The 170,460-nt window shown below is 53.4% G+C and carries 148 protein-coding genes, 1 tRNA gene and 4 pseudogenes (1 of these 153 running past the window's edge); 68 read left to right on the plus strand and 85 right to left on the minus strand.

What is annotated here, in order from left to right:
* The 5 genes and pseudogenes from BM258_RS11635 to BM258_RS24470 form a co-directional block, all read left to right on the plus strand.
* Positions 1 to 225, plus strand: a pseudogene (locus BM258_RS11635) (magnesium chelatase domain-containing protein) (its annotated part extends 465 nt beyond the left edge of the window); the annotation flags it as partial.
* A gap of 153 nt (positions 226 to 378) precedes the next feature.
* Positions 379 to 783, plus strand: a complete 405-nt coding sequence (locus BM258_RS11640) for a thermonuclease family protein (protein ID WP_210186732.1) — start codon at positions 379 to 381, stop codon at positions 781 to 783.
* A 39-nt stretch (positions 784 to 822) separates the two neighbouring features.
* A complete protein-coding gene (locus tag BM258_RS11645; RefSeq protein WP_090072412.1) occupies positions 823 to 1,821 on the plus strand; it encodes a hypothetical protein in 999 nt (332 codons plus the stop codon).
* Between the two features lie 243 nt (positions 1,822 to 2,064).
* Positions 2,065 to 2,613: a recombinase family protein gene (locus BM258_RS11650; protein ID WP_090072414.1), complete on the plus strand. Its 549-nt coding sequence runs from the start codon at positions 2,065 to 2,067 to the stop codon at positions 2,611 to 2,613.
* A 281-nt stretch (positions 2,614 to 2,894) separates the two neighbouring features.
* Positions 2,895 to 3,056, plus strand: coding sequence for a hypothetical protein (locus BM258_RS24470; RefSeq protein WP_175528044.1), 162 nt, complete (start codon positions 2,895 to 2,897; stop codon positions 3,054 to 3,056).
* A 523-nt stretch (positions 3,057 to 3,579) separates the two neighbouring features.
* Here BM258_RS24470 and BM258_RS11660 read toward each other — a convergent pair.
* The gene (locus BM258_RS11660; RefSeq protein WP_090072418.1) at positions 3,580 to 3,915 is read right to left on the minus strand and encodes a hypothetical protein; all 336 of its coding nucleotides are present in this window, start codon (positions 3,913 to 3,915) and stop codon (positions 3,580 to 3,582) included.
* A 579-nt stretch (positions 3,916 to 4,494) separates the two neighbouring features.
* Here BM258_RS11660 and BM258_RS11665 point away from each other — a divergent pair.
* Positions 4,495 to 4,779 (plus strand): hypothetical protein, encoded by a 285-nt coding sequence (locus BM258_RS11665; protein WP_090072420.1) that lies wholly within the window; start codon positions 4,495 to 4,497, stop codon positions 4,777 to 4,779.
* A gap of 376 nt (positions 4,780 to 5,155) precedes the next feature.
* Here the strand turns inward: BM258_RS11665 and BM258_RS11670 are convergent, their stop codons facing one another.
* Positions 5,156 to 5,623, minus strand: coding sequence for a Rha family transcriptional regulator (locus tag BM258_RS11670; protein WP_175528045.1), 468 nt, complete (start codon positions 5,621 to 5,623; stop codon positions 5,156 to 5,158).
* 25 nt (positions 5,624 to 5,648) lie between these two features.
* Positions 5,649 to 6,473 carry a BRO-N domain-containing protein gene (locus BM258_RS11675; protein WP_090072423.1) on the minus strand — a complete coding sequence of 275 codons (825 nt, stop codon included), beginning with the start codon at positions 6,471 to 6,473 and terminating at the stop codon, positions 5,649 to 5,651.
* Positions 6,474 to 6,825: 352 nt separating this feature from the next.
* Here BM258_RS11675 and BM258_RS25080 point away from each other — a divergent pair, with 352 nt between their 5' ends.
* Together BM258_RS25080 and BM258_RS11685 are read left to right on the plus strand one after the other, a co-directional pair.
* Positions 6,826 to 7,269: an SH3 domain-containing protein gene (locus BM258_RS25080; protein WP_407062722.1), complete on the plus strand. Its 444-nt coding sequence runs from the start codon at positions 6,826 to 6,828 to the stop codon at positions 7,267 to 7,269.
* Positions 7,270 to 7,678: 409 nt separating this feature from the next.
* Positions 7,679 to 8,812 (plus strand): ATP-binding protein, encoded by a 1,134-nt coding sequence (locus tag BM258_RS11685; RefSeq protein WP_090072427.1) that lies wholly within the window; start codon positions 7,679 to 7,681, stop codon positions 8,810 to 8,812.
* Between the two features lie 206 nt (positions 8,813 to 9,018).
* Here BM258_RS11685 and BM258_RS11690 read toward each other — a convergent pair whose 3' ends face one another.
* Positions 9,019 to 10,563, minus strand: coding sequence for a recombinase family protein (locus BM258_RS11690; RefSeq protein WP_090072429.1), 1,545 nt, complete (start codon positions 10,561 to 10,563; stop codon positions 9,019 to 9,021).
* 50 nt (positions 10,564 to 10,613) lie between these two features.
* Between BM258_RS11690 and BM258_RS11695 the strand changes: the two are divergent.
* Positions 10,614 to 11,510: pseudogene (locus BM258_RS11695) on the plus strand (YifB family Mg chelatase-like AAA ATPase); the annotation flags it as partial.
* Positions 11,511 to 11,553: 43 nt separating this feature from the next.
* On the opposite strand, the gene arfB reads toward BM258_RS11695, so the two are convergent.
* The 3 genes from arfB to BM258_RS11710 form a co-directional block, all read right to left on the minus strand.
* On the minus strand, positions 11,554 to 11,982 hold the full coding sequence (gene arfB, locus BM258_RS11700; RefSeq protein ID WP_090072433.1) for an alternative ribosome rescue aminoacyl-tRNA hydrolase ArfB: 429 nt from the start codon (positions 11,980 to 11,982) through the stop codon (positions 11,554 to 11,556).
* Between the two features lie 72 nt (positions 11,983 to 12,054).
* Positions 12,055 to 13,521, minus strand: coding sequence for a dihydrolipoyl dehydrogenase family protein (locus tag BM258_RS11705; protein ID WP_090072695.1), 1,467 nt, complete (start codon positions 13,519 to 13,521; stop codon positions 12,055 to 12,057).
* A gap of 58 nt (positions 13,522 to 13,579) precedes the next feature.
* Complete coding sequence (locus BM258_RS11710) at positions 13,580 to 14,377, minus strand: TVP38/TMEM64 family protein (RefSeq protein WP_090072435.1); 798 nt, start codon at positions 14,375 to 14,377, stop codon at positions 13,580 to 13,582.
* A 392-nt stretch (positions 14,378 to 14,769) separates the two neighbouring features.
* On the opposite strand from BM258_RS11710, the gene rpmH reads away from it, so the two are divergent.
* The 7 genes from rpmH (at position 14,770) to BM258_RS11745 (ending at position 21,594) form a co-directional block, all read left to right on the plus strand.
* Complete coding sequence (gene rpmH, locus BM258_RS11715; RefSeq protein ID WP_068311851.1) at positions 14,770 to 14,904, plus strand: 50S ribosomal protein L34; 135 nt, start codon at positions 14,770 to 14,772, stop codon at positions 14,902 to 14,904.
* Between the two features lie 134 nt (positions 14,905 to 15,038).
* On the plus strand, positions 15,039 to 15,482 hold the full coding sequence (gene rnpA / locus BM258_RS11720; protein ID WP_090072437.1) for a ribonuclease P protein component: 444 nt from the start codon (positions 15,039 to 15,041) through the stop codon (positions 15,480 to 15,482).
* Between the two features lie 229 nt (positions 15,483 to 15,711).
* The gene (gene yidC / locus BM258_RS11725; RefSeq protein WP_090072439.1) at positions 15,712 to 17,517 is read left to right on the plus strand and encodes a membrane protein insertase YidC; all 1,806 of its coding nucleotides are present in this window, start codon (positions 15,712 to 15,714) and stop codon (positions 17,515 to 17,517) included.
* A gap of 336 nt (positions 17,518 to 17,853) precedes the next feature.
* Positions 17,854 to 18,534 carry a CatB-related O-acetyltransferase gene (locus BM258_RS11730; protein ID WP_090072696.1) on the plus strand — a complete coding sequence of 227 codons (681 nt, stop codon included), beginning with the start codon at positions 17,854 to 17,856 and terminating at the stop codon, positions 18,532 to 18,534.
* 79 nt (positions 18,535 to 18,613) lie between these two features.
* Positions 18,614 to 19,330, plus strand: a complete 717-nt coding sequence (gene yihA, locus BM258_RS11735) for a ribosome biogenesis GTP-binding protein YihA/YsxC (RefSeq protein ID WP_090072441.1) — start codon at positions 18,614 to 18,616, stop codon at positions 19,328 to 19,330.
* A 130-nt stretch (positions 19,331 to 19,460) separates the two neighbouring features.
* Entirely contained in the window at positions 19,461 to 20,363 is a 903-nt protein-coding gene (gene argB / locus BM258_RS11740) for an acetylglutamate kinase (protein WP_210186733.1), read from the plus strand.
* A gap of 367 nt (positions 20,364 to 20,730) precedes the next feature.
* Complete coding sequence (locus BM258_RS11745; RefSeq protein ID WP_090072443.1) at positions 20,731 to 21,594, plus strand: aldo/keto reductase; 864 nt, start codon at positions 20,731 to 20,733, stop codon at positions 21,592 to 21,594.
* A 45-nt stretch (positions 21,595 to 21,639) separates the two neighbouring features.
* On the opposite strand, the gene mutM is transcribed toward BM258_RS11745, so the two are convergent.
* Both mutM and BM258_RS11755 read right to left on the minus strand, forming a co-directional pair.
* Complete coding sequence (gene mutM / locus BM258_RS11750; RefSeq protein WP_090072445.1) at positions 21,640 to 22,527, minus strand: bifunctional DNA-formamidopyrimidine glycosylase/DNA-(apurinic or apyrimidinic site) lyase; 888 nt, start codon at positions 22,525 to 22,527, stop codon at positions 21,640 to 21,642.
* A gap of 9 nt (positions 22,528 to 22,536) precedes the next feature.
* Positions 22,537 to 23,706 carry an aminotransferase class V-fold PLP-dependent enzyme gene (locus tag BM258_RS11755; protein ID WP_090072447.1) on the minus strand — a complete coding sequence of 390 codons (1,170 nt, stop codon included), beginning with the start codon at positions 23,704 to 23,706 and terminating at the stop codon, positions 22,537 to 22,539.
* Positions 23,707 to 23,874: 168 nt separating this feature from the next.
* Between BM258_RS11755 and ubiE the strand changes: the two genes are divergently transcribed.
* The 4 genes from ubiE (at position 23,875) to dut (ending at position 28,023) form a co-directional block, all read left to right on the plus strand.
* Positions 23,875 to 24,666 (plus strand): bifunctional demethylmenaquinone methyltransferase/2-methoxy-6-polyprenyl-1,4-benzoquinol methylase UbiE, encoded by a 792-nt coding sequence (gene ubiE / locus BM258_RS11760; protein WP_090072449.1) that lies wholly within the window; start codon positions 23,875 to 23,877, stop codon positions 24,664 to 24,666.
* A gap of 18 nt (positions 24,667 to 24,684) precedes the next feature.
* Positions 24,685 to 26,271 carry a 2-polyprenylphenol 6-hydroxylase gene (ubiB, locus tag BM258_RS11765; protein WP_090072451.1) on the plus strand — a complete coding sequence of 529 codons (1,587 nt, stop codon included), beginning with the start codon at positions 24,685 to 24,687 and terminating at the stop codon, positions 26,269 to 26,271.
* A 16-nt stretch (positions 26,272 to 26,287) separates the two neighbouring features.
* Positions 26,288 to 27,505 (plus strand): bifunctional phosphopantothenoylcysteine decarboxylase/phosphopantothenate--cysteine ligase CoaBC, encoded by a 1,218-nt coding sequence (coaBC, locus tag BM258_RS11770; RefSeq protein ID WP_090072453.1) that lies wholly within the window; start codon positions 26,288 to 26,290, stop codon positions 27,503 to 27,505.
* A gap of 65 nt (positions 27,506 to 27,570) precedes the next feature.
* Positions 27,571 to 28,023 carry a dUTP diphosphatase gene (gene dut / locus BM258_RS11775; protein WP_090072455.1) on the plus strand — a complete coding sequence of 151 codons (453 nt, stop codon included), beginning with the start codon at positions 27,571 to 27,573 and terminating at the stop codon, positions 28,021 to 28,023.
* A gap of 106 nt (positions 28,024 to 28,129) precedes the next feature.
* On the opposite strand, the gene BM258_RS11780 is transcribed toward dut, so the two are convergent.
* The 5 genes from BM258_RS11780 to BM258_RS11800 all read right to left on the minus strand — a co-directional run bounded on the left by BM258_RS11780 (position 28,130) and on the right by BM258_RS11800 (position 33,281).
* Positions 28,130 to 28,912 carry an SDR family oxidoreductase gene (locus tag BM258_RS11780; RefSeq protein ID WP_090072457.1) on the minus strand — a complete coding sequence of 261 codons (783 nt, stop codon included), beginning with the start codon at positions 28,910 to 28,912 and terminating at the stop codon, positions 28,130 to 28,132.
* Positions 28,913 to 28,931: 19 nt separating this feature from the next.
* Positions 28,932 to 29,900, minus strand: a complete 969-nt coding sequence (locus BM258_RS11785; protein WP_090072700.1) for a sugar-binding transcriptional regulator — start codon at positions 29,898 to 29,900, stop codon at positions 28,932 to 28,934.
* 59 nt (positions 29,901 to 29,959) lie between these two features.
* The gene (locus BM258_RS11790; RefSeq protein ID WP_090072459.1) at positions 29,960 to 31,423 is read right to left on the minus strand and encodes an FGGY family carbohydrate kinase; all 1,464 of its coding nucleotides are present in this window, start codon (positions 31,421 to 31,423) and stop codon (positions 29,960 to 29,962) included.
* An 80-nt stretch (positions 31,424 to 31,503) separates the two neighbouring features.
* Entirely contained in the window at positions 31,504 to 32,463 is a 960-nt protein-coding gene (locus BM258_RS11795) for a transketolase family protein (protein ID WP_407062719.1), read from the minus strand.
* Positions 32,460 to 33,281, minus strand: a complete 822-nt coding sequence (locus BM258_RS11800) for a transketolase (RefSeq protein WP_090072463.1) — start codon at positions 33,279 to 33,281, stop codon at positions 32,460 to 32,462. The genes BM258_RS11795 and BM258_RS11800 overlap by 4 nt, the downstream gene beginning before the upstream one ends.
* Before the next feature lie 221 nt (positions 33,282 to 33,502).
* Here BM258_RS11800 and BM258_RS11805 point away from each other — a divergent pair, with 221 nt between their 5' ends.
* The 7 genes from BM258_RS11805 (at position 33,503) to moeB (ending at position 41,142) form a co-directional block, all read left to right on the plus strand.
* Complete coding sequence (locus BM258_RS11805; protein ID WP_090072465.1) at positions 33,503 to 34,483, plus strand: ABC transporter permease; 981 nt, start codon at positions 33,503 to 33,505, stop codon at positions 34,481 to 34,483.
* Positions 34,484 to 34,607: 124 nt separating this feature from the next.
* On the plus strand, positions 34,608 to 35,543 hold the full coding sequence (locus BM258_RS11810; protein WP_090072467.1) for a sugar ABC transporter substrate-binding protein: 936 nt from the start codon (positions 34,608 to 34,610) through the stop codon (positions 35,541 to 35,543).
* 52 nt (positions 35,544 to 35,595) lie between these two features.
* The gene (locus BM258_RS11815) at positions 35,596 to 37,086 is read left to right on the plus strand and encodes a sugar ABC transporter ATP-binding protein (protein ID WP_090072469.1); all 1,491 of its coding nucleotides are present in this window, start codon (positions 35,596 to 35,598) and stop codon (positions 37,084 to 37,086) included.
* Positions 37,087 to 37,130: 44 nt separating this feature from the next.
* Positions 37,131 to 37,919: an SDR family oxidoreductase gene (locus BM258_RS11820; RefSeq protein ID WP_090072471.1), complete on the plus strand. Its 789-nt coding sequence runs from the start codon at positions 37,131 to 37,133 to the stop codon at positions 37,917 to 37,919.
* Positions 37,920 to 38,382: 463 nt separating this feature from the next.
* The gene (gene cysK, locus BM258_RS11825; protein ID WP_090072473.1) at positions 38,383 to 39,357 is read left to right on the plus strand and encodes a cysteine synthase A; all 975 of its coding nucleotides are present in this window, start codon (positions 38,383 to 38,385) and stop codon (positions 39,355 to 39,357) included.
* Positions 39,358 to 39,622: 265 nt separating this feature from the next.
* Positions 39,623 to 40,363 (plus strand): DUF2259 domain-containing protein, encoded by a 741-nt coding sequence (locus tag BM258_RS11830; protein ID WP_090072475.1) that lies wholly within the window; start codon positions 39,623 to 39,625, stop codon positions 40,361 to 40,363.
* 29 nt (positions 40,364 to 40,392) lie between these two features.
* A complete protein-coding gene (gene moeB, locus BM258_RS11835) occupies positions 40,393 to 41,142 on the plus strand; it encodes a molybdopterin-synthase adenylyltransferase MoeB (protein WP_090072476.1) in 750 nt (249 codons plus the stop codon).
* 13 nt (positions 41,143 to 41,155) lie between these two features.
* Here moeB and BM258_RS11840 read toward each other — a convergent pair whose 3' ends face one another.
* Positions 41,156 to 42,145, minus strand: coding sequence for a 2-hydroxyacid dehydrogenase (locus BM258_RS11840; protein WP_090072478.1), 990 nt, complete (start codon positions 42,143 to 42,145; stop codon positions 41,156 to 41,158).
* Between the two features lie 442 nt (positions 42,146 to 42,587).
* On the opposite strand from BM258_RS11840, the gene BM258_RS11845 reads away from it, so the two are divergent.
* Entirely contained in the window at positions 42,588 to 43,115 is a 528-nt protein-coding gene (locus tag BM258_RS11845; protein ID WP_090072480.1) for an SH3 domain-containing protein, read from the plus strand.
* 187 nt (positions 43,116 to 43,302) lie between these two features.
* On the opposite strand, the gene pnp is transcribed toward BM258_RS11845, so the two are convergent.
* From pnp to fabA, 17 genes and pseudogenes are all read right to left on the minus strand, one after another.
* Complete coding sequence (gene pnp / locus BM258_RS11850) at positions 43,303 to 45,432, minus strand: polyribonucleotide nucleotidyltransferase (protein ID WP_090072482.1); 2,130 nt, start codon at positions 45,430 to 45,432, stop codon at positions 43,303 to 43,305.
* A gap of 373 nt (positions 45,433 to 45,805) precedes the next feature.
* The gene (gene rpsO / locus BM258_RS11855) at positions 45,806 to 46,075 is read right to left on the minus strand and encodes a 30S ribosomal protein S15 (RefSeq protein WP_090072484.1); all 270 of its coding nucleotides are present in this window, start codon (positions 46,073 to 46,075) and stop codon (positions 45,806 to 45,808) included.
* A gap of 11 nt (positions 46,076 to 46,086) precedes the next feature.
* Positions 46,087 to 47,133 carry a tRNA pseudouridine(55) synthase TruB gene (gene truB, locus BM258_RS11860; protein WP_175528046.1) on the minus strand — a complete coding sequence of 349 codons (1,047 nt, stop codon included), beginning with the start codon at positions 47,131 to 47,133 and terminating at the stop codon, positions 46,087 to 46,089.
* An 8-nt stretch (positions 47,134 to 47,141) separates the two neighbouring features.
* Positions 47,142 to 47,576, minus strand: coding sequence for a 30S ribosome-binding factor RbfA (rbfA, locus tag BM258_RS11865; protein ID WP_090072486.1), 435 nt, complete (start codon positions 47,574 to 47,576; stop codon positions 47,142 to 47,144).
* A 154-nt stretch (positions 47,577 to 47,730) separates the two neighbouring features.
* Positions 47,731 to 50,676: pseudogene (gene infB / locus BM258_RS11870) on the minus strand (translation initiation factor IF-2).
* A 29-nt stretch (positions 50,677 to 50,705) separates the two neighbouring features.
* Positions 50,706 to 51,359, minus strand: a complete 654-nt coding sequence (locus tag BM258_RS11875) for an RNA-binding protein (protein ID WP_090072490.1) — start codon at positions 51,357 to 51,359, stop codon at positions 50,706 to 50,708.
* A gap of 76 nt (positions 51,360 to 51,435) precedes the next feature.
* Positions 51,436 to 53,142, minus strand: coding sequence for a transcription termination factor NusA (nusA, locus tag BM258_RS11880; protein ID WP_090072492.1), 1,707 nt, complete (start codon positions 53,140 to 53,142; stop codon positions 51,436 to 51,438).
* A 12-nt stretch (positions 53,143 to 53,154) separates the two neighbouring features.
* Positions 53,155 to 53,760: a ribosome maturation factor RimP gene (rimP, locus tag BM258_RS11885; RefSeq protein ID WP_090072496.1), complete on the minus strand. Its 606-nt coding sequence runs from the start codon at positions 53,758 to 53,760 to the stop codon at positions 53,155 to 53,157.
* 326 nt (positions 53,761 to 54,086) lie between these two features.
* The gene (gene trmB, locus BM258_RS11890; RefSeq protein ID WP_407062720.1) at positions 54,087 to 54,824 is read right to left on the minus strand and encodes a tRNA (guanosine(46)-N7)-methyltransferase TrmB; all 738 of its coding nucleotides are present in this window, start codon (positions 54,822 to 54,824) and stop codon (positions 54,087 to 54,089) included.
* Between the two features lie 158 nt (positions 54,825 to 54,982).
* Entirely contained in the window at positions 54,983 to 56,155 is a 1,173-nt protein-coding gene (gene metK / locus BM258_RS11895; RefSeq protein ID WP_090072705.1) for a methionine adenosyltransferase, read from the minus strand.
* A gap of 481 nt (positions 56,156 to 56,636) precedes the next feature.
* Positions 56,637 to 57,050 carry a helix-turn-helix domain-containing protein gene (locus BM258_RS11900; protein WP_090072498.1) on the minus strand — a complete coding sequence of 138 codons (414 nt, stop codon included), beginning with the start codon at positions 57,048 to 57,050 and terminating at the stop codon, positions 56,637 to 56,639.
* A gap of 178 nt (positions 57,051 to 57,228) precedes the next feature.
* On the minus strand, positions 57,229 to 58,818 hold the full coding sequence (lnt, locus tag BM258_RS11905) for an apolipoprotein N-acyltransferase (protein WP_090072500.1): 1,590 nt from the start codon (positions 58,816 to 58,818) through the stop codon (positions 57,229 to 57,231).
* A 144-nt stretch (positions 58,819 to 58,962) separates the two neighbouring features.
* Entirely contained in the window at positions 58,963 to 60,537 is a 1,575-nt protein-coding gene (locus BM258_RS11910) for a putative bifunctional diguanylate cyclase/phosphodiesterase (RefSeq protein ID WP_090072502.1), read from the minus strand.
* Positions 60,538 to 60,771: 234 nt separating this feature from the next.
* Positions 60,772 to 62,304: a putative bifunctional diguanylate cyclase/phosphodiesterase gene (locus tag BM258_RS11915; RefSeq protein ID WP_090072504.1), complete on the minus strand. Its 1,533-nt coding sequence runs from the start codon at positions 62,302 to 62,304 to the stop codon at positions 60,772 to 60,774.
* A 237-nt stretch (positions 62,305 to 62,541) separates the two neighbouring features.
* On the minus strand, positions 62,542 to 63,357 hold the full coding sequence (fabI, locus tag BM258_RS11920) for an enoyl-ACP reductase FabI (RefSeq protein ID WP_090072506.1): 816 nt from the start codon (positions 63,355 to 63,357) through the stop codon (positions 62,542 to 62,544).
* Positions 63,358 to 63,370: 13 nt separating this feature from the next.
* A complete protein-coding gene (gene fabB, locus BM258_RS11925) occupies positions 63,371 to 64,588 on the minus strand; it encodes a beta-ketoacyl-ACP synthase I (RefSeq protein ID WP_090072508.1) in 1,218 nt (405 codons plus the stop codon).
* A gap of 279 nt (positions 64,589 to 64,867) precedes the next feature.
* On the minus strand, positions 64,868 to 65,377 hold the full coding sequence (gene fabA, locus BM258_RS11930) for a bifunctional 3-hydroxydecanoyl-ACP dehydratase/trans-2-decenoyl-ACP isomerase (RefSeq protein WP_090072510.1): 510 nt from the start codon (positions 65,375 to 65,377) through the stop codon (positions 64,868 to 64,870).
* Between the two features lie 616 nt (positions 65,378 to 65,993).
* Here fabA and irrA point away from each other — a divergent pair.
* Positions 65,994 to 66,422, plus strand: coding sequence for an iron response transcriptional regulator IrrA (irrA, locus tag BM258_RS11935; protein ID WP_280141766.1), 429 nt, complete (start codon positions 65,994 to 65,996; stop codon positions 66,420 to 66,422).
* Positions 66,423 to 66,646: 224 nt separating this feature from the next.
* Here the strand turns inward: irrA and BM258_RS11940 are convergent, their stop codons facing one another.
* The 14 genes from BM258_RS11940 to mutS all read right to left on the minus strand — a co-directional run bounded on the left by BM258_RS11940 (position 66,647) and on the right by mutS (position 84,192).
* Positions 66,647 to 67,816 carry a transporter associated domain-containing protein gene (locus tag BM258_RS11940; RefSeq protein WP_090072512.1) on the minus strand — a complete coding sequence of 390 codons (1,170 nt, stop codon included), beginning with the start codon at positions 67,814 to 67,816 and terminating at the stop codon, positions 66,647 to 66,649.
* Between the two features lie 76 nt (positions 67,817 to 67,892).
* The gene (gene ybeY, locus BM258_RS11945; RefSeq protein WP_175528052.1) at positions 67,893 to 68,402 is read right to left on the minus strand and encodes an rRNA maturation RNase YbeY; all 510 of its coding nucleotides are present in this window, start codon (positions 68,400 to 68,402) and stop codon (positions 67,893 to 67,895) included.
* Positions 68,403 to 68,419: 17 nt separating this feature from the next.
* Positions 68,420 to 69,526, minus strand: coding sequence for a PhoH family protein (locus BM258_RS11950; protein ID WP_090072709.1), 1,107 nt, complete (start codon positions 69,524 to 69,526; stop codon positions 68,420 to 68,422).
* Positions 69,527 to 69,717: 191 nt separating this feature from the next.
* Positions 69,718 to 71,082, minus strand: a complete 1,365-nt coding sequence (gene miaB / locus BM258_RS11955; RefSeq protein WP_090072710.1) for a tRNA (N6-isopentenyl adenosine(37)-C2)-methylthiotransferase MiaB — start codon at positions 71,080 to 71,082, stop codon at positions 69,718 to 69,720.
* Positions 71,083 to 71,266: 184 nt separating this feature from the next.
* Positions 71,267 to 72,079 (minus strand): lyso-ornithine lipid O-acyltransferase, encoded by an 813-nt coding sequence (locus BM258_RS11960; protein WP_090072516.1) that lies wholly within the window; start codon positions 72,077 to 72,079, stop codon positions 71,267 to 71,269.
* Positions 72,080 to 72,203: 124 nt separating this feature from the next.
* Entirely contained in the window at positions 72,204 to 72,635 is a 432-nt protein-coding gene (locus BM258_RS11965; RefSeq protein WP_090072518.1) for a Fur family transcriptional regulator, read from the minus strand.
* On the minus strand, positions 72,632 to 73,171 hold the full coding sequence (gene rimI, locus BM258_RS11970) for a ribosomal protein S18-alanine N-acetyltransferase (RefSeq protein WP_090072520.1): 540 nt from the start codon (positions 73,169 to 73,171) through the stop codon (positions 72,632 to 72,634). The genes BM258_RS11965 and rimI overlap by 4 nt, the downstream gene beginning before the upstream one ends.
* A 145-nt stretch (positions 73,172 to 73,316) precedes the next feature.
* Positions 73,317 to 74,036 (minus strand): tRNA (adenosine(37)-N6)-threonylcarbamoyltransferase complex dimerization subunit type 1 TsaB, encoded by a 720-nt coding sequence (tsaB, locus tag BM258_RS11975; RefSeq protein WP_175528047.1) that lies wholly within the window; start codon positions 74,034 to 74,036, stop codon positions 73,317 to 73,319.
* Positions 74,037 to 74,085: 49 nt separating this feature from the next.
* Positions 74,086 to 74,640 (minus strand): NifU family protein, encoded by a 555-nt coding sequence (locus BM258_RS11980; RefSeq protein WP_090072524.1) that lies wholly within the window; start codon positions 74,638 to 74,640, stop codon positions 74,086 to 74,088.
* Positions 74,641 to 74,851: 211 nt separating this feature from the next.
* Positions 74,852 to 75,352 carry a universal stress protein gene (locus tag BM258_RS11985; RefSeq protein ID WP_090072526.1) on the minus strand — a complete coding sequence of 167 codons (501 nt, stop codon included), beginning with the start codon at positions 75,350 to 75,352 and terminating at the stop codon, positions 74,852 to 74,854.
* A 200-nt stretch (positions 75,353 to 75,552) separates the two neighbouring features.
* Positions 75,553 to 76,629 (minus strand): tryptophan--tRNA ligase, encoded by a 1,077-nt coding sequence (gene trpS / locus BM258_RS11990; protein ID WP_090072527.1) that lies wholly within the window; start codon positions 76,627 to 76,629, stop codon positions 75,553 to 75,555.
* A gap of 179 nt (positions 76,630 to 76,808) precedes the next feature.
* Positions 76,809 to 78,368 carry a murein biosynthesis integral membrane protein MurJ gene (gene murJ, locus BM258_RS11995; RefSeq protein ID WP_090072529.1) on the minus strand — a complete coding sequence of 520 codons (1,560 nt, stop codon included), beginning with the start codon at positions 78,366 to 78,368 and terminating at the stop codon, positions 76,809 to 76,811.
* Positions 78,369 to 78,505: 137 nt separating this feature from the next.
* Positions 78,506 to 81,295 (minus strand): [protein-PII] uridylyltransferase, encoded by a 2,790-nt coding sequence (locus BM258_RS12000; RefSeq protein ID WP_090072531.1) that lies wholly within the window; start codon positions 81,293 to 81,295, stop codon positions 78,506 to 78,508.
* 176 nt (positions 81,296 to 81,471) lie between these two features.
* Positions 81,472 to 84,192 carry a DNA mismatch repair protein MutS gene (gene mutS, locus BM258_RS12005; protein ID WP_090072533.1) on the minus strand — a complete coding sequence of 907 codons (2,721 nt, stop codon included), beginning with the start codon at positions 84,190 to 84,192 and terminating at the stop codon, positions 81,472 to 81,474.
* Positions 84,193 to 84,525: 333 nt separating this feature from the next.
* On the opposite strand from mutS, the gene BM258_RS12010 reads away from it, so the two are divergent.
* The gene (locus BM258_RS12010) at positions 84,526 to 86,814 is read left to right on the plus strand and encodes an NADP-dependent malic enzyme (protein ID WP_210186734.1); all 2,289 of its coding nucleotides are present in this window, start codon (positions 84,526 to 84,528) and stop codon (positions 86,812 to 86,814) included.
* 107 nt (positions 86,815 to 86,921) lie between these two features.
* Here BM258_RS12010 and BM258_RS12015 read toward each other — a convergent pair whose 3' ends face one another.
* Together BM258_RS12015 and BM258_RS12020 are read right to left on the minus strand one after the other, a co-directional pair.
* Entirely contained in the window at positions 86,922 to 87,899 is a 978-nt protein-coding gene (locus BM258_RS12015; RefSeq protein WP_244544685.1) for a l-ornithine N(alpha)-acyltransferase, read from the minus strand.
* A gap of 279 nt (positions 87,900 to 88,178) precedes the next feature.
* Positions 88,179 to 90,503, minus strand: a complete 2,325-nt coding sequence (locus BM258_RS12020; RefSeq protein ID WP_090072535.1) for a PAS domain-containing hybrid sensor histidine kinase/response regulator — start codon at positions 90,501 to 90,503, stop codon at positions 88,179 to 88,181.
* Between the two features lie 179 nt (positions 90,504 to 90,682).
* On the opposite strand from BM258_RS12020, the gene BM258_RS12025 reads away from it, so the two are divergent.
* The 3 genes from BM258_RS12025 to BM258_RS12035 all read left to right on the plus strand — a co-directional run bounded on the left by BM258_RS12025 (position 90,683) and on the right by BM258_RS12035 (position 93,356).
* Positions 90,683 to 91,654 (plus strand): quinone oxidoreductase family protein, encoded by a 972-nt coding sequence (locus BM258_RS12025; protein ID WP_090072716.1) that lies wholly within the window; start codon positions 90,683 to 90,685, stop codon positions 91,652 to 91,654.
* A gap of 118 nt (positions 91,655 to 91,772) precedes the next feature.
* Positions 91,773 to 92,618, plus strand: a complete 846-nt coding sequence (locus BM258_RS12030) for a fumarylacetoacetate hydrolase family protein (RefSeq protein ID WP_090072536.1) — start codon at positions 91,773 to 91,775, stop codon at positions 92,616 to 92,618.
* 237 nt (positions 92,619 to 92,855) lie between these two features.
* On the plus strand, positions 92,856 to 93,356 hold the full coding sequence (locus BM258_RS12035; RefSeq protein ID WP_090072538.1) for a ferritin-like domain-containing protein: 501 nt from the start codon (positions 92,856 to 92,858) through the stop codon (positions 93,354 to 93,356).
* 97 nt (positions 93,357 to 93,453) lie between these two features.
* Here BM258_RS12035 and rsgA read toward each other — a convergent pair whose 3' ends face one another.
* The 10 genes from rsgA to BM258_RS12090 form a co-directional block, all read right to left on the minus strand.
* Entirely contained in the window at positions 93,454 to 94,611 is a 1,158-nt protein-coding gene (gene rsgA / locus BM258_RS12040) for a ribosome small subunit-dependent GTPase A (protein ID WP_090072540.1), read from the minus strand.
* A gap of 255 nt (positions 94,612 to 94,866) precedes the next feature.
* On the minus strand, positions 94,867 to 95,292 hold the full coding sequence (locus BM258_RS12045) for a cupin domain-containing protein (protein ID WP_090072543.1): 426 nt from the start codon (positions 95,290 to 95,292) through the stop codon (positions 94,867 to 94,869).
* A gap of 88 nt (positions 95,293 to 95,380) precedes the next feature.
* On the minus strand, positions 95,381 to 97,816 hold the full coding sequence (gene gyrB, locus BM258_RS12050; protein WP_090072545.1) for a DNA topoisomerase (ATP-hydrolyzing) subunit B: 2,436 nt from the start codon (positions 97,814 to 97,816) through the stop codon (positions 95,381 to 95,383).
* Between the two features lie 166 nt (positions 97,817 to 97,982).
* Complete coding sequence (locus BM258_RS12055) at positions 97,983 to 98,414, minus strand: c-type cytochrome (RefSeq protein WP_090072547.1); 432 nt, start codon at positions 98,412 to 98,414, stop codon at positions 97,983 to 97,985.
* Between the two features lie 21 nt (positions 98,415 to 98,435).
* Positions 98,436 to 99,632 carry a DNA replication/repair protein RecF gene (gene recF / locus BM258_RS12060; RefSeq protein ID WP_244544686.1) on the minus strand — a complete coding sequence of 399 codons (1,197 nt, stop codon included), beginning with the start codon at positions 99,630 to 99,632 and terminating at the stop codon, positions 98,436 to 98,438.
* 145 nt (positions 99,633 to 99,777) lie between these two features.
* On the minus strand, positions 99,778 to 100,896 hold the full coding sequence (gene dnaN / locus BM258_RS12065; protein ID WP_090072549.1) for a DNA polymerase III subunit beta: 1,119 nt from the start codon (positions 100,894 to 100,896) through the stop codon (positions 99,778 to 99,780).
* Between the two features lie 195 nt (positions 100,897 to 101,091).
* Positions 101,092 to 102,612, minus strand: coding sequence for a chromosomal replication initiator protein DnaA (gene dnaA, locus BM258_RS12070; RefSeq protein ID WP_407062721.1), 1,521 nt, complete (start codon positions 102,610 to 102,612; stop codon positions 101,092 to 101,094).
* 153 nt (positions 102,613 to 102,765) lie between these two features.
* Positions 102,766 to 103,206 (minus strand): rhodanese-like domain-containing protein, encoded by a 441-nt coding sequence (locus tag BM258_RS12075; protein WP_244544687.1) that lies wholly within the window; start codon positions 103,204 to 103,206, stop codon positions 102,766 to 102,768.
* Positions 103,207 to 103,894: 688 nt separating this feature from the next.
* Complete coding sequence (rpsT, locus tag BM258_RS12080; protein ID WP_090072553.1) at positions 103,895 to 104,161, minus strand: 30S ribosomal protein S20; 267 nt, start codon at positions 104,159 to 104,161, stop codon at positions 103,895 to 103,897.
* Between the two features lie 332 nt (positions 104,162 to 104,493).
* A complete protein-coding gene (locus tag BM258_RS12090; protein ID WP_090072557.1) occupies positions 104,494 to 105,246 on the minus strand; it encodes a pyrimidine 5'-nucleotidase in 753 nt (250 codons plus the stop codon).
* A gap of 310 nt (positions 105,247 to 105,556) precedes the next feature.
* Between BM258_RS12090 and BM258_RS12095 the strand changes: the two genes are divergently transcribed.
* Positions 105,557 to 107,038, plus strand: coding sequence for a sensor histidine kinase (locus BM258_RS12095; RefSeq protein ID WP_090072559.1), 1,482 nt, complete (start codon positions 105,557 to 105,559; stop codon positions 107,036 to 107,038).
* Positions 107,039 to 107,140: 102 nt separating this feature from the next.
* On the opposite strand, the gene BM258_RS12100 is transcribed toward BM258_RS12095, so the two are convergent.
* Complete coding sequence (locus BM258_RS12100) at positions 107,141 to 107,797, minus strand: peroxiredoxin (protein WP_090072561.1); 657 nt, start codon at positions 107,795 to 107,797, stop codon at positions 107,141 to 107,143.
* 124 nt (positions 107,798 to 107,921) lie between these two features.
* On the opposite strand from BM258_RS12100, the gene BM258_RS12105 reads away from it, so the two are divergent.
* The 6 genes from BM258_RS12105 to BM258_RS12135 all read left to right on the plus strand — a co-directional run bounded on the left by BM258_RS12105 (position 107,922) and on the right by BM258_RS12135 (position 115,597).
* Positions 107,922 to 108,824, plus strand: coding sequence for a hydrogen peroxide-inducible genes activator (locus tag BM258_RS12105; protein WP_090072563.1), 903 nt, complete (start codon positions 107,922 to 107,924; stop codon positions 108,822 to 108,824).
* 136 nt (positions 108,825 to 108,960) lie between these two features.
* Positions 108,961 to 109,854, plus strand: coding sequence for a hypothetical protein (locus tag BM258_RS12110; protein WP_090072564.1), 894 nt, complete (start codon positions 108,961 to 108,963; stop codon positions 109,852 to 109,854).
* 102 nt (positions 109,855 to 109,956) lie between these two features.
* Positions 109,957 to 110,334: an MmcQ/YjbR family DNA-binding protein gene (locus BM258_RS12115; protein ID WP_090072566.1), complete on the plus strand. Its 378-nt coding sequence runs from the start codon at positions 109,957 to 109,959 to the stop codon at positions 110,332 to 110,334.
* 241 nt (positions 110,335 to 110,575) lie between these two features.
* Positions 110,576 to 111,946: a tryptophanase gene (locus BM258_RS12120; RefSeq protein WP_090072569.1), complete on the plus strand. Its 1,371-nt coding sequence runs from the start codon at positions 110,576 to 110,578 to the stop codon at positions 111,944 to 111,946.
* Between the two features lie 438 nt (positions 111,947 to 112,384).
* A complete protein-coding gene (locus BM258_RS12130; protein WP_090072573.1) occupies positions 112,385 to 113,776 on the plus strand; it encodes an NAD-dependent succinate-semialdehyde dehydrogenase in 1,392 nt (463 codons plus the stop codon).
* A 246-nt stretch (positions 113,777 to 114,022) separates the two neighbouring features.
* Positions 114,023 to 115,597 (plus strand): carboxylesterase/lipase family protein, encoded by a 1,575-nt coding sequence (locus BM258_RS12135; RefSeq protein ID WP_175528048.1) that lies wholly within the window; start codon positions 114,023 to 114,025, stop codon positions 115,595 to 115,597.
* 121 nt (positions 115,598 to 115,718) lie between these two features.
* Here BM258_RS12135 and BM258_RS12140 read toward each other — a convergent pair whose 3' ends face one another.
* Positions 115,719 to 116,567, minus strand: coding sequence for a LysR family transcriptional regulator (locus tag BM258_RS12140; protein ID WP_090072720.1), 849 nt, complete (start codon positions 116,565 to 116,567; stop codon positions 115,719 to 115,721).
* Between the two features lie 115 nt (positions 116,568 to 116,682).
* Between BM258_RS12140 and BM258_RS12145 the strand changes: the two genes are divergently transcribed.
* Positions 116,683 to 117,987 carry an aspartate aminotransferase family protein gene (locus BM258_RS12145; RefSeq protein ID WP_090072577.1) on the plus strand — a complete coding sequence of 435 codons (1,305 nt, stop codon included), beginning with the start codon at positions 116,683 to 116,685 and terminating at the stop codon, positions 117,985 to 117,987.
* A gap of 170 nt (positions 117,988 to 118,157) precedes the next feature.
* On the plus strand, positions 118,158 to 119,081 hold the full coding sequence (locus tag BM258_RS12150; protein ID WP_090072579.1) for a 5'-nucleotidase: 924 nt from the start codon (positions 118,158 to 118,160) through the stop codon (positions 119,079 to 119,081).
* Between the two features lie 3 nt (positions 119,082 to 119,084).
* Here the strand turns inward: BM258_RS12150 and BM258_RS12155 are convergent, their stop codons facing one another.
* Positions 119,085 to 119,891: an alpha/beta hydrolase gene (locus BM258_RS12155; protein WP_090072581.1), complete on the minus strand. Its 807-nt coding sequence runs from the start codon at positions 119,889 to 119,891 to the stop codon at positions 119,085 to 119,087.
* A gap of 84 nt (positions 119,892 to 119,975) precedes the next feature.
* Here BM258_RS12155 and BM258_RS12160 point away from each other — a divergent pair, with 84 nt between their 5' ends.
* Complete coding sequence (locus BM258_RS12160) at positions 119,976 to 121,172, plus strand: glycosyltransferase family 4 protein (RefSeq protein WP_139229257.1); 1,197 nt, start codon at positions 119,976 to 119,978, stop codon at positions 121,170 to 121,172.
* Positions 121,173 to 121,200: 28 nt separating this feature from the next.
* Here BM258_RS12160 and BM258_RS12165 read toward each other — a convergent pair whose 3' ends face one another.
* On the minus strand, positions 121,201 to 122,142 hold the full coding sequence (locus tag BM258_RS12165; RefSeq protein WP_210186735.1) for an AraC family transcriptional regulator: 942 nt from the start codon (positions 122,140 to 122,142) through the stop codon (positions 121,201 to 121,203).
* A gap of 166 nt (positions 122,143 to 122,308) precedes the next feature.
* Between BM258_RS12165 and BM258_RS12170 the strand changes: the two genes are divergently transcribed.
* Complete coding sequence (locus tag BM258_RS12170) at positions 122,309 to 122,923, plus strand: LysE family translocator (protein WP_090072585.1); 615 nt, start codon at positions 122,309 to 122,311, stop codon at positions 122,921 to 122,923.
* 77 nt (positions 122,924 to 123,000) lie between these two features.
* On the opposite strand, the gene focA is transcribed toward BM258_RS12170, so the two are convergent.
* Positions 123,001 to 123,861 (minus strand): formate transporter FocA, encoded by an 861-nt coding sequence (gene focA / locus BM258_RS12175; RefSeq protein WP_090072587.1) that lies wholly within the window; start codon positions 123,859 to 123,861, stop codon positions 123,001 to 123,003.
* 73 nt (positions 123,862 to 123,934) lie between these two features.
* On the minus strand, positions 123,935 to 124,291 hold the full coding sequence (locus BM258_RS24280; RefSeq protein WP_139229258.1) for a hypothetical protein: 357 nt from the start codon (positions 124,289 to 124,291) through the stop codon (positions 123,935 to 123,937).
* Between BM258_RS24280 and infC the strand changes: the two genes are divergently transcribed.
* The 8 genes from infC to BM258_RS12215 all read left to right on the plus strand — a co-directional run bounded on the left by infC (position 124,184) and on the right by BM258_RS12215 (position 131,347).
* Positions 124,184 to 124,720 carry a translation initiation factor IF-3 gene (infC, locus tag BM258_RS12180; RefSeq protein ID WP_090072589.1) on the plus strand — a complete coding sequence of 179 codons (537 nt, stop codon included), beginning with the start codon at positions 124,184 to 124,186 and terminating at the stop codon, positions 124,718 to 124,720. The genes BM258_RS24280 and infC overlap by 108 nt on opposite strands.
* Positions 124,721 to 124,892: 172 nt before the next feature.
* Positions 124,893 to 125,357 (plus strand): TspO/MBR family protein, encoded by a 465-nt coding sequence (locus tag BM258_RS12185; protein WP_090072723.1) that lies wholly within the window; start codon positions 124,893 to 124,895, stop codon positions 125,355 to 125,357.
* A 309-nt stretch (positions 125,358 to 125,666) separates the two neighbouring features.
* Positions 125,667 to 125,864 (plus strand): 50S ribosomal protein L35, encoded by a 198-nt coding sequence (rpmI, locus tag BM258_RS12190; protein WP_090072591.1) that lies wholly within the window; start codon positions 125,667 to 125,669, stop codon positions 125,862 to 125,864.
* Positions 125,865 to 125,910: 46 nt separating this feature from the next.
* On the plus strand, positions 125,911 to 126,270 hold the full coding sequence (gene rplT, locus BM258_RS12195) for a 50S ribosomal protein L20 (RefSeq protein WP_090072593.1): 360 nt from the start codon (positions 125,911 to 125,913) through the stop codon (positions 126,268 to 126,270).
* 303 nt (positions 126,271 to 126,573) lie between these two features.
* Positions 126,574 to 127,656, plus strand: a complete 1,083-nt coding sequence (gene pheS / locus BM258_RS12200) for a phenylalanine--tRNA ligase subunit alpha (RefSeq protein ID WP_090072725.1) — start codon at positions 126,574 to 126,576, stop codon at positions 127,654 to 127,656.
* Positions 127,653 to 130,073, plus strand: a complete 2,421-nt coding sequence (pheT, locus tag BM258_RS12205) for a phenylalanine--tRNA ligase subunit beta (RefSeq protein WP_090072595.1) — start codon at positions 127,653 to 127,655, stop codon at positions 130,071 to 130,073. The genes pheS and pheT overlap by 4 nt, the downstream gene beginning before the upstream one ends.
* Positions 130,074 to 130,155: 82 nt before the next feature.
* A complete protein-coding gene (locus BM258_RS12210; protein ID WP_090072597.1) occupies positions 130,156 to 130,548 on the plus strand; it encodes an ASCH domain-containing protein in 393 nt (130 codons plus the stop codon).
* Positions 130,549 to 130,684: 136 nt separating this feature from the next.
* Positions 130,685 to 131,347: a nucleotidyltransferase family protein gene (locus BM258_RS12215; RefSeq protein ID WP_090072599.1), complete on the plus strand. Its 663-nt coding sequence runs from the start codon at positions 130,685 to 130,687 to the stop codon at positions 131,345 to 131,347.
* 31 nt (positions 131,348 to 131,378) lie between these two features.
* Here BM258_RS12215 and BM258_RS12220 read toward each other — a convergent pair whose 3' ends face one another.
* The 4 genes from BM258_RS12220 to BM258_RS12235 all read right to left on the minus strand — a co-directional run bounded on the left by BM258_RS12220 (position 131,379) and on the right by BM258_RS12235 (position 135,027).
* A complete protein-coding gene (locus BM258_RS12220) occupies positions 131,379 to 131,615 on the minus strand; it encodes a FeoC-like transcriptional regulator (RefSeq protein WP_090072601.1) in 237 nt (78 codons plus the stop codon).
* Positions 131,612 to 133,948, minus strand: coding sequence for a Fe(2+) transporter permease subunit FeoB (gene feoB, locus BM258_RS12225; protein ID WP_090072603.1), 2,337 nt, complete (start codon positions 133,946 to 133,948; stop codon positions 131,612 to 131,614). The genes BM258_RS12220 and feoB overlap by 4 nt, the downstream gene beginning before the upstream one ends.
* Before the next feature lie 93 nt (positions 133,949 to 134,041).
* Positions 134,042 to 134,281, minus strand: a complete 240-nt coding sequence (locus tag BM258_RS12230) for a FeoA family protein (protein WP_090072605.1) — start codon at positions 134,279 to 134,281, stop codon at positions 134,042 to 134,044.
* 254 nt (positions 134,282 to 134,535) lie between these two features.
* Complete coding sequence (locus BM258_RS12235; protein ID WP_090072607.1) at positions 134,536 to 135,027, minus strand: Lrp/AsnC family transcriptional regulator; 492 nt, start codon at positions 135,025 to 135,027, stop codon at positions 134,536 to 134,538.
* 308 nt (positions 135,028 to 135,335) lie between these two features.
* Between BM258_RS12235 and BM258_RS12240 the strand changes: the two genes are divergently transcribed.
* Both BM258_RS12240 and lepA read left to right on the plus strand, forming a co-directional pair.
* On the plus strand, positions 135,336 to 136,448 hold the full coding sequence (locus tag BM258_RS12240) for a TRAP transporter substrate-binding protein (protein ID WP_090072609.1): 1,113 nt from the start codon (positions 135,336 to 135,338) through the stop codon (positions 136,446 to 136,448).
* Between the two features lie 161 nt (positions 136,449 to 136,609).
* Positions 136,610 to 138,415 carry a translation elongation factor 4 gene (lepA, locus tag BM258_RS12245; protein WP_090072611.1) on the plus strand — a complete coding sequence of 602 codons (1,806 nt, stop codon included), beginning with the start codon at positions 136,610 to 136,612 and terminating at the stop codon, positions 138,413 to 138,415.
* A gap of 142 nt (positions 138,416 to 138,557) precedes the next feature.
* Here lepA and BM258_RS12250 read toward each other — a convergent pair whose 3' ends face one another.
* Positions 138,558 to 139,478 (minus strand): GGDEF domain-containing response regulator, encoded by a 921-nt coding sequence (locus BM258_RS12250; RefSeq protein ID WP_090072613.1) that lies wholly within the window; start codon positions 139,476 to 139,478, stop codon positions 138,558 to 138,560.
* Between the two features lie 280 nt (positions 139,479 to 139,758).
* Positions 139,759 to 140,364: a DUF2799 domain-containing protein gene (locus BM258_RS12260; protein WP_139229259.1), complete on the minus strand. Its 606-nt coding sequence runs from the start codon at positions 140,362 to 140,364 to the stop codon at positions 139,759 to 139,761.
* A 239-nt stretch (positions 140,365 to 140,603) separates the two neighbouring features.
* On the opposite strand from BM258_RS12260, the gene mepA reads away from it, so the two are divergent.
* Positions 140,604 to 141,608, plus strand: a complete 1,005-nt coding sequence (gene mepA, locus BM258_RS12265) for a penicillin-insensitive murein endopeptidase (RefSeq protein ID WP_090072619.1) — start codon at positions 140,604 to 140,606, stop codon at positions 141,606 to 141,608.
* A 66-nt stretch (positions 141,609 to 141,674) separates the two neighbouring features.
* Here mepA and msrA read toward each other — a convergent pair whose 3' ends face one another.
* A complete protein-coding gene (gene msrA / locus BM258_RS12270; protein ID WP_090072727.1) occupies positions 141,675 to 142,316 on the minus strand; it encodes a peptide-methionine (S)-S-oxide reductase MsrA in 642 nt (213 codons plus the stop codon).
* Between the two features lie 118 nt (positions 142,317 to 142,434).
* Complete coding sequence (locus tag BM258_RS12275) at positions 142,435 to 142,755, minus strand: hypothetical protein (protein WP_090072621.1); 321 nt, start codon at positions 142,753 to 142,755, stop codon at positions 142,435 to 142,437.
* 362 nt (positions 142,756 to 143,117) lie between these two features.
* Between BM258_RS12275 and BM258_RS12280 the strand changes: the two genes are divergently transcribed.
* Positions 143,118 to 143,207 (plus strand) — tRNA-Ser (locus BM258_RS12280).
* Positions 143,208 to 143,748: 541 nt separating this feature from the next.
* Here the strand turns inward: BM258_RS12280 and BM258_RS24760 are convergent.
* The 6 genes and pseudogenes from BM258_RS24760 to BM258_RS12310 form a co-directional block, all read right to left on the minus strand.
* Positions 143,749 to 144,711, minus strand: a pseudogene (locus BM258_RS24760) (recombinase family protein); the annotation flags it as partial.
* Positions 144,702 to 145,049 (minus strand): hypothetical protein, encoded by a 348-nt coding sequence (locus tag BM258_RS12290; protein ID WP_139229260.1) that lies wholly within the window; start codon positions 145,047 to 145,049, stop codon positions 144,702 to 144,704. The gene BM258_RS12290 and the pseudogene BM258_RS24760, both read right to left, overlap by 10 nt.
* 133 nt (positions 145,050 to 145,182) lie before the next feature.
* A complete protein-coding gene (locus tag BM258_RS12295; protein ID WP_090072625.1) occupies positions 145,183 to 145,809 on the minus strand; it encodes a hypothetical protein in 627 nt (208 codons plus the stop codon).
* Between the two features lie 13 nt (positions 145,810 to 145,822).
* Positions 145,823 to 146,326, minus strand: coding sequence for an antirestriction protein ArdA (locus BM258_RS12300; RefSeq protein ID WP_090072627.1), 504 nt, complete (start codon positions 146,324 to 146,326; stop codon positions 145,823 to 145,825).
* 353 nt (positions 146,327 to 146,679) lie between these two features.
* A complete protein-coding gene (locus tag BM258_RS12305) occupies positions 146,680 to 148,239 on the minus strand; it encodes an argonaute/piwi family protein (RefSeq protein WP_244544688.1) in 1,560 nt (519 codons plus the stop codon).
* A complete protein-coding gene (locus tag BM258_RS12310) occupies positions 148,236 to 149,612 on the minus strand; it encodes a toll/interleukin-1 receptor domain-containing protein (RefSeq protein WP_090072629.1) in 1,377 nt (458 codons plus the stop codon). Before BM258_RS12310 ends, BM258_RS12305 begins: the two co-directional genes overlap by 4 nt.
* Before the next feature lie 146 nt (positions 149,613 to 149,758).
* On the opposite strand from BM258_RS12310, the gene BM258_RS12315 reads away from it, so the two are divergent.
* Entirely contained in the window at positions 149,759 to 152,344 is a 2,586-nt protein-coding gene (locus BM258_RS12315; protein WP_090072632.1) for a DEAD/DEAH box helicase, read from the plus strand.
* 508 nt (positions 152,345 to 152,852) lie between these two features.
* On the opposite strand, the gene BM258_RS12325 is transcribed toward BM258_RS12315, so the two are convergent.
* Entirely contained in the window at positions 152,853 to 155,990 is a 3,138-nt protein-coding gene (locus BM258_RS12325) for a tetratricopeptide repeat protein (RefSeq protein WP_090072641.1), read from the minus strand.
* Positions 155,991 to 156,085: 95 nt separating this feature from the next.
* Positions 156,086 to 156,454 (minus strand): hypothetical protein, encoded by a 369-nt coding sequence (locus tag BM258_RS12330; RefSeq protein WP_139229261.1) that lies wholly within the window; start codon positions 156,452 to 156,454, stop codon positions 156,086 to 156,088.
* A gap of 214 nt (positions 156,455 to 156,668) precedes the next feature.
* On the opposite strand from BM258_RS12330, the gene BM258_RS12335 reads away from it, so the two are divergent.
* Positions 156,669 to 157,274, plus strand: coding sequence for a hypothetical protein (locus BM258_RS12335; protein ID WP_090072644.1), 606 nt, complete (start codon positions 156,669 to 156,671; stop codon positions 157,272 to 157,274).
* 49 nt (positions 157,275 to 157,323) lie between these two features.
* On the opposite strand, the gene BM258_RS24475 is transcribed toward BM258_RS12335, so the two are convergent.
* Both BM258_RS24475 and BM258_RS12340 read right to left on the minus strand, forming a co-directional pair.
* Entirely contained in the window at positions 157,324 to 157,464 is a 141-nt protein-coding gene (locus BM258_RS24475) for a hypothetical protein (RefSeq protein ID WP_175528049.1), read from the minus strand.
* The gene (locus BM258_RS12340; RefSeq protein WP_090072646.1) at positions 157,461 to 158,060 is read right to left on the minus strand and encodes a recombinase family protein; all 600 of its coding nucleotides are present in this window, start codon (positions 158,058 to 158,060) and stop codon (positions 157,461 to 157,463) included. The genes BM258_RS24475 and BM258_RS12340 overlap by 4 nt, the downstream gene beginning before the upstream one ends.
* Before the next feature lie 158 nt (positions 158,061 to 158,218).
* On the opposite strand from BM258_RS12340, the gene BM258_RS12345 reads away from it, so the two are divergent.
* A complete protein-coding gene (locus BM258_RS12345; RefSeq protein ID WP_090072648.1) occupies positions 158,219 to 158,569 on the plus strand; it encodes a hypothetical protein in 351 nt (116 codons plus the stop codon).
* Here BM258_RS12345 and BM258_RS12350 read toward each other — a convergent pair whose 3' ends face one another.
* Positions 158,570 to 159,343 (minus strand): hypothetical protein, encoded by a 774-nt coding sequence (locus BM258_RS12350; protein WP_139229262.1) that lies wholly within the window; start codon positions 159,341 to 159,343, stop codon positions 158,570 to 158,572.
* Positions 159,344 to 159,549: 206 nt separating this feature from the next.
* Here BM258_RS12350 and BM258_RS12355 point away from each other — a divergent pair, with 206 nt between their 5' ends.
* The 7 genes from BM258_RS12355 to BM258_RS12385 all read left to right on the plus strand — a co-directional run bounded on the left by BM258_RS12355 (position 159,550) and on the right by BM258_RS12385 (position 166,106).
* The gene (locus BM258_RS12355) at positions 159,550 to 160,575 is read left to right on the plus strand and encodes a hypothetical protein (protein ID WP_090072651.1); all 1,026 of its coding nucleotides are present in this window, start codon (positions 159,550 to 159,552) and stop codon (positions 160,573 to 160,575) included.
* Between the two features lie 15 nt (positions 160,576 to 160,590).
* Positions 160,591 to 161,874 carry a hypothetical protein gene (locus BM258_RS12360; RefSeq protein WP_090072652.1) on the plus strand — a complete coding sequence of 428 codons (1,284 nt, stop codon included), beginning with the start codon at positions 160,591 to 160,593 and terminating at the stop codon, positions 161,872 to 161,874.
* A 102-nt stretch (positions 161,875 to 161,976) separates the two neighbouring features.
* Positions 161,977 to 163,914, plus strand: a complete 1,938-nt coding sequence (locus BM258_RS12365; RefSeq protein ID WP_090072655.1) for a type IV secretory system conjugative DNA transfer family protein — start codon at positions 161,977 to 161,979, stop codon at positions 163,912 to 163,914.
* Positions 163,915 to 163,932: 18 nt separating this feature from the next.
* Positions 163,933 to 164,403, plus strand: a complete 471-nt coding sequence (locus tag BM258_RS12370) for a hypothetical protein (RefSeq protein WP_090072657.1) — start codon at positions 163,933 to 163,935, stop codon at positions 164,401 to 164,403.
* A gap of 66 nt (positions 164,404 to 164,469) precedes the next feature.
* The gene (locus BM258_RS12375; RefSeq protein WP_090072658.1) at positions 164,470 to 164,715 is read left to right on the plus strand and encodes a hypothetical protein; all 246 of its coding nucleotides are present in this window, start codon (positions 164,470 to 164,472) and stop codon (positions 164,713 to 164,715) included.
* A 75-nt stretch (positions 164,716 to 164,790) separates the two neighbouring features.
* A complete protein-coding gene (locus BM258_RS12380) occupies positions 164,791 to 165,117 on the plus strand; it encodes a hypothetical protein (protein ID WP_139229263.1) in 327 nt (108 codons plus the stop codon).
* A gap of 200 nt (positions 165,118 to 165,317) precedes the next feature.
* Positions 165,318 to 166,106 (plus strand): hypothetical protein, encoded by a 789-nt coding sequence (locus BM258_RS12385; RefSeq protein ID WP_090072662.1) that lies wholly within the window; start codon positions 165,318 to 165,320, stop codon positions 166,104 to 166,106.
* Positions 166,107 to 166,249: 143 nt separating this feature from the next.
* Here BM258_RS12385 and BM258_RS12390 read toward each other — a convergent pair whose 3' ends face one another.
* Positions 166,250 to 167,557 (minus strand): relaxase/mobilization nuclease domain-containing protein, encoded by a 1,308-nt coding sequence (locus BM258_RS12390; protein WP_090072664.1) that lies wholly within the window; start codon positions 167,555 to 167,557, stop codon positions 166,250 to 166,252.
* Positions 167,554 to 167,919: a hypothetical protein gene (locus BM258_RS12395; RefSeq protein WP_090072665.1), complete on the minus strand. Its 366-nt coding sequence runs from the start codon at positions 167,917 to 167,919 to the stop codon at positions 167,554 to 167,556. Before BM258_RS12395 ends, BM258_RS12390 begins: the two co-directional genes overlap by 4 nt.
* A gap of 563 nt (positions 167,920 to 168,482) precedes the next feature.
* Here BM258_RS12395 and BM258_RS24285 point away from each other — a divergent pair.
* Complete coding sequence (locus BM258_RS24285; RefSeq protein ID WP_139229264.1) at positions 168,483 to 168,740, plus strand: hypothetical protein; 258 nt, start codon at positions 168,483 to 168,485, stop codon at positions 168,738 to 168,740.
* Positions 168,741 to 169,009: 269 nt separating this feature from the next.
* Positions 169,010 to 169,795: a triose-phosphate isomerase gene (locus BM258_RS12405; protein WP_090072668.1), complete on the plus strand. Its 786-nt coding sequence runs from the start codon at positions 169,010 to 169,012 to the stop codon at positions 169,793 to 169,795.
* The last annotated feature ends 665 nt before the right edge of the window (positions 169,796 to 170,460 follow it).

Here is a 170,460-nt window from a genome sequence, read left to right on the forward strand (position 1 = left end):
GCCCCCGATAGCCTTATCTCGCTGGCCAATCATTTCAAGGGCAGTCAGGTCCTCTCGCGGCCCCATGCCTCGATCCGTGACCCCAATGCGTCCCTTATTGATTTATCCGATATCAAGGGGCAGGAGGTGGCCAAGCGGGCGCTTGAGGTCACTGCGGCCGGTGGTCACAACATGCTCCCATTGTCAACTATAGACCCGCAATCAACTGTCAGATCTCAGCGTGTTGGCTGGTTTATGCGGATTTGGTCCCTGAGGTTCTGGGCTTCGGTCTTTGCATTCTCCAGCAAATAGATCAGTATGGCAGCATTATCTCGATCTGGTTCTGTCAGCTCCTTAGCTTCTTCAATCAATCCAATAATCTTCTCGTAAGTCTGTCTCATGAAATATGCTCTTCTCGCCTTGTTCCTCTTCACCAGTGTGGCCGCCGCGCAATCCATGCCCTTTATGAAGAAATGCGGCTCCAACCGATACAATTGTGTTGTCGATGGAGATACCATTTGGCTCAAAGGGGTAAAGTACCGCTTGAAAGACTACGACACACCAGAGTCCCAAACAAATGTCTGTGGTGGCGACTTTGAGAAGCAGTTGGCAAACAAGGCATCAAAGCGGTTGATAGAGCTGCTCAATGGCAACGATTGGAAGATCGTCACCACAGGAGAGGAGGGGTACTACAAGCGCCAATTAGCCAGCATCATCATCAAAGGGGAAGACGTTGGTGACATCTTGATCCGTGAAAGGTTGGCCCGTCGGTGGCCTGATGGTGACGAGTGGTGGTGTAAGTAAGTATAACTTTGCGGGTTATATAAAGGGAGGACTTCAATAATGGAACACTTTGATCCCGAGAAAGTTTTTAATGGTCACCGTGATCGATATATGGAAATTCTCAAACCTCTTTTCTTCCCGCATCCAGAAATTCAGGGTGATGTGGTTTGTTACTTTGCGTCTTTGCTTCGTATGCTCGGCATAGAGGACAAAGGTTGGGATCCCTATGCTGAAAGCAAATCAATACTAGATGATCTCAATAGGCTTATGAAAACGGGCATCCCGGAAGAAGAAAAAACACCGTGGCGGTTGGGGCTTTTACTATATTGCCACATTGTTGAAATGGATGCTCCGTACGATGTTTTGGCAAACTTACTGAGGTATCGACTTGGAAAAGGATACAGCCCGTCCCCATTTTATGATTTTCTTGGCGAAAAAGAAAAGAAAAATTTCGCTAAAAACGGCATTCGTACAGGCAGGAAAATTGCGATAATAAAAGAGTTGTCAGTAGAAGCCGATCTCAAAGTCGGTGATATCTTCGAAGAATTTTATAATAATAAGCTAAGGAATGCAGTTCAGCATTCAGATTTTATACTAGAAGATAAGGAATTTCGCTCACGAAATGGCATTAGTGGGGTGAAGTCATTTGTTATAGACTATGAGAAAATAGATGTTTTGATTACAAAATCAAAGGCATTTATTGCTGCATTTTTTAAAATTGAGATAATTTCAAGACAAATTTGGGGATTGGAAAAAGGAAAAGCAATTCCGTATGACGATTGTTATAAAGGGCTTTTAGAAATACTTGTTGATGATAGAGACTTGCTTTGTGGCTTTTCTGTTCATTGGCCAAACAATTCTCAATCCGTTTATCGCAGAACCGAAACAGGTATCGAGATGATCAATTGCAGCCTGAATGTGAAAGAAGCTGGGGTTAATCTTTGGGTCGATCTCTATGCAAGAAACCCGGGCCAATTCAGTCCTTTAGTAGAGCATGACGCGGAGCCTATTTATGCGCCATTGGAAAATTCTGACATAAGGCCCAGTTGGCCAAAATGAGGGTGAACCGGTAAAAACACACTGATAGAGACCAAGACGCCTGAAAACAGACAGATAGCGCCTAACCTCTTTGCGCCCATCTCCTTGCCTCTCTCACTGCCTCCAAGATGTCCTCTTTGGGTATACCCCTGCAGGACGTCCGATGAACGCCTGTGGACCGTCCTATTTGAGTCCTTTTCAAATTATCGGACAAACGATATTGATATGTCTAGACCCTATTCGGACACTACGGGACAGGCATCAATGAAGAAATATGGATATGCTCGCGTCAGTACCACTGACCAAGATCTCACCGTGCAGATAGAAGCTCTGGCACCATTCACTGACATGATCAGGGAGGAGAAGCAGTCCGGTACCAGCTTGAAGAACCGCTCTGAGCTTCGGATCATCCTTGATTTCATCCAAGAGGGTGACGTTCTGGTGGTCACTCGGATTGACCGCTTGGCTCGTTCGGTGGCTGACCTGTCTGCTATTGTGAAGGAGCTGATGGACAAAGGCGCATCCCTTGAGGTAACCGAGCAGAACATCGACACCAACACAGCAACTGGCAAAGCCTTCCTCCAGATGCTTGGTGTGTTTGCTGAGTTCGAGACCAACATCAGGCGAGAGAGGCAGCTTGAAGGGATCGCCAAGGCCAAACAGGAAGGCAAATACAGGGGACGTAAGAAGAGCATCGACAGGGAAGCGATCAAGAAGTTGCAGCAAGCAGGCAAAGGACCGGCTGCTATCGCCAAGGAGCTGGGTGTTGCTCGGTCCAGCGTCTACCGTCTTCTTGAAGAGCAGACAGGGTAAGGTACCCCTTCCCCCCTCATATGTACTAGACAGCCTCTGGTTTATCCTTCTCGTCACCTCTCGAAAAGCCAGAGGTGGCTGCTTGGGGAATTGAAGGGGCTGCCTTGGGAATGCTTCCTGCCGGTCTGTGTCAGTTCGGGGACCGGTACGGGGGTTGTCGCGCAAGCTGTTAATCCGATTGGTCGCTCAGAAAATTATGCCGAAAATTCCAAGGTGTCCTCCTCGGTCGTAACCACGGACCAACCCCAGTTTCTCATCAGGTCATCCCTTCAGCGCATCCAATGGCTGACACCGCAGGAGCAACAGTGGTGAGCCTGAGGACAACAGGACTGAAGGGAGACCGGAGTGGTTGCCGGTGTGTGGTCGCCACCTCAGCCGGAAAGGAAGAAACAGCCAAGGGCAACCCGAAGGGCAACGATGAGAAAGACAGGGGGGCAACCTGAGAGATCAACCTTGGTGGTGCAATGAAGTGGAACAGCACAACGGGATCTCGATCAGGTCATTCTTAAAGGGGATGGTGTTGGTGGTTACAGCCTTGGGGAACCATCACTATCCCTATAGGTGAACTAAAGGGAAACTATAGGTAAACTAAAGGTATACCTTAAGGTGAACCAAAGGGGCCTTCGGCCACCCTGTCGGGGACGCAACCTTATTTTCCCACCACTCAAGTCCATGTTCTAACTCGCTTTTCTGGGATGATAAAAGGTTCATCCTGTTGGTGTTCGAGGATGCGCCCTCCTCCTGCATGCTCCAGACAAGCCTCCAACGGCAGGGTAGCCTCCGTATGACTCTGAGAAGCCGCAGGAAAGCCTTCTTGGTCCCTGAGGTGTCAATGCGCCGCCGCTTCAGGATGGCGTTCTGTGAGTCCCTGAGGGCTATATGGTTGATCAAGGAGGGAGGTATGAAAAGACCCGCTTGGTTGCGGGTCCATTCTGTCTTCACTGTGATCGGGAATCGGCTTCGGCCTTACCGGCTACAGTTTTTACGGATCATCGTCTGTTCAATTGTCTGCTGCTGGCCCTTGATGTTGGCGACCTGTGGAGCAACATTGTCACCAGACAGCGAAGACACCGGCAGACCAATTAGGATTACACCGGCAATATCATTGCCTCGTGCTTTGTTTTGCTGGGCTGCAACCTGCTGATAAGCGTGAGACAGCCTTTCCTGTTCTTCAGCAAGCTGACTACAGCTCCAATCATTGTAGATCGTTGGCGAAATATACGACGCCTCGATGCTTTCCGGCTTTTTTGCGCAAGCTGTAACGAGCAGCAAGACTAAGCTTGATAAAATCACTTTTTTCATTGCAACATCCCATAACTTTTTTTGATTTTATCAACTTAAAGTATTTCACCTTAAAGTCGATGCGTCCTTTTGGAGATGTTGAGAAATATTACAAGGATGCCACTTCAGACTCCATAGGGACTCACAGGACTCGATTTAGGGCTGCCTAATGGGGAAGACTCTGGACCACCAAAAGCTGCTCAGTGACTCCCTGAAGGCCATACAGAGGCATGTTGAACGACTCCACAGGAAACTGAATCCAGCATAATTTTCATCCTTGACCGCAACGACTCACCAGCCTTACCCTTGGCCTTGTCGAGTTCAAAACCTCAATGGAAACCTTGGGTTATAGAGAAGTCCACGGCATTCTGCCTATGCAGTTTGTTGACGATAGATCTATGTCTTGAGTTTCCTGAAGTCAGCCGGTTAAGGTGGTTCTCCTCGTTCTGATGGGGCGGGAGGGCAGCGAATAGAAAACCCTTTCGAGGGGAATAAGCTCGCCTGACGTGTATCGGGTTCTGAACCTCCCGCCTACCAGACGGTCGTCAGAAGCTGTCTGTGTAGGTAACTGATCATCTTTTACACGAAGGATATCCAATTATGTCCAAGACCCACGACGCCGACATCATCGACTACAATGCATGCCTCATGCAGCATGAGAATGGGAAGAGTTATATGGTAACCTCTTTGGATATTCGGGCAAAGAACCTGGCGCAAGCTGTCGAGGATCTTCTCCCGCTTATCGGGTTCAATCAAACCATTGAGCTGATGGACTATAGGATTGCGGGAACGGCTGCCATCATTTATGCCGACGCCTCCGTAAAGGCTCCCGCTGAGGCTTCCCATGAAGATCCTGCTGATGCATCCCTTGAGGTTGCAGCCTAAAACAGACAGATATTGCTAGCATCGACGGATGAGAACTTGAGAGGGGTGGCTTAGGCTGCCCCCTTTTTGTTTTGGAGGCGTAACAATTTCAGCAAAGGCTGGATTAGTGCCAACGTATTGGGGAAACTGGAAGGGGCTCTGATAGGTTCTGTGCTTCCTGTCTGGCATGGTGCAGGGCTATCTTGAGATGAGCGGCTTCAACTCTGTCTTCTGTGAGGAGCAACGCTCTGTTGATCAGGGTGATGATCTTGAACCAAGGGTCTTTAAGCCGTGTGTCGTGCATTAGATGTCTCCTCTGTTTTCTGGGCCATTCTATCGATGCATAGGGCGTATTGTCATTGAGAACGAGCTTAAAAACCGTGGGTGCATTTTAAGGTCATCTGTCCACTGCAAGTCTCCCCACACGAGCATAGGGTTCCAGCTTTTCGACCACCTCTTGGGCATAGGTGACCAGCGCCTGAGCTTTCTCCTTTGCTTCCACTTCATCGGCCCACGCACGGGCAGCAGCGGCAGGGTTAGAGAAGTCTGGGAGAGCGAGTGCGGTGGACTGCTTCTCTTCCTCCAGTTCCAACCAGCGGGTCACAATGCGGTGACGGAGGTCTGCCCGATAGCCAGCAACCAAGGTGATCGTGAGATCTTTGGGGAGCTTGAAGCATGGATTTCGTTTGCCGTTGGATGCTGTGTAGTAGGACGCAAATTTGCGCTCTACCAGAGCAAGCTGCTCAAACATGACACGAGCGTCACGCATAACATCGCGATGGTTCTTCCCGGTCAGCTCAGCGATCTCCCTTGAGGACATCGTAAGGGAACCAGAGGCGGGATTGATTGGGGTAACAGCGTTCATGATTGGGTGTTCCTTTCGGGTGTGATTAGCCATGCACCTTCTGTGCTTCATAGAAGTGCTTGACGTTCTTCTCCCAAGCCTCCAGTAGAACCTCGTGCGGGTAGACACCGATGGATGAAATGATGACCTTGCCTTTATTGACCAGCTCTTTGTCCTCACGGCGCAGCTCATAGCCATTCTCGTTGTAGATCTTGGTGGCTGCCTTACCCAGACGCACGGACAGCCCCGGTGCAGCATAGATACCCAGATGGTGATCCAAGAACTCACGCACGGTCACGTAATGCAGCTCATCGGTGAGACTTGCGTTGACCTTGGTGAGGTTCTTGTTGCGATGCTCAAGCTTCGCAGCCTTCTTCTTCTCCAGCTCGACCTGCTCCAGCAGCCCTTGCATCACCTTGGCGGTCATCTCAGCGAAGCTCATCTCGCCTTTAGCTACAGCGGCAGCAGAGGTGTTATATTGGCCGGTCTTGCGGATCGTTGGGAGGACATCGCGGGTCACCCAGAGCTTGAACTTCTTGGCAGATGGCAGCTTCGAGCCGAGGATTAGGGAGTAGACTCCACCTTCGGAAATCACAGTGCGGTTTGGATTTCCTCGTTTACCGTGCGCCAGACGCACGATATCCACCTGAGAGGGATCGACATTATCACGCACTGCGGAAGGCGTGTGAGAGTATCCAAGTACATCACAGACATCCTTAGCGACGAACCATGGTTCACCGTCAATCTGCACCACACGAACCGCATGGTCGTTATGGCCGATGCCATATTGGGTGGGGAAGGTATCGCTGAAGACGAAGGTGGAAACTTCAGTGGAGCCAGAAGAGGCGACGGAAGGGGTGATTGGGGTCATGCCAATTCAAAGTTGCATCCTTCGCAAAATCGTTATCAAATACTAGCGGTAAAAAAAAGAGTGTGACGGTGGGTATGCTATGTCGATAGGCAAATACGGAGGATGGTTTTTAGCCGGTCTATTCGCGCTGCTTTGGCTAGGCGATGAAGACACGAGTGAAAATCAAAAGACTTCGGTAAAGCCACCTGTCATTCAATCCAATCCAGCTCAGCCTTCCAGTTCTGAACAAAAGAGAACATCCTCACCCGAAGTAGGAAGAAGCAACAGGCTCGCCAGTAAAGAAGTTACCCGTTTGGGTAAGGCCGAACTAGTCAAACGACAACCAACCAAGCCCGAACATACTGCACAGACGATGTACGTCGATGCCTCTCGGCTCAACGTAAGGAGCGGCCCCGGCAAGACTTTTAAGAGCGTTTGGACCGTCAAACGTGATGAAGCCGTGCGAGTCGTTTCCCAGTCCGGTCAGTGGAAAGAGATAAAGGGTGATCGCTATTCTGGCTGGGTATTTGGAACCTATCTGACTGCCAAGCCTTCAAGATCGTCATCTCGAAATCAAGAACCTAGAGTGGCGGTAAAGGCCTCCGCACGAATGACCACAGCAGCTATCAAGAAATTATTGATTCAGAGATCCAAGGCGTACTACTCGGGTAGCTGCCCTTGTCCCTACAATGTAACTCGTTCAGGTAGAAGATGTGGAGGGAATAGCGCTTATTCCCGTCCGGGAGGGGCCTCTCCCCTTTGTTATGAGTCTGATGTTTCTGCCGCAATGGTCGCAGAGTTTCGAGCAAGGCTCTAGCATAGACCCGGTATCTGAGTAGATAGGCAGAGTAAGAAGCAAACTTGACGAGCTTGTCCATTCCTTAGGGTGTACAGATTGGACAGGCTTGAGGCGTGACTAAGGGTGGTAGTCTGGAGGAACCCACACGGCACAATGGCCGCTTTGAGCTGATTTTGATGAAAAAGTCGATGGTCTATACTTGGCGTTCAGTTTTGTAAAACTTCATTCCTTAGTTCTTGAAAAGCCGGATTCCAATCCTCCTCAGTACCACTATGAGAAATTGCATTCTAGGATTTTGGCAAGAAATCTGAGAGGAACCCTTTTTCATCAAAATCAGCCCAAGGTGGACGTTCGCGTTGGTGTACTGTACGTTTAGCGGAGCAACTGCAGATAGAGGCAGCAATCGCGTTTTTATGTGGTGATCCCGATGTCAGAGTTTACTAGCCTGCCCGAAGTCATTCAGAATCTTTTGTCCCAAAATAAAGAAGGACAATACTGGGATTTTAAGCGGATACATCATCAGAATAAAGGCGAACTCATTCATGATGTCCTCTGCCTTGCAAACGCCGAACACGACGGTCAACGCTATATAATTTATGGAGTATCTGATGAGGACTTCTCCGTTGTGGGTATTGACAGAAGCCAAGCGCGATCTCAAGCAGATATACTTGATCTTTTTAGCAGCAATCAAAGCAAGTTCGCGTTCGATCAGTACCCAGATTTCCATCTTGAAACGATTTTGATTGATGAGAAGGAAGTGGACGTCCTCATAATCGAGAACCATTTCAAAAAGCCCTATTTTACTACGCAAAAGATCGAGGGAGTTCGAGAAAATTTCATCTATTCGCGTAAGCTGGATCGAAACACCCCTCAAAACAGGAGCGCCCCTCCCAGCGATATCGAACGTATGTGGCGTGAGAGATTTGGATTGAACTTGTCCGCGAAGGAAAGGGCGAAGGGCTTCCTGGCAGACCATGATAACTGGGAGCAATACACTTTAGACAATGGCAACGCTGGCTGGTTTTATAAAATATTTCCAGAATTTACGATCAAAGTGGAAGACGCTGCAGATCATATTGATTCACGCCAAGAATGGACACGAGGGGAAATTGATGAAAATCGGAATTCACCATATTTCTACACCATCTATTTTCATCAGACTCGCCTTGCACAAATACATGCGGTTTCTTTCGATAACCACAAAATGAGCATGGTTGCGCCGAATTGGGAGCCAGCCATGAGAGGGCGCCTATATTTCTACGAACAAGATAGTCTGGATCTAGAAATGCAGAAGTTCCACGTTGCGATTTCTGGAGGTACTGACCATTCAAAAAAGTTGAGAATCAGATTGTTGAACGATAGAAAATCAAATGGAAATATTGTGCCTCATGGTGCTAGCACGGTTCCTATTCCAATCGCCAGCCATGCATCGGTCAAGAAGTTCTTGGAAAGCTATGATCCAGAGGGGTCGCTTGATCCAATCAGGAACGAGAAAGAGCAGTACATCGTTTTTCTAAAAAACCAATTTGCATTTCAGAAATGGCTGTCAACACAAAGCTGAGTTAGAAAACTCTTTTTGGGAATGTCCCCTATGTCCGCTCACCAGTCGTTGTGAAAATGACAGACGTAAAGGATATATAATCCGCTTCATCCGCCATTGCCATATCTTCTTTCACTTGAACCACCGGACACAAAAGACTCTAGTCTTGTCTGTCTCGCGTTCACGGTTATGTCTCTGAAAAACAGCCTAGAAATTGAAGGCCCTGCCTAGGCTTCTGCCCATGCATAGGTAATGCCGCTCTGACCGCCGTGAGCCCAATCAAAAACCAAAGTACCATCTTGCCAATCGATAATCACCTTGTTCAGAAGTTCCGCAAGAATGAAGTTAGCCTTTGCATAATCAAGTGGCTGCTCTTCAAGGGCCGCTTCCAGTCTATCAAAACGATTGATTAGAATAGGCCCCGAAGCGGCAACCGCTTTGGCTTCAAGGTCATCAATGCGTGTCTGACAATTGCACAGTTCTTCTTCCAACCGCTTCAGCTCAACGGTCAAACGAGGAGACGAACCCGAGCTTGCAATATGCTCAATGATGTTGTCCATCATGTCCTCAATACCTTGATAAGCAGCTTCAGCCTGAGAGAGTTCAGCTTCGACGCCTTCATCTGGGGCTGGGGCTGATTGGATTATCCAGCTAGCATTCTGAAGAATGACATTCTCGATGCCCTCTTGTTTGACACTCTTATACTTGCAACCGAGACCGCGCTTGGCGTTTGAGCAGACAAGGTAGGGCTTTCCAGCCTTCTTTCCCGAACCCTTGTTAACTCGTGTCATTGTCGTCCCACATATCGGGCATTTCGCGAGACCGGCCAAGAGGTGGGAAACATTGGCCTTGTAACTACCTTTGGGGGCTCTACGGTTGCGGCTGGCTGCTTGAAGCTGTTCAAAATCTTCTTTTCCAATGACAGCAGGGAAATAACCTTTGATCGGTTCCTGTGGCTGGCGAATACGTTTGTTTCCTTCATAAACGATCTTATGAGGGACAAAAACGCCGGTGACCGAGGGGTTTTCTAAGATCTTCTTGATGTAAGAGCGGTGCCACCCTTGGGAGCGACCAAAAGGCTTGACCCCCTCTTTGTTGAGAGTTTCAGCTATCTTGTGCTGGCCAATGCCATTAAGGGCATCTCTAAATATGCGACGAACAACGGCGGCTCTCTCTTCGATCAAATCAAAGCTGTTTGCTTCCTCATTGAATTGAAGCCATGCTGGAGCAATTCGTGTGAGGGGCTTTTCCGATGCGCTGCCCCGTTTAGCGTTCCAGACCGCAGATAGCCGTGAAGACTTGGCAGAACTCTCCTCGTTTGCCCTAATCATCGTGAAGATGCTTTCGAGGATGCGCATGGGGTTTGCAATCATTTCGGCGCGGGAATAAATCTTGTTATCCATGAGGGTTACAATGTTGATGCCGCTATTGATAATCATCTGGAAGATTGGCATTGCTTCCCAAGGATTGGCACGGCTAACACGGTCTAGGTTCTCAACAAGCAAGTAGCTACCTTCAGGCACCAAGCCTTCATTGATTGCCCGTAGGAACTGTCCCAATGCACCGGTTTGTACGTTGTTTCCTCTGAAAGCAGAAACGCCTAAGTCGCGTAATGAAAGGCTATCATCCAGATCGAGGTTATGCAGTCGAGCATATTGAGTGGCCAATTCCGTTTGGCGTCTAAGGCTGTCTCCCTTCATTTGTTCTGGGGTGGAAAATCGTGTGTAAGAATAAGCTTTTGGGCGGCTGGAGAACAGCAGATCGTCATTCATAATAGTAACCCTCGTTGCTGGTTTTTGTAGTCTTATTGAGGTCTATTGTAAATGATATGCTGATGGTCGGTCCTCCCGGTTCGGGCAAATCCATGCTGGCCGCACGCTTGCCGACCATTCTGCCGCCCCTTGCACCAACCGAGCTGCTGGATGTTTCGATGATCCATTCCATCGCCGGCCTGTTGCCTAATGGTCAGCTCTCTGTTGCGCGCCCGTTCCGCAACCCTCACCATTCCGCCTCCATGGCGGCCATGATCGGTGGCGGCATGCGCGCCAAACCCGGAGAAGTGGCGCTGGCCCACAATGGCATTCTGTTTTTGGATGAGTTGCCTGAATTCTCCCCGCAGGTGCTTGATAGTTTGCGGCAGCCAATTGAGAGCGGTGAGGCTGTGATCGCTCGCGCTAACCATCGCGTGACTTATCCGGCACGTTTCCAGCTGATTGCTGCAATGAATCCCTGCCGCTGTGGTCATGCCGGCGAGCCGGGTTATGTCTGCAAGCGCGGTCCGCGCTGCGCGGCTGACTATCAGGCTCGCATCTCCGGCCCCCTGATGGACCGTTTTGATTTGCGTGTGGAAGTGCCTGCCGTTTCCGCTACCGATCTCATGCTTCCGCCCTCAAAGGAAGGGTCAGCGGAAGTTGGAGCCCGTGTGCGGCAAGCCCGCAAGGTGCAGAAGGAACGCTTCAGCGCCATGGGACTGGAGACTGTCATCACCAATGCCCAATGCCCGGCCAGCATGATCGAACGCATTTGCGAGCCAAGCGGTGAAGCGCGCACTCTTCTGGCTCATGCGGCTGAGAGTATGGCACTTTCAGCCCGTGGTTATCATCGTGTTCTGAAACTGGCGCGAACGCTGGCCGATCTTGCCGGTCGCGAGCAACCGGGCAGCGAAGAAATCGCCGAGGCGCTCGGCTACAGGGTATCCACGCCATCGCTGGTGGCTTAGCGGTTTAGCGCTTCACAAGGTTTGATGGGATGGAAACTTGCTCTTAATCGAAATTCTTTGATGACCGCAGCTTTTTGATGGCACCGCGCTTGGTTTTGCTATCCATCCGGCGCCTCTTGCTGGCCTTGGTTGGCTTGGTTGCGATGCGCCGCTTGGGCCGATAGGCGGCCTTCTCGATGAGGGCAACGAGGCGCTCGATGGCTTCTTCGCGGTTGCGGGCCTGGGTGCGATGGGTTTGCACCTGCATCACCAGTTCGCCATCCTGTGTCATCAAATGCGCTGCCTGACGCCGCAAGTTTGCCTTGATATAGGCTGGCAGGGATGGAGACCGGCGCACATCAAAGCGCAACTCGACCGCAGTGGACACCTTGTTGACATTCTGCCCGCCCGGTCCGGATGAGCGAATGAAGCGCTCCTGCAGCTCGTCTGCGTCCAGGCTCAGGCCTTCCTTGATGAAGATGCGATCAGACATATCCCTCGGTCCACTCGTATGAAGTCGTCAAACGAGACCCGTCTTACCGCGAATTGCCTGAAAGTGCATCCCCTATCCCAGAAATTTAAGGAAGGAGATGATCTTGCGAATGCCCGGCTTGGAGGGAAGATCCGCATAGGCACTGATGGCTGCCCGACGTCCAACCTCCGAGAGGGTCGGGTAGGGCGACACATAGCCGGTGATGGCCTTGATATTCATCTTCTGGGACACGATCAGGGCCCACATATTGATGATTTCGCCTGCATTCTTGCCAACCACGGAAGCACCAAGCACCACACCCTTCTTGTTGGTGATGATCTTGATGAAGCCCGCTGTTTCCCTTTCAGCCTGCGCGCGATCATTCTCGCCGAAGGGCCAGCGCAAAATCCGCACCTGACGGAATTTCTGCCGTGCCTCCGCTTCGCTATAGCCCACATGAGCCAACTCGGGCGCCGTGAAGGTGACACGCGGTACGATGTGTGTGTTTTCCTTTGCGCCAAGCTTGAACAGGATGTTGCGCACCACAAGACCGGCATGATAGCCCGCCACGTGAGTGAATTGCATACCTCCAGCGACATCACCGATGGCATAAACCCGCCGGTTGCTGGTCTTCATGGTGGGTTTGACCGCAATGCCCCGCTCGCTGTAGCTGACGCCAGCAGCTTCCAGCCCGAGGTCAGACACATTGGCGCGTCTACCCGTGGCGACAAGCACATGGGTTGCCTCCACAAAGTCGGCGTCACCGGCTACTCCCCCATCCAGAGTGTGGGAAAAATGAAGCGTCGCGCCGTAAGGTGTGGCGTCTTTGTCCTCTGCCGGTTCGATGCGATCTATGGTCACGCCTTCATGCAGGGTGATCCCTTCGCGCTTGAGCTGGTCAATCACTACTGACGACAGTTCCGGATCTTCTCTGGACAGAATGCCATAGGCCTCCAGAATGGTGACTTCAGCACCAAGACGGCGATGTGCCTGCGCAAGTTCCACCCCGATCGGACCGCCGCCGATGATCACAAGGTGCCTCGGGCGCTTGGTAAGCGAGAAAATCGTTTCGTTGGTGAAATAGGGGATCCGCTCGATGCCTTCGACAGGTGGGACTGCAGCGGACGACCCCGTTGCAATGACAAAGCTGCGGGCCTTGATTTCATATTGGCCATCGGCGGTGGCAACCGTGCGCTTGTCCGTGAAGTGCCCGGCCTGCTGGATGACCCGCACGCCAAGGCCTTCGAAGCGCTCTACCGAATCATTAGGCGCAATGGCCCCGATCACGGAATGGACATGATCATGCACCGCCTGAAAATCGACTCTGGGTTCAACAGAACTGATGCCGAACAGATTCGCCTGGCGCATGTTTTCTGCATGGTGCGCCGCCGCGATCAGCGCCTTGGAGGGAACACAGCCTGTATTGAGGCAATCGCCTCCCATCTGGCCTTTCTCCAACAACACGACATCTTCGCCAAAGGCAGCCGCTGCTGCAGCCACTGTTAGACCGCCAGAGCCTGCGCCGATGACGCAGATGTCTGTTTTAATTTGCTCGCTCATGACTTGTCCTGAAAAATTGTTGATTTGAATGCTATTGTGAAGGGCACAGCCCCCATTCTCAACCATATTTGGCGGCTTTACGTCTTTTTCTGAGCGCCTTGAGAACGGGCGGCATCAGGGAAACGACACCCATGGCCACAAAGGCGGCGATCAGTTCGCCCGTGATGACCGAGCCGGTATCAAGCGTGAGCGTGCAGGTCGGATCGTCAAGGCAGCCCGGATTGCTTGCCAACTGGGCTGCAATGACGCTGTCCAGCCCCGAGCCGACCAGCGCATAGGCAAAAGTACCCGGCAAGATGCCGATGAGTGTTGCCATCGCATAGGTCGCAAAGCGCACCTGAAACAGGGCGGGCACGATATTGACCAGCCAGAAGGGAAACAGCGGCACAAGCCGCAAAAATAGCATATAGCTGAAGGCATCCTCGCGAAAGCCATCGGCAAATCGCTCGGTAAAGCTGCCCGCGCGGGCGCGCAAAGCCGATCCGATGGCAGAGCGGGCTGCCAGAAATACGATGCCGGCACCTGTCGTTGCTGCAAGCACAGTGGTCAGGCCACCAACTGCCCAGCCAAACAGCAGCCCGCCCACAATGGTGAGGAAACTGGCACCGGGAAAGGAAATGGCCACCGCCAATGCATAGAGCACACCGTAGGCAAGAAGCGTCAGGGCGAAATGATCCGTCACATAGCCAGACAGACGCGTGCGATTCTCCACCAGTGTTTCAAGGGTGAAATAGCTGTGCCACCCTTGGGAAAAGCCAAAGAGAGCCAAGGTCAACAATAGCAACAGTGGGAGCCACTTTTTCAAAAAGACTGTCACGGCGCTATCCTGACAAATTTGGTTGGTCTGATCGGTCATCAACAATGGGCCTCATGACGCAAAAAGAATGAAGGAGTTGTCGTTCCGGTTAAATTCCTTATAAGTCGTATATAGACGGAATTCCGGGCCTTGGGAGGCCTCTCACTGTCATTTGATTGTCGATCATGGGATCCTCACAGGGGTGTGACCACAAGGCTCGTTTTTGTGATCGATCGGTGGCTTTTGACCATCAGAGTGGGTTGTTGCGGGTAACATGGTCAAGAATTGGCGATTTTTCTTTGCGGACGATTGACTCAAAGCCCTCATCTCCGTATAAGCCAGACCAAGTGTATCAGGATAGCGGAAAGCGTCTCTCTGGAGGCGCTTCTTTTTACCGCTCTGGTAGGATTTGAGAAAATCAAATAAGGGGCCGCGAAAGCGGTATAAAGCCCATGAAACGGACTTATCAGCCAAGCCGACTGGTGCGCAAGCGCCGCCACGGCTTCCGGGCTCGTATGGCAACCAAGAATGGCCGTCAGGTCTTGGCACGCCGCCGGGCAAAAGGACGCAAGCGTCTTTCCGCTTAAGGCAATTTGCATCAACCGCCAGAATTTAAGCGCTTGAGCTTCAAATCTGGCGGTTTTGCATGTCCGGGATTATCATTTGCGATGAATCAATCTTTCGTTAGTGGTAGCTCTCGGAGCGCTTCAGGGAGGCATTCATGCTTCGATTGAAAAAGCGCAGCGAATTCTTAGCCGCGGCCAGGGGAGTGCGACTCTCACGTCGCGGTTTTGTGCTTCAGGCCATAAGACGCACGCCAGAAGACAAGGATCCGGCTCGTGTCGGCTTCACGGTGACCAAGAAAGTCGGCAATGCTGTGATTCGCAACAGGGTGAAACGCCGGTTGCGCGAAGTGGCGAGGCTTCTGGGGCCAGAGCATCTTCAATCCGGTTGGGACTATGTGCTCATCGGGAAGTATGGCGCGTTGCATTTGCCTTTCGATTCTCTTTGCGCAGATTTCAAGGGATGTGTACGCGATCTTGCCTCGGGCAAGACGGACGCGAAGCGGCGTGCGTCGGGTCGTTCCGGACACAGGAAGACATCCGCGGGGGGCTCGCATTTGTCGGGCAAGCCCGCTGGCAGGAATTCGCAAAGCAGCAGCTGATCAGGAACTTCAGGCGGAGGTTTCAGGCATCAGCGATCAGACGAGCGGAGTGGTTTGCCCCGATTTTGGCCAGCTTGAAGGCCATGTTGAGGTGCTCCAAATGAAACGAAACACTTGACTTGGCGGCATCAAGCGGCCAATTGGGTGTGTATCAAGTCGGATCTGTCAGGTCACAACCGCCCGGGTCAGAGCACAAGTCCGACAGTCAATTATGGGATGAAGAAAGTCGATGGACAATAATCGCAATCTCTTCCTTGCCATCGCCCTGTCTTTCATTGTCTTGCTGGGATGGCAGTATTTTGTCGCCGGACCGCGCATGGAAGCAGAGCAGGCGCGGCAGGAACAACTTGCAGCCCAACAGGCAGCGGAAACTGAAACCTCCACCACAGAGCATGCAGATACGGCACCCACCCCAGGGGCCGCCAATGCACCGGCAACAACGGCAGGTGCCGTTCCGCTGAGCCCGCAAAATGCTCTGTCCCAGTCTGTGCGCATTGAAATTGATACGCCAAAGCTGACCGGATCGCTGAACCTCACGGGTGCCCGTATCGATGATTTGCACCTGAGTGAATATCGCGAAACGCTGGATGAAGACAGCCCAACCATTACGCTTCTTTCTCCTTCCGGATCGCAGAAGCCCTATTATGCAGAATTCGGTTGGGTTTCAGGCTCTGGCGACATTGCCCTGCCAAACGCCAACACCGTCTGGACCGCACCTGAAAATGCCAAACTGACCCTCGACCAGCCTCTGGTGCTGACCTGGGACAACGGCGAAGGCCTTACCTTCGTGCGCACCATCTCTGTGGATAACGACTATCTGTTTACCATCGACCAGAAAGTTGAAAACAACACAGACGCTGCTGTTGCGCTCTATCCTTATGGGTTGATTTCCCGTCACGGTACGATCAAGACCACAGGCATTTACATTCTGCATGAAGGTTTGATCGGTGTGGCTGGTGACGCTGGCCTGCAGGAAGTCGATTACAAGGATCTGGCTGAAGACAAGCTCGTACAGCCGGACAAGTCCTCTCAAGGTTGGGTCGGCATCACGGACAAATATTGGGCAACGGCCGTTATTCCGCCTCAGGGCGAAGGATTCCAGCCGAGCTTCCGCTATAACGAGATCGCCGGAAAGCCTGCTTACCAGTCAGACTATCTGGGCGACGTGGTTAGCGTGGCTGCCGGTTCCAGCATCGATTACAAGACGGCCCTGTTCGCCGGTGCCAAGGAAGTGGCAACGCTTGGCGCTGTGGAAAGCAAGACCAATGCACTCAACTTCGATTTGATGATCGATTGGGGCTGGTTCTACTTCCTCACCAAGCCGATGTTCTGGGCCATTGACCATCTCTATGGGCTGGTCGGCAACTTCGGTATCGCCATCCTTCTGATCACCGTCATCGTCAAGGCAATCTTCTTCCCGTTGGCCAGCAAGTCCTACGCATCCATGGCCAAGATGAAGCTGCTGCAGCCGAAGATGGAAGAGGTCAAGAAGAATTTCGGTGATGACAAGCAGGCCCAACAACAGGCCATCATGAAGCTCTATCAGGAAGAGAAGGTCAATCCGTTGGCGGGCTGTTTGCCAATCGCCATTCAGATTCCGGTCTTCTTCTCCCTCTATAAGGTGCTCTACACCACCATCGAAATGCGTCATGCGCCATTCTTTGGCTGGATTCAGGATCTTTCTGGTCCCGATCCGACCAACCTGTTCACCCTGTTCGGTCTTGTGCCTTGGGATCATCCGGCCTTCTTGGCCATCGGTATCTGGCCGATCATCATGGGTGTTACCATGTTCGTTCAGATGAAACTGAACCCGACACCTCCGGATCCGACCCAGAAGATGATCTTCACCTGGATGCCGATCATGTTCACCTTCATGCTGGCCCGCATGCCAGCCGGCCTGGTGATCTACTGGGCATGGAACAACTCTTTGTCCATCATCCAGCAGGCGACCATCATGAAGAAGCATGGTACCAAGATCGAGATTTGGCAGAATATCAAGGATACGTTCAAGCGCTCGAAGCCGAGCAGCGAATAGAGACCTTGAAATTCAAGAGACAATCGGGCGGCTTTTTAGCCGCCCTTTTTGTTGCAGGAAAGCAACGCACACGCGGCTTGCGTGGTGCAAAGGTCTGGTTTGGATGAATCAGAATGCAATTTCTGATAAATTGACCTCATCCTGCAACGATGCAAATTCGAGTGAACCTGTTCGATGAACAACTGACAGCAGCCAATTCCCAATCCCAATAGGCATCACGCACACGCGTGAGCATGGCGCAAAGCGCCTGCAAGGGGCAATCGTGTGTCTGACACGATCTGTGCTGCATTTCCCACCGTCACCGATAATTTTCTGCTGCATCGAAAGGGTCTTCCCATGCAAGATACGCAGTCCATCAATCCCGATCCGAACTATCCCTATCCCGTCGCCGCTTTCAAGCGCTTTGCCTTTCTCAAGCCGCTGATCACAAATCCGATGATCGAAGTGGGTGACTTCAGCTATTATGATGACCCTGAGGGGCCCGAGAAATTTGAACAGAAGAATGTCCTTTATCATTATGATTTCCTCGGAGATCGTCTGATCATCGGCAATTTCTGCGCGCTCGCGACCGGCGTGACCTTCATCATGAATGGGGCGAACCACGACATGACCGGCCTGTCGACCTACCCCTTCGGCGTCATGGGGCATGGATGGGGCGAAGGCTTTGATATTGAAACATTCAAGGCCCAATCTCGTGGCGATACTGTCGTTGGCCATGATGTCTGGATCGGACGCAAGGCCACCATCATGCCCGGCGTTACCATCGGGTCTGGGACCATCATCGGGTCCGGTGCTCTGGTAGCCAGCGATGTGCCCGACTATGCAATCGTGGTCGGCAATCCGGCCAGACCCATCCGCATGCGGTTTGACGAGGCGACCATAAAACGGCTTTTGGCCATTGCCTGGTGGAACTGGCCCGTTGAGATGATCAATCGTCACCGACTCCTCATTCAGGGCGCAGATATCGACGCGTTGGAAGCAGCTTCCAAGGCATTTTCTGGCACCCTAGACACATAGGGGCCTCGCTTTCACGCTTGTTTCTCTGTAAAAGGCAGGCTACCAAGGCCTGCCCTTTTCTAATCAGGAACGCTCAATCATGACCGATCAAGATAACACCGCCGAGACCAACCCCGCTGAAGACACCGAGAGCCTTGTTGCGCTCGTTGGTGACGATGAGGTGGATCCGGCGCTTTCCGAGCGGGCCAGACTGCTTTTCGCTCAAAGCTGGGATTTCATGTGGGGCACGAAATTCTTCCACCAGCTGCCGCCTATCGAAGGCGTCGAGATTGCGTTTGCCGGTCGATCCAACGTGGGCAAATCCTCTTTGCTCAACGCCATCACTGGTCGCAAGGCCTTGGCACGTACATCCAACACACCGGGGCGTACCAAAGAGCTCAATTTCTTCCGCCCCGAAAAAGAGCCCACTCTGGTGATCTGCGACATGCCCGGCTATGGCTATGCCAAGGCCTCCAAGAAGGAAGTGGCAGCCTGGAACGAGCTCATCCTCGACTATTTGCGCGGCCGTCCGAATTTGCGGCGCGTCTATGTCCTGATCGACAGCCGCCACGGCCTCAAGGCCAATGATACGGAGGTGATGGAAACTCTTGATAAGGCCGCAGTCAACTATCAGGTGGTTCTCACCAAGGTCGACAAGACCAAGCTCAAGGATCTCAAGAAGGTTATCGAAAAGGTACAGCTGGGCCTCAAGAAGCGTCCGGCAGCACATCCGGAGATTCTGCTGACTTCCTCCGAAAAGAAGGTTGGTATCAAGCGTTTGCGCGCTGAAATGCTGCTTTTGTCCGATGGGATGTAAAGAAACTAGCCGCACATTGTTTCAAAAATTGTGACAAAAGCGGCATAACCCTCCGGATTTCTTGCGTATCCCAACAATAGTCGTTATACAGCGTGGGCAGTTACGTAACCCGCCGATACAGAGAAGCGCCATGTCCGACACGTCCAATTCATCAAACAAGCCGGCCAATCGTGCCAAGACCATCTCCGAAGCGCTTCCTTTCATGCAGCGCTATGATGGCCAGACTGTTGTTGTCAAATATGGCGGCCATGCCATGGGGGACGCAGAATTGGGGCAGGCCTTTGCGCGCGATATTGTTCTGCTCAAGCAGGCCGGTGTGAAACCTATTGTCGTGCATGGTGGCGGCCCGCAGATCAAATCCATGCTTGAACGTCTCGGTATCGAATCTGAGTTCAAGGGCGGGCTGCGCGTGACAGACGCCCACACCGTGGAAGTGGTTGAAATGGTGCTGGCTGGCTCCATCAACAAATCCATTGTCAGCAATATCAATGCAGAAGGCGGTCGTGCCATCGGTCTGTGTGGCAAGGATGGCAACATGGTGCAGGCTGAAAAGCTGACCAGAACCATCCGCGACCCTGATAGCAAGATCGAGGAAATCGTTGATCTGGGTTTTGTGGGCGATCCAAAGAAAGTGGATCGCTCCGTACTTGACATCGTGGCCAAGGACGCGCTTATCCCGGTGATAGCACCGGTTGCTCCGGGGGCTGATGGCGCCACTTATAACATCAATGCCGATACCTTTGCCGGTGCTGTGGCTGGAGCGGTTGATTCAAAGCGCCTGCTTTTCTTGACGGATGTGCCCGGTGTTCTCGACAAGGACGGCAAGCTGATCAAGGCGCTCACCATCAAACAGGCTCATGATCTCATCGCCGACGGCACGATTTCCGGCGGCATGATTCCAAAAGTGGAAACCTGCATCGATGCGCTCAACAAGGGCGTTGAGGGGGTGGTCATTCTTGATGGCAAGGTGCCACATGCCGTGCTTCTCGAACTCTTCACGGAAGGTGGAGCGGGAACTTTGATTACCCATTGAGATGTGGTGGCGACGCACAAAGCTTGGTATATTAAGGGGGAGCCTCGGCTCCCTTTTTGTTGTCAGAGGCAAAAGGTGCGAGGCCGCAAAGGCTTGCTCATGTCTCTTTTAGGGATTTTTCAATGAGCTAGCCGCATTCATGCATGACATTCATAAGTCATTTCTGCCTGACGGTGCTTATCTTGCAGCCAGGGCGGTATTAAATAGAGGTCAACGGCCGATGAACAGGCCGTGAGACTAGAAATTCCAATCTGTAAGACCGTTATGATCCTTGCCCGGCTGGATGTGATGCAGTCGCCGTAATAAATGGCTGGTACCGTCCGGCTCGCGGACAAATGGCAGGAATGACCCGAGAGGAAAGACAATCATGATTTTGCAAGAAACCTATACTCTGTCGAACGATGTCAAGATCCCAAAGCTCGCACTTGGCACATGGATGATCGAGGATGGCGAAGTGGCTGAAGCAGTCAAAACCGCTGTCAAACTGGGCTATCGCCACATTGATACCGCGCAGGCCTATGCCAACGAACGTGGCGTTGGAGAAGGTATCCGTGAGTGTGGGGTTGCCCGCGACGAGCTCTTTTTGACAACCAAGCTGGATGCATCCCATAAGAACTATGCTGATGCAAAGGCCGCCATTGATGGGTCGCTGAAGACATTGGGCTTGGATTATATCGACCTGATGATCATTCACAGCCCGCAGCCTTGGGGTGATTTTGCCGGTGAAGACCGCTATTTCGAAGGCAACCTGGAAGCATGGCGTGCTCTGGAAGAAGCCTATGAAGCTGGCAAGATTCGCGCTATTGGCGTTTCCAACTTCGAGAAAGCTGATCTGGACAACCTGCTTGATAACGCCAAGATCAAGCCGATGATCAACCAGGTGCTGGCGCATGTATCCAACACCCCGTTTGATCTGATCGACTATACACAGAGCAAGGGTATTCAGGTCGAAGCCTATTCCCCTGTGGCGCATGGCAAGATTCTGGACAACGAAAAAATCGGCGAAATGGCCGAGAAATATGGCGTCAGCATTCCGCAGCTCTGCATTCGCTACTGCCTGGAACTGGGCCTTCTGCCTCTGCCGAAAACCGCAAATCCGGACCATATGAAGTCCAACGCTGATGTGAATTTCGAGATTTCCGCAGACGACATGGAAATCCTGAAAAACATCGAGCGCATCAAGGACTATGGCGACGCCAGCATGTTCCCGGTCTTTGGCGGCAAAATGTAAGCCAACGGCTTTCTAACAGATCAATAAAGGGGCGCTTGCGCCCCTTTATTTTTGGCAACTTGCGCAGAAGAAGGTAGAGCGACCACTCTGGGTGATCCGTTCGATTGTGCCACCACAGCCTTCTTTGGTGCAAGCATCGCCCTCCCGGTCATAGGCCTTGAAGCGATGCTGGAAATAGCCAAGGCTGCCGTCCGCTCGTGTGTGATCGCGCAAGGTGGAGCCGCCGGCTGCGATAGCTTCGGCGATGGTTGCGCGGATCTCCTCGGTCAGTAATGCAAGCTTTGCCGAAGGCCTTCCCGTTTTGGTGACGAGTGTTCCCGCACTCCGCCGGGGATCGAGGCCGGAGCGGAACAGCGCTTCGCATACATAGATATTGCCCAGTCCGGCAATGATATGTTGATCGAGCAACGCCGATTTTAACGGCGTCTTCTTGCCGGCAAATTTCTCTGCCAGATAATCAGCGCTCAAGGCATTGCCCACCGGCTCCACCCCCAACTTGGCAAAATAGGGATGTTCGGCCAGCGTCACACGGGCGATGAGATCAAAGAAGCCGAAGCGACGCGGATCATTATAGAGGATCGACGTGCCAGAAGAGAGATGCAACACCACATGATCATGCTGGGGCCGTTTGCCCCGGGCAAGATGAAAGCTTTCCTCGGCGATGAGATGCTGTTCTTCCTCACTGACCACGCGGAAAGATCCGGACATACCCAGATGCATGACCAACACCATGCCATCATCCAGATCGGCCAGCAGATACTTGGCACGCCGTCCCAGCCCCACGACCTGACGACCGGCAAGGCGGTCAGCCAATTGGTCCGGAAAAGGGAATCTGAGATTTTTACGGCGCACTTCGGCCCGCTCGATTGTGGCATTCTCGAGCACCGGCTGCAGGCCGAGCCGTACGGTTTCCACCTCTGGCAATTCTGGCATAACGCTATCTCACATAAGATCCTTGAGCGCCTCGATGCAGGCGTCAAGATCGGCTTCATTATTGTAATAATGTGGCGAAATGCGCAGCATGACGGGTAAATTTCTGCGCTCGGCATCCAGCAAAGAGCTGCCCGGGCGCGTCATGCCAATGGCGATGCCATGATTGCGCAGGCTCTCAACGGCATGTTGGGGCTCGAGACCATCAATGGTGAAGCTGATGATGGCGCATTTCTCAGCTCCCAGATCCATGATGCTGCAACCGGGCAGAAGGGCCAGCTTTGTGCGCAGGGAATCAGCCAACCACCAAGCCCTTTGCTGGATCGCTTCGAGGCCGATGTCCATGGCATAGTCGCAGGCTACCTTGAGCCCTGCACGCAAGGCGTAGCTGTTTTCCCATGTTTCGAATCGGCGGGCATCGTCTCGAACGGCATAGCGGCTGCTGTCGACCAGGGGCGCGGAGAAATGATCAAGGACGGCTGGTTCCAGACTTTCCAGCCATTTTTCCCGAATATAGAGGAATCCGGTGCCGCGCGGACCGCGCAGAAATTTTCGTCCTGTGGCGGAAAGGAAGTCGCAATTGAGCACCTCGACATCCACCGGCATCTGCCCCACGGCCTGACAGGCATCCAGCAAATAGGGCACACCGTGCTTTTTGGCGATTTCCCCAACGGCGGCAGCCGGATTCACCAGACCGCCATTGGTTGGCACCCAAGTGATGGTGATCAATGCCGTTTTCTCGCAAATCAGCTTCTCAAGGGCCACCAGATCCAGCGCCCCGGATTCGTCATTGGGAACGATGTCGATTTCGATCCCGTCCTTTTTCTGGCGATGCAGATAGGCAACATAATTGGCCGCATATTCGGCCTGACAGGTGATGATGCGATCTCCGGCCCCAAGCGGGAGAGCATAAAAGGCCTGACACCATGCAGCTGTCGCATTCTCCATGATGGCGATCTCGTGGGGTTTTGCACCGATCAGACGCGCAACCGAGTTGTATGTCGCATCCAGCATGGCTGTCTCATGGGCGTGGGCTTCATAACCGCCAATTCTGGTTTCAAGATCAAGATAGGCCATCACCGCATCGACAACCGGCTGCGGAGCGAGTGCCGAGCCGCAGGCCATCAGGTGAATGCCATGGGTGAGTCCCGGCGTTTCCTTGCGTATTTTCTCAATATCCATGGAAGGCCCCCAAGAAGAGACAAAAGGAAAAGTCACCCTATCAATGGAACGAAAGCAACGCAAGAAAAGCCGTTTGGAAACATGGTATTTGAGAAAAAGATGGGCTATTGTCCGGCGGAAAAGAAATGACAATCGCTCCCCGACAGGGTCGAGCGCAGGACGTGGATCATGGCGGCACAAAACAAAGAACGCACGGAAAAAGTCACGGAAATGGCCACTTCTTTCGGCTTCGAGCAAGTGGGCGAGGGAGAGAAGCAGACGCGGGTCGACGAGGTCTTCCACCATGTTGCCGATCGCTATGATGTAATGAACGACCTGATGAGTGGGGGAATGCACCGGCTCTGGAAGGATGCCTTTGTTGCGTGGCTCAATCCGCCGCAGGGTGGGCGGGTTCCCTTTAAGCTGCTTGATGTGGCCGGTGGCACGGGGGATATTTCTTTCCGCGTCGTCGAGCGTTCGCGCAAGAATGCCCACTGCACAGTGTTTGATATCAATGGTTCCATGCTTGGCGTGGGCAAGGATCGGGCCAAGGAAAATGGTCTCATCAGCAATCTCGAATTTGTTGAAGGCAACGCAGAAGAGCTGCCTTTCGAGGATAACAGCTTTGACGCCTATACCATCGCCTATGGCATCCGCAATGTGCCACGCATCGACAAGGCACTCAGCGAAGCGTATCGCGTGTTGAAGCGGGGGGGCCGCTTCATGTGTCTTGAATTTTCCAACGTCGACATGCCGCTGCTCGACAAGGCCTATGATCTATTCTCTTTCAACGCCATTCCCGCCATCGGCGATGCCGTCACGGGCGACAGGGAAGGCTATGAGTATTTTGTCCAGTCGATCCGCAAGTTCCCCAATAAGGAACGCTTCAAGATGATGGTCGAGGATGCCGAATTCCAGCAGGTGAGCTATCGGAACCTGTCTGGTGGCATCACCGCCATGCATTCGGGCTGGAAGCTTTAAGGATCGGAAAAGACAATTATGATTGGTGCGTCATCTGCTCTGCTTCGCCTTGTGCATACGGGCTATATTCTGGCTCGTGAAGGTGTCTTTTCTATCGTCGAGCCACCCGCAGACCTGCCGACAGCCCCCCGCGTTGCCTTGGCCTTTCTCAAGCTGTTCGAGCGTAAAAATGCCTCTGCCCGCAACAAGGGCGAACGCCTGAGTGCTGCACTCAACCGGCTGGGGCCATCCTATGTTAAGATGGGCCAGTTTCTGGCAACCCGTCCCGATCTGGTCGGGCCTGAACTGGCCGAGGCGCTGACCACATTGCAAGACCGTGTGCCTGCCTTCAGTATGCAGGAAGCGCGCAAAGCGGTTGAAGATGCCTTGGGCAAACCGGTTGAAGCACTGTTTGAAAGCTTCTCAGAACCCATTGCCGCCGCCTCCATTGCGCAGGTGCACAAGGCCTCCTTCGTGGATGCCAGCGGCGAGCGACAGGATGTGGCCGTCAAGATCCTGCGACCGAAGATCGCCCAGCGATTTCAGGATGATCTGGCGGGCTTCTATCTGGCAGCCCGTCTGATCGAAGCCGTGCATGCACCGTCCCGTCGCCTGAAGCCGGTTGGTGTGGTGGACACGCTGGCCCAATCCATCCGTCTGGAAATGGATTTCCGCCTTGAAGCGGCAGCCATGAGCGAAATGGGTGAAAATTGCGCTGAAGATGATGATTTCCGCGTGCCGACCATCTATTGGGCCAAGTCGGAAAAGTCCGTCATGACCATGGAATGGATTGATGGAATCAAGCTCAATGATCTGGAAGCGCTAAAGGCCTCCGGCCATGATCTGAGTGCGCTCGGGCGCACTGTGATCCAGTCTTTCCTGCGTCATGCCCTGCGGGACGGCTTTTTCCATGCAGACATGCATCCGGGCAATCTGTTCCTTGGCAGCGATGGCAAGCTGGTGGCTGTCGACTTCGGCATCATGGGGCGGCTTGGCATGAAGGAACAGCGCTTTCTTGCCGAAATTCTCTATGGCTTCATCAAACGCGATTATCGCCGTGTCTCCTTGGTGCATTTCGAAGCAGGCTATGTGCCTTCCACGCAGGATGTCGATACCTTCGCGCAGGCCCTGCGGTCCATCGGTGAGCCGATCCATGGGCGCGATTCTGCAGAGATTTCCATGGCTGGCTTGCTGCAACAGCTGTTTGAATTCACCGAGCTGTTCGGCATGGCAACCCGCACCGAATTGATCCTTCTGCAAAAGACCATGGTCGTGGCTGAAGGGGTTGCGCGCATGCTCGACGACAGCCTCAATCTCTGGAACACCTCAGAACCGGTGGTCAAAAGCTGGATGGAAAAGAATCTCGGCCCTGTTGCCAAGGCCAAGGAAATGGCCGAAGGCCTGTCGGTGCTGGGCACGCTTTCCGCTCAATTGCCCGAGATGGTGCGTCGTGCCGAACGCCTGTCCAGCAGCTTTGACGAAATGGGCCGTGACGGTCTTCGTCTCGATGCCGAAACGGTTGCCGCTATCGGACAGGCCGAAGCCCGCAAGGGCCGTACAGGGCGTCTCGCGCTCTGGGTGATCGCCATTGCCCTTGCTGCCATAGCCATTCGTATTTGGAGTTAGGATAGGAGAGATCATCATGCTTGAAAACAAGCGCGTCCTGCTCGTCATTTCCGGCGGCATAGCCGCCTTCAAGGCGCTGGATATCATCCGCCTTCTTTTGAAAGAGGGCGCCGGTGTTCAAGTCATCATGACCAAAGCGGCGACCGAATTCGTTGCGCCGCTGACCATCGCCACGCTCACGGGCAAACCGGTGTTGACCGATTTGTTCGACCTGACGCGGGAGAGCGAGATCGGACATATCGAATTGTCCCGCGCCGCAGATCTAGTGGTCGTTGCACCTGCCACCGCCAATCTGATTGCCAAGATGGCCAACGGCATCGCTGATGATCTGCCCAGCACCATGCTGTTGGCAACAGACAAGCCGGTGCTCGTCGCTCCGGCCATGAATGTGCGTATGTGGTACCATCCCGCGACCCAGCGCAATCTTGCCACCTTGCAAGAAGACGGCCAGCATTTTGTCGGTCCGGCAGTGGGCATGATGGCCTGCAATGAAGAAGGCCCCGGTCGCCTTAGCGAGCCGGAAGACATTCTTCTCGCCATAAAGGCGATGCTGGACGACAGCCCCAAACCGCTGGCAGGCAGGCATGTTCTCATCACGGCAGGCCCCACGCATGAACCGATTGATCCGGTGCGCTATATCGCCAATCGCTCTTCGGGCAAACAGGGCTATGCCCTTGCAACTGCCGCGAGGGATGCTGGCGCACGGGTGACCCTCGTTTCGGGCCCTGTGGCGCTTGAGCCGCCAAGGGGTGTGGAAATCATCAGGGTAGAGACTGCACGGGAGATGAAAGCGGCGGTGAGTGCTGCGCTGCCGGCTGATATCGCGATCATGGCAGCTGCGGTCGCCGATTGGCATGTAACCAATCAGGGAGCCGAGAAAATCAAGAAGCAGGCTGATGGTAGCTTTCCTGCGCTGCAGTTCGAGGAAAATCCCGATATTGCCCGCTTTGTCGGCACCCATCCGGACAAAAGGCCCAAGCTCGTTGTCGGCTTTGCCGCCGAAACGCAGGATCTGGAGGCCAACGCAGCCAGGAAGCTCACCAAAAAGGGTGTCGACTGGATCATCGCCAACGATGTATCTCCTCAGACCGGCATCATGGGCGGCGATCATAACATGATCAAGATAATTCGTTCCGATAGCATTGAGGCGTGGCAGGACATGAGCAAGCAGGATGTTGCCAGCCGCCTTATCGCGCGCCTTAGCGAAGCCCTCGAAGAGAGCATCGAAATCTGAGGGCAGCCTGTACCTTGGTCTGGCAATGCCCCTTTGGTCATGCTGTTTAACATAGAGAGACGCACATGAATGATGTGAGATTCAAACGACTGCCGGAAAATCCGGATCTGCCGCTTCCCTCTTATGCGACGCCCGGTGCTGCGGGCATGGACATGCGCGCCTGTTTGCCTGAAGGGCCTGTGACGATCGAGCCGGGTCGGATTGCGCTCATTCCGACCGGATTTGCCGTGGAGCTGCCTTCGGCAACGGAAATGCAGATCAGGCCCCGCTCAGGTTTGGCAACCAAGCATGGTCTTCTCGTGCCCAACAGCCCCGGCACGGTGGATGAAGATTATCGCGGACCCATCAAGATCGCGCTTCTGAACGCAGGGCCGGACGCCTACACCATCAATCATGCAGACCGGATTGCTCAGGCCGTGATCGCCGATGTGCGCCGGCCACGCATCATCGAAGTAACGACGCTGAGCGATACCGAGCGCGGGGCGGGCGGTTTCGGCTCCACCGGCATCAAGGACTAGCCTTTTCGCACCAATAGCGCCGTACTGGATCGGCTTGGCGGAATTGGCGCAGAAAAAAGGCCGGGCGGGGTCCGCTCGGCCACGTATCTCATGCATCCTCTGATGCTTAGGACATGATCAGACCACCATCGATATTTATGGTCTGTCCCGTGATATAGGATGCATCCTCGCTGGCGAGGAAGGCCACGGCATTGGCGATGTCTTTGCCTTCTCCGGCATATTGCATCGGAATGCCCTGTACCCATTCGGCCATCAGCTCGCCCGGGCCATATTCGCCCAGCATGCTACCCCAGACACGGTCATTATAGTCCCACATGTCGGTCTTGATGATACCCGGGCAGATGGCGTTGACATTGATCTTTTCAAGCGCCACTTCCTTGGCAAGGCTCTGGGTTAGGCCCATGACGCCGAATTTGGAGGCTGCGTAATGCGGCGTGTAGATAAAGCCTTCACGCGCCTGACCGGATGCTGTGTTGACCAGCTTGCCGCCCTTGCCATGCTTGCGCATGCGCTTGATGGCTTCCTGACAGGCAAGGAAACAGCCGGTGGTGTTGACGGCTAGCGTCTTGGTCCATTCTTCGTAGGAAACGTCCTCGATCTTGGAGATGTAAATCACGCCGGCATTCTGAATGCCGATATTGATTTCACCGAAGGCTTCTTCGGCGGCATCATAAAGCTTGACGATTTCCTCTGGTTTGGTGACATCACACAAGGCAGGGATCACATTATAGCCTTTGCCGGACAGTTCGGCTGCGGCTTCCTTGACCTGATCTTCAAAGGAAGCGATCACGACATTTGCGCCTTCTTCGGCAAACTTGGTCGCAATTGCGAAACCGATTCCCTTGTTTCCTCCGGTGATCACGGTGGTTTTGCCTTCAAACCGTTTCATTTTATTCTCCCATTGCTTTCTAGCTGCTTGGGCCTGTCTCCTCCAGAAGGCGGCAAGCCGTGAAATTGTCTGTAATCAGAACATCGAGACAACCAGTTTTCAGGGCTCCGTGAATGGCTTCGGTCTTGCTCTCTCCTCCAGCAAGGGCGATGACCCGGTCTACTTTGGCCAGATCCTCAAGGGGCATGCCGATAACGCGTTCATCCAGTGGGGTCTTGATTACTTTTCCGTCACGATCGAAGAAGCGTAGGCTCATATCGCCAACAGCCCCCGCCTCGGTCAGCTCAGCCAACTCGTTGGGGGAGAAAGTGTTGCCGCTTCGAGCCAGCATGGCAGAGGGTTCCGTGGCACCGATCCCGACGATTGCCAACGTGATTTTGTTGAACAACTCCATTGTTTCCCTGACATAGGGATCTCCCAGAAGCACCAGCTTAGCCTCGCGAGACTGGGCAACGCCCGGGGCCGTTAGCAAGCGTGCTTCGGCTCCAGTCAGGCGCGCAAGTCGCGATGTCAACTGGGTTGCGTGTGTCTGCACTGTCGGATCACCCATACCACCCAAGGTCTGCACCACATACTTGGCAAGGCCCGAACGCATGGGGTGGATATTGTCCACCATGCGCAGGATCGTCTCACTCCAGCTGGAAACCCCGATCACTTCGTCCTTTTGAAGGGACACCTCGAGAAAATGCGCAGCCGATTCGCCGATTCTGTCCATGATCGTGCTTTGGCGATCTTCCGACGCTTCCACGACAATGGCTTCAGACAGTCCATATTTCTGGCGCAGCCCGTCTTCCAGTTCCACAAAGGTGCCAGAAGGAGCAACGATTGTTGTTCTTACAATTTCCTCTTCCTGTGCTTTCTTGAGCAATCTTGAAATGGTTGCCTGAGAAATACGCAAATGCTTTGCTATGTCTGCCTGTCTACGGCCTTCCACATGGTATAGCTGAGCTACACGAGCGATAAGCCGCAGTTCGTTTACTCTTGCCAAAGTGGCATCCTCCAATTCAGGGTTGATCGCGCGCGATACTATCCTGAAAGGTTTCAGATTCAAAGAAGCGTTCGTTCAATGGCCACTTGCCATTTGGAAAGCTCTTCCTTGCGTCTGTCACTTGCCATTTTTGGCTGAATTTCCTGCCCATGCTGCCCAAGGGCACTGATAGCATCCAGGTCTGCCCAGAAGCCTGTCGCCAGACCCGCCAGATAGGCCGCTCCCTGCGCCGAGGCCTCGGTGCTTTCGCCCTGAATGACCGAATGATCGATGTAATCGGCGACCATGCCCATGAGGAATGGATTCTGGCTCGGACCGCCGTCCACAAACAGCTTGCCGATGCCATGACCTGAATTGGCCAGAATGATCTTGAAGACATCCTGTACCTGAAAAGCGATGCTTTCTGCTGCGGCGCGTGCCACATGGGCTTTGCCGCTGGCAAAGGAGAGGCCGCACATCAGGCCGCGTGCCGTCGAATTCCAATGGGGTGCTCCCAACCCGACATGGGCCGGAACCAGCACAACGCCTTGGGTATCCTCAACTGTTTGGGCCAGATCGAGCAGTTCCGTGACATCCTTCTGCCCCAAAAGCTCCGCCGTCCAGGGCAGAATGGATGCGCTCACCAATATGTTGCCCTCAAAGGCATAAGTCGGCGTGCCGTTGCGCGCCCATGCGATGGTGGTGGTCACCCCGCGTGGCGGCACGACAAATTCCGGCATCGTGGTCATCACCGATGAGCCCGTGCCAAAGGTTACCTTGCCATCGCCCAAGCCATAGGCGCCATGGCCGAACAGCGCTGCATGCGAATCGCCAATGGCTGAGGCGACCGGAATACCGTCAGGCAATCCGGGCACGCCGGTCGTATGAGTGAATATGTGCGAGGAATCCTGCACTTCGGGCAATACGGCCTTGGGCACGCCGAAGAGCTCGCACAGAGTATCGTCCCAGCAGGTTTCGGAAATGTTGAAAAGTTGGGTTCGTGCCGCATTGGATGCATCGCACTGGTGCAAACTGCCACCGGAAAAATTCCAGATCAGCCAGGAATCGACCGTGCCGATGCAGATCTCTTCCGGTGCTTTGTCCTTGCCGCAATTGTCCAGCAGCCAGCGCACCTTGGTAGCCGGGAAGAGCGGATCGAGCGGCAGGCCGGTGCGTTTGATGACTTCGTCTTCATGACCGGCCGCCTTCAGGCGCTCGCAGGCGTCCGAGGTGCGGCGACATTGCCAAGTGACAACCGGCCCCAGAGCCTTGCCTGTGGTCCGGTCCCAAGCGAGAACCGATTCGCGCTGGTTGGATATGCCAATGGCTTCCAACGCGACGTCCGGACCCGCTGCGAGACAATCGGCAATGGCCTTCAGGGTGCTGGTCCAGATGGTCTCAGCATCCTGTTCAACCCAACCGGACTGGGGATGGTTGATCGGCACAGGGCAGGAGCCCCTGGCAAGAATGTCTCCGGTTTTGGAAACCAGAATTGCCTTGCTGTTTGTCGTGCCTTCGTCAATGGCCAATATTGCCCTTTGCATCGCGTCCTCCTCAGACCCTGCTGCCCGGTTCTCCTCCCGTGCAGGGTCTGTCATCTGAGTCTTGGTTTCCAGAGGGAAACTCAGGCTTTCTTCTTTTTGATCAGCTCTTTGGCACTGGCCGCAAGCCCTTCAGGAGCCATCCCGAATTCATCCAGCAGGAAGCTGGCCGTACCAGTGGGTACAAAAATGCCGGGAACGCCGAGCCGTGTCATGGGAACTGGCACAGTCTCCACAACTACTTCGGCAACCGAGCTGCCCAATCCGCCAAAGATGGTGTGTTCTTCGCACGTCAGGATCGCGCCGGTCTCGCTAGCTGCTGCAATAATGGCGTCGCGATCAATGGGGCGAACGGTCGCCATATTGAGAACGCGAGCGGAAATGCCCTCGGCTGCCAGCAATTCGGCCGCTTTCACGGCGCGCACCGAAAGAATGCCATTGGCAATCAGCGTCACATCGCTACCCTCTTTGAGGGTGACGGCCTTGCCGAGCTCGAACTTGTAGTCGGCAGGGAGCAGATCTGGCACACCTTCCCGAGAAAGGCGCAGGAAGATCGGCCCCGTGGTTTCGGCGGCATAGGCAACCGCTGCTGCGGTTTCAATCGAATCACATGGGGCAACGATCGGCACATTGGGGATGGCACGGACCCACGCGAAATCTTCGGTGGAGTGGTGTGTCGGGCCAAGGGGGCCATAAGCCATGCCTGAGCTGATGCCGACCAGCTTCACATTGGTATTGGAATAGGCCACATCCGCCTTGATCTGCTCAAGGGCCCGTCCGGTCAGGAAGCAGGCCGCGCCGCAAACAAACGGAATCTTGCCGCCATTGGCCAGACCGGCGCCAACGCCGATCATATTCTGTTCGGCGATTCCGACATTGACCAGACGCTCTGGATATTTGTCCTTGAAGCCATTCAGCTTGGAAGACCCGACAGAATCGTTGCAAACGGCGACAATTTCCTGATTGGTCGCAGCCATGCCTTCAAGGGTCTGGGTGAAGGCATCTCGGCAGTCGTGGAGTTTTGCTTCTGACAAATTGCTCATGATACGGCCTCCTCCAGCTCGGCCATGGCCTGTTTATATTGGTCTGCGTCAGGAACCTTGTGGTGCCAGGCCACATTGTCGGACATGAAGGAAATGCCGTTGCCCTTGTTCGTGTGAGCGACGATGCATCTCGGTTTGCCCGGAACCACCTTGCTGGCGTCCAGCGCGGCGCAGATTTCTTCCATGTCATTGCCGTTGATTTCCTCGACAGCCCAGCCAAAGGCTTCAAGCTTGGGAGGAAGAGGGGCAATATTGTTCGTGTCTGCAAGACGAGCGCCCTGTTGCAGGCGGTTGTGGTCGATAATGAGGGTCAGATTGTCCAGTCCGAACTGGGCTGCGGCCATAATGGCTTCCCAGTTACTGCCTTCCTGCATTTCGCCGTCGCCGGTGATCACCACCGTGCGCCATGTATCCCCGCTGAGCTTGGCCGCTTTTGCCATGCCAACTGCGATTGGCAAGCCATGCCCCAGAGGGCCGGTGTTGGTTTCAACGCCCGGAACCTTGTTGCGGTTGGGGTGGCCATTGAGGCGTGAATGCGGCTTCAGGAAAGTGGAAATCTCTTCTGGATCGATAAATCCCCGTTTTGAGAGCGTGACATAGAGGGCAAGTGCAGCATGGCCCTTGCTGAGAATGAATCTGTCCCGTTTGGGATCGGTCGGGTTCTTTGGATCTACATTCAGAATGCGGAAATAGAGAGCTGTGAGGAGATCCGTTACCGACATTTCACCGCCGATATGCCCCGCGCCCGCTTCAAAGACAGCCCGCAGATCTCGCTGACGAATGTCATTGGCCATCTTTTTCAGTTCTAAGATATCCATGATTGGCTCCCTGAATAAATATTCTATAATAAATTAAAATGCATTTCAGAATCTGTGTCAAGAATTTTGTTTGGGATGATTGTGCTAAACTTTAGACTAAATAACGATTATCTCTTGTGTTTCTCGTGTTTTTCATTGACATTGAATCTGTGATCAGCTATGAAATTATTATCAACACTGAATATTTATGCAGTTTAAGGAAAATGGGAGGAATTGCTGTCATGATTTCAGTAGCACGGGGGCGTACATCCTCACCGTCTGTCTCAAGCCTGTTTTCTTTAGGTGGGGCAACTGGACCTCTTATCGGACTTCTATTGCTTTGCGCCTTTCTCAGCTTTGCGACGGATTCCTTCTTCACAGCGCGCAATCTTCTGAACGTTCTCGACCAGATCACGGTGCTCGGGATCATGGCCGTGGGCATGACCTTTGTCATTCTTATTGGCGGTATCGATCTGTCCGTTGGTTCAATTCTGGCTCTGTCCATGATGGTCATGGGCTATCTATCCAATGAATTGGGCATGGCGCTGCCATTGGCAATTGTTATTGCCCTGTTTGCGTCAGCCGCAGCCGGAGCAGTGACTGGGTTGCTGATTACGGAATTCAGCGTTCCAGCCTTCATTTCCACGCTTGCCATGATGTCGGTCGCGCGCGGTCTGGCCAATATGATTACAGATGGTCAGCAGATCGTCGGTTTTCCGGGCTGGTTCAACCTGCTGGCAATCATTCGCCATGGCGGCTTTCTGACCGTGACTGTCGGCTTGATGCTGATTGTCTTTGCCGCCGGATGGATTTTCCTGCGCAACACCACGGGCGGTCGCTGCCTTTATGCAATCGGTGGCAATCAGGAAGTGGCGCGTCTGGCCGGTATCAATGTGCGTCTATCCACCATCCTCGTCTACATCACTTCGGCGGTTCTTTCCGGTCTCGCAGGTATCGTACTGGCCGCAAGGCTTGACTCGGTTCAGCCAAGCTCGGGTGTTTCCTACGAGCTGGATACGATTGCTGCCGTGGTTATCGGCGGCGCCAGCCTCAGCGGTGGTACCGGCGGCATAGCCGGAACGGTGATCGGTGTGCTGGTGATTGGTGTCTTGCGCAACGGCCTCAATCTGCTGGGGGTCTCTCCCTTCACGCAGCAGGTGGTTATCGGGGTCGTGATTGCTTTGGCAGTGGCTGCCGAAGTGCTCAAGAAAAAGAAGGGATAGGAATTTGGCATCGTGCCAAAAATGGTGGTGAGCACGGGCCACCACCAGCCGGCGCAAGCCGGAAAATTCCAGACACGTTGTTGTTGGAGGCAGTGTCTGGGTCTTAACGGAGGAGAAATATCACATGAAACTCAAACATTCCCTGTTTGCAGCCGCTGCTATTGTAGCAACCGCTCTGACACCAGTAAGTAGTTCTGCAGCAGAACTTCAAAAGCTCGGTCTCGCAGTCGCCAACCTTCAGGCCAACTTCTTCAACCAAATTAAGATGTCGGTTGAAGCCTATTCCAAAGAAAAAGGCCTTGAACTCATCATCGTTGACGCCAAGGGCGATAGCGCAACCCAGGTTAGCCAGGTTCAGGATCTGCTCACGCAGGATATCCAGGCCTTGATTTATGTTCCCGCAGGTGCCGCAGCCGCTGCTGTGCCAACCCGTCTGGCTCATGCTCAGGGTGTTCCCGTCATCAACATTGACCGTAACCCTGAAGGCGCACCGGGCGACACCTTCATCGCTTCCGATTCGGTCGCTTCTGCCAAGGAAATCTGCAACTATGCCTTCGAGCAGGTTGGCGGAAAAGGCACCATGCTGATCGTGCATGGCCAGAAAGGCACCACCCCTGAAGTAGATCGCACCAAAGGCTGCATGGAAGCCAAGGAAAAGTTCCCGGATATCACCATTGCTTCTGAGCAATATAGCCAGATGTGGTCACAGGACGAAGGCTTCCAGATCACCCAGAACATGCTGCAGGCTCATTCTGACGCAACCATCGTTTGGGGACAGGCAGACGCTCTGGCCCTTGGTGCAGCACAGGCTGTGAAAGTTGCCAACCTGCCGCAGGATATTTTCGTCTTCGGCTTTGACGGTGATACCGCAGCGCTTGAAGCTCTGCGTGACGGCGTTTTCGATGCAACCAGCACCCAGCGCACCCAGTATTTCGGTCGTCTGGCCGTGGATAGCGCCATCAAGCTTGTCGCTGGTGAAGAAGTTCCGAAACTGCAGCTGCTGCCGGCAACTCTGACCACAAAGGACAATGTTGGCCCGTTCATCGAAAATCATCCTTGATCGGATCTGACGTCTGATTGTTCGATAATGGCTGGATAAGGGAGGGCCCGAAATGGCTGAGGTCAAATCTCCAATTCTTTCTCTTCGTCAAATCAAGAAGAGTTATGGACCGTTGCAGATTCTTCATGGCATCGATCTTGATATTCATGAAGGAGAAGTGGTTGCGCTGTTGGGAGAAAACGGAGCCGGTAAATCAACGGTGTCCAACATCATCTGCGGAACCATCCGGCCAAGTTCGGGCTCAATGACATGGCGAGGCGCGGAATACGCGCCCGCCAACCCTCGCGAGGCAATCGATTCCGGGCTGGGTCTGATCCATCAGGAGCTAAGATTGCTCCCCCATCTCACGATTGCAGAAAATGTCTTTGTGGGGCGCTGGCCTAAATCCCGCGGTCAGATTGACCGCAAGGCCATGGAGCGCAAGGCGCAAGAACAGCTGGAACGGCTGGGTCTTGATCTGCCTGCGAACCGCAAGGTCGAGGGGCTTTCCACGGCCAATCAGCAGTTGGTGGAAATTGCCAAGGCGCTCACCCTCAATGCAAGATTGCTCATTCTGGATGAACCGACAGCAGCCCTCGGCGATGCCGAGACGGAATTGCTGTTCAAGCAAATCGATCGCCTTCGGGCCGATGGCGTCGGTATCATCTATATTTCGCACCGCCTGGAAGAGATCCGGCGCATCGCTGACCGCATTGTGGTCATGCGCGACGGCGCCAAGGTGCAGGAATTCGACAAGGGCGATGTACCCGTCCGCACCATTGTTGAAAGTATGGTGGGCCGCGAACTGGGTCGCATGTTCCCGCACTTCCCGCCGGTTGGTGACGACGTGACCTTTGAGGTCAAGGATCTCACATCGGCGCTGGATGCGTTCCATGATGTCAGCTTCAAGGTGCATAAAGGCGAAGTGTTCGGCATTGCCGGGCTGGTCGGGGCAGGGCGCACCGAACTGGTTCGCGCCATCACTGGGGCCGACCCGATTTCCGCCGGCAGCATTTATCTCGATGGCAAGGATGTCACGCCGCGCAGTCCGGGCCAATCCATTCGCAATGGCATTGTGCTGGTACCAGAAGATCGCAAGTTGCAGGGATTGGTGCTGGAACACAGCATCTCAGAAAATATCGGCTACGCCAACATGAAGGCCGTTGCGCCCAAAAAATGGGTGAGCAAGAAGGCTATCGATAGTTTTGCAGCGGCCAATATCCATCGCTTCGGAGTGAAGGGGCAGGGACATCAGAATGCCGATGAAATGTCTGGCGGCAACCAGCAGAAGGTGGTGTTGGCCAAATGGCTGGCGACCGATCCGAAAGTGGTTGTTCTGGATGAGCCGACCCGTGGCATTGATGTTGGGGCCCGTTCGTCCATCTATGACATCATTGTCGAGCTGTCAGCAAAAGGGATCTGCGTGATCGTTGTCAGTTCCGACCTTGAAGAAGTGCTGGGTGTTTCCAACCGGATTCTGGTGATGGCCGAAGGCAGACAAGCCGGAATTCTGGATCGCGCAAATGCAAATGACGTGTCAGTGATGGAACTGGCTACCAGCTAGCTCGTCTGGCAGAGAATTTCCTCGTTCGTATATGGGAGAAAGATATGTCCGAATTTAACTTCAATGCGCCAGCAATGTTTAATCTGGGCGGGCGTGTGGCTCTGGTAACCGGCGCTGGCAGTGGCATTGGACAGCATATTGCCATTGGTCTGGCCCAGTGTGGCGCAGATGTTGCGTGCCTGGACCGCCGTGAAGATGATGGCCTTGCCAAGACGCTTGATGCCATCACGGCGGTTGGTAAAAAGGCAATCGCCATCACCGCTGATGTGACCAACAAGGACTCCCTTGTCGAGGCTGTTGCCAAAACGGAAGCCGAGCTTGGAGATCTGGCCATCGCGGTTAACTCCGCTGGTATCGCCAACGCCAATCCGGCGGAGGAAATGAGCGAAGAGCAGTTCCAGACCCTGATGGACATCAACCTCAAGGGGGTCTTCCTCTCCTGTCAGGCTGAAGCCAACGCAATGCTCAAGCATGGCAAGGGCGCCATCGTCAACATCGCCTCCATGTCTGGTGTAATCGTCAACCGCGGCCTGATGCAGGTGCATTACAATTCCTCCAAGGCTGGCGTCATTCATCTGACCAAGAGCATGGCAATGGAATGGGTTGATGGGGGCCTGCGTGTGAATGCCATCAGCCCGGGTTACACGGCAACGCCAATGAACACGCGCCCCGAAATGGTGCACCAGACCAAGGAATTTGAAGACCAGACGCCGATGCATCGTATGGCCAGCGTGGAAGAAATGGTTGGTCCAACCATCTTTCTTGCCAGTGATGCTGCCTCCTACTGCACGGGTGTGAACCTGCTGGTGGATGGTGGCTTCTGCTGCTGGTGAGTGGCGAAAAAGAGAATTCCGGAACGCTAAGTCCGGATGAGGATTGACTGGCACCTCCCTTGCAATCCTTTCTTGCCTAAGTACCTTCTCCTTCAGCAAGAATAGCTCCAGTCAATTCAAGTGCCTGCTTGTAAAAGCAGGCACTTTTTTATTCGATGCAACGATGCCTTTCATGCCGCACCCATAGACAGGAAAGACCGCTTCATAGAATAATTTTGCCACAACGCCTGTCCAATATGGGGCTTGGGGTAGTCTGTTTCGTTGCATATTTGAACCGTAGCGAAATTTTTCTATTCTATCGCACAAGTTGGTACAGGATTTCTCGTAGTCCCCCATCGAATTACCTACATTGTGGTCAAGAGATTTAATGCTAGGGATGAACGATCCATACGCTTGCCCCGATCCCGATCAGGGATCTTGCAGGGAAAGAGCGTGCATGACGTTCTAAATGCGAGGAACAAAAATGGCCCACACTCCGAAAACCACTGAAGGCCGCGGCCGGATCTATGATTCCATCATCGACACCATCGGCAACACACCACTGGTGCGGTTCGACAAGATTGCTGCCAAGCATGGCGTCAAGGCAAACCTGATCGGCAAGCTAGAATTCTTCAACCCGCTTGCAAGCGTCAAGGATCGCATCGGCGTCAATATGATTGAAGCCATGGAAGACGATGGCAAGATCGAGCCGGGCAAAACCACCCTGATCGAGCCGACATCCGGTAATACCGGCATTGCACTTGCTTTCACGGCAGCTGCCAAGGGCTATCGCCTCATTCTGGTCATGCCGGAAACCATGTCCATCGAGCGCCGCAAGATGTTTGCCTATCTGGGTGCCGAGCTGGAGCTGACCGAAGGACCCAAAGGCATGAAGGGTGCGATTGCGCGCGCAGAAGAGCTGGTCAATGAAATTGACAATGCCATCATTCCGCAGCAGTTCCAGAATGCCGCCAACCCTGAAATTCATCGCAGCACCACCGCCGTAGAAATCTGGAATGACACCAACGGGGAAGTGGACGCGCTAGTCTCCGGCGTGGGCACCGGCGGCACCATCACCGGTGTCGGCTCTGAGCTCAAGGCTCGCAAGTCAGATCTGAAGGTGGTGGCGGTTGAACCTTCAGACAGTCCGGTTCTCTCTGGTGGCAAACCCGGGCCACACAAGATTCAGGGCATCGGCGCGGGCTTTGTGCCTGATGTTCTGGACACCAGCCTCATTGATGAAATCATTCAGGTTTCCAATGAAGATGCTTTTGCCTTTTCGCGTGAATTGGCCCGCACAGAAGGTGTGCCAGTTGGCATTTCATCCGGTGCCGCATTGGCTGCAGCTATCGAATTGGGCAAACGGGATGAATTTGCCGGTAAAAATATCGTCATTATCATTCCAAGCTTTGCCGAGCGTTATCTGTCCACTGCCTTGTTTGATGGAATTGGAGAATAAGAAAACCGAAAATTGTTCCAATTCCGAAACATTTTCTGAGTGCATTGGCCGTGGTGGGATCATATTTCCCCACCACGGCTTTTTACTATCTGTGATATGGTTCATGCATCTTTTTGAATCGCAATTGATTTGCATGAGGGACCGTGTACTTCTGCTTCTTTTGTCCGTAGAGCGAGCACAGTCCCTGCAATTAAAATGGAGATGGCGCTTCTGTCTGGAACGACAGGAAAGCCGCCCGTAAAGACCCGAACAGAATGGTGATGGAATGACCCGATTTTCGAACTGTCTCGCCCTATCGCTGCTTGCAGCGTCTGCCGCAGCACTGGCCGGACCGGTGATGGCAGGAGACGCAGCCGAATTTCGGTCCCATGGTTTCTCAGATGATGAGCGGGGCCGCTATTTTGCCTTTGAGGAATTTGGCGTGGAGAATGGCCCCCACTATCCTTATTCCAATATCTATATCGTTGATCTGGCGACGGATAAGTGGGTGCCAGATACGCCGGTGCGCGTGCGTTTGGAAGAAGAAGGCGAAACTCCGATCGTGGCCCGCGTCAAGGCATTTGAACAAGCCACGCCCATTATGCAGCAATATCAGATTTCCAATTCCGGCGTGGTTCTGGCCGCTTCGCCCGTCAGTGAGGTGGGGGAAAAGGCCATCATGCGTTTCCAGAAGACATCGCAGCCTCTGTTAGGCAACAGTGCGTCTCCCTATACCCTTGAGATCGACACCAAGGATGTAAGGGATCTGAACGGGTGCGAAATGGGTGGCGGCACGGTAACCGGTTTTGCGCTGACTCTGACCACGCCCACAGGCGAGACCCGACAGCTGCATGACGAGACGTCGGCTCCACGCTCGCGCGGCTGTCCGCTCGACTATCACCTCTCGGCTGTCTTTGCGCCAACGCGGATGGAAGCGCAGACCCATGCGGTGGCGCTGGTGGGTGTCTTCAGTCAGACCGATGACGGGCAGGATTTGCGCTATATCGCGGTGCCCTTCTCTTTTTGATCGATCCTCAGGGGAATGAAAGCCACGCCATGCTGAGCAAAGACGAACTGGAACGCTACGCCCGTCACATTCTGCTGAGGGATGTGGGCGGTCCGGGCCAACAAAAGCTGAAGGCAGCCAAGGTGCTAGTCGTCGGGGCAGGAGGGCTTGGCTCGCCTCTTCTGGCCTATCTGGCTGCGGCGGGTGTTGGAACTCTTGGCATCGTGGATGATGACACAGTGGCCCTCTCCAATCTGCAAAGGCAGATCATTCATGATAGTGAAGCGGTTGGCACGTTGAAGGTGGAGAGCGCAGAAACCAGCCTTGCGCGCATCAATCCTCATGTGATGGTGCAGCCTCATGCCATGCGTCTTGACGAGGCAAACGGCAAGGCACTGCTGCAGTCCTACGACCTGGTGGTCGATGGCACAGACAATTTTGATACCCGCTATCTGGTGGCAGAGCTATGTGAAGAGGCCTGCAAGCCTCTGATCACGGGTGCGGTGGGCATGTTTGACGGATCTATCACCACGCTGAAACCCTATGAGACGGATGCGCAAGGTCGCCTCAACCCACGTTATCAAGATCTGTTCCCGAACCGGCCTGCGCCGGGCTCCATTCCCGCCTGTGCCGAAGCGGGCATTCTTGGCGCTCTGACTGGCGTCATCGGCTCCATGATGGCGCTTGAGATCATCAAGGAGATTGTGGGCCTTGGGGAAGGGCTCGTTGGCCGCCTCATCCTGTATGATGCGCGGGCGAGCCGCTTTGAAACCATCCGCTATCGGCGCCGTAAGGAGTGATAAGGCTTGGTCCTCACACCATGGATGGCAACACTCTGTCCGGTGGCCTGTGCCCATCAATGAAGGCCTTGATATTGATGATCACCTTCTCCCCCATATCCATACGGCCCTCTTCCGTGGCCGACCCCATATGAGGCATGAGCACCACGCGCTCCGATCTGGCCAGCTTTGGGTTGATCTTAGGCTCATTCTCGAACACATCGAGCCCTGCGCCAGCGATGTCGCCATTCTCGATCAGGCGGGCCAGTGTCTGTTCGTCAATCACCTCGCCGCGTGCTGTATTGACGATATAGGCGTCTTTGTTGACCAGCTTGAGTCGTCGGGCTGAGAGCAGATGATAGGTGGCTGGCGTGTGGGGGCAGTGAATTGATATGACATCCATTCGCGCCAGCATCTGGTCAAGGCTCTCCCAGTAGGTCGCTTCCAGGTCATATTCCACATCTTCTGAGAGGCGCCGCCGATTGTGATAATGGATCTGCATGCCGAAGGCCTTGGCCCGTCGTGCCACGGCTTGCCCGATGCGCCCCATGCCGATGATGCCCAGCCGCTTGCCCCAGACGCGCTTGCCCAACATCCAAGTGGGCGACCAGCCCGGCCAGTCCTTATGTTCTTTCAAATAGAGCATGCCTTCGGCAAAGCGCCTTGGCACAGCTAGAATGAGCGACATGGCCATGTCGGCTGTGTCTTCTGTCAGAACGCCGGGCGTGTTGGTCACGGTGATGTTGCGGGCATTGGCTGACAGGACATCGATATTGTCGATACCATTGCCGAAATTGGCGATCAGCTTGAGATTTTCTCCCGCCTGCGAGAGAAGATGCGCGTCGATGCGGTCTGTAACCGTTGGCACAAGAATGTCAGCATGTTTGACCGCCTCGACCAGTTGCGCCTGACTCATTGGTTTGTCATCTTCCTTCAGACGCGTATCAAACAATTCGCGCATCCGCGTTTCCACAGCAGCTGGGAGTTTGCGGGTAACGACCACAATCGGCTTTTGTCTCGCCATAGGTTTGCCCTATTCCTGCCTCATAGCATCACCCGTTTCCAGCAGCGATATTGGCTAAAACACACAGAGAATTCGGTTTTCTGGTGTTTATCCTTTTCGCTTAAAGAAGCGTATTCAGGTGAATTTCTTCGATTTTCAGCATGCCAACAGCACGCCATTCCGCTTTGTGAAGTCAGGATAGGATCAATTCAGAGTGAATTTGATATCCGTGTCTTCTCAAGGGGCCGTGATAACTTGCAAAAAATCGCAATAAATTCAATCGCAGGCACCCTTTGGAATGCTATAGGGAATGCCCCTGTCATGACCAGTCATCCCATGGTTTGAGATGTGCCGAACTTATGCATGCAGGTCACTCAGGGTTAAAAGATTCTTTATTGCAGTGGTGTAGCTTCGACTCTGTCGAATTGAGGAACGCCAAGTAGGAAAGCAGCGCAGAGGCAAGATGAAAAAGAGACCGTTCATTGCACAATGGATTGCGGCGATATGCTTGATCGCCATCGCTGACCTGCCAGCCCATGCTCAGGGCACCACCATAGGGCCGTCCGGGCTGAAGATTCCCAGGTTTGTCTCTTTGAAGTCTGATCGCGTCAATGTGCGGGGCGGTCCATCCACGGACCATAAGGTGAAATGGGTTTTCCGTCGCGCCGGTCTGCCGGTGGAAATTGTGCATGAGTTTGAAAACTGGCGCCAGATTCGCGATTCCGAAGGGGAAGAAGGCTGGGTCTACCATTCCCTTCTTTCCGGGCGACGCACGGCCCTTATCAGCCCCTGGCAGACTGCAGGCACTTTGGTGGACCTGCTCAGAAACCCGGCCGAAGATGCGCCGGTGGCGGCCAAGGCTCAGGTTGGCGTACAGGTGGATATCACAGAGTGTGAAAGAGGCTGGTGTGAAGTCGCCGTGCAGAGCTACAGCGGTTGGCTGAAGGCGAATCTCCTCTGGGGCGTCTATCCCAATGAAGAGATCAACTGAATTCTCTCACGGGCGTCCATGGCGATCCTGTGGCATCTGCATGAGCAGGTGTCTGTATGAGCATGTGACTGGCAGTTGATTGCCCGAAGGCATGCCGGCTTCCAGCCCGACTTCTTTCCAGTTAAACAAAAGGCGCTCACCGATTGCTCGGGAGCGCCTTTTTATTTCATTCAAGAAGGGGAAAGCCTTAGTCGGCTTTCTTTTCTTCCTGTTTGATTTCTTCGCCGGTTTCCTGATCAACCACTTTCATGGACAGGCGAACCTTGCCGCGATCATCAAAGCCGAGCAGCTTGACGAAGACGCTGTCGCCTTCTTTCACAACGTCGGTCACCTTGTTGGTGCGCTGTGGGGTCAGCTGGGAGATGTGAACCAGACCATCGCGTGCGCCGAAGAAGTTCACGAAAGCACCAAAGTCAACGGTTTTGACAACCTTTCCTTTGTAGATAACGCCAACTTCAGGTTCAGCAGCAATGGAGTTGATCCAGTTGATCGCTGCGGTGATGGCTGCGCCGTCAGAAGAAGCAACCTTGATGGTGCCGTCGTCGCTGATGTCGACTTTGGCGCCGGTTTTTTCAACGATCTCACGGATGACCTTGCCGCCAGAACCGATGACTTCACGGATCTTGTCGACAGGGATCTTCAGGGTTTCGATGCGTGGTGCGAATTCGCCAACTTCAGCGCGAGCTTCGCCCAGAGCCTTGCTCATTTCGCCCAGAATGTGCAGACGACCACCCTTTGCCTGTTCCAGAGCGACCTGCATGATCTCTTCGGTGATACCGTCGATCTTGATGTCCATCTGCAGGGAGGTGATGCCTTCCGAGGTGCCGGCAACCTTGAAGTCCATGTCGCCGAGGTGATCTTCGTCACCAAGGATGTCGGAAAGAACAGCAAAGTCGTCGCCTTCCTTGATCAGGCCCATTGCGATACCGGCAACAGGAGCCTTCAGAGGAACACCGGCATCCATCAGCGCCAGAGAGGTGCCGCAAACGGTCGCCATGGAAGAGGAACCGTTGGATTCGGTGATGTCGGAAACAACACGCAGGGTGTATGGGAATTCATGATGGGCAGGCAGCATAGGATGCACAGCGCGCCATGCCAGCTTGCCATGACCGATTTCGCGACGGCCCGGAGACCCGATGCGGCCAGCTTCACCAACAGAGAACGGGGGGAAGTTGTAATGCAGCAGGAAGGTTTCCTTGTAAGTGCCAGCCAGAGAATCGACGAACTGTTCGTCATCACCGGTACCAAGGGTCGCAACCACCAGAGCCTGCGTTTCACCACGGGTGAACAGAGCAGAACCATGGGTACGAGGCAGCTTGCCAACTTCGGAAACGATCGGGCGAACGGTCTTCAGATCGCGACCATCGATACGACCACCGGTCTTGATGATCTGGCCACGAACGATCTTGGCTTCAGCCTTTTTGAACAGATCGCCAACGATAACAGCATCAGCTGCATTTTCGTCTTCCGGATTGCACAGGGTTGCCATGACTTTTTCTTTTGCCGCATCAACTGCAGCATAGCGTTCGGTCTTGGCAGCAATCTTGAAAGCAGCCTGAAGGTCTTCACCAGCGATTTCTTCAACCTTGGCAGCCAGCTCGGAATAGTCCGGCATGGAGAATTCGCGAGGCTCTTTGGCAGCTTTTTCAGCAAGGCGGATGATGGCGTCGATAACCGGCTGGAAGCCTGCATGACCGAACATCACGGCCTTCAGCATGGTTTCTTCGGTCAGGTTCTGCGCTTCGGATTCAACCATCAGAACGGCATCGTTGGTACCGGCAACAATCAGATCCAGTTTGGAATCTTCCATCGAGTCGATGGCCGGGTTGAGAACGAATTCGTCATTGATGAGACCAACGCGAGCACCGCCGATCGGGCCCATGAAAGGAACACCGGAAAGGGTCAGCGCTGCGGAAGCGGCAACCATAGCCAGAATGTCTGGGTCATTGACCATGTCATGGCTGACAACGGTGATGATGACCTGTGTCTCGCATTTATATCCATCAACGAACAGCGGACGGATCGGACGGTCAATCAGACGAGAGGTGAGGGTTTCTTTTTCGCTTGGACGGCCTTCACGTTTGAAGTAGCCACCCGGAATTTTACCGGCAGCGTAGGTTTTTTCCTGATAGTTGACGGTAAGCGGGAAGAAGTCGAGGCCCGGCTTAGGCTGTTTTGCAGACACAACGGTCGCAAGAACAGTGGTTTCGCCAAGGGAAGCCAGAACAGCGCCGTCAGCCTGACGAGCAACTTGACCGGTTTCCAGAACGAGCTTCTGCCCGCCCCAATCGATTTCTTCACGTTGAATATCGAACATTCAAATGTCCTTTCCTGTATGCCCGGCATATCGGATATATGGGGCATCGATCTAACTCTATTTGATCACGGGCAAGACAACGAGCGGCTTCAGCACTTTGTGGCGCTTGGGCAAAGCGGCTGGCAATCCTGCCTGTGAACGATGGTGAATCAGAAAATCCGATTGCACCAATTTTTAAACCACTCCGGCAGGGTTATGCCAGAGCAACGGGAGGGTTTCCCTTTGGCATTTCGTTTATCGCTCAAGCGCACAACGAAAATGCGTACGATCTGGAAATAACGTCAATCCTTTGAAAAGTAGCACTATCAAAAGGGTTGCGGATCGTACAATTTGAAAACGCGGCGACCGGCAGGCCACCGCGTTTATCAGAGAATTAACGACGCAGTCCGAGGCGTTCGATCAGCGACTGGTAACGTGCCACGTCTTTGGCTTTGACATAGTCAAGCAACTTACGACGCTGGGAAACCAGTTTCAGAAGGCCACGACGGGAGTGGTTATCTTTCTTGTGAGACTTGAAATGCTCAGTCAAGTTGATGATCCGCTCGGTAAGAACAGCGACCTGTACCTCTGGGGAACCGGTATCGCCATCTTTGGTGGCATATTCCTTGATCAGCTCTTGCTTGCGTTCAGCAGTAATCGACATCGGTTTCTCCTTTAGTTCTTTGGCTCGGCATCGCTTGAAAAGACAGGCGGATGCTCAGGCAGATTGAAAACGCGCCTAGGCCAGAGTTCTCCTTCGATCACTTCACATATGGCCACCAGCAATCCTGCATTCATGGCCGCGACGTGACCGTCGATTGGAGCGTCCTGTCCACGCAGCAAAACCGATTGTCCTCGGCGTAATCTTGCTGCGGCATTCCTGTTTATGGCCAGAGCCGGGATGTCGTCCAGCGCGGTCTCAACAGGAAGCAAGGCAGAGGCGAGCCCGGGCTCGCCGGGCGCACTATGGCTCAACTGTTCCAGATCGTCCAGCGAAATAAGCATTTCTTCGGTAAATGGACCTGAAATGAGCCGACGCAGGGCCACAACATGGCCACGCGTTCCGAGATGTCGCCCAATATCCCGTGCCAGAGACCTGACATAGGTGCCCTTGGAACATTCGGCGACAAAAACTGCAGTATCCTCGTCCGGTGCTTCGAGGAGTTCAAGATGATGAATGGTAACCGGGCGGGCGGCGAGTTTGACCTCTTCGCCATCGCGCGCCAGATCATAGGCGCGTTCGCCATTCACCTTGATGGCGGAAAAGGCAGGGGGAACCTGCATGATCTCGCCGGAAAAATGCTCAAGGGCAGCTTCGATTTCCTCTTCGGTCGGGCGGTGGGCCGAGCTGTCGATCAACTCGCCTTCCGCGTCATCCGTCGAGGTCTCTTCGCCCCAGCGCACCGTGAATTCATATTCCTTGTAGCCATCCATGACGAAGGAAACCGTCTTGGTGCCCTCGCCAATGGCAATCGGCAAGCAGCCGGAAGCCAACGGGTCAAGGGTGCCAGCGTGGCCAGCCTTCTTGACATTGAAGATACGCTTGATCGCACCAACAGCCTGCGTCGAGGTCATGTTGAGCGGCTTGTCCAGAGCGATCCATCCATGCACGTCGGTTCGGCGCTTGGCGCGGAATTGCTGCTTCTTTTTCTTCTTCGGTTTCGGGGCTTCGCTTGTCTGTTCTTCAGATGCGGAGCCCGCCTGCTGCATATCTTCGCTCATCTTGGCTCCTACTTGTCGTCAGTATCGTCTTCAGATGCATCGTCTTCGTGATGCAGATCTCTCTGAACAAGGGGCGAATCGAGCAGCGCATCAATGCGGGAAGCCTCATCAAAGGTCTCGTCATAGCGAAAGCGCAAGTCGGGCGTATGCTTGAGCGTCAGGTCACGCCCCAGACGGCCGCGCAGATATTTCTTGTGGCCGTTGAGCGCATCCACGATGGCTTTTTCTTCACCGGGCGCACCAAGCGGCATGACAAAGGCGGTTGCCAATGTCAGATCCGGGCTCATGCGCACTTCGGGGATGGAAATCACGAATTGTTCCAGAAACGGATCGATGATCTCGCCCCGGGTGAGGCATTCGGATAAGGATTTTCGAACCAGTTCGCCTACGCGCAACTGGCGCTGGGACGGCATGCCGCCGCCCTTGCGAGAACTACGTCCCATAAGATGTCCTAATTGTTGGAGGCTATGGGCGGGATTGGACCGGCCAAGCCTGAAATCACGTCAGCCATGCGGCTTCATGCGTTAGGTATATTAAAAATGGCAAAGGTCAAGGGAAAACCCTCGACCTTTGCCCGATTGCGTTAACAAAAGATCCTTAGAGCGTCCGGGCGATCTCTTCCACACGGAAGCATTCGATCTGATCGCCAGCGCGCAGGTCCTGATAGCCTTCGAAGGCCATACCGCATTCCTGCCCAACGCGCACTTCCTTGACTTCGTCCTTGAAGCGCTTGAGGGTCGACAGCTTGCCGGTATGGATAACAACATCATCACGCAGCAGACGCACGCCGGTGCCACGTTCCACCACACCTTCGGTGACGCGACAGCCAGCAACCTTGCCGACTTTGGTGATGTTGAACACTTCTAGAATTTCCGCGTAACCGATGAAGGTTTCGCGAACTTCTGGGCTGAGCATACCGGACATTGCCGCTTTCACATCATCGGTCAGATCGTAGATGATGTTATAGTAGCGGATTTCGACGCCTTTCTGCTCGGCAGCCTGCTTGGCCTGTACGTTTGCACGCACGTTAAAGGCAATGATCGGAGCGCCGGATGCAGCCGCAAGGGTCACATCGGATTCGGTCACACCACCAACACCGGAATGCAGGATCTGTGCGGAAACCTCTTCGTTGCCGATGCCGTCGAGTGCGCCGATAATGGCTTCGACAGAGCCTTTCACGTCGCCCTTGATGACAAGCGGGAAGGACTGGCTGTCGCCGCTTTCCTTCAGGTTGCTCAGCATCTGTTCCAGAGACCCGCGGTTGGCCTTGGCTGCGGCAAGATCCTTGTTCTTGCGGACACGATAGTCGGTGATCTCGCGAGCGCGGCCTTCGGTCTCAACAACAGCGAACTGGTCACCAGCGTCAGGTGCGGCGTCAAAGCCCAGAATCTCGACCGGTTTGGACGGCTCTGCCTCTTCAACCTTTTCGCCTTGATCGTCGATCAGAGCGCGAACTTTACCCCAATGCTCACCGGCAACAACGATGTCGCCAACCTTGAGGGTACCATTCTGCACCAGAACCGTTGCAACTGGGCCACGGCCTTTGTCGAGCTTGGCTTCAACCACGATACCGTCGGCTTCCCTGTTCGGGTTGGCCTTGAGTTCAAGCAGTTCGGACTGCATCAGAATGGCATCGAGAAGATCTTCCAGATGCAGCTGTTCCTTGGCAGACACTTCCACTTCGAGAACGTCGCCGCCCATGCTTTCGACAAACACACCATGCTGAAGCAACTCGTTGCGAACGCGGGTCGGATCTGCTGCTGGCAGATCTATCTTGTTCACTGCCACGATGATTGGCACTTCAGCGGCCTTGGCGTGGTTGATCGCCTCAATGGTCTGCGGCATGACGCCATCGTCTGCAGCAACCACGAGAATGACGATATCAGTCGACTGAGCACCGCGGGCACGCATTTCGGTAAAGGCAGCGTGGCCTGGCGTATCGATGAAGGTGATCTTCTGATCATTCTGCGTAACCTGATAGGCACCGATATGCTGGGTAATGCCGCCAGCTTCGCCGCGTACCACATTGGCATGGCGAATGGCATCAAGCAGCGAGGTCTTGCCGTGGTCAACGTGACCCATGATGGTCACGACAGACGGACGGGATACCATTTCATCTGCGGCGTCTTTCTTGTCGAACAGACCTTCCTCAACGTCAGATGCGGCAACGCGTTTAACAGTGTGGCCCAGTTCTTCGGCCACCAGCTGTGCGGTATCAGCATCCAATACATCGACGGTTTTGACCATCATGCCCTGTTTCATCAGGATCTTGATCACGTCGACGGCGCGTTCGGTCATACGCTGGGCCAGTTCCTGCACCGTGATGGTTTCAGGAATAACCACTTCGCGGAAGACCTTTTCGCGCGGCGCATCGTGCTGGGCGCCTTTTTGCTTTTGACGACGACGGCGCATGGAGGCGAGTGAACGCTCGCGCTGCTCGTCGGCATTGAGCGCATTGGTCAAGGTCAGTTTGCCACGACGACGCTGCGCATCAGAACGTGGTTTGGCTGGCGTGGCTGTCCGGGCATTATCGTCAGGACGTGGCTTCTTTGGCACAGGCTTGAGGGTTTTTGCGCCCGGTTTTGCTTCAACCGACGCATCCGGTGCAACAAAGCCTTCTCCTGCAGACGCACGAGCACCACCTCGTTGTGGGCGGTTGATCTTGGCGCCTGGACGGGCTCCGGAGCGATCATCATCACCCTCGCGACGCGGGCCACGTGGCTTGGCTGGACGTTTGTCAGCACTAGGCTTGGCATCGCGTGCCGGGCGGTCACCTTGCGGACGATCCCCTCTTGGTGCGCGATCGGCCGGTTTGCCTGAGCGTTCCTTGGAGCGAGGCTGAGCATCACCCTTAGCTTCGGTAGGTGCCTTGGCTGGCTTGGTCTCAGCTTTTGCCGCTTCGGCAGCTTCGCGAGCCTTGCGCTCTTCTTCAACCTTCTTCGCTTCGGCTTCTTCTTTGGCCTTCTGCACTGCAGCGGCCTCTTCTTCGGCTTTGCGTTTGGCTTCTTCTTCAGCTTTGCGTGCAGCTTCAACCTTGCGCTTGGCTTCTTCTTCTTTCTTGCGCTGCTCCATTTCGCGCGCGCGGACTTTCGCCGCTTCAAGCGCCTGGAGGCGTTTCGCATTTTCCGAAGACGTCAGATTGCGCTGACCGGTCGCATTGTTGCCACCGTTGCCCTGATTGTTGCCGTTGCGATTGCGCTGGCGCTGGCCGCGACCACCCGAGCCCTTGCCCTGGTTGGCGCCATTGCCGCCGTTGCCACCGCCCGAACGGTTATCCGAGCCGCGATTTTGCGGCTGACCGGAAGCGGCGGCTGGCTTGTCTGCAGACTTGGGCGCAGCTTCGCTGGCGGCCGGCTTGCCGCCAGTCGTCTGCTTCGTTTCACCTGGTGCAGTGAACCGCCGCTTTCGTTTTTCAACAACAACGGCCTTCGATCGGCCATGAGAAAAACTCTGGCGTACGGTGCCTTGCCCCACATTCTTGCCCAGAGACAATGTCTTTTTCTCTGACGGGCTATTGTTGTCGCTGCTGTTTTCGTTGCTCATTTCTCGGTCAATACCCTTCACTGCCTCCCTCAAGAGGCCTGTCCAGCGGTTCGGTCGTCCGGACCGCTGTTAGAATCCGGTTCACTTGGTTGCAAGTAGGCTTCCAGCACCGCAACCTGTTTGATGAAGCTCTTGCTCGCCGAACCGGCGATCAAGGCAGCATGTACCACATTTCCGTATCCAAGCGCGTTACTTAACGCCTCAGCGCTGAATCTGCGAACAATAGGCAGTTCGCAGTCGCTGCCATAATGGCGCCGTACGGCTTGGGACAGTTTCTTCTGTCCGTCTTCTGCAGCATCTGCCGCATGTATTAGTCCAATTGCACCCCTTTGTGCAATGGACGTTTCTACCTTTGCAAAGCCGGTCACGATCTGTCCGGCTTTTCGCGTCATGGATAGGGACGATAAACACCCCTTTTCCATGAGTTCTGCGACAAGCTCTGCCAAGCCGTCGCATTTTGGCACTTTCTGTTTGAAACCGCGCGCAAACAGTCCTTTGTCTGCGGCCTGCTTCACCAGATCATGCCTTGCTGTCACCCAGACGCCACGTCCGGGTAACCGCATTTTCAAGTCTGGAACAACGCTGAAATCAGGAGCCAGCACAAACCGTATCATTCGGTCCTTGGGAAGACTTTCCCGTGTTACCAGACATTGTCTTGTTGTCTGTTCGCTCTTTTGCGGCACGGTTTATCCTCTCAAGGCCGTTTTTGTCAAATCTTGTCGCAAACCGAGACTATTCGGGCGACAGTTCAGACCGGTTTCAGGCCTCTTCTTCTTCCTCAGCGGGTGCTTCCTCTTCTTCTTCAGACGGTTGATCATCTGCGATTGCGCCAGTGGCTTCATCGTCCAGATCCAGATCATCCGTTTCGTCTGCTTCCATCTGCTCATATTCGGCAGCTTCTTCTTCGCTCAGCAGTTCGGAAGGATCAATCCATCCGGCCGCAACGCGGGTCAGCATGACGATGTCTTCGGCTTCCTGACGCGAAATATCGAAATCGGACAGGGTGCCCTTGAAGCGCTTCACTTCACCATTGTGTCGTTCGGTCCAGCCAACCAGATCATCGGTTGCGCAGCCAGCAAGATCTTCAATGGTCTTGATATCGTCGCGACCAAGCGCAACAAGCATCGGCAGGGTGAGGCCCGAAATTTCAAGAAGATCGTCGGAAACACCCAGCGCGAGGCGCTCTTCATTCTGTTTTTCCGCTTCGGCTTCCAGATATTCGCTTGCGCGTCTCTGGATTTCCTGAGCGGTTTCTTCATCGAAGCCCTCGATGTCGGAGACTTCGCTTGCATCCACATAGGCCACTTCTTCAATAGAGGTGAAGCCTTCGGAAGCCAGCAGCTGGGCGACGATATCATCAACATCAAGTGCCTGCATGAAGAGCTGGGCGCGTTCGTTGAATTCTTTCTGGCGACGCTCGGATTCTTCTTCCTCGGTCATGATGTCGATGTCCCAGCCGGTCAGCTGGGAAGCAAGACGGACATTCTGACCGCGACGGCCAATGGCGAGCGAGAGCTGGTCATTGGGAACAACAACTTCGATCCGCTCGCTGTCTTCGTCAAGCACAACCTTGGCCACTTCAGCCGGCTGCAGCGCATTGACGATAAAGGTCGCAGGATCTTCGGACCATGGAATGATATCGATCTTTTCACCCTGCAGCTCGTTGACAACGGCCTGAACGCGGGATCCACGCATGCCAACGCAGGCGCCGACCGGATCAATGGAACTGTCACTGGAAACCACAGCGATCTTGGCACGGGAGCCAGGATCGCGCGCCACAGACTTGATGGTGATAATGCCATCATAGATCTCTGGCACTTCCTGTGCAAACAACTTGGCCATGAACTGTGGATGTGTTCTGGACAAAAAGATCTGCGGGCCACGCTGTTCACGACGCACATCATAGATAATGGCGCGGATGCGGTCGCCCGGACGGAAGGCTTCGCGTGCGATCAATTCATCGCGACGGACAATGGCTTCGCTACCAGAAAGATCAAGGGTGACGTTGCCATATTCAACACGTTTGACCTGACCATTGACGATTTCAAACTGGCGGTCCTTGAATTCTTCATACTGGTGATCACGTTCGGCTTCGCGCACTTTCTGCACGATGACCTGCTTGGCAGATTGGGCAGAAATACGCCCGAATTCAAGCGGCGGCAGCTGATCGGAGACGATATCGCCGATCTGGGCATCCGGCTTCTTGTCCTTGGCATCAACCAAGGCAATCTGGGTTGCGTAATCTTCGACCTCGTCAACCACTTCCATCAACCGCTCGAGCCGGGTTTCACCGGTGCGTGGGTTGATCGTCGCCTTGATTTCTGTCTCTTGACCATAACGGGAGCGCGCAGCTTTCTGGATTGCGTCCTCCATGGCCCCGATCACGATCATGCGATCAATCGATTTTTCGCGCGCCACAGCATCTGCGATCTGCAAAAGTTCAAGACGGTTTGCACTGATTGCCATCGTCAGTGTCTCCTATTCTTCCCTGTCAGCGTCAGTGGCTTCTTCCACTTCTGCCGGTTCTGCGGGCTGAGCTTTCAGCGCCAGCTCCATGAGTTTATCAGTCATTACAAGCTTCGCATCTGCCAGATCCGAAAGCGGCAGACGTACATTGGGGTCGCTATCCTGCGGTGCGTCGGGCAAAATCAGCTTGAGTTCCTCTCCCTCGACACCGTCAAGAATGCCTCTGAACCGGCGACGACCATCCATGGGAACGGACAGCTCTATCTTGGCGTCATGCCCACTCCAGGCCACCAGATCGCGTACCCGCACCAACGGACGGTCCACGCCTGGAGAGGAAACTTCAAGATAGTATTCGCTGTCAATCGGATCTTCGACATCAAGCACAGGCGAAAGGGCGCGGGATACAGCCTCGCAGCCTTCGATCGTCATCGTGCCATCGGGGGCTTCGGCCATGATCTGAACGGTACAGCCATGCTGGCCGGTGATTCTCACGCGGACCAGATCGTAGCCCAGATCAACAATCACAGGTTCAACGATGCTGGCGATGCGTGCTTCCAGCCCTTTTTCGCCCGTGAGGCGCGGCTCTTTGCCCGCTTTTACTTGACTGCTCTCAACCATAGGGAAAGCCTGTCTCCATTTCTCTTCGTCCATGCAGGCGACATATGTCACGTGCGAAAGGCGTTTGAACTCAAGGCAACTGCTTTCCGTTATGCGTCTTGTCCCTTGGGAGTTGCCTGTTTCCAAAGCGTGGAAGCGGGCCAGCATATCGGATACTGATCACCTAATTTACCAGACCCGGCTGTAGAAGGGGAGGCCACCTAACAAAAAAGAGCGGGTCCTTGTCGCGGCCCACTCTAAACAGCTTGTCTAGATTTTGAGAGCTTCATACACCAGAAAGAGCGTAAAAAGCAAGGGTTTTTACGATCAGCTGCGACATTTCTCTTCTATTTACGACGAAATGTCAGATATTGCGGTCTTCTTCCTTCGCGAAAAGCTTTGGCTTCATAGCGTGTGCGCTCCCAATCCGGCCATGCAATCAACCGGTCCTCAGGAGTGTTGCATTCCTCGCTCAGTGCTGCGCAGCCATCAACATGCTCCAGCGTCCATTCCACATAGTCTTCAATATCCGAGGCAAAACGGAAGATGCCACCCGGTTTCAACACGCGTGCGATGCGATCAAGATTTTGGCTGGAGACAAACCGCCGCTTCCAGTGACGCTTCTTGTGCCATGGATCCGGATAGAGCAGAAAAATCCTGTCGAGGGATGCGTCCGGCAGCCAATCCAGGATATGGGCTGCATCCTCGTCATAAAGCCGGATATTGCCAATCTGCTTTTCATCGATCGCGGCCAGAGCCTTGACGGCTCCGTTGATGAAAGGCTCGCAGCCGATCAGGCCCACAGTTGGGTTGTTTGTCGCCTGCCTGATGAGATGCTCGCCGCCGCCAAAGCCGATCTCCATCCAGACCTCACCCGGCTCATGGGCAAATTGCGCCTTGATGCTGTCGATCGGGCGGGTCGGGTTGAGGCTGATTTTTGGCAGCAATTCATCAATCAGCCTTTGCTGTGCGGGGCTCAGTGGCTTGCCCTTGCGCCGCCCGAAGAAACTGGTCGCGATCTGCTTTTCGATCAGGCGGGATTGGGAGGGGCGGAATTGGGGCTTTTCAGAAGAAAATGGGCTCATGGTCTCGGACTGGATGCGATTTGTTGAACTGAAAGCAAAAGGCTTTGCGTTCATAATAACAGTTTGGCCCACGCGAACCAAACTGCGTTTCAAGCAACGCGATTGTTCGGGCAGGCCAAAACAAGGTCGATCTTGTTTATGCGCAAAGCGTGTCTTCTTTAGCCGATTGCCTTGTGCAAGGAGTCGACAATATCGGTTTTTTCCCAAGAAAAACCACCGTCAGCGTCCGGTTCACGGCCAAAATGGCCATAAGCAGCGGTGCGCTCATAGATTGGCTTGTTGAGGCCAAGATGGGTGCGGATGCCACGTGGTGTCAGGGGTACAATGTCCCAAAGGGCCTTTTCGATAACCGAATCCCGCACCGAGCCGGTGCCATAGGTATCGACATAGAGCGAAAGAGGTTCCGAAACGCCGATGGCATAGGCCAGCTGGATGGAGCACTTTTCAGCATACCCGGCAGCAACCACATTCTTTGCCAGATAGCGCGAAACATAGGCTGCAGAACGGTCCACCTTGGTCGGGTCTTTGCCCGAGAAGGCACCACCACCATGGGGCGCAGCGCCACCATAGGTGTCAACGATGATCTTGCGGCCCGTTAGGCCCGCATCTCCATCCGGTCCGCCAATGACGAACTTACCGGTCGGGTTCACATGCCAGATGGTCTTGTCGGTCAGCCACCCCTCCGGCAGAGCCGCCGTAATATAGGGCGTTACGATCTCGCGGATATCGGCAGAGGTGAGGCTGCCGTCAAAATGCTGCGTGGAAAGCACCAGAGAAGCCACTTCTACCGGCTTGCCATCGACATAGCGCAATGTGAGCTGGCTTTTCGCATCCGGCCCCAGGCGGGCTTCCGTGCCGGCATGGCGGGCTTCGGCGATCAGACGCAGGATCTTGTGGGCATAGAGAATCGGGGCAGGCATCAATTCAGGCGTTTCATTGACGGCATAACCGAACATGATGCCCTGATCGCCAGCGCCTTCATCTTTGCCATCTGCTTCATCAACGCCCTGAGCGATGTCGGCTGACTGCTCATGCACATAGATGTCGATATCGGCTTTTTCCCAATGGAAACCGTCCTGCTCATAGCCGATCTCCCTGATCACGCGGCGCGCAGCCTTTTCCATGATATGGCTATCAACTTCAGCAGGTCCCCTGACCTCGCCTGCAAGAACAACCTTGTTGGTTGTGGCCATGGTCTCCACAGCGCAACGCGCGTGCGGGTCGGCCTTGATAAAGGCGTCGACAATTGCGTCGGAGATACGGTCACAGATCTTGTCCGGATGTCCTTCGGATACGGACTCACTGGTAAACAGATATTCTTTGCGGGCCATGGGAATGTCTTTTTCTGTGATATAAAGGGTTCTGCATGTCGTTATCACATTGAGAAACCTGACGCAATCCAAAGCGAAATTGCCGGTTACTAAATCCTGCATTCTCGCATGGGAAATCATTGAAAGAATGCTCGAAACAAAAGTGTGAAATTTCATGCCCTGAATGCCAAACTGCCTCTCCAACGCAGAGGCCGCTCGTTTGGCGGTGTTTTGAAGAATCGCTATTTCTGACGTTCAGGTTAGAGAGTGTCTTCAGTTAAATACAATCTCTGGGTGGGTAATGGAATATGGTAAGACAAAAATCCGAAGGCACTCTGACATGGGTAAAATTACGAATCTTTCCGACAGCGCGCCATGTCTTGCCATACAGCGCTTTGCATCAAAGAGCAGATCATGAAATGAAAAGGCGGCCAGAAACCAGGTTCCCAACCGCCTTTTGCTAGAAAGCAGGTATGCCGCACATGAGTGAAGCAAACCGGAATTAGCTTTCCGCCCCCTCTCCAGAGATCTCGCGTACCAGCTCAACGATCTTGCGTCGCACTTTCTGGTCCTTGATCTGTACGAAGGCACGGTTCAATTGAAGGCCTTCTGAAGAGGATAGGAAGTCGATGACATAGTTCTCCGACTTGGATTCGGCGAGGCCCTGAGCTTCTTGGGGGGTACCTGGGGCATCTTCGAAGAAAAAGGAGACCGGAACTTCCAGCACGGTTGCAATATGCTGCAAACGGCTGGCACCAATCCGGTTGGTACCTTTTTCGTATTTCTGAATCTGCTGGAATGTAATGCCCAGATGCTCTCCAAGTTTTTCTTGGCTCATAGAAAGCATCATACGACGAAGTCGGACACGACTTCCAACATAGACATCGATTGGGTTCGGTGCTTTTTTACTGGCCATTTGGCTCTCTTTTTTGTTTGACGTGTTGTTCTGTATGACAAATTTTTTGCACGTCGATCTGGTTATATTGCAGGTTCCGCTGCCTGCGTTTTTCCCGTAAACCGTTTGCGCCTTTGGCTATAGAGAACAGGATTTTACAATAGTGCCGTGTATTAGCGCTATATGTCAATTATTACAATTAGCGGAATTTCGATTTTCTCGTTTTGATTAATGTAAGACCACCGGTCAGCAACCATAAGAAAAGAAAGAGGCTATCACCAAAGCGGCTATAGAGGGTCGAAGACAGCCTCGCCGGCACGATGTCCTGGACCAAACCATCGGTACCAAGATCCTGTTCTGCAACCAGTCTGCCGAAGGGATCAATAACCGCTGAAATACCTGTATTTGCGGAACGAATAACCGGTAGGCCGGTTTCAACGGCCCGCATCTGTGCCAGATGCAGATGCTGCCAAGGACCCGTAGTCAGACCAAACCATGCATCGTTGGTGACATTTACAATCATGTTTGCCCCTGCTGGATAGGAAAGAATTTCGCTTGGAAATGCTATTTCATAGCAAATCAGGGGTAGAATTTTTCCCAGATTATCACCACCCAGCAGTTTTCTTTTCGTACCAGACGAAAAACCGGAAAGTTGCGCGGCTAGGTGTTTAAGCCCGATGGCACGCAACCAACGCTCTTTGGGCAAATATTCGCCAAACGGGACAAGATGTATCTTGTCATACGAGGCCATGATGGTTCCGTCGCCGGAGAGCTGATAGATGGAATTGTAAACTTGTTCGCTATTGGTAAAATTTACCTCTCGTCTAAGAGCGCCGGTCAGTAATGTGGCCTTGTCCGGCAGAGCGTCGGCAATCGCTGCCAGCCCGGCAGGTTGTTCGATCAGATAGAAAGGAATGGCTGTTTCTGGCCAGACAAAAAGGTCGACTTTTTCAACAGGATACCCATCGCGATCCAAAGTCGTTAAGGCGAGAAGGCGGCTGAAAATCCAGGAACGATTCTCCAGTTTCCATTTTTCCCGCTGCATAATATTCGGCTGCACGATACGCACGGTCACAGGGGCGGCTGGCTTGGGCAGGGGCTGACCCAGGCGATAAAAGCCGAATGCCCCTTGGCTTACGAACAAAAGCACAGCTATGGAGGCCAGCCGGTAACCGGTTTTGCGTGAAGAGGCTTCGGTGAAGAAAAAGACCGGCAGTGCGAAGATAATGGGGGCAATCAACCCCATGCTTTGGGGGCCGACGAGCGAGAGCGCCTGCATCATGACAGTGGTGGATGTCAGCGCCTGCCCTAGACCGCCCCATGGCAAGCCGGTGAAAATCGTGCCACGTAGCCACTCTAGCGCTGCCCAGACCAGAGCCAGCCATATGATCCGCATGGGCGATGATGACCACAGCGGAGAAACAAGACCACAGGCGGCAGCCCAGAAGAGGGCCAGTCCGGCCGCAAAGAAAAACAGGGCAAAGGGCATCAGGACTGCAAATTTGTCTGCTTCCACGAGGAAAGCTGCACCAATCCAATAAAAGGTACAAAGAAAGAAGCCCAGCCCGAACACCCAGCCCACAAGAGCCATGGAGCGGGCGGCCATTTTCGCGCCTTTGCCCAGCGAAGCGGAATCCAGCAGCCAGATAAAAACGGGAACACAGAGCCAAAGCAGCGGGAACCAGCTAACAGGCGCTTGCGCCAAGCTCGCCAGGCATCCAGCAAGGAAAGCGACCAGCAGGCGTCGCCAACCATCCAGCAAAACAAGATTGGAAATGAGAAACGCCATGAAAATGGGCCGTTTGACAAAGAATCACAAAATAGTTGGCCCATTGGTATAGGAGTCGGTGGCCTCATTCAAAGCAATAATATGCCCGCAGGCGCGAAAATGCGCAAGATTGCGCCCCGAAAGCTTATCAGTACAGGCCAGTATTCACGCACACATGGATGGATTCTTGATCAATTTGAGGGCTTTGGCCTTTTCAGCGATGTCGTCCAGCGCTGGCTGCGACATCTCGAAACCCGGCTCGGCGGCCAAATCGCGCGGACGCCCCAGATAATAGCCTTGGGCTTCCTGACAGCCTGCCACGCGCAGCATCTCAAGCGTTTCCTTGTCTTCAATGCCTTCTGCCAGCACTTCGATATCAAGACTGCGACCGATGCCGATCATGGCGGAAATGATGGCCATGTTGCCGTGGCTATTGGCCAGGTCGCGCACGAAGGAGCGGTCGATCTTGATCTTGTCAATTGGGAAGGATGACAGATAGCTCAAGGAAGAATAGCCAGTTCCGAAATCATCCAGCGCAATGGTGATTCCCATGGTCCGCAGCTGCTTGAGGGTCTCGATGGTCCGTTGGTTGCTCTGAATGAACAGACTTTCGGTAACCTCCAGCTCCAGTCTGTGGGCTGGCAGGCCGGTTTCTTTGAGAATACTCTCCACCATAGGTACCAGATCGATCTTTTTGAACTGGATGGGAGACAGATTGACAGCAACCCGTAGGGGCTGAGTCCATTGGGCAGCTGTTGTGCAGGCTTCCCGCAGGGCAAATTCAGAGAGCGGCAGGATCAGGCCATTACGCTCGGCGATCTGGATGAAGGTGCCCGGCGAGATCCAGCCGCGCACAGGATGATCCCAGCGCATCAGGGCCTCAAAGCCGGTCTGTTTGCCGCTCATAATGCTGAATTGCGGCTGGAAATGAAGCTTGAATTCGCCAAGAGCAATCGACTTGCCCATCTCCTGAGACAGCTCATGGTCCATGTGAGCGCGCACATCTTGACGCTGCTCAAAGCAGCAGATCTGGTTGCGCCCTTCCTGTTTTGCGCGCAGCAGGGCCAGTTTGGCCTGCTGTAACAGCACACTGACCCTGTAGCCATGATGCGGAAACTGGATATAGCCACCAGAGACCGTAATGTCGATCGGGCGACCATTGAAGCGATAGGGCTGCTTGAGATAGGAATGCAGGATCTGAATGCGTTGCTCGAATGTCGCACTGGTTCCCAACTGATCGATAATAATGGCAAATTCATTGCCGGACAGGCGGGCAACCATCGCTTTGTTTTGCTGAAAGTGGGACAGGCGCTGCGCGAATTCCTGCAGCAGCAAATCTCCGTTTTCAGTGCCCAGAATGGTGTCCAGCTCTTTGAACCGGTCAATATCTATGAGAAGCAGCGCGAAGGGCGTGTTCTGATGCTCAGCAGATTTCAGGCGCTGATAGACCGAAGAGAGGAAGAGCTGTCGGTTGGAAAGCCCTGTCAGATTGTCCCGGGATTTAAGCTCTTCGATCATGCTGCGCAGCGTTTCACGTCTGCGCTTCTGCTTGCTATTGAGAAACAGAAAATAATAGCCAACCAGAAGGGTCAGCGTCAGAATGGGAAGCTGCCGTATGAAGGGGCTGGTATGATGAGACAAAACCAGCGCCAGGACCAGCAAGCCCAAAAGCACAAAGAATTTACGAGGCGCCCCTAAATCGGAGTCGATCAGTTTGTATTTGGTCGACGGGTCTTGCATCTAACTGCTCTTTTTAGCCAAGCCTGACCTGAACAATACAGTATATTCCTGAAGAAAATCGGAACATTGATGGTTAATGAAAACCTCCACTAAATCGAAGCTAAAGTAATCTGTGCAACGCAAATAGAAATCCCGAATCCAGAGATTTTTATAATAGAAAGGAGGGATGCTCGGGTATAATGGCCATGCATGTCTATAGATAGACTTGCCGCAATTCTCCGAGGTGCGTAAGCGTCAGGCCACCTCAAAACGTGGCAACAAGGGCGTCTGTGTTGTCTGCTCCGGTTCTGCTTCGATATCCCTTGGTTCTCCGAGCAAGAAGCCCTGAGCCTGATCCACACCGGCAAGCCGCAGGATTTCATAAGCCCGTTTGTCTTCGATTCCCTCAGCGGTAATCTGCATATTCAGGCTTTTTCCCATACCGATCACGGCAGAAATGATGGCCATCGAACTGTCGTCGTTGGCAAGATTCTGTACAAAGGAGCGATCAATCTTGATTTTGTCGAAAGGAAAGCTGGTCAGATAGGCTAGGGATGAATAGCCCGTTCCGAAGTCATCCAGGGCAATGGAAATGCCGCGCCGTTGCAAAAGAAGAAGATCGGCGGAGATTTCATCATTGATGTCGATAAACAAGCTCTCAGTGACCTCCAACTCCAGCCTTTTCGGATCTAGTCCGGTTTCAAGCAGAGTTTCGGTCACCAGATCTGAAATGGCACATTGACGCATTTGAATGGGAGACAGGTTTACAGCCACCTTGAGCGGTGTTTCCCATTTACTGGCCACTTGGCAGGCTTTGCGCAGAACAAATTCCGAAATCGGGATAATCAGGCCATTCTGCTCGGCAATGGGAATGAATATGTTGGGCGAAATCACGCCGCGATCCTTGTGGGCCCAACGCACGAGGGCTTCAAAGCCTGTCTGCTTGCCAGTCGCAAAGCTGAATTGCGGTTGGAAGTAGAGGACAAATTCGCCCTCCTGCAAGGCTCGATCCATGTCCTGCGATAGATAATGGTAATCCATCATTTTGGAATCGGCGACTTCGTCATAGCAACAAACCCTGTTATGGCCTTCCTTTTTCGCACGCTGAAGCGCGAAATAGGCATTCTGGTTCAGTCCTTCGGGGTCTTTGCCATCCTCAGGAAACAGGGTGGTGCCCATAGAAACGGTCATGTCGACCGATTGCTTGTGGCACAGATAGGGCTTGTAGAGCGCTTCAAAGATATCGCGCACCTTGGTTTTCAGGCTGTCGCTGCTGCCATCATAGGGCACGATCAGGGCAAACTCGTCGCCACCTATGCGGGCTGCATCGGCATCGGTCTTCGCCAATTGCGCAAGGCGTGTCGCAAACTGCTGCAAAAGCTGGTCGGCAGAGCTGTAACCCAGAAAGGCATTCAACTCCTTGAACCGGTCAATATCCAGAAGCAGAAGAATGAAGGCTTGGCTTTTTTCATTCTCCACACGATTGGCCAGATTTTTCTGAAAAGCCTCGCGATTGGCGAGCCCTGTCAATTTATCCTTGGCGACCAGAGTATCCATTGCTTCCACGGCGGCCACCCGGGAGCTGTTTAGCTGAATCAGGACAACGCACGACAGCATTGAAATAAAGGCAATCGTTGCAAGTTGAATCATGGATCGGGTTTCCGGATCCTGATTGTCGAAAATAATGGAAACAGTTAAAGCGCAAATAAAATTGGCCACCATCAAGACGGCAAGGGCTGCTATTTCCTTGCTGAACAGACGATCATATTTTCCAAAAAAGCCGATCATAAGAGCTCCAGAGCACGAGTTGCCTGAAATAATATATCAAACAAGCTAATTCATGCCTAACGCCTATAGTAAATGTCGATTTATTATTAGAACAGATACAGATCCGGTAATAACTATTCTTTTGTCAGAAAGGAAATGGAAGTTATAAATAATTCACATCGATCAAGATAAAGAAAAAGAGGGCAATGCCCTCTTCTTAATAGTTGTCGCAATATTCGCCGTTAAGATATTGGCAAATCAAGATTTGTCGATCTTGTCCAATTTCGCGAGCGTTTCCACCGTTGGCATGGATATGCAACTGTAGCCCGAATCGACGAATTGCACCTGACCGGTCACCTTTTTGGAAAGATCCGAAAGCAGGTAGAGCGCCGCACCGCCAACATCCTCGATTGTGCAAACATCACGCATCGGGCTGTTGTCGCGTTGATAGCTATACATCTGGCGTGCGTCGGCAATGCCGTTGCCTGCCAATGTCCGTACGGGACCGGCGGAAATCGCATTCACACGAATGCCTGACGGGCCGAAATCATTGGCCAGATAGCGTACTGAGGCTTCAAGCCCGGCCTTGGCGACACCCATGACATTATAGTTGGGCATGACGCGGGTGGACCCGGCGTAGGTCAACGTGAGCATGGATCCGCCATCACTCATGAGATCCGCAGCGCGTTTGGCCGCTTCCGTGAAGGAAAAGCAGGAAATAACCATCGTGCGGGAGAAATTGTCCCGCGATGTATCCGCATATCGACCGCGCAGCTCGCTCTTGTCTGAAAAACCGATGGCATGCACGATGAAGTCGATTTTGCCCCATCTTTCTTTCAATGCCGCAAAGACTGCATCAACGGAATCGAGATCTTCCACATCGCAAGGCATCACGAAGTCGGAATTGACAGATTCTGCGAGTGGCTTAACCCGCTTGCCCAAGGCATCACCCTGATAGGTGAAAGCAAGTTCGGCACCTTGATCATGCAGCGCCTGGGAGATCCCCCAGGCAATTGAGCTGGCATTCGCGACGCCCATGATCAGGCCGCGTTTTCCTTCCATTAGACCGTTCATATGCTGGCAGCCCTTATCCGTTATAGCGCTGGAAAATCAGCGAAGCATTGGTTCCGCCAAAGCCGAAGCTGTTGGACAGGGCAACGTCAATTGGCTTGTCAATGCGCTGGCGAACGATGTTCATATCGGCGCATTCCGGATCCAACTCGGTGATATGGGCGGATTCGCCGATAAAGCCGGCTTGCATCATAAGCAGAGAATAGATGGATTCCTGTGCACCTGCAGCACCCAAAGAGTGACCGGTCAGGGATTTGGTTGATGCGATATTAGGCTGGTCGTCGCCAAAGACTTCGCGAATCGCACCAATCTCGGCGGTGTCACCAACTGGCGTGGACGTGCCGTGGCAGTTGATGTAATCGATTTTGGCATCAACCGTGGCCATTGCCTGCCGCATGCAACGCTTTGCGCCTTCCCCGCTTGGAGCAACCATGTCATAGCCATCAGATGTTGCGCCATAGCCTACCAATTCGGCATAGATCTTGGCGCCGCGAGCCTTGGCATGTTCCAGCTCTTCAAGAACCAGCACGCCGGCACCACCGGCAATCACGAAGCCGTCGCGGGTCGCGTCGAATGCGCGTGACGCGGTTTCCGGCGTATCATTATACTTGGAAGAAATGGCGCCCATAGCGTCGAATAGGTTGGACATGCTCCAGTCCAGATCTTCATGGCCACCGGCAAAGATGATGTCCTGCTTGCCCATCTGGATCAGTTCGTAGGCATTACCAATGCAGTGTGCAGAGGTAGAGCAGGCAGAAGAAATGGAATAGTTCACACCGTGAATCTTAAACCATGTGGCAAGGGTTGCCGATGCGGTCGAAGACATTGCCTTAGGCACCGCGAATGGCCCGATGCGCTTCGGAGAGCCGTTTTTGCGGGTGATGTCGGCAGCTTGCACAACGGTCTGTGTCGAAGGGCCGCCAGAGCCCATGATGATGCCGGTGCGTTCGTTGGTTATATCGCTTTCTTCCAAGCCGGAATCTGCGATTGCCTGCTTCATGGCAACATGGTTCCATTCACCGCCGCGGGAAAGGAAGCGTTTGGCGCGACGATCAACCAGATCTGCAGTGTCAATGTCTGGACATCCCCAAACATGGCTACGGAATCCATGGTCGGCAAAATCCTGAGAGAAGGAAATACCAGATTTAGCATCACGCAAGGATGCGGTAACGGCTTCGGCATCGTTGCCGATGGAGGAAACAATACCCAAGCCGGAAATGACTACACGTCTCATAATCGGGGCCTCACTGTAATTGTCGGGGCTCTATTTGCCAGATCATATCGCAGCGAAAGTCTTTGCTAGCGATATGACCGAATTAGTCTCTTGATAGGTGTTCTTTTCAGAAGCTGCAACATCTCTCAAAGACCTTATTCTCTAAAGATCCCTGAAATAACCAATTCTCAATGCTCAATGAGCCGGAAAAGTGGCATGGAGAAGGTCACGCAGACATTTCTGCCCTTCTTGCCACAGTTGCCCGGCCCAGAGCATGTACCTGTTGGCTAAAGGCGCTGCTTAGGAGTCCTTAAAGGCTCCGACGCGCAAATCCTTAGCCACGAACACCACATTATCGTCGGCTTTAACCCAGCCATCACCGATGCTGAGATTGAGACGGCCCTTCATCACGCGCTTGAAGTCAACGCCATATGTAACGGTTTTGATGTCTGGCGTGATCATGCCGGAGAACTTGATTTCACCAACAGAGATGGCGCGGCCCTTGCCTTCAAGGCCCAACCAGCCCAGATAGAAACCGGTCATCTGCCAAAGGGCATCCAGACCAAGGCAGCCAGGCATCACCGGGTCGCCGGCGAAATGGCAATCGAAGAACCACCGCTCGGGGTTGATATCATATTCCGCGCGGATCATGCCTTTGTTATGCTCACCACCTTCTTCGGAAATATGTGTAATCCGATCCAGCATCAGCATTGGCGGCAACGGCAATTGCGGATTGCCAGGGCCGAACATCTCTCCGCGGCTGCAGGTCAGAATCTCTTCATAGGTGTAGCTGGATTGGCGCTGTTCCATACGGTTTCCACTCTTATCCTTCTATGTTTCACCCGCTTTGATGGGCGATACAGTCTATACTTGCAGAATCTGCACAACAAATCCAATTAATTGAATTTGATTGATTGATCCTTCTTTGTGCCTACGTTGCCAAATTGAATGCAAGCTTGCTTTTCGTGCTAAGCTTATAGCCTTTTCTCTGCGCAAGCACTAGGCGTGCAAACGATTAAGTTCACATTTCAAAGCCTCTTCCAGACCAATCAGGATCAAGGGAGTTCACCGCACAAATCAGGGTCTGAATCATCCCTTTTCATTTAGATTGTCATGTCTGCGCTTTCAAGGCGTCTTCTGCGCGCACCTGCTCGCTATCAAGGACGCACGAAGCGTCTTTGGGTGCACGCAAGCTAACAGACATTCAAATATTCATAAAATGAATGGAAATGTTAAAAAACCTTAGCCAATATGCTATGATTGCTATGCGATTTTCCCTAGTTGCCTTGCCCAAGGGCGCAAAAAGAATTATATCAGTCAAGATGCGACCTGATTGTTTGGGAGACCGCCGGTGGCACTGGGTTTCGCCAAGGGTAGGGATCTGAAGATCGACAATCAGATGGAACGGATATCAAGGACCAATGACATGACCTCACAGCTGCAAAAATTCGATAAGCGATCTGCTCGGGATATGCTTGTGGGGGCAGGCCTGCGCCCGACGCGTCAGAGACTGTCACTTGCTGAGCTTTTGTTTGCCAAAGGGGATCGACATGTTTCGGCCGAGCGCCTGCATGAAGAAGCCGAAAAGGTCAATGTCTCCGTCTCTCTGGCAACAGTCTATAATACCTTGCATCAGTTCACTGAAGCCGGGCTTCTGCGAGAAGTTGCCGTTGAGGGAACAAAAACCTATTTCGATACGAATGTGTCTGACCACTACCATTTCTACATGGAAGAAGAGGGCAAGGTTGTCGATATACCGGGTGGACTGCACGTATCCGAGCTGCCTGAAGTTCCAGACGACATGGAAATCACGCGTGTTGATGTCGTGGTTCGCCTACGTCAGAAGCAGAACTAAGCCGCACGCTTTCTTGAAAATCCTTGTCGACAGGACCGCTTGGCACCATCGCGTGGTGCCAATACTGATTTTGCATGCATATGTGTATGCATAAACTTCATCTGCTCACGTGGGCTCTCACAGGGGCTCACAGGGTCTTTATGACCATTTATCCATGATCAATTTGTCCTTGCGGCAGAATGCCTCAGTCACTGGTGCGTAGGATCGTTGGTTGAGTGCCGCATCTATTCCGCTGCGGCATCATTTCTGTGCTCGGCTGGCTGCTCGCCTTCCTCTGCGTCCGACGGCTTGTGCAAGGAGAAAGCACGCTTGAAAGGCTTCTTGATCGGTTTGAGGCGGATTTTGACCCGCCTGATGCGCCGACGATCCGCCTCCATGATCTCGAATTCAAGCCCTTCCTTGACGGTAATAAGCTCGCCACGCACCGGAATGCGGCCAATCAGGGTAAAGATGAAGCCGCCAAGCGTATCGACATCTTCCATGGACTCATCATCCTGAGGCAAGTCCGTCCCGATTGCTTCGATGACATCGTCCAGTTCGGCTTTTGCATCGGCAATGAACAGATTGGGACCAGCGCCTGCAATGAAGATTTCATCTTCATCATCATGCTCGTCTTCGATATCGCCAACCACTGTTTCGACGATATCCTCCAGAGACACCAGACCATCGGTACCGCCATATTCATCAATGACAAGAGCCATCTGTGTGCGTGCCGCCCTCATGGTTGCCATTAGGTCAATGGCCTGCATGGACGGAGGAACAAACAGCACATCGCGAATGACGCCAAGATCCTTGAGAGGACGATCCAGATTGATGTTACTCAGGGTGCGGGGAAGATTGGCCAGCGACATCTCTCCATCCGAGGCAAAATGGACACTCGTCAGCGAGCCTTCCATGGAATCAAGAGCAGGGCTTTCCGAGGGTTCGGGAATGCAGCATTCCTTCGTCAGCAGAGAGAGAACATCCTTGATATGGACCATGCCCACCGGATCATCGAGGGTTTCCCGATAGACCGGCAAACGCGAATGGCCAACATCCTGATAGACCGCAAGCAGGGTGCCCAGAGAGATTTCGTCCTCGATGGCATCAATATCTGCTCGCGGAATCATCACATCACTGACCCGCATCTCTCTCAGTTCGAGAATGTTGCGTAGCATTGCCTTTTCTTCGGCAGAAAAGGTCTGGTCATTGCTGTTTTCGTCTGCGAGAGCGCCCTCCATCTGCGAACGCAGCGAGGGATTGGTCAAGCCTGACATCCAGCCCTTGATCAAACTGGTAAACCAGTTCGATTTCGGTTGGTGTGGTTCAGCGTCGCCGTTGTCGACCTGAGCGTCACTTTCTGGCCTGTCGGCCTTGGATGACGGCGAAGATAAAGAAGGGTCGGGGTCGTTCATTCTCGTTCCGGCGCAGAGTGCTTGGCTGCGCTATCAATCCTGTTCCAAAATGCGGACTGCCGGGCACTTTGCCTGATCAGTCCAGACTCTCCAAAGGCACTGTGCCTTCATAAGGGTTGGGCAAATCCAATTGGGCCAGAATGGCGACTTCGACGCTTTCCATCTTGTCCGCTTCATCCGGCTCTATGTGATCATAGCCCAGAAGATGTAAAAAACCATGTAAACACAAATGTGTTAAGTGATCACGGATTTCAACCCCCAAATCCCGGGATTCTCGCTCTACGGTTTCATAAGCGAAAACAATGTCGCCGAGCATCGGGCCAAAGGGGTCTGCCTCTTCATCAATGGGAAAGGACAAAACGTTGGTGGCCTTGTCCTTGCCTCTGTGATCGGCATTGAGTGTGCGAATGGCCGCATCGTCAGTAAAGACCAGCGACAGCTCGCATTCTGGCAGGAAGGCAATGCCTTCCTCCTTGGTGACATAGGCAAGGCCTGCCGCAAGCGCGCGATCAATCACGGCTTCCAGATCTTCAAGGCTCTGCCAGAGATCGGATTCAATCAGCAAATCCCTATCAAGGTCTGGCAGCGAAGCAGACAAATGGCTCATTCCTCTGCCTCGTCATAGATCTCTTCGGGAGCTGCCGGATTGTAATCGGCAGCTGTTAGATGCTCCTCGACTTCGCGCTTGTGAAAGCGCTCACGCCCCAGGACCTGACGCGCCTTGGCGCGTCTGCGGGCATCCTCGTCATAGGCATTGACGATGCGGGCGACCAGCTCATGACGCACCACATCCTGCGCCGTGAATTGCACACGCACAATCGAGGGGATATCCGCCAGCAGTTCCATGGCCTGTACCAGTCCGGACTGTTCACCGCTTGGCAAGTCGATCTGGCTTGGGTCACCGGTGATGATCATCTTGGAATTTTCACCAAGGCGCGTCAGGAACATCTTCATCTGCATGGATGTCGTGTTCTGCGCCTCGTCCAGAATGACCACCGCATTGGAAAGTGTCCGCCCGCGCATAAAGGCAAGCGGGGCGATCTCGATGATCTTGGCTTCGATTTCTCGCTCGACCTTGTCCGAAGGCATCATGTCATACAGCGCATCATAAAGCGGACGCAGATAGGGATCGACCTTTTCCTTCATGTCACCGGGCAGGAAGCCCAGACGCTCGCCCGCTTCCACGGCCGGACGTGAAAGAATAATCCGCTCCACCACGCCGCGCTCCAGAAGAGCTGCCGCATAGGCAACAGCCAGGTAGGTCTTGCCGGTGCCTGCCGGGCCGGTGCCGAAAATGAGGTCAGCCCGATCCATGGCGCGGATATAGGCATCCTGTGTTGCGGTGCGGGCCGTCAGCTTTTTCTTGCGCGTTGCAATCTGGGCAAAGTTTATTTTCCCCGCTGACTCGTTTCTTTCGGGCATGACTTCGGGCAGCACCAGTTGCTCGTCGGAGGCTTGCGCCATGCGAATGGCCCCGTCAACGTCGGCTTGCTCGATCACTTCCCCTTCCTGAAGGCGGAAGTAGAGCGAATCCAGCGCTCGTTTGGCATCGTCACACAGATCGCCCGGCCCTTTGATCGTCACTCGGTTGCCGCGTGCAATCGCCTCGACGCCGAGTTTCTGTTCGATGCGGGCCAGATTCTGGTCATATTCACCAAACAGATCGGCAGCCAGACGATTGTCATCATAGGAAAGAACAATATGGCCCATATCTGACGCTGCAGTCGTTGCCTGGCTCGCAGCAGGATCCCAGCTCTTCTTGAAACCCGAATGCTTCTGAGGCTTGCTCCGGTTTTCTTTGCGGTTTTTGCTTTTATCGCGATGCTGATCGCTCAAACGCTTATCCCTTCAAACAACTTGAATTTGGGCGGATAACCGTCCGGCATCTTTTGGCCATGCCTTCATGGCCGGTCGATCATGGTGCCGAACAGGCTGTTGCTTCCCAGATTATCCACTTTAACTGTGACAATTTCACCAATCAATTCTTCTGCTGCATCAACTTGTACAGCTTGCAGCCATGGCGATTTACCAACCAGCTGTCCCGGCTCGCGACCCTTGCGTTCCAGCAGCACCGTCATCTCGGTGCCGACCTTGGAGGCATTGAAGTCCTTCTGCTGTTGGGCGAGCAGATCTTGCAGACGATAAAGGCGCTCGGATTTGATGGCCTCTTCAATCTGGTCTTCGCTGTCCGCAGCCGGCGTTCCCGGGCGGGGCGAATATTTGAAGCTGTATGCCGAGGCGTAGGTCACCTCGCGCACGATGCGCATGGTTTCCTCGAAATCTTCATCCGTCTCGCCCGGAAAACCAACGATGAAATCACCCGAGAGGGCGATATCCGGGCGGGCACTGCGGATGCGATCGATCAGGCGCACATAGTCGTCATAGGTATGCTGGCGGTTCATGGCCTTGAGCACCTTGTCCGATCCAGCCTGCACAGGCAGATGTAGATAAGGCATCAGAATATCGAGATCCCGGTGCGCCGCCATCAACGTATCGTCCATGTCGCGCGGATGGCTGGTGGTGTAGCGCAGCCGATCAAGACCATCGATTTCAGCCAGCCGGAACAGCAGCTCGCCAAGGCCCCAATCGCCCCCATCCGGGCTCTCTCCATGATAGGCGTTGACATTCTGCCCAAGCAGCGTGACTTCACGCACACCGGCTGCGGCCAGCTTTTCCGCTTCATGAATAATCTGGCTTGCCGGGCGAGAAACCTCCGCACCACGGGTATAGGGCACCACACAGAAGCTGCAGAATTTATCGCACCCTTCTTGAACCGTCAGAAAAGAGCTGACACCGCGCTTGCGGGTCACTTCCTTGCGGGCGTCTGGCAACACGGCAAACTTGTCTTCAAGCGGAAAATCTGTCTCCACCACGCGAGTACCATGGTTGGCCTTATCCAGCAGGTCGGGCAGCTTGTGATAGGCCTGAGGCCCCACGACCAGATCGACCACCGGCGCACGGCGGATAATTTCCTGACCCTCGGCCTGCGCAACACATCCGGCGATGCCGATTTTCATCTCGCCCTTGCCATCCTTGGCGCGCTTTTCCTTGACCTGACGAATGCGGCCAAGCTCGGAATAGACCTTCTCTGCGGCCTTCTCGCGAATATGGCAGGTGTTGAGGATCACCAGATCCGCATCTTCCATCGCTTCGGTTGGGCTGTATCCCTTGGTCGCCAGACTATCCATCATCCGGTTGGAATCATAGACATTCATCTGGCAGCCATAGGTTTTCACAAAGACTTTCTTGTCTTCAAAAGCAGTCATATCGGCTTTGTCCGGGTCGCGTTCGTTTGAGGGAGCGTTCTTGGGCACATAGGGCACAGGACAGTCAGTCCATTTTCAGAGCAAAGGCTGTAGCGCGTTTTACCTATTTTGCAAAGAGAAAAGGGCGAAAAAATAGCTGGTTTCTGTCGCAAAAAGGGAATCCGTTGCCAAAGAACATCACCTGTCACTTGCGCCGACGCTTGCTGGTGTAGTGGTGAAGGTCATGCAGCATGGTCTGGCGCACAGAACGTTCGGCAGCATGGGCGGCTTCCTTGCGGTCCACCGAAGGGTCAAACAGGATCGGTTCACCATAGGTGAGCGATACATCCAATGCGCCTTCCTTCATCAAGGCCCAAAGATGCGGCACCAGATCCATGTCGCCATACCAGGCGGCCATATGGCGATGCTGGCGCCCCATGGGCACACCATGCAGAGCTGTGTAGGCAATCGAAAGCGGCTGGATCCAGACCTTCTGCTGCGGGCCGGTTCCGTCTTGAGGGCCATTCTGCTCAGACGTCATGGCCGCCTTTGCAGCGCCAATGAGGGCCGAGCGGAAGGGGAGCACCCGGTTGCCATCAGACGAGGTGCCCTCGGCAAAAAGGACCATGGCGTCGCCTTCCTTGAGGCGTTGTGCGATCTCTTTGGCGACCGCTCCGGTGGCCGAGCGCTTGGTACGGTTGACAAAAATCGAGCGCTGCAGCCTGGCAAACAGTCCGAAAATCGGCCAACTGGCCACTTCGGATTTGGCGATGAAGGATAACGGCTGCAGACTGCCCAGCACCACGATATCGGTCCAAGAGCAGTGATTGGCCGTGATCAACACCGCGCCATCGCGAATGGGCGCTCCATTGATGGTCTTGTGAATGCCGAGAGCCAGACAATTGACGCGGTGAAACAACACCGGAATCCAGCGTTTGCTTGGCAAATTGAGTGTTACCGACAGATATTGCAGGGGGATAAGGATGATAGCGACAAGCGCGATAAGCGTGATTGCCATGCTGGCCCGTATCGTCGATACGGACAAGCCTGATTGCCTTGATGGGGACCTTGGAATTGTCATGCTCCATAACCTCGATCAGACGACCTTGGGATCAGGTCTGGTCCCGACGATTGTCAGAGAGCTATTTGTCTGATTCTTCAATGGGCACACCATAGAGCTCAAGCCTGTGATCAACAAGCTTGAAACCGAGGCGGCGGGCGACTTCCTGTTGCAGGCGCTCAATCTCTTCATCGCGAAACTCGATCACCTTGCCTGTGCGCAGGTCGATCAAATGGTCATGATGCTCTTCGGTGATGGTTTCATAGCGTGAGCGGCCATCACGAAAATCATGGCGTTCGATGATGCCACTGTCTTCAAACAGCTTGACGGTGCGATAAACGGTGGAGATGGAAATATTGCTGTCGATTTTGACCGAACGGGCATACAGCTCCTCCACATCAGGATGGTCGATGGCACTATCCAGAACACGGGCAATGATACGCCTTTGTTCGGTCATTCGCATGCCAGACTTGGCGCACAATTCCTCAATGGTCGTCTTTTTGTCTGCTGTCATAGCGATGATGCCTTCTGTTCACCTTGCGGGGTGCCCAATATACGGCGCTTGCTCAATGGTTCGATCTGCATGATCCAGGCCGTTGAGGCTTCGCCGTTATCATTGTGGTAATAGCCTTTTCGTTCACCCACTTTAGTGAACCCAAAGCCACCGTAAAGGGATAATGCAGCTTTGTTGCCTGCGTCAACTTCCAGAAAAAGCTTGGCAACGCGATTGCCATAAAGATGCCGGATCATCTCCTGCATCAATTGTTTGCCACCACCAGTCTTTTGATGGTCAGGGTCCACGGCAATGGTCAGGATCTCCGCTTCATCCAGAACAGAACGAGCGAGCACAAAGCCGACGGGCTTGTCCGTGATGCGCAAATTGCTCCGGCGCAGCACGAGCGCCTCTACAAACTTGTCCTGCAGCAGGGTCTGAAACTCGCTTGCCGACCAGCCGCGCGAAAAGCATCGGCTATGAATATCAGCCAAATCAGCAATGTCCGCATAAGCGGCGGGCATGACCAAAGATGTCGTTTTGAGCGGAAAAATCATGATTTCCCTCCCGAACAAAGCCGACGGCTGAAAGAACCAGACGACTTGAGCCAAATGCGGAGACTATCCTTGCGGAATCAATGCACCATGTTCCCACTTGAATGCAATAGGTTCCAGACCCCTAAATGTAGAAGAAACGGCAAAATTACTGGTGTGCGATGGCTTTTGAGGCCTGCGGCTTGGCGTCTGGCGCCCGGAGATACAGCGGAGCGGGAGGCGTCGCCGCTTTGGGTTCATCAAGCGCCCAACGGGCAAGTGCCGCCATGCGTGGATAGGAAACCGGAAGGAAGGTCGCATTCTCAAGCTTTTCACCCGGTGCTGCGGCGATCACAAGGGGAGCGCCATTGCCAATAAGGGTCAGGTCGGGGAATGCGGTACACTCTTGTGCAAACTGGTATGCCGTTTTGGCTTCGGCTTCCGAGATGGCTTGTGGTGGGGTGCATTCATCACCAAGGGTGAAGAACTGTCCGTAAATCTGGTTGCGACGGGCGTCGATAAAGCAGCCGATTGTACCCCTTTTGCCGGAGGCCTGCGCATCAAGAGCCAAAGCCATCAGCGTTGAAGCGCCAATGACGGGAATATCCAGCGCCAGTGCCAGAGCACGCGCCGTGGCAAGCCCGACGCGCAGACCGGTAAAGCTGCCCGGACCAACGGTGGCGGCGATGCGGGTGAGATCTTTATAGGCGAGCCCCTGCCCATTGAGCAAAAGCTGCAGCTCATCCATCAGATGCTCTGCATGGCCACGGCCAAGAGCAAGGGAACGTTCAAAGTGAGTCACTTTTCCATTGGCGCGGATCGCCAATCCAACGGAACAGGCCTCCAGCGCTGTATCCAGCGCCAGACAAATTTCTTGCTCTTGGGTCACGATAATTCAGATCCGCCGTCTAGTCTTTCAAGGGGGAAGCAGGTCGGGATTAAACCTGCTTGACTTCCTGCACGTCAGGAAGGAAATGGCGCAAGAGATTCTCGATGCCATGTTTCAGTGTGGCTGTCGCCGAAGGGCATCCGGCGCAGGCACCGCGCATGGTCAGATAGACCACTCCGTCGCGATAGCCGTGGAAGGTGATGTCACCACCATCCTGAGACACAGCAGGGCGCACGCGGGTATCGAGCAATTCCTTGATCGTTGCCACGATATCGGCGTCGGCTTCATCAAAATCTTCGCCGCCCAGCTGCTCGGCTTCCTCTTGCTTGATCACCGGCGAGCCAGACATAAAATGCTCCATGATAGCGCCTAGAATGGCCGGCTTGATGTGCTGCCAATCGGTATCGCCCTTGGTAATGGAGACAAAATCGAACCCGAAAAACACGCCTTCCACACCATCGATCGTAAACAGCTTCTCGGCCAGAGGCGAGGCTGTTGCTTCACTGGCGGAACGAAAATCCATGGTGCCCGATTCCAGAACAACCTTACCGGGAAGGAATTTCAGGGTCGCGGGATTGGGGGTCGCTTCGGTCTGAATAAACATACGGTTTCCTTTTGGAGCATGGCGTCGCAATCACTCTCATGCGCTGCTCCCCATCATATATGCTATTATGGTCGGCGAACAATCGAAAAGTTCAACACTTTTCTGTCGTCCTGCATTTCTGCTTTAGATATGGGTTTCACCGCGATCTTCAAGGCGCGCGTCAAAAGCTGGCGCCAAAGACCGGCATTCTATCGGCCTGAGGTCCTGATTTCTAACAGATGGCCTTGATATCGTCATCCGATAGATCGCCGGGCACGATGGTGACCGGCAAGGGAAACGAGGATTTGCCCGATTGACTGGAAATGGAAGAAACAAGCGGACCAGGCCCTTCCTTGGAACCAACGGCGGCGGCCAATACCAGAATGCCGATATCCTTGTCTTCCTCGATCAGGGCCGTAATCTGCTCAGCCACCTTGCCATCACGCACAACACATTCAGTGGGTACAGAAGCGATTTCTTCCACGCGCTCTTTATATTCTGCCAGCCGCTCGTGAGCGGCTTCATGGGCTTCGGCAAGCATGATTTCTTTCACGCCGAGCCAATGATTGAAATGTTCTAGCTCGATAGCCACCATCATCACCAATGCTCCGCCGGTCGCAGCCGCCCGGTAGGTTGCATAGGTTATGGCGCGGTCACATTCCTCCGTGTCGTCGACAACGACAAGAAACTTTCGGGTGTGACCTTCATCGTGAATTGTGCGTTTCATAATCATGAAATGACCCTGCCATGTCGCGCCTCTTTGGGCAAGAGGCACCTTTGCGAACTACCCAGCCTTTAAGGGACACCCCGCCCAAAGACCATTGCGTAAGTAGACCAAGTTCTGCGGCAAAAAACAACCCGGCGACCAATCCGCTGGTTGCCGGGTGTATGAGATTTTAATTCCGGTTCCGAAATGAATTTGAAATGGTCCGGTCAGCTGCGAATGAAGCCGACGATATCCTTGACCTGATTAAGGACCGGATTGGCAATAACGGCGGCCTTCTCGGCCCCCTTTGCCAACACGGCATCAATATGATCAGGATTGTCCATCAAGCGACGCATTTCGTCGGTAATCGGAGACAGCTTGCTGACCGACAGATCGATAAGAGCCGGTTTGAAGGTGGAGAATTCCGCTCCGCCAAACTCACCCAGAACGTCAGCCTTGCTTTTGCCCGAGAGTGCAGCATAGATGCCGACAAGGTTGGAAGCCTCGGCGCGGCCGGTAAGACCATCCAACTCGCTTGGCAGCGCTTCGGGGTCCGTCTTGGCCTTGCGAATCTTGAGGGCAATCGCATCGGCATCATCGGTCATGTTGATGCGTGCCTTGTCCGATGCATCCGAAGAAGACATCTTCTTGGTACCATCACGCAGGGACATCACACGCGGTGCCGGGCCGCCGATCAGCGGTTCGGTCATCGGGAAGAAGACCTGTTCTGGATCGGTTGTCTCGTTACGACCAACATTCTCCACGCCATAGCCCAGCGCAGCGATGCGCTCTGCATAATCGACGTTGAATTTCTGCGCGGTGTCGCGACACAGTTCTACATGCTGCTTCTGGTCTTCACCAACTGGCACATGCGTGGCCTTGTAAACCAGAATATCGGCAGACATCAGGTTGGGATAAACAAACAGTCCGGTGGACACATTGTCCCGGTTCTTGCCTGCTTTATCCTTGAACTGGGTCATGCGGTTGAGCCAGCCCATCCGTGCCACGCAGTTGAAGATCCAGCCCAGTTCGGCATGGGCGGAAACACGGCTCTGGTTGAACACGATATGCTTCTCCGGGTCGATGCCCGAAGCGAGAAAGCCTGCAGTCACTTCGCGGGTGCGACGCATCAACCCTTCAGGGTCTTGCGTAACGGTGATTGCATGCATGTCAACGACAGAGAAAATACAATTGTAGGACGACTGCAACTCGACAAAGCGAGTGATGGCACCAAGATAGTTGCCCAGATGCAGGTTGCCCGATGGCTGAATGCCGGAGAAAACGCGTGGCTCGAAAATGGCCATGATCAATCCTCGTGATGTTGCCCAGGCGGTTGGAAGCGCGAGGGGGAGGTTAAAAAGACGCCGCACTGTCACATATTCCACGTCAGATGAGCGCGGCGGGACCAATGCGGCTTCGGGCGTTATCGGACAAGAGCAGGGCGGATGCAAGACAATTCCTGCAACCGATAACCGTTTTGTCGTCATCCTTTACGGCGAAGGCGGTTTTTGAACTCGGAAAGAGAGAAGGCGCCAGTGCCAATCGCGGCGATGAGAAACAATGCCATCCCCGCACCGACGAGCGCTGCCAGCGCGCCGATCCGCGTTGCCAGCAGCGGGGCGTCGAACCAGGGGGCGAGATAATCGGCTAGCCAGTAAATCCCGCCACCCATGATAAGGGAAGAAAGGGAAAACATGATCAGGCGCTTGATCAGAAGAGCATCAGCATGAAAATGACCTCTGCGCCAGAGCGTGATGCCCAACAGCAGCGTGTTGATCCAGCCAGCACTCGTTGTGGCTACGGCGATGCCCACATGCTGGAAGAAGGGGAACAGCAGAAGTGAACCACCGACATTGATAATCATGCCAACGGTGGCAAATTTCATTGGAGTTTTGGTATCTTCGCGTGCAAAGAAGCCCGGCGACAGCACCTTGTTGAGCACGAAGGCGGGCAGGCCGAAAGCATAGGCTGCCAGTGCCATGGACGTCATGCTGGTGGTATGCTCGGTGAACTGGCCGCGCTGGAACAGCACTTCGATGATCGGTCCGGGCACAACGGCCAGTGCGACAGCTGCGGGCAGCGTCAGGAACATGGCAAATTCCATTGCCCGGTTCTGGGCATGATCCACCGCAGCTTCATTCTGCGCTCTGACCTTGCGCGTCAGGTCCGGCAGCAGCACTACGCCGATGGCGATCCCCACCACACCAAGCGGCAGCTGATAAATGCGGTCGGCATAATAGAGATAGGACACCGCACCCGCCTGAAAGGACGCGATGATGGTGCCGATGGTGATATTGAGCTGTGTCACCCCGCCCGCAACGATGCCCGGAACGCCCAGTTTGAGCAGTTTCTTGACATTGGCCGTATAGGCCGGTCGGCGTAGATGCAAACCGAAGCCAGAGCGCAGGAGCGCCCAGACAAGAGCGGCCAACTGCACAAAGCCGGCAACAAACACACCCCATGCCAGAAAATATCCGGCCGTGGCTCCGTTTTCCGCCTTGACCAACAGGATCAGCATAAGGGTGCCAATCAGCACCACATTGAGCAATACCGGCGCAAAGGCGGCTGCAGCAAAGCGGCCGAGGGAATTGAGAATGCCCGAAAGAAAGGCAATCACCGACATGCATAAAAGATAGGGAAAGGTGATCCGCGTCAGCACAACGGCTAGGTCGAATTTGCTCGGATCTTCGTTAAAGCCCGGTGCCAGAATATGGATCATCCATGGCATGGCCAGCTCTGATAGCGCCGTGAAGATCAGTAGCACAAAAAGCAGGCCAGCCAGAATTTCTTCGGCCACGCGCCGCGCGCCCTGCGGTCCGTCTTCCTGTAGGGAGCCTGCAAAAATGGGAATGAAGGCCGAGTTGAACGCCCCTTCGGCAAAGAGGCGGCGAAACAGGTTCGGCAGGCGGAAGGCCACGAAGAAGGCATCGGCGACAGGCCCCGAGCCGAGGCTGGCAGCGATCAGTATATCCCTGACAAAGCCCAACGCACGGCTTGCAAGCGTTGCCACCCCGACGGTGGCGAAATTCTTCAGCATCGACATGCCTTATCCTTCCGCAATTCCGCTGACAAAGGAGCCAGCCGAAAGCACTTATAGTGCGCTTGAGGGCACAATCAATGCCAATCCTAGGGCTGGCAACAGCTTGTTTTCAGATAGCCCAAGGAGCCCATGAAACGAATTTATCGCTTGGGCTCTTCCTTGGGTTTGCCCGTCAAGGCCTCCATCATGCGCTCTTCGATGGCTTTTTTGCGGTCGGGGTTGGTGATTTTGGCCCCCGTCAGGTCTGTCACATAGAAAGCATCCACAATGCGCTCACCATAGGTGGTGATGTGCGCCGAGGCGATATCGAGATTGAGCGCAGATAGGGTTCGCGTGAGGGTGGATAGCAGCCCCGAGCGATCCATGCCTTCGACCTCGACAACCGTTGATCGGTTGGAAAGCTCATTGTTGACGGAAACCTTGGATTTGGTCCGGAAGGTCTTGAAGCGCTTCTTGTGCCCTTCTTTCTGTTTGACCAGAGGTGGCAGGCGGGTTTCGCCCTTGAGCACCTGCACCAGCAGATCAACGATCCGGTTGGCCCGACGGCGTTCGTCACGATCTTCATCGAATTCGCGATTGATCAGGATGGTATCCAGCGCTCGCCCGTCAGTGGTGGTGAAGACCATGGCATCAACAATATTGGCCCCCGCTGCGGCGCAGGCACCAGCAATCATGGACAGCAGGCGCGGATGGTCTGGCGCCAGTATCGTGATTTCGGTGATGCCTTCGAATTCGTAAGGCTTGATGGCCGTGGCGACCTTCTGGTTTTCCTTGTCGGCCTGACGGATCAACTCGGCATGTTCCACCGCGCTGTCCACGTCGGTGCGCGACCAATAGGCTTCGTAATGCAGATTGAGGTAATTTTCGACGTCGGCTGCATTCCAGTCGGAGAGGCGCGACGCGACACGCTCCTTCATGGCAGCGACGCGCGCATCGCGGCTCTTCTGCGAATGGCCGCCAGTCAAAATCGGTTCGGCTTCAGAATAAAGCGTGCGCAGCAATTGTCCCTTCCAGCCGTTCCAGACACCCGGCCCAACGGCCTTGATATCGGCAATGGTCAGAATCAGCAGCATGCGCATCTGTTCCATGGTTTGCACCACGGCGCAGAAGTCGAGAATGGTCTTGCGGTCGGAGAGATCGCGCGACTGGGAAACCTGACTCATGGTCAAATGTTCCAGCACCAGCCAGGAAACCTGTTCGGTCTGTTCTTCGGTCAGCCCCAGGCGCGGGCAAAGCTCCAGCGCCACCTTGGCGCCAGCGGTGGAGTGGCTTTCCGGACGGCCTTTGGCGATGTCATGCAGGAACACCGCGACATAAAGCACAAGGCGGTCTTTGATATCGAGCACGAAATCATGGGCCAGCGGATGTTCATCGCCCAGCTCCTGCTTTTCAATCTCCGAGAGGATGCCCACTGCACGCAACAAATGCTCGTCCACCGTATAATGGTGATACATGTTGAATTGCATCATCGCGACGATGCGACCAAATTCGGGAATGAACTTGCCCAGAACGCCGGATTCGGTCATGCGACGCAGGATGCTTTCGGGGTCATTGCGCGAGGTAAGAATACGCAGGAATATGGCATTGGCCTCGGGATCATTGCGCAGATCATTGTCGATGAGATTCAGATTGCGATGAATGGCCTGCATGGCATCAGGATGGAAAGACACATTCTCCCGATCGGCCAACTCGAAAATCTTGAGAAGATTGCGCGGATCTGACGTAAATGTCTCCGCGCTCTCCACGGAAATGCGCCCGTGATCGATGAGGAACCCTTCCGCATTGCGCACCTTGCGTCGCTTGAACGGAGAAGGAATCGGAATGGCGGCAAAAAAGCGATTGATGCCCGGCGCGGATTGTCCGAAATCCTCTTCCAACGCCGAGCAGAAAATACGTGTGATCTCGCCCACTTCCTTGGCAACAAGGAAATAATGCTTCATGAAGCGTTCGACCCCGTTCTGTCCGGGGCGCTTGCGATAGCCAAGGCGCGTGGAAAGCTCGCGCTGTACATCGAACGAGAGACGCTCTTCCGGCCGATCTGTCAAGAAATGCAAATGACAGCGCACGGTCCAGAGATGGTTGTTGGCCTTCTTGAAGCGGTTATATTCCTCTTCGGTGAAAACCCCCGCCTTGATCAGCGCGCGGGCGCGGCGCACGCGATAGGCATATTGCCCGATCCAGAACAGGGTCTGGATATCGCGCAGGCCGCCTTTGCCTTCCTTGATATTGGGTTCGACCATATAGCGCGAATTGCCCTGCTGATTATGGCGGGCGTCGCGTTCGGCCAGCTTGGCCGCAATGAATTCGGCTGAAGTGTTGCGCAGCACATCCTTGTCGAACTTCTCGATCAGCTCATCATAGAGCTTTTTCTCGCCATCAATGAAGCGGGCTTCAAGGATCGCGGTGCGGATCGTCATGTCGCTGCGCGACAGGCGCACGCACTCATTCAGCGTGCGGGTGGCATGGCCAACCTTCTGGCCCAGATCCCACAGCATATAGAGAATATATTCAACGACACTCTCGCCCCAAGGCGTCTGCTTGTAGGGTAGCAAAAACAAAAGGTCGATATCGGAATGGGGCGCAAGAGTGGCGCGGCCATAGCCGCCCACGGCCACCACGGACAGATGCTCGGAAGAAGAAGGATTTTCAGCCGGATAGACATGCTCAATGGCAAAGCGATAGATCAGCGTGATGATCTGATCTTCCAGATAGGAGAGACGAATGGCACACAGGATGCCAAGACCATCTTCATTCAGCAGGGTTTCTGCTCGGGCGCGCCCCTTCTGCAAGACATCCTTGAAAAGCTGCAGTATCTCGGCTCTTGTCTTGAAGTCGGAAACATCTCCCCCATGCTCGACAACAATTTGTTCCAGTTTCGCCTTGGTGGCATCAAAGTCAATCAGACCGTCATTCTGGGGGGCAATGATCATGTTTTTTCGCCTTGTCTCTTTCCGCTAACGGCATCCATGGCACAAATAGATTTGATTTCTGGTTAAATTGGCCAAAATATCTCTGTATTTACTATAATATAGGCGCAATGAAGCGCAAATGAGAGCATACAGGGAAAAGCCGGACTTATGCGTCTGTCTGTGCGCCTGCCGCCCTCTTAACCCTGAAGCAGGGCCTTGAGCTTGTAAAGCGCCTCATGGGCTTCACGCGGGCTCATATCATCCGGATCGATCACTTGTAGCGTATCCCTCAAGGCATCCGGCTCCGCTTCGACCAGCTCCTGCTTCTGCATGGATACCGAAAAGAGCGGCAGATCATCGATGGTAGCCGCCGGTGACTGGCGGTCTCCTTCTTCCAGATGTTGCAGCACGTCTCTGGCGCGGGCAATCACCCCATCGGGCAGGCCCGCCAGCTTGGCAACCTGAATACCATAAGAGCGGTCCGCTGCACCGGGCACGATCTGATGCAGGAACACCACATCCCCCTGCCATTCCTTGACCTTCACCGTGGCATTGATGAGCCGTGGCAGCTTTTCATGCAGCACGGTCAGCTCGTGATAATGGGTGGCAAACAGAGCACGGGCACGATTGACCTCATGCAGATTCTCTATGGTCGCCCAGGCAATGGAGAGGCCGTCAAAAGTGGCCGTGCCGCGCCCGATTTCATCAAGGATCACCAGAGAACGCTCCCCGGCCTGATTGAGAATGGCTGCGGTTTCGACCATTTCCACCATGAAGGTGGAGCGGCCACGCGCCAGATCATCGGCAGCGCCAACGCGAGAGAAAAGCCGGTCGACAAGGCCGATATGTGCCGCGTCAGCCGGAACAAACGAGCCCATCTGCGCCAATATGGCGATCAACGCATTCTGCCTCAAGAAGGTCGATTTACCAGCCATGTTCGGACCGGTCATCAACCAGATGCGTCCATGCAGGTGACTGTCCTTGGGGCTAAGGTCGCAGTCGTTGGCAACGAAGGGATCGCTGCCATCCTTCTGTAGAGCGATCTCGACCACCGGATGTCGTCCATTGTGAATGTCAAAGGCAAGGCTGTCATCCACGCGCGGGCGACAATAGTTGCGCTCCTCGGCAAGGCGGGCCAGAGCGATGGACACATCCAACACGGCAATTGCCTGCGCAGCCTGCTTGATCAGGTCTTGAGAGGCAAGGATCGCGTCACGCAGCTGATCAAATATGGAAAGCTCGATGGCCACCACCTTGGCACCGGCAGAGGCGATGCGCGCCTCAAGATCGGCGAGCTCCGTGGTGGTAAAGCGCACCGCATTGGCAAGTGTCTGGCGATGGATGAAAGTCTCGTTCAGCGGCGCAGTCATCAGCCTGTCGGCATTGTTTGCCGTGACCTCGACGAAATAGCCCAGCACGTTGTTATGCTTGACTTTCACCGACTTGATACCGGTCTGCTCGGCATAATCGGCCTGTAGCGACGCAATTACCCGGCGGCTTTCATCGCGCAGGGAGCGCAGCTCATCAAGGCTCTCGTCATAGCCGGAGCGCACAAAGCCGCCATCGCGCTTTTGCAGTGGCATTTCATCATCCAGCGCATTGCTCAGGAGTTGCCCGAGCTCTTGAGGCATGGCAGAAAGGGCAGCCTGTGCTCTTGCAAGCTCGCTAGGCAGGGATGTTTCCGTATGGGCGGAGGCCAGATGATCCATAAGAGCAAAAACAGTGGCGAAACCGCTACGGATGGCGCTCATGTCGCGAGGGCCACCACGATCCAGGGCAAGCCGGGAAAGCGCGCGCGGCATATCCGGTGCCGCCTTGAGATCTTCAAGCAGATCCTCGCGTATCCAGCTATTTTCAAGGAACCAGCCAACCGAATCCTGCCGTGCCAGAATTGGGTCCAGTTCCGCAAGCGGCGCAGAAAGACGAGCCGCCAGCATGCGTGAGCCGCCGCCGGTGACCGTCTGGTCGATGATGGAAAGCAGGCTGCCTTTCTTGTCACCCGAAAGCGTACGCACCAGTTCGAGGTTGGCCCGCGTCGCCGAATCAATCGCCATGGTACGGCCCGAAAGTTCGCGTTGCGGCGGGTTGAGAGGAGGTCGTGCACCAAGCTGGGTCTTCTCGACATAGGCGAGAATGGCACTGGCAGCCATCAGCTCGACACGCTGATAATGACCATGGCCATCCAGCGTCGAGAGGCCGAAATAGTCCAGCAATCGGTCTTCAGCCGTCGCCCCGTCAAAGAAGGCGCGCGGGACAGGTGAGAAGCTGGCGCGCAGTGTGTCCGTCAGTGGGCGGATGTCTTCATCCATCAGCATGTGATCGGCAATGATCACCTCGCGCGCATCAATCCGTGCAAGCTCTGCCCCCAGCCGCAGATGATCAAGCGCCAGAACGCCATAATCGCCGGTGGAAAGTTCCAACCAGGAAAGACCATAAAGCTGCCCTTCATCGCCCGATTTAACGCGGGCAACGGCGGCCAGATAATTGGAGCTGGACGCGTCCAGCAGGCTGTCTTCGGTCAGGGTGCCCGGCGTGATCAGGCGGATGACATCGCGCTTAACCACAGATTTTGCACCGCGCTTCTTGGCTTCCGCCGGATCTTCGGTCTGCTCGCAAACGGCCACCTTGTAGCCAAGGGCAATCAGCCGCTCCAGATAGCCCTCGGCCGCATGCACCGGCACGCCACACATCGGAATGTCTTTCCCCAGATGCTTGCCGCGTTTGGTCAGTGTGATGCCGAGCGCTTGGGACGCTTCGCGCGCATCATCAAAGAAAAGCTCGTAGAAATCGCCCATACGATAGAACAGCAGGCTGTCCGGATTGGCCGTTTTGATCTCGATAAATTGCTCCATCATCGGCGTAGCCTTTGCAGATGGAGATGCTTTTGAGGATGGTTTTTCTTGCCCGGCGCTCGACATGAATGATCTGGTGCTTCCGTTTTAATCGCGAATCTTTAGGTGCCAATCGGCGGCAATCTATCAAGGGATATGCAAGAGAGCCAGCACTGAGCCATTTTGGCGAATTGTTTCACCTCAGCCGAAGGTGTAATGTGAATAACTGCTTACCCTATTATGGCGATGGACAGAAGGGCCCCTACAATTGCTCTTGAGAATTCGACCGGTCATAAACAAAAATAATATTTTTGATTATTCGCATATACTGGAGGATTGTTTTTGTGCGAAGTGTGACTGAGTAGCCAAAGGATAAGAAGCTTTTCAAAAAAGCTCTACCAAAAATGATTGGAGACTACAGTGAAGGTGGATCAGGACAACCCTATTATTAGTGTGACTGTGACGGATGAGGAGGCCTTGGACTTCCATCAGAAGGGCAGACCGGGGAAAATCGAAATTGTTGCAACCAAACCCATGGCAACGCAACGCGATCTTTCTCTGGCTTATTCGCCCGGCGTCGCAGCTCCGGTTCGAGCAATTGCAGAGGATCCCTCAACCGCATTTGATTATACGGCGCGTGGCAACATCGTTGCCGTGATTTCCAACGGCTCGGCCATTCTTGGTCTTGGAAATCTGGGCCCGCTGGCGTCCAAGCCGGTGATGGAGGGCAAGGCAGTGCTGTTCAAGCGCTTCGCCGATGTGGATTCCATCGACCTTGAAGTCGATGCATCGGATCCGGATGATTTCATCAACGCCGTGCGCTATCTTGGGCCTTCTTTTGGAGGCATCAACCTTGAAGATATCAAGGCACCGGAATGCTTTATCATCGAGCAGCAGCTCAAGGAACTCATGGATATTCCGGTATTCCATGACGACCAGCATGGCACGGCTATCATCGCCGCAGCCGGTTTGCTCAATGCCCTGCAACTGACCGGTCGTGAACTCAAGGACACCAAAGTTGTCTGCAACGGCGCCGGAGCGGCGGGGATTGCCTGCATCGAGCTGGTCAAGGCCATGGGCATTCCTCATGAGAATGTCATTCTTTGCGACACCAAGGGCCCGATTTATGAAGGCCGCAAGGAAGGCATGAACCAGTGGAAATCAAAACACGCGGTTCCCACGGATGCGCGCAGCCTGACAGAAGCCCTCAAAGGCGCTGATGTGTTCTTCGGCGTATCGGTCAAGGGTGCGTTGACTCCGGATATGGTGGCTGAAATGGCCCCGTCGCCGATCATTTTTGCCATGGCCAACCCGGATCCGGAAATCACACCGGAAGAAGCCAAGTCAGCCCGTCCTGACGCTATCGTCGCTACGGGCCGGTCGGATTATCCCAATCAGGTCAACAATGTTCTGGGCTTCCCTTATATCTTCCGCGGTGCGCTGGATGTGCGGGCAACCGGCATCAATGATGAAATGAAAGTGGCGGCTGCCCGTGCGCTTGCCTCGTTGGCACAGGAAGACGTGCCCGATGAAGTGGTGAGTGCCTATCAGGGTAGCAATCGACCCAAATTCGGCCCGGATTACATCATTCCGGTGCCGTTTGATCCGCGCCTGATCAGCACCATTCCTCCGGCTGTCGCCAAGGCGGCCATGGAAACCGGCGTTGCCCGCAAACCGATTGTCGATCTTGATGCCTATGCGCAACAGCTTCATGCAAGACGCGATCCGCTGGCTTCAACCCTGCAGGGGGTCTATTCCAAAGTACGCCGCAATCCCAAGCGGGTTGTTTTCACCGAAGGGGAAGAGGAGCAGGTCATCCGTGCAGCGGTTGCCTTTGCCAACGATCAGTTGGGCACGGCGATCCTTGTCGGACGTGATAAGCAGATCTTCAAAACCGCAGAAGAATCAGGCATCGACCTGAATCGCCCCGGCATTGAAGTGGTCAATGCGCGTCTCTCCGAACGGGGTGAGGCCTATGCGGAACATCTCTATCATCGTTTGCAGCGTCAGGGTTATCTTCATCGTGACTGCTTACGCATGGTGAATAATGATCGCAACATCTTCGCGGCGTCCATGATTGCCATGGGGGACGCGGATGCGATGATTTCCGGTGTCACGCGGAATTATTCCATTGTGCTTGAAGATGTGCAGAAGGTCATTGACCCGCATCCGGGCCATCGGGTGATCGGCGTCACCATCGCTCTTTGTAAAGGGCGTACGGTTCTGGTGGCTGATACGGCCGTCAATGAAATGCCGACAGCGCAGGAACTGGCCGATATTGCCGAAGAAACCTCCGGTGTCGCCCGCAAGCTCGGTATCGAGCCTCGGGTTGCCATGCTGGCCTACTCGACCTTCGGCCATCCGGCCGGAGAACGGTCGGAGAATATGCGCGAAGCGGTCAAGATACTGGACCGTCGCCGGGTTGACTTCGAATATGATGGTGAAATGGCTGCAGATGTGGCGCTCAATCCGGATTTGATGAAAGCTTATCCTTTCTGCCGTCTTTCCGGCGCTGCCAATGTGCTGGTGATGCCAGCCTTCCACGCAGCATCCATCTCGACCAAGATGTTGCAGGAACTCGGTGGCGCTACCATTTTGGGGCCTCTTCTGGTGGGGCTGGACAAGCCGGTTCAGATTCTGCCACTTGGAGCCAAGGATGTCGACATCGTCAACATGGCTGCACTGGCCGCCTATAATCTGGGTGTTTGATTACCCCCGGATTGCAACATGAAAAAAGAAAGGGAAGCATCAAGCTTGATGCTTCCCTTTTGTATATCTGCTATTCCGCTTTGCCTGAGGTGGCGGAGCAGCACCCTCTACTGAAATTGATGCATGGCGACGGCGTCTTTGACATTCGTTGTGCTGTAATGCTCGATATATTTGGTATCGATATTTTCCAGCGGCAGAATGATCAGTACATCGGTGGTGCCGAACTGATGGTCGACCATGGCGTTGTTGCTGAAATAGCAGCCGAGGCGCATATAGGCCTTCAATAGAGGAGGCAGGCGGCGCAACGCGGCCTTGTCATTGATGGCCGCCGGGTCCATCTGCTCAAGGGGCAGGCTGATATGCGGCAAAGCATCAACCGACCATTCTTCAGGGGCCTTACCCAGCTTGGACAGGAATGTCAGCGGTTCTGCCAACTCCTTGGGATCTGTTCCCATAATGGAGGCGCAGCCGATCATGACATCGATCTTGTGGATCTGCACATAGGCCCAGATGCCCTGCCACAGCAGTTCGATGGTGCGCTTGGTGCGATATTCCTTCAGCACACAGGAGCGCCCCAGCTCCAGAAAGCGTCGATCCGGATGGGCTTCGAGAATGGAGCCGATTTTGAATTCTGAGGCCGTATAGAAACCGCCGTAAAGATTGGCCATTTCCTGCCGCAGCAAACGGTAGGTACCTACAATGCGCGGCTCAAGCCGGCGGAACTTTTTCTTGGGTGAATCATGATCCAGCACCAGAAGATGGTCGCAGATCGCATCATAGGCATCTGCATCGCGGCGCGTGAATTTGGTCTGGCTATCCGGCTTGGCTGCCATCTCCTTGTAGAAGACTTTATAGCGCAGGCGTTGGGCCTTGCGTATTTCCCGCTCGGTCTGGGCGAGGCGGATTTCAAGCGAGCCTACGCGACCAAGGGTTATGGGCTTGGAGCTGATCGGATAGCCGTCTCTCAGGCGATTGCGCCGCAAAGCCGCGAGCAGCTTGCTGGACAAATTGGGCTTTAATACAGGCGGATTTTGCCATTGCGTCCTCTCAGGGTCGCAATCGCTGTGATTATCCTGCATGGCCATCACGTTCGTCCTCCTAGACGATCAAGAGCCGGGCGAGTGATTCGCTGCGCTAAATTGTCGAATATTGGTAGCCTGTCTTGTTCGCAGGCCTTTTGTCTGCCCGTGTCGTCTAACACAGGCGAAAAAACAGGTATTTGATTTAATACAGCTTCTTCAACGAAAGACTGTATGAACAACGGTCAAATACGCTTCGAATCTTTTCAGACAGGAAGCAACAGCTGCCGCTTTTCTGCGGCAGGGGTAAAGAAATTATAGTACAGTTTTGTGACATTTGAGCTTTTAATCAAGCACGCTTCGAATAATTTCGACAAGATCTTCGGGCTGGACCGGCTTGACGATATAGGCGCTGAAGCCCCGGGAAAGGCAGGTTTCTCTGGTTTCCTGCAAGGCGTCGGCGGTAAAAGCAATCTTGGGAATGGAGCGCCCGTTGGCTGCATCTTGAGCCTGCATGGCATCAAAGAGCCTCAAGCCATCCATATCTGGCATATGCAGATCCAGAAGAGCCAGTTTGAAGGGCTGTTTCTGCTTGTAGGCATCAAGCGCGGCCTGTCCCGAAGAGACAAGATGGACATCCATGCCAGCTTTTTCCAGAACCGTCCGTGCCAGCAGCGCGTTGATCTCGTTATCCTCGACCAGCAGGATGCGCAGGCGCTCGCCGCGCCCCCCATCTGCGCCGTCTTTTGGGCCTGGTATAGAAACCGGGACACTTTTCCCGGATGTGGATGGGCTGCTGACAGGGCCTTGCGGGACGCTGGAAGGATCCGTCATCAGGTCATCCAACTGCTTGCTATCCTGCCCATGTGGATGGCCCAGCAGGGACTGCTGCAAGGAGAGCTGCCTGATTGGTTTGACCAGATAGGCAAGGATACCGCTGTTGCGCATCTGCGGGATGACCTTGCGTTCACTTGGCTCTAGCAGAATGATCCGGCTGCGTGGCAGGGGGCGTGTCAGCCGTCCACCCCGCATCGGGTCAAAGTCGGCAATGATGTCGGAGGCCTTGTCCGGCTCGGCTCCATTGATCAGCAGATGGTCCGGCGACAGCGCGCCGCCTTCTCTTTTCCATTGCGCATGAGTGAAGGAATGAAAGGTCATGCCCCAGTCCTGACAATAGGAAAAGAGTGCGCGTTCATCTGCCTTGGTCAGGTCGATACCCACCAGACTTTGCCCGTTAAGGGCGCTTGTTGCGTCCTTGATGGGAAGAGAATCCGAGGAGGCCTCTTCGCCTTCATCATTGAGCCAGGCTGCCTCAATATGCAGGGTGAAGGTTGACCCTTTGCCCGGAAGGCTCGATAACTCGATATCCCCCTCCATCATACGGGCCAGCCTGCGGGAGATGGCCAGACCAAGACCCGACCCCTCATGCTGGCGGGCGCGGGTGGTATCGGCTTGCTCGAACTCCTCAAACAGGCGCGTTTGCAATTCTTCATCAATGCCCGGCCCGGTGTCGCGCACAGACATCAAGAGCGTTACCATTTCGCCTTCTTGTGGTTCAGATTCACAGGAAAGGGAGAGATTGACCGCCCCGTCAGGGGTGAATTTGATCGCGTTGCCCAGCAGATTCACCAGAATCTGACGCACACGCACCGGATCGATCAACAGCTTGTCTGGAACATTGGCCCCGATCCACGAAGCAACCGACAAACCTTTATCTTGGGCATCGGGCGCAAGCAGCTCAACCACATCTTCCATCAGGCGTGCTGGAGAGGTCCATTCATAGGTCAACGTCATCTTGCCTGCTTCGATGCGCGACAGATCCAGCACATCATTGACCAGAGCCAGCAGCGCTGTGCCCGATTGCCTCAAAGCCTGACTGTAGCTGGACTGCTCCGATGACAGGGGTGTTGATTCCAGCAGATTGGCCATGCCGATAATGCCATTGAGTGGCGTGCGCATTTCATGGCTGATGGTGGCAAGAAAGCGGGACTTTGCTTCGCTGGCGGCTTCCACTTCGCGAAAGGCCGTTATATCGCGCGCGATGACAAGGCGAGTGCCGGTCTCTTTATGGATCGAGCGCACCAGCGTCTCGGTCCAGCGGAACCAGCGCGGACCAATCCGGGTTTCTATCTGCCGCTCCCAAAGTGGATCATGTCCCAAGCTATGGTCTGTGCAATGGTCTTTAGCGCTGTCAGCATCTCCTTCTTCGTCCCCACTTGCCTCGGGCTTAAAGGGAGAGCGCTTCGATTCGCTTTCGAAATATTGGCTAAAAGGATCATTGGCAAACAGGATGCCGCCCTTTTCATCCAGATGCAGAATGATGTCACCTTGCCGATTGAGCAGCGCCTTGTATTTCTGCTCGGCTTCGCGCAATTCCCAATTCTGGTCCAGCAGCCCCTCGCAGGCCATGTCGAGCTGTTCGAGTTGGGCGCGCAGGGTTTCTTCCTTTTCGGGCAACATTCCGGGTCGACTTCCGGTGCGCAAAGCAAGCACTGCTCCCAACAGGCCGCAAAGAAACCAGCCAAACGCACCTGCCCAAACCCACACACCACCCAGTGTCAGTGCAAAGGCACTGATCGTAAACCCGAGAAACCCGAGAGGAATAAGAACATAACTGGCTCTGGCCAAATGTCGGGCAGGGGGATCAAACAAGGTACGTGGATGTGGCATATAAACTTCCGGCTGTGACTTTGATCCCTTTTAACACAAGGCGGTGACCAAATTCTTGCTGTGTCTTGAAAGCTCCACCCAGAAACAGAAAAGGCGTTGCAATTTTGAGGCGCTGGCATAGTTTCATAGACTACAGGCAAGAAAAACCAAAATCACGATCGGAGGATCTGATGAGCAAGATGACGCGAATTGAAATCAACGCCCATGGCGGTCCCGAGCAGATGCAGCTTGTGGAGCGCGATCTGCCAGAGTTGAAGCCGGGCCAGATCCTTGTGCGCCATGAGGCGATTGGCGTCAATTTCATCGATACTTATCACCGCTCGGGGCTTTATCAACTGCCCATGCCAACCGGGCTCGGTGGCGAAGCTGCCGGATTGGTCGAAGCGGTTGGCGACGGCGTTGCGCATGTGAAGGTGGGTGATCGGGTGGCCTATTGCTCCGGCCCCATCGGCTCTTATGCGACCCACAATATCATCGATGGCGCAACGGCGGTGCTTCTGCCTACCAGCATCACCGCAAAGCAGGCCGTATCCTGCTTGCTCAAGGGTTTGACGGTGCAATATCTTATTCGCCAGATCTATCCGGTACAACAGGGCGAGACAGTGCTTTTCCATGCCGCAGCCGGTGGCGTTGGCCAGATTGCGGTGCAATGGCTCAAAGCGCTAGGCGCTACGGTCATTGGTACGGTCGGCTCGGAAGAAAAGGCCGATCTCGTCAAGGCACTGGGCTGTGATCATGTCATCAATTACCGCACCGAATCGGCTCCGGAACGAGTTAAGGCCATTACTGATGGTGCCAAGCTTCCAGTGGTCTTCGACGGTGTCGGCAAGGATACCTTTGAAGACAGTCTGGATTGCCTGCGTCCACGTGGCCTGATGGTCAGTTTCGGCAATGCATCGGGCGCAGTGGATGGTGTCAATCTGGGCATTCTGGCCAGCAAGGGGTCCCTGATGGTGACCCGCCCGACCTTGGGCCATTTCATTCCCACGCGAGCCGCTCTTGAGGCGGCAAGCAATGATTTCTTCGCAGCGATTGCTTCCGGCGCCATCAAAATCGCCGACCCGACTGAATATGCGCTGGCCGACGCGGCCAAGGCGCATATCGATTTGCAGAGCCGCAAAACCACCGGATCACTGGTACTGATCCCATAAGGATCAAGCCTTCCCAATCGTCATCGCAGGGGAGGGCTCACCTACTTACAGGGCTGTGCGCGGATCTGTCGTGCGGCCCGATTTCAGAATCAAAGAATTGCCCAAGGAGGACCTGTGCATGAAGCTTTTCAGATATGGTGAAGAAGGGGCCGAGAAACCGGCGATACTGGATGCCGACGGCATCGGGCGCGATTTGTCCGCCCATATGGATGATCTGGGACCGGATGAATTGTCTCCCTATGCTCTCAAGACCATTGCGGATCTGGATTTGGCCGCTCTGCCGAAAGTCCCCGAAGGGGTGCGCATTGCTCCTTGTATCGGCAATGTGCGACGCATCTTCTGTATTGGCGTCAATTATAGCGACCATGCCGCAGAGGTAGGGATCGAGCCTCCGGAAAACCCGATCGTGTTTATGAAAGCCTGCGAACCTACCGGAGCCAACGACGCGGTGATGTTGCCCAAGGGCTCCTCCCACACCGACTGGGAGGTCGAACTGGGTGTCGTGATCAATCAGACCGTTCGCCATATCAGCGAGGAAGACGCACTTGATGCCGTGGCTGGCTATTGCGTCGTCAATGACATTTCCGAGCGGGATTTCCAGAACAATCATGGTGGCCAGTGGATCAAGGGCAAATCCTGTGATGGCTTTGGACCTATCGGCCCCTGGCTGGTGACCCGTGACGAGATTGCCGATCCGCAAAAGCTGGATCTCTGGCTCGACGTTAACGGCGAAGCCAAGCAGCGCGGCACAACGGCCCGCATGATCTTCACTGTGCCGCAGATCATCGCTCATCTCAGCCGCTTCATCACTTTGCATGCCGGCGATATCATCACCACCGGCACTCCTCCCGGGGTCGGCATGGGCATGACCCCTCCGCAATTCCTCAAGGCGGGCGACGAAGTGCGCCTCGGTGTTGAAGGGCTGGGCGAGCAATGCCAGAAGGTCGTTGCTTATTCCAAGTAAGATTTGAGCTGCCGAAGGTTTGGATAGGGCTGGGGCGCATTGCGGTGCCTCAGCCTTTCTCTTGCCCAAAGAGACGGGATAAAATGGCATAATTGTGCGGTTCTCGTCATCTGCGACAGAGGATTACACAATCAGACTGTGTGAGTACACAACGCCTGCCAGCTGCCCTGTTTTACCTGAAAAGGATTGTTATATTCAAAGTATCGAAACTAACGATCCTTTTGGAGGAGACAGATCATGACCATCAAGACCAGCAGAATCGCCATTCTCTCGGCTCTCGTTGCCACCGGCCTTCTGGCCAGCCCAGTCAGCGCAGCAAGCAATGTGCCGCAGCCCGTCGAGGATGCGCTGATCATTGCGTTGCAGGATGAATATCATGCAGAAGCCTTCTATGACGCCGTGATGGAAAAATTTGGCCCCGTGCGCCCCTTCTCGAACATCATCCGGGCCGAGCAGATGCACCAATCCGCTCTCATAGACATCATGACACGCTATGGCGTGGCCATTCCGGCCAATACGGAATTGAAGTCGGCTGCGATTCGCGTAGCAGTTCCTGCGACATTGGGAGAAGCCTGTTCTATCGGTGTTCAGGCTGAAATCGACAATGCAGGCCTTTACACCGATGAGCTATTGCCTGCGGTTAAGGCTTATCCGGATATCACGACCGTGTTCACGGCCTTGAGCGATGCGTCCCAGCAGAAACACCTGCCAGCATTCCAGCGCTGCTCGGCACGATGAGCGAGTATAAGAGCATATGAAAAAGGGGCCAATGGTCTGGCCCCTTTCCAATCATTTTGCGCGTTCTTATTCTAATAAATCGGATCCGGAATGATCCTCAGAATTCCTCGCGATCACGCCCTTTGAAGCGGTCGGATTCCTTCATCGCATTCTTGACCATCTTGCCGAAAGCCTTGGACTTGCGGCGGCTTTGGGCAACGCTTTGGGTGTTGCGATTGTCTTCTGCTTCCAGTTTGCGCCAGCGGTCAAGGCGTGCAGCATCCAGCTCTCCGGCCTTGATGGCGGCTTGTATGGCGCAGCCGGGTTCATTTTCATGGCGACAATTGCGGAATTTGCACTGACCTGCCAGTTCCAGAATGTCATCGAACACTTGTTCGATGCCTGTGCTTTTCTCATGCAGGCGCAGCGCACGGATGCCCGGTGTATCCACCAGCCATGCCCCGTTGATCGTCGGATGCAAGGAGCGATAGGTTGTTGTGTGCCGCCCTTTGGAATCATCCTCGCGAATATCCTGCGTGGCGTCGCTTCGGCCGGTAAAGGCATTTAACAGCGTGGTCTTGCCAACGCCGGAAGATCCGACCATGGCGATGGTTTGGCCCTTGCCACACCAGGGTGCAAGCTGGCCGACCACATCGGGATCTTTGGCATTGAGCCCGAGCACATCAAGCCCGTCCATTAGGCCCTTGGCCTGATCGATATAGGGTGCGGCATCCTCGCATAGATCCACCTTGGTCAACAGCACAACAGGCGTGACATCAGCATCCCGCGCCAATGCGAGAAACCGCTCGATCCGTGCCAGATTGAAGTCATCATTGCAGGATGTCACCACAAACAGCAAATCCACATTGGACGCCATCAGCTGCTCGGACACGTCGGTCCCTGCGGCACGGCGCTTCAGTTCCGAGCGCGGTTCAAGACGTCGGGCAATCTGATCGGTGTGATCGACCAGAACCCAGTCTCCCACGCCGAAGGCCGAGGTCGGCACCTTGTGTGGCGTGCGCAGCGAGCGTGTCCCCGCTTCTCCCAGACCAACAAGGATGGACCGCTGGATCTCGGAGATACGATAGGGAGTGAGCGTCTCAAGCTCTTCCATGTCCAATTGGCTCATGAAATGGGAGGAAAAGCCCAACTCGGAGAGCGTCCAGTTCTGCTTTGCCGCCAGTGCGGGATCAAAAGCGGTTGGATGCGTGGATTTATCCGAAGAGTCGACAGACTTTGCGGGTATATGCTTTAGAAAATCATCGAAAGACGTCATTGTCTTGCCTTATGCAATAAACTACCTGCGGCGCGAGCCTTTCGGCAGGGCCGTTTGGTCCAGGCAAGCAAGGGGAGCGCAAGGCTCAACCGCAATGTGCCCGGAAGACACTCATGACACTCATAAATACCCTCCTTCCCGACAAATTATCCGCAATGGGGTGAAACTAGCGTCACCATAGCCGAGCGTTTCGCGCTTGTCACCATCTACTGGCTGCACATGATACGGGATCAGCAAGACTGTTGCGTGAAAGGCTCAGCTTTGCGGGGCCCAGCCATCGGGTGCCATCTCGAAGCCTTCAAACACAAAGCCCGGCGCAACCATACAGCTAACAAGACTCCATGCACCAGTGGATCGCGCCGATTGCCAGGCATGCCGCGGCACAATGCCCTGCGGTTGCTCATCTGCCAGAATATCCGGCCCCATGACAAGGGTCAGTTTGTCAGATCCCTCTTGTGCGATGCTCAGCTCAAGAGGAGCGCCCGCCTGCCAGAACCACGCTTCCACCGCATCCACCCGATGCCAATGGGAAACCTCTCCAGCCTTTAGAAGATAATAGATGACTGTGGAATGGCCGCGCCCTTCCGGCCCTTCATCATCCCGGAACGTCTCGACAAAATAGCCACCTTCCGGGTGGGCCTGCATCCCCAGCTTTGCAATAACGGCATCGGCATCGAGCATGACGGACCTCCATAACAGAAGAAAGTGCAAAGGGTTGGGTATTCGAGGGGTAAAAGAAAAGGCGCATCTTTGTGCGCCTTTTGCTTGATCAGATATCCAGGTTTGCCACGTTGAGGGCGTTGTCCTGAATGAAGTTTCGCCGGGGTTCCACATCGTCCCCCATCAGCTTGGCGAAGATGTCATCGGCATCATCGGCCTCCTGCACCCGAACCTGCAACAGAGTGCGGGCTTCCGGATCCAGTGTGGTTTCCCAAAGCTGCTCGGCGTTCATCTCGCCCAGCCCTTTATAGCGCTGCATGGAAATACCCTTGCGGCCAAGAATATAGACTTCCTTGAGAAGGGAACCCGGACCATAGATGATATATTCCTTTTCGCGGCGACGCATGACGGTGCCATAGTCGAAGTTTTCCTTGATATCCTCTCCAAGCTTGTTGAGCTTGATGGCATCGGCGGAGTTCAGCAAGGCCGCGTCGAGAATTGCGGATTCCTTGACCCCGCGCACTGTGCGTTCAAAGACATAGGATCCGTCATCGTTGACGTAGCCTTCCCAGCCGCGTTCGGTCTCTTCGGCCATCCGGTCAAGGCGCCGGCAAACCCGTGCAAGAGCTTCTTCGATAAGCTTTTCATCTTCGCTGATCGCCGGATCAAACAGCCCGCTGATCGCAGATTGTTCAACAACCGCGCGATTATAACGCGAATGCAGCCCTTCCAGAGTAGCCGAGAAGGTGCGTGATTCATCGAGCAGAGCCCGCAGATCGCGGCCAGCGCGCTCGATCTTTGATCCGGTCGTCAAAACGGCTTCTTCAATGCCCGTGTTGATCAGATAATCCTCGAAAGCCTGCTCATCCTTGAGATATTGCTCGGACTGGCCGCGCTTGACCTTGTAGAGCGGCGGCTGGGCAATATAGAGATGACCTTGCTCGACCAGCTCGGGCATTTGTCTGAAGAAGAAGGTAAGCAGCAGGGTACGAATGTGGGCGCCGTCGACGTCAGCATCAGTCATGATGATGATTTTGTGATAGCGCAGCTTGTCGGGGTTGAATTCATCCTTGCCAATGCCGGTGCCCAGCGCCGTGATCAGCGTGCCGATTTCCTGACTGGAGAGCATCCGGTCGAAACGGGCGCGTTCCACGTTGAGGATTTTACCGCGCAAGGGAAGAATGGCCTGATTGGAGCGATGACGGCCCTGTTTGGCCGATCCGCCAGCGGAATCACCCTCCACCAGGAAGAGTTCGGATTTGGACGGATCCCGTTCCTGACAATCGGCAAGCTTGCCGGGGAGTGATGCGATATCGAGCGCCCCTTTGCGGCGCGTCAATTCGCGCGCCTTGCGGGCGGCTTCACGCGCTGCAGCTGCTTCCACCACCTTGGAGACAATCGTCTTGCCTTCATTGGGGTTCTCTTCCAGCCATTCACCAAGGGCGGCGTTGATCAGATTTTCAACGACCGGACGCACCTCGGAAGAGACCAGCTTGTCTTTGGTCTGGGACGAGAATTTCGGATCGGGCACCTTGACCGAAAGCACGCAGGTAAGGCCCTCGCGGCAGTCATCCCCACTTGGGTTGACCTTTTCACGCTTAAGCAGCCCGGAGCTTTCCGCATAGGATGTGATCTGACGTGTCAGCGCCGCGCGGAAACCGGCCAGATGGGTTCCGCCGTCGCGCTGGGGAATGTTGTTGGTAAAGCACAGCACATTTTCATGATAGCTGTCATTCCACCACATGGCCGCTTCCACCGTGATACCATCTTTTTCGGCAGAGACGGCAAGCGGCTTTTCGATCATCGGCTTCTTGGCGCGGTCGAGCCATGTCACAAAGGCTTCCAGACCGCCCTCATAGAGCATCTCTTCCTGCACCTTGTCCGGACCGCGATCATCAGTCAGCAGGATGCGGACGCCGGAGTTGAGGAAGGCCAGCTCGCGCAGGCGATGTTCCAGCGTGGCGAAGTTGAATTCGATATGGGTGAAGGTTTCCGGGCTCGGGGTAAAGGTCACCTCGGTTCCCTTTTGTCCGTTGGCCGGGCCAAGCTCCTTCAGCGGGCTGACAGCATTGCCGTGCTCGAAATGAATCTCATGTTCCTTGTCATTGCGCCAGATGCGCAATTTCAGCTTGGTCGAAAGCGCGTTCACCACAGAAACGCCCACGCCATGCAAACCACCGGAGACCTTGTAGCTGTTCTGGTCGAATTTACCGCCCGCATGCAGCTGGGTCATGATGACCTCGGCAGCGGAAACGCCTTCTTCATGGTGGATGTCGGTGGGGATACCGCGTCCGTTATCCGTGACTGTCACCGAGCCGTCCGCATTGAGGGTTACGGTCACAAGATCCGCATATCCGCCCAATGCTTCGTCGATGGCATTGTCCACCACCTCGTAAACCATGTGATGCAGGCCAGAACCATCATCCGTGTCCCCGATATACATGCCCGGGCGTTTACGAACGGCATCTAGACCTTTGAGAACCTTGATGGAATCAGCGCCATATTCGGCGTCTGCACTCTGGGGGGTGTTTTCAATATCGCTCATGCGAATCAGTCATCCTTAAGCTACGGCTAACCCTTCACTTATACGAGGTTTTTCGCCGCGTTCAACCGCTTCTCGCCATCGCAGCAAGCGATCGCGGCCTCCTGTTGTGGAGAGTTTGCTTCAGAAGGCGAAGAAGTCACTTGATACCACATAATAGTGGCAGAAATCAGCGCTTCTGTGCCCGTTCCTGCTCGGATCTGACATAAGCCAGTATCTGGGCGACTTCTGTTTGTGTCAGACCTTCCACAGGGTCCATCGGACCATAATCCCAATTGCGCTGCGGAGCGCCATAATTCACGGCCTGAATGAAGGCCCGATCCGAAAGATTACCCTTGCTATAAATCCGGTTGATCAGGGCCGGACCAAAGCTTGTGCTGCGTCCTCCCACACCGTGGCAACTGAGGCAATTGGCATTGTAAAGCTTTAGGCCTTCCTTCCTGATCTGGGCACTATCGAGGGTGGCGATCAGCTTGTCGTCATTCTGTTTTGAAAAATAATCGCCGGTGGTGATCAGCAACAAAAGAATGAACAGCGAGATACACATGAATATCAGGCTGCTTCTGGATTTGGCAAAAGGAATACGACGTCTTCGCGCCATAATGACCCCGTTTCTCGCTTCTTACTCTAGAGGAAGAATTGTACCACAGGAAACGTTAAAGCGTTCTGCTCGTTCTCCCAGTGGTAAAAAGATTCTGTCATCCGTTCCGGTAACGAAAGCCTGACAGCCGAGCCGGTCCAGAAGATCAAACAGCGCCAGCCTGCGGGTCTCGTCCAGATGGGCCGCAACTTCGTCCAGAAGCACCAGAGGCGTGCGTCCGGCCCGCTCGGAGACCAGATGCGCATGGGCAAGCACAATGCCCAGCAGCAACGCCTTCTGCTCTCCGGTAGAACATTTGGCAGCCACCATGTCCTTGGGGCCATGGCGCACCAACAAATCGGAGCGGTGCGGGCCGGTCAAGGTGCGACCGGCGGCGCGATCTCGTGGTCGTCCTTGTCGGAGCACCGAGCGATAATGCTCTTCGCTTTCAATGGCCGGTCGCGAAAAGGCCTCGCTCTCCAGCTGCCCTTCCAGATCGAGCACGGCATTGGGAAAGGCCGTTGTGCCTTCTTCCCCATGCAGGATCGACAAAGAGCGGTTCAAAAGCGCAATCAATTCAGCCCGTGCTGTGGCAATGGCTGAGCCGAATTCGGCCATTTGTGCTTCGATCCCGTCCAGCCACACGCTCTCATGGGGAGCTTCGTCAAGCAGGCGATTGCGCTGGCGCATGGCCTTTTCAAAGGCGTTGACCCGTGTGCCGTGGGTCTTGTCGATGGCCAGCACCATCCGGTCCAGCCATTTGCGTCGCTCGGAGGCAGCACCCGTAAACAGACTGTCCATCTGCGGCGTCAACCACAGCACGGAGACATGATCGGACAGGCTCTCGGCTGACTTGGCTGTGGCACCATTGATGCGGATGCGTCGTTGCAGGCTGCCATCCGGGCCCGGCTGCAATCCTGTGCCCAGTTTGATATCGCCAGAGGGCGTATCGAGTGTAACCGAAACGGCCCAACTGCCTTCACCCGATTGTTCCCGCGCAATCTCTGGATAGGCAACGCGCCGGAGGCCGCGACCGGGAGAAAGAAAGGAAACAGCCTCAAGCAGATTGGTCTTGCCGGAGCCATTCGAGCCCGTCAGCACCACATGCTTGCCATCAAGCCCGAGGCTGAGGGAAGCATAATTGCGGAAATTGGCCAGACTGATTGATGCGACCGTCACCCTGTCGACAGGCCGCTGAAGCTGGGCAGTCGGGTCCGGGCAGATCGAAGCTGTATTCAAGGCCGCATTTCCTTTGATTTAGGGGACATCTGCCGCTCTCTGGAGGACGGGATGCGACAGAAAGAATCACATGCACAAAAGAATAGGGCATTTCGAATGGAAATGCCCCATGCATCTTTCATTTTTTCGCAAGGCTTGAGCCCTGCTAGACGCGCATCGGCATCAACACATAAAGCGTGTTGTTGTCGCCATCGTCCTGGATGAGCGTTGGCGAGCCGGAATCGGCCAGACGGAACTGGGCGCTGTCGCTTTCCAACTGGTTGGTGATGTCCAGCAGATAGCGGGCATTAAAGCCGATTTCCATTGGATCGGATTCATACTCAACGGTCAGCTCATCGGTTGCCGTACCCGAATCCGGGTTGGAAACCGAAAGCACCAGACTGTTGGGCTGCAGGCTGAGCTTGACAGCGCGACCGCGTTCGTTCGACACGGTAGACACACGGTCAACAGCCTGAGCGAACAGGGCGTTTTCGATCTTCATGACCTTGTCGTTGCCCTTGGGGATCACCTTCTCATAGTCAGGGAAGGTGCCGTCGATCAGCTTGGAGGTCAGCACCACCGGACCGATTGTCAGGCGGATTTTGGTTTCGGACAGCTCAACGGCAATGTTGGCTTCCGGATCTTCGATCAGCTTCTGCACTTCAGACACAGTCTTGCGCGGAACGATAACCCCCGGCATGCCCTGGGCACCGGCAGGCGCGGGAAGCTGGGCTTGTGCCAGACGGTGGCCATCGGTGGCAACGGCACGCAGCACCGAGGCGCCATCGATATCAAGGCTATGCACATAGATACCGTTGAGATAATAGCGAGTTTCTTCGGTTGAGATCGCAAACTGGGTGTGATCGATCAACTTCTTCAGATCCAGCGCCGGAATGGTGAAATGATGCGAAAATTCACCAGCCGTGATATCAGGGAAATCCGTGACCGGCAGGATCTGCAAGGTGAAATGCGCGCGACCGGCAATGATCGCCAATGCGGTTTGTTCTTCGTTGGTTTCCAGCGTGACCTGCGATCCGTCCGGCAATTTGCGCACAATGTCATAAAGCATATGCGCCGGAACGGTTGTTGCTCCGCCGATCTCTACCATCGCCGGCGCCGTTTCCAGCACTTCCAGATCAAGGTCGGTTGCCTTGAAAACCAGATCGCCACCTTCTGCGCGCAGCATCACGTTGGACAGGATCGGAATAGTGTTACGCCGTTCAACAACCCGATGGACATGGTTTAGAGACTTCAAAAGGGTTGCCCGTTCGAGAGTGACTTTCATATCCCAAATTCCCTACATCAATACATGAACTATTTTTGCCCATACCATGCCCTGCAATGGCGGGGAAGCAACTTTGACCCTTCTTCCCTGATAAGGCAAGGGGATCGACCCGATTCAGGCGCGATCCCCTCATATTTCTTCCACATGTCAGCGCCAATGCGCCTGCATGATCAAGCGTAATGCGTGGCGGAACCGCTATTCGGCGATGTTCCGTTTCAGCATTTCGATTTCCTGCTGCAAGGTATTGTCCGAAGATGCCAGCTCCTCGATCTTGCGCACCGCATGCAGCACCGTGGTATGGTCCCGGCCACCAAAGCGACGTCCGATTTCCGGCAGGGAGCGTGGCGTCAGCATTTTGGAAAGATACATTGCAATCTGGCGCGGGCGCACGATGGTGCGGGTCCGGCGAGAAGACAAAAGATCCGAGCGGGATACATTATAGTGCTTGGAAACAACGCGCTGAATGTCTTCGATGCGAATGCGGCGCGGTTCCTTGGAGCGGATCAGGTCCTTGAGAGCCTGTTCGGCCATCTCAATGGAGATCGGAGCCCCTGTCAGCTGGTTATGGGCCATCAGACGGTTGAAGGCACCGTCCAGATCACGGCCGTTGGAGCGGATGATGCCAGCCACATGATCAAGCACCAGTTCCGGAATGGTCAGGTTCGGATCCCGACGCGCAGCCTGCGTGGCGCGATCAGACAGGATAGACCGGCGCAGCTCTTTTTCAAGCGGCTGCAATTCACTGACCAGACCACCAGCCAGACGCGAGCGGACGCGCTCGTCAAGGCTTTCCAGCTCGACCGGAGGACGGTCGGCAGCAACCACCACCTGACGGGCGCCGTCAATGAGGCTGTTGAGCGTATGGCAGAATTCCTGCTGGATGCTCTTGCCCTGAAGGAATTGCAGGTCGTCGATCAGCAGAATGTCGATGTCTCTCAGCGTATCTTTGAAATCGATGGCTGCCTGACTCTTCAGCGCCTGAACAAAGCTATACATGAAGCGTTCGGCAGTCAGATAGAGAACACGCGCGGTCGGGTTCGACTTCTTGGCTTCCCATGCAATCGCCTGCAACAGATGGGTCTTGCCCAGACCAACGGAGGCATGCAGGAAGAGCGGGTTGAAGGAAACAGGCTGGCCGGGCTGGGCCATGGCCACCTGTTTGGCCGCAGCGTGAGCCAGCGTGTTGGACTGACCGACAACAAAGGTTTCGAATGTCAGGCGCGGATCAAGCGGAGAGCCGCCCAACTGGTCCTGCTCCTGCCCCATGGCAGCTGCCGCTGAAGGACGCGCAAAACCGGAATCCTTGTTGCCCGCTTCTGCCGACTTGGCCGGAGCCTTGTTCTGAACGGTCTTCGGACGCACAGCACCGCGCACATACAGGTCAATGCGGCGCACTTGCTCGCATTCCTCGCGCCAGAGTGCCATCAGCAGCTCGCCATAATGCGACTGAATCCAGGATTTGAGGAATCGGGTGGAAACGGAAAGAATAACCAGTCCGTTCTGCTCATCCTCAATTTCTACACTGGCAAACCAGCTTGAAAATACGTCTTCTCCGAGTTCCGCGCGCAGTCTTTTCTTCACGCGTTCCCATTCTTCTTTGCCCACTTTCACCGAAGGCTCCTCTTTTCGGGAGTCAGCCTCGGGAAAAGCCTGATGAGTCGCCGCACTCATCTCCATGTCAACATTTCCCTTTGTGGCCGTCTGCTGTATTGTCATCTTGTTGTTCTAGCCTAATAGCCGCCAAAAACAGCTGTTTCCTTGATAAGCCGCAATTCTGGTGAGTTTATCTCGCTCTTCTTGCTGCAGCCAAGTTGAATTTTCTATTCCAAGCTACCGGTTTCGGCAATTCGAAAAACATCCAAAAGACGTTCAGAATTGTCGCCAGGGCAACCCTGCGTGCTTCCATCCGTTGCAGTTTGATCGGTGCAACGTATCGTCCAGATCGCCTTCAAAGCCTGAAGCGACATTGTAGCAAGGGCCATCCCATTTGGGTGTCATCTCGATCGCCGCATGTTGGGAGCGGGCGCCTGAGCGGCACAAAAAATAGATCGGACTGTCCTTTGCCACCTTCCTGTTTTCAAGCTCGGTCAGTAGCCGTTCGGCAAAATCGCCATGAACGCTCATGTCGGGATAGGAGAGCCATTCCACCAGAAGCACGTCCCTATCAGGCTGGTCCAGCACGGGGATGCCGACATAAGACCATTCTGCATGGGTACGCACGTCTACGAGTACGGCTTCAGGATCCTGAGACAGGGCCTTCCAGGCTGTCAGTACATCAACGTCGCCTGCATAAGATGCCGTTTTACTCAAAGACAAACACTCCTGTTCGGGTGACATCAAGCCACCAGATGATGGTACTGCATGAACCTGTCCATGGGCATGGCCGTGCTTTGGTTACGGCCCGTGCTCCGACACGGCAAGAACCTGAAAAGTCATCCATACATCTTGCTGCCCACAAGACGTGAAGGCCCAAATGCCTTCTTCATGACTGGAATGACTTCCCGCTATGGTTGTCAGTTTTGATTTCAAAAATGCCTTCGGGCTTTTTGCTCTTCTATAGCAACCATGTCCCTGCGATAACCGACCATACACAGCCGGGGTGGGGCGTGCAAGAAGAACGAAATCAGATTCTTTGTCCCCGTTGGCCTCAAGCAAACCGAGCAGAATGCGCCAATTTTTTCTTGACCGGGCTATCCCTTTGCGACTCTTCAGATTCTGTCACCATTCGGTAACATTATGCAGATTCATTGCAGCGGAATTTTTTTTTATCGACTCCGATATTGACCCAAAAGAGAATCATTGTTGCGATTTTCTTAAGTCTCGATTTTTCGTTCAAGACCCTGAAAAATATGCATTTTTAGATTCGTCGGTCAAAAGGGGAACGATTGCTTCAGATTCATTAAAACTATCGATCCATATTGCCATTTTATGACGATTCCTGCGTATCGTCACAAAAAAGCCCGGCCAAAACCGGGCTTTCAGGCATAGGAAACCGGTCTTAAGCAGCCAGCGCCTTAACGCGTTTGCTCAGACGGGAGATTTTTCGAGAAGCGGTATTGGCATGAAACACACCTTTGGCGACAGCGCGCATCATTTCTGACTGGGCCTTGCGCAGAGCTTCGGAAGCGGCAGCCTGATCGCCAGCAGCGATGGCTTCTTCAACGAAACGGATATAGGTGCGAACGCGCGTGCGACGTGCTTTGTTGGTTGCAGTCTTACGAGCAATTTTACGGGTCGCCTTTTTGGCGGATACTGTATTGGCCATTGAGCCTATCCTTGTTTTCCATGCGGAGCCTTACCGGTCCGCTCACGCCGCTACATCACAACAGCCCTCAAATCTGTACAGGCCAGGAAGGACGAGCAGCCAACCTTAGCAAAGCGGAGATGCGCTCTGCTTTCTCGAAAATGATATGAATGATGAAGGCCCAAAGGCCCCTGCTGCATATCGACAGCAAAAGGCGGCACACAAGGGCCGCCCGTTGATCCGCGCTTATAGTCAAACTTGGTTGCCGCGTCAACCATTCTGATCGACGAAAAGGCGCAGAAACCGGCCTTTTTCGGATTCATAAAAGATTAACCCGTTATTCGCTCTGATCTTCAAGCGCGCACAGGCGTGTTTGGCGCACCTCGACCGATGGCTTCCAGCACATCGCTCAGAAAGCGGCCCAGATTGTCTGTGACATGATGAACATAAGGCACCTGTGTGCTTTCGGCCTCCCAGCGGCCATGAAAAACGTCCCGCATCTGATCAGGTACAATAAGCACACATGTCATGCCCAGCGCGTCTGGTACCTGCAGATTGCGCGCCAGATCCTCGAACATGGCCGAGCGGCTCGGATTGATGCCGGTCTGCTCCAAAAGCCGCTCATAGGGCGTGCGATTGGGCTTGGGCTCAAGCCCGGCCCATACAATATCGAATACGTCATCGAAATAGTCGGTAATGCCCAACCGCTCGGACACCTTGCGGGCATGGTCTTTCGTGCCATTGGTATAGATATAGCGTTTGCCGGGCAGGGAACAGAGTGCCTGTCCCAACAGAGGGTCGGGTTCCACGACGCTGTGATCGATGTCATGGACATATTCAAGAAAGTCATCGGGCGCGATGTCATGCTCGATCATCAGGCCGCGCAGCGTGGTGCCATATTGCTTGTAATAGCTATGGCGCAGGTGAGATGCATCATCGAGTGTCAGGCCCAGCAGATTGGACACGAACTCGTTCATCTTCACTTCCATCTGCGCGAAAAGATCAATATGGCGCGGATAGAGCGTGTTATCCAGATCGAAGATCCAACTGTCGATATCCCTGAAACTCTCCAGCAAATTGGTGCCGGAGCCATGATCGCTTTGCATTTAGATCTCCAATAGTCTTCCTTTGCCCAACGGGCCTTGTCCTGCATGTCGGCAGGAAACGATCCGGGACAATGCCACGAATGAGAGCATAAACCAAGCGGGCGGCATGGCTTAGTGAAAAATTGCTCACCTTATGATCTTGGGGGAAAGCCCTTGCCAAGGAGCAAAAGCCCTGCATTAGATAGATCCGGTAAGTATTCGTGCGAGGCATGGCCCAAAAAGGTCATTTTCTTCAGATCGGTATAGGGTACCATGGCATGGGGTGGCCGCCATGAAAAGACAAGCGGGCAAGGGATCAAGGGCAATCTGAATGGACGACAGGGCGCAGAATTATAAGGGTAGCGAGGCCAATGGCCTTCTGGTCGGCTCGGCGAAGGGGCAATCGGCGGGTAACGGCAAGGAAAAGGGCTATCCCAGCTTCGGATTGTCAACCAAGCTCTTGCTACTGACCATCGTGTTCGTCATGCTCAGCGAAATTCTGATCTTTGTGCCCTCCATTTCCAAATTCCGTGCCGACTGGATCACGCGCAAGCTGGAACTGGCAGAAGTAGCGGCGCTGATCTATACCAATGCCTCTGATGATCTGAAAGACAAGGCCATCGAGCAGGAGCTGCTCAATCGCCTCAATGTGCAGACCCTTGGTTTGCGCAATCATGGCGAACGGCGCCTGCTGGCCATGGTCGATATGCCCGGCAAGATCATGCGCGATGACAATATCCAGAGCATGGGGCCGCCGGAATTGATTGCGGCTGCCTTTGATACGCTGTTGTTCGGCAAGGGGCGCACCATCCGCGTGGTTGCTCAGACCAAGGACAATCAGGGCATGGTGGAAATGGTCTTTGATGAGACCGGATTGCGCGGCGATATGATTCGCTTTTCCATCAACATCCTGTTGCTGTCGCTTGTTATTTCGATGATGACAGCCGGTCTGGTTTATCTGTCTCTCAGGGCCTTGCTTGTGCGGCCCATTCTGGGGCTTCTGGACAATATGGCCCGCTTCACCTCCAATCCCGAAGATACCAACGCTGTCATCAAGCCTTCTGAACGGCGCGATGAGATCGGCATGATCGAGATGCAATTGGGCGAGATGGAGGGCATTCTTGCCAATACGCTGCACAAGCAGCGTCGCCTAGCCGATCTCGGGCTGGCAGTCTCGAAGATCAATCATGACCTGCGCAATATCATCGCCTCGGCCCAACTCTTTTCCGATCGCCTGTCGATTTTGGATGATCCAACCGTGCAAAGGGTCGTGCCCAAGCTAATGGGGACGCTGGATCGGGCGGTGGACTATTCCCGCGCGGTCATGTCCTATGGCAAGGCACAGGAAGCGCCGCCAGACAAACGGCTGCTGAATCTGCATCAGCTCGGCGAGGAAATGCGCGACCTGTTGGACCTATCCGAAACATCGCGCTTGACCTTCTCAAACCATATCCCGAAGGATCTTGAGGTCTATGCCGATCCGTCTCAGCTGTTTCGGGTCTTGATGAATCTGTGCCGCAACTCGGTGGATGTGATGCAGGGGCGCAAGGAAGAAGCGGTGATTTGCAGGCTGGATCTGTTTGCTCGCATCGAAAATGACAAGACCATCATAGAAGTGTCTGATACTGGCCCCGGTGTTCCCGAGGTCGCACGAGCGCATCTGTTCAGGCCCTTTCAGGGCTCTGTGCGCAAGGGTGGCACTGGGCTGGGCCTTGCCATCGCCGCTGAAATTGTCCGCGCACACGGGGGGGCTATTCGTCTGCTCGATCGCAGCCCCGGCGCCCATTTTGAAATCAGCCTGCCCAGAGAGTAAAGGCGCCAAATAAGGGCGGACAGGAGATTGGCCAACAAAAAGGCCAGGGCGCTTGGCAGGCCCTGACCTTTCCTTGAAGGAGCCAATGATCACGCAGTGATCTCAGAGATCCTTCTTGGAGAAATACCAGTCAACGGTTTCATAGCCTTCCGAAGCGCGGGCATTGGCGCCTTCAACGGTGGATGGCGGCGGAACAATGACCTTGTCGCCCGGCTGCCAGCCTTCCGGCGTTGCCACCTTATTGGCATCTGATGTCTGCAGGGCTGCCAAAAGACGCGCAAATTCCGGAATCGAACGGCCGTTGGACATCGGGTAATAGACCATGGCACGCAGGATGCCTTTCGGGTCGATAAGGAAGGTTGCTCGCACTGCAGACGTGTCGCTGGCACCCGGATGGATCATGCCATAGGCCTTGGCAACGGTCATTGAAATGTCGTCGATGATCGGGAACTGGATATCAACGCCCCAATTTTCCTTGATGCTGCGCACCCATGCGATGTGGGAATGGATGCTGTCGATCGACAGACCGAGCAATTCGCAGTTCATTTCCTGAAACTGGTCATAGGCTTTGGCAAAGGCCATGAATTCGGTGGAGCAAACGGGTGTGAAGTCGGCCGGGTGGGAGAACAGGATCAGCCATTTGCCTTCATAATCGGACAGTTTCTTGACACCGGCAGTTGTCGGAGCGCAGAAATCCGGAGCGGGTTTATTCAGTTGCGGGAATGCCGGGGCCTCTACTGTGGTTTCAATATCTGTCATGTAAAATACTCCTTTTTAGGTACGCTGAGTGCGTCCATTGCTGTTGACGGCACAATATCAGCAGTCTATTTATTAGTGAAATGAGTTATTTTTGACGTTTTAATCGAAAAAAACGATAACTGACATGATCCCATCCTTGCGCCAGCTAACCTTCCTGATTGCCTTAGCGGATGAATTGCATTTCAGCAATGCGGCGAAGCGTTGCAATGTGACCCAATCAACCCTCAGTGCCGGGCTGAAGGAGTTGGAATCCATATTGGGCGTGACACTGGCCGAACGCTCCAAGCGCTCCGTGATCATGACGCCCATCGGCCGCAAGATTGTCGAGCAGGCGCGCAAGATTATGACCGATACCCAGCATCTGGTGGAAACGGCCGCGTTGGAAGCCGAGGCCATGGCCGGCGACATGCATCTCGGTGTGATTCCCACCGTCGGTCCCTTCCTTTTGCCGCGTCTGCGTCCATTGTTGCGTGACGAGCATCCCCGCCTGCGGCTCTACTTGCGTGAGGAATTGACCGACCAACTGCTTGAAGGCCTCAGAAGCGGGCGGCTTGATGTGGCGCTCATCGCATTGCCCCACGATGTAGGCGATCTGGAGACACTGGAACTGTTTGAAGACGGCTATCACCTTGTTGCCCCGCTGGATCATGAGTTGGCCTGCAAAAGTCTGGCCGATGGCACAATGCTCAAGAATGAACCTCTTATGCTATTGGAGCGCGGCCATTGCTTGCAGCAACATGCCTTGTCTGCCTTTCCGGGGCTGTTGAACAAGGATGTGGAGTTTGACGCCACCAGCCTGGCCACCCTGTTGGCGATGGTGGAAGAGGGGCTGGGCTCGACCCTCATTCCCAATGTGGCCATTGATGCTGGATTGACCAAGGCGCATGATGTGGTCGAGATCGATTTGCCAACCTCCTTGCCCCGCAAGATCACTCTGGTCTGGCGTAAATCCTCCACCCGCAAAGACGATTTCCGGGCTCTGGGGGACTTGATCATCAAGGCCAGAGAGAGCCTGCGCATAGGCTAGGGAACAGGCGCTTGCGCGCGCTTGAAGCCAGCGATCAAGAAGCCACACAGCAATAGGCTTGAATGGGGCGATGAACTTTTCCGCCTTTATCCAGCACATAAAGTCAAACGACGGCTCTTAGACGAGGTTTGATTTTATGAAGAAAGATCGCATCACATATCCTGACGGCATTCTCGATTTGTTGAAGGTGCCCGAGCTCAGACGCCTGATACGGCAAGATATGGGCAGCAGTCCTTTACTTGCCAATGAACTGGAGTTCCTTCTGAGCCCGCCGATTCCGAGCGAGGTGTATGTCAAATACTTGTCTCCTGATGCAGAAAATCCCGTAAAAGTGGCTGATCAAATTCGCCAAGCCGCCTCACAGATGATGCGCGGGACATCTAGCGCGGATCTCGACAAATGGAGCAAGATCGTTGCCTTGATGCGCAAGGACATCATCAAGAGATTTGACAGCAAGATCGTGCCCGCTTTTTACCAGCGAGATATCTTCCGGAAATGGCATGAGCAGACTGCCATCGCTAAGGCCAAAGCCAATATGGGAGATCCCAAGAAGGTTGCCAAGAAACTGGATCTGGACGAGCATTACGATGCTAACATACTGGAAAAATACATGATTGCCCAAGCCCTTGGGCGCACAGATGAGGCCGCTAAAATCGAGAAGAAGTTGCGCGAAGGCCATGCGACTGATCTCAGACACATCGAGCACCAGGTCAGGAAGCGCAAGGAAAAGGAAGCAACGGGCAAGACCGAAGCCGAGCGTACAGGAGTCGACCTGACACCAGCCAAATTGCTCAATTGTGGGTTCCGGAATGTGAGCGAAAAAAAATTGCGCGAAGCCATCATGAAATTTTCAACTGCAGTTTTAACGGCCAAGAAAGCCGACCAGAAAGCCTTCTTCAAGAAGATACAGGCACTGGAACCCGAATCTGGAATCGCCCGGAACATGACGATTGAAAATCTGGTCAAGACCATGCGCAAAAAGGGGGTTATTAATGAAGGCGTCTATAAGTATGATGTCTACAAACCCTAAGCCTAGTCCTGTCCGCACGCGTGATTCCATGCTATTGGATAGCTCCCTATGTCCTATCGGACGAAGGGGAGCCGAGCCTGAACTGCATAGCGACTGGAAGCCATGACACGCGACGAATTTGATACCCATTGCGCCACCCTGCGCCACGCCACCAATGTGGTGCAGTGGGGTGGCTGCTCGGTCTGGAAGATCGGTGGCAAGATCTTTGCGCTCTGCGCACCAGAGACAAAAGACGGCAATCACCCAAAAATCAGTTTCAAATGCTCTGACATGGTCTATGAGATTCTGCGCGATGAGCCGGGCATCATTCCCGCGCCCCATCTGGCGCGGGCCAAATGGGTTCAGCTCACTGAGCCCGATGCCATGAGTGATGAGGATCTCAAGGAGCATCTGGATGTGGCTTACGAGATCATTGTTGGCAAGTTGACCCGCAAGATCCGCGCAGAGCTTGGCCTTTCAGATGGGTCGAATCGGATCTGAAACAATCCGGCTCAAAATTCGCGTCGAAATTGCGATATCAAGGACTTGACCCTGTGATGAGGTTTTGCCAAAATCCTGTCTGTAAACCTTTCGGCGCTGAGCGCGGTCATCCTGTCGGAATTTGACGCCCTGTCATTTCAACCGGCATCGAGGAGGGCAACCGCGGCGCACAGCCCGGACGTTCACATCGAACATGGTTTCATGGTCACAACTCCGGGCTGATCAGACCGGAGATACAGTGATGAAAACCATTATCGAACCTTTCCGCATCAAATCGGTAGAGCCCATTCGCATGACCACGCGTGCCGAACGCGAGGCAAAGCTCAAGGCTGCCGACTATAATCTCTTCGCGCTCAAGTCCGAAGACGTGATCATCGACCTTCTGACCGATTCGGGGACGGGCGCCATGAGTGCCGAGCAGTGGGCCGCCGTGATGCGTGGCGACGAGAGCTACGCCGGCTCTCCCTCTTATTATCGTTTCCGCGATAGTGTTCAGGAATTGATGCCCTTTGAGCATATCATCCCGACCCATCAGGGGCGCGCGGCAGAGGCGATTCTGGTTTCTATCTTTGGCGGTGCGGGCAAACATGTCCCTTCCAACACCCATTTCGACACCACGCGCGGCAATATCGAGGCATCGGGTGCCGAGGCCTATGATCTGGTGATCGAGGAGGGCAAGGACCCGGCTTCGCTTTATCCCTTCAAGGGCAATATGGATCTTGGCAAGCTGAAGGCCTTTCTGGAGGAGAAAGGCGACAGCGTACCCATGGTGATGATCACCATCACCAACAATGCTGGCGGTGGTCAGCCCGTGAGCCTTGAAAATATCCGTGGTGTTGCGGCGCTGGCCCATGAATATGGCAAGCCCTTCATAATCGATGGCTGCCGCTTCTCGGAAAATGCCTGGTTTATCAAGCAACGCGAAGAAGGCCAGCAGGACCGCTCCATCAAGGACATCGTGCGCGACTGTTTCTCGGTGGCTGATGGCATGACCATGAGCGCCAAGAAGGATGCCTTTGGCAATATCGGTGGCTGGATTGCCTTCAACAACGATTCGCTTGCGGAACAAGCCCGCGTTCGCCTCATTCAGACGGAAGGCTTTCCCACCTATGGTGGCCTAGCCGGACGTGATCTGGAGGCTCTGGCACAAGGGCTGCACGAGATTATCGATGAGGATTATCTCAGATATCGCATCCGCACCAACGAATATATCATCGAGAAACTTGATGCCCTTGGCATTCCGGTGGTCAAGCCAGCCGGTGGCCATGCGGTGTTTGTTGATGCCAAAAGCTGGTTGCCCCATATCGATCCGCTGAAATACCCGGCCCATACCGTGGCCTGCAAGCTCTATGAGATTGGCGGCATCCGCTCTTGCGAAATCGGGTCGGTGATGTTTGGTCGTCAGACCGACGGCTCGGAAAAGCCCGCAGCCATGGAACTGGTGCGCCTTGCCTTCCCGCGTCGCACCTATACCCAATCCCACGCAGATTATGTGGTGGAAGCCTTTGAGCAACTGGCCGCTGAAAAAGATCAACTCAAGGGGTTCAAGATCATCAGGGAACCAAAACTGATGCGGCACTTCACCTGCAGCTTCGCACCTCTGGACGGCTAACTCCGACTGGGCCATCCTGATTGTGCGAAGGCGCGCCAGCCCAATTTGCTGGCGCGCCTTTTCTTTTGTCTTCAGGTCGGCAAATCGGGCGGTCTCCGGACTTAAGATCCTTTAAGTATGAAAATCCTCAATTAAATACATTTGTTCCATGCAATTTTGTCATGAGACCGATGATCTGATCATCTTTGAATTGCTCAAAAGAGACAACCATATTCAGAATATGCGAAACGCAAGAGAGGTCTTTGGGGCCGCTTCAAGCGCTTTCGGAAATCAGTCAATAAGAGTAGGGATCGTTGCACCGCTGAGGGAAACAGATTTCGCCAGTCTCTCAACAGATCAACCGCTCAACTCAACACAATAAGCCCGACGGTCTGGATGGTCTTCAAAACCAGCGGCCACCGAGACCAAAGGGCAAGAAAAATAAGGAGAGGAAAGATTATGGCATATGCAACGATTAATCCATATAACGGCGAACAGGTAGCGTCCTTCCCCGATGCGACGGATGCAGAGGTAAGCGCAGCCATCGACAAGGCGCATACTGCTTTCTTGGCCTGGCGCGAAACCGGCTTTGCCGAGCGGGCAAAGATTCTGCAAAAGGCTGCAGACCTGCTGCGCGCCGATGCAGATGAGCATGCAAAGCTCCTGACCCTTGAAATGGGCAAGATCACGGCTGAGGCCAAGGCCGAGGTTGAGCTCTCCGCCAAGATCCTTGAATATTACGTTCGCAACGCAGAAAAGCTTCTCCAACCGCGTAAGTTGCCTGTGCTTGACCCTGCTGAAGGTGATGCGACGCTCGTGCATGAACCACTCGGCGTCCTGCTGGCCATTGAGCCTTGGAACTTCCCTTACTATCAGATCGCCCGTATTCTCGCACCGCAGCTGTCTGCAGGTAATACGCTTCTGCTCAAGCATGCGTCCAACGTCCCTCAGAGCGCCGCCCGCTTTGAAAAGCTGATGAAGGAAGCCGGTTTGCCAGAAGGGGCCTTTACCAACCTTTATGCAACCCGCTCCCAGATCGAGATGATCATCAACGATCCACGTGTGCATGGTGTGGCCCTCACAGGCTCCGAAGCGGCAGGCTCCGTTGTGGCGGCTCAGGCCGGTAAGGCGCTCAAGAAGTCCACCATGGAACTGGGTGGCGCCGACGCTTTCGTCGTGCTCAAGGATGCCGACATTGACAAGGCCGTGGATTGGGCCGTCTTTGGTCGCCACTGGAACGGCGGGCAGGTCTGTGTCTCTTCCAAGCGCATGATCATCGAGGATTCGGTCTATGATGAATTCCTCGAAAAATATAAGGCTGGCGTTGCCAAACTGGTGGCAGGGGATCCGTTTGACCCGAACACCACCCTTGCGCCGCTTTCTTCCCAGAAGGCCGCTGATGATGTGAAGGAACAGATCAAGAAGGCCGTTGCCAAAGGGGCAAAAGCCGAAGAAGTCGGCCCTGCCGTTCCCACCAAGGGGGCCTTTGTGCAGCCAACCATCCTGAGTGGTCTGGGCGAAGAGAATGAAGCCCGTTACTGGGAATTCTTCGGTCCGGTCTCCATGTTCTTCAGGGCAAAAGACGAGGCAGACGCAGTCCGCATCGCCAATGATACCCCGTTTGGTCTGGGTGGCTCGGTCTTCACCAAGGATGAAAAACACGGCGCAGACGTGGCCGCGCAGATTTCTACCGGCATGGTGTTTGTGAACCATCCAACCAAGGTTGAGGCTGACTTGCCATTTGGCGGCATCCGCCGCTCTGGCTATGGTCGCGAATTGCTTGATCTTGGTTTGACCGAGTTCGTCAACCACAAGCTGATTGATGTTGTCGATATCGACGCTGCCTTCTGATCGGCTCAAAAAAGCCTTTTATTGACCTTATGCAATCGGGAGCCCGTTCAGTGTACTGAGCGGGCTCTCGCCACATTCAGAAGCCTTGTTCACAGATGCTATGCGGATGCATTGATTGAATGGTCTGGATGATTTGGCTAGATAAGAGGCAGAGAGATGGAAGCCGAAGATGCTCATTTGGCATTTGCTGGTTCTGGCTCCCTTTTGAGGTCTATTGCTCGGCCACTCATAGAAGAAGGATTTTTCATGACCGCTATTTCTCGCAGAACATTCATGACCTCGGTGGCCTCTCTGGCGGCTCTCGGGGTTGCCCCGCATTGGAGCAACACGGCACAAGCAGCTGGCGAGACCACAAAGGTGGATGCCGCCACGGCCCTTACTGTCACTGGTGGGCAGATTATTGGTGCGCGCGAAGCCAATGGCACCCGCGTCTGGCGCGGCATCCCCTTTGCCGAACCGCCTGTTGGAGATTTGCGCGGCCGTGCCCCTTGTCCGGTTTCGTCCTGGGCAGGGCAGAAAGAGACGGTTGCCTTTGGCAATCAGGCCGTACAGCAAGCACTGAGCGCTGGCATGCCGGTGCACGATGCTGGCGCCGAAGATTGCCTTTATCTCAACGTCTGGGCTCCAGAAAAAGGATCTGATACGCCGCGTCCGGTGCTGGTCTGGATTCACGGTGGCGGCTATGTGGCCGGCTCCGGCTCGGAAGCGGTTTATTACGGTGATGACTATGCAGAGCGCGGCGATCTCGTTTATGTCTCCATCAACTATCGCCTCAATGGCTTTGGTTTTCTGCGCACCTCGCTGGATGCAGATTCGGCCAATCTCGCTCTACTCGATCAGGTAGCCGCGCTGCAATGGATCCAGAAGAATATCGAGCAATTCGGCGGTGATCCTGCCAATGTCACAGTGATGGGGGAATCGGCCGGAGCCATGGCCATCAGCACGCTTATCGGATCGCCGCGCGCGCGTGGTCTGTTCGCCCGTGCCATCATCCAGAGCGGTGGCGCACGTCCCATCTATTCGGCCCGTGAGGCAGAAGAGGTGCTGGCCTTTGCACTGGCTGAAGCAGGTCTCAAGCCCGGTGAAGACGAAAAGCTTATGGCTTTGCCACTTGAAGAACTCAAGCGCATCTTTGCGGCTATGGGAGCTAAATCCAAGAGTATCCTGCTTGGGGGCGAGCCATTCCATCCCGCCATTGGCGACTCGGTTCTGCCCAAGCATCCACTGGAAACACTCTCGGCCATTCCTGCTCTTATTGGTCACTGCGAGAATGAGGGCCAGACCTTTGCCCATTTTGAAAATCTGTTCGAAGGCCTACCGCTCAAGGTACGCAGTCTCGTGGGTGAGGAAAAATGGAATGAACTGGCAAGAATCTATAAGGCGCATGCAAGGCCAGAACGCGATCCGCTGATGGATCTCTTCAGCGACAGCTTTACCGGTATTCCCTCTTTGCGCTTGGCTGATCAGCTGAAGGGCCTGGGCGCGGATGTCTGGAGCTATCGCTTCGACTATCAAAAGGCCTCCCCGATCGGAGCCGCTCATGCCTCTGATATTGCATTCACGTTTGGCAAGCCCAATGAGGCGCCGTTCCCTGTTGAATGGACCAAGCAAGCCCAAACGGTGTCAGAACGTATGCGCGACAGCTTCATTGCGTTTGCCCGCACCGGTAATCCGCAGACATCAGACCTGCCAGACTGGCCACAGCATGATCCCGAGGCGCTCGACTATCTGCGCTTTGACGCCACGCCGAGCATTGGGCAGGACTTCATTGGTGCCGAGCGACGCGCAGCATGGCAGGATGTGGCGATTGATGCTGTCTAGGGATATGGCTGCCTGAAAGAAGCCTGAAACAAGATAGTGAGACCATCATCCAGCTCGAGGAATTGGGCTGGATGTTTCTTTATCTGAGCGAGAAAGCTGCCCGTCATGCAGGACCTAAGCCTTATAAGTGCGGCAAAGTCGTGCGGATATGGTCCGCCAATGCCGAAACCGCAGCGGAAGGACGCTGATCGGCCAGTTCCAGCGTGATGCCTATGGCGGGTAGCGGTGGCAAGTCATCTGATATGATATGCAGATCCTGTGGCACGGCGCTGCGGGTCAGAACGCTGATGGCGTGGCCCGAGCGGGCAATAGCCAGAAGACCGGCCAGACTGTTGCTGGCATAGGCCACCCGATAGCGCCGGTTGATCGCCTCCATCACGGTGCAGGCTGCCCGATAGTCGATCGTGCTCGGAGTGGGCAGGGCGAGCGGTAGAATCGGAGCCGAAAGGATCGCCGGCGCAGCTTCATTGGCCACCCAGACCAGCTGCTCCTTGCGAATAACCCCGTCCGCCTTGGCTGAAGGCAGGGAGACCAGCGCCATATCCAGCAAGCGCTGCTGCAATTGCGGCCTCAGATCCGTTGACGGGGCGCAGGCCAGCCTCAAATCGATGTCCGGATAACGCGCGCAAAAACTGCCCAGAAGCTGGGGCAAGAAGGCGCTTGCATAATCCTCCGTACAGCCAAGGCTGATCGAACCGCGCAAGGTGGTTCCGGTCATATCCATCAGGATTTCGTCATGCTGGGTAAGAAGAGCCTCGGCATGCACCAGCAATTTCTCACCCGCCGCCGTCAACCTGACGCCCGCGCCGGTGCGATGCAGAAGCGGTTTACCGAGTTGAGCCTCCAGACGATGCATCTGCATGCTGAGCGCCGACTGTGTGCGCCCGACCTGCTGGGCGGCAAGGCTGATGGAGCCTGTTTGTGCCACAATGACGAAATTTTTCAGCAAGGCGATGTCGAGTGACTGCATGATATAAGTCCGATTGATATCTGAATTTAGTATTATCAATTTGCCTGAATTTTCAAGCCTTGCTAAGGCTGGATGAGCAACAAAAAACATCGCCCCGATACCAGAGAGAAACAGCATGTCCTTAAATGATGATCCGGCCTTTTGGAACCGCGCCAACGACCATTTGATCCGCTATGGCTCTGCCTTTGAAAAACTGATCATCGAGCGCGCCGAAGGCAACTATGTCTATGACGCCGATGGCCGCGCCATTCTCGATTTCACCTCCGGCCAGATGAGCGCCCTGCTTGGCCATTCCCATCCGGATATCGTCTCCACCGTCAACAAACAGATGGCGACGGTTGCTCATCTTTTCTCCGGCATGCTCTCTCGTCCGGTTGTAGACCTTGCCTCCCGCCTTGCCGAGCTTGCGCCGGGGCTGGATCGAGTGATGCTGGTAACCACCGGCGCCGAATCAAACGAAGCCGCCATCCGCATGGCCAAACTGGTGACCGGTGGCCATGAGATCGTTGCCTTTGCCCAGAGCTGGCATGGCATGACGGGTGCGGCTGCTTCGGCCACCTATAGCGCGGGTCGCTTCGGATATGGGCCTGCGTCCGTTGGCTCTTTCGTCATTCCTGCCCCGGACACCTACCGCCCGCGCTTTACCAATGCCGATGGCAGCCTTGATTGGCAGACCGAGCTGGATGACGCCTTCCGCCTCATCGATTGCCAGACTTCGGGCAAGCTGGCCGCCTTCATCGCAGAACCGATCCTTTCAAGCGGTGGCATCATCGAATTGCCGCTCGGCTATCTGGCAGCTCTGAAAAAGAAATGTGAAGAGCGCGGCATGTTGCTCATCCTCGATGAAGCCCAGACCGGCGTCGGTCGGACCGGCACCATGTTTGCCTTCCAGCGCGATGGCGTTACGCCCGATATCATGAGTCTGTCCAAGACCCTTGGCGCTGGCCTGCCGCTGGCGGCGATTATGACGAGCAAGGAAATCGAAGAAAAGGCCCATGAACGCGGTTTCCTTTTCTACACCACCCATGTGTCCGATCCGCTGCCCGCCGCCATCGGCAACACGGTGCTGGATGTGGTCGCTCGGGATGGCTTGGTTGAAAAGGCAACCGAACGCGGAGCCCAGATGCGCAATGGTCTTTTGGAACTGCAAAAACAGTTCAATTGCATCGGCGATATTCGCGGGCGCGGCCTGCTGATCGGGCTCGAAGTGGTCAAGGATCAGGAAACCAAGGCTCCGGGCTACGAGCTGGGTACCAAAATCATGGAAGAAGCGATGCAGCGCGGCCTCTCCATGAATGTGGTCAAGCTGCCGGGCATGGGCGGCGTCTTCCGCATTGCCCCGCCGCTGACGGTGTCCGCCGAAGAAATCGACAAGGCCCTCAACATCATCTCCGATTCGATGGCCGCTGCCACGAAATAGGGTCCAAAAGACAACCCCGCTGCGAGTGGTGCAAACCCTTCCGCAGCGGGGTTTTTCAATAAAAAGTTCATCCTAAATTAGCGCACATAAGCATTAAGTGAAATTGGTTGTTATTGCTGCACTCCAAGTGACTTGATAGAGTTGTGGCGACAATTATTTGGGAAGAAGTAATGCCTTATCCAATCGAAGATAAATTAGTTATCGCGGTGTCCTCAAGTGCGCTCTTCAATTTGGAACAACCAGATCGAATTTTCAAAGACGAGGGGCAGGAAGCTTATAAGGCCTATCAAGAAGCTCATCTAGATGAGCCGCTTAGCGAAGGATACGCATTTTCGTTTATACAAAAATTTTTGCAGATCAACGAGAAAAATAGTAAGGAAAAACCTGCTGAAGTCGTGGTTTTATCGAGAAATTCTCCCGCCACTGGAAAGCGGGTCTTTCGGTCGATTCGACATTATGGGTTAGAAATTTCAAGGGCGGCATTTTTGCAAGGAAAGTCACCGTATGCATATATTCCAGCATTCAATGCGTCGCTCTTTCTCTCCGCCAATAAACAAGACGTGAAAAATGCTATTGACGCAGGGTATCCTGCTGGCATTGTCCTTCCAAATAGTAATATACATGAAGAAGATGGAGACGAACTGAGAATTGCGTTCGATTTTGATGGAGTGATAGCTGATGATCGATCAGAAGTGGTCGTACAAGAGCTTGGGTTGTCGGAGTTTCATCAACAAGAGGATGCGCAGTCGAGTATTCCTTTATTTTCTGGACCGTTGGCAGATTTTTTTAAAAAGATTTCCAAATTGCAAGATATTGAAGCAAGGAAGAATAAAGAGGATTCCAGCTATAAAAGGTTTATTCGTACCGCAATTATTACCGCAAGAAATTCCCCTGCCCATGAAAGGGTGATCACGACTCTAGACGAGTGGGGAGTAAGCCCGGACGAAACATTTTTCCTTGGAGGTATGCAAAAATCTCGAATTCTTGAAGTGTTCAAACCGCATATGTTCTTTGATGATCAGCGCTCACATTTAGATCAGAACGTAGATGGAGTATCTTTAGTTCATATCCCCTTTGGAATAGCAAATAGGTAAAATCTAGCGCTCAAGCAGATTTTCTACCGCCCTGATCAGTAGCTTGAGATCATCCGGGCGGGAGAGGCGATGATCGCCATCCTTGACCAGCGTCAGCTTGACATCGTCACGCGCCAGACGGGCAACCAGATCGACTGATGAATGCCAGGGAACTGCGTCGTCCTTGACCCCTTGCAGGATATGCACCGGACAACCGGTTTCGATCAGATCATCGCCCAACAGATGAGCCTTGCCATCCTCGATCAGTTTGGCGGTGATTTCATAAGGGCCATCATCATAAGCACTTGGGCGCCGGAAAATGCCTGTTTCCGCCATTTCGGCCTTGGCTGCTTCGTCAAAATTGTCCCACATCAACACTTTGGTCATGTCGATTGCCGGGGCGATCAGAACAAGGCCCTTGATGCGGCTCTTTTCAAGCCCGACCTGTGCAATATGCGCTCGGGTGAGCAACAGGGCGAGCCAGCCGCCCATGGATGAGCCGCAGATGATTTGCGGTCCGTCGGTCTTTTCATCGAACACCGCAAGGCTTTCGGCGAGCCATCGCGAGATGGTGCCATCCAGAAAGTCTCCGCCGGAGACGCCATGGCCGGAATAGTCAAAGCGGGTGAAGGCCGCGCCATTTTCTGTCGCCCATTCATCCAGACACTGCGCCTTGTCCCCTTCCATGTTGGACTTGTAGCCATTCATCCAGAACAGCCCCGGTTGGCCCGCTTTTGCGGCCAATCGCTGTTTGAAGGCAATTTCGCGGGGATGGTCCCCCTCAACCAAGGGGTTTCCGACAAGGAAGGTTTGCTTTTGGGGGGCTGACATTGTTATGTCTCCGGGAAAGAAATCAAACGGCACCGTTGGCAAGCGCGGCGACGGGGATGCCAGTTACATAGCGCGGTGGACCGCATGACGAAAGCCCCAACAATTCTACAGGTTATTCCTTGGCTCGATTCCGGTGGCGTAGAGCGCGGAACGGTGGATATCGCAGCCGCGATAACCAGCTCTGGTGGCAAGGCTCTGGTGGCCGCTGAAGCAGGGCGGTTGCTGCCCGAATTGGAGGCGGTGGGCGGACGCCTGTTGCCGCTCAAGGGGCTTAGCAAGAATCCGTTGCGGATTCTCTTCTCCAACGCCAAAGCCATCGAGCGCATGATCCGAGAGGAAGGGGTGGATCTCGTCCATGCCCGCTCTCGTGCCCCTGCATGGAGCGCTTATATTGCTGCCCGGCGCGCCGGTGTGCCCTTTGTGACCACCTATCACGGCGCCTATAGCCAGAAGGGGCGGTTGAAGGCCTTCTATAATTCGGTCATGGCCAAAGGCGATATTGTGATCGCCAATTCCCATTACACGGCTCGGCTCGTCATCGGGCGCAATCCGGATGCGGAAAACCGGACGATGACCATTCACCGCGGTGTCGATATGGATCTGTTCGATCCACAAAAGATTTCTGACGAGCGGATTCAAGCCCTGCGCAGCAAATGGGAATTGGATGCCCGCCCCGTGATGATCCTTCCCTCAAGGCTGACGCGTTGGAAGGGGCAGAGTTTCATCATTCCAGTGATGGGCGCGCTCAAGAAAGCCATCGGGCCAACCTTCCAATTGCTTCTCATCGGCGATGAACAGGGGCGTGAATCCTATGTCGCGGAGCTGGATCGTCTGATCGCCGAGCACGATGTGGCTGACTGCGTCAGTCGGGTTGGCCATTGCAAGGACATGCCGGCAGCCTATGCGCTGGCCACTATGGTGATTGTGCCCAGTCAGGATGCGGAGACCTTCGGACGCTCGGCAGCCGAAGGGCTGGCCATGGGCAAGCCGACCCTTGTTGGCGATCTGGGCGCCCAGCCCGAGGTCGTGGCTCCGCCCATGGATGTGACGCCGGAACAATGGATCGCCAGCGTCATCGCTCATGATGATGCAAAAGGCTGGCAGGAGGCGATCGCCCAAACGCTTACCATGCCCGAGGCAAAGAAACAGCAGGTGGCCCCGGTCGCCAGAAATCTGATCGAGGCCTGCTTTTCGCTTAAATCCATGGGCCAGCAGACCCTTGCTGTCTATGACCAACTGCTGGGATGTGATCTGGCGGATCGCTATGGAGCCGAGCGCTAGCCGATCGCGCCCAACTCGGCGCTCCTCATCAGTGCCCGTCTTCAAGGCCCCTGCGGCGGAAGCTGCCCGGGCCGATATGGAAGGCCCGTTTGAAACTGCGCGAAAAGGATGGCACGCAATCATAGCCACACCGGCTGGCCACCTCGCCCATCGACAAATGGGTCGTGGTGAGCAGCATACGGGCCTTGGTGAGGCGCCAGCTCCTGAGATAATCCATCGGTGTCTGCCCCACTTCCTCTGCAAAATTGCGAGCGAAGGCAGAGCGGGATTGCCCGGCCAGTGCGGCGAGATCTTCAACAAGCCACTTTTTCTCCGGCTCGGCATGGATGGCACTAAGGCTGCGCGCTATGGCCTTGTCTGAAAGGGCGCGCAGGAAACCTTTGGTCTCGTCCGTGGCGGTTTGGGCAAGCTGTCGGATGGTCTGGATGAAAATCACTTCGATCAGACGGCTGACAATGGCCGCCATGCCCTGTTCCCCTCGATTGGCCTCCAAGGAGATCAAATCAAGGGTGGAGCGCATCCATGGCACGGTTGCCATATCCTCTGGCCTAAGATGAAGATGGCTCGGCAGAAGCGCCAGCACGGGATGCTCGATTTCTTCATCAAAATGCAGAAAACCGCAGAGCAAGGCGGCTTTCTCGCGCTCTTTGCCGAGTCTCAATACGCCGTCCCGCAAGGCCCCGCTGTCAATCAATCCGCCCAAATCCGCCGGTGCAAGATCCGGGGCCGCCTTGATGCTCTGGGTTGCTCCATGAGGCACCAGCAGAATGTCTCCCTTTTCAAGCGGCACCGGCTCTTCTCCCTCCAGACAGAGCCAGCAGGAGCCATTCAGCACGATGTGAAAGCGGATATGGCGCTGAGAGGGAGGAATGGCAACCGCGAAGGGGCCGGATAGCTGGGCGCGAAAATAGAGCTCCCCGGCGATGCGCAGGGTCGCAAAAATATCGGAAATCAGATCTGTCTTATACATGCGTATCACTTTCTGGACGATCTGCTAAGAATGAGGGCGTTTCAATCATTAACAAGCGCCAGCCATTGCGGCAAGCATTGGGCGGAGGCGGATAGGCCGCTGATCGACCCGTTGCCCTCTCGACCCAATGCCTGATTGACCCAATGATTGTGGAGCGAAGATTCAAATGCCTTTGGAAATGATACTTGCCCTCATCGGATTTGCCTTTGTCATGTCCATCTCGCCCGGCCCCGCCAACTTTCTGTTGCTGGCCTCTGGCGCCAATTTCGGCGTGTTGCGGTCCCTGCCGCTGATATTTGGCGTGTCGCTTGGCTTTTTGTCGATGGTGTTTGCCGTCGGGCTCGGATTGGGGCAATTGCTCAAGGAAGCGCCGATGGTTGAAACCGGCCTCAGAGTTGCCTGCGGGGCCTATATTCTCTGGCTGGCCTACAAGATTGCTGGCGCTAGATCCATGGGGGACAATGCTGGCAATGAGGGCGAAAAATTGGCCAAGCCGGTCTCCTTCATTCAGGCGGCTCTGTTGCAGCTGCTCAACCCGAAGGCCTGGACCGTCGCCCTGCTGGTAACCGTGACCTACATGACCGAACAGGATTATCTCGCCAACCTTATCGTGCTGGTGGCAGTGTTTGCGGTGGTCAATATCCCCTCTATCAGCATCTGGGCCATATCCGGGGCAGCCTTGCGCAAGCGGCTATCTCAAGGCTCCCGGCTGATATGGTTCAACCGGATCATGGCCTTGCTCCTGGTTGCCAGCATGGCGCCCATGCTGATCCATTTGTAAGACAAAGAAAAAGCCTGATCCGGCCAGAATCGAGCCGCCAGATCAGGCCGTGCGAATGCGCGATAGTCGGGCGAAGCTTAGTGCTTCTGTGGGCGTAGATAGGTGAACCAGTAAATGAGGCCTACCAGAACGCCGCCGCCGATGATGTTGCCGATGGTGACCGGGATCAGGTTGTTGATCACGAAATGACCCCATGTCAGATCGGCGAAGTCCGCCGCTGTGGTGCCGGTTGCGGCCCAGAATTCGGGACCGGCAAATGTCTTGGTCATGATGGCCATCGGGATCTGGAACATGTTGGCGACACAGTGCTCAAAGCCGGAAGCAACGAACATGGCGACAGGCAGGGTCACGGCCAACAGTTTGTCGGTGACAGAACGTCCCGCATAGGACATCCAGACGCCAAGACAAACCATGACATTGCACATGGCGCCAAGCGCTACGGCCTGAAAGAAACCATGATGCAGCTTATGCTGGGCGACATGCATATAGTTCAGACCAAGAGAGCCGTTGCCCTGCTCGTAATGCTGGGCAATCTGCATGATAACAACCAGACCGATGGCACCGACAAAGTTGCCCGCATAGACGATAACCCAGTTTTTGCCGAGCTGTCCCCAGGTGATTTTCTTGCTGGCCTTGGCCACAACGGTGAGCACCGTGCTGGTGAACAGATCGCCGCCATTGACGACAACCAGCATCAGGCCAAGACTGAAGGCCAGACCACCGATGAATTTGTTGGCTCCCCAGCCGATATCGCCATTTCCGTTGGTCACCACCGTGTAGAAAATGAAGGCGATGCCGATGAAGGCACCCGCAGTGATCGCCAGAACGAATGTGGTCAGCGGCTGTTTGGTTGCTTTATAGACACCAACATCCTCGGCTTTCTTGGCCATTTCGGCGGGCATCAGGGCGTCAAATTGGAATTGAGGCGTTTCGGACATGGAGTAGACTTTTCTGCTCTTTGGATACACGATAGGGCGACAGGCACCAGCTATAACATTTGTTGGCTCTTTATCATACGATGGTCGCATATCGTTGATATTGGTCATCCCGAGCCATGCTAATTTTGCATAGCAGAACTTTTGGCTGCGCGAAATATCCCAGTAACGGCAAGATTTTGACAAGACTCGGCATTAGCTTGTGAAAGGATAGAGAATTCTGCCTTTTATCCCTGCCCCTGTTCCATGGCAGGGCTTGAAAGGTGGCGCAAGCTGCGTCATATGTATTTGACGCTATTGTTGCAATAAACAGGAGATTACGACCATTCGCCGCCCAAATAGAGCGCAAGCGCCCCGCGAGACGGGACCGCGCATCAATAACCAAATCCGTATTGACGAAGTGCAGCTCATCGATGATGAGGGACATAACCATGGATCCACTCCGACCAGACAAGCGCTAGACATGGCTGCTGAAGCCGGTTTGGATCTGGTTGAGATCTCGCCGAACGCAAAGCCGCCGGTCTGCAAGATCATGGATTATGGCCGGTACAAATATCAGGCTCAGAAAAAAGCCGCCGAAGCGCGCAAGAAGCAGAAAGTTGTCGATGTGAAAGAGGTCAAGATGCGGCCAAACATCGACACCCACGATTATGAAGTGAAAATGCGCAATGCCAATCGCTTTATCGAAGACGGTGACAAGGTTAAATTCACCTTGCGTTTCCGTGGCCGTGAAATGGCGCACCAAAGCCTCGGCATGGAATTGCTCCAGAAGGTCAAAGCCGAGATGATCGAACGCACCAAGGTAGAGCTGGAACCCAGACTCGAAGGGCGCCAGATGATCATGATTCTCGCTCCGAAATAAGTATTCTCTGGGCACAATACTTTTTCGTCAAAAAACCCGGATCCTAGGATCCGGGTTTTTTATTGGCCCGTACAAATGGAGCCATGTGATTTGTGCCCTGTTTCAGGGAACAAAAACAGGCGCTGATCCCTTTGTTATGCGGGGCCGTGAAACAAGTGAAAACGGGCAGGACATGAACATTAAATCCTCAAGCTGGCTAACCTATGGGCTTTTTCTCCTGATTTCTGTTGGGGGAGGGCTGTTGATCGGTGCCAATAACATTCCCGGTCCGTGGTATCAGGGGCTTGTCAAGCCGCCCTTCACGCCGCCCAACTGGTTGTTCGCTCCCGCCTGGACATTCCTCTATATTCTCATCGGCATCGTCGGCGCGCGGATCTATCAATCGGCATTTTCAAAAGATCTGCTCCCCATGTGGCTAGTTCAGATGGGGCTTAACTTCGCCTGGAGCCCGGTCTTCTTCACTCTGAAGAACCTGCCCGGATCTGTTGCCATTATCACGCTTCTGCTTGTTATCATCATCAGCTTCATCGTGAGGACCAGAAAGCGCGATCCGCTGGCCGCTCTTCTCTTCGTGCCCTATCTGCTCTGGGTCGGCTATGCGAGCTATCTGAACCTGTCTATTTGGCTGCTGAATTGATTCCGCAGCCAACCGATGGCCTCAGCGCTGGCTTTTACCGGATAACGGGCAGATTCTTTGATCTTGCCTCTTGATTCCCTTCCCGCGCATCGCTATAACCCGCCAATCTGTAGGCAACCAGCATGTCTCCTTAGGGTGGATGCTGGTCTGACTGCAAGGTAAGTGACTCGCCCGGCTGATTTTAGGGCTGCCGTGGGGAGTTTGAAATGCTCAATCCGGGATGGTTGGATCCAGTGCCTTCATGGCGAGGAACACCCTCTTAGAGCTTTGTCAAAAACAACAATCCGCCAAGGATTTCAGGAGAGCAAAATGCCCAAGCTGAAAACAAAATCCGGTGCCAAGAAGCGCTTCAAGGTTACCGGTACTGGCAAGATCGTATCCGCACAGGCTGGCAAACAGCATGGTATGATCAAACGCACCACCAAATTCATCCGCAAAGCACGTGGCACCACCACTCTGGCTGAGCAGGATGCGAAAATCGTCAAGCAGTTTCTGCCTTACAAGTAAGCGCCAAGCAGCTTGAATACAGCATTCTGGTTTAGGAGATAGAATAATGGCACGTGTAAAACGCGGTGTAACGGCTCATTCCCGTCACAAAAAGACCCTCAAGGCAGCCAAAGGTTATTATGGCGCCCGTCGTTCAACCATTCGCATTGCAAAACAGGCAGTTGAAAAAGCTGGTCAGTACGCTTATCGCGACCGTAAGACCAAAAAACGCAACTTCCGCGCTCTGTGGATCCAGCGTATCAACGCTGCTGTTCGCGAACAGGGTCTGACCTATGGACGATTTATCGACGGCCTCAACAAGGCTGGCATCGAAATCGACCGTAAGGTCCTCTCGGATATGGCAATTCATCAGCCAGAGGCTTTCGCAAGCCTGGTTGAAAAAGCCAAATCTGCTGCTGCCGCCTAAGGCGCATTCCGGTTGAAAAGCATCGCTTTTTGAAGGAATTCGTGTTGAGGCCGAAATTCAGGCAATCCCGACAAGGGTTTGCAACGATTTCGTATCGGCGCACGAACTAGTTTTACGGTTTAAAAACCCGCGTCGAGTGATCGAGGCGGGTTTTTATTTGTCTTCAAGGAGATTGACGGGATTAAGTGAGGAAAAGACCCTTTATTGTCCATGCCAATCTGTTAAAACGCATACAGCAAAGTCTCGTAGGGCACGAAGCCCGGCCAGACCGGTCCATACGGAATGGCCCAAAACGGAATGATTATGTCGGAACTCAAATCACTCGAGCAGGAGATCACCGCCGCTATTGAAGCGGCAACTGATGAGCCTGCACTGGAAGAAGTCCGCGTCTCGGCTCTTGGCAAAAAGGGCAAGATCTCGGAGCTGATGAAAACACTGGGCAAGATGAGCCCGGAAGAACGCAAGGAAATGGGTCCGGCGCTGAACGGCCTCAAGGGGCGCGTTGGTGACGCGATTGCAGCGCGCAAGGAGATCCTCAAGGATCAGGCGCTTAACGAACGCCTCAAGAGCGAAACCGTTGATGTGACCCTGCCCACCCGCATGGGATCGCCATTCGAAGGCCGCGTTCACCCGATTGCGCAGGTAACCGACGAACTGACTGCAATCTTCGCCGATATGGGCTTTGCTGTTGCGGAAGGGCCGGACATCGAAGAAGATTTCTACAACTTCACCGCGCTCAACTTCCCGCCTGATCATCCGGCCCGTCTGGAGCATGATACCTTCTTCCTGCCTGTCGACGCCGAAGGCAACCAGAAGGTTCTGCGCACCCACACCTCTCCGGTTCAGATCCGCACGATGACCAGTCAGGAACCGCCGATCCGCGTGATCTGCCCGGGCCGCACCTATCGTTGCGACAGTGACCAGACCCACACCCCGATGTTCCATCAGGTGGAAGGCCTCGTCATTGAGGAGGGCATCCATATGGGGCACCTCAAATGGACTCTGGAAGAATTCTGCAAGGCCTTCTTTGAGGTGGACAGCGTCAAGATGCGCTTCCGCGCTTCGCACTTCCCCTTCACCGAGCCATCCATGGAAGTGGATATTGGCTGTCAGCGCGTGGGCAACGAACTGCGCATCGGCGAGGGCGACGACTGGCTCGAAATTCTCGGCTGTGGCATGGTGCATCCGAATGTGCTGCGCAACTGTGATCTTGATCCGGACCGCTACACCGGCTTCGCCTTCGGTATGGGCATCGATCGCATCGCCATGCTGAAATATGGCATGCCTGATCTGCGGGCCTTCTTCAATGGTGACAAGCGCTGGCTCGATCATTACGGTTTCCGTCCCCTTGACATTCCTTCTCTGGTAGGAGGGCTCTCCTCATGAAATTCACACTCTCCTGGTTGAAGGATTATCTCGAGACTGACGCGTCTCTGGAAGAAATTCTCGACAAGCTCACCATCATCGGCCTTGAGGTCGAGGAAGTCATCGACAAGGCCGCAGATCTGAAGGATTTCACGGTTGCCTATGTCGAGGAAGCCGAGCAGCATCCTGATGCAGACCGCCTGCGTGTCTGCAAGGTCAACACCGGTAAGGAAGTGCTTCAGATCGTCTGTGGTGCGCCTAATGCCCGCGCTGGCATCAAGGTCGTACTGGCTCAGAACGGCTCTGTCATTCCGGCCAACGGCATGAAATTGAAGCCGACCGTCATCCGTGGGGTCGAATCCAACGGTATGATGTGTTCCGAGCGCGAAATGGGCATGTCCGACGAGCATAATGGCATCATCGAGCTGCCGGAAGATGCGCCGATCGGCGAACCTTTCGCTCCGGTTCTCGGCCTTGATGATCCTGTTATCGACATTGCCATCACGCCAAACCGTGGTGACGCGCTTGGTGTTTATGGTGTGGCCCGCGATCTTGCCGGTGCCGGCATCGGGACGCTCAAGGAGCATCATCCCAAGGACGTGGCTGGCAGCTTCGATAGCCCGATCAATGTGACGCTGAAAGAAGAAGGCGACAATCCGATTTGTCCGGTCTTCACCGGCGTTTACATCAAGGGTGTCAAGAATGGCCCGAGCCCGGAATGGCTGCAGCGTCGCCTGCTGGCCATCGGCCTTCGGCCTATCAACGCGCTGGTCGACATCACCAACTATATTTCCTACGATCGTGGTCGCCCGCTGCATGTCTATGATGCAGACAAGGTGGCAGGTGACATCCATGTGCGCCTTGGCAAGCCGGGCGAAAAGATGGTTGCCCTCGATGGCAAGGAATATGAAATCGAAGCTGGCGAAGATATCTGCGTAATCGCTGACGACAATGGTCCTGTCGGCTTTGGTGGTATCATGGGCGGAGAAGGCACCGGGTCCCAGCCGGAAACCACCAACGTCTTCGTGGAATGCGCATGGTTTGATCCGATCAAGACGGCGCGTGCCGGTCGCGCGCTGGGCATCCAGTCCGACGCACGTTATCGCTTCGAGCGCACCTGCGATCCGGCCTTCGTCATTCCCGGTGGCCATCTGGCTGCCCAGATGGTGATGGATCTGTGTGGCGGTGAACCTTCGAAAATGGTTGTTGCTGGTGAAGCGCCTGTTGAGGACAAGATCATCGACTTCCCGCTTTCCGAGGTGAAACGTCTGGCTGGCCTTGATGTGCCTGAGCTGGAAATCAAGACCGTGCTCAAGCGTCTTGGCTTCTGGGTATCTGGTGCCAGCGATCATGTGAAAGTTGCTGTGCCAACCTTCCGTCCTGACGTGCATGGCAAGGCGGACATCGTGGAAGAAGTGGCCCGCATCGTTGGCGTGGACCGCGTACCGAACGCTGCGCTGCCGCGCCTTAACGCAGTCACCCAGCCACCTTTGACCGAACGCCAGAAACGCATTCGCAATGCCCGCCGTCAGCTTGCTGCCCGTGGCATGGTGGAAGCGGTCACCTGGTCTTTCGTGGACAAGAAACTGGCTGAAATGTTCGGTGGTGGCAAACCGGAATTGGCGCTGACCAATCCGATTTCTGCTGAGCTTTCCGACATGCGTCCAAGTCTGCTGCCCGGCCTGTTGCTGGCTGCGCAGCGCAACGTGGACCGTGGCTTTGATGATTTGGCCATGTTCGAGGTTGGCCAGATCTTCCTTGGCGACAAGCCTGATGAACAGTTCACCCATGCCACCGGCATTCGCCGTGGTGCGGTCCAGATTGTCGGCAATGGCCGTCATTGGCGCGATCCGGCCAAGGCTGCTGACGTCTTTGACGTACGGGCAGACGCTCTGGCCGTTCTGGAAGCGATGGGTATGGACAGCTCCAAGCTGCAGATCGTGGCAGGTGGTCCGGACTGGTACCATCCGGGACGCTCCGGCAAGATCCAGCTTGGCCCGAAAGTGGTTCTCGGCACCTTTGGTGAATTGCATCCGAAGGTTCTCGATGAATTGAAGGTGGATGGCCCTGTCTGTGCCTTCGAAATCACCATCGAAGCTGCTCCGGAACCCAAGAAGAAGGCAGCCAAGTCCCGTGCGGCTCTACAGCTTTCCGACCTGCAACCACTCAGCCGCGACTTTGCCTTTGTCGTGGCCCATGAAGTGACCGCAGCAACGGTTCTCAAGGCCGCCGCCAGCGCCGACAAGAAGCTGATCACCGACGTTAATCTGTTCGACGTCTATGAAGGGGAACATATGGAGCCGGGCAAGAAGTCCGTTGCCTTCGAAGTGACCCTGCAGCCGAAAGACAAGACGCTGACAGATGAAGATCTCGAAGCGATCTCCAAGAAGATCGTCGCAGCTGTTGCCAAGGCAACCGGCGGCGAACTGCGCGGCTGATCTAACGAAAGCATCCATAATCCCGCGACTCTTGAGGGCCGCGGGACTTCCTTTGTCTGGCTTCTGAGGGGGAGAGAGAGCCATGCATGACATTGTTGATTCCTATGCCATGGGTGATTCGCCCGAACTGGCCGATGAATTGTTGGCTCTGGTTCTTGAGGGCAAGAAAACCGCGTCTTGCGACTCACTGCAATTGATGCAAAAGGACAATATTCCCATGCCCAGGGTGGGAGACAAATATCTCCTGCTCGATGGGCGCCAGAAGCCCGCTGCGGTGATTGAAACCGTTGATGTTACGATCCGCCGCTTTGATGAGGTCGATGAAGCCTTTGCGCGTGCAGAAGGAGAGGGTGATCTCTCCTACGAATATTGGCGCCAGGGCCATAAGGAATATTTCACCCGCAATGGCGGCTTTTCCGAAGACATGAAACTGGTATGCGAACGCTTCCGCCTGTGTGAAGTACTGGATCGATAGCCAGTACCGACCAGCCGAACGCCGAGCGAATGACCGTCAAGCGGGCAAATATGTTCATATCTGCTTCTCTTCTTTGCCAAATGCCTGAGAATCGAAGACCTTGGTCTTCTCTCTGGATGACACGATGGGGTGAAGCATGGATAGTCCGTTTGTGGTGCGCAAAGACAACGAGTCTGAAGCGTTGAATGAAGAGCAGAGACAGGCTTTGCTTGTGCGCTTCATCCGCGAAGACAGCCAACTGATGGACGTCCTTGAGGGGCTCCGCGCGCTGGATCTGCCAGATTGGCGGTTGGTCTCGGGCGCTCTCTATCAAACAGTGTGGAATCGCCTCACAGGCCGACCACAGGGCCATGGTATCAAAGACTATGACGTCGCCTATTTTGATCTCTCGGACCGCTCCTGGGACGCTGAGGACGCTGTTATCAAACGGGTGGACGAGGCCTTGCCCGCGTGGAAAGGGCGCATTGAGGTGCGCAATCAGGCGCGGGTGCATCTGTGGTATCGTGAGAAATTTGGCGGGGCCTATCCCGAGCTGACGGGCACGGATGAAAGCCTTGAGAACTACATGTGCACCACCCATGCCGTCGCCGTTCGGCTCGAGGCGGATGACACCCTCTCCGTAGCCGCTCCCTTCGGTCTGGCGGACATCTTTGCTCTGACCATCCGTCCCTGCCACAAGCTGGAAAGCAACAGGACGCACTATGCTAAAAAGGCGAGACGCATGTCACGCCTTTGGCCTGAATTGAAAATCCTGCATTGGGAAACTGGCGAACCGGTGCGCCCAGAACTGCTTGATTGAAGGCCCTCGGGCCTTCGGCCGTGCGGCGGGCCTAGTGCCGCTGCATCGTTTCCCACATCTGGCTGGAGCATTTGCTGATGGAGCAATTGCAGCAGCTGCTGCCGCATGGGGAGGTTTCCGCAGGAAGGGCACGCACCCTTCCTCTGGCTTCAAGCATTTGCAACATGCCTTCAACAGCCTCCGGCGCCACGCCAAAATGGGTGGCAATGTCGGAGGTGTTGGCTCTTCCCCGCTCCCGGAGATAGCGATTGACGTCTGACAGAATCATAGCGAACTCCTTGCCAGTTTGCCGGGGCCTTGCGGAGTGTTGCGGCTGATAATATGCAACACGGCAACGACGACTGCGACGACTGCGACCATTGAAATCATCCAGATGACGGAACTTTGCGGGTGGCGCGCGATGGTGCCCGCCTGATAGGCGAAGACGCTGGTGCAATAGCCCAGCATGGTCGTCCAGCCGATGCCGAACAGGGTCCATGTGCGTCCGACTTCACGAAACAGGGCTCCGACGGCTGCCACGCATGGAACATACAGCAGGATCAGGAGCAGATAGGCAAAGGCTCCCACCTTGCCGTCAAAGCGTGTGATCATTGCTGCAAATGTGCTGTTGTCGACTTCTAGCTCGGCCGCAGCGCTGTCCAGCGTGGAAACATCGCCAACGCTCATGCCTAGCGGATCTTCAAAGGCATTCGTCATATCAATAAGATTAGCTGGAATGGTTGCGAAAGCTTCTGCAATGCCGCCAAAGAAATCGAACTCTTCCTCTTCCTCTGCTGCGAGCTCTGCGTTGGTGGCGTCAATCTGGCTGTACAGCGAGTTGAGCGTGCCCACAACGGCTTCCTTGGCAAACACACCGGTAAAGAGGCCGACGGTGGCGGGCCAGTTGGCTTCGGTAATCCCCAGAGGCTCAACAACAGGGGTTAGCGACTTGCCGATATTGGCCAATACGGAGTGTTCGCTGTCATCATGACCAAAGCTGCCGTCCGTGCCCATGGAATTGAGAATGCTGAGCACGAAGACCACGGCGACGATGACCTTGCCTGCGCCAAGGATGAATTGTTTCACCCTGTCCCATGTGCGGATCAGCGCTGAAGACAGGCTCGGCAGCTGATAAGGGGGCAACTCCATCAGGAATGGCAGCGCCTTGCCGCCAAAGACGGCTTTCTTGAGCACCAACCCGGTGAAGACCGCAAAGAGAATACCGATGATGTACAGCAGGAAGACAAGATTCTGACCACCGGTCGGGAAGAAGGCCGCAGCGAACAGGGCATAGACCGGCAAGCGGGCGCCGCAGGACATGAAGGGAGCCATCAGCGCCGTGACGATACGGTCGCGCGGATTATCCAGCGTGCGCGATGCCATGATAGCCGGTACGTTGCAGCCGAAACCGAGAAGCATCGGCACGAAGCTTTTTCCCGGTAGACCTACAGAAATCATTGCGCGGTCAACCACAAAGGCCGCGCGCGCCATATAGCCGCTTTCTTCAAGAAAGGTGAGGAACAGAAACAGGAAGGCCACGACGGGCACAAAGGTGGCAACCGTCTGGATACCTACGCCAATCCCGTTTGGCAAAAGGGCAATGAGCCATTCCGGCATTCCCATGCTGGCCATCCAGTGCGCCGGACCATCAACAATCACCGTGCCCGCCAGAATATCGAAAAAGTCGATGAAGGCGCTTGCCAGGTTGATGGTCAACAGGAACATGACATACATAATCAGCAGAAAGATCGGAATGCCCAGAATACGGCTAAGGGCGATGCTGTCGATGCGTTCAGTCCAGGTGCGAGGCACCTGACGGATATGGCGGATGGCGTCCTGGGCCAGCATATTGGCAAAGCCATAGCGGCCATCCGCGATCAGCAGGTCTGCATCTTCATCATTCTGCTCCTGAATCTGGTGCAGTTCATGATCCAGAAGGGTTCTGGCTCCCGGATCGAGAAAGGACAGAGCCTTGCCATCACCGCCGAGCGATTTGACGGCCAGCCAGCGGGGATGCACGCTATTGATTCTGGCCAGATCGGAAAACTTTCTTTCAAGGCGTTCCAGAACCACTTCAAGCTCCGGATCATACTCGATGGCGACATCGCTGATGGCTTTTGCTTTTGCAGCCTGTTCGACCAGATCCTTGAGGCGCCCCTGATTCACGCGATCCTTGCGATCAACCGCAATGACCGGAACCTTGAGCCGCTTGGAGAGAGTGTCCGCATCAATCTCGATGCCTTCCTTGCGCGCGAGGCCTGTTTTGGTCAAGGCGACGATCATCGGCACGCGCATGTCGAGCAATTGGGAGGTCAGGAAGAGGTTGCGTTCCAGATTGGCTGCATCAACGATATTGACGACAAGGTCGGCTTCGCCATCCAGAATATAGTCTCGGGCGATGGCCTCATCCAGACCGCTTGAATAGGTGGTATCAAGTGAGTAGGTGCCGGGCAAATCGACAATGGCGACTTCCTGACCATTGTGGGTGTAATGCCCTTCTTTCCGGTCAATCGTAACACCGGGCCAGTTGCCCACACGTTGGCGTGCGCCCGTCAGGGCGTTGAAGAGAGTGGTCTTGCCGCAGTTAGGATTTCCTGCAAAAGCGATCCGGATATCTGTCATAAGCGGTCTCTTGAATATAAAGGCATCGTTCGCTGTCCGATGGAGGACAACGTTGGAAAGCGAACACGTTTTTAAGAAATGGAGGACTTGGGTCTAGCGGTCGTCGGTCTCGATCTGGACACCGATGGTGTCAGATTTGCGCAAGGACAGAGCACTGCCGCGCACTTTGATTTCGATTGGATCACCAAGAGGTGCAATGCGCATAACCGTGAATTCGGCTCCACGGGTCAGGCCCATGGCCATCAATTGCTGTTTATACGCTCGGTTGGCTACATCCAGCTTGGCGATACGACCATGATCTCCGGTCGTGAGATCATTAAGAGTAGCAATCATCGACTGACTCCATTTCTTCACTTGGATCGGACGTTCTGTCGGCTTCCCCGTACGGCAGATGTTCGAATTATTGAGAATGACTTGCAAATTCATCCTGCTAATCAAGCTCAATGTCAATTGATATGCATCAAAAAAAGTAAAAAACTTGAAAAAAAGATACAAATTATTACTGAATCAATTGATAACGACTATCGGGTTAAGTATATGAACTTATATTAGTTTTGATTTATTCTAAAGTAAGACAAAGCAATCACTTATCCATGAACGAGTTCTTCAAGGTCGACTCCATGATATTGTTTGGTTTGGTCCAAAACAACATGACTAGCGATCTGCATCTTGCCGCCCACCTGCACAAGCAGGTCTTCGGTCACTGCGTGATAGCGCTGGATGTCGGTGCAGACAAACCGCACCAGATAATCAAATGACCCGCTCATCTTGAGGCATTCGACAACATCGGGCAGTTCGGCAATGGCCTTTTCAAATGTCGAGAAAATCGAATGATCGTGATCGCGTATCGTGATCGTCGCAATCACGGTGACATGGCGGCACAGAGCCTCAAGATTGATCAGGCCGAGATAGCCACTGATCAGACCGATATCTTCCAGCCGCTTGACCCGCTGCAGACAGGGGCTGGGTGACAGTCCCACGATCTCCGACAGAGCCTTGTTTGTAATACGGGCGTTTTTCTGAAGCTCATCCAGAATATGCAGATCAATTCGATCGAGCTTGGAGCTTTTGCGCGGCACGCTTTTTGATCCTTGTTTCAAATGGGAATACGAAACATTATTCCACAATAGCCTTACTAGTTACAGGAAATTGCGCGTTAATCAAACCAAGTCAGTGCGATATTGCGGCGCACATTATCGGGTAATCCACTCATTTGTTCGAGATATAAACCAAAAGAGGATAACAAAAAAATACCTGTCCGGGCATTTGTATGAGGAAATGAAATGGTTGGCGCTGACCAGATCTTGCGCTCGCCTTTAGGTCGTGCAAGCATGCTTTACAAAATAACAATAGTTTCTCGTTCTTTTCACAGTCGGAGGATAATTTAATGAGAAAAGGTGGATCACTTGATCGCCGTTCGGTTCTGACCGGGCTTGCGGTCGGTGGCGCAGCAACGTTGGCCAGTCCGGCCGTCGTCAAGGCCAGCGAGTCGATTGTCTGGAAAATGCCCATGTCCTGGCCCAAACAGTTGCCAGGGGTCGGCATCAATGGTGTTCGCTTTGCAGAGCGTGTCGGCAAGATGTCTGGCGGTCGCCTGACAATCAAGGTGTTTGGTGCTGGCGAACTTGTGCCCCCCCTTGAAGTGTTCGATGCTGTTTCCAGTGGAGCGGCAGAGATCGGCCACGCAACCTCCTATTACTGGCAGGGCAAGGATCCTTCTTTCCATTTCTATACCGGCGTTCCTTTTGGCCTCACTCAGATCGAGCATGCAGCATGGCTGCGCTTCGGCGGTGGTCAGGAGCTGTGGGAACGAGCCTACGATCCCTTCAACGTGATCCCCTTCTATGCCGGTGCGTCTGGCACGCAGGCAGGTGGCTGGTTTGCCAAGGAGCTCAAAAGCCTTGATGATTTGAAAGGCCTGAAGATGCGCATCGCCGGCCTTGGCGGCGAAGTCATGCGTCGCCTTGGGGTTTCGGTCATCATGCTGCCGGCAACGGATATTTTCACCTCCTTGCAGAATGGTACCATTGACGCGGCCGAATGGGTCGGCCCGTGGAATGATCTGGCCTTCGGTCTTTATAAGGTGGCTCCACACTATTACATGCCTGCTTTCCATGAGCCTGGCGCGGGGCTCGAGATCATCGTCAACAAAGACAAGTTCATGGAACTGCCTGAGGATCTGAAGGCGATTGTCAAGGAGGCTGCCCAGTCCACAGCGCTCGAAACCATGGCAGACTACCAGTATCACAATGCAATGTCCTTGCGTCCGTTGTTGGCCAAGGAAGGCGTCCAGATGCACAAGGTTCCCGAGGAACTGATGATGGCCATGGCCAAGGAATCAAAAGGCGTGCTTGAAGAGGTTGCTGACAGTTCCCCGCTGGCTGGCGAGATTTATGACAGCTTCCTGAAATATCGCGATATCGCTAGCGAATATATCATGAATGCCGAATGGGAGATCGTACGCATGCGGGCGATGGCGATTGAAAAAGGCCTGATCTAGCCTTTTCACCGCGTCCAGACACGATTGGACCTGTAATTTTTAAAAACCCGGTCTTTTACGGCCGGGTTTTTGCATTTCTGACTGGATATTTTGCCCAAGCCATGACATAGGCATCAAAAAGCCTCTTCTCTCATGGAAGAGCTAAGGGTATAAGCGCTGCCATGACCAAACAAAGCTTCGACAAAATCCGCAACTTTTCCATTATCGCGCATATCGATCATGGGAAGTCCACGCTTGCCGACCGCCTGATCCAGTATACTGGAGGGCTCACTGAGCGCGAGATGCGCGAACAGGTGCTCGATAGCATGGATATCGAGCAGGAACGCGGCATCACGATCAAGGCTCAGACCGTTTCTCTGAAATATGAGGCGGACGATGGGGAGACCTATACGCTCAACCTGATGGATACGCCGGGTCACGTTGACTTTGCCTATGAAGTCAGCCGGTCTCTGGCTGCCTGTGAGGGCTCGCTGTTGGTTGTTGACGCCTCTCAGGGGGTCGAAGCGCAGACGCTGGCCAATGTCTACCAGGCCATCGACAATGATCACGAGATCGTGCCGGTTCTCAACAAGATCGACCTGCCTGCCGCCGAGCCAGAGCGGGTGCGTGCACAGATCGAGGACGTGATCGGTATCGATGCTTCGGAGGCCATTGAAGCCAGTGCCAAATCCGGCATCGGCATCAAGGAGACTCTGGAAGCCATCGTGAAGCGTCTTCCCGCGCCCGAAGGCGACAAGGAAGCTCCGCTGAAGGCTTTGCTGGTTGATAGTTATTATGACGTCTATCTGGGCGTTGTGGTTATCGTGCGCATCATCGACGGGGAGCTTAAGAAGGGCGACAAGATCCGCATGATGGGCACCGGAGCATCCTATGATGTGGACCGTATCGGTATCTTCCGGCCCAAGATGACGGACGTGCCTGTTCTTGCGCCCGGCGAAGTCGGGTTCCTGATCGCGTCGATCAAGGAAGTGGCTGATACGCGCGTTGGTGATACCATAACCAATGTCAAGCGCCCATGCGAGACGATGCTGCCTGGCTTCCGTCCTGCGCAGCCAGTGGTCTTTTGTGGCCTTTTCCCGGTTGATGCCAATGATTTTGAAGATCTGCGCGGCGCCATGGGCAAGCTGCGGCTCAATGATGCAAGCTTTTCCTTCGAGATGGAAACATCCGCTGCGCTTGGCTTCGGTTTCCGCTGCGGCTTCCTTGGCCTCTTGCATCTGGAAATCATTCAGGAGCGTCTTTCCCGCGAGTTCGATCTCGATCTTATCGCCACCGCTCCGAGCGTGGTCTACGAGATGGAGATGACCAATGATGAAATGATCACCCTGCACAATCCGGCAGACATGCCTGATGTGGTACGCATCAGGGAAATCCGTGAGCCATGGATCAAAGCCAATATCATGACGCCGGATGAATATCTGGGCGCCATTCTGAAGCTGTGTCAGGAGCGGCGAGGCGTGCAGACCGACCTAAGCTATGTCGGCTCCCGCGCCATGGTGCAATATGATCTGCCGCTCAACGAAGTGGTGTTCGATTTCTATGATCGCCTCAAGTCCATTTCCAAGGGCTATGCCAGCTTTGACTATCAGCTTGCTGATTACCGCGCGGGTGATCTGGTGAAGATGTCGATTCTGGTCAATGACGAACCGGTGGATGCACTTTCGGTGCTGGTGCATCGCTCTCAGGCTGAAATCCGTGGCCGCTCCATGTGCGAGAAGCTTAAGGATCTCATTCCGCGCCACATGTTCAAGATACCCATTCAGGCCGCCATCGGTGGCCGCGTCATTGCCCGTGAGACAATTTCCGCCATGCGCAAGGATGTAACGGCCAAATGCTATGGCGGTGACGCCACCCGAAAGCGCAAGCTGTTGGAAAAGCAGAAAGCCGGTAAGAAGAAGATGCGCCAGTTCGGCAAGGTGGAGATTCCGCAGGAAGCCTTCATCGCCGCGCTCAAGATGGATAGCTGAGCGGCGTCAGGTGTTTCTTCTGAAATGAGGATTTGGAAAGACGGGCCCATCACGGCCCGTTTTTATAGCCCGATCGCCAAAGCAGCGGCTGGGGAATCTGGTTGACGGAACAGGCGCAAAGGCAAACGCCTGAACCGCGCCTTTACTGGGCGGCACAACAGCTGGAGATATCGCTTCTTTTAGCCGCTTGTGATCGATCAATTGTCACCATATTGCGCCCGTTATTCTTGGAACGATAGAGCGCCCGATCAGCCCGCTTGAGCAGGGCATAGATATCATCCCCTTCCTGAAGGCGCGCAACGCCAAAGCTGGATGTGATCTGAACCTTGTTGCCCTCGGCTATAATGGTGGTGTGCTCGATCATCTCGCGGATGCGATTGGCTGCACAGGCTGCCGCAAAGAAGCTCTGACCCTGAATGAGCACGGCGAATTCCTCGCCACCAAGCCTGCCGATAAAGTCGCTTTCACCAAGAGCGATCTTGGTGACGGTCTTGATAACCTGATCTCCGACATCATGACCAAAGCGGTCATTGACGGACTTGAAGTGATCAATGTCGAACATGATCGCCGAGACGGGGTGGGCGTCCCCCTGCTTTTCTATCAAGGCGTGGGCCTTTTCAAAGAACGCGCGTCGGTTATACAGATTGGTCATGGGGTCACGGTTTGCGAGCTGTACCAACTGCTTTTGAAGCATGATAACGCGCTCGGCCACACGCAAACGGGCCAAAAGAATATCTTCCTGAAGGGGTTTATGTAGAAAGTCGTCTGCGCCGCTATCCAGAGCTTCCACCAGCATATCGGCGTTGGTATATTCAGAGATGGCAACCACATACATGGCTTTGCGCTCGGCAGCCAGGATGCGGCAGTTCCAGCAGATTTCCAACCCCGATGCGTCTTCAAGATTCAGAGAGACAATCACAACATCAATATCGGGGGTTTTCTGCACAAATTCCCAGGCGCTATCGCCACAATGAAAGGCAAAAACGCTCTCCCGTCTCTGTTCGAGAATGGTGCGGATTGCTTCGCGATCTTCGTCGTTGTCTTCAACCAGTACGATTCTCATGCAGTTCTTAGCGCCCTTTTGCCAAATGTCCCCTTCAGTTCTCGGGAGGTTACTTCACGAGAAATGCTTCAGCTTTCCTCGGAGCCTAGTGGGAATTTTACAAGAAATTCTGAACAGGAGATCGAGAAAGCTGTTGATCACGCTTTAAAGCGGAAGAAAATAAAGAAAATCTTGCAACTGCCTAATTTGATAAGGAAATTCGCGAAAGAAATGTATAAAAACCCGCCCTTCAACCAAGGCGGATTCAAGCTTTTAGTACACGTCTAAGGAGATTTTGTACCTAGATGACGGGTTCTATTGTCTGAAGAAAGTGATCTGCTTCAACAAGGGCGCGATCTCTTTTGAAACGCAAGCGGTGCAAGTCCCACTCCAGAGCGTCTATATCGCGGGCAACGCGTCTGAGGCTCTTGCGCTTCTTGTCTTCCTTTTTGGAAGCGCGCAGCTCGGCTCGTTCGGTTTTTAGGCGTGTCAGTTCTTGCTCTTTCTCAGCAATTTCGGTTTCGGTTTCGTGCAAGGCACTGCCGCGCAAATAGCCGCGCATGAATTCCGGTTCGCTTGCTGGAGGACAGATCTGACGGTAGGAATAGCCGTTCCGCCCGACGGAGAAACCGTTTGACGGAGTACAGTAGCTTCTCAGGCCTTTTTGGTAGCCGATTTCGTAAAGCTTCTTGTCTGGCGCAATATCATATTTCGAGCAGGCTTCGATATGCTCGGAAAAGCGCGTGGCATCGCGTCCTTCCATGGCGTCATTGGCACCAACGGCACCCCAGTCGCCGGTCTGGCATTCCTCTTGAGAAAGGCTCGCGCAGCCAGCTAACAGGGGCAACAACAGAAAAAGGGCAGGGAAGCTGCGCATGGTGATGTCTCGTCTTTTAAAAGTCTTCAAGGCTCGAAATCCGTAAAATCACTTGAATTTCAGATAGATCCCGTAACAGATGCTCTGCTCGAAGCGCGCATGAGTCAAGTATGAAAGAAATTTTCCCGCGCTCTATATATGGTTAACAATTTATGTATAGGATCGCAATCATGGAAACCTTCACGAGGCGGAGTTGCACCATGCGATTATATCGAGCAGCAAGTAAGAGGGACAAGGCGATTTTAGCGGACGGGCGGGAGACGCCCTTTATGCCCAGATGGATCAGCCGTTTTGCCCTGTTGGCTGGCTGCCTTTCCTTGTCGATTGCCTTTGGCACCAAGGATGAAGCCTTGGCGCAAACGCCAGCCAAGGTGCTGTTTGGCAAAGAGAAACTTCCTGCCAATTTGCAGGCCCGTGCCATAGGCTCCTACGCCAAGGGGTGTCAGGCCGGGGCCGTCGCCTTGCCCGTTGACGGACCCGCATGGCAGGCCATGCGCCTGTCGCGCAATCGCAACTGGGGGCAGCCGGTTCTCATTCATTTTCTGGAGAAGCTGGCGGCCGATGCCAAGGCATATGACGGCTGGAATGGCCTCTTGGTGGGAGACATTGCCCAGCCCCGTGGTGGCCCCATGACATCGGGGCACGCATCCCATCAGATCGGTCTGGATGCGGATATCTGGTTGCGCCCCATGCCTGCGGGCCGCTTCTCTAAAAAAGAGCGCGAATCTGTATCGGCCATTTCCATGCTCAAGAGCGGAACACGCACTGTCGATCCCAACAAATTCACCGCAGCCCATTTTCGCCTGATCAAGAGGGCAGCATCTACGCCCGGGGTTGCGCGCATTTTCGTGCATCCCGGTATCAAGAAGGTCTTGTGCGACATGGCCGGAAGTGATCGTAGTTGGCTGCGACAGGTGCGTCCATGGTATGGCCACCATTATCACTTCCATGTCCGGCTTGCTTGTCCTCCGGGCCAAGCGGGATGTAAAAATCAGGCGCCGCCGCCTGCGGGTGACGGCTGCGGCAAAGATCTGGCCTGGTGGTTGTCTGATGCGCCATGGACACCGAAAAAGCCAGATCCGAAAAAAACGGTAGTCAAGAAACGTGCCGTGACACTGAAGGATCTGCCCGATGCCTGTCGCGCTGTTCTGGCCGCAGCCCCGACACCAGGCGCTGTTGTCGCCTCATCCGAGATTGGCAATTCGGCTTATGTGCCCATAGAGGCAGACAGAACCCTGACGGTCCTGCCCAAGCCGCGACCGCTATATTATTAAGATGAAGGCTGCATGCGTCCTTGCTTATGCAGCCTTGCTCACAACACATGTCCCGCGCCGATGGAGCTATTGGCCGGGGCAACTCACGCCTGTGCCTCCAAGGCCGCAATAGCCGTTCGGATTCTTCGCCAGATATTGCTGGTGATAGTCCTCGGCATAGTAGAAGGGACCGCTGCGCTTGATCTCGCTGCTGATGGCGCCATACCCTTGCGCCGCCAACGCGTCCTGATAATCCTGTCGCGCATGCTCTGCGGCCATCAGCTGCTCGTCTGAGGTGACATAAACAGCCGAGCGATATTGCGTGCCAATATCGTTGCCCTGCCGCATCCCCTGCGTCGGATCATGATTTTCCCAGAAATGCTTGAGAAGAGCTTCGAATGGCAACAGCTTGGGATCATATACCACCAGAACAGTTTCGGCGTGGCCGGTTCTGCCGCTGCATACCTCCTCATAGGTCGGGTTGGGCGTATAGCCGCCACTATAACCAACAGCGGTCACGTAAACACCTTCAAGCTGCCAGAACACACGCTCTGCCCCCCAGAAGCAGCCCATGCCGAACTGCACCTCTTCACAAGACGCGGGGAAGGGCGGCTGCAGTGGTCGACCAAGCACGAAGTGGGTTTGAGCTGTCTCAAGCGGCGAAGAGCGTCCAGGCAGGGCCTCTTCTGGATTGACCATTACCGCTTTCGCACGTTGAAATCCGAACATGATCGTCTCCTCTTGCTGATCAAGCATAATAGCATGAACATCACAGATAGGTCTGTTAAGGCTAAGGGGCAAGGTGGGCCTACGCGCCTCAACTTCTATCGGCTTGTAGGGCCACGCACTAGATACGGATCACTTTCGGGCGTCGCTTCCGCCCTAGATAGACAAAGAGCATGCCGATTACGCCCACGACCAGCCATGCCGGAGCCATCAGAATCCACTGCACAACAGGGTCCCAGATTAGCGGATGAACCGTGCGCTGGATGAAAGCCTGAGCCATGACGAGGCTGTCCCGATTGATCTCGAACCAGGTATCTCCCAGTGATTTCATCACAATAGTATTGGCTGCGATCGAACGGACACCATCAAGCACCAGAGCCAATAAAGACAGGGCGCAGATCCAGAGTCCGATAAAGGAAAACAGAAAACGAATGACTCTCAACGAACCAGCCTTTCCAAATCACTGCCTTGCGGCCAGAGCAGCAGTCTGCCCTCAATGCAATATACTTTAGAGAATGAACGCATCAATATCATATTTGTTACAAATCGGTTGGAAGTTTTTATTTTAGAAAGATCCGTAAAATTGACAAGGGATAACGTGTCGCGTCAGCCTGCTAAAGGATCACTTTTTATGCGTCTTTCCTTTTTCGTGGCGTAAGGGGCCGTCTTTACACTTAAAAAACACCAGCAAAACAGCGTTTTAGCCACCTTTGCAAAGGAAGCTGTGTTTTCTGTCAACAGATTGAAGTTTAGTGGCTTGCGTTCGTGCTTTTTTTGGCTATAGTGCGCCCACACTTGAGGTACGGAGAGGTGGCCGAGTGGTCGAAGGCGCACGCCTGGAACGCGTGTAGGCGGGTAACCGTCTCCAGGGTTCGAATCCCTGTCTCTCCGCCATTTCTTTTTCTTCATCGCAAATTGATGTTAAAGCCTTGAACGGACTGGTGGTTTTCACGGTTCGAAAACCCTGATTCCGCATGTATGGCAAAGGGGCTGCAAAGACCAGTTTTATGAGGGCTTTGCGGTGCTCGGGGTTGTGGGAAGTCCATAGATTCCAAGGGTTTGCTAGGAATGATAAGGCGGTTCGAAAACTCGCATCGAAGTTTTTCTTTGGATCGGGTTTGTTGGCCAGATTCTCGGTGATTAAGGCCTTTTGCGCTTCCAGTTTTTCCAGCTTTTGTTCGTAGGCTTTGATGGCTGAAGGGCTTGTGGTCTCAATCAAGCGGTCTGTGAGTTTGTTCATTGTTGCATTGATGTCCTTAAGCGCTTGCTTTTGGCTCTTCCATTGTGTGGCAAGCTCGCGGGATTGCTTGTCCCACGCTTCGCGGAACATTGCGGCGATTGTGACCATGATCGGCATTGAGGGGCGTAGTTTCTTAATCAGAGCTTCAAAATCTGATTCCAAAGTTTCTTTGCGTATGGATTTGCGGCTTTCAGGGCATTCCTTATTAAAGCACTCATAATATGGGTAATGCTTGTTGCGGCCTTTCGCGTGATATGCGGTCAAGGGATGACCACAACAGGCGCAAGTGACGTAGCCTTTAAGCGGGAACTGGCCTTCTGTATCTCTACGCGTCGGAGCATAGGCTTTCTCTTCAAGAAGGGTTTGGATTTTCTGGAAGGTTTTCCATGAGATCAGCGGCTCGTGGATGCCCATGGTGAGGGGGACATTCCATGGTTTGTATTCATAGTATCCTGCATAAATCTTGTTGGTGAGCATATTCTTGATGCGCTGTGGGTGGATTTCTCCCTTCTTGTCTCGAGCGAATATGTCATGCGGCTCAAAGAAGCGTTTTACTTCGGCCTGAGTTGTAAAACGGCCTGATGCGAAGCCTTCTAGGGCTTCCTGTATCAGGCTGGCGTGCGGCTCATCGCGCACCATGACTTTGCCGCTATGACCTTTGACGCGGGTATAGCGATAGCCTGTAGGAACCCAGAAAGCAAAATAGCCGTTGAGTAGCCTCGCCTTCATTCGGTGGGCGGTCTGCTCGCCGTTCTTCTGGCGGTGATGTTGGGAGACAGAGGCCAGCATATTCTCAATAAGTTGGCTGTCACTGTCCTCGCCGAATTCTATGGAGGGGCTTTCCAGTTTGGCACCAACAGAGCCAATGGCATTGCGTAGCTTCCAGTGGGCTTCGATGCTGCGGGCGATGCGTGATATGTCATCGACCAGCACGATAGGCTCTTGGGCTCGATGCTTGCGCAGCCATTGCAGCATTTGCTTGATGGCGGGACGATCTACTATACCGCCAGACACGCCCTCGTCTTGGAAGCTTTCAACGACCTCATAGCCCTTATATGCGGCGAACTCGCTACAACGTTGATGTTGGGAGGCCAGTCCATCGCCCTTCTTCACTTGGCTTTTGCTGGACACGCGGGTGTAGATAACAGCTATGGACATGATTCCTCCTCTTCTCTTGTTTTGGTGTTTTCTTTGGATTCTAAAGCAATGGCTCGCTCGATTGCATCAAACGTCTCGGAAACGAGGGCAAATTGCAGGGGGTAAAGTGGCGCGGTGCGGGCTTGGCGTGCCAGATTATCGGTGAGTGTCCAAAGCTCATCAAGGATGATGTTCTCTTGGTCTTTGGGTAGCTTAAGGGGCGCAAGGTGCTTGCGGTAGCTTTCGCGGTCATAGGTCATGAAATAGTCTTTCCCACGCGGCTCCTGCGAGCCGTTGAGGAAGGCGCAGAGCCGCATGAATTGCGGTTGAAATGAATTTAAAATAAAGACGCGCGACATCCTCCGCGTGGGCTCATTCAAGGCGTAACGCGGTGCAAAATTTGGGCGCACGTATAGGGAAGATATTCCTATCATAGCACAAAAACCGGGAATTCTTATAAATCTGAATACGTTAGTATGCATCGGGTTTGATTTATTTTTGAGGGTGATATTGTTTAGCAATCGGAACAAGCCTGTTTTTAAGTTCCTGCTTGACGTAGACCTCAACCACGCAGCGGACAAACCCCGATACATCCATCTGAGGTTCAGGCTTAACAGAGACGCCTAAGAAGCTGCGATAACCTGTTTCACTCAAAAACGGCCTATCGTATTCCACGGCTCGGACAGAAAAGCCGAGATACGGCATAGCTGTTGCACCTATCCCAAATATTCCTCCCATTGAGACCTGTAGCCTCATATTGGCGACAGTCATTTGGAATGTGCCTTCTTGCCCCCATAGAGGCACTGCACCGGGTATAGCGGCTGTTTCTCTGGCAAGAACACATCCCGGCGCATCATCATGGGCAATAATGCCCGGTTCATTGCCATTGAGCTTGCGAGCCAATAAATGGGCTTCTTCGCGGATCGCAATAGCTTGTTCAAAATCATTTTCCAGCATGGCAACGTGGTGCTGTTCGATCTGCTGGCGATAGAGGGCTATAGCCTCCTCCATCGTCTCGGGTAGGTGAGCCGTTTCCTGCTCAAACTGTCTTGCTTGGTTGTCTGCGTCCGCATCTGCTAGCAGAGAGTCAAATCCGAATTGTTCAGGGGAATTGGTCATGGTCTCATCCCCCTTACGCGCAACGATAGATGTAATTTTGTCCTGCGATCTCAGTTTCGGAATATTCCATTCCCAGATCACGAGCCATAGCGTCATAGTCGATATAGAATTGCAGGTTTTCGGGAATATCGCCGTAAAGCCCTTCCTCGACAAATTGCTCTGCAAGCTCTCTCAGACTGTCCACGAAATAGAGTTCAACGCCCAAAAGGTCAGGATCACATTGCGGATCAAAATCATAACCACATTCGCCGCACGCTATAATTACATTGATTTTTTGCCAGTCCTCCCATTCCTCTGTTAATTCAAGGAAGTCAGCAACATTGGCTTGATTGAGGCCGATGGCTTTTGCCAATGCGCAATCTATGCCCTCTCCATCGATGAATTGGATTTCGAATTCTTCAACGGCATCGCCATAAGCGTTCTTAGCTTTTGCTGCTTTGCTCTGATATTCTTCCTTGCTTTCAAAATAGAAGCCAGTTGCTGAAATATCATAGGGTTGTGCGTGTAGTTGGGTCATCTCCTTCTTCCTTTCTTAAATGAAAACTGGGTTGCACATGCAACCCTGCTTCCGGTCGAGGATGGAGATGGGAGGGGACAAGGAAAATCGATGCGGATGGTGCGGGCGCAAGGCACTGAGCCACGGTCCGTGTCTATTTTCCTTGCGGGGAGAAAGAGGCAAAGCCCCTTGGCTTCCCCGACTGACAAAAAGCGCCGCCATGCGGCACTAATCCTGATCAGGGATCGAAGCTGGAACGGCCTAGACCGCAACGTGGGCTTGGTTCACAAGAGCCCGACCGGATGTCCAACAAGAATTTGTTGCTATTTATGCTAAGTAGTTTGCTGCGTTCAGATGAAATCGGATTTGTTCAACTAAACATAGAACTTGAAGGGTTGACGTTCAGCATCCTGTGCACTGCCCATAACGAGGACATCTCCTACTTTGTCTGCAAACCGTATTGTAACAGGTAACGAGTCACTGTAGTTGGATGCGTTATAATTAATTTTCGTGAGATTTAAGATGTCACGCAGAACGACCTCTATTTCTGGCGGTTCGTTTGTTGATCTTAGCACCGTCACTGAAATCGGATTTGGTGTTTCAGGCCCCATATAAGTGTCTATGCGCGGCACATAGCCCGAAGTCCAAAGAAAAGCATCACTCTTGCCAAGAACCATTGCCGTTCCCCGTATGCAAGGGTAATCCCCCTCACGAAACAGTTTAACATCACCGAAAGTTGGTCTGATACGCACGGCCACAATATTTGTTTCACTTGGAGCTGCCTCGGAAAAGGCTTCCCATTCTTCTTGGCTGAACTTTGTTTTGCCGTGAATAAAGAGCTCTTTGGGATTACCTCCGAATTTATCTCGATACGTGGTAAGTACCGTCTGTATAAGGTTAATTGCGGCTTCCTTGGAAAGATGAAATTCCTTTTCTTTTGTCATCCATGGGCCGTTCGCTCCGCGAAAAACTACGCCGTCACCTTCGCTTAAGAACATCTGGGCGGCACAGCAAGCGTGATTGTCTTTGTGATTTGGAAGCAGTTTAAACACTAACCCGATATAACAGACCCCCTCGCGCATGCCTGAGATCTTCCACGGTGGTGTGGCTTGGCTCTTGTAGTACAGTGCAGTTGCGAGATTCCAAGATATCGACGCAGGATCTTGAACTCCGCGAATAGGATTGCCAGCTCGATTGAGAAATTTTCCCGGACTTAATGTGGTTTCTCGAACAAGTTGACAAACCTCCCCAACTGTTAAAAGCTTCGCCTTGATTTGACGGTGAAAGTCAGGAATATCGTCAAAAATCACTTCCCCTGCGAGTATTGGGTCGTCAATAAATAGCGGTAAATCTGCTCGTGCCCTTTGTTTTTTGTTGAAGTCACCAGGCGTTAGTTCTCCTGAAGCGCGTCTTTTAATCGCCTCTGGTCTACAGCGCTTATGAATGAGCTCTGGCAAGACCAATACCCAGACATCAACGCGTTCCTCTTCTTGATTCAGATGACGAATAATCAGGTCAACAAACAGACTTGCTGTTTTAGCAACGGCCTCGTGTCCGTTTTCAATAGAGGTAGCTTCATCAATTTCTTGTGCAGTTAGATGGTATTCCGTGAAAGAGTCTGGATCTATTTTGATGCTAAAAGCCTCAGTTAACCCGGGAAAATCAGATAAATGCAGTCGAACATTTTTATCGCGACTGGCTGCAGCTGGCACAGCCACCCCTTCATTCAATCGATTCGACCACGCTTTAAACTCTGAAATACCTTCGGACGTGCCGATGACGCCGAGTTTGACTTCCTTTCTGGAAAGCTTCCCTTCTGGGCCATATAGAAACAAACCGTCCTTAGGGTGGTCAAAAGTTTGTCCGTAAGCGAATTCTAACTCTGGCTCGTCTATATGTATGATTTGCAGCGATGTTTCTGGAAACTCAATCATGCTTCGTCCTCCGCCAAATATCCTTGCAAAGTTGAAAGATCAGTCTCCTCGCCATCTTCACCCAATTTATAACGTTGTCGCGCTGACACGGGAGAGGTGGCCTGAATTGGCATTGCGTCAAGCACGATGAACTGTCCTATGCCAACTGGTAATGACACGTAAGGGCTATCGCCAGCCAAAACTTCCATGAACGCCATCATTCGGCCATGCCATGCTTTGTTCCGCCATGTGCTGCAAACAGAACGACGAAGACGGTGCTGTATCTTTGCATCTTCAATAGGCGCGCCTTTTTCAATCCCTTTAGCCTCGGAGAATAAAACGCGCGCTTTTAATCTGAAATGAGGAAATGGAAAGAGGTTTGGTTGAGCACTTACGCCATATTCCCATACCTTTTTACGGGCAATATTTCGTAACATTGAGTTTCGACGGTTGCCCTGACGCCCCCATGATATGCGTTGCTTGATTTTAACTTTGCCCTCTCCAACAATAAAGGCTGTGGATGCTGAAAATATCTTTGCCACAAAATTTTGATTTCGAAGATGATTTTCCCAAGCCTGTCGGAATAGGTTCACCAAAATCTTTTTGGCTTCGCCCGATGTAATTCCTAATTTACTTTGCCCCTCATCAATGAAATCCATATAAGGTGTTGCTATAGCAACAGAAAATGAACCAAGCTCTGGGAATTGCTCTTCAAAATCCAGTGAACTCGCAAATGCAAGATACCCTTCGCCGTGTGGAACTACTGGAAAATGGATGTCATCTGCCATTCTGTTCCGAATGCTATCAGTCACACTTCCAACTGGAACAACATAGTTGATTTCGTCTGGAACGCTCTGAATACGCAGCCAGTTTGATGTGAGTGTCTCGGGCGTATCCTCAAGTTCGACGCCTCTTCGCCTTTGATATGCAGCCCAGTTTGGTTGTATCAATGGTGCTTTTTTGGGTACATCTTCGTCTTCCAAATATGCAAGAAGGTTCGTTAGTCCATCTGCCCAACTTCTTTCAAAGTCAATGTACTGCAAGCTTCCAATACCAAATACTTTCTTGAAACGCCGGAGTTTCAAAGGAATGATGAAGTTTGGATCAGGTATGCTTGCCCTTAGATCCATGGCAATTTCGACTTCCTCAATTACTCCAGGACGTTGGAGCGTTTCGTCACTACAGCATAGAAGCATTTTAATGGATTCATCCTGCAGTGTATTTGTCAACTTTAGCCGCCAGCCGTCTCCCGGTTTTAGGCGAAGAATATCGGCGAAAACTTCATAACCCTCAGCCTCTAACCGTGGTGCAAGCCACAATGCGAAAGCATCATCTCCGGGAGTGGCCTTTGAGATGAAGATCTTGGTTCTGCGGGAATCTGGATCTGTGTTCATGAACCTAGCCTACTTCTACTTGAAATATATTAATAGTGGTAAATTTAGTTTAATACACTTGATGAAAACTTTGCTTGCCTTATAAATAAATCATCCACCTGGCACAGGGTCATCTGGAGTAAGCTTGAATAATAAAGAGGTTCCAAATGGCCTTTAAATCCAATACGTTTTCACAGTCGGTAACAGTCAACCCTGCGGCGCATTTTAAAACCCTTACTAAGCGCCAGTTTCCAGACGTGATGCCTCACCAAAAGGAAATGCTCGAAGAGTATGCTGCGCAATTTGAAGCGAAGCCCGATGTTGCACTTCAGCTTCCCACAGGGAGCGGCAAGACACTCGTGGGCCTCTTAGTCGCCGATTGGCGACGTATCAAATATGATGATCGGGCTGTCTATTTGTGTCCAACCCGGCAATTGGTGCGCCAAACAGTGCTGCAAGCTAGAAACCAATACGGCATTGATGTCGTAGATCTATCAGGGTCTAAAAACAGTTTTTCTCCCGCTGATCGTACCGCCTACATGACTGGCGCTAAGGTGGCTATTAGCACTTATTCAGGCCTGTTCAACAGTAATCCCTTTTTTGAGAATCCTGACCTCATTGTTATTGATGATGCCCATGCCGCTGAGAACTACATCGCAAAGATGTGGTCACTGGAAATTGAGGCAAATTCTCCGCTTCATACAGCACTTGCAGAGTATCTGAGGCCTTACCTCGACCCTCAAGACTATTCGCGATTGACAGGGGATTGGATGGGAGCAGCAGATGCTACCTGGGTAGAAAAGCTTCCAAGTCCGTTGGTAGCTGAAATATGTGAAGGATTCGCGAGTATCGTTGACGCTCATGTAGATAGTGACAATCCCAAACTGTACTACCCTTGGTCGCTTATTCGCAACCATTTGCATGCTTGCCATATTTATCTCGCCTCACGCGAAATTCTCATCCGCCCGCTTATACCTCCTGCTTCATCTCATGCGCCGTTTGAGAATGCTAAACAGCGCATCTACATGTCGGCCACTCTCGGAGCAGGCGGAGATTTGGAGCGGCTTACGGGCCGCAAGAGTATTGATCGGCTCCCAGCACCGGAAGGGTTTCAAAGTTCCGGTGTAGGCCGGCGCTTCTTCGTTTTCCCAAGCCTGTCTTTAACCGGCGATGAAACGGACACGCTACGCTTGGATATGCAAAAACGAGCTGGTCGTTCGGTTATTTTGACCCCGTCCACTCCTCAAGCAGAAGCCCACGCCGCGCGGATTACAAATAACTTTTCGGGCTGCGACATCTTCATGAAAGATGGAATTGAAGCTGATAAGGCACCGTTCGTCGAGAGTGATCAAGCTGTAGCAATTCTGGCCAATCGCTACGACGGTATTGATTTTCCGGGCGATGAATGCCGCTTGCTGTGTTTAGATGGTCTTCCTCGTGCGATGAATTCGCAAGAGCGTTTCATTATGTCTAAGATGGGGGCTGCAGCACTCTATAATGAACGCGTACAAACGCGTGTTCTTCAAGCGGCGGGCCGTTGTACTAGGGCGCTTCAAGATAGATCAACAGTTTTCATCACAGGAACTGAACTGGTTGATTTTTTGGCAGATAGCAGGCAGTGGAAATTTTTTCATCCCGAGCTGCAGGCCGAATTAGCATTTGGTGTTGATCAATCGACAAATGTAGAACCCGCCGACATATTGGAAAATTTCAATATGTTTATGGACAACAATTCCGATTGGGCGCACGCAGACCAGATGATCCGTACCGCTGTGGACACGTATCAACAAGCTCCTTTTCCCGCGATGGAAGAGCTAAGCGCTATAGTGAAGCATGAAGTCATCTTTCAGGAAGCATTGTGGAATAACGATGATGAGTCCGCTCTAGCGTCGGCGCGAACAATTCTTGGTGGCCTCAACCATCCAGATTTACGCGGATATCGGGCATTGTGGCACTATCTAGCTGGTTCGGCTGCATTACGCCTTTCCGAAGATGACGGAGATGGCCAAAGCAAAGCTGCGCAAGAGCAGTTCGAAAAGGCAAAAAAGGCTGCACCATCAGTTTCCTGGTTGAATACCTTGGCTCGTATTGTCAGCGCCCATGAGGACGGACCGGAAGATGATCAGCGACCAGAGACACTTAAGCAGGTTGAGCTACTAGAAAAGCAATTCTTAGCCTTGGGCACAGCTACAAATGCCAAATTCGAGAAAAGGGTTGCCAAGATTCAAAAAGAAATCTTGAGTCCTGAAACATTTGAAACGGCACAAGTTGATTTAGGTAAGCTATTAGGTTTTTCATCTGGAAATGACGAAAGCGACGCGGCTCCTGATCCCTGGTGGTTGGGCGAAAAAATTGGGGTCGTCTTTGAAGACCATGCAGACGGTAAAGAATCTACAGTTTTTGGAGCTACAAAAGCACGGCAGGCATCCAGTCACCCAAAATGGATCAAGAAGAATGTGCCAGGTACTGAGAACATGGAGATATTTCCCGTCCTCGTGACTCCGTGCACTCAAGCGAAAAGCGGCGCCGATCCTCAGCTTGATAATGTGCGCTACTGGGCCCTGAATGACTATGTTTTATGGGTTAGCAGAGCAGTCGCAGTGCTGCGTGAGCTTAAAGGCACGTTCCCAGGCGAGGGAGATCTCGTCTGGCGTGCAGAAGCAGAGCAAAAGCTTGAAGCGGAGTCCTTGACCCTAAACGCGCTGTTGGCAAACCTGCCAATGGCAACGAGTGCAATGAAAATTGTCGCCTGACGAGGGGGCAAGGTTCTCACAACTAATCAGGTGAACGTCCGCCACTTTAAGGGGGTTCAAGGGGCGCAATAGCCCTTTGATCAGGTTCAGCGAAGATACGCTGACGCTCCATCCAATCTGCGAAAGGTTGGTCTCAATGAAATTGACATGGGGTTCCAAGGGGAGAATGAAAGCTCCCTTTGGCGGGAATGAAACGCCCGGTCGTTTCGCTGACGCTTAGATGGCTCGATGCCTGGAACGCGTCAATAGCCGGGAGGGATGCAACGGGAGACGCGCAGCGGGTCTCCCTTGCCAAGATGTGCTGGTGTCTGCCAGCACACATCTTGCAGTCCGTGGCTTTTGCCACACATCTTGCATACCGTGTGAACCTCTTGTGAGCACACACCTCGCAGCCCGTGGCTTTTGCCACACATCTCGCAGTCCGTGTGAACCTCAAGTGAGCACACGACTTGCAGTCCGTCCTTTAGGATAGGAGCAACCTGTATTTTTAGGGACAGGTTATCCAGCTTTACTCAACGACTCTAATCCCAGAGAGGTTTGTTCCTTTGGAAAGGTTGGGGTGCTGGAATACCCTCTCGGATAATTCACGGACACCAGCGATCTCAGAAGCGGTACGAGGATCTTGAAGAACCATCTCGGCCTGAGATTCGCTTAAAATACCGCTGTTTTTAAGATTCTTTAGATAGCCAGATAGTTTATACAGCTTTACGTCCACTCGATCCTTTATCGCTTGGAACGCTACATAAGCGCATTGTGAGATTTTATGGCCTTCACTTGCCGCATTATTAATAAGTTCGTATGCTTCGAAGCCGGGTTCAAATCGTTGGTGCTTGGTTCGAATTAAGAACATTCCGAGATTGAAGCTAGCGTCAAGGCTTCCTGTATCTGAGGCTTTTCTCAACCAGTGAAGAGCTTGTTCAAGCGGCTTGTTTGATTCAAAATAGTTCAGCTCATATCCTACCCCTAATAGTAGCATTGAGCACGAGTTTCCGAGTTTCGCCGATCTTGTTAGAGCTTTCTCTGCCTCAGAAGCCGATATGATGTTGGAGTCTGCTGCAAGTTGCTTGAAGTAGATTAAGCCAAGGCAATAGTCTCCACACTGTTCACCAGCATCGCTAGCCTTGTGGCACAAGGTATAGGATTTCTGAAGGTTGGTGGATGATTGGTTTTCTAGTTCTATAAAGCCAAGGCCTGCGTATGCACTGTTTTGACCAAGAACTGAAGCTTTTTGAAAATATTCTTTGGCAAGAACGACGTTTTTTTCAAATACACTACCACTTAAAAGCGCCCATCCGTATGCAGTTGAAGCCTCTGCGCTACCGTGCCTGATCGCGGCTTCAAAGATTTTTTCGAGCCCATCAGGCCTGCTCTCCTTGGAACTAATGGCGGTCATTAAATCAGCAAAGACAAGATAAGTATATCCAAGACCTTCCTTTGAAGTTCCTTTTGAAATGAGTTCCAAAACCTTGTTCACGTTCTTTTTAACGCCAAAATTACCGCGTGCATATATTTCCGCAAGCGCGATTGCGGCATACCCATTTTTTTCCTCTACTGCACGATGAAGTAATGTTAATGCTTCCGTATATTTGTCATCATCTGGGTTTTCGTACAAATAGATGAGGGCCAGTTTGAGCATAGAATTGCGGTCGTTTTTGCTGACGCCTTTCTGGTAGAAATCTATAGCCTTATCGATATCTCTATCTACACCAAGGCCATTCTTATACATGTCAGCTACAAACGAATAGGCGTAGGAATATTCTTGGTCAGCGGCTTTTTTATACAGATCGAACGCAATTTTCGACGACTGCTCTACACCTTGTCCATGTTCATATAGCTTGCCCAGCTCTACTTGTCCTTTTGCACTTCCAGATTCTGCAGCCTTTTGTAACCAAATCAATGCGCTTTTATAGTCTGGTTCAGCCTGATCATTTCCTGCGATGTAGAAATTGGCGAGATCAATTTGTGCAGCTACGTATCCACCTTCTGCGGCCTTTTCGTACCACTCTTTTGCTTTCTTATAATTAGGAAATGCGCCATCGGAACGGTGCAAATTTTCGTACAATCGCGCTAGGTTATGCTGAGCGCGATGTAGGTTTTGATTTGCAGAGCGCTCATACCAGTCAAGAGCCTGACTGTAGTCTTGATCTACACCTAAGCCCTTCTCATACAAGTAGCCTAGGTCATTTTCCGCATTCGCATGGCCTTGCTTTGCTGCCAGATCATACCACTTAAATGCTTCTTTGTACGGATCCTCTACATATACTTTCTTGTAGTAATAGAGGTTTCCTAGATTGTATTGTGCTTGTGCTGATCCTTGATTGGCTGCTTTGAGATACCATTTCTCAGCGTTAGAAATGCTGGGGTTGGGAACTCCTTGCCCTGTCTCGTAAAGATAGCCAAGATCCAGTTGTGAGCCAGAATTTCCGCCGTTTGCTGCGAGCTTAAAAGCCTCGACAGCTTTCACGAGGTCTGGCGAACCACATTTGCCTTCTTTGTAATACCATCCAAGCCAATGAGCCGCTTCAATTTGACCTTTCTTAGCGGCCTGCTCTGTAAACTCAAGCCCGCGACAACGCTCTTCTTGGTCTTCATGCTCGTATAGCATTTTCCCAAGATAATGAGCTGCTCTTGAATGGCCTAGCGCGGCAGCTTTTGTCATCAAATTCTTATATTTCTCGGTGGATTTTTCTACCGCCAATCCGTCGCGGTGAAGAAGAGCTAACTGATATAACGCGTCTTTGTTGTTGTTTTCGCTCATCTCAACGAGACCTAAATCGATGGCGCTTTGTGCAGTAACTTTTGCAAATTCAGGGTTCTTTACGGTGCCAACGCCATGCAAGTAGGTTACTGCAAGTGCCGCCCGAGCAGGCGCATAGTCGTCGTCATTGGCTTCTAGAAGTGCTTCGAAATGCTTGTAATTTTCGTCTTTCGCGCGATGCAGTTTCGCTTGCTCGTAGGAAGCGCTTCCGACTACATTTACTTCAATTGGATTTTCTGGCTGGATGACATAGTTCTCATAGTAATAAAAGACTGCCAATATGACGGTTACAATCGCGACGGATATGAAAGATATAGGACGTACGAATTGATTTAGCTTTTGAATTCGAGCGTGATTTTTTCTGGTTCTGACTTGTCGAGGTTGATTGCCATCAATGAGGCTATTACCTTCTGACTTCGAGGTAGGAACATGCCTGCCAAATTTTTTCTCAAAGGTTTTTCCAAAGAAAGCCAGGTCAACTCTTTCAGCAGCTTCGTTCAGATTGTTGTCTTCGGAAATGTGTGCGGTGTAGTAAATAGCCAGAACAACTGACATATGCTGTGAAACACCATCCGGACCAATCTTGTCTAAGAAATTGGATTTGACTTTGGGGCCAGTTGAGAATGAAGCGCCAGACAACGTCCTTTTGACTTTCTCGTATCCAATGCTTTTTACGTCATTGGACAAGAACTCTTTCCAAGTTTCCTCTTTTAATTTTGAGATGTCGCTCGAGTATTTCTTTTCTACCGCGTCGCCAATTATCTCTTTGATGTAACTGCCCAGCTTGGTGGCTTTTGTTCCCCCAACATGTTCAAACTCATTTTCCAGCAGCGTTTCGAATTTTTCAAAACCATCCCGTTTATTGAGATGCAAGTCGTTAGCAATCATGAATCACCAAAAAAAAGACCACTTCCAGCAGGATGGGTAGTTTAGGATTACTTAGTCATACTTTCTAGCCTTGGATGGATGTTAAAGATGATTTTTCAGCTAGGAGTTGGATAATGGGGATGATTGTCGCTCGGGCTTTCAAAGTCAGAGTGGACGACTTCTCCTGTATGGATGTCACGGTTTATTGCTCCGAGGAATTCTCCATAACTGTACCAAAGCTCGCTATACACCACGCCTGTCTCTCGCCAAATTGATACATCAGCTGGGCCGTCATTTCTATTTCTTTGGCCGTGGTACCAATACTCGAGTTGTGTCTCGTCTTCGGTATGTCTTGTTACGGCTGGCAGGTTGCGTGGCCGATGAAGTTGCTCCTGCTCATCAAACCACTCTTCCTTAACCGGTTGGTCGGTCTCCATATCGATTTCGGTTACAACAAATGCCTTTTCTGTATAAGTCGATTTCATATATACAGAATATCAAAAATATTAAAAACATACAATCTTTCAATGATTTATCGAGTGATATCAGACCGATATTAGCAAGAAGTAAGCAGGTTGTCTGTCGATTTGGTGCTTTTTTTAATGCCAAGTTTGTTTCAGCGCACGGGTTAAGGAAATCGCCTCAGCCCACCCCACTTGGAATTCGATCGTTTTCCACTTTTTTGCAGGAAGTGGATACATGCAAAAGAAATCAACAATCGACGCTGCGAGCAATGGTAATAATCAAACACTCTCAACATGGAAGGACATTCTTGAAGCATCAGGGATTATCAATTTCGATCCCAAAACTGATCCCTGGGAGATTCTCCAGATGAAAATCGCAAAAGCAGGAGAAGTGTCTGGGGCACCCACCTCGCAGTTGCGCGACCCATATTTTGAAAGCGAATTGGCGTGCTTTTTTCGCGCATGGGAGCTATCAGCGATGAGGACATTACACTCAGCGATATCGATCATTTTGGATCATCACGCAAACGGTGGGGTGATCGCGACAGCCAAAGGCGAAGTTCTTGACATTGAGCGTATGGAAACCTTTGATAAGCCTTGTGTTTATAACATTCATGGTAATGTAGTTCTATTTGGTGAAGATTGTCCTTTATCGAATCTGGAGAATTCATTCACTAAATGCGCACGCCGCGCTATGAATAGGTTCTTCGAGAAGGCAAGCCAACCGAGTATTCATTGTATTGAAAACCGTCGTTTGTCTATGATTTTCTGGTTGGATATTGCTCGGAAAATTGTTTTGGAACGTTGCAAAACGGCTTTTGACGAAATTGTTTTGCCCTAGTGTTTGTAGGCGGCATCCCGAAGCGGGATGCCGTCTTCTTCGTTTCCGACTAAGATCGTTGCGAAAACAAACCGTCTGCAACAGGCTCGATGCATTCCCGCAATGCTCGGATGCGGTTTTCCAGCATTCCCAGTTCGGTCATGAGGTTGATGAGGCTGTCGATGACAGCGTCTTGTTCTGATTGGGTCATGTGGTTGCCCCCACTCTTCGTATAGCTCTGTCTAGTGTCATTCGGGAGACCCCAAGTCGCTTGGCTATGTCCTCGCGACAACGTCCAGTTTGGGTGATGGTGCGGGCAGCATCCATCGCTTGCTTTTTAGACAGGCTACGGGGACGGCCTAGTCTTGTTCCACGTTTACGAGCGGCGCGGAGCCCGGCGGCGGTATTTTCTGCGATTATCTGGCGCTGGAACTCGGCAACGGCGCTGAATAGATGGAACGTCAGTTGTCCCGCTGGTGTTGCCGTGTTGATCCCTTCTGATAGTGAGCAGAAATGGATGCCTTCTTTCTGGAACCGTACCAAAAGATCGGAGAGATGCAGGACTGAACGCCCGAGGCGGTCTAGTTTGTAGACCACCACCATGTCATCCCGTTTTAGCGTGGCGAGCATGTCGTCCAGACCGGGGCGTTTGGCTTTGGCTCCTGATATGCCGTGATCTTGAAATATCCGCGCGCAACCAACGGATTTGAGGCAGTCGATTTGGAGGTCGAGCCTTTGCTCCGGGGTTGAGACACGTGCATAGCCCATGAGCCGCCCGTGACATTTTGGCTCTGGTAAGAAAGTCATGGCAAAACTCCCTTTTCAAAAACGATCCTTTTTGAGTTCGGGAATCCGGTCACGCTTTGGCGGCTTTCAAATTTGAAAAATCCAGTTATTCCGCCGCTTTTCAGTTTTGCATAATTCATCTTTTGGCTGTACGATTTCTTTAACAAATTCCATCACTTATGAGAAAATCAAGCCTAGCACAGATTGCCGCAATCACTGCAATAGCTTTCGCTTCTTCCATGCCTACGTATGCGGCAAGTGAAAGCGTGAAAACAAAAGAGTTTTTAACTTACGATTATGCTTCGCAAGAGTATTTCATCAAACTCACCATCAATACCGCGACTGTGATTGCAACACAGATACGGCCAGATATGGCACAGTGCATTGCGAGTTGGTATGGTGACACACCTGCCGAAACTAAAAAGAAAGATGCAGAAATTCTGGCAACTATGAAACGTTTGCCAGAGACTTATCCAAGTGCTGTGCTTATAGCAATTCTGCAAAAGCACTGTGGCAAGTTTGGAAAATAACTAAACAGGTGGCAAAACGGTGATAGCGGCCAAAACTTGAGGTGAGGAGTCGACATGATGGCTAACATCATGCTTGGAGATGGCATCTACCCCATGGTCCAGCTCTTCCAACTCTTTCGTAATTTCTTTGGCTTCGTCACGGAGAGCGTCAACTTTATCTTGGTCAGGCGGATTGTCTTCATCATGCAATTCGTTGTCTATATCGCCAAGGCGCAAACTTAAGCGACTTCCTTCATTGGCAAATTCTTGCATTTTGTCCATGCGGCGCAATTGCTCTTCGCGCAATTCCAAGGAAGGTCTGTCCGTCCAGTCGATACCATCAACGATCGCTTGATCCACGAGTTCCCCGTCCTCGGTATAGACCTCTCCGCGTTCGTTCATAAAGGCTTTCTTGCCATTAGGCAGGGTCACTGCCTGTTCTAGCGTTTCATCGATTTCCTGTTGTAGTTTTTCGATGACTGCATCAACTTTATCCAGAAATGCCCCGGCCTTAATCTGCGCCCCGCGAATATCCCGCTCCGCCACTTCAAATGCGTGAGCATATTCCGCACTAATCAACACCATATCCATGGCGCTAAGGCCATTCTTGCCCTTGCGCTCACCATCAACAATCTCGCGCACTTCGGGACTAAGGAACCGCGCCATGCGACCAACATTCGTACCGCGCAGCTCATGATTATGGTCATCCATATTCTGCTGCCGAGCACGATTATTCTGCGCATTTGTTATGATGTTGAATTCGTCCCTATGTTCCACTAGTTCCCCAAAATCCACCTAAGTTTCAGTCCCTTAGATTATACCAAATTTTGGATATTAAAGTCAAAAAATACTCATACAGGTGGTTTCTGGTTTTGCTGAACAGACCTCTATCAAGCATGTCGCCCGAGATGCGCCCGGTCCTGACCCGAAGGCCTTGTCTGAAGCCGATATCTGAAAAGAGCCAATCGGCAAATTCTTTCAATTGAGACAAGGACAGAACCATGTCGAAGAAAGGTTCCTACGGCGATCACGGATTGACGCCGGATGTTGAAGCGAAGCTGAAAGGCTTCGTTTTGGATGAGCTCAAAACATATGTAATGACGGCGCTTCTGCTGAAAGATGATGAAGTTGCCAGAACCCATCTGATTCAAAGCGTTCAATCAGCATTCAATGCGGCTTTTGGCGGTGTTTTGGCCTCTCTTAAAAGCCAGGTCGCGAGAAAAGAAAAACAAGTTCAATCCGCTCAGGCCGAGCTTGAAGAGGTTAAGGCCGAGCTTCGTACAACCAGCAAGCAGACCGCTTCTTGGCGCGGCAATCAGGGCAGAGACGAAGCCGATATGATCGAGGCTGAGTTCTGCGAATGGCAGAGCCGCCATAGGGTTGAAGCCACCATTCTGTTGATCGTTACCATGATGGCGGCTGTAGCCTCTTTCATTACGGCCTATACTAATCTGGTTGGCAGCGGTGTTGTCGTTTTTCTCGACAATCCGTTGTTACCTGCTTCCATGGCGGCTTTGGCTCCTCTTTGCGGATTTGCCATCAAGTCAGTACATGGCTTCCTTAGAAGCGGCTGGCAGACGAGAAGCTACATCTTCTCGCTTGTATCAGCGATGCTTGTTTCTGTTTGTCTCTGGATCGTGCTTTACGCAGGCTCCTACCACGGACTGAGCCCCAACGCCTTAAGTGGCGGCTTCCTTGACGATGCATCTTGGTGGGACGGCGTTCGCGATACGATTTTCATTATTGTCTCGCTCAGCACCGAAATCCTGATAAGTGCCGTGTTTGCCTTGCGCCTGACGATTATCGCGGGTCGCTATTCACCGGATTATTTCCGTCCCAATCAAGACTTTATCGATCTCGAGAAACGCGAATCTGCACTGGAGAAGCACCTTTTGAAACTCGAAGACGAGCTTGACGATTTGATCGCAGAACACTGCAGACTCGAAGCCGAACTTGAGGGCTATATCAACACAGCATTGCTGATGTTTGAAGGCCGTCGTGGTCAACCAACCCCATCCATCCTTTAATCACGGAGAGACATTATGAAACGCTCAACAATCGCCTTTGCGTTGGTCGTTGCCACCGCTCTTTCAACTCCCTCTCTTGCTCGGGATATGGTGTTTGGCTTCTCATCCCAGCAGACGCCAGAGGTTCTGAAGAAGCAGGCGGAACAAGCAATCGCTCATATGCTAGGTCATCTTGAACCCAATGAGACGGCTCGCTTTTTTGATGCAAGCAAGGTCAAGCTGGTCGCCACCTTCAAGGCACCGGAGGGCAAACATGCCAAGATTCCAAAGGTGTTTTTGAATGCCAATCCAAAGGCACTGGCTGGTTTGAAGAAGTTTATCAAGAGTGCTGAGGCTGTTCCCGGTCGTGTTAGTGGTGTTGATATGCCTGCCATGTTTGCTACCCTGCGCCAGAATTATCAGACCGAGGATGGTGCTGACTTGATTATTCTGGGCTCTCCCATCCATGATGATCCTAAAGCACCATCCCTATCAATGATTGGAGGTCGTGTGCCGAATGACGGCCACATTGCCGCCAATGTGAGTGAGAGTCCCTATGGAACATCAGGGCTTTCCGGCTCGCTGAAAGGCTATGATGTCTATATCGGCTTTGATGGATTTGACTGGGTGGTTTCTAATGCCCATCGCTATCAAGTGAAGCGTTTTTGGTCTTTGAGTGTTGAGGCGCATGGCGGTTCGTTGGCATATTTTGGTGATGACCTTGCCACATTGTTTGAGACGGCTGGAACGGACGTGCCAGATATCAAGCATAGCCAACCGTTGGAGGCAACGGATAAGAAGGAGATGCTTTTGTTCGAGCGCGATACGGGCAAGATTGCGCAAGTTTATGACGCGCGTCCAGAACCACACCCTGCGCCTGAGCCAGTTTGGCGTCGTGCAGTTAATCCGCGCATCGGTGTAAGCTGGACGGCCCCTAAAGCTGATCTCGATCTGTTTGTTCGGCCTACACCATCATCGCCAGTGATCTATTTTGGGCAGGCCAGCACGGAGGAAGGCCAGCTTTACAAGGATTTCCGCAATAGCCCGGTCAATGGCTTTGAAACTGTGGCTCTGAATGGCACTTATGATCTCAGCGACACGTTACTGGCGATCAACCTCTATGGCGGCAAAGTGCCTGTTGGTGGCGTTAGCGGAGAAATCCGCATTGCCATCGATGATGAGGTCTGGGCGAAGTCCTTCACCATTGCCGCCAAGCAAGGCAACAAGGGCAAGGGTGCAGAGAGTGTTATGCGTGATGGTCAAGTGCCGAACAAGGCATGGATCATCATCAAACCAACAGACATTTTGACCGGGAAATAGCCCAAACCCGGCCCGATCATCACCCTCCTGAGATATCGAAAAATCCCAAGCTGAACAGGCGCTTCGCATAACGCGGAGCGCCTTTTTGCGAAAGGATACGATATGCAGAAACAATCGCCTTCTGATCGTCCGGGATTGATCGGTTCGACCATATTGTCTGCCGGGTTTGCCTATGGCGCTTATTACTTCTGGCCGGGAACCTATTCTCCTGACTGGATGAAACTGCTTGCTGGAGCGTTAGCGCTTGGCGCGGCGGCGCATGGCATGCATGCCTTCTCTGTTGGCTTGGGTTTTCTTCGGGAGTTTGCCCGTTATTATCGTGCCATTAGCGATGGGTCATCTCATGGCACATCTGCCTTTCTGACTGAAAAGGACGCACGACGGGCTGGGCTCCATATACGCAAGCCCGGTAGCCGCTTTGGTGGCGTGATCGGCAATACAGCAATCTGGCTCACAACTCAGACCCACATGATGGTGATCGGGCCTGCCGGGTCTTCTAAAAGCTCGACGGTTTATATGAATGAACTGGCTGGCAATGATCAAAGTGCTGTTGTTGTTGATATCAAGCGGGAATTCTACGAGACCACCGCAGAATTACGTCGCAAGAAGTTCAAGCACCGCGTCATGGTGCTTGATCCAATGAGTAAGGATACCCATTGTCTCAATCCTCTCGACTATATTTTTGAATTCTTTGAGGCCGACGATCCGGCGGCTTTGTCATTGGCAAGAGGTCTCGCACTTCAACTCTATCCTGAGCCAGCCGAGGAAGGAGCGAATAAATTCTTCCGCGATGGTACGCGCCTGATGATTGTCATATTGGTATTGGGAGTGGTTGCCGTATGCCCGGCAGAGCATCGGAACCTGACCACGGTTTATCGAGCCCTGACCAATGAGGCTTTCCTCAATGAGCTTTTGATGCAGGCTGGGCGTTCATCCAAATTCAAGGGCGAGATTGCCCAGATGTCTGACGATTTGCACCGCATGGCTTTTGGCGAGGATGGTTCTGCTAAGACATTTGAGCAATTCCGTATCGGGGCGATGCAAGCTTTGGAAGCCTTTGGTCCAGGAAATTACCTATCCAATATCACGTCCAAGACCAGTTTCTCTTTTGCTGATCTGAAGAAAGAGAAGATTACGGTTTATCTGACCGTTGACTTTGCCAACAAGGATGTGCTGGGCAAATGGGCTGGCCTGATGCTCTGGATTGCCTCCGATCAGCTTGTCAGGGCGAACAACAACATTCCTGTCGTGATCTACCATGATGAATGCTGTAACAGCCCACTACATTCGTTGCCAACCATTCTGACTCTTTTGCGATCTTACGGGGTCAAGTGGTTGGGTGGCACGCAAGACCTTGAAGATTTTAAAAGAGTTTATGGAAATGCCGCTTATGAGACCATCCTGTCCGAGACAGATATCAAGGTTTTCCTAGGCGGAATCAGGTCGCCATCGACTTTGGAGTTCTTGACCAAATATCTGGGTGATATCACCACGGGGAGTGCGAGTTTTGCGTTCAATGATGATGGGGTGAAGGAAAGCGTCAGTCATACCGCGAGAGCCTTGCTTAAGCCTGATGAAATCCGTCGCATGCGCAAGGATGCCCAACTGATTTTTTATGGCAACTTCAAGCCCATTCTGGCGCGGAAGGTTCAGGTGTTTTCCATCCAGCCATGGCGCATGGAATTGGCTCCCAACAGTATGTATGGCGGCAAACGCTATTTGAAACCCATCGAAGTGATTGTCATGCGGCGCAAAAGCAAGGTGACGCGTCGCGGTCGGTTCCCTCTGCCACGGGTTCGCAAATGGCCGTTGCTTGCGAGCTATTTTGCCTCGCACTTGTCAAAGACAGCATTGATTTTGACTTCCGCCCTCATTGCAACCGGACTTGTCCTGGGAACGCCCCATCTGCGGCTGAAATATAGCTTTTATGGAAGTTACTCAAATCCGGGGCCGAAGTTTAATTGCCACTATATCGGCCTTGAGCGATTCACGCTGGATGGGCCGAATTGCCCCTTCATTGTGTTCCGAAAACTCAAATAGCCATTCGAGGAGAGCAAGATGGACGATCCAAGAGAAACCCGCCTGATCCATACGCGTGATGGCGTCGCCCGCATCCCGCGCTCGCAACAGGGAACGCCCTTGCGTGATTACTTCCAGAACACCGAACTGCCTGAGAATTTAGAACAGGCACATGTGTTCCACTCTGCCAATGGCCCAGTTTTAGCAACGCCTGATCCGGTGCCTTGGCAGGAAATGCATGACAAGAAGGTGCAGGACTATGCTGATAGAATTAAAAATCAGATTGATGAGAAAGGTTATTATAGCAAAACGCTTTCTCAATATGCAGATCGCTTGGCGGATCAAACTGGTTATCCGAAAGATGAAATGAAGGCAATGATTGTCGCCAAATTTGATGAGACCTACAGCCATGATCCGTTTGACTATCTACAACAGGTTCGAGCTGATCAGGGTTTGCCCGTTAGAGAGCGTGACAACACGCCATCGCGTGAACAAGACCCTGAAATGTAATTTCCACTCACAGCGCCCATCCGCATCATGCGGGTGGGCATTCCTCTATCAGGAGCCAGAATTCCCATGGACGAGAACAAGCTTGACATTGCTACCCGCGAAGAGCTGGATCAGCTAATCGCGGATCGGGAAAAGGACCCCCCTATACCGGAATATAACTACCCCAAACCATCTTGGATTGAAGATTCCGGCGATACAGATCGAGCTTGGATGCGCATGCGTGAGCGTCGCATTAATCATCTCGAAAAACGCCTCGACAACGCATCGCGCACCATGCGCCATGACTTTGAAAATCAACAAGAAATCGAATGAAATTTGCGTGGAGCTTGGCAAAAACGATAAACTAAAGCCATGTTTGACTATTTGATTGAAAGAGAAAGAGAAGAAATGTTCCGCACGTCGGCTCGAAGCCTAGACTTTCCCGATGGTGTAACGCGAAAATTGGAAACCTACCGACTTGTCTGGCGCTGGTATGACCGGGCGTTGGAATACGAATATGCTCCATCCAAGGAATGGCTCCTAAACACCGTCTTGCGATGTGCTGATCATGAGGGCATTTCCGTTGATGATGCCCTCGGCACAGTCCTTGATTACGTCATCCGCCGCGATGAGCATCAGTATGGCATGGACTATACCGATGACAATCTGGAGCTGCTCGTTGCCAAACAGGGGATGGAGCGGTTTAGGAGCCGAAAGGCGGATCGACATGGTTAGCCAATCACAGAGTGAACTAAGCAGTCGTTCGTTCTATTTGCAGCAAATTGGTAAAGTGAGCCCTAAGTGACTGATGCTGCAATCCGTAGCAAAGTCAGCTTTTAGGGTGCACCTAAATGAAACGAAGGTTGACTTTTTGCGGCCTACCAGTTGTGGTAGGCGACAATCCCTGACCCTGTCCTGATGTTGGAAGTCGAAAAATGCCGATTTGCGCGTTTTGCCAAAAAGATCGTGAGCTATGTGCGTCTCATTCAATTCCCGATGGGTTTTTCAAAGCCATTTCAAGGCGAAACAACGGACAGCTTATCAGCATACCAGAAGGCGATGGTAAGATCGGGCTAAGTCAAAACACCGGCAAGGCAAAGTTGCTCTGTCGGGAATGCGAAACTCACTTCAACAAAAACTTCGATAGTCCACTCACCAATGCCTTCAAGGCGTGGGACAAGCAAGTTAAGGCCAACGGCCTCGGCGTCAGGTATGACTTTTCGCCAAATCATCTTGCCCAGTGTATTGCGTCGGTTTGCTGGCGGGCGAGCGTGACCGGCAATAGTATGTATGCGAATGCAAGGGTTAGCATGCGCGACAGAGCGCGGCTCTTGGCCCTCCTGTTAGGCGACCGGGGCGATACGCTGAAATCCTGTTCTTGCTCCATCACGAGGCTCTACGATAAACGCCCGCCGAATGACGGGGGATTCTCACAGGAGATTGTCTCAGACATTATCCTGCCCGTGAATGCTTACCGGATCAGCAAGAAGGGCAAGAAGCCCGGAAACCATTTCGCGTTCGCATTGCTGGTGCAGGGCTTCTTGTGTCACCTCATGATACCCCGCCTTCCACATGTGCTTCGCGTCGGCCCCGCGTTCCTTAAGCCTTCAAAGACTTCGCTGCATGCGCCGCCACAGTATTTTGGGGACTACAAGCCTCTGATGAACCTGATGGTTGCAGGCTTGGGAAAGCATCTTGAAGGACAGTCTACGTTGAAGGACTGATTGTGGAGAAGGGAACGCTTCATCTGATTGCCCGTTTCGCAAAAGGCGACATTGGCGCAGCGGCCGCGAATTGCTGCTAAGTCCGCGCAGTGTTAGTTCCCTTAATGTCTTCTGAATGTCAGCAATGGATTATGAAAGTTAGATCAAGGTCCTGGCTCTTGGTCTAGCCATATGTAGGTTTCAGCTTGTTTGTATGACCGAACGGTGCGCCTTCGGCTCGATTTGTTGATTGGATTCTCCAGTGCTTCAATCAAACGATCCCGATCAGAGCGCAAATCCTGAATCAACCCCATGGCCTGTTGGCGGAGTTTTGTCCTTTGATCGTCAATGATCTTTCGCTCTTTGAGTTGATCGTCAATAAGCTGCTGACGCTGGGCGCGGTCACGTTGCAAGGCTTCGTAGGCTTCTTGGGTGTTCTGCTCTTTGATTTTCCTGTTGTGACCAGATATCAGCTGCCAGAAACCAGACCATCCAGTTTTAAAGCGGGAGGCGCGGGTCTGGCTTTCCTGCTTACAGCGTTCTGCCTGACCTTTATCAAGAGCGGCGCGCTCATCGCGGTGTTTCTGGATAAGGTTCTTACGCTCATTGTCCAGCTTCGCGCGTTGGTTTGATAGCTGACCTCGTGCTTCGCCAGCCATGGCTGAGAATTGGCGGTGGAGATTCTGAATGTGAAGCTGCCTTGCATCATCAACGCTACGAAACTGATCGGTTTCGCCCAAGCGTTCCCTTACGACTTTGGCTTTCAATCCTGTGGCTCTGGATACGGCGAGTATCTCGCCATCGTGACAAACAATGACATGGCTGTTGCGGCGGTCGCCTTTAGCGAGAAGATAGCCATGGTCTTGTAAGGCTGCTTCGAAGCTTGCTTTGTCGGTGCTCGCTGCCCAGCATTGCTGGATCAGTTTCTTCTGGTCGATGGCGTTTTTGCCTCGCCGTTTGGCGGCCTGCCATTCTGCTAAAGTCACATTGGTCAGTGATTTGAGTGATCGGTCACGCAAGCCTTGCGGCATTGTCCATTGATGCTCGAAGAAAAGATCGCGGCTGAGATTTTGCAGCTTGTTTTTGAAGTGAGGCAGATTTTTAGCTGTCATGGTCTCTGCATCAATGCGTGACCAGACCACATGAGCATGACGGCGGCCTTCCTTCTCATGGAAGACCATGACGCGGGGCTGGCCTTCGAGCCCTTGTGCTTCGGCTATTCGGTTTGCGGCTTCCTCGAACATCTCCAGTGTGACACTGGCATCATCCGGTGGGTTCAGCGATACGGAGAAATATGGCTGTTTACAACGCGTGCCCTTGGCTATGTTTTCGATTTCCATGAAAGCGCCTGTCACATCATCTGACAGGAACCCGCTAACTTCATGGACTTCGACAAAGTCATTGTCTGCGTCATTCAACAAATGCTGGGCGAGCTTCCTACCATGGCTGCGCTGTGAGCCTTTGAGGATCATTGACCTGAACCTCCCAAAGTTCGCACCAGTAATTGATGGATTCTGGCAAGAAGGTCACGGCATTCACGCAAGAGCATAATGGCTTCGTCGTCGGCAGGATGAAGACCATCGTCAATTTGCTTTTCGGCTTGCTTGAAGGCTTTGACAAGCTTGTGTTGTCCAAGCAAAGCTAGGATTTGCGCAAGAGATTTGTGATCGGCCACGGGTGCAGCTTTGTAGCCCTTGCGCTGCTTTGCTGCCTTCTCCAATACCAGTTCACGAACAAAAGCGCTTGTTGGTTTATTCCCCGCCTTTGCCATCACCAAGGCATATTCGTCCGGCTTGAGCCGGATCGTGATGCGATGGTCGGGCGTTTTTGACATGGTGGGGTAACAGGGCTCCAAATACAAAAAACCCGCCGCTCATAATGAGGGCGGGTGAAATTGATAATGATGGTGTTGTGAAATCAGCTTGGGGTGAAATCGGGAGGATCATCGGCGGAATAGGTTGCATCCTCAGGTAATTCAGGCAGGGAACTCAAAAGTTCTTCCCATGTCCCCAATTCTCTGAAAATATCGTCCATAAGGTTCGGATTATCTCGCAAGAGGTCCGCCATTTCCTGCTACCCATTTGATTCCCCTATACAATCTAGACCTCATGCGCTGCATGCTACAAATTTTGATACAAAGCTTGTTTCAAAATGAGTGTCGCTATGCAGATGGCAAAGCTAGGTAAGAACATCGATTTTTATCGCGGGCAGTATCGCGCAAGGGTAACCGTGCCGGACCGGCTAAGGCCTTTTATTGTCAAGCCTGACGGCACACCCCGCACCACATTGCATAAGCGCTTGGGCACGGACCCGAGGCAAGCCAAGAAGCGCTCTTATGCCATTCTCGCAAGCTGCTGTGATTCTTTTGGACGAAGCAAAATCCCTGCGCGAGAATGCATGAAAAAGAGACGCGAGGCTATCCTTGACGACTTCTCTTGCAATGTGGTGGTTTGGAAGTTGTGCACCATCATGAAGGTTCATGATGTCACCGACGCCCTCAATCTAGCCCCGGTTGACGTCTACTCCGGACGAGGACAGGCCATTCTGAAAAATGGGAAAGAATTAAGCAGAAGACAATCCAACCGCGCCGCTTGCAACATCAATCACAAGCAGCTTAAATCGCAAACACTGATGAGCAGAAGCCTCAAGCCATAACCACCAACATCAGTGCTAAATCATTCGAAAACAGAAAGGATCTGCTGAAATGCCGGATGTGGAGGTTCCTCGTGAGAGGCGAAGACCGAAGGCAGGCCATCATGTATCGATTGGTAGCGCGTAGAGCCATCGATATCGGCGCTCTGTCTGGGCGGTTTATCTGATTTCATAGGTCATGAGTGGGCCGCCTCGGACAACAATCAAAAAAATAGTGTGTCCGAGGATCTGAAGGACGCAGGATTGAAGCTACTGTGGCAAGGAAATGAAGCATGTCCCCTACACCTAACCTCTGGATTGGTACGAGCTGGAAGATGAACAAGACGTTGGCTGAGGCAGTCGCCTTTGCCAATCATCTGAAGGCCGCCGAGCCAGTGCGGGATCCTCGCATCCAGAGGTTTGTTGTGCCACCCTTTACGATGGTACGCGAAGTAAAGGCTTTATTGGCCAATAGCTCAGTCAAAGTTGGTGCACAGAATATGCATTGGGAGGAGGCTGGAGCCTGGACGGGCGAGATCTCTCCACTGATGTTGACCGATTGCAATCTTGACCTGGTTGAACTGGGCCATTCGGAGCGGCGCAAATTCTTTGGCGAAACCAATGAGACAGTCGGATTGAAAACCAAAGCTGCCATAAGTCATGGATTGACACCGCTGATCTGCATCGGGGAAACTCTTGAACAGAAAGAAGCTGGACACGCGCGCGATATTCTTGAGGAGCAGGTCCGTGGGGCGCTCGGCAAGCTGTCATATGAACAGAAATCTACGACAATTCTGTTCGCCTATGAACCTGTCTGGGCAATCGGCGAAAAAGGAGTGCCTGCAAACTCGGACTATGCCAATGCGCGACATGCAGAGATCCTTGCCGTTGCCAACGAAGTGTTGGGGCATCGCCCGCTGTGCCTTTATGGCGGTTCAGTGAACCTTGGCAATTGTGAGGACTTCATCTCTTGCCAGAACATAGATGGATTATTCATCGGTCGCTCTGCCTGGAATGCAGAAGGCTATCTCAACATTTTGGCGAAATGCTCTTCAGTCCTTGACGCGGTTGCAAGTTGAGATAGCCGAAGCCCGCTTTTGGTTACCTTCGATGAGCTCGGTTTGAATAACCTTCTTTTCGGTGTCGTTTTGATGCGGCCACAGTTGGAGTGTCGGGCGCGTTCTCTGCATTGAGGCAAAGTAGTAGAAGTCGTGCCGTTGGACTATGAAGAGCCGCAAGGGGGTCCAAGCGGAAGGAGTAATGCGCGACTTATGAGTGATATTGCTTAGGGGTGTTTGAAGGGTGTAATTGCGGCTTGTTTGGCAGTTTGCTTATGAATGGCAGAAATCTGGGCTTTTTTGTTTGTGGTGGATTTTTGTGGTTGGGATCTTGGATTGTGGATTTCTCTAAGCTGTTGAATTTATTTATATATTTATGTTTATCCCGATGGGTGGGGATATATGTCATAAAAATGTATTTTAGTGTTTGACTCTGATTGGGGTGGGGTCTATAAACCGATCCATCGACAGCGGCGGCGCTGCTGGCGGCGGGGCGGTTCGCCCCAAAATTTGGGACTTGGCTGATTAAGAATGTTGGCTTTGAGTTCTAAGAAAAGGCATTTTGCTTTTTGATCTTTGACAATATGGAATGACTAAAGAGAAACGTGGACGGCTTGGTCTTGAGGTCCTTATGGACCGAATGAGACAAAGAGCTCGTTACGTTTTTAGAAGCTTGATTGGTGGTC

Source organism: Cohaesibacter marisflavi (genome assembly GCF_900115225.1).
Classification (GTDB): domain Bacteria; phylum Pseudomonadota; class Alphaproteobacteria; order Rhizobiales; family Cohaesibacteraceae; genus Cohaesibacter; species Cohaesibacter marisflavi.

Bases quoted from the DNA above. Each gene is read 5' to 3' on its own strand.
- BM258_RS11640 (WP_210186732.1), top strand. From the start codon at position 379: ATGAAATATGCTCTTCTCGCCTTGTTCCTCTTCACCAGTGTGGCCGCC.
- BM258_RS11645 (WP_090072412.1), top strand. From the start codon at position 823: ATGGAACACTTTGATCCCGAGAAAGTTTTTAATGGTCACCGTGATCGA.
- BM258_RS11650 (WP_090072414.1), top strand. From the start codon at position 2,065: ATGAAGAAATATGGATATGCTCGCGTCAGTACCACTGACCAAGATCTC.
- BM258_RS24470 (WP_175528044.1), top strand. From the start codon at position 2,895: ATGGCTGACACCGCAGGAGCAACAGTGGTGAGCCTGAGGACAACAGGA.
- BM258_RS11660 (WP_090072418.1), bottom strand. From the start codon at position 3,915: ATGAAAAAAGTGATTTTATCAAGCTTAGTCTTGCTGCTCGTTACAGCT.
- BM258_RS11665 (WP_090072420.1), top strand. From the start codon at position 4,495: ATGTCCAAGACCCACGACGCCGACATCATCGACTACAATGCATGCCTC.
- BM258_RS11670 (WP_175528045.1), bottom strand. From the start codon at position 5,623: ATGAACGCTGTTACCCCAATCAATCCCGCCTCTGGTTCCCTTACGATG.
- BM258_RS11675 (WP_090072423.1), bottom strand. From the start codon at position 6,473: ATGACCCCAATCACCCCTTCCGTCGCCTCTTCTGGCTCCACTGAAGTT.
- BM258_RS25080 (WP_407062722.1), top strand. From the start codon at position 6,826: ATGTACGTCGATGCCTCTCGGCTCAACGTAAGGAGCGGCCCCGGCAAG.
- BM258_RS11685 (WP_090072427.1), top strand. From the start codon at position 7,679: ATGTCAGAGTTTACTAGCCTGCCCGAAGTCATTCAGAATCTTTTGTCC.
- BM258_RS11690 (WP_090072429.1), bottom strand. From the start codon at position 10,563: ATGAATGACGATCTGCTGTTCTCCAGCCGCCCAAAAGCTTATTCTTAC.
- arfB (WP_090072433.1), bottom strand. From the start codon at position 11,982: ATGTCTGATCGCATCTTCATCAAGGAAGGCCTGAGCCTGGACGCAGAC.
- BM258_RS11705 (WP_090072695.1), bottom strand. From the start codon at position 13,521: ATGAGCGAGCAAATTAAAACAGACATCTGCGTCATCGGCGCAGGCTCT.
- BM258_RS11710 (WP_090072435.1), bottom strand. From the start codon at position 14,377: ATGACCGATCAGACCAACCAAATTTGTCAGGATAGCGCCGTGACAGTC.
- rpmH (WP_068311851.1), top strand. From the start codon at position 14,770: ATGAAACGGACTTATCAGCCAAGCCGACTGGTGCGCAAGCGCCGCCAC.
- rnpA (WP_090072437.1), top strand. From the start codon at position 15,039: ATGCTTCGATTGAAAAAGCGCAGCGAATTCTTAGCCGCGGCCAGGGGA.
- yidC (WP_090072439.1), top strand. From the start codon at position 15,712: ATGGACAATAATCGCAATCTCTTCCTTGCCATCGCCCTGTCTTTCATT.
- BM258_RS11730 (WP_090072696.1), top strand. From the start codon at position 17,854: ATGCAAGATACGCAGTCCATCAATCCCGATCCGAACTATCCCTATCCC.
- yihA (WP_090072441.1), top strand. From the start codon at position 18,614: ATGACCGATCAAGATAACACCGCCGAGACCAACCCCGCTGAAGACACC.
- argB (WP_210186733.1), top strand. From the start codon at position 19,461: ATGTCCGACACGTCCAATTCATCAAACAAGCCGGCCAATCGTGCCAAG.
- BM258_RS11745 (WP_090072443.1), top strand. From the start codon at position 20,731: ATGATTTTGCAAGAAACCTATACTCTGTCGAACGATGTCAAGATCCCA.
- mutM (WP_090072445.1), bottom strand. From the start codon at position 22,527: ATGCCAGAATTGCCAGAGGTGGAAACCGTACGGCTCGGCCTGCAGCCG.
- BM258_RS11755 (WP_090072447.1), bottom strand. From the start codon at position 23,706: ATGGATATTGAGAAAATACGCAAGGAAACGCCGGGACTCACCCATGGC.
- ubiE (WP_090072449.1), top strand. From the start codon at position 23,875: ATGGCGGCACAAAACAAAGAACGCACGGAAAAAGTCACGGAAATGGCC.
- ubiB (WP_090072451.1), top strand. From the start codon at position 24,685: ATGATTGGTGCGTCATCTGCTCTGCTTCGCCTTGTGCATACGGGCTAT.
- coaBC (WP_090072453.1), top strand. From the start codon at position 26,288: ATGCTTGAAAACAAGCGCGTCCTGCTCGTCATTTCCGGCGGCATAGCC.
- dut (WP_090072455.1), top strand. From the start codon at position 27,571: ATGAATGATGTGAGATTCAAACGACTGCCGGAAAATCCGGATCTGCCG.
- BM258_RS11780 (WP_090072457.1), bottom strand. From the start codon at position 28,912: ATGAAACGGTTTGAAGGCAAAACCACCGTGATCACCGGAGGAAACAAG.
- BM258_RS11790 (WP_090072459.1), bottom strand. From the start codon at position 31,423: ATGCAAAGGGCAATATTGGCCATTGACGAAGGCACGACAAACAGCAAG.
- BM258_RS11795 (WP_407062719.1), bottom strand. From the start codon at position 32,463: ATGAGCAATTTGTCAGAAGCAAAACTCCACGACTGCCGAGATGCCTTC.
- BM258_RS11800 (WP_090072463.1), bottom strand. From the start codon at position 33,281: ATGGATATCTTAGAACTGAAAAAGATGGCCAATGACATTCGTCAGCGA.
- BM258_RS11805 (WP_090072465.1), top strand. From the start codon at position 33,503: ATGATTTCAGTAGCACGGGGGCGTACATCCTCACCGTCTGTCTCAAGC.
- BM258_RS11810 (WP_090072467.1), top strand. From the start codon at position 34,608: ATGAAACTCAAACATTCCCTGTTTGCAGCCGCTGCTATTGTAGCAACC.
- BM258_RS11815 (WP_090072469.1), top strand. From the start codon at position 35,596: ATGGCTGAGGTCAAATCTCCAATTCTTTCTCTTCGTCAAATCAAGAAG.
- BM258_RS11820 (WP_090072471.1), top strand. From the start codon at position 37,131: ATGTCCGAATTTAACTTCAATGCGCCAGCAATGTTTAATCTGGGCGGG.
- cysK (WP_090072473.1), top strand. From the start codon at position 38,383: ATGGCCCACACTCCGAAAACCACTGAAGGCCGCGGCCGGATCTATGAT.
- BM258_RS11830 (WP_090072475.1), top strand. From the start codon at position 39,623: ATGACCCGATTTTCGAACTGTCTCGCCCTATCGCTGCTTGCAGCGTCT.
- moeB (WP_090072476.1), top strand. From the start codon at position 40,393: ATGCTGAGCAAAGACGAACTGGAACGCTACGCCCGTCACATTCTGCTG.
- BM258_RS11840 (WP_090072478.1), bottom strand. From the start codon at position 42,145: ATGGCGAGACAAAAGCCGATTGTGGTCGTTACCCGCAAACTCCCAGCT.
- BM258_RS11845 (WP_090072480.1), top strand. From the start codon at position 42,588: ATGAAAAAGAGACCGTTCATTGCACAATGGATTGCGGCGATATGCTTG.
- pnp (WP_090072482.1), bottom strand. From the start codon at position 45,432: ATGTTCGATATTCAACGTGAAGAAATCGATTGGGGCGGGCAGAAGCTC.
- rpsO (WP_090072484.1), bottom strand. From the start codon at position 46,075: ATGTCGATTACTGCTGAACGCAAGCAAGAGCTGATCAAGGAATATGCC.
- truB (WP_175528046.1), bottom strand. From the start codon at position 47,133: ATGAGCGAAGATATGCAGCAGGCGGGCTCCGCATCTGAAGAACAGACA.
- rbfA (WP_090072486.1), bottom strand. From the start codon at position 47,576: ATGGGACGTAGTTCTCGCAAGGGCGGCGGCATGCCGTCCCAGCGCCAG.
- nusA (WP_090072492.1), bottom strand. From the start codon at position 53,142: ATGGCAATCAGTGCAAACCGTCTTGAACTTTTGCAGATCGCAGATGCT.
- rimP (WP_090072496.1), bottom strand. From the start codon at position 53,760: ATGGTTGAGAGCAGTCAAGTAAAAGCGGGCAAAGAGCCGCGCCTCACG.
- trmB (WP_407062720.1), bottom strand. From the start codon at position 54,824: ATGAGCCCATTTTCTTCTGAAAAGCCCCAATTCCGCCCCTCCCAATCC.
- metK (WP_090072705.1), bottom strand. From the start codon at position 56,155: ATGGCCCGCAAAGAATATCTGTTTACCAGTGAGTCCGTATCCGAAGGA.
- BM258_RS11900 (WP_090072498.1), bottom strand. From the start codon at position 57,050: ATGGCCAGTAAAAAAGCACCGAACCCAATCGATGTCTATGTTGGAAGT.
- lnt (WP_090072500.1), bottom strand. From the start codon at position 58,818: ATGGCGTTTCTCATTTCCAATCTTGTTTTGCTGGATGGTTGGCGACGC.
- BM258_RS11910 (WP_090072502.1), bottom strand. From the start codon at position 60,537: ATGCAAGACCCGTCGACCAAATACAAACTGATCGACTCCGATTTAGGG.
- BM258_RS11915 (WP_090072504.1), bottom strand. From the start codon at position 62,304: ATGATCGGCTTTTTTGGAAAATATGATCGTCTGTTCAGCAAGGAAATA.
- fabI (WP_090072506.1), bottom strand. From the start codon at position 63,357: ATGAACGGTCTAATGGAAGGAAAACGCGGCCTGATCATGGGCGTCGCG.
- fabB (WP_090072508.1), bottom strand. From the start codon at position 64,588: ATGAGACGTGTAGTCATTTCCGGCTTGGGTATTGTTTCCTCCATCGGC.
- fabA (WP_090072510.1), bottom strand. From the start codon at position 65,377: ATGGAACAGCGCCAATCCAGCTACACCTATGAAGAGATTCTGACCTGC.
- irrA (WP_280141766.1), top strand. From the start codon at position 65,994: ATGACCTCACAGCTGCAAAAATTCGATAAGCGATCTGCTCGGGATATG.
- BM258_RS11940 (WP_090072512.1), bottom strand. From the start codon at position 67,816: ATGAACGACCCCGACCCTTCTTTATCTTCGCCGTCATCCAAGGCCGAC.
- BM258_RS11950 (WP_090072709.1), bottom strand. From the start codon at position 69,526: ATGGGCCATATTGTTCTTTCCTATGATGACAATCGTCTGGCTGCCGAT.
- miaB (WP_090072710.1), bottom strand. From the start codon at position 71,082: ATGACTGCTTTTGAAGACAAGAAAGTCTTTGTGAAAACCTATGGCTGC.
- BM258_RS11960 (WP_090072516.1), bottom strand. From the start codon at position 72,079: ATGGCAATCACGCTTATCGCGCTTGTCGCTATCATCCTTATCCCCCTG.
- BM258_RS11965 (WP_090072518.1), bottom strand. From the start codon at position 72,635: ATGACAGCAGACAAAAAGACGACCATTGAGGAATTGTGCGCCAAGTCT.
- rimI (WP_090072520.1), bottom strand. From the start codon at position 73,171: ATGATTTTTCCGCTCAAAACGACATCTTTGGTCATGCCCGCCGCTTAT.
- BM258_RS11980 (WP_090072524.1), bottom strand. From the start codon at position 74,640: ATGTTTATTCAGACCGAAGCGACCCCCAATCCCGCGACCCTGAAATTC.
- BM258_RS11985 (WP_090072526.1), bottom strand. From the start codon at position 75,352: ATGATTATGAAACGCACAATTCACGATGAAGGTCACACCCGAAAGTTT.
- trpS (WP_090072527.1), bottom strand. From the start codon at position 76,629: ATGGCCATTTTCGAGCCACGCGTTTTCTCCGGCATTCAGCCATCGGGC.
- murJ (WP_090072529.1), bottom strand. From the start codon at position 78,368: ATGTCGATGCTGAAGAATTTCGCCACCGTCGGGGTGGCAACGCTTGCA.
- BM258_RS12000 (WP_090072531.1), bottom strand. From the start codon at position 81,295: ATGATCATTGCCCCCCAGAATGACGGTCTGATTGACTTTGATGCCACC.
- mutS (WP_090072533.1), bottom strand. From the start codon at position 84,192: ATGTCGAGCGCCGGGCAAGAAAAACCATCCTCAAAAGCATCTCCATCT.
- BM258_RS12015 (WP_244544685.1), bottom strand. From the start codon at position 87,899: ATGGCCATGCAGGATAATCACAGCGATTGCGACCCTGAGAGGACGCAA.
- BM258_RS12020 (WP_090072535.1), bottom strand. From the start codon at position 90,503: ATGCCACATCCACGTACCTTGTTTGATCCCCCTGCCCGACATTTGGCC.
- BM258_RS12025 (WP_090072716.1), top strand. From the start codon at position 90,683: ATGACGCGAATTGAAATCAACGCCCATGGCGGTCCCGAGCAGATGCAG.
- BM258_RS12030 (WP_090072536.1), top strand. From the start codon at position 91,773: ATGAAGCTTTTCAGATATGGTGAAGAAGGGGCCGAGAAACCGGCGATA.
- BM258_RS12035 (WP_090072538.1), top strand. From the start codon at position 92,856: ATGACCATCAAGACCAGCAGAATCGCCATTCTCTCGGCTCTCGTTGCC.
- rsgA (WP_090072540.1), bottom strand. From the start codon at position 94,611: ATGACGTCTTTCGATGATTTTCTAAAGCATATACCCGCAAAGTCTGTC.
- BM258_RS12045 (WP_090072543.1), bottom strand. From the start codon at position 95,292: ATGCTCGATGCCGATGCCGTTATTGCAAAGCTGGGGATGCAGGCCCAC.
- gyrB (WP_090072545.1), bottom strand. From the start codon at position 97,816: ATGAGCGATATTGAAAACACCCCCCAGAGTGCAGACGCCGAATATGGC.
- BM258_RS12055 (WP_090072547.1), bottom strand. From the start codon at position 98,414: ATGGCGCGAAGACGTCGTATTCCTTTTGCCAAATCCAGAAGCAGCCTG.
- dnaN (WP_090072549.1), bottom strand. From the start codon at position 100,896: ATGAAAGTCACTCTCGAACGGGCAACCCTTTTGAAGTCTCTAAACCAT.
- dnaA (WP_407062721.1), bottom strand. From the start codon at position 102,612: ATGACAATACAGCAGACGGCCACAAAGGGAAATGTTGACATGGAGATG.
- rpsT (WP_090072553.1), bottom strand. From the start codon at position 104,161: ATGGCCAATACAGTATCCGCCAAAAAGGCGACCCGTAAAATTGCTCGT.
- BM258_RS12090 (WP_090072557.1), bottom strand. From the start codon at position 105,246: ATGCAAAGCGATCATGGCTCCGGCACCAATTTGCTGGAGAGTTTCAGG.
- BM258_RS12095 (WP_090072559.1), top strand. From the start codon at position 105,557: ATGGACGACAGGGCGCAGAATTATAAGGGTAGCGAGGCCAATGGCCTT.
- BM258_RS12100 (WP_090072561.1), bottom strand. From the start codon at position 107,797: ATGACAGATATTGAAACCACAGTAGAGGCCCCGGCATTCCCGCAACTG.
- BM258_RS12105 (WP_090072563.1), top strand. From the start codon at position 107,922: ATGATCCCATCCTTGCGCCAGCTAACCTTCCTGATTGCCTTAGCGGAT.
- BM258_RS12110 (WP_090072564.1), top strand. From the start codon at position 108,961: ATGAAGAAAGATCGCATCACATATCCTGACGGCATTCTCGATTTGTTG.
- BM258_RS12115 (WP_090072566.1), top strand. From the start codon at position 109,957: ATGACACGCGACGAATTTGATACCCATTGCGCCACCCTGCGCCACGCC.
- BM258_RS12120 (WP_090072569.1), top strand. From the start codon at position 110,576: ATGAAAACCATTATCGAACCTTTCCGCATCAAATCGGTAGAGCCCATT.
- BM258_RS12130 (WP_090072573.1), top strand. From the start codon at position 112,385: ATGGCATATGCAACGATTAATCCATATAACGGCGAACAGGTAGCGTCC.
- BM258_RS12135 (WP_175528048.1), top strand. From the start codon at position 114,023: ATGACCGCTATTTCTCGCAGAACATTCATGACCTCGGTGGCCTCTCTG.
- BM258_RS12140 (WP_090072720.1), bottom strand. From the start codon at position 116,567: ATGCAGTCACTCGACATCGCCTTGCTGAAAAATTTCGTCATTGTGGCA.
- BM258_RS12145 (WP_090072577.1), top strand. From the start codon at position 116,683: ATGTCCTTAAATGATGATCCGGCCTTTTGGAACCGCGCCAACGACCAT.
- BM258_RS12150 (WP_090072579.1), top strand. From the start codon at position 118,158: ATGCCTTATCCAATCGAAGATAAATTAGTTATCGCGGTGTCCTCAAGT.
- BM258_RS12155 (WP_090072581.1), bottom strand. From the start codon at position 119,891: ATGTCAGCCCCCCAAAAGCAAACCTTCCTTGTCGGAAACCCCTTGGTT.
- BM258_RS12160 (WP_139229257.1), top strand. From the start codon at position 119,976: ATGACGAAAGCCCCAACAATTCTACAGGTTATTCCTTGGCTCGATTCC.
- BM258_RS12165 (WP_210186735.1), bottom strand. From the start codon at position 122,142: ATGTATAAGACAGATCTGATTTCCGATATTTTTGCGACCCTGCGCATC.
- BM258_RS12170 (WP_090072585.1), top strand. From the start codon at position 122,309: ATGCCTTTGGAAATGATACTTGCCCTCATCGGATTTGCCTTTGTCATG.
- focA (WP_090072587.1), bottom strand. From the start codon at position 123,861: ATGTCCGAAACGCCTCAATTCCAATTTGACGCCCTGATGCCCGCCGAA.
- BM258_RS24280 (WP_139229258.1), bottom strand. From the start codon at position 124,291: ATGGTTATGTCCCTCATCATCGATGAGCTGCACTTCGTCAATACGGAT.
- BM258_RS12185 (WP_090072723.1), top strand. From the start codon at position 124,893: ATGAACATTAAATCCTCAAGCTGGCTAACCTATGGGCTTTTTCTCCTG.
- rpmI (WP_090072591.1), top strand. From the start codon at position 125,667: ATGCCCAAGCTGAAAACAAAATCCGGTGCCAAGAAGCGCTTCAAGGTT.
- rplT (WP_090072593.1), top strand. From the start codon at position 125,911: ATGGCACGTGTAAAACGCGGTGTAACGGCTCATTCCCGTCACAAAAAG.
- pheS (WP_090072725.1), top strand. From the start codon at position 126,574: ATGTCGGAACTCAAATCACTCGAGCAGGAGATCACCGCCGCTATTGAA.
- pheT (WP_090072595.1), top strand. From the start codon at position 127,653: ATGAAATTCACACTCTCCTGGTTGAAGGATTATCTCGAGACTGACGCG.
- BM258_RS12210 (WP_090072597.1), top strand. From the start codon at position 130,156: ATGCATGACATTGTTGATTCCTATGCCATGGGTGATTCGCCCGAACTG.
- BM258_RS12215 (WP_090072599.1), top strand. From the start codon at position 130,685: ATGGATAGTCCGTTTGTGGTGCGCAAAGACAACGAGTCTGAAGCGTTG.
- BM258_RS12220 (WP_090072601.1), bottom strand. From the start codon at position 131,615: ATGATTCTGTCAGACGTCAATCGCTATCTCCGGGAGCGGGGAAGAGCC.
- feoB (WP_090072603.1), bottom strand. From the start codon at position 133,948: ATGACAGATATCCGGATCGCTTTTGCAGGAAATCCTAACTGCGGCAAG.
- BM258_RS12230 (WP_090072605.1), bottom strand. From the start codon at position 134,281: ATGATTGCTACTCTTAATGATCTCACGACCGGAGATCATGGTCGTATC.
- BM258_RS12240 (WP_090072609.1), top strand. From the start codon at position 135,336: ATGAGAAAAGGTGGATCACTTGATCGCCGTTCGGTTCTGACCGGGCTT.
- lepA (WP_090072611.1), top strand. From the start codon at position 136,610: ATGACCAAACAAAGCTTCGACAAAATCCGCAACTTTTCCATTATCGCG.
- BM258_RS12250 (WP_090072613.1), bottom strand. From the start codon at position 139,478: ATGAGAATCGTACTGGTTGAAGACAACGACGAAGATCGCGAAGCAATC.
- mepA (WP_090072619.1), top strand. From the start codon at position 140,604: ATGCCCAGATGGATCAGCCGTTTTGCCCTGTTGGCTGGCTGCCTTTCC.
- msrA (WP_090072727.1), bottom strand. From the start codon at position 142,316: ATGTTCGGATTTCAACGTGCGAAAGCGGTAATGGTCAATCCAGAAGAG.
- BM258_RS12290 (WP_139229260.1), bottom strand. From the start codon at position 145,049: ATGTCGCGCGTCTTTATTTTAAATTCATTTCAACCGCAATTCATGCGG.
- BM258_RS12295 (WP_090072625.1), bottom strand. From the start codon at position 145,809: ATGACCAATTCCCCTGAACAATTCGGATTTGACTCTCTGCTAGCAGAT.
- BM258_RS12300 (WP_090072627.1), bottom strand. From the start codon at position 146,326: ATGACCCAACTACACGCACAACCCTATGATATTTCAGCAACTGGCTTC.
- BM258_RS12305 (WP_244544688.1), bottom strand. From the start codon at position 148,239: ATGATTGAGTTTCCAGAAACATCGCTGCAAATCATACATATAGACGAG.
- BM258_RS12310 (WP_090072629.1), bottom strand. From the start codon at position 149,612: ATGAACACAGATCCAGATTCCCGCAGAACCAAGATCTTCATCTCAAAG.
- BM258_RS12315 (WP_090072632.1), top strand. From the start codon at position 149,759: ATGGCCTTTAAATCCAATACGTTTTCACAGTCGGTAACAGTCAACCCT.
- BM258_RS12325 (WP_090072641.1), bottom strand. From the start codon at position 155,990: ATGATTGCTAACGACTTGCATCTCAATAAACGGGATGGTTTTGAAAAA.
- BM258_RS12330 (WP_139229261.1), bottom strand. From the start codon at position 156,454: ATGAAATCGACTTATACAGAAAAGGCATTTGTTGTAACCGAAATCGAT.
- BM258_RS12335 (WP_090072644.1), top strand. From the start codon at position 156,669: ATGCAAAAGAAATCAACAATCGACGCTGCGAGCAATGGTAATAATCAA.
- BM258_RS24475 (WP_175528049.1), bottom strand. From the start codon at position 157,464: ATGACCCAATCAGAACAAGACGCTGTCATCGACAGCCTCATCAACCTC.
- BM258_RS12340 (WP_090072646.1), bottom strand. From the start codon at position 158,060: ATGACTTTCTTACCAGAGCCAAAATGTCACGGGCGGCTCATGGGCTAT.
- BM258_RS12345 (WP_090072648.1), top strand. From the start codon at position 158,219: ATGAGAAAATCAAGCCTAGCACAGATTGCCGCAATCACTGCAATAGCT.
- BM258_RS12355 (WP_090072651.1), top strand. From the start codon at position 159,550: ATGTCGAAGAAAGGTTCCTACGGCGATCACGGATTGACGCCGGATGTT.
- BM258_RS12360 (WP_090072652.1), top strand. From the start codon at position 160,591: ATGAAACGCTCAACAATCGCCTTTGCGTTGGTCGTTGCCACCGCTCTT.
- BM258_RS12365 (WP_090072655.1), top strand. From the start codon at position 161,977: ATGCAGAAACAATCGCCTTCTGATCGTCCGGGATTGATCGGTTCGACC.
- BM258_RS12370 (WP_090072657.1), top strand. From the start codon at position 163,933: ATGGACGATCCAAGAGAAACCCGCCTGATCCATACGCGTGATGGCGTC.
- BM258_RS12375 (WP_090072658.1), top strand. From the start codon at position 164,470: ATGGACGAGAACAAGCTTGACATTGCTACCCGCGAAGAGCTGGATCAG.
- BM258_RS12380 (WP_139229263.1), top strand. From the start codon at position 164,791: ATGTTCCGCACGTCGGCTCGAAGCCTAGACTTTCCCGATGGTGTAACG.
- BM258_RS12385 (WP_090072662.1), top strand. From the start codon at position 165,318: ATGCCGATTTGCGCGTTTTGCCAAAAAGATCGTGAGCTATGTGCGTCT.
- BM258_RS12390 (WP_090072664.1), bottom strand. From the start codon at position 167,557: ATGATCCTCAAAGGCTCACAGCGCAGCCATGGTAGGAAGCTCGCCCAG.
- BM258_RS12395 (WP_090072665.1), bottom strand. From the start codon at position 167,919: ATGTCAAAAACGCCCGACCATCGCATCACGATCCGGCTCAAGCCGGAC.
- BM258_RS24285 (WP_139229264.1), top strand. From the start codon at position 168,483: ATGAAAAAGAGACGCGAGGCTATCCTTGACGACTTCTCTTGCAATGTG.
- BM258_RS12405 (WP_090072668.1), top strand. From the start codon at position 169,010: ATGTCCCCTACACCTAACCTCTGGATTGGTACGAGCTGGAAGATGAAC.